The 230,686-nt window shown below is 54.0% G+C and carries 216 protein-coding genes, 12 tRNA genes and 1 pseudogene (1 of these 229 cut by a window edge); 116 read left to right on the top strand and 113 right to left on the bottom strand.

What is annotated here, in order from left to right:
- From AM410_RS01165 to AM410_RS01145, 5 genes are all read left to right on the top strand, one after another.
- Positions 1-1,656 carry the 3' portion of an FUSC family protein gene (locus tag AM410_RS01165; RefSeq protein ID WP_108647405.1) on the top strand. It extends 300 nt beyond the left edge of the window, so only the last 1,656 of its 1,956 coding nucleotides appear in the window; its start codon lies off the left edge, out of view; it ends in the stop codon at positions 1,654-1,656.
- Positions 1,646-1,861: a DUF1656 domain-containing protein gene (locus tag AM410_RS01160; protein ID WP_020885123.1), complete on the top strand. Its 216-nt coding sequence runs from the start codon at positions 1,646-1,648 to the stop codon at positions 1,859-1,861. The genes AM410_RS01165 and AM410_RS01160 overlap by 11 nt, the downstream gene beginning before the upstream one ends.
- The gene (locus AM410_RS01155) at positions 1,858-2,721 is read left to right on the top strand and encodes an efflux RND transporter periplasmic adaptor subunit (RefSeq protein ID WP_047366341.1); all 864 of its coding nucleotides are present in this window, start codon (positions 1,858-1,860) and stop codon (positions 2,719-2,721) included. Before AM410_RS01160 ends, AM410_RS01155 begins: the two co-directional genes overlap by 4 nt.
- A 205-nt stretch (positions 2,722-2,926) precedes the next feature.
- Entirely contained in the window at positions 2,927-3,376 is a 450-nt protein-coding gene (lysM, locus tag AM410_RS01150; protein ID WP_020885103.1) for a peptidoglycan-binding protein LysM, read from the top strand.
- Positions 3,377-3,420: 44 nt separating this feature from the next.
- On the top strand, positions 3,421-3,816 hold the full coding sequence (locus tag AM410_RS01145; protein ID WP_047357054.1) for a YidB family protein: 396 nt from the start codon (positions 3,421-3,423) through the stop codon (positions 3,814-3,816).
- A gap of 70 nt (positions 3,817-3,886) precedes the next feature.
- Here AM410_RS01145 and AM410_RS01140 read toward each other — a convergent pair whose 3' ends face one another.
- Entirely contained in the window at positions 3,887-4,807 is a 921-nt protein-coding gene (locus tag AM410_RS01140) for an AraC family transcriptional regulator (RefSeq protein WP_108647403.1), read from the bottom strand.
- Between the two features lie 103 nt (positions 4,808-4,910).
- Between AM410_RS01140 and AM410_RS01135 the strand changes: the two genes are divergently transcribed.
- The gene (locus tag AM410_RS01135; protein ID WP_108647401.1) at positions 4,911-5,744 is read left to right on the top strand and encodes an oxidoreductase; all 834 of its coding nucleotides are present in this window, start codon (positions 4,911-4,913) and stop codon (positions 5,742-5,744) included.
- Positions 5,745-5,817: 73 nt separating this feature from the next.
- Here AM410_RS01135 and AM410_RS01130 read toward each other — a convergent pair whose 3' ends face one another.
- On the bottom strand, positions 5,818-6,168 hold the full coding sequence (locus AM410_RS01130; RefSeq protein ID WP_032670748.1) for a helix-turn-helix domain-containing protein: 351 nt from the start codon (positions 6,166-6,168) through the stop codon (positions 5,818-5,820).
- A gap of 332 nt (positions 6,169-6,500) precedes the next feature.
- On the opposite strand from AM410_RS01130, the gene AM410_RS01125 reads away from it, so the two are divergent.
- Positions 6,501-7,676 carry an efflux RND transporter periplasmic adaptor subunit gene (locus tag AM410_RS01125; RefSeq protein WP_014168988.1) on the top strand — a complete coding sequence of 392 codons (1,176 nt, stop codon included), beginning with the start codon at positions 6,501-6,503 and terminating at the stop codon, positions 7,674-7,676.
- A gap of 23 nt (positions 7,677-7,699) precedes the next feature.
- Positions 7,700-10,852: a multidrug efflux RND transporter permease subunit OqxB gene (gene oqxB, locus AM410_RS01120; RefSeq protein ID WP_020885098.1), complete on the top strand. Its 3,153-nt coding sequence runs from the start codon at positions 7,700-7,702 to the stop codon at positions 10,850-10,852.
- A 69-nt stretch (positions 10,853-10,921) separates the two neighbouring features.
- On the opposite strand, the gene AM410_RS01115 is transcribed toward oqxB, so the two are convergent.
- Both AM410_RS01115 and AM410_RS01110 read right to left on the bottom strand, forming a co-directional pair.
- Complete coding sequence (locus AM410_RS01115; protein WP_020885097.1) at positions 10,922-11,398, bottom strand: RrF2 family transcriptional regulator; 477 nt, start codon at positions 11,396-11,398, stop codon at positions 10,922-10,924.
- A 329-nt stretch (positions 11,399-11,727) separates the two neighbouring features.
- A complete protein-coding gene (locus AM410_RS01110) occupies positions 11,728-13,107 on the bottom strand; it encodes an aminotransferase-like domain-containing protein (protein ID WP_108647399.1) in 1,380 nt (459 codons plus the stop codon).
- Positions 13,108-13,209: 102 nt separating this feature from the next.
- On the opposite strand from AM410_RS01110, the gene AM410_RS01105 reads away from it, so the two are divergent.
- From AM410_RS01105 to AM410_RS01090, 4 genes are all read left to right on the top strand, one after another.
- Positions 13,210-13,965: an AzlC family ABC transporter permease gene (locus AM410_RS01105; RefSeq protein ID WP_108647397.1), complete on the top strand. Its 756-nt coding sequence runs from the start codon at positions 13,210-13,212 to the stop codon at positions 13,963-13,965.
- Positions 13,958-14,257 (top strand): AzlD family protein, encoded by a 300-nt coding sequence (locus tag AM410_RS01100; protein ID WP_032677598.1) that lies wholly within the window; start codon positions 13,958-13,960, stop codon positions 14,255-14,257. The genes AM410_RS01105 and AM410_RS01100 overlap by 8 nt, the downstream gene beginning before the upstream one ends.
- A gap of 117 nt (positions 14,258-14,374) precedes the next feature.
- Positions 14,375-14,857 carry a glutathione peroxidase gene (locus AM410_RS01095; protein ID WP_020885093.1) on the top strand — a complete coding sequence of 161 codons (483 nt, stop codon included), beginning with the start codon at positions 14,375-14,377 and terminating at the stop codon, positions 14,855-14,857.
- A gap of 170 nt (positions 14,858-15,027) precedes the next feature.
- On the top strand, positions 15,028-15,771 hold the full coding sequence (locus tag AM410_RS01090) for an SDR family oxidoreductase (protein ID WP_108648566.1): 744 nt from the start codon (positions 15,028-15,030) through the stop codon (positions 15,769-15,771).
- 167 nt (positions 15,772-15,938) lie between these two features.
- On the opposite strand, the gene AM410_RS01085 is transcribed toward AM410_RS01090, so the two are convergent.
- Both AM410_RS01085 and AM410_RS01080 read right to left on the bottom strand, forming a co-directional pair.
- Complete coding sequence (locus AM410_RS01085; protein ID WP_025204747.1) at positions 15,939-16,250, bottom strand: hypothetical protein; 312 nt, start codon at positions 16,248-16,250, stop codon at positions 15,939-15,941.
- A gap of 287 nt (positions 16,251-16,537) precedes the next feature.
- Entirely contained in the window at positions 16,538-17,080 is a 543-nt protein-coding gene (locus AM410_RS01080; protein ID WP_108648564.1) for a DUF3916 domain-containing protein, read from the bottom strand.
- A 319-nt stretch (positions 17,081-17,399) separates the two neighbouring features.
- On the opposite strand from AM410_RS01080, the gene AM410_RS01075 reads away from it, so the two are divergent.
- Complete coding sequence (locus AM410_RS01075) at positions 17,400-18,077, top strand: DUF1963 domain-containing protein (protein ID WP_108647395.1); 678 nt, start codon at positions 17,400-17,402, stop codon at positions 18,075-18,077.
- Between the two features lie 76 nt (positions 18,078-18,153).
- On the opposite strand, the gene AM410_RS01070 is transcribed toward AM410_RS01075, so the two are convergent.
- Positions 18,154-18,660 (bottom strand): AAA family ATPase, encoded by a 507-nt coding sequence (locus AM410_RS01070; protein WP_108647394.1) that lies wholly within the window; start codon positions 18,658-18,660, stop codon positions 18,154-18,156.
- A gap of 268 nt (positions 18,661-18,928) precedes the next feature.
- Positions 18,929-19,804: a LysR family transcriptional regulator gene (locus AM410_RS01065; protein ID WP_032681488.1), complete on the bottom strand. Its 876-nt coding sequence runs from the start codon at positions 19,802-19,804 to the stop codon at positions 18,929-18,931.
- Positions 19,805-19,932: 128 nt separating this feature from the next.
- Between AM410_RS01065 and gstA the strand changes: the two genes are divergently transcribed.
- Positions 19,933-20,538, top strand: coding sequence for a glutathione transferase GstA (gene gstA / locus AM410_RS01060; RefSeq protein WP_086463071.1), 606 nt, complete (start codon positions 19,933-19,935; stop codon positions 20,536-20,538).
- 332 nt (positions 20,539-20,870) lie between these two features.
- On the opposite strand, the gene AM410_RS01055 is transcribed toward gstA, so the two are convergent.
- Complete coding sequence (locus AM410_RS01055; RefSeq protein WP_108647392.1) at positions 20,871-21,650, bottom strand: SDR family oxidoreductase; 780 nt, start codon at positions 21,648-21,650, stop codon at positions 20,871-20,873.
- Positions 21,650-21,976, bottom strand: coding sequence for a nuclear transport factor 2 family protein (locus AM410_RS01050; RefSeq protein WP_108647390.1), 327 nt, complete (start codon positions 21,974-21,976; stop codon positions 21,650-21,652). The genes AM410_RS01055 and AM410_RS01050 overlap by 1 nt, the downstream gene beginning before the upstream one ends.
- A gap of 89 nt (positions 21,977-22,065) precedes the next feature.
- On the opposite strand from AM410_RS01050, the gene AM410_RS01045 reads away from it, so the two are divergent.
- Both AM410_RS01045 and AM410_RS01040 read left to right on the top strand, forming a co-directional pair.
- Positions 22,066-22,392 carry a winged helix-turn-helix transcriptional regulator gene (locus AM410_RS01045; protein WP_014169010.1) on the top strand — a complete coding sequence of 109 codons (327 nt, stop codon included), beginning with the start codon at positions 22,066-22,068 and terminating at the stop codon, positions 22,390-22,392.
- A gap of 581 nt (positions 22,393-22,973) precedes the next feature.
- Positions 22,974-24,554 carry a phosphoethanolamine transferase gene (locus AM410_RS01040; protein WP_108647389.1) on the top strand — a complete coding sequence of 527 codons (1,581 nt, stop codon included), beginning with the start codon at positions 22,974-22,976 and terminating at the stop codon, positions 24,552-24,554.
- A 201-nt stretch (positions 24,555-24,755) separates the two neighbouring features.
- Here AM410_RS01040 and AM410_RS01035 read toward each other — a convergent pair whose 3' ends face one another.
- The 4 genes from AM410_RS01035 to AM410_RS01020 all read right to left on the bottom strand — a co-directional run bounded on the left by AM410_RS01035 (position 24,756) and on the right by AM410_RS01020 (position 30,075).
- A complete protein-coding gene (locus tag AM410_RS01035; RefSeq protein ID WP_108647387.1) occupies positions 24,756-25,652 on the bottom strand; it encodes a PhzF family phenazine biosynthesis protein in 897 nt (298 codons plus the stop codon).
- Between the two features lie 137 nt (positions 25,653-25,789).
- Positions 25,790-26,326: a GNAT family N-acetyltransferase gene (locus AM410_RS01030; protein WP_108647385.1), complete on the bottom strand. Its 537-nt coding sequence runs from the start codon at positions 26,324-26,326 to the stop codon at positions 25,790-25,792.
- A 255-nt stretch (positions 26,327-26,581) separates the two neighbouring features.
- Entirely contained in the window at positions 26,582-29,644 is a 3,063-nt protein-coding gene (locus tag AM410_RS01025; protein WP_108647383.1) for an autotransporter outer membrane beta-barrel domain-containing protein, read from the bottom strand.
- A gap of 116 nt (positions 29,645-29,760) precedes the next feature.
- On the bottom strand, positions 29,761-30,075 hold the full coding sequence (locus AM410_RS01020) for a lipoprotein (RefSeq protein WP_014169014.1): 315 nt from the start codon (positions 30,073-30,075) through the stop codon (positions 29,761-29,763).
- A gap of 175 nt (positions 30,076-30,250) precedes the next feature.
- Between AM410_RS01020 and AM410_RS01015 the strand changes: the two genes are divergently transcribed.
- From AM410_RS01015 to AM410_RS01005, 3 genes are all read left to right on the top strand, one after another.
- Complete coding sequence (locus AM410_RS01015; protein WP_014169015.1) at positions 30,251-30,883, top strand: response regulator transcription factor; 633 nt, start codon at positions 30,251-30,253, stop codon at positions 30,881-30,883.
- On the top strand, positions 30,880-32,667 hold the full coding sequence (locus AM410_RS01010) for a hybrid sensor histidine kinase/response regulator (protein ID WP_108647382.1): 1,788 nt from the start codon (positions 30,880-30,882) through the stop codon (positions 32,665-32,667). The genes AM410_RS01015 and AM410_RS01010 overlap by 4 nt, the downstream gene beginning before the upstream one ends.
- Positions 32,668-32,743: 76 nt before the next feature.
- Positions 32,744-33,061, top strand: a complete 318-nt coding sequence (locus AM410_RS01005; RefSeq protein WP_014169017.1) for a YebG family protein — start codon at positions 32,744-32,746, stop codon at positions 33,059-33,061.
- A gap of 152 nt (positions 33,062-33,213) precedes the next feature.
- On the opposite strand, the gene AM410_RS01000 is transcribed toward AM410_RS01005, so the two are convergent.
- Positions 33,214-34,050 (bottom strand): MipA/OmpV family protein, encoded by an 837-nt coding sequence (locus AM410_RS01000; protein WP_108647380.1) that lies wholly within the window; start codon positions 34,048-34,050, stop codon positions 33,214-33,216.
- 205 nt (positions 34,051-34,255) lie between these two features.
- On the opposite strand from AM410_RS01000, the gene AM410_RS00995 reads away from it, so the two are divergent.
- A complete protein-coding gene (locus AM410_RS00995) occupies positions 34,256-34,933 on the top strand; it encodes a response regulator (protein WP_020885069.1) in 678 nt (225 codons plus the stop codon).
- Positions 34,933-36,327, top strand: coding sequence for a sensor histidine kinase (locus AM410_RS00990; RefSeq protein ID WP_108647378.1), 1,395 nt, complete (start codon positions 34,933-34,935; stop codon positions 36,325-36,327). The genes AM410_RS00995 and AM410_RS00990 overlap by 1 nt, the downstream gene beginning before the upstream one ends.
- A gap of 86 nt (positions 36,328-36,413) precedes the next feature.
- Here AM410_RS00990 and AM410_RS00985 read toward each other — a convergent pair whose 3' ends face one another.
- The 4 genes from AM410_RS00985 to AM410_RS00970 all read right to left on the bottom strand — a co-directional run bounded on the left by AM410_RS00985 (position 36,414) and on the right by AM410_RS00970 (position 40,040).
- Entirely contained in the window at positions 36,414-37,112 is a 699-nt protein-coding gene (locus tag AM410_RS00985; protein WP_236900129.1) for an alpha/beta fold hydrolase, read from the bottom strand.
- Positions 37,113-37,295: 183 nt separating this feature from the next.
- Entirely contained in the window at positions 37,296-37,679 is a 384-nt protein-coding gene (locus AM410_RS00980; protein WP_049022507.1) for a RidA family protein, read from the bottom strand.
- 107 nt (positions 37,680-37,786) lie between these two features.
- Positions 37,787-39,244: an MFS transporter gene (locus AM410_RS00975; protein WP_108647376.1), complete on the bottom strand. Its 1,458-nt coding sequence runs from the start codon at positions 39,242-39,244 to the stop codon at positions 37,787-37,789.
- Positions 39,245-39,293: 49 nt separating this feature from the next.
- Complete coding sequence (locus AM410_RS00970; RefSeq protein ID WP_049022506.1) at positions 39,294-40,040, bottom strand: glucose 1-dehydrogenase; 747 nt, start codon at positions 40,038-40,040, stop codon at positions 39,294-39,296.
- A gap of 113 nt (positions 40,041-40,153) precedes the next feature.
- Here AM410_RS00970 and AM410_RS00965 point away from each other — a divergent pair, with 113 nt between their 5' ends.
- Complete coding sequence (locus AM410_RS00965; protein ID WP_108647374.1) at positions 40,154-41,023, top strand: LysR family transcriptional regulator; 870 nt, start codon at positions 40,154-40,156, stop codon at positions 41,021-41,023.
- Positions 41,024-41,042: 19 nt separating this feature from the next.
- Here the strand turns inward: AM410_RS00965 and AM410_RS00960 are convergent, their stop codons facing one another.
- Positions 41,043-41,951, bottom strand: a complete 909-nt coding sequence (locus AM410_RS00960) for a LysR family transcriptional regulator (RefSeq protein WP_025204723.1) — start codon at positions 41,949-41,951, stop codon at positions 41,043-41,045.
- A 125-nt stretch (positions 41,952-42,076) separates the two neighbouring features.
- On the opposite strand from AM410_RS00960, the gene AM410_RS00955 reads away from it, so the two are divergent.
- From AM410_RS00955 to AM410_RS00910, 10 genes are all read left to right on the top strand, one after another.
- Complete coding sequence (locus AM410_RS00955) at positions 42,077-42,814, top strand: SDR family oxidoreductase (protein ID WP_108647372.1); 738 nt, start codon at positions 42,077-42,079, stop codon at positions 42,812-42,814.
- Positions 42,815-43,046: 232 nt separating this feature from the next.
- Positions 43,047-43,961, top strand: coding sequence for a LysR family transcriptional regulator (locus tag AM410_RS00950; protein WP_041162470.1), 915 nt, complete (start codon positions 43,047-43,049; stop codon positions 43,959-43,961).
- A 170-nt stretch (positions 43,962-44,131) separates the two neighbouring features.
- Positions 44,132-44,779: an isochorismatase family protein gene (locus tag AM410_RS00945; RefSeq protein WP_020885059.1), complete on the top strand. Its 648-nt coding sequence runs from the start codon at positions 44,132-44,134 to the stop codon at positions 44,777-44,779.
- 334 nt (positions 44,780-45,113) lie between these two features.
- Positions 45,114-45,677: a gamma subclass chorismate mutase AroQ gene (gene aroQ, locus AM410_RS00940; RefSeq protein ID WP_042866541.1), complete on the top strand. Its 564-nt coding sequence runs from the start codon at positions 45,114-45,116 to the stop codon at positions 45,675-45,677.
- A gap of 97 nt (positions 45,678-45,774) precedes the next feature.
- Positions 45,775-46,830 carry a catalase family peroxidase gene (locus AM410_RS00935; RefSeq protein ID WP_040019003.1) on the top strand — a complete coding sequence of 352 codons (1,056 nt, stop codon included), beginning with the start codon at positions 45,775-45,777 and terminating at the stop codon, positions 46,828-46,830.
- The gene (locus AM410_RS00930; protein WP_014169034.1) at positions 46,827-47,372 is read left to right on the top strand and encodes a cytochrome b; all 546 of its coding nucleotides are present in this window, start codon (positions 46,827-46,829) and stop codon (positions 47,370-47,372) included. The genes AM410_RS00935 and AM410_RS00930 overlap by 4 nt, the downstream gene beginning before the upstream one ends.
- 75 nt (positions 47,373-47,447) lie before the next feature.
- Complete coding sequence (locus tag AM410_RS00925; protein WP_108647371.1) at positions 47,448-48,035, top strand: TetR/AcrR family transcriptional regulator; 588 nt, start codon at positions 47,448-47,450, stop codon at positions 48,033-48,035.
- A gap of 409 nt (positions 48,036-48,444) precedes the next feature.
- Positions 48,445-48,939: a molybdopterin-dependent oxidoreductase gene (locus AM410_RS00920; RefSeq protein ID WP_020885054.1), complete on the top strand. Its 495-nt coding sequence runs from the start codon at positions 48,445-48,447 to the stop codon at positions 48,937-48,939.
- 16 nt (positions 48,940-48,955) lie between these two features.
- Positions 48,956-50,899, top strand: a complete 1,944-nt coding sequence (locus tag AM410_RS00915; RefSeq protein WP_025204718.1) for a putative bifunctional diguanylate cyclase/phosphodiesterase — start codon at positions 48,956-48,958, stop codon at positions 50,897-50,899.
- Positions 50,900-50,962: 63 nt separating this feature from the next.
- Positions 50,963-51,343 carry a hypothetical protein gene (locus tag AM410_RS00910; RefSeq protein WP_108647369.1) on the top strand — a complete coding sequence of 127 codons (381 nt, stop codon included), beginning with the start codon at positions 50,963-50,965 and terminating at the stop codon, positions 51,341-51,343.
- 108 nt (positions 51,344-51,451) lie between these two features.
- Here the strand turns inward: AM410_RS00910 and AM410_RS00905 are convergent, their stop codons facing one another.
- Positions 51,452-51,928 (bottom strand): GNAT family N-acetyltransferase, encoded by a 477-nt coding sequence (locus AM410_RS00905; RefSeq protein WP_014169039.1) that lies wholly within the window; start codon positions 51,926-51,928, stop codon positions 51,452-51,454.
- A 92-nt stretch (positions 51,929-52,020) separates the two neighbouring features.
- On the opposite strand from AM410_RS00905, the gene AM410_RS00900 reads away from it, so the two are divergent.
- On the top strand, positions 52,021-52,980 hold the full coding sequence (locus AM410_RS00900) for a LysR family transcriptional regulator (RefSeq protein ID WP_032677630.1): 960 nt from the start codon (positions 52,021-52,023) through the stop codon (positions 52,978-52,980).
- 15 nt (positions 52,981-52,995) lie between these two features.
- Positions 52,996-53,352: a nuclear transport factor 2 family protein gene (locus tag AM410_RS00895; RefSeq protein ID WP_040016883.1), complete on the top strand. Its 357-nt coding sequence runs from the start codon at positions 52,996-52,998 to the stop codon at positions 53,350-53,352.
- 188 nt (positions 53,353-53,540) lie between these two features.
- On the opposite strand, the gene AM410_RS00890 is transcribed toward AM410_RS00895, so the two are convergent.
- Positions 53,541-54,749 (bottom strand): MFS transporter, encoded by a 1,209-nt coding sequence (locus AM410_RS00890; RefSeq protein ID WP_032677632.1) that lies wholly within the window; start codon positions 54,747-54,749, stop codon positions 53,541-53,543.
- Between the two features lie 103 nt (positions 54,750-54,852).
- Between AM410_RS00890 and AM410_RS00885 the strand changes: the two genes are divergently transcribed.
- On the top strand, positions 54,853-55,770 hold the full coding sequence (locus AM410_RS00885) for a LysR family transcriptional regulator (RefSeq protein WP_032677633.1): 918 nt from the start codon (positions 54,853-54,855) through the stop codon (positions 55,768-55,770).
- 150 nt (positions 55,771-55,920) lie between these two features.
- Here AM410_RS00885 and AM410_RS00880 read toward each other — a convergent pair whose 3' ends face one another.
- Both AM410_RS00880 and AM410_RS00875 read right to left on the bottom strand, forming a co-directional pair.
- Positions 55,921-56,325: a nuclear transport factor 2 family protein gene (locus AM410_RS00880; RefSeq protein WP_032677634.1), complete on the bottom strand. Its 405-nt coding sequence runs from the start codon at positions 56,323-56,325 to the stop codon at positions 55,921-55,923.
- Between the two features lie 225 nt (positions 56,326-56,550).
- The gene (locus tag AM410_RS00875; RefSeq protein WP_032677635.1) at positions 56,551-56,991 is read right to left on the bottom strand and encodes a GNAT family N-acetyltransferase; all 441 of its coding nucleotides are present in this window, start codon (positions 56,989-56,991) and stop codon (positions 56,551-56,553) included.
- Between the two features lie 251 nt (positions 56,992-57,242).
- Here AM410_RS00875 and AM410_RS00870 point away from each other — a divergent pair, with 251 nt between their 5' ends.
- Positions 57,243-58,145, top strand: coding sequence for a hypothetical protein (locus AM410_RS00870; RefSeq protein WP_079231303.1), 903 nt, complete (start codon positions 57,243-57,245; stop codon positions 58,143-58,145).
- Between the two features lie 551 nt (positions 58,146-58,696).
- Here AM410_RS00870 and AM410_RS00865 read toward each other — a convergent pair.
- Entirely contained in the window at positions 58,697-59,317 is a 621-nt protein-coding gene (locus AM410_RS00865) for a LysE family translocator (protein ID WP_079231302.1), read from the bottom strand.
- 224 nt (positions 59,318-59,541) lie between these two features.
- On the opposite strand from AM410_RS00865, the gene AM410_RS00860 reads away from it, so the two are divergent.
- Together AM410_RS00860 and map are read left to right on the top strand one after the other, a co-directional pair.
- Positions 59,542-59,760, top strand: a complete 219-nt coding sequence (locus AM410_RS00860) for a ParD-like family protein (RefSeq protein ID WP_032677643.1) — start codon at positions 59,542-59,544, stop codon at positions 59,758-59,760.
- Positions 59,741-60,529, top strand: a complete 789-nt coding sequence (gene map / locus AM410_RS00855) for a type I methionyl aminopeptidase (RefSeq protein WP_032677644.1) — start codon at positions 59,741-59,743, stop codon at positions 60,527-60,529. Before AM410_RS00860 ends, map begins: the two co-directional genes overlap by 20 nt.
- A gap of 222 nt (positions 60,530-60,751) precedes the next feature.
- Here map and AM410_RS00850 read toward each other — a convergent pair whose 3' ends face one another.
- Complete coding sequence (locus AM410_RS00850; RefSeq protein WP_020885047.1) at positions 60,752-61,627, bottom strand: AraC family transcriptional regulator; 876 nt, start codon at positions 61,625-61,627, stop codon at positions 60,752-60,754.
- Between the two features lie 246 nt (positions 61,628-61,873).
- Positions 61,874-62,494 (bottom strand): LysE family translocator, encoded by a 621-nt coding sequence (locus AM410_RS00845; RefSeq protein ID WP_040016884.1) that lies wholly within the window; start codon positions 62,492-62,494, stop codon positions 61,874-61,876.
- A gap of 201 nt (positions 62,495-62,695) precedes the next feature.
- Here AM410_RS00845 and AM410_RS00840 point away from each other — a divergent pair, with 201 nt between their 5' ends.
- On the top strand, positions 62,696-63,484 hold the full coding sequence (locus AM410_RS00840; RefSeq protein WP_108647367.1) for a phosphotransferase family protein: 789 nt from the start codon (positions 62,696-62,698) through the stop codon (positions 63,482-63,484).
- An 86-nt stretch (positions 63,485-63,570) separates the two neighbouring features.
- Here AM410_RS00840 and AM410_RS00835 read toward each other — a convergent pair whose 3' ends face one another.
- Positions 63,571-64,026, bottom strand: coding sequence for a hypothetical protein (locus tag AM410_RS00835; RefSeq protein ID WP_108648562.1), 456 nt, complete (start codon positions 64,024-64,026; stop codon positions 63,571-63,573).
- A 346-nt stretch (positions 64,027-64,372) separates the two neighbouring features.
- The gene (locus AM410_RS00830; RefSeq protein ID WP_014169049.1) at positions 64,373-65,254 is read right to left on the bottom strand and encodes a LysR family transcriptional regulator; all 882 of its coding nucleotides are present in this window, start codon (positions 65,252-65,254) and stop codon (positions 64,373-64,375) included.
- A gap of 105 nt (positions 65,255-65,359) precedes the next feature.
- On the opposite strand from AM410_RS00830, the gene budA reads away from it, so the two are divergent.
- The 5 genes from budA (at position 65,360) to AM410_RS00805 (ending at position 70,089) form a co-directional block, all read left to right on the top strand.
- Positions 65,360-66,139 (top strand): acetolactate decarboxylase, encoded by a 780-nt coding sequence (gene budA / locus AM410_RS00825; RefSeq protein WP_025204708.1) that lies wholly within the window; start codon positions 65,360-65,362, stop codon positions 66,137-66,139.
- A gap of 13 nt (positions 66,140-66,152) precedes the next feature.
- The gene (gene alsS / locus AM410_RS00820; protein WP_020885041.1) at positions 66,153-67,832 is read left to right on the top strand and encodes an acetolactate synthase AlsS; all 1,680 of its coding nucleotides are present in this window, start codon (positions 66,153-66,155) and stop codon (positions 67,830-67,832) included.
- Positions 67,833-67,852: 20 nt separating this feature from the next.
- Positions 67,853-68,623 (top strand): (S)-acetoin forming diacetyl reductase, encoded by a 771-nt coding sequence (locus AM410_RS00815; protein ID WP_040016887.1) that lies wholly within the window; start codon positions 67,853-67,855, stop codon positions 68,621-68,623.
- A gap of 131 nt (positions 68,624-68,754) precedes the next feature.
- Positions 68,755-69,228, top strand: coding sequence for a cold-shock protein (locus AM410_RS00810; RefSeq protein WP_014169053.1), 474 nt, complete (start codon positions 68,755-68,757; stop codon positions 69,226-69,228).
- Positions 69,229-69,390: 162 nt separating this feature from the next.
- Entirely contained in the window at positions 69,391-70,089 is a 699-nt protein-coding gene (locus AM410_RS00805) for a GNAT family N-acetyltransferase (protein ID WP_014169054.1), read from the top strand.
- Between the two features lie 46 nt (positions 70,090-70,135).
- Here the strand turns inward: AM410_RS00805 and betA are convergent, their stop codons facing one another.
- The 3 genes from betA to betI are packed head-to-tail and all read right to left on the bottom strand — an operon-like array spanning position 70,136 to position 73,887.
- Positions 70,136-71,800: a choline dehydrogenase gene (gene betA, locus AM410_RS00800; protein WP_020885039.1), complete on the bottom strand. Its 1,665-nt coding sequence runs from the start codon at positions 71,798-71,800 to the stop codon at positions 70,136-70,138.
- 13 nt (positions 71,801-71,813) lie between these two features.
- Positions 71,814-73,286 carry a betaine-aldehyde dehydrogenase gene (gene betB, locus AM410_RS00795; protein WP_078774894.1) on the bottom strand — a complete coding sequence of 491 codons (1,473 nt, stop codon included), beginning with the start codon at positions 73,284-73,286 and terminating at the stop codon, positions 71,814-71,816.
- 13 nt (positions 73,287-73,299) lie between these two features.
- Positions 73,300-73,887 (bottom strand): transcriptional regulator BetI, encoded by a 588-nt coding sequence (gene betI, locus AM410_RS00790; protein WP_020885037.1) that lies wholly within the window; start codon positions 73,885-73,887, stop codon positions 73,300-73,302.
- A gap of 128 nt (positions 73,888-74,015) precedes the next feature.
- Between betI and betT the strand changes: the two genes are divergently transcribed.
- Positions 74,016-76,049, top strand: coding sequence for a choline BCCT transporter BetT (betT, locus tag AM410_RS00780; RefSeq protein ID WP_014169058.1), 2,034 nt, complete (start codon positions 74,016-74,018; stop codon positions 76,047-76,049).
- Positions 76,050-76,133: 84 nt separating this feature from the next.
- Here betT and AM410_RS00775 read toward each other — a convergent pair whose 3' ends face one another.
- The 7 genes from AM410_RS00775 to AM410_RS00745 all read right to left on the bottom strand — a co-directional run bounded on the left by AM410_RS00775 (position 76,134) and on the right by AM410_RS00745 (position 85,856).
- Positions 76,134-78,239 (bottom strand): prolyl oligopeptidase family serine peptidase, encoded by a 2,106-nt coding sequence (locus AM410_RS00775; protein WP_108647365.1) that lies wholly within the window; start codon positions 78,237-78,239, stop codon positions 76,134-76,136.
- Positions 78,236-80,368 carry a peptidase domain-containing ABC transporter gene (locus AM410_RS00770; protein ID WP_063925327.1) on the bottom strand — a complete coding sequence of 711 codons (2,133 nt, stop codon included), beginning with the start codon at positions 80,366-80,368 and terminating at the stop codon, positions 78,236-78,238. The genes AM410_RS00775 and AM410_RS00770 overlap by 4 nt, the downstream gene beginning before the upstream one ends.
- The gene (locus AM410_RS00765; RefSeq protein WP_108647363.1) at positions 80,361-81,635 is read right to left on the bottom strand and encodes an HlyD family secretion protein; all 1,275 of its coding nucleotides are present in this window, start codon (positions 81,633-81,635) and stop codon (positions 80,361-80,363) included. The genes AM410_RS00770 and AM410_RS00765 overlap by 8 nt, the downstream gene beginning before the upstream one ends.
- 149 nt (positions 81,636-81,784) lie before the next feature.
- Positions 81,785-82,045: a hypothetical protein gene (locus AM410_RS00760; protein WP_050737410.1), complete on the bottom strand. Its 261-nt coding sequence runs from the start codon at positions 82,043-82,045 to the stop codon at positions 81,785-81,787.
- A gap of 102 nt (positions 82,046-82,147) precedes the next feature.
- Positions 82,148-82,318 carry a hypothetical protein gene (locus tag AM410_RS00755; RefSeq protein ID WP_154815901.1) on the bottom strand — a complete coding sequence of 57 codons (171 nt, stop codon included), beginning with the start codon at positions 82,316-82,318 and terminating at the stop codon, positions 82,148-82,150.
- 505 nt (positions 82,319-82,823) lie between these two features.
- Positions 82,824-83,486: an enterobactin synthase subunit EntD gene (gene entD / locus AM410_RS00750; RefSeq protein ID WP_073395708.1), complete on the bottom strand. Its 663-nt coding sequence runs from the start codon at positions 83,484-83,486 to the stop codon at positions 82,824-82,826.
- Positions 83,487-83,606: 120 nt separating this feature from the next.
- Positions 83,607-85,856, bottom strand: a complete 2,250-nt coding sequence (locus tag AM410_RS00745) for a TonB-dependent siderophore receptor (protein WP_108647361.1) — start codon at positions 85,854-85,856, stop codon at positions 83,607-83,609.
- Between the two features lie 251 nt (positions 85,857-86,107).
- On the opposite strand from AM410_RS00745, the gene fes reads away from it, so the two are divergent.
- The 3 genes from fes to entF are packed head-to-tail and all read left to right on the top strand — an operon-like array spanning position 86,108 to position 91,384.
- A complete protein-coding gene (fes, locus tag AM410_RS00740) occupies positions 86,108-87,307 on the top strand; it encodes an enterochelin esterase (RefSeq protein WP_040016892.1) in 1,200 nt (399 codons plus the stop codon).
- Between the two features lie 10 nt (positions 87,308-87,317).
- Positions 87,318-87,530 carry an MbtH family protein gene (locus AM410_RS00735; RefSeq protein WP_014169063.1) on the top strand — a complete coding sequence of 71 codons (213 nt, stop codon included), beginning with the start codon at positions 87,318-87,320 and terminating at the stop codon, positions 87,528-87,530.
- Positions 87,527-91,384 (top strand): enterobactin non-ribosomal peptide synthetase EntF, encoded by a 3,858-nt coding sequence (gene entF / locus AM410_RS00730; protein ID WP_108647359.1) that lies wholly within the window; start codon positions 87,527-87,529, stop codon positions 91,382-91,384. The genes AM410_RS00735 and entF overlap by 4 nt, the downstream gene beginning before the upstream one ends.
- Before the next feature lie 47 nt (positions 91,385-91,431).
- Here entF and fepC read toward each other — a convergent pair whose 3' ends face one another.
- From fepC to fepD, 3 genes are read right to left on the bottom strand one after another with little or no spacing between them, the layout of a single operon-like run.
- A complete protein-coding gene (gene fepC, locus AM410_RS00725) occupies positions 91,432-92,232 on the bottom strand; it encodes an iron-enterobactin ABC transporter ATP-binding protein (protein ID WP_059306357.1) in 801 nt (266 codons plus the stop codon).
- Positions 92,229-93,218, bottom strand: a complete 990-nt coding sequence (gene fepG, locus AM410_RS00720; RefSeq protein WP_025204701.1) for an iron-enterobactin ABC transporter permease — start codon at positions 93,216-93,218, stop codon at positions 92,229-92,231. The genes fepC and fepG overlap by 4 nt, the downstream gene beginning before the upstream one ends.
- On the bottom strand, positions 93,218-94,222 hold the full coding sequence (gene fepD / locus AM410_RS00715; RefSeq protein WP_108647357.1) for a Fe(3+)-siderophore ABC transporter permease: 1,005 nt from the start codon (positions 94,220-94,222) through the stop codon (positions 93,218-93,220). The genes fepG and fepD overlap by 1 nt, the downstream gene beginning before the upstream one ends.
- Positions 94,223-94,330: 108 nt before the next feature.
- On the opposite strand from fepD, the gene entS reads away from it, so the two are divergent.
- Positions 94,331-95,578 carry an enterobactin transporter EntS gene (gene entS, locus AM410_RS00710; RefSeq protein WP_047743968.1) on the top strand — a complete coding sequence of 416 codons (1,248 nt, stop codon included), beginning with the start codon at positions 94,331-94,333 and terminating at the stop codon, positions 95,576-95,578.
- Positions 95,579-95,622: 44 nt separating this feature from the next.
- Here the strand turns inward: entS and fepB are convergent, their stop codons facing one another.
- Positions 95,623-96,582, bottom strand: coding sequence for a Fe2+-enterobactin ABC transporter substrate-binding protein (fepB, locus tag AM410_RS00705; RefSeq protein ID WP_078774886.1), 960 nt, complete (start codon positions 96,580-96,582; stop codon positions 95,623-95,625).
- Positions 96,583-96,769: 187 nt separating this feature from the next.
- Here fepB and entC point away from each other — a divergent pair, with 187 nt between their 5' ends.
- The 5 genes from entC to entH are packed head-to-tail and all read left to right on the top strand — an operon-like array spanning position 96,770 to position 101,599.
- A complete protein-coding gene (entC, locus tag AM410_RS00700) occupies positions 96,770-97,945 on the top strand; it encodes an isochorismate synthase EntC (RefSeq protein WP_106503825.1) in 1,176 nt (391 codons plus the stop codon).
- 9 nt (positions 97,946-97,954) lie between these two features.
- Positions 97,955-99,565, top strand: a complete 1,611-nt coding sequence (gene entE, locus AM410_RS00695; RefSeq protein ID WP_073395720.1) for a (2,3-dihydroxybenzoyl)adenylate synthase EntE — start codon at positions 97,955-97,957, stop codon at positions 99,563-99,565.
- Between the two features lie 10 nt (positions 99,566-99,575).
- Entirely contained in the window at positions 99,576-100,430 is an 855-nt protein-coding gene (locus AM410_RS00690; RefSeq protein WP_014169072.1) for an isochorismatase, read from the top strand.
- Complete coding sequence (gene entA / locus AM410_RS00685; protein WP_063214879.1) at positions 100,430-101,185, top strand: 2,3-dihydro-2,3-dihydroxybenzoate dehydrogenase EntA; 756 nt, start codon at positions 100,430-100,432, stop codon at positions 101,183-101,185. The genes AM410_RS00690 and entA overlap by 1 nt, the downstream gene beginning before the upstream one ends.
- Positions 101,186-101,599 carry a proofreading thioesterase EntH gene (gene entH, locus AM410_RS00680; RefSeq protein WP_014169074.1) on the top strand — a complete coding sequence of 138 codons (414 nt, stop codon included), beginning with the start codon at positions 101,186-101,188 and terminating at the stop codon, positions 101,597-101,599. It abuts the gene before it with no gap.
- Between the two features lie 47 nt (positions 101,600-101,646).
- Here entH and AM410_RS00675 read toward each other — a convergent pair whose 3' ends face one another.
- From AM410_RS00675 to AM410_RS00665, 3 genes are read right to left on the bottom strand one after another with little or no spacing between them, the layout of a single operon-like run.
- Positions 101,647-102,759 carry a M20 family metallopeptidase gene (locus tag AM410_RS00675; protein ID WP_073395723.1) on the bottom strand — a complete coding sequence of 371 codons (1,113 nt, stop codon included), beginning with the start codon at positions 102,757-102,759 and terminating at the stop codon, positions 101,647-101,649.
- Between the two features lie 13 nt (positions 102,760-102,772).
- Positions 102,773-103,237, bottom strand: a complete 465-nt coding sequence (locus tag AM410_RS00670; RefSeq protein ID WP_014169076.1) for a YjiG family protein — start codon at positions 103,235-103,237, stop codon at positions 102,773-102,775.
- On the bottom strand, positions 103,234-103,956 hold the full coding sequence (locus AM410_RS00665) for a nucleoside recognition domain-containing protein (protein WP_020885022.1): 723 nt from the start codon (positions 103,954-103,956) through the stop codon (positions 103,234-103,236). Before AM410_RS00665 ends, AM410_RS00670 begins: the two co-directional genes overlap by 4 nt.
- Before the next feature lie 281 nt (positions 103,957-104,237).
- On the opposite strand from AM410_RS00665, the gene cstA reads away from it, so the two are divergent.
- Positions 104,238-106,343, top strand: a complete 2,106-nt coding sequence (gene cstA, locus AM410_RS00660; RefSeq protein ID WP_014169078.1) for a pyruvate/proton symporter CstA — start codon at positions 104,238-104,240, stop codon at positions 106,341-106,343.
- Between the two features lie 58 nt (positions 106,344-106,401).
- Positions 106,402-106,599: a YbdD/YjiX family protein gene (locus AM410_RS00655; RefSeq protein ID WP_014169079.1), complete on the top strand. Its 198-nt coding sequence runs from the start codon at positions 106,402-106,404 to the stop codon at positions 106,597-106,599.
- A 53-nt stretch (positions 106,600-106,652) separates the two neighbouring features.
- On the opposite strand, the gene AM410_RS00650 is transcribed toward AM410_RS00655, so the two are convergent.
- The gene (locus AM410_RS00650) at positions 106,653-107,396 is read right to left on the bottom strand and encodes an SDR family NAD(P)-dependent oxidoreductase (protein WP_014169080.1); all 744 of its coding nucleotides are present in this window, start codon (positions 107,394-107,396) and stop codon (positions 106,653-106,655) included.
- A 57-nt stretch (positions 107,397-107,453) separates the two neighbouring features.
- The gene (locus tag AM410_RS00645) at positions 107,454-108,542 is read right to left on the bottom strand and encodes an oxidoreductase (RefSeq protein ID WP_108647355.1); all 1,089 of its coding nucleotides are present in this window, start codon (positions 108,540-108,542) and stop codon (positions 107,454-107,456) included.
- 160 nt (positions 108,543-108,702) lie between these two features.
- Between AM410_RS00645 and AM410_RS00640 the strand changes: the two genes are divergently transcribed.
- Genes AM410_RS00640 through AM410_RS00625 form a run of 4 tightly spaced genes read left to right on the top strand, consistent with a single transcriptional unit; the run spans position 108,703 to position 113,530 of the window.
- A complete protein-coding gene (locus AM410_RS00640; protein ID WP_108647353.1) occupies positions 108,703-110,205 on the top strand; it encodes a sugar ABC transporter ATP-binding protein in 1,503 nt (500 codons plus the stop codon).
- Entirely contained in the window at positions 110,202-111,197 is a 996-nt protein-coding gene (locus AM410_RS00635; RefSeq protein ID WP_108647352.1) for an ABC transporter permease, read from the top strand. The genes AM410_RS00640 and AM410_RS00635 overlap by 4 nt, the downstream gene beginning before the upstream one ends.
- A gap of 30 nt (positions 111,198-111,227) precedes the next feature.
- A complete protein-coding gene (locus AM410_RS00630) occupies positions 111,228-112,292 on the top strand; it encodes a sugar ABC transporter substrate-binding protein (protein WP_108647350.1) in 1,065 nt (354 codons plus the stop codon).
- The gene (locus AM410_RS00625) at positions 112,289-113,530 is read left to right on the top strand and encodes an LVIVD repeat-containing protein (RefSeq protein WP_108647348.1); all 1,242 of its coding nucleotides are present in this window, start codon (positions 112,289-112,291) and stop codon (positions 113,528-113,530) included. The genes AM410_RS00630 and AM410_RS00625 overlap by 4 nt, the downstream gene beginning before the upstream one ends.
- Positions 113,531-113,584: 54 nt before the next feature.
- On the opposite strand, the gene mtnK is transcribed toward AM410_RS00625, so the two are convergent.
- A complete protein-coding gene (gene mtnK / locus AM410_RS00620) occupies positions 113,585-114,784 on the bottom strand; it encodes an S-methyl-5-thioribose kinase (RefSeq protein WP_108647346.1) in 1,200 nt (399 codons plus the stop codon).
- A gap of 105 nt (positions 114,785-114,889) precedes the next feature.
- Between mtnK and mtnA the strand changes: the two genes are divergently transcribed.
- The gene (gene mtnA, locus AM410_RS00615) at positions 114,890-115,906 is read left to right on the top strand and encodes an S-methyl-5-thioribose-1-phosphate isomerase (RefSeq protein WP_025204686.1); all 1,017 of its coding nucleotides are present in this window, start codon (positions 114,890-114,892) and stop codon (positions 115,904-115,906) included.
- A 43-nt stretch (positions 115,907-115,949) separates the two neighbouring features.
- Positions 115,950-116,420, top strand: coding sequence for an SRPBCC family protein (locus tag AM410_RS00610; protein ID WP_014169088.1), 471 nt, complete (start codon positions 115,950-115,952; stop codon positions 116,418-116,420).
- Between the two features lie 40 nt (positions 116,421-116,460).
- On the opposite strand, the gene AM410_RS00605 is transcribed toward AM410_RS00610, so the two are convergent.
- The 3 genes from AM410_RS00605 to AM410_RS00595 are packed head-to-tail and all read right to left on the bottom strand — an operon-like array spanning position 116,461 to position 118,300.
- Entirely contained in the window at positions 116,461-117,003 is a 543-nt protein-coding gene (locus AM410_RS00605; RefSeq protein WP_014169089.1) for a 1,2-dihydroxy-3-keto-5-methylthiopentene dioxygenase, read from the bottom strand.
- Positions 117,000-117,689 carry an acireductone synthase gene (mtnC, locus tag AM410_RS00600; RefSeq protein ID WP_050737397.1) on the bottom strand — a complete coding sequence of 230 codons (690 nt, stop codon included), beginning with the start codon at positions 117,687-117,689 and terminating at the stop codon, positions 117,000-117,002. The genes AM410_RS00605 and mtnC overlap by 4 nt, the downstream gene beginning before the upstream one ends.
- Positions 117,686-118,300 carry a methylthioribulose 1-phosphate dehydratase gene (locus tag AM410_RS00595; protein ID WP_020885012.1) on the bottom strand — a complete coding sequence of 205 codons (615 nt, stop codon included), beginning with the start codon at positions 118,298-118,300 and terminating at the stop codon, positions 117,686-117,688. Before AM410_RS00595 ends, mtnC begins: the two co-directional genes overlap by 4 nt.
- A gap of 123 nt (positions 118,301-118,423) precedes the next feature.
- Between AM410_RS00595 and AM410_RS00590 the strand changes: the two genes are divergently transcribed.
- Positions 118,424-119,584 (top strand): pyridoxal phosphate-dependent aminotransferase, encoded by a 1,161-nt coding sequence (locus AM410_RS00590; RefSeq protein ID WP_025204683.1) that lies wholly within the window; start codon positions 118,424-118,426, stop codon positions 119,582-119,584.
- A 154-nt stretch (positions 119,585-119,738) separates the two neighbouring features.
- Here AM410_RS00590 and citR read toward each other — a convergent pair whose 3' ends face one another.
- Positions 119,739-120,638 carry a DNA-binding transcriptional repressor CitR gene (citR, locus tag AM410_RS00585; protein WP_032677673.1) on the bottom strand — a complete coding sequence of 300 codons (900 nt, stop codon included), beginning with the start codon at positions 120,636-120,638 and terminating at the stop codon, positions 119,739-119,741.
- A 639-nt stretch (positions 120,639-121,277) separates the two neighbouring features.
- Between citR and ahpC the strand changes: the two genes are divergently transcribed.
- On the top strand, positions 121,278-121,841 hold the full coding sequence (gene ahpC, locus AM410_RS00580) for an alkyl hydroperoxide reductase subunit C (RefSeq protein WP_008501015.1): 564 nt from the start codon (positions 121,278-121,280) through the stop codon (positions 121,839-121,841).
- A gap of 175 nt (positions 121,842-122,016) precedes the next feature.
- Positions 122,017-123,582, top strand: a complete 1,566-nt coding sequence (gene ahpF / locus AM410_RS00575; RefSeq protein ID WP_049023518.1) for an alkyl hydroperoxide reductase subunit F — start codon at positions 122,017-122,019, stop codon at positions 123,580-123,582.
- Between the two features lie 59 nt (positions 123,583-123,641).
- On the opposite strand, the gene uspG is transcribed toward ahpF, so the two are convergent.
- On the bottom strand, positions 123,642-124,070 hold the full coding sequence (uspG, locus tag AM410_RS00570) for a universal stress protein UspG (RefSeq protein ID WP_020885008.1): 429 nt from the start codon (positions 124,068-124,070) through the stop codon (positions 123,642-123,644).
- A 180-nt stretch (positions 124,071-124,250) separates the two neighbouring features.
- On the opposite strand from uspG, the gene AM410_RS00565 reads away from it, so the two are divergent.
- On the top strand, positions 124,251-125,489 hold the full coding sequence (locus tag AM410_RS00565) for a zinc-dependent alcohol dehydrogenase (RefSeq protein ID WP_086532802.1): 1,239 nt from the start codon (positions 124,251-124,253) through the stop codon (positions 125,487-125,489).
- A 9-nt stretch (positions 125,490-125,498) separates the two neighbouring features.
- Here AM410_RS00565 and yldA read toward each other — a convergent pair whose 3' ends face one another.
- Both yldA and rnk read right to left on the bottom strand, forming a co-directional pair.
- Complete coding sequence (yldA, locus tag AM410_RS24285) at positions 125,499-125,588, bottom strand: small membrane protein YldA (protein ID WP_271661446.1); 90 nt, start codon at positions 125,586-125,588, stop codon at positions 125,499-125,501.
- A 137-nt stretch (positions 125,589-125,725) separates the two neighbouring features.
- Positions 125,726-126,136, bottom strand: a complete 411-nt coding sequence (gene rnk, locus AM410_RS00560; protein ID WP_014169101.1) for a nucleoside diphosphate kinase regulator — start codon at positions 126,134-126,136, stop codon at positions 125,726-125,728.
- A gap of 254 nt (positions 126,137-126,390) precedes the next feature.
- Between rnk and AM410_RS00555 the strand changes: the two genes are divergently transcribed.
- Together AM410_RS00555 and AM410_RS00550 are read left to right on the top strand one after the other, a co-directional pair.
- Entirely contained in the window at positions 126,391-127,221 is an 831-nt protein-coding gene (locus tag AM410_RS00555; RefSeq protein WP_020885006.1) for an alpha/beta fold hydrolase, read from the top strand.
- 89 nt (positions 127,222-127,310) lie between these two features.
- On the top strand, positions 127,311-127,928 hold the full coding sequence (locus AM410_RS00550) for a flavin reductase family protein (RefSeq protein ID WP_025204679.1): 618 nt from the start codon (positions 127,311-127,313) through the stop codon (positions 127,926-127,928).
- On the opposite strand, the gene rna is transcribed toward AM410_RS00550, so the two are convergent.
- Together rna and dcuC are read right to left on the bottom strand one after the other, a co-directional pair.
- Positions 127,922-128,731 (bottom strand): ribonuclease I, encoded by an 810-nt coding sequence (rna, locus tag AM410_RS00545; protein ID WP_041162488.1) that lies wholly within the window; start codon positions 128,729-128,731, stop codon positions 127,922-127,924. The two genes, AM410_RS00550 and rna, sit on opposite strands and share 7 nt — an antisense overlap.
- 94 nt (positions 128,732-128,825) lie before the next feature.
- Positions 128,826-130,193: an anaerobic C4-dicarboxylate transporter DcuC gene (gene dcuC / locus AM410_RS00540; RefSeq protein WP_020885003.1), complete on the bottom strand. Its 1,368-nt coding sequence runs from the start codon at positions 130,191-130,193 to the stop codon at positions 128,826-128,828.
- A gap of 495 nt (positions 130,194-130,688) precedes the next feature.
- Here dcuC and pagP point away from each other — a divergent pair, with 495 nt between their 5' ends.
- The gene (pagP, locus tag AM410_RS00535) at positions 130,689-131,306 is read left to right on the top strand and encodes a lipid IV(A) palmitoyltransferase PagP (RefSeq protein ID WP_014169108.1); all 618 of its coding nucleotides are present in this window, start codon (positions 130,689-130,691) and stop codon (positions 131,304-131,306) included.
- Between the two features lie 190 nt (positions 131,307-131,496).
- The gene (cspE, locus tag AM410_RS00530) at positions 131,497-131,706 is read left to right on the top strand and encodes a transcription antiterminator/RNA stability regulator CspE (RefSeq protein WP_002439184.1); all 210 of its coding nucleotides are present in this window, start codon (positions 131,497-131,499) and stop codon (positions 131,704-131,706) included.
- A gap of 220 nt (positions 131,707-131,926) precedes the next feature.
- Here the strand turns inward: cspE and crcB are convergent, their stop codons facing one another.
- A complete protein-coding gene (crcB, locus tag AM410_RS00525; protein WP_014169110.1) occupies positions 131,927-132,310 on the bottom strand; it encodes a fluoride efflux transporter CrcB in 384 nt (127 codons plus the stop codon).
- A 67-nt stretch (positions 132,311-132,377) separates the two neighbouring features.
- Here crcB and AM410_RS00520 point away from each other — a divergent pair, with 67 nt between their 5' ends.
- Positions 132,378-133,166, top strand: a complete 789-nt coding sequence (locus AM410_RS00520; RefSeq protein WP_073395745.1) for a deaminated glutathione amidase — start codon at positions 132,378-132,380, stop codon at positions 133,164-133,166.
- Between the two features lie 126 nt (positions 133,167-133,292).
- Positions 133,293-133,499: a twin-arginine translocase subunit TatE gene (tatE, locus tag AM410_RS00515; protein WP_073395747.1), complete on the top strand. Its 207-nt coding sequence runs from the start codon at positions 133,293-133,295 to the stop codon at positions 133,497-133,499.
- An 81-nt stretch (positions 133,500-133,580) separates the two neighbouring features.
- On the opposite strand, the gene lipA is transcribed toward tatE, so the two are convergent.
- From lipA to leuS, 14 genes are all read right to left on the bottom strand, one after another.
- Positions 133,581-134,546 (bottom strand): lipoyl synthase, encoded by a 966-nt coding sequence (lipA, locus tag AM410_RS00510; protein WP_108647343.1) that lies wholly within the window; start codon positions 134,544-134,546, stop codon positions 133,581-133,583.
- 207 nt (positions 134,547-134,753) lie between these two features.
- Entirely contained in the window at positions 134,754-135,707 is a 954-nt protein-coding gene (locus tag AM410_RS00500; protein WP_020885001.1) for a YbeF family transcriptional regulator, read from the bottom strand.
- A gap of 291 nt (positions 135,708-135,998) precedes the next feature.
- Positions 135,999-136,640, bottom strand: a complete 642-nt coding sequence (lipB, locus tag AM410_RS00495) for a lipoyl(octanoyl) transferase LipB (RefSeq protein ID WP_073395749.1) — start codon at positions 136,638-136,640, stop codon at positions 135,999-136,001.
- Between the two features lie 95 nt (positions 136,641-136,735).
- Positions 136,736-136,999 (bottom strand): DUF493 family protein YbeD, encoded by a 264-nt coding sequence (gene ybeD / locus AM410_RS00490; RefSeq protein ID WP_003858718.1) that lies wholly within the window; start codon positions 136,997-136,999, stop codon positions 136,736-136,738.
- A gap of 105 nt (positions 137,000-137,104) precedes the next feature.
- A complete protein-coding gene (dacA, locus tag AM410_RS00485; protein WP_014169116.1) occupies positions 137,105-138,316 on the bottom strand; it encodes a D-alanyl-D-alanine carboxypeptidase DacA in 1,212 nt (403 codons plus the stop codon).
- A gap of 139 nt (positions 138,317-138,455) precedes the next feature.
- Complete coding sequence (gene rlpA / locus AM410_RS00480) at positions 138,456-139,568, bottom strand: endolytic peptidoglycan transglycosylase RlpA (protein WP_025204674.1); 1,113 nt, start codon at positions 139,566-139,568, stop codon at positions 138,456-138,458.
- A gap of 16 nt (positions 139,569-139,584) precedes the next feature.
- Complete coding sequence (gene mrdB, locus AM410_RS00475) at positions 139,585-140,697, bottom strand: peptidoglycan glycosyltransferase MrdB (RefSeq protein WP_014169118.1); 1,113 nt, start codon at positions 140,695-140,697, stop codon at positions 139,585-139,587.
- 2 nt (positions 140,698-140,699) lie between these two features.
- Positions 140,700-142,601, bottom strand: coding sequence for a peptidoglycan DD-transpeptidase MrdA (gene mrdA, locus AM410_RS00470; RefSeq protein ID WP_108647342.1), 1,902 nt, complete (start codon positions 142,599-142,601; stop codon positions 140,700-140,702).
- Positions 142,602-142,629: 28 nt separating this feature from the next.
- Positions 142,630-143,097: a 23S rRNA (pseudouridine(1915)-N(3))-methyltransferase RlmH gene (rlmH, locus tag AM410_RS00465; protein WP_003858701.1), complete on the bottom strand. Its 468-nt coding sequence runs from the start codon at positions 143,095-143,097 to the stop codon at positions 142,630-142,632.
- A 3-nt stretch (positions 143,098-143,100) separates the two neighbouring features.
- Positions 143,101-143,418, bottom strand: coding sequence for a ribosome silencing factor (rsfS, locus tag AM410_RS00460; protein ID WP_003858696.1), 318 nt, complete (start codon positions 143,416-143,418; stop codon positions 143,101-143,103).
- Positions 143,419-143,688: 270 nt separating this feature from the next.
- Positions 143,689-144,354 (bottom strand): nicotinate-nucleotide adenylyltransferase, encoded by a 666-nt coding sequence (nadD, locus tag AM410_RS00455; RefSeq protein ID WP_159082264.1) that lies wholly within the window; start codon positions 144,352-144,354, stop codon positions 143,689-143,691.
- Positions 144,347-145,378, bottom strand: coding sequence for a DNA polymerase III subunit delta (gene holA, locus AM410_RS00450; protein ID WP_073395750.1), 1,032 nt, complete (start codon positions 145,376-145,378; stop codon positions 144,347-144,349). Before holA ends, nadD begins: the two co-directional genes overlap by 8 nt.
- Positions 145,378-145,947, bottom strand: a complete 570-nt coding sequence (gene lptE, locus AM410_RS00445) for an LPS assembly lipoprotein LptE (RefSeq protein WP_025204672.1) — start codon at positions 145,945-145,947, stop codon at positions 145,378-145,380. Before lptE ends, holA begins: the two co-directional genes overlap by 1 nt.
- Before the next feature lie 14 nt (positions 145,948-145,961).
- Positions 145,962-148,544: a leucine--tRNA ligase gene (gene leuS / locus AM410_RS00440; RefSeq protein ID WP_073395752.1), complete on the bottom strand. Its 2,583-nt coding sequence runs from the start codon at positions 148,542-148,544 to the stop codon at positions 145,962-145,964.
- A 214-nt stretch (positions 148,545-148,758) separates the two neighbouring features.
- Between leuS and AM410_RS00435 the strand changes: the two genes are divergently transcribed.
- Positions 148,759-149,241, top strand: coding sequence for a zinc ribbon-containing protein (locus AM410_RS00435; protein WP_025204671.1), 483 nt, complete (start codon positions 148,759-148,761; stop codon positions 149,239-149,241).
- A 79-nt stretch (positions 149,242-149,320) separates the two neighbouring features.
- On the opposite strand, the gene rihA is transcribed toward AM410_RS00435, so the two are convergent.
- The 10 genes from rihA to miaB form a co-directional block, all read right to left on the bottom strand.
- Positions 149,321-150,265, bottom strand: coding sequence for a pyrimidine-specific ribonucleoside hydrolase RihA (rihA, locus tag AM410_RS00430; protein WP_049023571.1), 945 nt, complete (start codon positions 150,263-150,265; stop codon positions 149,321-149,323).
- Between the two features lie 120 nt (positions 150,266-150,385).
- Positions 150,386-151,111 carry an amino acid ABC transporter ATP-binding protein gene (locus AM410_RS00425; protein WP_014169127.1) on the bottom strand — a complete coding sequence of 242 codons (726 nt, stop codon included), beginning with the start codon at positions 151,109-151,111 and terminating at the stop codon, positions 150,386-150,388.
- Positions 151,111-151,785 carry a glutamate/aspartate ABC transporter permease GltK gene (gene gltK, locus AM410_RS00420; RefSeq protein ID WP_014169128.1) on the bottom strand — a complete coding sequence of 225 codons (675 nt, stop codon included), beginning with the start codon at positions 151,783-151,785 and terminating at the stop codon, positions 151,111-151,113. The genes AM410_RS00425 and gltK overlap by 1 nt, the downstream gene beginning before the upstream one ends.
- Positions 151,785-152,525: an amino acid ABC transporter permease gene (locus AM410_RS00415; RefSeq protein ID WP_108647338.1), complete on the bottom strand. Its 741-nt coding sequence runs from the start codon at positions 152,523-152,525 to the stop codon at positions 151,785-151,787. Before AM410_RS00415 ends, gltK begins: the two co-directional genes overlap by 1 nt.
- A 155-nt stretch (positions 152,526-152,680) precedes the next feature.
- Entirely contained in the window at positions 152,681-153,586 is a 906-nt protein-coding gene (locus AM410_RS00410; protein WP_020884991.1) for an amino acid ABC transporter substrate-binding protein, read from the bottom strand.
- Between the two features lie 331 nt (positions 153,587-153,917).
- Entirely contained in the window at positions 153,918-155,456 is a 1,539-nt protein-coding gene (lnt, locus tag AM410_RS00405; protein WP_073395753.1) for an apolipoprotein N-acyltransferase, read from the bottom strand.
- Between the two features lie 5 nt (positions 155,457-155,461).
- Positions 155,462-156,340 (bottom strand): CNNM family magnesium/cobalt transport protein CorC, encoded by an 879-nt coding sequence (gene corC, locus AM410_RS00400; RefSeq protein WP_020884989.1) that lies wholly within the window; start codon positions 156,338-156,340, stop codon positions 155,462-155,464.
- An 89-nt stretch (positions 156,341-156,429) separates the two neighbouring features.
- Positions 156,430-156,897, bottom strand: coding sequence for an rRNA maturation RNase YbeY (gene ybeY / locus AM410_RS00395; RefSeq protein ID WP_040016936.1), 468 nt, complete (start codon positions 156,895-156,897; stop codon positions 156,430-156,432).
- Positions 156,894-157,940 carry a PhoH family protein gene (locus AM410_RS00390; protein ID WP_020884987.1) on the bottom strand — a complete coding sequence of 349 codons (1,047 nt, stop codon included), beginning with the start codon at positions 157,938-157,940 and terminating at the stop codon, positions 156,894-156,896. Before AM410_RS00390 ends, ybeY begins: the two co-directional genes overlap by 4 nt.
- Before the next feature lie 164 nt (positions 157,941-158,104).
- Positions 158,105-159,529 (bottom strand): tRNA (N6-isopentenyl adenosine(37)-C2)-methylthiotransferase MiaB, encoded by a 1,425-nt coding sequence (gene miaB / locus AM410_RS00385; RefSeq protein ID WP_020884986.1) that lies wholly within the window; start codon positions 159,527-159,529, stop codon positions 158,105-158,107.
- Between the two features lie 136 nt (positions 159,530-159,665).
- Here miaB and ubiF point away from each other — a divergent pair, with 136 nt between their 5' ends.
- Complete coding sequence (ubiF, locus tag AM410_RS00380; RefSeq protein WP_063156261.1) at positions 159,666-160,841, top strand: 3-demethoxyubiquinol 3-hydroxylase; 1,176 nt, start codon at positions 159,666-159,668, stop codon at positions 160,839-160,841.
- A gap of 96 nt (positions 160,842-160,937) precedes the next feature.
- Here ubiF and AM410_RS00375 read toward each other — a convergent pair.
- The 12 genes from AM410_RS00375 to nagB all read right to left on the bottom strand — a co-directional run bounded on the left by AM410_RS00375 (position 160,938) and on the right by nagB (position 167,810).
- Positions 160,938-161,012: transfer RNA gene (locus AM410_RS00375), tRNA-Gln, on the bottom strand.
- Positions 161,013-161,049: 37 nt separating this feature from the next.
- Positions 161,050-161,124: transfer RNA gene (locus AM410_RS00370), tRNA-Gln, on the bottom strand.
- A gap of 44 nt (positions 161,125-161,168) precedes the next feature.
- Positions 161,169-161,245, bottom strand: a tRNA-Met gene (locus AM410_RS00365).
- 17 nt (positions 161,246-161,262) lie between these two features.
- Positions 161,263-161,337 (bottom strand) — tRNA-Gln (locus tag AM410_RS00360).
- A 32-nt stretch (positions 161,338-161,369) separates the two neighbouring features.
- Positions 161,370-161,444: transfer RNA gene (locus tag AM410_RS00355), tRNA-Gln, on the bottom strand.
- A gap of 23 nt (positions 161,445-161,467) precedes the next feature.
- Positions 161,468-161,552 (bottom strand) — tRNA-Leu (locus AM410_RS00350).
- An 8-nt stretch (positions 161,553-161,560) separates the two neighbouring features.
- Positions 161,561-161,637, bottom strand: a tRNA-Met gene (locus tag AM410_RS00345).
- Between the two features lie 227 nt (positions 161,638-161,864).
- The gene (gene asnB, locus AM410_RS00340; RefSeq protein ID WP_010428626.1) at positions 161,865-163,529 is read right to left on the bottom strand and encodes an asparagine synthase B; all 1,665 of its coding nucleotides are present in this window, start codon (positions 163,527-163,529) and stop codon (positions 161,865-161,867) included.
- A 249-nt stretch (positions 163,530-163,778) separates the two neighbouring features.
- Positions 163,779-164,531: a ribonucleotide monophosphatase NagD gene (gene nagD, locus AM410_RS00335; RefSeq protein ID WP_020884984.1), complete on the bottom strand. Its 753-nt coding sequence runs from the start codon at positions 164,529-164,531 to the stop codon at positions 163,779-163,781.
- A gap of 45 nt (positions 164,532-164,576) precedes the next feature.
- A complete protein-coding gene (nagC, locus tag AM410_RS00330) occupies positions 164,577-165,797 on the bottom strand; it encodes a DNA-binding transcriptional regulator NagC (protein WP_014169139.1) in 1,221 nt (406 codons plus the stop codon).
- 8 nt (positions 165,798-165,805) lie between these two features.
- Entirely contained in the window at positions 165,806-166,954 is a 1,149-nt protein-coding gene (nagA, locus tag AM410_RS00325) for an N-acetylglucosamine-6-phosphate deacetylase (RefSeq protein ID WP_073395755.1), read from the bottom strand.
- Positions 166,955-167,009: 55 nt separating this feature from the next.
- A complete protein-coding gene (gene nagB / locus AM410_RS00320; protein ID WP_008501061.1) occupies positions 167,010-167,810 on the bottom strand; it encodes a glucosamine-6-phosphate deaminase in 801 nt (266 codons plus the stop codon).
- Positions 167,811-168,136: 326 nt separating this feature from the next.
- On the opposite strand from nagB, the gene nagE reads away from it, so the two are divergent.
- The 4 genes from nagE to chiQ all read left to right on the top strand — a co-directional run bounded on the left by nagE (position 168,137) and on the right by chiQ (position 174,144).
- Positions 168,137-170,086, top strand: a complete 1,950-nt coding sequence (gene nagE / locus AM410_RS00315; protein WP_032677692.1) for a PTS N-acetyl glucosamine transporter subunit IIABC — start codon at positions 168,137-168,139, stop codon at positions 170,084-170,086.
- Between the two features lie 169 nt (positions 170,087-170,255).
- Positions 170,256-171,923, top strand: coding sequence for a glutamine--tRNA ligase (glnS, locus tag AM410_RS00310; RefSeq protein WP_108647336.1), 1,668 nt, complete (start codon positions 170,256-170,258; stop codon positions 171,921-171,923).
- A gap of 446 nt (positions 171,924-172,369) precedes the next feature.
- Positions 172,370-173,767 (top strand): chitoporin ChiP, encoded by a 1,398-nt coding sequence (gene chiP, locus AM410_RS00305; protein WP_020884980.1) that lies wholly within the window; start codon positions 172,370-172,372, stop codon positions 173,765-173,767.
- A gap of 47 nt (positions 173,768-173,814) precedes the next feature.
- The gene (gene chiQ / locus AM410_RS00300; protein ID WP_025204664.1) at positions 173,815-174,144 is read left to right on the top strand and encodes a ChiQ/YbfN family lipoprotein; all 330 of its coding nucleotides are present in this window, start codon (positions 173,815-173,817) and stop codon (positions 174,142-174,144) included.
- 108 nt (positions 174,145-174,252) lie between these two features.
- Here chiQ and fur read toward each other — a convergent pair whose 3' ends face one another.
- From fur to ybfF, 4 genes are all read right to left on the bottom strand, one after another.
- Positions 174,253-174,699, bottom strand: a complete 447-nt coding sequence (gene fur / locus AM410_RS00295; protein ID WP_014169146.1) for a ferric iron uptake transcriptional regulator — start codon at positions 174,697-174,699, stop codon at positions 174,253-174,255.
- A gap of 288 nt (positions 174,700-174,987) precedes the next feature.
- Positions 174,988-175,518 (bottom strand): flavodoxin FldA, encoded by a 531-nt coding sequence (gene fldA / locus AM410_RS00290; protein ID WP_008501067.1) that lies wholly within the window; start codon positions 175,516-175,518, stop codon positions 174,988-174,990.
- Positions 175,519-175,673: 155 nt separating this feature from the next.
- Positions 175,674-175,961, bottom strand: a complete 288-nt coding sequence (gene ybfE / locus AM410_RS00285) for a LexA regulated protein (protein WP_014169148.1) — start codon at positions 175,959-175,961, stop codon at positions 175,674-175,676.
- Positions 175,962-176,089: 128 nt separating this feature from the next.
- Positions 176,090-176,863 carry an esterase gene (ybfF, locus tag AM410_RS00280; protein WP_073395757.1) on the bottom strand — a complete coding sequence of 258 codons (774 nt, stop codon included), beginning with the start codon at positions 176,861-176,863 and terminating at the stop codon, positions 176,090-176,092.
- A 183-nt stretch (positions 176,864-177,046) separates the two neighbouring features.
- On the opposite strand from ybfF, the gene seqA reads away from it, so the two are divergent.
- Both seqA and pgm read left to right on the top strand, forming a co-directional pair.
- Complete coding sequence (seqA, locus tag AM410_RS00275; RefSeq protein ID WP_020884977.1) at positions 177,047-177,595, top strand: replication initiation negative regulator SeqA; 549 nt, start codon at positions 177,047-177,049, stop codon at positions 177,593-177,595.
- A 24-nt stretch (positions 177,596-177,619) separates the two neighbouring features.
- Positions 177,620-179,260, top strand: coding sequence for a phosphoglucomutase (alpha-D-glucose-1,6-bisphosphate-dependent) (gene pgm / locus AM410_RS00270; protein WP_020884976.1), 1,641 nt, complete (start codon positions 177,620-177,622; stop codon positions 179,258-179,260).
- 70 nt (positions 179,261-179,330) lie between these two features.
- Here pgm and potE read toward each other — a convergent pair whose 3' ends face one another.
- From potE to kdpF, 9 genes are all read right to left on the bottom strand, one after another.
- The gene (gene potE / locus AM410_RS00265) at positions 179,331-180,644 is read right to left on the bottom strand and encodes a putrescine-ornithine antiporter (protein ID WP_014169152.1); all 1,314 of its coding nucleotides are present in this window, start codon (positions 180,642-180,644) and stop codon (positions 179,331-179,333) included.
- On the bottom strand, positions 180,641-182,839 hold the full coding sequence (speF, locus tag AM410_RS00260) for an ornithine decarboxylase SpeF (protein WP_073395758.1): 2,199 nt from the start codon (positions 182,837-182,839) through the stop codon (positions 180,641-180,643). The genes potE and speF overlap by 4 nt, the downstream gene beginning before the upstream one ends.
- Positions 182,840-183,095: 256 nt before the next feature.
- Positions 183,096-183,200, bottom strand: coding sequence for a leader peptide SpeFL (gene speFL, locus AM410_RS00255; protein WP_106503839.1), 105 nt, complete (start codon positions 183,198-183,200; stop codon positions 183,096-183,098).
- A gap of 277 nt (positions 183,201-183,477) precedes the next feature.
- Positions 183,478-184,155 carry a two-component system response regulator KdpE gene (gene kdpE / locus AM410_RS00250; RefSeq protein ID WP_073395760.1) on the bottom strand — a complete coding sequence of 226 codons (678 nt, stop codon included), beginning with the start codon at positions 184,153-184,155 and terminating at the stop codon, positions 183,478-183,480.
- Entirely contained in the window at positions 184,152-186,839 is a 2,688-nt protein-coding gene (gene kdpD / locus AM410_RS00245; protein ID WP_014169155.1) for a two-component system sensor histidine kinase KdpD, read from the bottom strand. Before kdpD ends, kdpE begins: the two co-directional genes overlap by 4 nt.
- Positions 186,840-187,415, bottom strand: a complete 576-nt coding sequence (gene kdpC / locus AM410_RS00240) for a potassium-transporting ATPase subunit KdpC (RefSeq protein WP_025204660.1) — start codon at positions 187,413-187,415, stop codon at positions 186,840-186,842. It abuts the gene before it with no gap.
- Between the two features lie 12 nt (positions 187,416-187,427).
- Entirely contained in the window at positions 187,428-189,476 is a 2,049-nt protein-coding gene (gene kdpB / locus AM410_RS00235) for a potassium-transporting ATPase subunit KdpB (RefSeq protein WP_108647334.1), read from the bottom strand.
- An 18-nt stretch (positions 189,477-189,494) separates the two neighbouring features.
- A complete protein-coding gene (gene kdpA, locus AM410_RS00230; RefSeq protein WP_073395762.1) occupies positions 189,495-191,174 on the bottom strand; it encodes a potassium-transporting ATPase subunit KdpA in 1,680 nt (559 codons plus the stop codon).
- Entirely contained in the window at positions 191,174-191,263 is a 90-nt protein-coding gene (gene kdpF / locus AM410_RS00225; RefSeq protein ID WP_015386886.1) for a K(+)-transporting ATPase subunit F, read from the bottom strand. The genes kdpA and kdpF overlap by 1 nt, the downstream gene beginning before the upstream one ends.
- Positions 191,264-191,570: 307 nt before the next feature.
- Here kdpF and AM410_RS00220 point away from each other — a divergent pair, with 307 nt between their 5' ends.
- The 7 genes from AM410_RS00220 to nei all read left to right on the top strand — a co-directional run bounded on the left by AM410_RS00220 (position 191,571) and on the right by nei (position 197,491).
- Positions 191,571-191,777, top strand: a complete 207-nt coding sequence (locus AM410_RS00220; protein ID WP_014883027.1) for a YbfA family protein — start codon at positions 191,571-191,573, stop codon at positions 191,775-191,777.
- Positions 191,778-192,190: 413 nt separating this feature from the next.
- Positions 192,191-193,603 carry a deoxyribodipyrimidine photo-lyase gene (gene phrB, locus AM410_RS00215; RefSeq protein ID WP_073395763.1) on the top strand — a complete coding sequence of 471 codons (1,413 nt, stop codon included), beginning with the start codon at positions 192,191-192,193 and terminating at the stop codon, positions 193,601-193,603.
- A gap of 10 nt (positions 193,604-193,613) precedes the next feature.
- A complete protein-coding gene (locus tag AM410_RS00210) occupies positions 193,614-194,357 on the top strand; it encodes a type 2 GTP cyclohydrolase I (RefSeq protein WP_073395765.1) in 744 nt (247 codons plus the stop codon).
- 14 nt (positions 194,358-194,371) lie between these two features.
- Entirely contained in the window at positions 194,372-195,028 is a 657-nt protein-coding gene (gene pxpB / locus AM410_RS00205; RefSeq protein ID WP_014169163.1) for a 5-oxoprolinase subunit PxpB, read from the top strand.
- Positions 195,022-195,954, top strand: coding sequence for a 5-oxoprolinase subunit PxpC (gene pxpC, locus AM410_RS00200; RefSeq protein ID WP_108647332.1), 933 nt, complete (start codon positions 195,022-195,024; stop codon positions 195,952-195,954). Before pxpB ends, pxpC begins: the two co-directional genes overlap by 7 nt.
- Complete coding sequence (gene pxpA, locus AM410_RS00195; RefSeq protein ID WP_073395766.1) at positions 195,941-196,678, top strand: 5-oxoprolinase subunit PxpA; 738 nt, start codon at positions 195,941-195,943, stop codon at positions 196,676-196,678. The genes pxpC and pxpA overlap by 14 nt, the downstream gene beginning before the upstream one ends.
- A 21-nt stretch (positions 196,679-196,699) precedes the next feature.
- Entirely contained in the window at positions 196,700-197,491 is a 792-nt protein-coding gene (gene nei, locus AM410_RS00190) for an endonuclease VIII (protein ID WP_050737380.1), read from the top strand.
- Between the two features lie 100 nt (positions 197,492-197,591).
- Here the strand turns inward: nei and AM410_RS00185 are convergent, their stop codons facing one another.
- Positions 197,592-198,875: a citrate synthase gene (locus AM410_RS00185; protein WP_014169167.1), complete on the bottom strand. Its 1,284-nt coding sequence runs from the start codon at positions 198,873-198,875 to the stop codon at positions 197,592-197,594.
- 641 nt (positions 198,876-199,516) lie between these two features.
- Here AM410_RS00185 and sdhC point away from each other — a divergent pair.
- The 8 genes from sdhC (at position 199,517) to sucD (ending at position 209,156) form a co-directional block, all read left to right on the top strand.
- On the top strand, positions 199,517-199,921 hold the full coding sequence (gene sdhC, locus AM410_RS00170) for a succinate dehydrogenase cytochrome b556 subunit (RefSeq protein WP_025204654.1): 405 nt from the start codon (positions 199,517-199,519) through the stop codon (positions 199,919-199,921).
- Entirely contained in the window at positions 199,915-200,262 is a 348-nt protein-coding gene (gene sdhD / locus AM410_RS00165; protein WP_010428702.1) for a succinate dehydrogenase membrane anchor subunit, read from the top strand. The genes sdhC and sdhD overlap by 7 nt, the downstream gene beginning before the upstream one ends.
- Positions 200,262-202,028 (top strand): succinate dehydrogenase flavoprotein subunit, encoded by a 1,767-nt coding sequence (sdhA, locus tag AM410_RS00160; RefSeq protein WP_014883036.1) that lies wholly within the window; start codon positions 200,262-200,264, stop codon positions 202,026-202,028. The genes sdhD and sdhA overlap by 1 nt, the downstream gene beginning before the upstream one ends.
- A gap of 15 nt (positions 202,029-202,043) precedes the next feature.
- Complete coding sequence (gene sdhB / locus AM410_RS00155) at positions 202,044-202,760, top strand: succinate dehydrogenase iron-sulfur subunit SdhB (protein ID WP_014169170.1); 717 nt, start codon at positions 202,044-202,046, stop codon at positions 202,758-202,760.
- Between the two features lie 226 nt (positions 202,761-202,986).
- A complete protein-coding gene (gene sucA, locus AM410_RS00150; RefSeq protein WP_108647330.1) occupies positions 202,987-205,794 on the top strand; it encodes a 2-oxoglutarate dehydrogenase E1 component in 2,808 nt (935 codons plus the stop codon).
- Between the two features lie 14 nt (positions 205,795-205,808).
- Positions 205,809-207,035 carry a 2-oxoglutarate dehydrogenase complex dihydrolipoyllysine-residue succinyltransferase gene (gene odhB, locus AM410_RS00145; protein ID WP_025204653.1) on the top strand — a complete coding sequence of 409 codons (1,227 nt, stop codon included), beginning with the start codon at positions 205,809-205,811 and terminating at the stop codon, positions 207,033-207,035.
- An 85-nt stretch (positions 207,036-207,120) separates the two neighbouring features.
- Entirely contained in the window at positions 207,121-208,287 is a 1,167-nt protein-coding gene (gene sucC / locus AM410_RS00140) for an ADP-forming succinate--CoA ligase subunit beta (protein WP_006809579.1), read from the top strand.
- Complete coding sequence (gene sucD, locus AM410_RS00135; protein WP_014169173.1) at positions 208,287-209,156, top strand: succinate--CoA ligase subunit alpha; 870 nt, start codon at positions 208,287-208,289, stop codon at positions 209,154-209,156. The genes sucC and sucD overlap by 1 nt, the downstream gene beginning before the upstream one ends.
- An 83-nt stretch (positions 209,157-209,239) precedes the next feature.
- On the opposite strand, the gene AM410_RS00130 is transcribed toward sucD, so the two are convergent.
- The gene (locus AM410_RS00130; protein ID WP_032681408.1) at positions 209,240-209,956 is read right to left on the bottom strand and encodes a GntR family transcriptional regulator; all 717 of its coding nucleotides are present in this window, start codon (positions 209,954-209,956) and stop codon (positions 209,240-209,242) included.
- A 169-nt stretch (positions 209,957-210,125) separates the two neighbouring features.
- Between AM410_RS00130 and mngA the strand changes: the two are divergent.
- From mngA to pnuC, 20 genes and pseudogenes are all read left to right on the top strand, one after another.
- A pseudogene (mngA, locus tag AM410_RS00125) lies at positions 210,126-212,042 on the top strand (PTS 2-O-a-mannosyl-D-glycerate transporter subunit IIABC).
- A 21-nt stretch (positions 212,043-212,063) separates the two neighbouring features.
- The gene (gene mngB / locus AM410_RS00120) at positions 212,064-214,700 is read left to right on the top strand and encodes a mannosylglycerate hydrolase (RefSeq protein WP_108647328.1); all 2,637 of its coding nucleotides are present in this window, start codon (positions 212,064-212,066) and stop codon (positions 214,698-214,700) included.
- 678 nt (positions 214,701-215,378) lie between these two features.
- The gene (gene cydA, locus AM410_RS00115) at positions 215,379-216,947 is read left to right on the top strand and encodes a cytochrome ubiquinol oxidase subunit I (protein WP_020884962.1); all 1,569 of its coding nucleotides are present in this window, start codon (positions 215,379-215,381) and stop codon (positions 216,945-216,947) included.
- 15 nt (positions 216,948-216,962) lie between these two features.
- A complete protein-coding gene (cydB, locus tag AM410_RS00110; protein ID WP_014169180.1) occupies positions 216,963-218,102 on the top strand; it encodes a cytochrome d ubiquinol oxidase subunit II in 1,140 nt (379 codons plus the stop codon).
- Between the two features lie 14 nt (positions 218,103-218,116).
- Positions 218,117-218,230 carry a cytochrome bd-I oxidase subunit CydX gene (gene cydX, locus AM410_RS00105; RefSeq protein WP_014169181.1) on the top strand — a complete coding sequence of 38 codons (114 nt, stop codon included), beginning with the start codon at positions 218,117-218,119 and terminating at the stop codon, positions 218,228-218,230.
- Positions 218,230-218,520 (top strand): cyd operon protein YbgE, encoded by a 291-nt coding sequence (ybgE, locus tag AM410_RS00100; RefSeq protein ID WP_020884961.1) that lies wholly within the window; start codon positions 218,230-218,232, stop codon positions 218,518-218,520. Before cydX ends, ybgE begins: the two co-directional genes overlap by 1 nt.
- Before the next feature lie 148 nt (positions 218,521-218,668).
- On the top strand, positions 218,669-219,073 hold the full coding sequence (ybgC, locus tag AM410_RS00095) for a tol-pal system-associated acyl-CoA thioesterase (RefSeq protein ID WP_014169183.1): 405 nt from the start codon (positions 218,669-218,671) through the stop codon (positions 219,071-219,073).
- Complete coding sequence (gene tolQ / locus AM410_RS00090) at positions 219,070-219,762, top strand: Tol-Pal system protein TolQ (RefSeq protein WP_014169184.1); 693 nt, start codon at positions 219,070-219,072, stop codon at positions 219,760-219,762. Before ybgC ends, tolQ begins: the two co-directional genes overlap by 4 nt.
- A gap of 3 nt (positions 219,763-219,765) precedes the next feature.
- Positions 219,766-220,194 carry a colicin uptake protein TolR gene (gene tolR / locus AM410_RS00085; RefSeq protein WP_014169185.1) on the top strand — a complete coding sequence of 143 codons (429 nt, stop codon included), beginning with the start codon at positions 219,766-219,768 and terminating at the stop codon, positions 220,192-220,194.
- Between the two features lie 28 nt (positions 220,195-220,222).
- Positions 220,223-221,512: a cell envelope integrity protein TolA gene (tolA, locus tag AM410_RS00080; protein ID WP_020884960.1), complete on the top strand. Its 1,290-nt coding sequence runs from the start codon at positions 220,223-220,225 to the stop codon at positions 221,510-221,512.
- Positions 221,513-221,642: 130 nt separating this feature from the next.
- Positions 221,643-222,935, top strand: coding sequence for a Tol-Pal system beta propeller repeat protein TolB (tolB, locus tag AM410_RS00075; protein ID WP_025204648.1), 1,293 nt, complete (start codon positions 221,643-221,645; stop codon positions 222,933-222,935).
- Positions 222,936-222,970: 35 nt separating this feature from the next.
- Positions 222,971-223,492: a peptidoglycan-associated lipoprotein Pal gene (gene pal, locus AM410_RS00070; protein WP_003858578.1), complete on the top strand. Its 522-nt coding sequence runs from the start codon at positions 222,971-222,973 to the stop codon at positions 223,490-223,492.
- Positions 223,493-223,501: 9 nt separating this feature from the next.
- Complete coding sequence (gene cpoB, locus AM410_RS00065) at positions 223,502-224,296, top strand: cell division protein CpoB (protein ID WP_014169189.1); 795 nt, start codon at positions 223,502-223,504, stop codon at positions 224,294-224,296.
- 161 nt (positions 224,297-224,457) lie between these two features.
- Positions 224,458-224,533, top strand: a tRNA-Lys gene (locus AM410_RS00060).
- 27 nt (positions 224,534-224,560) lie between these two features.
- Positions 224,561-224,636: transfer RNA gene (locus AM410_RS00055), tRNA-Val, on the top strand.
- 4 nt (positions 224,637-224,640) lie between these two features.
- Positions 224,641-224,716, top strand: a tRNA-Lys gene (locus AM410_RS00050).
- A 139-nt stretch (positions 224,717-224,855) separates the two neighbouring features.
- A tRNA-Lys gene (locus tag AM410_RS00045) sits at positions 224,856-224,931 on the top strand.
- A gap of 31 nt (positions 224,932-224,962) precedes the next feature.
- Positions 224,963-225,038 (top strand) — tRNA-Lys (locus tag AM410_RS00040).
- Positions 225,039-225,273: 235 nt separating this feature from the next.
- The gene (nadA, locus tag AM410_RS00035) at positions 225,274-226,317 is read left to right on the top strand and encodes a quinolinate synthase NadA (protein ID WP_108647326.1); all 1,044 of its coding nucleotides are present in this window, start codon (positions 225,274-225,276) and stop codon (positions 226,315-226,317) included.
- 22 nt (positions 226,318-226,339) lie between these two features.
- Positions 226,340-227,059 carry a nicotinamide riboside transporter PnuC gene (pnuC, locus tag AM410_RS00030; protein WP_020884957.1) on the top strand — a complete coding sequence of 240 codons (720 nt, stop codon included), beginning with the start codon at positions 226,340-226,342 and terminating at the stop codon, positions 227,057-227,059.
- Here pnuC and zitB read toward each other — a convergent pair.
- Together zitB and AM410_RS00020 are read right to left on the bottom strand one after the other, a co-directional pair.
- Positions 227,056-227,994 carry a CDF family zinc transporter ZitB gene (gene zitB / locus AM410_RS00025; RefSeq protein WP_108647324.1) on the bottom strand — a complete coding sequence of 313 codons (939 nt, stop codon included), beginning with the start codon at positions 227,992-227,994 and terminating at the stop codon, positions 227,056-227,058. The genes pnuC and zitB overlap by 4 nt on opposite strands.
- A gap of 106 nt (positions 227,995-228,100) precedes the next feature.
- A complete protein-coding gene (locus AM410_RS00020; protein WP_025204646.1) occupies positions 228,101-228,481 on the bottom strand; it encodes a YbgS-like family protein in 381 nt (126 codons plus the stop codon).
- Between the two features lie 304 nt (positions 228,482-228,785).
- Between AM410_RS00020 and aroG the strand changes: the two genes are divergently transcribed.
- Positions 228,786-229,838: a 3-deoxy-7-phosphoheptulonate synthase AroG gene (aroG, locus tag AM410_RS00015; RefSeq protein ID WP_014169194.1), complete on the top strand. Its 1,053-nt coding sequence runs from the start codon at positions 228,786-228,788 to the stop codon at positions 229,836-229,838.
- A 61-nt stretch (positions 229,839-229,899) separates the two neighbouring features.
- Here aroG and gpmA read toward each other — a convergent pair whose 3' ends face one another.
- Positions 229,900-230,652 carry a 2,3-diphosphoglycerate-dependent phosphoglycerate mutase gene (gpmA, locus tag AM410_RS00010; protein WP_020884954.1) on the bottom strand — a complete coding sequence of 251 codons (753 nt, stop codon included), beginning with the start codon at positions 230,650-230,652 and terminating at the stop codon, positions 229,900-229,902.
- Positions 230,653-230,686 lie beyond the last annotated feature (34 nt).

Raw genomic sequence — 230,686 nt, 5'->3', positions numbered from 1 at the left:
TTCTGCCTCTATTTATCTCTGCTGGAGCGCACCCCGCGGGCGTATGCCTTTGTGCTGGCCGGGTACACTGCGAGCCTGATTGGTTTTCCTGCGGTATCTGACCCCGGCGGGATTTTTAATATCGCCATTATCCGTGTGCAGGAGATTGTCATTGGGATCTTCTGCGCGGCGCTGATACATCGCTATGTGTTACCCGCGCGTATCTCCGGCCTGTTCAACAGTAAGTTATCGCAAACCCTGCACGCCGCGCGTGTGCGGGTGGCTGACACCCTCGCAGGCAAACCCGTCGCGGTTTCAGACCCGCTGCATCTGGCGCTGGCGCTGCAGTTTCTGCAGGGCATAAGCCACCATATTCCGTATGATTTTGCCCTGTCTGCTCCGGTGCGGCAGGGCAGAAAGGCTATCCATGACCGACTGGCGCGGCTGGTCATCGTCAACTGTGAATTACGCGATCGCTTACCGGCGACGGTGCCTGCCGGGTTGCAGGTATTGCTCGACGACGTTCAGGCCTGGCTGGGGGATGAAGATGCTGCACGCCACAGCACGGCAGATGCGTTAATAGCACGCAGTGAACAGCTCGCAGAGCGCTACGCTGCACAGGCCCGGACGATGAACGACGCGCTGCTGGCCAGTTTTGTCCGTTATCTGACGCAGGCCATTACGCTGTTGCAGCAGTGCGAACGTCTTTCTGATGCCATCCACCATGCGAAGCCCGCCCACGGACTGACGGCGGGCAGGGCAGTTAAAGGGTATGTTTTTCACCGCGATCCTCTTACTGCCGCCCGCACCGCGCTGGGCGCGTTCGCCATTATCCTGAGCGGCTGCCTGGTGTGGATCTTCTCCGCCTGGCCCGATGGCAGCACGGCGGTCTCTATCCTTGGGGTCTGCTGCACGCTGTTTGGCAGTTTCGACACCCCGGCTCCGCACATAGTGAAATACATTATTGGCTCGTTCTGGGGCGTATTGATTAGCCTGCTGTACAGCTTTGCGCTGCTTCCGCAGGTGAGCGATTTCCCCGTGCTGGTGGCCGTGCTGGCGCCGGTATATCTGCTGGCCGGGTCGCTTCAGGCACGTCCTCCCAACACGTTTATGGCGATGGGGATCACCCTGACGCTGCCGGTATTGTGCGAGCTGGGTGCCCACTACAGCGGAGACTTTGCCACGGCGGCCAATTCCGCCATTGCGCTGTTTGCCGCAACCGGCTTTGCTGTTATCAGCATGAGCCTGCTGCAAACCGTGCAGGCCGACGCGGCCATCGCACGTCTGCACACGCTGTGCCAGCGCGATATTCGTCGCAGCGTGAAGGGCACGCTTCTGCTGGATGAGACGCATTGGACCAATCTGATGATTGACCGCGCTGCCCTGTTACTGCCGCGCCTGCAGCGTAGCGGGCGTGCCTCAGAGCAGGTGCTTAACCCGCTGCTGCGCGCGCTGCGCATCGGCCTTTCGGTGATGCATTTACGCCGCTGCGATATGCCCGCGAGCAGAGAGATCAGCGCGCGCCTGTATCACCTGAACGACACCGACGCCTTGCGTGAACACATCGCCGACCACATCCGCCTCTGTTTGCCTGCCGCAGATGCACAAACGCGCCAGTTTGTCGGCCATCTGGTGGATTTGCATTGCGCATTACGGAGGGCAGACGATGGTCAATGATCTGAATATCGGGGGCGTTTTTATCCCGGGACTGCTTGTCACCGCGCTCGCGGCGCTGGCCTGCACGCTGGCACTCATCGCGCTTTTATCGCTCAGCAGGCTCTACCGTCGTTTGCCTTTTCGCCCGCTGCTGGACGTTTCAACTTATCTGGTCACCTTTTTCCTGCTGATGCAGGGCCTGACCGCGCTGGGGTTATTTAGATGAAATCACTACTCTCTCTGGTCGGTCGCTATGCGCTGACGTTATGTGCCGTCGCGGCGACCACGCTTCTGGCTTTTATGATGTGGAAACATTATGCGCAAACGCCCTGGACCCGCGACGGCCGGGTGCGGGCGGATGTGGTACAGATTGCGCCGGACGTATCCGGGCCGGTAATCCGCGTGGCCGTCCGGGATAACCAGTGGGTTAACCGGGGCGATGTGCTCTACGCTATCGACCCGCACTGGCTCACGCTGGCGGTGGCCAGCGCGCAGGCGGAGGTGGAATCCAGACGGCATGAGATGGTGATGCGACAGGATGCCGCCAGACGACGCTCACAGATTAAAGCCGCGATATCCAGCGAGGATTTGCAGCAAACGGGCAGCGCCGCGAACGTCGCGGTGGCGAATTATCACGGTGCGCTGGCTGCGCTGGAGCTGGCCGAGCTTAATTTGTCCCACGCCACCGTACGGGCTCCCGTCTCGGGTTATATCACCCATCTGCGGCTTCGCCCGGGGGACTATGCCACCGCGGGGGAGACTAAGGTCGCCATCGTCGATGCGCACAGTTTCTGGGTGGTGGGATATTTCGAGGAGACCAAACTTCGCCATATTCGCGTTGGGGACACGGCGCATATCGTGTTGATGGGCTATGAACCGGTGATTGCCGGGCATGTTGAGAGCATCGGCCATGGGATCGGTGATAACAACGATGAGACGGGCGGGCTTGGGCTTCCCGACGTCGAGCCGACGTTTAGCTGGGTGCGGCTGGCGCAGCGCGTCCCGGTGCGCATACATATTGATGCATTGCCGAAGGGGATTGAGCTGGTAGCCGGGTTGTCGGCGAGCGTGGAGGTGGTGCGTTGAGGGCGACGGGAGCCCCTGTTTATATTGCGGCATAACGGCGATACCAGGGCAAATATCCTGCACCCTGACGCTTATTGGATATACTTCATGTGGCAGGTTGTGCTGTTTCCGGATTTTTCAGCCAGAGCGGAGACACCGCATCGTACATCCTGCAACGGGATCCAATGAAAATGTTCACCATGAAACAGTTATGGAGGTGTGGAAGATGGGATTATTAAGTTTTGTGAAAGAAGCGGGCGAGAAAATCTGGGATGCTGTATCCGGCGGTAGCAAGGAAGATCAGGCTGACAAGCTGAAAAAACATATTGATAGTCTTAACCTGCCTGGTGCCGAAAAGGTCAACATTAATGTCGCGGACGACGGTACGGCGACGGTGACCGGCGACGTGGGCTCCCAGGAAGATAAAGAAAAAATTCTGGTGGCGGTAGGTAACGTCACCGGGATTGGCCAGGTCAATGATAGCGTGACCGTCACCCAAAGCGGGGTGGAAAGCCGCTATTACACGGTGAAATCCGGCGATACCCTGAGCGCCATCTCAAAAGCGATGTATGGCTCTGCCAATGAGTATCAGCGTATTTTTGAAGCCAATAAACCGATGCTGACGCATCCCGACAAAATCTACCCGGGTCAGGTACTGATTATCCCGGCTAAGTAAGCCGTCAATCAGGACGTGTTAGCGATGTTTGTAGGGAGTCTGTGATGGGATTATTAGATCAAATCGGCAGCCTGGCCGGCGGGCAGGGCGGTAAGACGGAGCAACTCCAGGCGATCATGACCTGGATTGAGCAGCAGGGCGGCATTCAGGGGATCCTCGAAAAATTCCGCAATGGCGGCCTGGGCGGCGTTGTCGAGTCGTGGCTTAGCCAGCAGAGTAATCAGTCGGTGAGCAGCGAACAGATCACATCGGTGTTTGGATCGCCAGCGCTGCAGGATCTTGGCGCGAAACTGGGCGTGGATTCTCAAACCGCGTCGACGCTGATTGCTGAATACCTGCCTAAAATCGTCGATGGCCTTTCACCACAGGGCGAAGCCCCGGCCCAGGGCGACCTGATGTCTGCGGGACTTAATCTGCTCAAAGGTAAGTTCCTGAGTTAGTGCAATCCACGGCGTGATGACGCCGTGTACATACCAGGCCTGTATTCAGGCCTGGTATGTAGTATCAGGCTTAATGGGAAGAGACAAATATCGACGCCTGCTGCACAGGCGGAACGGCGAAATTACGCTGCATGCGTTTTATTTCCTCTGCGGGTGGCAAACCAAACAGCCGTTTGAATTCACGATTAAACTGCGACGGACTTTCATAACCGACGGCGTAGCTCGCGGCGGCGGCGGTAATATGCTGACGCACCATCAACATCCTTGCCTGGTGCAGGCGCACCGATTTCACATACTGCATCGGCGGCATACGGGTTATCGCTTTGAAATGGGTGTGAAACGTCGGCACACTCATTCCAGCCTCCATCGCCAGTTGATTAAGCGTTAACGGCTCAGCGTAGGCGGCATGGATGTACTGCAGTACCTTGCCAATTTTGCCGAACTGCCCGTGTAAGGCCAGCGCGGCGCGCATGGCCTTGCCCTGGGGCCCCGTCAGGACGCGGAAATAGAGCTCTCGCACCCGCGCCGGGCCGAGGATCGCCGCCTCAAGCGGATTGTTCAGTACTTCAAGCAGGCGCAGCACGGCCGTTTTTACCGCGTCGTCCATCAGGCTCGACATCATGCTTTGTGGCGCAGCGGGAGGATGTGGGGCGTGATGCTGCTCAATCTGCAACATCAGTTCAGCGGCAAGCTGAAAATCCAGATGCAGATATATCGCCAATAAGGGGTGTTCTGCCGACGCGTCGGTTTCCATCACAAACGGCACCGGAACCGACACGGCCAGATAGTGCTGTTCATCATACAGATAGGTCTGCTGACCGAAAAAGCCGCGTTTGCTGCCCTGGCAGACAATCACAATCCCCGGATCGTAAAGCACGGGCGTGCGCGCAAGCGGGCGGTCGGCACGCAAAATTCGCACATCAGGCAACGCCGTCAGGTTGTACCCCTCCTGCACCGCCAGTGCTTTTACTAAGGTAATCATCCCGGACATCACTGCACCTCATAAAATCAGGCAATAAAAAGAGAAAATACGGCCTAAAAATACGGCAGGGCAGAGAATACCATGCAACCTTCACTGTTCATGGGAGTAATTTATGGCATCTGCAAAAACAATCTTAATCACCGGCGTTAGCAGCGGCTTTGGTCGTGCTCTGGCGGAGGAAGCCCTCGCCGCAGGCCATCGGGTCGTGGGGACCGTGCGCACCCCCGAAGCAAAGCAGGCATTCGAGGCACTCGATACGCAGCGGGCATTCGGCTACCTGCTTGATGTCACGGACTATGCGCACATTGATGAAGTGGTTACGCAGAGTGTATCTACCGTCGGCCCGATTGATGTCCTTGTGAACAATGCCGGTTACGGTCACGAAGGCATACTGGAAGAGTCCTCGCTCGCAGACATGCGCCGCCAGTTTGAGGTGAATGTGTTTGGCGCCGTCGCGATGATCAAAGCCGTGCTGCCGGGCATGCGCCAGCGTCGTCACGGCCATATTCTTAATATCACCTCGATGGGCGGTTTCATCACTCTGCCCGGCATCAGCTATTACTGTGGCAGTAAATTTGCGCTCGAAGGCATATCAGATACGCTGAGCAAAGAGCTTGCTCCGTTCAACATACATGTCACTGCGGTGGCACCGGGCTCGTTTCGCACCGACTGGGCAGGACGTTCGATGGTACGCAGCGCGCGCAGCATCCCGGACTATGACGCGTTATTCGATCCTGTCCGCCAGGCTCGTCAGGAAAAAAGTGGTCAGCAACTCGGCGACCCCGTAAAAGCGGCGCGCGCCATGCTGGCTATCATTGAGAGCCAGAACCCGCCGACGCATTTATTGCTTGGCAGTGATGCTTTGAGTTTAGTGCGGGAAAAGCTCGCGCGTTTAGGTGAGGAAATCGATCGCTGGGAAGCGTTAACACGTTCAACGGACGGCTGAGCGGCGAACACGGGAACATGATTACAGGCCGGTTTGCCACCGGCCAGTACGGGTCGCGGTGAAAGCCGCGACACTATGTTGATTGCTGGCGTTCAGGGCAGACGGTACTGCGACGCCATGCCCCGGGGGCCTGGCCATACTGACGCTTAAAGCTGCGGTTGAAGGACTGCTGGGAGTCAAAGCCCAGCGCGATCGCCACGTTCAGGATCGGTTCATCGCTGTGGGTTAAGCGCTCGACCGACTTTTGCAGCTTTTGTGCACGAATATACTCGGCCAGCGGATACCCGGTATGTTCCTTGAATATCCGCTGGAGATGCCATTTCGAGTAGCCTGCGCGCCTGGAAACGGTGTTAATGTCCAGGCGGCTTTCAAGGTTGTTGTCGATCCAGTCGAGTAGATCATGAATAAATGCGTCAGTGTTCATGGTTTCCCCCACGCCGCGTTTTAAAAAGCATTTTTGTCTGTTGCATTTAAAGATGACTCGCTCTGACATTAAATGCAAGTTTTATTGTTGCATTTAAATCCTTGCCGAAAACGCGCCTTTTGCCCCTGAGCCAAATAGCACATAAAGTGTATTAATTATTCTTGCACTAAATCTGACGCCTTCCTACAATCGCCGCGATAGTGTATTCGCAACTGTTACAGTTTTGTGGCGATGAACGACACAAATAGTCTCAAGCCAGTCCGGACAAAGGAAGTGGCGCCGCGTCTCCCGCAGCGTCTTGCCCGGCGGCTACCATTACCGGAATAAAAATAATGAGCCTGCAAAAACCCTGGGTTAACGTTCATCTGACGGCGCTGGGAGCGATGTTCCTCTCCATGCTGCTTGTCGGATGCGATGACGGCGTGGCACAAAATGCCGTCCCACAAGCGCCCGCTGTGAGCGCCGCTGACGTGGTAGTGAAATCCATCAGTCAGTGGGATAGCTTTAACGGCCGGATTGAAGCGGTGGAAAGCGTTCAGCTGCGCCCCCGTGTCTCCGGCTACATTGATAAAGTGAATTACACCGACGGCCAGGAAGTGAAAAAGGGCGAGGTGCTGTTCACTATCGATGACAGAACCTATCGCGCTGCGCTGGAACAGGCGCAGGCCACCTTAACGAGAGCCAAAACGCAGGCCAGCCTGGCGCGCAGTGAGGCTAACCGTACCGATAAACTCGTCAATACCAACGTCGTCTCCCGTGAAGAGTGGGAGCAGCGCCGTTCGGCCGCCGCTCAGGCGCAGGCCGACATTCGCGCCGCGCAGGCAGCAGTTGACGCGGCACAACTTAACCTCGATTTCACCAAAGTGACCGCGCCTATTGATGGCCGCGCCAGCCGCGCGCTGATCACCAGCGGTAATCTGGTCACTGCGGGTGACAGTGCCAGCGTCCTCACCACGCTGGTCTCCCTGAAAACGGTTTACGTCTACTTTGACGTGGATGAGGCAACCTACCTCCACTATCAAAATCTCGCTCGCAGCGGGCAGGGCGCGTCCAGTAATCACCTGGCGCTCCCGGTTGAGATTGGTCTGGTGGGGGAGGAGGGTTATCCCCATCAGGGCAAGGTGGATTTTCTTGATAATCAGTTAACGCCGAGCACCGGCACCATCCGTATGCGCGCGCTGCTGGATAATGCGCAGCGTCAGTTCACGCCAGGACTGTTTGCCCGCGTACGCCTGCCGGGCAGCGCTGAATTCAAAGCCACGCTTGTCGACGATAAAGCGGTGCTGACCGATCAGGATCGCAAGTACGTTTATATCGTTGATAAAGAAGGTAAAGCGCAGCGCCGCGATATCACGCCGGGACGTCTGGCCGCCGGTTTACGTATCGTGCAGCAGGGGCTGAACCCTGGCGATAAAGTCATCGTCGACGGTTTACAAAAAGTGTTTATGCCGGGTATGCCGGTTAACGCGAAAACCGTTCCGATGACCGCCAGCGCCGCGCTTAACTGATCCCTTACCCGAGAATCCGACATATGGACTTTTCCCGCTTTTTTATCGACAGGCCGATTTTCGCCGCAGTACTGTCGATTCTGATTTTCATCACAGGATTAATCGCTATCCCGCTGTTGCCGGTGAGCGAATATCCTGACGTCGTACCGCCAAGCGTGCAGGTGCGCGCGGAGTATCCGGGTGCCAACCCGAAAGTGATTGCAGAAACCGTGGCGACGCCGCTGGAAGAAGCCATCAACGGCGTTGAAAACATGATGTACATGAAATCCGTTGCAGGCTCTGACGGCGTACTGGTAACCACCGTGACGTTCCGCCCGGGTACCGACCCGGATCAGGCGCAGGTTCAGGTGCAAAACCGCGTGTCACAGGCCGAGGCGCGTCTGCCGGAAGATGTACGACGTCTGGGCATTACCACCCAGAAACAATCACCGACGCTGACGCTGGTGGTGCATCTGTTTTCGCCGGGCGGCAAGTACGATTCACTGTATATGCGTAACTACGCCACGCTTAAAGTGAAAGACGAACTGGCGCGTCTGCCGGGCGTGGGTCAGATTCAGATTTTTGGCTCTGGCGAATACGCGATGCGCATCTGGCTGGATCCCGACAAGGTGGCAGCCCGCGGGTTGACGGCCTCGGATGTCGTGACGGCGATGCAGGAGCAAAACGTTCAGGTTTCCGCCGGACAGCTTGGCGCCGAGCCGCTGCCGAAAGAGAGCGATTTCCTGATCTCCATTAACGCCCAGGGGCGTCTGCACACGGAAGAAGAGTTTGGCAATATTATTCTGAAAACGGCGCAAGACGGCTCGCTGGTACGCCTGCGCGACGTGGCGCGTATTGAAATGGGCTCTGGCAGCTATGCGCTGCGTTCCCAGCTCAACAACAAAGACGCGGTCGGGATTGGTATCTTCCAGTCCCCGGGCGCGAACGCCATCGATTTGTCTAACGCCGTGCGCGCGAAAATGAACGAACTGGCCACGCGTTTCCCGGAAGATATGAAATGGGCAGCACCGTACGACCCGACGGTTTTCGTTCGAGATTCCATTCGCGCGGTTGTGCAGACCCTGCTGGAAGCGGTGGTGCTGGTAGTACTGGTGGTGATCCTGTTCCTGCAGACCTGGCGCGCGTCGATTATTCCGCTGATCGCGGTGCCGGTATCGGTTGTGGGGACGTTCAGCATTCTCTACCTGCTTGGCTTCTCACTGAATACCCTGAGTTTGTTCGGGCTGGTGCTGGCTATCGGTATCGTCGTGGATGACGCCATCGTGGTGGTGGAAAACGTCGAGCGAAATATCGAAGAGGGGCTTTCTCCGCTTCAGGCGGCGCATCAGGCGATGCGTGAAGTTTCGGGGCCGATTATCGCGATTGCGCTGGTGCTGTGCGCGGTGTTTGTACCGATGGCGTTCCTCTCCGGGGTAACCGGCCAGTTCTACAAACAGTTTGCGGTGACTATCGCGATTTCGACGGTGATTTCCGCCATCAACTCGCTGACGCTCTCGCCGGCACTGGCAGCGCTGCTGTTAAAACCGCACGGCGCCCCGAAAGACTTCCCGACCCGGCTTATTGATCGTCTGTTTGGCTGGCTGTTCCGTCCGTTTAACCGCTTTTTCCACCGTAGCTCAAACGGTTATCAGGGGCTGGTGGGGAAAACGCTCGGACGCCGTGGCGCGGTGTTTGTTGTTTATGTGCTGCTGCTGTGCGCGGCTGGCGTCATGTTTAAAGCGGTCCCCGGCGGGTTTATACCTACCCAGGATAAGCTGTATTTAATTGGCGGCGTGAAAATGCCGGAAGGTTCTTCACTGGCCCGCACTGATGCGGTGATCCGCAAAATGAGCGAAATCGGGATGAATACCGAAGGCGTGGATTATGCGGTCGCTTTTCCTGGGCTTAACGCGCTGCAGTTCACCAACACGCCGAATACCGGGACGGTCTTCTTTGGTCTGAAACCGTTCGATCAGCGTAAACACACGGCGGCGGAAATTAACGCTGAGATCAATGCCAAAATCGCTCAAATTCAGCAGGGCTTTGGTTTCTCCATTTTGCCACCGCCGATTTTAGGGCTGGGGCAGGGGTCGGGCTATTCGCTGTACATCCAGGATCGCGGCGGTCTGGGCTATGGTGCGCTGCAAAACGCGGTGAACACCATGTCCGGTGCGATTATGCAGACGCCGGGGATGCATTTCCCGATCTCAACCTACCAGGCTAACGTTCCGCAGCTGGATGTGCAGGTTGATCGAGATAAGGCGAAAGCACAGGGCGTGTCGCTGACCGATCTGTTCGGTACGCTGCAAACCTATCTGGGATCGTCTTATGTGAACGATTTTAACCAGTTCGGGCGTACCTGGCGCGTGATGGCGCAGGCCGACGGGCCGTTCCGTGACAGCGTGGAAGACATTGCAAATTTGCGCACCCGTAATAATCAGGGCGAAATGGTGCCGATCGGCAGTATGGTGAACATCAGCACCACCTACGGGCCGGATCCGGTGATCCGTTATAACGGTTATCCGGCGGCGGATCTGATTGGCGATGCCGATCCGCGCATTCTCTCTTCGGCACAGGCGATGACGCAACTGGACGGAATGTCTAAGCAGATCCTGCCGAACGGGATGAATATTGAATGGACGGATCTAAGCTTCCAGCAGGCCACTCAGGGCAACACGGCGCTGATCGTCTTCCCGGTCGCGGTACTGCTGGCTTTCCTGGTGCTGGCCGCACTGTATGAAAGCTGGACCCTGCCGCTGGCGGTGATCCTGATCGTTCCGATGACGATGCTGTCCGCGCTGTTTGGTGTCTGGCTGACCGGGGGCGATAACAACGTCTTCGTGCAGGTGGGGCTGGTGGTACTCATGGGGCTGGCATGTAAAAACGCCATTCTTATCGTTGAGTTTGCGCGCGAGCTGGAGCTTCAGGGGAAAGGGATTATGGAAGCGGCGCTGGAAGCGTGCCGCCTGCGTTTACGCCCGATTGTGATGACCTCCATCGCCTTTATTGCCGGGACGATTCCGCTGATCCTCGGTCACGGCGCAGGCGCAGAAGTGCGCGGCGTCACCGGGATCACGGTGTTCTCCGGGATGCTGGGCGTGACGCTGTTTGGTCTGTTCCTGACGCCGGTGTTTTACGTGACGCTGCGTAAATTCGTTACGCGCGGCAAACCGGTCAACGACGTTTTACCTGCCTAGGTTTTTACAGGGCACAAAAAAACCGCCTTCTCGTTAAGGCGGTTTTTTTTCGTATCAGGAAGGGCATGGCTACGCTTTTTTATGCAGGCCTTCAATTTCAGGCACCGGATCGCACCCGCTGGTATCGGCTTTTTTGACCTTTTCCAGCGCGCTGGCCACGGTATGTTGAGCCAGAACCTCTAACGAAGCCTGCTCCGCTTCATCGGCGATAGATTTGAAGTACCAGCACGCGTTGGCGCTGACGACGCAGCGAGCCGGTACGTCAGGACGCGACGCCCACAGCTTTTTATCTTCTATGACAGAAACATAGATATCACGCAGGGTGATCTTATCCGCCGGACGACCAAGATGAATAGAACCGTTACGGCCAAGGGTTGAGACGATAATGCCGTCACGCGTAAGCGGAACCATTAACTTGCGGATAAAGCTCGGATTTGCTTCCAGTCCGTAGGCCAGAATCGCACTCGTCGAACGTTCACCCGATTGCTCCGCCATCGCTACGCTGAGAACCATCTGCAAAGCTGTCGGGAAGCGGTAATCTAACATTTCATTGTCCTGGGTTGCGGTGAATCTTGTTCTTTTTGGCACCGCAGAGGTGAATAATCAATAAGTAACAATATAACAAATACGGCAATTTTTTTGAAGCAGACAACGCCTGACCTGGCCCGTAAAAAAGCGTTTACGCTTCGCGTCGAATGGCAGCATAAGACCCATCCATACGCTTTACCGATTGTATAAGCATCGTCTATTTCATCATGGCGACTGATAAAAATATTATGAAAAAATGCTGATCGAATCGCCGCTGATTTTTTGAGCACATAATGGGAATGACATTACCCTCGTCAGAAGAAAAGGAGTCAGACCTATCCTGTCATTCATACATTAAAAAGCGGGAACGGGTCTGGTTTCTGTTTGAGTTGCCCGGCAATCTCGTTGAGTTTCAAGAGTGCTTGCTTTAACTGGCTGAACTCCGTTCCGCCAATACATAACCTGACGCCGTACTGATCCAACTGTTGACCCACTTCAGTTGAGGCCGGTGCTGTCACTTTGATGCCTGTCGCCAGCGCTGCATTGTAGAAAGAGTGCGCGTCATCGCGTGAAAACGGTAACCAGAGATGAAAGCTGGGCAGCCCCGAGCGATAAACGTGCTCCCCTAAAATGTCGATAGCGAGTTGGTAGCGACGCCGGGTTTCGTGTTCAATTGCGAGGGTGACGGTTTCTGCTGTGCCATCAATCAGCCATTGCTCCATGATGGAACTGCTTAGCGGAGAGACCATCATCGCCGTTGCCCTTAGCATGGATTCTGCTCGTGAATACAGCGCCTCCGGTACCAGTAGCCCGCCAATCCGCAATGCTGGATTAAGGATCTTAGATAAGCTATTCACATATAAGGTGATATCGGGGGCGATTTTGGCAATCTGTGGCAATTCTGTCGTGCTCATCAGCCGATAAACATCATCCTCAATAATCTTTATGCCCCTTTCCCGGCAAACCCGAACCAGTTCCTGACGGCGGGCCAGGCTCATAATGCGTGTGGACGGACTTTGTAAGAGCGGCGTGACATAGACAGCACCGCCTTTTTCCGCATTTTCATCGAGGATCTTTTCCAGAACAGAGACATCCATGCCTTCGTCATCCATCGGGATCCCCACTAATGTGAGCTTCAGTAAATGCGACAGCTGAATCAGCCCTGAATAGGTTTGAGCCTCAACGTACAGTCGGCCAAAAGGTTCACAGACCGTAGACAACGCTACAGAGAGCGCATGCTGAGCACCGTTCGTTAAGATGAGATGCTGGTAATCTGCCGGGACACCCAGACGACTGAACCACTGCGCAAGAAGCCGCCGGTGTTCATCATGGCCCGTTGCCGGGGCGTAAGTGTTAAACATATCCATGTCAGGACGCCGGGCGAGGGTGGTGAGTGTCTTACTCAGTGACCGGGAGGTCAGTGCTGCTGGCGGGGTGTTTTGCGACAGGTCGATAAAGGTTCGGCTTCTGGAATTGGCCAGCGCGACAAACATTCCGCTGCCCTTAACGCTTCGAACCAGACCCCGTCTCTCCAGGATCCCATAGGCTTTCGTTACAGTACCCACCGCGATACCGAGCGTATCTGCCAGTTCACGATGCGCCGGAAGGCGCGCGCCGAGCCTCAGCAGGCCTGAAAGGATATCGTCTGACAACGCCTGGACCAGCCGATCGGTAGGGGATGAATTGCCTTCTGCAAGACGGGGTTGCCACGGAGAACGTTCGCGCATGAGATTACCATAAGTGTAATGTGACACTATTTATATTTACTGATAGTGTCACATCTTTTATTCTGGCGCCAGTATTTGAAATAGACGAAATGAGCGAAACGCATGAGTGAACAACGTGTGGATGTCAGTTCTGCCAGACCATTACTGGATAAGAGTGAAACGAAGAAAAAAGAAATCCTTCGTGGCCTGAAAGATGGGTTACCCGTATTACTGGGCGTGATCCCGTTTGCGCTGGTGTTGGGTGCGCAGGCAAGCCATAAGGGGCTCACGCCTCTCGACGTTCCCTTGATGACAGGATTAAATTTTGCCGGCGGGTCTGAATTTGCCGCCATACAAATCTGGACGTCGCCGCCACCTTTTTTACTTATTATGGCCGTAACATTACTGGTAAACAGTCGTCATATTTTAATGGGGGCGACGCTGGTTCCCTTACTTTCTCGTTTTCCAAAACGAAAGGTCTTACCTGCGCTTTTTTTTATGACGGATGAGAGTTGGGCACTCAGTTATAATGACGCGCATTCCAGAAATAACAAAACGGCGCCGCTGTTCAGCATGCCATATTATATGGCGGTCTCTTTATCTTTCTATACGATGTGGGTTTTCTGTACCGCACTCGGTGCGTTAATTGGCCCGGTGCTGGGCGATGTTCACCAGTATGGTTTTGATATGGCCTTTCCGGCGGTCTTTCTTGTGCTGGTCAGAGGCATGTGGAATGGCATTCGTAAAGCCGTGCCCTGGATAATCAGTCTGGTTGTCTCCGTGGCGGTATGTAATTTTATTGCCGGCCTGTGGTACGTCATTGCTGGCCCTTTAGCAGGATTAGCCGTTGCCGCATTTATAGGGGGAGAGGATGCCTGATTATCAGACCTTCATCGCCATCGTATTAATGGCACTCACCACGTATGCAACGCGTGTGACCGCTTATCTTATATTACGAAACCGGGTGCTTACGCCCAGGGCGATGACGGTACTTAAATCGTCTCCCGGTTGTGTCATGCTGGCTTTCATTGCGCCTTTTTTTGCCTCCGGAAATCCCGCAGATCTGATCGCGTTAGGGTTAACGTTGGTTGTTGCAATGCGCTTTTCAATGCCGGTGACGGTGATCTGCGGCGTGATGTTTGCCTTTATACTTCGCTATTATTTAGGGTAAGTTTCCAGACCTGCCGCGCAACCAGAAACAGAACCGACTTCCCACGTTTCATTCCCCGCCGCTGTGCGCGACGTGGTAATGTTGGCGTCGAACAGGTTCTGCGTTGAGGATCCCGCTATGACCACGTTTTATCAACTGACAGCCACCCGTCTGGATGGAGAGCCTGTCGCTATGCTCGACTTCGCTGGCAAGGTGGTGCTGGTCGTGAATACCGCCAGCCAATGTGGCTTCACGCCACAATACGGCGGCCTTGAGGCGCTTTATAAGAAATACGCAGCTCAGGGGCTGGTGGTGCTTGGGTTCCCCTGCAACCAGTTTGGTAAACAGGAGCCCGGCGATGCCGACGACATCGCCAGGACCTGTCACATTCATTACGGTGTGAGCTTCCCGATATTCGAGAAGATCGAGGTCAACGGAGCCGCAGCGCATCCGGTGTTTCGCTATCTGAAAAACGAATTGCCCGGCGTGCTGGGGGGACGAATCAAGTGGAACTTCACCAAGTTCCTGATCGGACGCGACGGTAAACCGCTCAAGCGTTTTGCGCCGATCACCACCCCCGAGAAAATGGAAGCCGCAATCCTTACTGCGCTTGAACGCTAAGTATGGTGGTCATGATGGCCTGAACTCAGGAGGTATTCATTGCAGGGGGCGTTTATCGCGCATCGCAGACGCCATGCCCGCATCTAAAATAGCACTCACGGAAAGATGTCACTCCCTCTCCTCATGCTATATCTCCATAAACATATCCATTAATGAAAGGACGTATGGAGATGCTGAGAGGCAAAAGAGCGGTTATTACGGGTGGGGGCAGGGGATTTGGTCAGGCGCTGTGCGTATGGCTGGCGTGGGAAGGCGTTGAGGTAGAATTTTGCGCGCGGCGGGCTGATGATATTCAACAAACCTGCAGTCTTATCACTGCTGAAGGCGGTATGGCAAAAGGGTATATCTGTGATTTAACCCGGCCTGAATCCGTTTCTGCGTTTTCTTCACAGCTATTAATTTCAGACAAGCCCATAGATATTTTAATTCTCAATGCTGCCCAATGGTTGTCAGGAACGTTAGACGACCAGCCTGATACCGACATTATTAATACCGTCAGTTCCGGCCTGACAGCGTCGATTCTTCTGACGCAGGCTCTGTTGCCTGGGTTAAGACGTTCAGACAGTGCTGATATCGTCTCAATTATCTCTTCCTGCGGGATCCCGAATTTCACGGATTCAATTGCGCACCCCGCTTTTTTCGCCAGCAAACATGGGCTCAGCGGATTTACAACAAAACTCGCACAGCAATTGTCCGAAGAAAATATACGGGTTACCGGACTGTACCCTCCTGATTTCGAACTTACAGGGTTAGATTCGAGTGTCGATAGCCAATGCAGAATGGGAGAGCGACTCTTGAACGGGCGATCGGTCTGGGAAGCGATTCGTTTTGTGTTAGTTCAACCGCGTAGTTGCCATATAAGTAGCCTCTACTTTCAAGGTCCAACCCGCGAAGACCTGAGTGATAGGGTCTAAATCGGGTGATGTTAAACAGAACAGTCTTCGCACGGAGCAGCATGTTGATACCAAATGAAACAGGCTGCTCTGTGCCCTAAGTGGATGCGTTGAGTCAATATGGGGGTTATGGCAAATCAGGGATTACGACAATTCAGGGATACCGACAGGATACCCGGAAGATGACATTAAAGCGGTGAAATTGCCTCAACAACATGCTGGAAAACGTAAGGGTCAGAAAGTAGCTTAAATTCTTCATCATCCGGGTAAGTGACCGCCACATGATAGTTTTCTCCAGCAAATGCCTTCACTGACTGCAGATCCTGCCAGTAAGTTGCCAGAAAGAAATGCTCCCAACTTCCCTGCGTTTCTCTGCGAACGAACGCGCCTTTGTTCCCCGATATGCTCCTGGAATGCTCTACCCCTGTTTTTTCAAGGTGTTTTGCAAAACCTTCCGCATGTTCAAGCGGAACACATCCATGCCAGGTTCTTACAATCATTAGTGTTCTCTCTTTAGGGATGGTGAGGGTATAACCATATCATCAGAAAGCACCTCATGGTGTGATTAACGAAGAACGCTATCTCGCACATCGATTTATCGGACATTCTTCACCTTGCTTCAGACTGAATCTCATGACCATGATAAATTTAGGTCACTTCCGCTCCTCGCTCGTAGGTGATCGTACGGCTTTTATGTCGGTCCGCTTTGTGCCATAAGCAGACGTTAGACATAAGTAGTATCCCTTTTTATAAGTGCATTATTTTTAATCAAATGAAAGCAATTCCCTTAAGTCACCTGACCATAATACCAGCGCTCTCCCGTAAACCACTCATCACGGTCCTCACTTCCATAATATTCGAGAGTGATACCAATTTCTTGTATGTTAGCGGGAAGAACGAGTCCCCACTCAGCTGCAAGGCTACGATCTTTGATCAAAGCCGAAGCGCCATTTTCAGAACGACCTTCAGTTATAAACCCTTGAAAGTATTCTTCGGATCGATAAAGACAGACCTCACTTGTAAACATATCAGGAAGACATACGACAGCGGTAATTCGAGGACTGTAATTCATACCAGCAGTAGCCGTTATGAGGTTTGAACATGCATTAATTAAAGCTTGCGCACAAGCCGCTTTGGTTTTAAGCGTGCTGCATTTCCCCTCAACAATATTAATGTCTACTGGAATTTTGAAATTCCAGTAATGCTCATCTTCTGAGAAAATGCTACGTTCAGGGTTGTGAAAAGTACTAGCCCAACGGTTAAGAGCTTTTAGGCGTCGGGGAATATTTCTGATTTTGGTTCGATAGTCTCTATTAAGTCGTCTACTCATGAATAGTTTACTTTTTAGCTCGTCAAACAGTTCGAGTTGTGTCCCTATACAAAGCATTCTATCCTAATTTGTTCAGTTTATCGTTATCCATGTAATTTAACGCACCACAATCGGTTTGCGAGAAATTATGTCCGCTTGTCGCTCATAGCAGACCGGACAGCCAGCTAGTCTGTCTGCTCCGTGCCAGGAGCGGACCTCCGTTACTATTCTGAAGAGGAAGCACAGAAATATTTAGGTCTGTTGTGTAATAATTACGATATATAATAAAAACTTCTCTATTTCAGAATCCAAGAGTATGGGCATACGCAAGGATGCAATTATGAAATCCCAGAGTGCGTTAGTTTTAGAAGAACTCAGATCCAAATTACGTACTGCATCGGTGGCACAAGTCGGTGGTTTCCGCCCTACAGCAGACCCAATTACATCCTGGTTTTTAAAAGGAGTCGCTCTTCCAGGTGAAGGGTTGCCAGTTTGGAAGGGGCAGCCGATGTTTCCGCTTCTCCAGATTCGCGTAGATGAGCTTCCCGTGATTCCTGAACAACTGAAGGGGATCGCGCTCTTAGTGCTTTATCATAATATGGAAAGCCATCCATTTGATAAACCTCATGGCGAGGGGTGGCTAATACGAGAATACGCCACCCTTGATGGGCTTGAGTTATTGCCTGCAATTAACACTCCATATCGAGCATTTCCGGTTCGGTGGGTGAGTGTCAATGATGATGCTCCGGGATGGGAGGATGCTTGGGATATTATTGACTTGTCTGACGTAAACGATGATGAGGATGCAAGTGATAGATTCTATGATGGTTTTAACCGGTACAGGGGAACCAAGGTTGGAGGATATCCAATGGAGATACAACATAGTGTGGGGATTCAAGATTTTGTCTTTCAAGTGGGGTCAGAAGAAAAAGTAAACTGGATGTGGGCGGACAATGGTATCGGCTACTTTCACAAATCCCCAGAGGGACTCTGGACGTTTTCATGTCAGTTTTACTAGGAACTCAACGTCCTCTCATCGCTCACAGCGGACCTTGCGGCTCTTATGCCGGTCCGCTTTGTGCAGAAAGGTAAATTCAGCTGTATTCAATAATATCAAACCCTTCATCAGCCGTTGGCTCTGCGAAAAAGCGCGTTATGGTTTCAAATTGTTGATCTGAGGCTGTAAATTCATGCATTCCTTCTGCATTACGGGCGCGCAAGCGGGATTTACATACTTCATCAGTAACTTTCAGATAATGCAGCCTGTTACTGGCACCTGACTCCTTAATGATGCTCATCATCCATTCACGATTGGTTTGTGTGTTTGCCGGAAAATCCAGAACTACGGATAAACCCGCTTTGAGTAGCGACACCAGATGAGGCTTCATAGCGTTTCTGAGTCTTGAGGAATACTGCACATAATCAGCTATGGATTGCATTTCATTGGCAAAGAGGGCAGCCAGCCAATAATCTTCACTGACAATTATGGTGCCGGGTAATGCACCTAACTTTGCTGACAATGTGGATTTGCCTGATGCAATTTTCCCACATAACAAGTGCAAAGTGGGTTTTTCTGACGTTGTGACTGTAGCGATATCCATTATTTACCTCACTGGATTGTTACCGGTAAGGCCCGCCTTACCGGCGGGAAAATGGCGAACGTTATCCCACCTGAGTCAGACAGGTGATAATAATCATTGAATGGAATAGGACAGAGTGTGTTTTCATTGTCATTCAAGTTAACAGGGCCTGAATGCAAAATCAGCAATTTTTTCCCTTATACATTGTATGTCCACTCCAGTGAGTATGGCTGCTTTGTGTCAGAAACGGACATTTAACAAGGCGCTGCATTGAATAACACCTGCTGGCTCATCTTCGCTTACGTAGCGCATTAAGTAGCGTCTGCGTTGCATCGGAAGACGCTCCAGATGACGAACAAACCAGCCCAAATTCCCGGTGTATAGCAGGCGTCAAAGGCACCACGCAGAGGTTGCGCAGCGTCTCCGGCAGGGCTGATTCAGGTACAAGGGCGACGCCCATCTCTTCCCCGACCAGCTTACAGGCGCTAATCCAGTCGCGTACTGTTACGCGTATATCGGAAAGTTGCAAACCAGCCATTTCCATCAGGCTTTTTCCATTAACGACACATCCGCCTGTCGCCAGAATAAAGGGCTGGTCTGCCAGCGCCTTTAGCGTTATGCCATAAGCCCTGGCATGATGTGCCAGCTGATGTTTCGCTGGTATTACCGCGACCCATGCATCCTGTCCTAATATAACCTCTGCACGCCCGGGGCCGGGATTCATGACCACCCCAAGTTCTACGGTATCGGCGGCAAGCCACTCCTCGACTTCCTCGTCCGATCCTTCCAGGACAACGATTTCAATACCCGGATGCAGGCGCTTAACGTCGCGAAGAAGCCCTGGCAACAATGTGGACGTCACTGAGGGAAAACTGGCCAGGCGAATGCGCCCCCGGTGTAAGTCTCGGCTCTTATCAGCCAGTATGCGAATGGCATTCAGCTGCGAAAGCATGTTTCGTGCATTTTCAATAACCTGCTCACCCAGCGCGGTAATACCGATATACCGTCGCTCACGCGTAAATACCGGGAATCCAAGCGAAGCTTCGAGCTGGGCGATGGCCTGGCTGGCACCTGACTGAGTCATTCCTATCTCTTCTGCGGCGCGCGAGATGTTGCCGGCATCCGCGACGGCCACCAGCAGGCGCCAGTGTAAAAGATTCATCATGATTATCAGTAGCTCAGCTAATAGTTAGATTCTATATCATTAATTTTACAGCGAAATACGCGTCAAATACAGTGAGTTCAGAATTGCTTCGAATTCCTCGATGGCTTTACACATTTAACGGAGACAACATGAAACTCTATTACGCCCCGGATACCTGTTCGTTATCACCGCACATTGTGCTGCGCGAACTGGAAATTGAATTTGAACTGGTGAAGGTTAACAACAAAAGCAAGCTCACTGCTGATGGTCGCGACTTCCGCACCATTAACCCTAAAGGTTATGTCGCTGCACTTGAATTGGATAATGGGCAGATACTCACTGAGGGGCCAGCCATTGTGCAGTACCTCGCCGATCTTAAACCAGAATATGGCCTGGCACCGCGCGCGGACAGTTGGGCTCGGGTGCGTCTGCAGGAATGGCTTAACTTTATCACTAGTGAAATACACGCTGGCTCGGCACCGCTGTTCAACCCCGCGCTGCCCGAGGACATCAAAGCGATTTTTCAGGATAAGCTCTTCCGACAGTTCGATTTACTCCAGGCGAGGCTCGACGAAAACACCTATCTGACTGGCTCATCCTTCAGCGTAGCGGATGCCTACCTTTTTACTGTGCTGGGTTGGTGTAAATTCTTCTCAATCCGACTGGAACGCTGGCCAGCGCTACCGGCGTACATGGAAAAAATAAATGCCCGACCTGCTGTACAGGCTGCATTACTGGCTGAAGCGTCTCAGTAGGGTAGGTAATCGCTTATTGCTGGACACAGCATGTTGAGTGTCTGCAAAGAGGTCGTCTGCCCTTTGTTCTACGCGGGCCTGAAGTTGCGCGTAGCGTTCTGCTCTTTAGCATGAGCAGATGCTGAAACCCATTCCCGGCGGCATTCACTGCTGCTTTCGTTTCATTATGGACTCAACGCCGCGCGACTTTTTGCCTTAATCTTTGCCTCAAGTCAGACCTTGCGGCTCTTATATCAGGCCGCTTTATACCCTAAGCGGCCATTACGCCTGGCCACTCGTTTGTCGCGAGGAAACGTTAAGGCTCAAAATAATGCACTGTTTAAGATATAAAATTATACCGTCGGGACAGTACCGCCATCGATCACATATTCCGTACCGGTAATAGTGGCAGCACAGGATGACGCGAGGAAGACGATGAGGTTCGCCACTTCGATGGGCTTTGAGGGACGGCCCAGCGGAATTCCACCGAGTGCATTCATGATGAGCTGCTTACCGCCCTCGTAGTCCGTTCCTGCCTGCTGAGCAAGTCGTTCCGCCATTGCTACCGATGCTTCGGTTTCTACCCAGCCAGGCGCCACACGCACCACTCGAATCCCTTTAGGGGACACTTCTTTCGACAGGCTTTTGCTGTACGCCGACAGTGCCGCTTTGGCCGCCGCATATCCGGTGGTCGATTCCGGTAACGGCAGTTCACGCTGAATAGAGGTGACGTGGATGATCACCCCATCCTGTTGCGCCAGCATCCCAGGCAACAACGCGCGATCTAAGCGTACCGCAGGCAACAGATTAAGATTGAGCTCCTGTTGCCATTCCTCTTCCCCAAGGGCTGCAAACCCACCGCCGGGAGCGGTAGAACCGCCTGCTACGTGGATGATGATATCGACGCCGCCCAGGTGTTTCTGAACGGCGTCCACGACTAAATGACATCCCTGGATGGTGGTCAGATCCGCTGCCACGAAAGCGTCTGCGCTAGATTCTGCGGGCTCGTGACGCGCGGTGGTTAGCACCGTAGCCCCTTGCTGTTTTAAAAGGTGGACAACTGCTTTGCCGATCCCTTTGGTACCTGCGGTAACCAGAACACGTTTGCCCTGTAAATCAAGATCCATCAGCATCAGATTATCTCCAGAGTCGCAATCTTGTCGCCAGCGAGGCCGAAAGTATGTGTAAGCATCACGGGGCTGCCGGGAAAATTACCGACAACGTTCGAGGTGACTATTACCCGATCGCCTTCCGTGAGAACTTCAATGGGGTGAACGCTATAGTCGAACGCAGCCCGCGCCGCGCGTTGCCACGCTTCGATTGCCGCGTGCCCCCGATGGGTTTTACCTTCATCGAACACGACGGCATTGAGGGTAAAACAGCGCTTAACGCTGGCAATATCGGCACCATTGCCGATCGCAAAATAGGTTGAAATAGCTTGCGGTAGAGATAATGACATGGCTCTTACTCCCGTTATTTACAGTACGGGAATTTTTAACATAGACTGTAAAATTAACAAGTACGCACAAAAAAGTGAGCAACTGAATTATGAGTAAGTTATATAGCCCTGAAACCGCCGCAAGCGGCGTGGAACAAGTTCTGCGAATGCTGGAAGGTCGCTGGAAACTCATTATTCTGTTTCATCTTTTCGACGGAAAGGTGCAACGCTATTCTGATTTTGAAAAACTGATCCCCGAAATTTCGCAGAAGATGCTGGCACAACAGCTGCGACAGTTGGAGGCCGACGGCATTGTGTCACGTAGGGTATATCCCCAGGTTCCACCGAAAGTCGAATATCGGCTCACTGAGTGGGGGCAGGCGCTGTGTCCGGCTCTCGATGCAATGCTGAAATGGGCAGAAAAACGCGAGGTTTAGGGGCTCGGGTACATTTTTGTTTATGGTCGAAAATTGTTGATGTTCACTCCTTGCTGATAGCAGACCTTGCGGCTCTTATTTCGGTCCGCTTTGTGCCGGGAGTGGACATTATTTTTCTCGACTTATTCTAAATTCAATGCAAGGTACAATTATGAAATATATTGTCTGGTTTAAATTATGAACACAACCAATCCCATAATGGGCAATATTGTGAAACGGAGGAATATTTGCATATGGCCTCATGGCCGCATCCCTGCTCATAGGCTGTTATGCGGACGTACAACGCATTGAGTGGAGTAGGGAGCATGATAAAGAGCGAAGTATGAAAATCGAAATCTACTAATCCTCGTAGTACCGAAGATTGCCGGCATACTATAGACTCTGGCACCCGCAGCGTTTCATATTCTAAAAGTCCTCAAGAAAGCTAAACAAGGCGTCCTGATTCTGTGAACGCTTTGAGCTTATGGAGCATATTTGCATTAATTAATCAAGCTCAGCTGATTATATAATAAACAAGAATCACACTATTTTCTATATTTAAATAAAACGGATAAAAACCGAGCCGGTTTAGGTGCTATGAAATGTTATTAACTCTTAAAAAAATTTGTTATGATAATTTTAGATTTGTTTTAAGTGGGGCGTTTTTTATAATTTCAGTATCCATTGTTGTAATTGTTAATTTTATTGGTGCGCGTTATAATTTGGTCATTAATCGCACCTTGGTTTTTGCTTTTCTGTTATTAACACTTCTTTGCATCAATAGCAAAATATTAAAAAACCTTATTGGCTTTATAGCCTTAACATTAATCGCTGCTGATTTATCTCTTCAGATGTATGCCTGGAATCACTTCAATGCTAAATTTGACTATGGTTTTGCATTAAGTGTAATAAATACTACAGGTAGCGAAGCATTTTCAATGTTAGGCGTTTATTGGAGAAGTTGTGCAATTTTTATGGGGTTGCTGTGTTTATTTGTTTTAACTATCAACTGTAGCACAAGTACCCTGCCGTTAAAGTATAGGCGATACCCTGCAATATTATTCGTGCTTTTGCTAACTGGCTATACTGTACAGGGTATACTGCATCAATTACGAAAAAGCAATGTTGATAGCCTTGCTCAACGTGTTGTCAATTCAACTCCACTGAGCACGGCTACAGTCTTTATGCAAGCCATCTCTGATATGAGTATTGCCTCCAGTATTAATAATAATACACCTGACTATTCAATATCACTATCAGATACCGGAATTGATAATTATGTAATTATTATTGGGGAGTCTGAGCGCAGTGCAAATATGAGCATATATGGATATGAGCGAAGCACGACTCCTGAACTGGAAGCAGAAAGGAAAAATCTTCTGTTGTTCCAGCATGCCATTAGCCCCGCGCCAGTGACCATTATGGCTGTGCCACTTGCGCTCACTGCTGATTCAGTACAGGAAGCAGATCCCGCTAAGTACAGTGACAATATTATTAGTATAGCGAACAAAGCCGGGTACGATACGTACTGGTTTAGCCACCAGGGAAAAGGGGGCGCATATAATAATGTGATTACAGGTATCGCTATGAAAACCAAACACCATCAGTGGATTGAGCAGGGGTTCGATGACTCTTTGCTCCCAGAACTTGAATCAACGCTGAAAACATCTGGTAAGAAATTAATTGTGCTACATCTATATGGTAGCCACGAACCAGCCTGCGCGCGCTTCCCAAAAGATGCTTCCTTCTTTAAAGATGGAAATAAAGATGATGATTGCTATGATAACTCTGTGCGCTTCACGGATTATGTTATGGGGAAAGTTTTTAGCCAACTTTCAAATACACGCTCTTCTGTATTTTACTTTTCTGACCATGCCTTAATACGCGACCCTTCACGTTCAGTGGTATATTACCATGCGGGGGCTAATCCACCCCGGGAAGCGTTATCTGTCCCAACTTTCATTTGGTATAGCCCTAAAGTTGAAAGAAAGAATAAGTTGATCGGAGACTACAATACGCCATGGTCTACCGATGATGCGAATACCCTTTCCGAATTATGGCTCGGAATACATCGGGTTGAAAATGATATCGTTAGCTTGCAAAAGTGGCTACAGGACTATCAAAAACCGATTGTAATTAAGGATACAACGGGTAAGAAATTTAATTGGACGGATATAAAGTAGTAGAAACGATGATTCGTGGTTAAAAATTATTCTGCCGATTGACTGAAAATTCATGACTATGGGAGCCAGACCTGAAGAGGTACTGGCTCGTACTCTAAATATTCATGACCAGCTCTCCATTGATTTATACACTATGCTCTGAGTCAATCTTCATCGTGTGTGATAAAAATTGCGACATCCGCACCTCATTCACCGCGGCCGTCAGGGCAATGTAAATGAGCCTTCCATGACAATAACGCTTTTTCCTCCTACCCGAACTGACGGGCTTTCTGCAGTGCCGTCATAGCCTGAAAATAATATGCTGGCGCGCCCCATATCAACGCCCTGGCTTACGCGAAGAGAGAGCTCTTTTTTATTGCGAAGCTGGGCCAGCAGGGCTGTCACTGCGCCAGTCGCGCTGCCTGTTGCCGGATCTTCGGTCATGCGTGGCGTAAACATCCGGGCCTGCAAATCACACGGGTCTTCAGGATCCGTTTCCAGCGTATAGGCGTAAATGGACACCGCGCCGTCGAGGGGCAAAATAGCCCGGAACCCCTGCAAATTGGGTACGCAACAGCGAAGCGCATTTCGGGTCGCGAGTTCGACAATCAAAAAAGGCAGGCCAACAGAGGCGACGACAGGCATATGCATTTCAGTGCGTATATCACTGGCTTCAAGAGAGAGGCAGGCCGCCACGTTTTCCGGACTGACTTCTGAATGGCAGGATAAAGGTTGCGGAACAAGAAGCTCTGCACCCGTGACCTTTGCATTTTCTCTGATAATCCTGACAGGTACCCGCCCGGCGGCTTCTTCGAATATCAGCGTTTCAGGTAGCGATTCGCCATTCAGTTCAGCCTGATACACCAGGACAAAAGCAGTCCCAATATTGGGATGACCAGCGAAAGGGATTTCACGCGTCGGGGTAAAAATCCGTACCCAAGCCGTATGTGATGGCTCTTCAGGAGGTAAAACAAACGTCGTTTCACTGTAGCCAAATTCTAACGCGAGCAGCTGCATTTGCTCAGTGGTCAATCCCTCTGCATCCAGAACGACAGCTACCGGGTTACCGCAAAACGGTTTATCAGTAAACACATCTGCAATCACATAACGTCTTCTCACCAGGACCTCAACTTCCGTGCCTTAAAATGAATTTATACTCAACGAGTTTGTCGTTTTAATATACGCTCACGTGAAAACATAACCCACTGGCATTTACCTGTATGCGTATTTTTCACCTTAACGACGGAAGGTGATGTTTACCTGATTTTCTTCATCCACTCCGTTAAGGTGAGTGAATACAAAAGGCTCGGCGGTGCGTCTTTAATATCATGTATATCTCTGACATATCTCAGTCCCGTTTTTTCAAGAACGTTCTGTGATGCCAGATGGTTAGCTCTGACAACGGCTGAGATCTCGGTGAGTTGCATATCATCAAAACCATACCTTACTGCGCGTGTAGCAAATTCTGTCGCCAGGCCTTTTCCCCAGGCATCTGTCGATAACCGATATCCAAGATTGTTAATCACACAATCGCCATAGCTACGGATGCTCAGACCACCAAATCCGATAATTTTTTCAGGGGATTCGAGAAGCGATATGGCGAAGCTACCAAAGCTGTGAGTTTGCCAGTGGGCGAGCCAGCGATTGAGAACCGTTTTTGCATGATCAATATCCGGGTAGGGGCCTGCGGGGTTAAACGTGTTCGTCGCCGGATCACCATAAATTCTGTAGAGATCCGCTACGTCTGATGCCATTACCGGGCGAAGGCACAATCGAGTTGTTTCAATTCGCAAACAGACCTCCTGATATGTGTTGACGGGAATATGTCTTTCATTAATTGATGCTCTCTGATTAAAGCATATATGTGTTTTGACGTAATTCGACAGATCCGATTGTGTGCTGTCGTGGCGAAACGCACACGACGAATACCCTGGTGTGTTAACCAATGGGCACAGGTCAGCCTCACCAGACATCAGTATGCGATGGACAGAATACGGACAAAAAAAGACCCGCAGTACGCGGGCCTGTATAAATGCTGAAAAGGGTAATCAGAACGACCAGCGCAGGTTAGCGTTGACCGAATTAATGCGGGTGTCTTGACCGAGTTGCCCCTGATAACCGACATCCAGCGTCGCAGCGCGCGACAGCTGTACGCTGACGCCGATATCGCCCACCATCACGTCCTCATCAACGGCCTGGCCCTGGGTGATGAACGCGTCACTGCCGGCAAATGCCATCCGCGATGAGGTGTTTTTATCCCCGTAGGCGTGCTGCCAGCCCAACGAACCATACAGGTTAACGTTTTTCGGCAGCTCGGTGACGCCGCGCATCCCGAGCGTGGAGTAGAAGGTGTTCATCGTTTCATTACGCACGCTCAGCGCGGCGGCACCGCCATCTTCCCTGAAACTGTCGGTATGCAGTCGAATCCAGGACAGGTTGATAAACGGTTCAACATTCATCGCCGGCTGGCCAAAACGGTAGCCCGCCTCGGTAAACGCCAGCAGCGAGTTGGCGTCGTAATCTGACTTCAGGCGGTCCGAGAAACCACTGAAATCAACGTTGCGCTCGCCTTCAATCTTGTGCCAGGTGTAACCCAGTGCGCCGCGAAGTGAGAACGCATTCTGTTGCGCTGCGGCATACAGGCCAAGGTGATAGTTATCGGTATCCGTGGATGAATGGCGGCTATCAACGTCGTAATCACCACGGCTATAACCAAAGTACCCCCCGACACGTACGTTATGGTCAGCCAACTTGCGATCCGCGCCCAGCAGGAAGCCGGTGGTGTTGCCGTCCAGCTTGCCTGCGTTACCGTTGTCGCGCGTTCTGCTCCAGGAACTGAAGGTCTGGCCCCATACGCCGTTATTTGGTTGCTCCGGCTGTTGTACCAGCGACATCGCTAACGGCGGTATCGGCAGACTGTCATTATCGAACGCGCGCTGCATGCGCTGGTTCAGTACGTTGAACAGCTGAGTGCTGCCGGCGATCAGGTTAGACTGTACCGACGGGTAGACTTCACCTGACAGCTGGTCGAACGCCTCGCGCGCTTGCGGTGCGCTGAGTACCAGCAGAGAGTTATACAGCGCCAGGGAAGGGCCGTTTTGTGTCAGTGTGGAAAGCGCGCCGGCGGTATTCCACTGGTTGCTGGTGTTGGCTACCGTCTGGAAAATACCCGGCTTACCGCTTCCTGGATTTTCTCCACCTGGATTCTCGCCGCCTGGATTCTCACCGCCAGGGTTTTCACCACCCGGATTTTCACCCCCAGGGTTCTCGCCGCCCGGATTTTCACCCCCAGGGTTCTCGCCGCCCGGATTCTCACCACCCGGATTTTCACCCCCAGGATTCTCTCCGCCGGTCTCTTTCTGCGCGATGGTGAGATCGACAGCGTCGGTGCTCTGTTTCAGTGCCACGTCCAGGAAGGCGGATTTGGAGATGGCCCCGGCGAACTGGCCGTCAATTCCCCCGTCGGAGGTTAGAATGCGATAGCTTTGGCCCGTTTTGTAGCTGGTCTGCGGATCCAGCGCGGTAACCTGTACTTTAGCCTGATCGCTGATGGTCGTTTTGCCAGACACCAGTAACTGATCGCTGCGGCCGTCACCGGCGATATCAACGTCATAGAACGATTCACCCACAAAGTTCAGGTAGCGTTTCAGCGTCAGCGTGCCGATAGTGCCATCACCGGGCGAGATATGGCCGCCGGAGAGGATCTCTGTCTGGCCCAGCGTGCCGTTACCGCCCAGCGTGCCGCCGGCTTTGATCGACGCGGCGCTGCTGTAACCTTGTCCGTTACTGACCTCCGATCCCGCCGTCGCGTTGAGGATGAGCGTGCCGCCGTTCTCGGCGCTAAGCGTCTGCACATCAAAAATATCGTCTTCGGGTTGGGTGTTGATATTGCTGGCAATGATGACTTTTCCACCGCGCGCGGTCACGTTCGCCTTGAGTCCTGAAAGATCGCCGTTCAGCGTGGTCTGGCCGGAGGTATTGATCACTTCACCTTCGCCGCTCATCTTGTTGCTGAAAACGTAATTTCCGTCGGTATGGTTGAAATAGACATAGCTGCCGAATAACCCACCCCGAAGGCTGATTGCCGTCTTCGCATCAAGAGTGCCCGCGCCGCCCGCCGCGCCGAGCGTCGGCTCCGTTAAACCGGTGCCGGAGTCCATATTGCCGCGGCTGCCGATTATCAGCGCGCCCCGGTTCGAGCCAGAGCCCGTCATCCCCACTACCAGCTCATTACCGCCTGCGGAAAATGCACCGCCGTCCATGACCGACAGTACGCCATTGCCGTAATCGCCAACGCTAACGCTGCTGGCACTGGTAAAACGCGAGCCCTCGCCCGCGATAACCAGCTCGGCGGTTTTACGTGCGCCTGAGACGCCCGCCACCTGAATGTTTCCCACGTTAACCGCTCCGCCGTTGAGCACGTCCAGATCGCCATAAAGCGTGAGCGTACGGCCAACATTCCATTGCGAACCGGATCCCGTGACGGTGGCTTTCGGGCTCAGCTTGTCGGTTTCATCTGGGCCGGAACCATTGCCGATACGGGCATCGTAGGTGGTGTTGAGCGTCGCACCGTTTTCAATCGCCAGCGTGGAGCGGGCACCCAGGTCAGTGCCGACGCTGAGAAAATTACTGACGACGCGTGAACCGGCGCCAGTAGCGATAAGGTGGCTGTCGTAGCCACGGGTGGTACCGACCACGATCTCCTTCGCGCTGGCCAGCGCACCGTCTTCGACTCGCAGGGTGCCCAGGCCAAGATTCAGGCCACCACGCAGAATATACTGATCGTTAACCGCGTTCAGCTCAGCGTTTGGTCCGCGGACCGTGACCATGCTTTCATAAATTTGTCCGTTGAACAGTCGACCGATATTGATGTTATAGGCAGTGATTTTGCCATTATCGATCAGCAGGTTCCCGCGTTGGTTACGGCCGACGTAAACATCGCCGGTGTAACCTAAAGATTCGGTAACACGCGCGTCGCCGTCAAAAATGGCATCCGCTGCGCGAGCGAAATCGGCAGGGGAGAGCATCAACAGCGGTGCGGAAAATAGAGCGAGGTAAAGTCTGGAAAGCGGTGTCTTAACCGCTAAAGAATGCGATGTAGAGTTATTCACGGGCTATCTCCGTACTCATTAGCATGATGTCTGGAAAATCGTTTTTATATGAAACTCAAATGTGTCGGGAAATTTAAAAGGCGTTATTATTTGTACGCCTTTTGGTATTGAGGAAATTATTTATGCGTGACAACCGGCGTACAGGTCGGCGCGCTTAGCGTCGGCGCAGATCCTAAAATTCCAGGCATCATCATTGATGAGCAATCGAAAATTCGCCCTTTTTCTGTCGTGGCGCGATAAGAAAGTTTTTGGCCGCCCAACGCATCCGGCTGGGCACCATTCACGTTGGTCACCGTTATTTCGTCCGACGAGCCCAGCCCCAGCATTTTAGCGGTTTCCGCCTGCAGCAGTGGAATAGCCTGATCGGTTTTCAGGGTGGAACAACCGGCGAGCATCAACGTAACGGTTAAAGCGATTAGTGGTCTTTTCATAAATTATCCTTTATATCCAACCAGTTAAAATCACTGATTGTATTTATGTTTTCTATTACCCAAATCAGCGGGTAATATATTTCTCTTTCCTAATTGAAAAAACCCTCCTAAAGTAGGGTGGGTCGATAATAATTCATCTGTACTCTCAGATACGCGAAGGTGAAAGGAGATTCCTTTGGGGCAGAATTATGCGTTGGTTGTTGATGACCATCCATTGGTAGCAAGCGGCATCGCCAATTTTCTGATTACACATTGCCGGTTCAAACAGGCGTATGTCGTGACGAATGAAGAAGATTGCTACCGTCATATTAGGGAAAATGGCCCGCCACGTTTACTGGTAATCGATTTTTGGCTATCTTCCGGTACGGCGTTGAAATTACTCAAAGAAGTGAAACAGCTTTACCCTCAGGTGCGCCTCCTGGTCGTCAGTGGGGATGAAAATAACGATATCTGGCAGAAAGTGCATACGGCCGGAGGACACGGTTTCGTATTGAAAAGCGAACCTCCTGAATTATTCTCACGGGCCGTTTTTGCCCTGGCGGATAATCTGACATGGTTTCCTTGTGCAAACGAATGTGCCGTTAAGACGAATAATGAGCAGTTAAGTAAATTTAACTTAACGCCGCGGCAAATTGATGTTTTGAATATGATTATGCGCGGCCTGCCAAATAAAAGAATTGCCGCCCAGCTTTCTATTTCTGAGCCCACGGTAAAAGAACACATCAGCAATATTCTGAAAAAGATAGGCGTTAACAGTCGGGTGGAAGCCATCACGCTACTGCATGGCAAACGGGAGCCGTCGGAATGAGGTTTTTCCAGGGCTTACAGAACGATGGCATCTCTCCCCCCGCGCAAATTCGCCTGCTGAATAATACGTTTCTGCGGATGGTATTCAGCTTTAGCGCTGTGCCTTTTGTCGGCATTCCTTTCGCGATCTGGATCCATTTGCTGGGGGACGATCTGGGTCCAACCATTACCTGGATAATAATTTACCTGCTCTGTGCTGTGGCGATCCGAATAGTGCATCGGCGCTATCAGCAAGAGGTTAAAGAAAATGATGATGAGGCCGTCCTGCGCCGCTGGCTTCCGCGCATTAATAAGGTGGCCTTTTTTCACGGGCTGGGGATTTCATCACTCTATTTAATTACCCCGCAGACGCAGAATTTTGACTTTTTCCTGCTCCTTAATATCAGCATTGCCGCTATTGTCGCTGCCAATGCGACGCATCTGACGCCGGTCATCAGCACCTTCACACGGTTTTTCTTTGCCTCCTGGGGAGTTCTGACTCTCGGTATCATCCTGCGACTGAATGACCTGATGTTCATCGTGCTGATGCTGAATCTGCTGTACGGCTTCGCAATCTACCGCCATGCGTTAACGTCCCACGCGTTCTTTATCCAGCAAGCACTGCTGGAAGAGCAAAGCTCACGCCTGGCGGAGCAGTTCCGGCAGGCCAAAGAAGAAGCGGAACAGGCGTTGCTCGATAAAAATCAGTTCCTGACGACCGCCAGCCACGATCTGCGCCAGCCAGTGCATGCCATGGGCTTTTTGATCGAAGCCATTATCCACAGAAACCAGGACGACAGCCTGATGCCGCAGCTGCTTGACCTGCAACAGAGCGTTCGTTCGGTGCACTTGATGTTCAATTCCCTGCTCGATCTCAGCAAAATTGAATCTGGCAATGTGATGACCGCCCCTACACGCGTGGACATCGGCACGCTTCTCGACTCGGTGATCACCCTGTTTCGCGAAGAGGCCAACAGTCGCGCACTGCGGCTGCGAACCTGGCGGCCCAAACGTCGCCTCTTCGTGATGGGGGACCCGCTGCTGGTGCGTCAGTCCTTGATTAACCTGATACAAAATGCCCTTCGCTATACGCAACAGGGCGGTGTGCTGGTTGCGATCCGTCCGCGCGGTGTCGAGTGTCTGGTGGAAGTATGGGACACCGGGGTCGGGATCGCCGACGACGAAAAAAGCAAAATCTTCTCGCCTTACTACCGCCCCGAGCTGGCATGGAAGATCGACAGCGCAGGGCACGGGCTGGGCCTGGCGGTGGTTGCCCGCTGTGCCAAGCTGATGAACGTGAAGTATGGAATGCACTCCATTGAAGGCAAAGGTTCACGCTTCTGGATGCGCTTTGCGCAATACACGGGTGACGTGAAAGCGGTGGATCCACTGCCCGCCGGTGACAACATCGCTACACCGGTACGCTATGCGCCACTGCATGGCTCCTGCCTGATCGTTGACGACGATCCGCTGGTGACGTCCGCCTGGGAAAGCCTGATGAGCCTCTGGGGGATTAACGTGCGCTGCGCGGCCTCGGCCGAAGACGCTTTTGCCATCATTGACGACGGTTTCACGCCATTTGCTGTACTGTGCGACCAGCGCCTGCGATCCGGCGAAAGCGGGTTCGACATCCTGAAAGCACTTTTCGAACGTCTGCCCGACATGAGCGGCGCGATGGTCAGCGGGGAGTTTAACTCGCCGGTTTTGCTGGAAGCGGAGCAGGAAGGCTACCTGGTGTTGCGTAAGCCGCTGGAGCCAGCCAAACTGCATGCGCTACTGACACAGTGGTCTGCGGGCTCGGGCTAAAACGAAAGTACAATTTGACTGCAACACAATTCTGGAAATGCTATACTGTATATAAATACAGTATGAGAGGTGCATAATGGCTGTTGAAACAAAATACGTTGTCGTACGAAAAGGTGAAGAGAAAATGACATTTGCCAGTAAAAAAGAGGCTGACGCTCACGACAAACTGCTCGACATGGCAGAAGCGTTCACCGACTGGCTGTTGCAAAGCGGCATGCAGATGGATGAAACGCAGGCTGAAAATCTTGGGCTGTATCTCGCCGAGCAGAAAGAGGCCGTGCAGCATATTCTGCGTACCAGCAAGCTTCCCGATCTCAATGCCGCCACTGCCACAGATAACCCAGAGCCAGATGCGGCTGGCAGTAAGAAAATCAGAGCCGTTAAAGCTGCCTGATCGCCAGAGTGCATCATTGATTCTGATGCCCCGAGTCAGGGGGGCATCAGGGCGTGTTGAGTGCCGCCCCGTTATCTGACAGGGGCGGAACGAAAACATATTATTGAGAGTTCAGCGCGAGAAGTCGTCGGGAAGCACTCATCCCATCACGATCAGAAGCTGTACGTCACTTTCAAACTTCCCGTGGGCGACGTTTTTCGTTGAACAATGGGGCTATTGCCTGCATCTCCCGTCAACTGCGTAACGCCTGTTGCGACAGCTACGCTCCAGTCCGGGGTGAGCTTGTGGGTCCAGTCCACATTCAGCGAGTAAGCATAAATACCGGATCCAGCATCATGTCGGGAAAACCCCGATGCTGCTGACTGTGCGGCATTCACCCCGTAGTATGTCTGCATGTATTTGCTGGATCCCCAACTGGTGGTCAGCGCCAGCGTCAGCGAATTTTTCGGTGATGTATAAAGCGGGCTGATAATCCCGAAATGCAGGGCCTCACCGTTGTTTCTTTCAGAAACCGGCACTTCAGCCTGCAATTGCACACTCAGCCAGTCGGTCACCTTATACCCCAGTCCGGGCACAATGATGGCCGATCCTTTGACATCACCCATACCCCGCAAGTCGTCACTGCCGGAGCTTATTGAATCGCTGTTCACGTCACGATCCTTGCGACCAGCGCGGTAGCTCAGCGCAGCGTTGTACTCCAGTTTACCGACACTGTTACCGTAACCGATACCCCGCGTGGTGCTGATAAAGACGCCATTTGCCATGGAGTAATCAAGCACTAATGCTGTAGTGGCGCGGTTTTTATCCGAACCAGAATAGCGAGGCGTAATATCCACACCTCCCCCCAGGGTCAACACGTTACCCTGGTTCTGTTCTGCCGCCAGTGTCGGGGTGGTCAGAAACGCCAGAACGACTCCCGGCACTATTTTTTTCAGGCTGCGAGGCGGGAGCAAAGGAGGAAACTGATGACGCAGTGCGATGTTTCTCATTAAAGAAGTCCTTGTGGATTCAAATGATGACGATACAAGCGGTTATTCACGCCAGTTTTCTCAGTTTGAATACGCACCCTAAGGTTCTTATGAGCCGAAAATGAAGAAACGCTGAAGCAAGTACCGCTGCAGTAAACCTGATAGATTTATCGAAACCGTTTTTTTCTTAAGACGTTCTTCATTCACTGTTGATACCGTTACCAATGTGAAAATTCTACTAATCGAAGACGACCTGGATCTGGGCAATGGCGTGCGGATCGCCCTTGCAGATCAAGGATTTGATGTCATATGGGTTCGCCGCAAAGAGGATGCGCTGCATCAGCTTGATGCCTGCGTGCCAGAACTGATATTGCTCGACCTGGGACTGCCCGATGGCGATGGCATGGGCCTGATGACCTGCTTGCGGCAGCAGTTCAAAGGGATCCCTGTCATCATCCTGACTGCTCGAGGCACGCTACAGGATCGCCTGTGTGGGCTGGATGCCGGTGCAGACGATTACCTTGTTAAACCTTTTATTCTCGCCGAGTTGTTGGCCAGGGTAAGAGCGCTTGCGCGACGCAGTTACGGTTTTCAGAATGAGGCGATAGAAATCAGAGGGTTATCTCTGCATGTGCCAACGCGTCGCGTGACGGTGAGTGCCCGTCACGTGGAGTTGACGGCAAGTGAATACGCGCTGCTTGAAACGTTAATGTTGCGCGCTGACCGCGTGCTTACACGACGTTTTCTGGAAGAAAGAATCTTCGGCACCAAAGAAAATCTGAGTAATGCTCTCGACGTGCATATGGGGAATTTGCGTCGAAAAATCGGGGACGGTTATGTGCGAACGGTGAGAGGGGTGGGGTATGTCATTGATACTGTCCCGATCTACAAAGGTGGTGATTGATGCGAAATATCTGGCGCACCCTGAGACTCCCCACGCTCGTACGGCGAATCATCATCGCCCAGATGCTGCTGCTGACCTTGCTGTGGTGTCTTTTTTTGACTTTTGTTTTGTGGGAGGACTTGCGTAGTCCCCCGATATTAACGGGCAGTAAGACCTACGAAACCCTTTTTACGCTGGTGGACAGTATGGACGATCGCCCCCAGGAACGCACCGATGTGCTGAACACGTTCAGTAAGGCGTTGCGGGAAGGATATGGCGGAGGTGAAGATCCCGAACTGTCAATCAGCCTCATTATTCGCAAACATAACGAGATAATTTATTCATCTGATGGCGCACCAACAGGGGTCGTAAACAGCCAACTGGGGGAATTACAGCGCATTGAGAGTGAGGGGCGCACCTGGACCAGCCGTACGCTAAAATCCGGGAACTCCGATGTGGAGGTGACACTTGTGACGCCTGCCGGAGGATGGAACTTCTTTATCTACCTGAACTCGCGTGGCTATTACATATTGCCGCTACTGGTATGCATTCCTTTTCTTTTATTTCCCGCGTGGCTGTCAATTCGTATTGCAATGCGACCCTGGAGCAAGGTCGTAAATGAAATATCCTTGCGAACGCCAGACGATCTCTCTCCATTAAAAGCCATGCCAAAACACAGGGAGCTTCGTCAAATGGTGGACGCGATAAACGTGTTTCTTGCCAGGGTGCGCGAAAGCGCGGAAAGGGAACGGATTTTCATTGCTGATGCCGCTCACGAGCTGCGTACTCCTCTGGCTGCAATGCGAATCAACGTGGAGGCGCTGCAGTCGTATGTAAGCAATGAGACTCAACAGGAATTACTGGCGGGGATTGTTCGCAGCAACAGCCGGGCCGCCCGACTCGTCAATCAATTGTTGCTGATGATGCACAGTGAAGCACGTATTGATGCCGTTATGCAGCCAGTGCCGCTGACGACGCTCATTCAGGAGCGAATGGCTGCACTGGAACCGCTGGCTACGGAGCGCAGGATAGAGCTTGAATTCGTCTCTGATGATGAAGTCTGGATCACAGGCATCAGGGAGCGCCTGATGTCGCTGATTGACAATTTGATTGAGAACGCAGTCAAGTACAGCCCTGAGGGGGGACGGGTTGAAGTAGAGATACGATCGCGGGATAAAGCCACGCAGCTTCGTGTCTCAGATGCCGGGCCCGGTATTCGGCCTGAATTGAGGGAGCGTGTGTTCGACCGATTTTTTCGCGACCCCAACCAGATGCAAAGCGGGAGTGGACTGGGGCTAGCAATCGTCAACGCGGTTGCGCAGCAACACAACAGCAGCGTAGGCCTGTGTACGTCTGCAGAAGGCGGGCTGCTGGTCACTGTCGATTTCCCAACTCCGATAGCCGAAAATGCGTAGCAGAGGCCAGAAGCAAACATCTAAGAAAAACGTCTTGGCGTTTGATTCGCAGAGAATAGGGGGACTCTGTTTGCATCAACGTTATTTTAAAGGCCTGTTTTATCGAGCCATCTGGACACACGCTGGGCCAGTTCATCCGGTTTTTCCAGAGGAATAAGGTGTCCACAACCGCCAACATAATCCACACAGGTTCCGGTTAGCCTGGCGAGTTCTTCTGCCTCCTCCGTTGAACGCAGCCGATCATGTTTCGCTGCAATAACGTAGGTCGGGCATGAAATGGGTTTTAATGTTATTCGCTCGCGGTTTAGCCCTGACTGGACTCTGAATACATCGGCTCCCAGCCTTTTTCCCATATTACGGATTTTCTCAATAATGGCCGTATTACTGGCGAGATCAGCATGAAGTGATTTTCTAATGGCCGTTGTGCTCAGCCCACTAAATTCTCTGGAGGAATTGATATTCGCTGCAGCAACACGGGTATTTATCTCTTCTGCCGAATCCTCTCTGAGAGATGTGGCAATGAGGATCATCGCCGCTGTCCGTTCCGGAAAAGCCTCATAAATAGCTCTGGCAACATAACCACCTAGCGAAAAGCCGGCCAGCACAAAACGCTCCGGTAGTTTCTGGACTATATTAGCGGCAATATCCTGGATTGTGGTTCCCTGGCCCAGGCTCGCAGGTATAAAGAGCCTGCGCTCGGGAAATGCGGTGATAAAATCGTCCCACAATGTTTCATCAAGCATAAATCCCGGGATAAGTACCACAGGAAGGTTCTCTGCATTCATCGGCAAGTCTCATTTCCTGGACGCAGTGCCATTGCCAGGGTTTCTGAATCTGTAAACATAGCCTATTGCAGTTGATGAAGACATTGTCGTCTCATCGAGCTCTGCCGTTTGTTCGTAGCAGACCTTGCGGCGCTTAAGTCGATCCGGTTCGTGCCTGGGGTGATTTGGGGACTCACGGCGGCACTATTTTTTAGCCACAATCCGCATTTCCACCAGCGCATTTTCTGGAATGAACGCTGATACGCCTATGGCAGTCCACGCCGGGTAGGGTGCCTTAACATATTCATCTTTCACCTTAGAAAAAACGTCTATATGTTTTTTAAGATCAATATGAAAAGTGGTTATCTCAAGAATATTTTCATACCCTAAGCCTGCGGCTTTCAAATAAACACCAAGCTTATAAAACGCATCATGGAATTGTTCTTCCGGATGCTGACTTATCGGTTTGTCCTTCCGTGCCGCGGTAACACCAGAGAGATACACCGTGCCATCTGCTTCGATGACAGGCGAGAAGTGCCAGTCATCGAAATAATGTTGGAATTCTTCAGGGACTATCGATTTTTTCATGATTTTTTCTCAGGTTGACGCATGAGTACCTGCTGCGGGTAAACGGCACGCTGGGGAGGAACATGAGCAAGGATGTCCACGCCTCAGCCAGTTGATTGTCTGTTACGTTACTTGATAGACGCGCCGCTCGCAGCAGAAAATAAACCGGAGGCCTGCCGGGTAAGCCGGATGCTTAGCGCGGCACCCGTGGCCAGGCATATCGCCATCGCCAGAAGGGCGACGATAAAGGCATGCGTAATATTTGCACCGCTTCTGCCGGTGTCCAGCATGCTGTAAAAAATGCCACCGATGACGGCGACGCTCAGTGCAGTGCTGATTTGGAGTGTCGAGCTGGTTACTCCGGCAATCATGCCTGAAAACGCCGGTGCAACGCGGCCTGTCACCATCCGGACCAGCGTCGGCATCGCCAGTCCCTGGCCGAGGCCGGTGATAAAAAGCAATACAGCGAGCGGCAGCATGGCCGGTGCGCTACCCGTCATGGTATGGGCAATCAACCCTGCCAGGCCTGTTAACCCCAACGTCTCGCATCCCATCCCGATTGCGCTCAGGTAATTGCCGACAAAACGCCTCAGATAAGGTGTTAGCAACGGACCGATCAGAAAACCCACGCCAAAAGGCAGAAAAAGCAGGCCCGCAGTCAGGGCGTTTAACTGCAACGCATCTTGTAGATAAACGGAGAACAAAAGAAAGAAGGCCCCGATAGAATAAAACAGCAAAACGATCGCCAGCCCCTGGCCCAGCCCCGGCGCGCGTAATACGACCGGATCAAGCAGAGGCGAACCGCCGTTCTGGCTAAGGCGACGCTCATAACGCCATAACAGCGACGCCAGCAGCGGGACAGCCAGAAATGATAGCCATGTCCACCAGGGCCATCCCGCTTCACGGCCTTCAATTAATGGCACAATCAGCGCACTCAACGTGGCGGTCGCCAGTAACATGCCGACCGGGTCCAGTCGTTGTGCGGATGGCGCACGCGTCTCTTTCAGCAGTGGCAACCCGAAGAGAATGACCAGCAGCGCCACCGGCAAGTTAACGAGGAAAATAGCCCGCCATCCCAGGTGAAACAGATCCGCTGAGATCAGGATACCGCCCACTACCTGCCCGATAACCGAGGCCAGGCCAAATACAGCGCCATAGATACTCAACGCGAACGGTTTTTCCGCTTCCGGAAAAATGGCCTGTACGGAAGCCAGTGCCTGAGGCGCCATAATCGCGGCCGTAGCACCCTGTAACACGCGTCCACTAATCAGTACCCATGGTGACCAGGCTAAACCGCACAGCAGCGATGCCGCCGCAAAACCGATAAGCCCTATAAAAAACATCTTCCCACGACCATAAATATCACCCAGACGGCCGCCGGTAATTAAGGTTACGGCATACACGGCTGCATAGGACGAAATGACCAGCTGTTCAGCAGAGGAAGAAGCGCTCAGCTCGTCCTGAATAGCAGGCAGCGCAACATTGACGATAAAAAAATCGAGCGGGGGCAAAAATGCACCAACCAGCAGGATGACAAACATTGCCCAGCGACGCGGCTCGGCTTGCGGGAGGATAGGGGGCGACATGGAACACTCCACAGGTAACGGTTATGTGCAGAGATTGAGAGGCAGGGCGTTAGCGCATGCCACCAGAGGCAAGAATCACCTCACCGGTGATCCATCCCGCATCGTCTGATGCGAGAAATGAGACGATCGGCGCAACATCCTGCACCTGACCGATGCGGCCGAGTGGGGTCTGCTTTTCATTCCATGTCTGGAAGTCCGAGTTCATCGCGCCTGCACTATGACTGCCTTCCGTTTCGATAAGGCCAGGGTTGACCGCGTTGACGCGAATTCCCCGGGGGCCGAGTTCTCGTGACAGTACCCCGGTAATAGCATCGATCGCCCCTTTGGTGCCGCTGTAGATGGCACTCTCGGCGATAAAGACGCGGGTGACGAACGAACTGATGTTAATGATGCTGCTGCCTTTATTCAGATGCGGCGCAGCAGCGCCGGACATTAACAGCGGGCCCAGAACATTGATGTCGAATTGTCTGCGGTAGAGTGCCTCTGTGCTCTCTTCAATGCGGGCGAACTCATAAATGCCGGCGTTGTTCACCACAATGTCCAGCCGCCCGAAAATGTCGATGGCCGCGTTAACCAGCGCCTCAACCTCAGCCTGGCGGGTGACATCCGCCGCGACCGCTACCGCCTGCCCGCCGGCAGCCTGTATATCGGCAACGACGTTATCAGCACTACTTTTGCCTGACGCGTAATTGACAATGACCTTCGCGCCGTCAGCCGCCAGTTGACGGGCAATCCCAGCTCCGATGCCTTTGGAACCACCGGTTACAATCGCCACTTTGTCTTTTAATTTGTATATGTCATTCATTTCCTGACTGGGGGGTGAGGACGCTATAGTGATATCGACAAAGTTGTTTTGGAACTGCCACTTTTGTATATTCAATGTTCATTTTTGTACGGTGAGACACTGGCATGGAATGGGGCGACGTCCGGGTATTTCTTGCAGTTATGCGTAAGGGCTCTTTCGGCGAGGCGGCACGAAGCCTGGGTGTGAGCCATCCGACGATTGGTCGCCGGATAAAGGCGCTTGAGGAAGAGGCGCAGCAAGCGCTATTTCGCCGGACACAGGAGGGTCTGGTTCTGACCGACGCCGGCGACAGGGTGCTGAAGCTGGCAGAAGCGATGGAAAACTCCGCGCTGGCGATGGAGCGGCGTCTCGCCGGTAATCACGAACGTCTTGAAGGGATATTGCGCATCTCTTCAGCAGAGTGGTTTGCCAACTATGTACTCGCACCGGTCCTGGAGGAACTGACGCGCCGCCATCCGGCGATTGTGCCGGAGCTTATCGCAAGCTACCGCTTACTTAACCTGTCGCGGCGTGATGCCGACATTGCGTTTCGCATCGTTCCCTTTACCGAACCGGATATTGTCCAGCGCCGCCTGGTGCGCATCCCCTATGCGCTATATGGAACGCCGGAAATCGCCGATATCGCCCGACACGATCCGGCCGCAGTGGGGCTTATTCTGATGAACACGGCACAATCCCACTTCTCTGACGTCGCCTGGCTGCTCGACAGGTTCCCCCAGTCACGACGTGTGTTCACCAGTACCAGCCGGGCCGTACAGGCACAGATGTGCCAGCGTGGAATGGGCATCGCCGTGTTACCGCGCCCGCTTGGTGATGCCATCACCGGCTTAGCGGCTATCAGCATGCCGGAGCCACCGCCGTCCAAAGATATATGGGTAGGGTATCACTCTGACCTCCGGCATATGGATCGCCTGCGGGTTATGCTGGATATCGCCGATGCGATGCTTGCCGATCCCGCGGCGCCGTCAACGTGAGCGACGGTTTACGCAGCCATTAAGCGTTCACCTCAAAGCGTTCCCGGTAGAGAGAAACCAGCCAGTCTACAAAAATCCGGACACGGGGAGACAGCTGTCGGTGCTGCGGATAGATAGCCGAAAGTTGCATGGACGGGCTTTTCCAGTCGCTTAACACTTCCTGTAGCAGGCCATCCCGAAGGGCATCGTCCACATGATAACGTGGAAGCTGAACCAGCCCACATCCACGCAACGCGCAAATAACGTAATTTTCTGCGTCATTCACTGTCATCCAGCCTTTGGTCGGATAGCTTTTCTCTTTACCGTTAACAATGAGTTCCAGAGGATAGTTCTTACCCCGGCTGGTGGAAAAGAAATTGACGCTCTGGTGAGAAAGCAGATCGTCAGGGGTCATCGGTCGGCCGTGCTTACGAAGATAGTCCGGACTGGCGCAGATAACCTGAGGCATCTGGGCTAAAGGCCGGGCAATTAATGATGAATCAAAGAGCTTGCCCGCGCGTACGGCGCAGTCAACGCCTTCCCGAATCAGATCGACCAGACGATCCCCACTGCTGATAACCAGCCTGATGGCGGGATAGCGGGCGTGAAACTCGTCAATACGGGGCAGTACAATGCGGGTCGCATGGGCCCCGTGAAGATTCACGCGCAAAATCCCCTGTGGTCTTACGCCGGAATGACGCAGGGAAGACTCCGCATCGTCCAGTTCAGAAAGAATATGCACGCAGCGTTCATAAAATGCCTCGCCATCCAGCGAAGCCCGCACGTGTCTGGTCGTCCGCTCCAGCAGACGACACTCCAGGTTTTTCTCCAGGCTTTTTATTGCATTGCTGGCCGTCGCTCTGGGGATCCCTAGCTGGTCCGCGGCCTGACTGAAGCTTTGAAGCTCTACAATGCGGGTGAAGAGCAGCATGGTATCAAATTTATCCATCACGGATCCTGAAGGCGATTATTAACGATAATGGAATTATGTTATCAAATATCACCCATTTATCTCTCCCGCTAAAACATTAATATCTTCATTCAGACCCCCTTTCACTGAAACCGGAGAGAACGATGGACAAAGTCAATAAAACTGCCCTTGTTACGGGCGGTTCCCGTGGTATCGGCCGCGCCATTGCTGAGCGTCTCGCGCGGGACGGTTTTACCACTATCGTGAATTACGCAGGTAATGCCGAGGCGGCAGAGCAAACCGTGCAGAGCATCGTCGCTAAAGGTGGCCGTGCGACGGCGATTCAGGCTGATGTTGCCAGCGAAGCGGATGTCAGCCACTTGTTCCAGCAAGCGAAAGCGGTTACCGGCAGACTGGATGTGGTGGCGCACAGCGCGGGGATCATGCCAATGGCGAAGATTACCCCTGCCGGTCTTCACGATTTTGATCGTGTCATTCATACCAACCTGCGTGGCGCATTTCTGGTGCTGGCAAATGCTGCTGAAACCGTGAGTGAAGGCGGCAGAATCATTGCCCTTTCGACGAGCGTGATCGCCAAATCCTTCCCGGCTTATGGTCCCTATATCGCCTCAAAAGCAGGCGTGGAAGGGCTTGTACACGTGCTGGCAAACGAACTGCGGGGCAGAAATATCACCGTTAATGCCGTTGCTCCGGGCCCCACCGGGACTGAGCTCTTCTTTAACGGTAAGAGCGAAGAGCAGGTTGCGGCCGTTGCAAAACTGGCCCCGCTCGAGCGCATCGGTACCCCAGAAGAGATCGCCAGCGCAGTAGCGATGATCGCCGGTCCGGACGGGAGCTGGATCAACTCGCAGGTTATTCGTGTAAACGGTGGCTTCGCCTAATCCCCCCGACAGGCGGATGCATACGCTTCCGGGGTAAATGAGCGATGAGGCCTGCACGGTCATGCCGCGCAGGCAATAGTCAATATCGTCAATACACCTGCGGGAAACGTCCCTTCCGGGTTGATATTGATCCGACTGATGAGAGTGCGGCGGTGGTCAATGCCATTGCCGAGCGCATCCGCCAGCAATTTTTACAGCTGGCCTGCCGATAAGATATTTGGATTTAAAGAGTATGAAGAAAATGACCTCCCAGAACTTTTCCTGGGATGATTTGAAAACTGTTATGGCTATAGGTGAGCACGGTAATCTGTCACGCGCCGCAGATGCTCTGGGCATCAATCATTCCACCTTGTTTCGTCGGTTGGGGGCCATTGAGACGTCGCTGGCATTAGCCCTCTTTCTGCGTCGCCGTACCCACTACGTTCCGACAAAAGCCGGAACCGCGCTGATCGCCCTGGGACACCGCATTGAAGAGGATATCCACTATGTTCTACAGAACATTGAAGAGGATGAATGCGGTTTTTCGGGGGAGATAAGGGTCACCACGTCGGATGCCCTTTTGCAGGATTACCTTAACCCGCTGATCGCGTCATTTAGCCGAATAAATCCCCACATTACCTTTCAGGTCTCGACAGGAAATGAATCCGTCAATTTGTTCGATGGCGGGGCGGATATCGCGTTTCGAGCCACCAGAGACATTCCGGAGCATCTTTCCGGCCGCAAGGTGGGATCGGCGTTCTGGGCAGTGTATGGTTTACGTGAACAATGGGAAAAAAAGCAAGTCAATGCTATGGCGCTCACGGAGCATCGCTGGGTCTCCTTCCATTACGCAATGTCTAAGTTAAACGCCTTTCTGTGGATTGAAAAAAATATTCCCGAGAAAAATATCACCTTTCGCGGCGACTCCGTTCTCAGTGTTGCGTCGGCTATCTCAAGCGGGATTGGGATCGGTTTGTTACCCTGCATGCATGGCAATCAGATAGATAAACTGGCTCAGATTAGCCCCATCGTGGAGGGACTGGGTGAAGACATTTGGCTGCTCGCGCATCCTGATGTAAGGAAATCAGCAAAAATAAGGGAATTTATGAATCACTGTTCCCACTATTTAGCAGAGAACAGAAAGAGAATATTCGGACAAACATGTTAATTCCTTTTTTCATATAAAATTCATTAATATTTCACAGCGTTCATTTTTGCAATAAGCCCTTTGCAAAAATGAACGGACAAAAGAATATTTCGTTTTGTATAGTTTTCCCGAGTTCACGAATCAGGTCCTTAATACACTGATAAATTTAAACAAACATCGCGGAAATTATTATGACGATTAAAGCAACACCTGCAGCGGCCAGAAATCTGTTAAGCCCGGAAAACCATGCGCTGATCCTGCTGGATCACCAGAGCCAGATGGCGTTCAATGTGAAAAATATTGATATCGGCCTGCTGAGACAAAATACCGCAGTCCTCGCGGAAACAGGTAAGGGGTTTAATATTCCGACCCTTGTTTCGACGATTTCACGCCATGATTTTGCGGGCCCGGTATTTCCTGAAGTTTCAGCGGTATTCCCGGATGACGCGTCGTACGTTAACCGATCCACCTCAAACGCATGGGAAGATGGTAATTTTGTTGATGCCGTCAACAAACTGGAGCGCGACCGCCTGGTGTTTGCAGGTCTGTGGACCTCGGTCTGTCTGAATGGTCCGGTTCAGTCTGCCATTGAGCAAGGTTTTGACGTCTATATCGTCACAGACGCCAGCGGTGACATGAGTGCAGAAGCTCACGAACGCGCTGTGCAACGCATGATTCAGGCTGGCGCAAAGCCGATTACTGCCCTGACTTACCTGCTTGAACTGCAACGTGACTGGGCACGTCATGAAACCTACGAACTGACCACTTCGATCAGCCAGAAACATGGCGGAGCGTTCGGTATTGGCATCCAGTATTGTGCAGATATGGTTCACGCCTAAGATAACTCGCCATACGATTTTTTTTGCTGGGGGAGTGGAATGACCGTATGGCCGGTATGCGGGCAGGATGCAGTATTCCTGCCCGCATGTTTTTTCTGAGTTCTGTTCATCTTTCTTCGTTCCCCCTCGCTCGCCGTTTCGGCAGCCTGTCTTACCCCGAATTCTTTTGAAAACCATTCCGAACAAACATGGCATCCAGCATTGAGTAAAAAATGAGTGATGAAATTGACACTAAACCTACCAACTGGTAGGTTGGTTTTTGTTCGCTTTCCAGCCAACCGGATCCGGGCCTGAGAACGTTATTTTTTTACCTATGCGATAAGTGAGATCGGTAATGGAGAAAAAGCATGAGTTAGCGGCAGGGCCATCCATTCAGGGAGATGGCATTGCGGAAACAACGACAGCGATCGAGGTTTTTTCCGGCCCTGGCATGAGTATCAACCTGCGTTTTTGCCTGATGAAAGAGGTTGCAGCGTATAAGGCGCAGCAGGGTCAGGCAATTGCCGACCCTGAACAGGAACGGGACGTGCTTGAAAGAGCCTTTGCTGTCGCCCACGCGTCAGGGCTGGAAAGAGAGAGCGTCAGGTCTTTCATTCAACTGCAGATGGACATTGCGAAGGCTATCCAGCATTTCCATTGTGCCGACTGGCTCATGGAAGAAGACACACCGAGGACACCGATGCCGCTCTCTGCGGTGAGAGCAAAAATTGCCCATGCCGATGAATCAACGCTTCGCAGTATCGCCCGGAAATTAAAAACGGAGGGCGGCTTTTCCGGAGCTGATAAAGCGGCATTCATGCGAGAAATTCAGCATGAAAAAATACGTGACAGAGATAAAGAGCGGCTCTGGGCTACAGTTAAAAAAATCCTGCTTCATTCATCCTGTGGCGCGTCTTAATGGGCGAGTTATCACGCCAGCAGCGAAAGACGTGCTTAATGTTTTCAGGAATACGTTCTCGCGTATTTGACTGTGTATTCACTGTGTGAGCAAAAATATGACGAACACTTCACTTTCCACCGGCCAAAAAATAGTCCGCCTGTGCCTGGTCGCGATTATTCCCCTTGTCTTGATAGCGCTGTTTCTCTGGTCAGGCGGCTGGCTGACGCCGAATCGCCTGACGTCTGACAAACTGGTTTCGGTATTGCAGAAATCGGGTGGGGAACATCCCGGTTTTCGCCGCAATCACGCGAAGGGCGTGTGCGTGGTGGGGGATTTTATCTCTAACGGCCAGGTCAGCTCGTTATCGCGAGCAGCGCTGTTTGCCCCTGGCGAAACGCCGGTTACGGGGCGTTTCGCCATCGCAGGGGGTAACCCAAAAGCGCCGGATTATGCCGTTCCCGTGCGCAGCATGGCGCTGCAATTCAGGCAGAGCAACGGCGAGCAGTGGCGAACAGGCATGAACGCGATGCCACGCTTTCCGGTCTCTACCGTTGAAGACTTCTATGCGCTGCAAAACCTGACTCTGCCCGATCCGGCAACCGGTAAACCCAACCCCGATAAGCTTAAGGCGTTTGTGATCGCGCATCCTCAGATGCAACCTTACCTCGCCTGGGCAAAGCAGTATGTACCTTCATCCAGTTGGGCAAGCGATCGCTTTAATAGCCTGAATGCATTTCGCTTTATAGATAAAGCGGGTAAAGAGCATCTGGTCCGCTGGAGTATGGTGCCGCATATTGGCTCTCAGCCGATGAGCGAGGCGGATAAAAATGATAAAGATTTTCTGCAGCACGATCTTGAAGAGCGCCTGAAGCAAGGGCCGCTGAAATGGGATCTGATGATTACCGTCGCTAAACCGGGCGATCCGGGCAACGATGCAAGCCAGGTCTGGCCTGAAGATCGGCAAACCATCAATGCCGGCATCCTCGTGCTGACGCGTGCAACACCGCAGCAAAACGGTCCGTGCAATGACATCAACTACGATCCGCTGATTTTGCCCGATGGCATTGCCCCTTCGGACGATCCTTTACTGAATGCGCGCTCGGCGGCCTATGCCAAATCCTACAATGCGCGTACCCGTGAACAGTCCCAACAGTCAGGAGCTGGCTTATGAAACAGGTTGCTTATTTCCATCCGGCGTTGCGCATTCTGCACTGGTTCATGGCAGCGGCTATCGTGGCAATGCTGTTTATCGGCATTGCGATGGTTTCAACCATTTCGTCGAAGCATGCCCTGCTGGTGGCGATCCACAAACCGCTGGGGCTGATGATTCTGGTTCTGGTGGTGGTCAGGCTATGGCTGAGGTTTTATACCTCCGTCCCTTCGCTACCGGCTTCCATACCGGCCTGGCAGCGCCTGATAGCGCATCTCTCACACTGGGCGTTATACCTCATGATGTTCCTTCAGCCCCTGATTGGCTGGGCGATGCAGTCAGCGGCGGGGTACCCCATCACCCTCGGGGGCGGGGTTGTTTTGCCACCCATTGTTCCGGTGAATAACGACTGGTTTGCCATTCTGCGCCCTTTGCACTCTCTGGTTGCGCTGATGCTATTTGCTACCGTGATGCTGCATTTGGCGGCCGCGCTTTTTCATGCGTTAGTGCTGCGTGATGGCGTCTTTGACAGTATGGCGGGGACCGGCAGACGGCGGCAGTAAAGGCGGCCTGTCGGTAGGTTTTCGCTCTGCTCTCTGATATCTTATTGATCTGTATACTGGCAATGGGTTACGGCTATGTCCACCGAACGTTCACAGAAAGCAAACGACATTATATTTTTCACCCGACAATTGCTTACCACCGGTGGCTACCGAAGCTTCAGTTTTGCCGACCTTTCTGAAAAGGTGAATATTCGCAAGGCGAGTATTCACCACCATTTTTCAAGCAAGGCGGAGCTGGTAAGGGTCGTCGTGAGCGAGTATCGCCAGGAGGCCCGCGCCGGAATGCAGGCATTAAGCCGTCAGCTAAATAATCCGGTTGCCGAACTTCAGGCCTATGCCGATTATTGGGCCAAATGCATCCAGGACGGTTCTGCGCCATTTTGTATCTGCGCGATGCTTGCCGCCGAACTGCCGACGTTGCCGCCCGAAGTCGCTTTGGAAGTGACGGGACATTTCGCCGATCTCTCTGGCTGGCTGACGGAGTTGCTTCAGAGAGGAGAAAAGGAAAAATGCTTTACTGTCCGGTCAACCCACGCCAGCGAGGCGGGGCAGTTAATGGCAACGGTACATGGTGCCATGTTAGCCGCACGCGCGTTTAACGACGCGAAAGTATTTCAGCAAATCGTCCAGCCGATGATCGACAATATTCTTGTGTCGGATTGATCGCTCGATAGCACGACATTGCCCTTTTAACCTGCTTATAAGGGCGCAGTGTGCACCTCTCCTGAGGATATTCCGTACCAATAATTGACCACTCCGCACAAATTCTGACCGTTTAAGACGCAACGGGGGATTAGAAACGACAATTTTTTCAAATTCCGCCTTCGTCCAATTTTAATAACCTGCTCTGTCTCATATTATCATGGTGTAAAAGGGAGACAGGGACACGTCTGAAGGCTAATCTTTGTTAATGACGATACGGCAAGCAACAACGTCGGGATGGCTGTCATGGACCGTTAAACGAGAGTATAACGGGACCGTTTCGTCCTGGAGTCTTATCTGGTTGGCTGGTAACAATTTGTGTCAGAATAGACGACAAGACATACCTATTTCCTTATTGGAGTCATCGCGCATGAGAATGGCAATCACCCTACTTTTCTTGATTATTTCGACCTGTTCCTGGGGGAAGGAACTCCCTAAGCTTGAAGGGAAACCCGTGTTAACCATCTCCGGGAAAATCGAGAACAGTAATCAAAATGGCGCTGCAGTCTTTGATATCGCTGGCCTGGAAAAAATTGGCCTCGTTACCATGCGTACCCGTAACCCATGGTATAATGACCAGACAAGCTTTGAGGGTATTCCCATGAAAAAACTCATGGAACTGGTCGGCGCCAAAGGCACTGTTCTGAGTGTAACCGCGCTCAATGATTATACGACTGAAATTCCCATTGAAGACTTCACAAAATATAACGTGATCCTTGCAATAAAAATGAACGGCCAATATATGCGCGTTCGCGACAAGGGCCCTCTGTTTATTGTCTATCCTTATGAAAGTAACAAAGAGTTGGATAACCAGGTCTATTACTCGAGATCAGCATGGCAGATTAGCAAAATGGTCGTAGAGTAATAATCTGGAGAAATGCATGAACAGGATCCTGGTAGGCATTATATTTTTCCTATTCATTACAACCGGGTATATTTCATTTCTTTTGCATGAGCGGCAGGAGGATTTGCAAAAACTCAACCATTATAAGGACTCCTGGTCTGTGTCTCAGATGGTTTCAGAATACTACAGGCTGGAGTCGTGGATCAGCCGTTATTCTGACAATAATCCTGATATCACCATGGACGATCTCCGCATGCGGCTGGAGATCATGCTTAGCCAGCGTGAGTTACTGAAAGAAGGCGATTTAGGGAAATATGTAAAGTCGAATAAAAGCCATAATGCACTGGCAAAAAACCTGCATGAAACGCTTGATTACCTTGATCATCATCTGGAAGGGATGAGTCGCGCTCAACTTGCTGATTATCTTGAGAAAATGTATGCGCTTGATTCCTCCCTTAGCCAGTTTTCATCCAGTGCACTCTCCAATGATGTTAACTCCATCAACGAGACAAACCAGAATATACAAAAGCTGTATCGTATCTACTCAGGCCTTTCGGTTCTGCTGATTATTTTAAGTGCGATATTGGGTGTTTTAAACGTCTGCCAGAACAGGAAGATACTTAAAACTCACCGACAGGTTACCAGCCTGGCAAATGAACTCCAAAAATCGAAGGAAATACTCCAGCAACAGAATAAAAAACTGGCGTATGACGTTTACCATGACTCGTTGACGGGGCTTAAAAACAGGCTTTATTTCTGGGATGATCTTATTAATAACATCTCGATAGCGAGCCGCATACACAGGCCAGTCACGGTCATGTTGTTTGATCTCGATCGCTTTAAAGAAGTCAATGACAGCTTTGGTCACGATGCCGGCGATCTGTTATTGCGTGAGGTTGCGCACCGGTTATCCTCCATGAGCAACGAAACAAATACATTTTATCGCCTCGGGGGCGACGAGTTTGCATTATTGTCGCATGAGCTGACAGAAGAAAGTGCCGTTAATCTGGCAATGGAAATCTGTGAGTGCATTAAAAAGCCTTACATAATAGGTAACTCTAACGTCACCATTGGTACCTGCGTCGGTATTGTTGTTTCAGAGTTAGAACGACGTTCAGATTACCTTTATAAGTTTGCCGATCTTGCTCTGTATGAAGCTAAACGTGCAGGCTTAAACATGATCAAAGTGTTTCGCCGCATCATGCTGCAAAAGCTCGAGGAAAGCAGAACCCTGGAGCGTGATTTATCAGTGGCAGTCGCAAATAAAGAGTTGGTCGTTTACTATCAGCCGATTGTTGATTCGTACACCACTGAAATATATGGCTATGAAGCCCTTCTGCGCTGGAATCATCCCGTTAAGGGCATCATTGCGCCGGATGATTTTATTTCGGTAGCAGAGAAAACGGGATTCATCCATGAGATAGGCAAAGCCGCGCTTGAAATCGCCTGCAAGGAAGCCACGACATGGAAGGTGCCGGCAAGGATCTCTGTCAACGTGTCGCCGGTGCAGTTAAGCAGTATGAATTTTGTCGATACAGTACGCGCAGTGCTGGCCGAAACGGGGTTGCCCGCTACCCGGCTTGAGCTGGAAGTGACGGAATCTTCGCTATTTACCGACAGTGAAACCCCCATCGAAATCCTTATGGCACTCAGAGTGCTGGGCATAAAAATCTCTATTGATGATTTTGGTACGGGCTATTCCTCCCTTTCAAGATTGATTCAGTTAGGCTTTGATAAAATAAAAATCGATAAATCTTTTGTGCGAACAATATCCACGGATGAAGAAACTCAGACCATCGCAAAATTAATGGTCGGCATGGCGAAATGCCTTGATATGATAATTATTGCTGAAGGCGTTGAAACAAATGATCAACTGTTATGCCTTCAACGTTTAGGGTGTGATTTGGCACAAGGATATCTCTTTGGAAAGCCCGCGCCCTTTATCAGTCAATCAATCAAAGCGGGTGAAACACTTGTTTAATCCTGCGGTGACGCTCACTGGTCAACACGTGTGCCTGGCGCCTGGAAGAGAAGAGAGGGCGATATGCAGGCGCAACGGCTGATGGGGGAGGGGTATGAACCGTACGTTGAGCAACAGGGTGACAGACTGACCTACTCTTTGCCGGTCGATTCCGGATTTGTCAGTTTTAACTTCACGTTTGATCTTCGCCAGACCGATCTGGATGTCCTGCTGTCGAGCGATTACAGGCGAGCCGTCCTCGAGATCACGGCCCACACTTTGCTCCAGTATTCGACACTGAAGGGGAATGACCGTTTCACTCAGAAAGACTTCGACAACCTGGTCGCAGTCACACTCCACGCATCGCTGGCGCTTTTGCACATATTCATTTCGCGCGTGAGCCGTGAGCACAATATTGCCATTGACCATTATGTCGAAGAAATACTCCACCGACGCCGCGGTTGAACAGGCCCGAAGCCTGATCAATGTGTTCCTGATACTCCCCTCAACGCGAACATGACTGCCCCTCAACAGAAGCAGCCTGCATCTGCAATTTGCCGCAACACGGTCGCGTTATTCGGCAAAGTTCAACAGCGCGTTACCCTCCAGGCGATACCGTACCCATTCGTTTTGAGGTAATGCGCCAATGCTGAGGTAAAAATCAATTGCGGGCTGGTTCCAGTCCAGTACGCTCCATTCAAGGCGTCCGCAGCGCCGTTCCACGGCGTACTGCGCAATTTTCTTCAGCATCGCTTTTCCCGCGCCCTTGCCCCGATAATCGGGGGAAATATACAGATCTTCCATATAAATACCGTTACGTCCTAGCCATGTGGAGTAGCTGGTGAAGAACACGGCGTACCCGGCGATTTTCCCTTCAATCTCGCAGATTAATGCTTCGGTATGGCTGCCGTCGCCAAAGAGTGTTTCGCGAATCTCATCCGGTGTGGTGACCACTTCTTGCGGGGCTTTTTCGTAAACCGCCAGCTCATAAATCATATCGTAAATAGCGGAGGCATCTTCCGGGCGGGCCTGGCGAAGGCTGATACTCATATGTTTTCCTGTCTTTTTTGCAAGGCATCGTTATTGATGGCGTTAAGCATAGGGGGTATTGTCAGAAGAATTAAGTGCAATGAAATCACCCCATGATGAATATTATGCATCCAGCGCTACGACGTCTTGATTTAAACCTGTTGCTCATTTTTGACGCCATTTATCGGCACTGTTCCGTTCGCCTCGCCGCGGATGAACTGGCGATGAGCACCTCTGCGTTGAGCCACGCACTGTCCCGACTGCGTATTGCGCTCAATGACCCGCTATTTTACCGGGAAGGCCACCGGATGTGCCCAAGCGTGTATGCCACCCAGCTCGCGCCCTCTATTGCATCAGCACTGAAATTTCTCAATCAAGAGCTGACTGTACAACCGGCGTTCGTGGCTTGCGAAAGCACGGAGCGGATCCAGATTGCGATCACGGACTTTACCGCGTTGTGCATTTTCCCTACGTTGATGCAGAGACTGCAGCAGGAAGCGCCTGGCTTGCGCTTTGATTTACGCTATTTGCCACACAGCCCGGCGCTGAACGAACTGTTGGCAGGAGAAGTGGATCTGGCGCTGGGATTCAGTACACCCGACGATATCCGTCACAATGAACTGGACGAGATAAACTGGTTTGAGGATGAGTATGTTGTCATCAGCAATACCCGCCGAACACAGCTGACGCTGGAAGATTATCTTGCCGCACGGCATCTGGTGATAACCCCCTGGAACGAAAAGCAGGGTGTACTGGATTTACGGCTTGAGCAGTTGGGGTATACGCGGCAGATAGCGCTTAAGACGCCATCCATGCTGAGTGCCCCGTTTATCGTTGCGGAAAGTGACCTGCTAATGGCCATCCCCCGTTTTGCTGCTGAGAAGCTGAAACATGCTGCCAGTATTCAGATTTTTTCATTGCCGTTCACCATAAGCCCGTTTGAAGTAAAGATTTACTCGCATAAACGCAGTGGCCAGAGAGGGGCAACCAAATGGCTGAAGACGACACTTCACATGCTGGCGGACGAGTTGCCGCAAAACATTTATGGCCATGCAACTGACAGTCGAATTTGAATGAGGGTAAATGCCATGCTTCTGGAACAGTTGAAAACGCTGGAACGCACGCTTCATGGCAGCAGGCGCAACGATCGTGAATGGCTTGAACAGATACTTCACGACCAGTTCAGGGAAATGACACGATCAGGTGTGTTGATCGATCGTTCGCAGACAATAGAGGCACTTTCTGCCGAAACAGTTATCCCGACCATTCTCAGCAGCGACTTTCAGCTCATCCAAATAAGAGAGGATGTCGCGATATTACACTACAGGACATTCAATGCGGACGGCGCTCGCCCGATTTTGCGTTCTTCGTGTTGGGAGCGGGCCGGGAGCGGGCAATGGAAACTGGTATTCCATCAGGGGACACCTGTTGCGGTGAGCGGATAAGGTCCCAGGAGCGCACCGCAGAAAACGATTTCTGGATCTCAAGTGGGGTGAGTTAAGCCAGCCGACGGAGTGACCTGAAATAGCGGCATTACTCCGCACTCATTTTAAGTTTGTGGGGTCGCTTATCGCTCGTAGCAAACCTTGCGGCTCTTATGTCGGTCCGCTTTGTGCCAGAAGCGGACGTTATGCTAATCATTGATGAGATGATTTGGCTGGAGCGTACGCTTAGCCAGCTTCTTTTGCAGAATGATAACGATGATGGGGAACCCTGATGCGGAAATTGCACATACCCCCAGCAACGTGTTCATATTTTGTTGTGCTATGGAGTGCCCAGATAATAGAAAAGAAGACAGAAAAAATGCGACAGTTGTGATCAGGTACATTATTGATGACTGCAATGAAGAAAATCCCGCTCGTTGCCTGTCATCAGGAAACTGAATACTCACCGCCGAGGAGGAAACCAGACGACTGTAAGATGCACCGAGAAATAAAATAATAAATAGCGTCGGATTCGAATAGCCCATAACAGGTATCAGCAAAGCGAGTAAAAAAACGAAAGTTGACCCTGTAGCCAGACTCACTGCAGAAAAATGCGGAGTTAGCGCACCTGTCATTTTTGTTGACAGGTATCCTGCAATGCCCCCGGCGAAAAACAGCCATGGCAGCAGGTATTGAGAGCCCCCCAGCTGTTGGGTCATTAATGGTACCAAAACAGGAATGACCAGCATCGGGCTAAACTGTACCAGCGCATTACTGGAAGCGAACAGTAAAGTATTAACGTCGAGAGGCAGTGCGTGGGGTGTATCGAAAGAGACTGTATCCTGAGGGATGATGGATACAATCAGTGGCATTGCCAACAAACACAGCGTACTGGTTAGCCACAAAGCGACATGCCAACCGTAATGAGCGCACAAAAATAGTATCGTGGGCATTCCGGCAATGCTTATCATCGGAAATGATGCAATTACCGTCGCCAACAATTTCCCTCGCAAGTTAGTTGGTGCGAGATTTATCAATATACTGATACTCACCCCCATAGTTGTGCCTCCAGCCAATCCGGCACAGAATCGTAATGTAAGCAGAAGGCTAAAGCTGGAGGTAAATGTCGTCAAAAGTGTCAGTAGGCCGAGTAGTGCCATATTGGCGATTAAAAAACGTTTCTTATTGAAACGACCAATCCAGTAAAAGGCGATAATTCCCGACAGGACCGCCCCGGAGGTGTACATGCCCGATACGTAGCCAGAGAATGACACGGGAACGGCGAAGTCTGCTGCCATAAAAGCAAAAACAGGGTTGAACATCATATATTCCAGCGCATTTGTGAACTGGATAAAAGCCATGACAACCGCTATCCGGATGAGGGCTTTATGATTAAACGTTGTTGTGACCGATGACATAACAAGCGACCTGTGGGTAAAAGATATCCGAGTTTAACTGCTTTCAATCTTATTCAGTAGATGGTAAAACTGGCACGTATTGTTATCATTTATGGGATAGTCTATGCGACCAGCTCTTGATTTTAATACCCTGAAAGTTTTCATTGCGGTGGTTGAAAGAGAAAGTTTTGTTGGGGCATCTAAAGTCCTTGAAATGCCGACATCAAACGTTAGTCGTTGTATTTCTCAGCTAGAAGACAGACTGAATCTTCAGCTCATTGAGCGCAGCACCCGACATATGAAACTCACACAAGCGGGGCACCTGCTCTATTCCCGGGCGAAGCCATTAATGGATGCACTTGAGCAGACTGAAACAGAATTAACGTTGCGGCAGATGCAGCTCAAGGGGCCACTACGTATCTGTATTCCCAATGAAATAGGTCCTGCACTGCTGGGTTCTGTGATTGCCGATTTCGCCTGCCAGCACCCGGATCTGGAAATTAGCTGTGTCACAAATTTGTCTGGTCTTGAATCCCTGAGAGACGATCTCGATTTAGCCATCATTGTGAGCCGTGGCCAGATGGATGACGGTGATTACATAGCCCGTCACCTGGTGACGATCCCTTGCACCATCGTTGCAGCCCCCTCCGTCATTCAGCGTTATGGCATACCTTCTCGTATACAGCAATTTGAAGAATTACCCTGTATTACCACGGTAAATGCACTTAAAGGTGCTCCCTGGCAGTTTGTGAATAAAAAGGGGGGATTTGAGACGATAAAGGTTAAAGGCCATTACCGGGTAAACAGCGGAGAGATGGCAGGACGCGCGGCGGTAGCGGGTGTTGGTTTCGCTATTCTTTCGAAACAGGCCTGCCAGCCCTACATCGACGATGGACGACTGATCGAGACTAAGTTCGAACAACCGCCAGCCCCACTTCAATTGTACGCACTTTATTCAGACAAGCGTTATTTGCCCGCTAAAACACGAGCGCTTATTGAATACATACAGCAGAATTTGAGCAATCTATCCTTAGCAGCCTAAGGATAGATGAAACAGCTACAGAGAGTTCCAGTGTTTCAATGGTCTCTAAATGCAGAATGTCTGCTGTACGCTCAACGCAGACCTTATGACCACGTGGGCTGTCCGTTGCGTGCCAGAAACGGACGTTCAATGGAATAAACGTATCTGCAATTAAAGGCACGCCTCGGAAACTCCGAAGCTATCCTCAAACATGCGAAAGCGGGTAATAAGACCATTTTCGATGTACATGTCGAGTACAAATTCGGTTTCAATCAGCTTCTGTGTTTTTTTAACGCGTGATGCAAGCTCACCAATAGCAACCAGTCGCTTGTCTTTGATGAGAATATCTTTTATTTCAAAATGTTCTGGTGAGAGGTGTGTCCGTATTTGCGCATAGAATTCTGCCACACCGTTTCTGCCGTATTTTCGGCCAATCCAGGGAACTAACTGAGTATTTCCAGCGACCACCCAGTCGACGCTTTCACTTACCAGTGCCGCTATCTCATTCACATCTTCTGCTGTGGCTATACGATGAAAAAAAGTTTCCGCTACTACCTGTGGTGTTTGGACTGTCATAGCTTGTTAATCCCAGTAAGAGTAGTTAAGGATTGTCAGACTAAACGATGGTATTAAAAATCACCTTGTCCTACGGTGCTGTTTGATCATGTTATAGAGAGCAGTTGGTACGTTACTCAGTCCCCTGGGGGGGCTTTTGTCCGATTTTCGCTCATGGCGGACCTTTGGCTCAGTTAGCTTGTCCGCTTTTTGCCAGAAGCGGACAATGCAAACCTTGCGAGGGAGTTAATTAACAACGGGAACGTCGGCGAGATGTTTAACAAAACGCTTCCTAACTTCCTGATAACCATTATCTTCATAAAACTTGTGTGCTCTGACTCTTCTTTCACTGCTTGAAAGCTCAATTTGAGAACATCCTTTCTCCAGGGCGATTTGCTCAGCGGCGATGAGGAGTTTCCGCCCGATCCCTGCCCCTCGCAATGATTCGTCAATAACCAGAGCTGAAATTAATGCCCATAAGCCGTTTTCGTGCAGGGGCGTTATAAAATTCACCACAATAACCCCGCAAAGTTCTTTTTCTGATTCGGCAACCAATATGCTAAGACCGGTATACTCTTGGTCAATGTGCTTTTCTAAGCGTTCTCCCTCTGTCTGATATCCTAGTTGCAGAAACAGCTTATTTAGAGAGGGTATATCTTTTAACTTTGGCGTCCTGATTAAGACCATGCCATAACCTCCTTCATAATAGTTTAGAAAAAATATCCAAATCACATGCACGTTGCAAACTTCCGCTCTTTGCTCAAAGCGGACCCTTCCATCTCCACCTGCCTTTTGCTTTGAACGCCGGAGCCTCAACAATTTCTCTGCCCGGCCCGGTGCAGAGAGAAAAGACGTCATCAACCTCATGCTATCTTTCTATAAAACAGGTATCCCAGTGGTAATTGGGGCTGCCCCGTTGAAATAAAAGGAACAAGTTAATGCTTGATTATATGCTTGAGCAGTTCAGCAGGCTGCCTGTTGACTCCTGGTTACTCAGGAACGGCCTGAAAGACTATATTGATGAACAGCTGCTCTGGTGTGAGGACAGCAATTTTTCATCAAATTTCCCTTTCCGGGAAACCGGTCTGCCTCAGGATTTTTTTCTTCAGAAAATCATTTCCTGCGACGGTAATGACTACCTCACCGGACCCAGATACAGAGGCGGCGATTTGAAGAAGCCGTTCATTGATCTGGTCGCCAGCTCTGCTCCTCTGACCCGGCGGGCAATGGCCTCAATACTGGACGTATGGCATCCCATGGGCGCACGTTCAGTCCGCGTTCTCCGACCCGTGTCTGAGGATACGCGCGGTTGTGCCGATCAGTTTTTCTATGTCGGCGGCAGCATGGATGAAAAAAAAGAAGCTGTAATCAGCGGCCATACTGTCCGCATTGAGCGTGCCTGCCAGCCGTCAGTTGAGTGGTGCCTTCAGGCTCTGGAACTTGCCTATGCCGAGACGTATTCCCGCTATCCTTTCCTGAAGGATAAGGTGGTTCCTGCAGATGAAGAAGACATTCGCGATGCCATTAAGGACGGAAACCTGTTCATCATAGTTTATGAGGGGTCGCGTGCCGGTTTTATCATCTGTGATAACGCGCGCCGGGCTTTTATATCCGGACAGTGGATCACCGAGGAGATCGTTATTCCGCGCTTTCGCGGAAAGCATGTTGCGGGTTCCGCTCAACAGGCCTTACTTTCTTTTCTCAGCACGCCCCGCACACCGGCATCGCTATGGGGAACCATCGAAAGCAGTAACCTGCCTTCAATACGCGCCGCTGAGCATGCCGGGAGAAAGCGGGTGATGGAGTATGCTTTTCTGTATGGGGAAGATGTGCATGATTAAGAGCTACCGGCAGCTTACGCTGTGTCTTTTCATACTGTTGTCCACATTCGGCTTCTGCCTTTATCTGGGTTTTTTTTCCTTCTGTCTGGTTAAAATAAAAACCGACCCGCTTGTTATTTCAGTGCTGACAGGTTCAACTGCGCTGGCGGCGTGACCGCCACCTTGTGATCCACCCTGTCAGCTGCATACAGACCGCCTTCCCGGCGGTTTTTTTATGCCTTTTCTGCGGTAACAAGACAGGGCGGAAGTCTGCCTGCCCCGTGGCTCAGCATCCGACTTCGGGAGTTTTCGGATCTGTGCAGAAGAGGAGAGAGATTGATGCAGGACAGGCACTAATTAAGGAGGATTATTGTGATTAGGGGATTATTGTCTTTCAGGAAGGAAAAGGTACTGATTATTGCACCGAGCAGACAAGTCATTCTGACGGTCTATCAGCGACGAAGCGGCACGCATCATTTTTCACCCTGAACATCCGTCCTGACCTTTGACAACGTGGCCGATGATTAAAGTCCGCTTAGTGCCAGAAGCGGACATTGCCAGCCAGCCCAAGGCTATCTCGTGCTAATAGCAAGTTTAGCCGCGAAACATAAAAACAAGCCCCCTGTTGCTCTGTCCATCACCCGGACAACGCGACTTTTCTTCAGTACGGCTGACACAAAATGCGTAGATAAAATGAGAGTGACTGACCATATAGTCCCAATCGCTACGTGGATGCTGACCAGGATAAAAGTCCATATTAAAGGTGAGTGACCGGCAGGTACGAACTGCGGCAAAAAAGAGACATAAAAAATGCCCATTTTGGGATTGAGCACATTCCCCAGCATTCCTCTGATAAACCAGTTCCCTTGAGAAACGTTGTTGTCATCACCATCACTGAAAGATGATCGAGGACGTATCAGCAGTTGTAAGCCCAGCCAGCTCAGGTAGACCGCGCCACAAACTTTGAGCACAGTGTAAGTCATCTCTGAAACCGCCAGAAGAGCACCAAGACCTAACGCAACCAGCGCGCCCCATACAAAACAGCCAGCATCAATGCCAAGCGCAGCCTGAAAAGCCTTTTTACCGCCCTCAGCACAAGCGGTGCGCAGAATAAGTGCCGTATCAAGACCGGGAGTCAGGGTAAGTAACAGTGCTGCGAGAGAGAATGCGAAGAGGGAATCGTTAACAGTCATTTTCTTTGCCCGAAAGAGCAGATGCTAATCATTTAGCTCCCTACAATCAATCCATTAAATATTGTTTTTAAAGGTCTGCTCTTCGCTCAAAGCGGACTTTCAGCTCACTTAGCCTGTCCGCTTTGCGCCCGAAGCAGACCTTTATTCGTACGGCAAAAATCTCCGTGACAACGGTCTGTGAAACATATACGTTATATATATGTTATATTGCAGAGTATATGCTTATGGGTATTGTCAAAATTTCAGATTTGCTGCATGAAGACGTGCGGGATGCAAGCAGAGCGATGTCACGTTCAGTGAATGCACAAGCCGAATACTGGATCCGCCTCGGTATGATGAGTGAGCTTTACCCGGAACTTAACTATCAACAAATTAAAATGATGATGCTGAAATCAGGTTCTGACCGTTTAATGGAGGTTATCAATGCCATCAATTCCCATTAAAACCGCAGATGAACTTGCCCGCCAGCGTCATGCAGGAGCGTTGCTGGCCTCCGTATTTGAGATGCTGGACACGTTTATTGTTCCGGGAGTCTCAACTCTGGACATCAATGATCGCGTAGAAGCTTTTATTGTCAATGAGTTGCAGTCAAGACCTGCCAGTAAAGGACAATATAATTACCCTTACGTCCTGAATACTTCTGTGAATGAAGTGGTTTGTCACGGAGTTCCTAAAGCCAACGAATACCTGAAAGCCGGCGCTATAGTTAATGTCGATATCACCCTGGAGAAAGGGGGCCTGATTGCCGACTCCAGCAAAATGTATCTGATTGGTGACGTCTCTCCGCTGGCTCGCCGGTTGGTGGATATAAGCCAGGAAGCCATGTGGCTGGGCATAAAAATGGTAAAACCGGGTGCAACACTGGGAGACATCGGGCATGCCATCCAGACGCATGCTGAGTCCAACGGCTATAGCATTGTCAGGGAATACTGCGGGCACGGTATCGGCAAAGAAATGCATGAAGAACCGCAGGTGCTGCACTATGGTAAACCTGGTACAGGCGAAGTGTTACAGGCAGGAATGGTTTTTACCATCGAACCGATGGTAAATCAGGGAAGCAGTAAAATAAAAACCAAAAAAGACGGCTGGACAGTGGTCACCCGGGATAAAAAACTCTCGGCCCAGTGGGAACACACGGTCGCTGTGACCAATGACGGTTTTGAAGTTTTAACACTTCGTAAAGATGAAATCATTCCAGAAAACATGGTTTGACTCCGGTGATTACTCAGCAAAAAAAAGCTTTCACGCATCTTCAACTGTGTGCTTGATTCCCGTATCCAGCCTGGCATCTTTACAGGGGACGTCCGCTTATCGCTCACAGCGGACCTTCTGCTCCGTTAGTTTGGTCGCTTTGTGCCAGGAGCGGACGTTGCAAATATCACGGTTTTAATCGATGGGGAGCAGATCAACGATGAACAATAACCCTGAATCAGCTCATTTTAACGGCAAATAGATATCCGTGAGTAATTCATGTTCTGCTACCTCATGCACAAAGTTGTGGTAATGAAAGAAAAGCGGGAAGTCGCGAAGTTCCTCTCCGCTCTCTGGCAACCAGTCACGATACAGAGACTTAGCCAACCCGGTTAACGCATCATGCGATCCCTGATGACGTAACACCGCACAGCGACCAGCCGGAATGTCACTATTTATCACCCCGAAGCGATTGTCTTCAATAATGGGTGACGTGACGGTTCCGCAAATATGGAACTCAAATTCATCCGGCGGCGTTAAGGTTGGATCGTGTGGTGCAATACCGTATGTCTGGCTACTGGCAACCGGTGAAAAACCCGTGGTTTTTCGCCATTCAATAAAGCGAGCCGCCGTTTCGTTTATTCGCTCCGGTTGTCCATAATGTGTCAGCATTGCGACTGACGTCGCGGGGAAAGTAATGATCCTGACCTGGCTTTGCATGGTTTGTCTCCTGGCTTTGTAAGGTTCGGATATGCGCTTATGCCAATCCACCCAGGGGGGCTGCTGGCGGAATTGCGTCGGTGATAGACCGAACATTTGTCTGAAAGCACGGCTAAATGATTCAGAATGCTGGAAACCGGCGTCGTACGCGATATCAGTGATTTTCTCTAACGGATTAAAAGCCAGTCGATAAGATGCGCGTTTTAAGCGCATCATCTGGATGTAACGGCCAGGTGGCATCCCACAATAACTACAAAACTGACGATGGAAATGAAATGGCGAGAAGTGAGCCACTTCACTCAGTTTTTCCAGTAATAAAGCGTCATCGAGATGGTGGTCAATATAATCAAAGACCTGTTTAAAGCGTCTGGCGTAACTATCAGTTTTATTATCACACATGACTTCCTCCGTGCTGCTTAATATGCTCGAAGGCGATTCAGTTTGCCTGACCGATCTTGCTCAATGACGTACAAAGGGGAGCATTTCCAGGTGGCTATCTTTCGAACCTTTGACTTGCTCCCCATTGCTCAAGACTCTCGATGTCAATATGCATGCCGAACTTCCACTGTTCGCTCTAAGCAGAACTTAATCCCTACACGACGGTCCGCTTTGTGCCAGAAGCGGACATTGCCAGCCAGCCCAAGGCTATCTCGTGCTAATAGCAAGTTTAGCCGCGAAACATAAAAACAAGCCCCCTGTTGCTCTGTCCATCACCCGGACAACGCGACTTTTCTTCAGTACGGCTGACGCAAAATGCGTAGATAAAATGAGAGTGACTGACCATATAGTCCCAATCGCTACGTGGATGCTGACCAGGATAAAAGTCCATATTAAAGGTGAGTGACCGGCAGGTACGAACTGCGGCAAAAAAGAGACATAAAAAATGCCCATTTTGGGATTGAGCACATTCCCCAGCATTCCTCTGATAAACCAGTTCCCCTGAGAAACGTTGTTGTCATCACCATCACTGAAAGATGATCGAGGACGTATCAGCAGTTGTAAGCCCAGCCAGCTCAGGTAGACCGCGCCACAAACTTTGAGCACAGTGTAAGCCATCTCTGAAACCGCCAGAAGAGCACCAAGACCTAACGCAACCAGCGCGCCCCATACAAAACAGCCAGCATCAATGCCAAGCGCAGCGTGAAAAGCCTTTTTACCGCCCTCAGCACAAGCGGTGCGCAGAATAAGTGCCGTATCAAGACCGGGAGTCAGGGTAAGTAACAGTGCTGCGAGAGAGAATGCGAAGAGGGAATCGTTAACAGTCATTTTCTTTGTCCGAAAGAGCAGATGCTAATCATTTAGCTCCCTACAATCAATCCATTAAATATTGTTTTTAAAGGTCTGCTCTTCGCTCTAAGCGGACCTTCCCACAACCCGCAACACTGCCCGTAAACCGCAATGCCCCTGATCTCTCCGCATCACACTACACTTATCCCTTAAAGCCAAACCTGACACAGGGAGTCATGTATGTCTGCGGAGAATTTATCCCAAATGGGTGCGGCAAAAGTGCAGCGTTTGGTGGATCAATATGGTCAGCAAGTCATAGAAAAATGCCCTGTTAGCCCTGTGGAATACGCTTTCTACGAGTATGCGGCGGAAGAGCTCAACAGCAGGGGAATCAAAACGCCGACGCTGTTGTCTGCCGATCCACATCCACGCCGGTTAAGGCTGGAATATATCCCTGGAAAAGTGTCTCAGGATGAGGTGTCGGGGGATGACATATTGAAATGCCTTTCTCATCTTCATCACACTCCACCAGACCCAACCTGGGTGTATCACCCTCATTCCTGGCCCGAGAAAGCGCTTGAAAAATCATTGGCGCTTTTGAAATTACCGGACCGCGCGGCCCACCAGATGCGCTGTTTTCAGCGAGCGGGCAGCGTTTTGTTTCGGCAGAAATGTTTAATCTCAGGGGATACCAATGCCGGTAACTGGGGGAGGAGAGAAAATGGAGAGTGGGTTCTCTTTGACTGGGAAAGGTTTGGCACGGGCAGTCCGGCTATCGACCTCGCCCCGCTGGTAAAGGGGATGGGCTCCAGGCAAAGCATTTTACAGCTTGCGGAGCGTTACAGCGTGCATTATCTGCATATGCCTGCCCGACAGTTAGCGACGGAAATAACCCTTGCTAAAGCATGGATTGTGTCAGAGGTGGTGTCCCTGCTCTATGACCGGAACAAAACAGATTTTGAGCTGTACCTGAACTGGTACAGAGAAACGCTTCCCGGCTGGCTGGACGAGGCTATCTCAGTACTTTAACCTTTCGTCTGCATGGGATTTTTATATTATTAAGGCCGAAATACTGGCTTACAGACCAGCTGAATTTCGGCCCTTAAGCTCTGGCCTTAGTGCGCCGTGATATACGGCTCCTTGACGAACTCCGCCAGCAGCCAGACCATATCATGTAGCAGACCGGTCAGCTCTTTTGCCACGTTTGCAGGCAATGTTCCGCCCATTACCGCCTGCGTTAACGCCAGCGCATAGTCCACCTGGAGCGACGTATCCTGCCAGCAGTCCGGAACGCAGGAGACAATCTTCTCTCCTGCAATCAGCTGTTCGACCAGATAAGGCGGGAGGGCAGAATCACAACGCGCGCGAAGGCGTTTAAGGACTGCCAGCAAACGCATGCACAGTGTTGCATGAGTGACCGCATCGTCGGTTTCTACCAGCACGCTTACATATGCGGTGCAGGCATCGGCCAGTTCGAAGAGATCTGCAGATTCAGGCAGTTGTAGATGAATCAGATGGTGTATAGCGCTTTCTTCAGAGAGCGCGTAAGACAGGGAAGGGACAGTTGTCATGTGATTTTCCATTTTAAAAAAACTCCAGACCATCCAATAAGTTCCTACGCTCATGGGTGGTAGCGCTGACGGAGGTAGGAATACCGCACACGACAAAAACGGCCAACCTTTCGGTTGCTCCGCCAGCGCGACCGTAGTGTAACGGGATGAGCGCTGCCGCGACAAAATAATTGTCGTATCGTGATATGCGGGTTCCTACGCCCGGTTGCGGATGTGCCGCAACGCAGGCACTTTACGGCCGAGAGGAGAGTAAGAAAAGCAGTAACCCTGAATTACACAGGGTTACTTGCAGGTTTGCGAGGCGGCTTCCAGAAAGGCCTTAGCGGGCGCAAGCGACGCCGCGCCATTACCCTTCACTCAGCATCGCCAGAAACCGTTTCACCGTCCGCGAACGTTCAAAACGCCGCCAGCACAGCGCGATATCGGTATAAAGCTCCGGTGATGTCAGCGCATGGTAGGTCACATTGGGGGGCGAAATGGCGGCCATCGACTTCGGCACCAGGGCGAACCCGCCGCCAGCGGACACCATGCTCAGGGAAGAGGAAAGTTGCGAAGACTGCAGCGTGTGCTGCACGTCAATTCCGGCCCGCTCGCAGCAGCCGTAAACGCGATCGTACAGCCCTGGCGCGACCTCCTGCGGGAACAAAACGACCGGCGTATCCCGAAGTTGCTCCAGCGCCAGCGATCCACACTTCGCCAGTGGATGGTCGCGATGCAGCGCCACAACCATCGGCTCACGGTCGAGAATTTTTAGCTCAAACGCTTTGCTGCTCTCACACGGCAGACGCACAAACGCGATATCCAGCTCACCCTCCGCCAGCATCGCCGTCAGCGAAGACATATTGGCTTCTACCTGGTGCACTCTCACCGCCATGTTCTGCAACTGATACTGGCGAATAAGGGTGAAGATTTTGGGGTGAAAGGCGTCTGAACTGGTGATCCCAATCGACAGACTGCCGTTCAGCCCGCGGGCAATGCCCCGGGCTTTCTCCAGCGCGGCGTCGCTCAGCGCCAGGATCTTACAGGCGTCCTCATAGAAGGCTTCTCCCGCTTCAGTCAGCTCCACGCCTCGCGTCAGGCGTCTGAATAACGGCGTGCCCACTTCTTCCTCGAGCCGTTTAATCTGCTGACTCAGAGGAGGCTGTGAAATACCCAGCGCTTTGGCCGCTTTGGTGAAGTGTCGCTCACGTGCAACGGCGACAAAATACCGCAGATAACGAAGTTCCATATCAAAAACGTCTCAAACCAGCATGAATTCTATATTGGAACTCTATGCTGAATCGGGTCAACATTTATTTAACCTTTCTAAATAAAGTTGAAGAGGACGAGCATGATGGTGCATTCATCTGCATGCGACTGTGAGGCCAGTTTGTGCGAGACCCTGCGTGGGTTTTCTGCCCAGCATCCTGACAGCGTGATCTATCAGACATCGCTAATGAGCGCCCTGTTAAGCGGCGTGTACGAGGGGGATACCACTATCGCCGATCTGCTTGCGCACGGCGATTTTGGTCTGGGTACGTTCAACGAGCTGGATGGCGAAATGATTGCCTTCAGCAGCCAGGTGTATCAGCTGCGCGCCGACGGGAGTGCACGTGCCGCGAAGCCGGAGCAAAAAACACCGTTTGCGGTGATGACCTGGTTCCAGCCGCAGTATCGCAAAACCTTCGATGCGCCGGTCAGCCGTCAGCAGATCCACGACGTGATCGACCAGCAAATCCCCTCCGATAACCTGTTCTGTGCGTTACGCATCGACGGTAATTTCCGCCACGCCCACACCCGTACCGTTCCGCGTCAAAAGCCGCCATACCGTGCCATGACCGACGTGCTGGACGACCAGCCGGTGTTCCGCTTTAACCAGCGAGAAGGGGTACTGGTCGGGTTCCGCACGCCGCAGCATATGCAGGGCATTAACGTCGCGGGATATCACGAACATTTTATCACCGACGATCGTCAGGGCGGCGGGCATCTGCTCGACTACCAGCTGGAGAGCGGCGTGCTGACCTTCGGTGAAATTCACAAACTGATGATCGACCTGCCTGCCGACAGCGCATTTTTACAGGCCAACCTTCACCCCAGCAACCTTGATGCTGCAATCCGTTCCGTCGAAAACTAACAGGAGAACCACCGTGAACAGTGATAAACAGGCACGTCAGTGGGCGCATGGCGCCGATATGGTCGTAGGCCAGCTGGAAGCGCAGGGCGTGAAGCAGGTTTTCGGTATTCCGGGTGCAAAAATCGACAAAGTATTTGATTCCTTGCTCGATTCCTCCATCGAAATCATTCCCGTGCGCCACGAAGCGAACGCGGCGTTTATGGCCGCAGCGGTAGGGCGCCTCACCGGCAAGGCCGGGGTCGCGCTGGTCACCTCCGGACCGGGCTGCTCAAACCTGATCACCGGGATTGCCACCGCCAACAGTGAGGGCGATCCGGTGGTCGCGCTGGGCGGTGCCGTGAAGCGGGCAGATAAAGCGAAGCTGGTGCATCAGAGCATGGACACAGTCGCCATGTTCAGCCCGGTGACGAAATACGCCGTAGAGGTGAGTTCACCGGATGCGATTGCCGAAGTGGTCTCGAACGCGTTTCGCGCTGCCGAGCACGGCAGGCCTGGGGGCGCGTTCGTCAGCCTGCCGCAGGATATTGTCGACCAGCCCGCCACGGGCGCGATTTTGCCGGGCAGCAGTACTGCCAAAATGGGGCCAGCACCGGAGTCCGCCATTAACGACGTGGCGAAGCTTATCGAAAAAGCCAAAAATCCGGTCATTTTACTGGGGCTGATGGCCAGCCAGCCTGCCAACAGCGCCGCGCTGCGTAAGCTGCTGGAGAAAAGCCGCATCCCGGTCACCAGTACCTATCAGGCGGCGGGGGCGGTGAACCAGGAACATTTCACCCGCTTTGCCGGACGTGTCGGCCTCTTTAACAACCAGGCTGGCGACAGATTGCTGCATCTGGCGGATCTGATTATCTGCATCGGTTACAGCCCGGTGGAATACGAACCGTCCATGTGGAACAGCGGCGACGCCACGCTGGTGCATATCGATGTGCTGCCCGCCTATGAAGAACGCAATTATGTGCCTGACCTCGAGCTGGTGGGGGACATCGCCGAAACGCTGAACCTGCTCGCCAGCCGGATCGCCCACAAGCTGGAGCTCAGCGCGCGTGCGTCAGAAATCCTGGTCGATCGTCAGCATCAACGGGATCTGCTCGATCGCCGTGGCGCCTCGCTCAATCAGTTTGCCCTGCATCCGCTGCGCATCGTGCGGGCCATGCAGGACATCGTCAATAACGACGTTACGCTCACCGTTGATATGGGGAGCTTCCACATCTGGATCGCCCGCTATCTCTATAGCTTCCGCGCACGTCAGGTCATGATCTCTAACGGTCAGCAGACCATGGGCGTTGCACTGCCGTGGGCGATTGGTGCGTGGCTGGTCAATCCTGGCCGCAAGGTGGTCTCGGTGTCCGGTGACGGCGGCTTCCTGCAGTCGAGCATGGAGCTGGAAACCGCCGTGCGTCTTAACGCCAATGTGCTGCACATCATCTGGGTGGACAACGCCTACAACATGGTGGCGATCCAGGAAGAGAAAAAATACCAGCGCCTTTCCGGCGTAGAGTTCGGCCCGGTCGATTTCAAAGTCTATGCCGATGCCTTTGGGGCGAAAGGCTTTGCCGTCGAGAGCGCGGATGCGCTGGAGCCTACGCTGCGTGCTGCAATGGATGTCGATGGCCCGGCCGTGGTCGCCATTCCCGTCGACTATAGCGATAACCCGCTGCTGATGGGCCAGCTCCATCTCAGCCAGATTTTGTGAATCAATATAAGGACAGAGAAATGCAAAAAGTTGCTCTCGTAACAGGCTCAGGCCAGGGGATTGGTAAAGCGATTGCGCTTCGCCTGGTGAAAGACGGTTTTGCCGTCGCCATCGCGGATTACAACGAAGAGACGGCAAAAGCCGTTGCCGATGAGATCGTCCGCAATGGGGGGAAGGCCGTCGCCGTGAAGGTGGATGTCTCCAGCCGCGAGCAGGTGTTTGCAGCGGTGGAAAAAGCCCGCACTGCGCTGGGCGGTTTCAACGTGATCGTCAACAATGCCGGGGTCGCGCCTTCCACGCCAATTGAGTCGATCACCCCGGAAATTGTCGACAAAGTTTACAACATCAACGTCAAAGGGGTTATCTGGGGTATCCAGGCCGCCATTGACGCCTTCCGTAAAGAAGGGCACGGCGGCAAGATCATCAACGCCTGTTCACAGGCAGGCCATACCGGGAACCCTGAACTGGCGGTCTACAGTTCCAGTAAGTTTGCGGTACGCGGGTTAACCCAGACGGCGGCACGTGATCTTGCGCCATTAGGGATCACCGTTAACGCTTACTGCCCGGGCATCGTCAAAACGCCGATGTGGGCGGAAATTGACCGCCAGGTCTCCGAAGCGGCGGGTAAACCGCTCGGCTACGGTACTGAAACGTTTGCCAAACGCATTACGCTTGGCAGATTGTCCGAACCCGAAGATGTGGCCGCCTGCGTCTCTTATCTCGCCGGGCCAGATTCCGACTACATGACCGGTCAGTCCCTGTTGATTGACGGTGGTATGGTGTTCAACTAAATACTAATAAGCTCTGACATGAGTTTTCCCCTGCCCCCGTGCAGGGGCTTTTTTTTGTCTCCTCAGCCATTGTGGATTACACTGCGCGCTGCAAAACTTTAGTCTTAGAGATCTGACAGGCGGTAACAGCGATGAACGGTACAATCACAACGTGGTTTAAAGATAAAGGCTTTGGATTTATCAAAGATGAAAACGGTGACAACCGCTATTTTCATGTGATTAAGGTCGCCAACCCTGATCTGATTAAGAAAGACGCAGCGGTGACCTTCGAGCCCACAACCAACAACAAAGGCCTTTCCGCCTATGCGGTGAAGGTGATCCCGGAAAGCAAACACCTCTATATCGCAGGCGAGCGCGTGAAGCTCACCTCGATCAAATCGTTTGTGGTGTTCAGCGAAGAAGAGCCAGCAGATACCGGCATCGATAAAGAGAACGCGGTACTGTCCGTGGGGCTGCTGATGAACAACATCAAACCCAAGTCTGACAAAAAACCGGGTGAAATGCGCACGGTGAAGAAGCTGGCTATCACCACCTTCCAGAATACGACGATGATCTTCACGGAAGATGAGATCGACATCGACGCTACGGTGAAGCTGCTGAAATAATGTTTTGCCGGGTAGGGCGACGTCTTACCCGGCGTACCGCTGTCATCCTGGCGTGCAAACGCCACTTCCCCCGTTTTCCCGAGCAGGCGATACGCCGCGTCTCTTTTCGTCCGCTTTTTAACCTGCTATAACAAAACCCTTATCCTTCCGGGAGTCAACGCCGTGCCCGAGCTTAATCAACATGGTCAAACTGTTAACGATATCGTCCCCGACTGGAAATGCGCCCGTGCGTTAACCCGCACTCCGCTCGTCGGTCAGTATTGTCGTCTGGAGCCGCTGGATGCCGAACGCCACGCCGCGGATTTGTATGAGGCCTATGCGCTGGGGGACGACAGCGACTGGACGTGGCTTGTCAGTACCCAGCCCGTGAGCGTTGAAGACACCGCGGAATGGGTCCTTGGCAAAGTACTGGATGATGAACTGGTGCCGTACGCCGTCATCGATTTACGTACCGGGCAAGCGGTGGGGCTGGTGAGTTATATGGCAATAGAGCGCATGCAAGGGTCGGTGGAGATCGGCCACGTCACCTGGTCACGCAAGATGAAAGGCTCCCGCCTCGGCACGGAAACCGTATGGCTGTTGCTCAGGAATGCATTCGAGCATGGCTATCGTCGGCTGGAGTGGAAGTGCGATTCAATGAACACTGCCTCGCGTAATGCGGCGGAAAGGCTGGGGTTTGTCTGGGAAGGCCGGCTGCGTCAGAAGCTGGTGCGCAAAGGGCGCAACCGCGACAGCGACATGCTGTCAATCATTGATGGCGAATGGCCACAGCGGGATGCCGAACTCCGCGCCTGGCTGGCTGAAGCGAATTTTGACGGGGAAGGGCGGCAGCGTAAAAAGCTGGAGGCGTTTCGTCTGTAAAATATGCCCCTCACCCGTTGGGAGAGGGGCTGCTTAGCAAACTGCGTTACAGGCGAACCGGTGCACCGTTGGCGACATAATATGCCGCGGTACTCTTCGCCAGCGGCTCGCGTCCGCGAATGGCATCGGCAATTTTCTCGCCAATCATGATGGTGGTGGCGTTCAGGTTGCCGGTGATGATCTGCGGCATAATGGACGCATCCACCACGCGTAATCCTTCCAGCCCATGAACGCGACCTTCGCCGTCGACCACGGCCATTTCGTCATACCCCATCTTACAGGTGCCGCACGGGTGGAAGGCGGTTTCAGCGTGGTTACGCACAAACTCGTCCAGCTGTTCGTCGGTCTGGCACTCAATGCCCGGGCTGATTTCCCGTCCACGGTATTTATCCAGCGCCGGCTGGTGCATGATCTCACGGGTGATGCGGATAGCATCGCGAAACTCCTGCCAGTCCTGTTCGTGGGACATATAGTTGAACAGGATCGCCGGATGCTGATGCGGATCGCGTGATTTAATCCGTACATGCCCGCGGCTTGGTGAGCGCATGGAGCCAACGTGGCACTGGAAACCGTGCTCTTTGACCGCGTTCGATCCGTTGTAGTTAATGGCGACCGGCAGGAAGTGGTACTGAATATTCGGCCATTCAAACTCTTCGCGGCTGCGGATAAACCCACCGGCTTCAAAGTGGTTGCTCGCTCCCACGCCGGTGCCGCCAAACAGCCACTCCGCGCCAATTTTCGGCTGGTTCCACCACTGCAGGGCAGGGTAGAGAGAAACCGGCTCTTTGCACTCGTACTGCAGGTACATCTCTAAGTGATCCTGCAGGTTTTCACCCACACCCGGGAGGTCATGTACCAGCGGGATGTCAAACTGCTTCAGCAGTTCCGCGTTACCCACGCCGGAGCGCTGCAGGATCTGCGGAGAGGCAATCGCCCCGGCGCACAGCAGCACCTCTTTGCTGGCCGTCGCTTTTGACGGAATCGTGCTCTCGCCTTCCAGCCACTCGACGCCTGTCGCGCGTTTGCCGTCAAAAATAATGTGATCGGTCATGGCATGGGTGCGAATGGTCAGGTTCGGGCGTGATTTCGCCTGATCCAGATAGCCGCGTGCGGTACTGGCGCGACGGCCCTGCGGCGTCACGGTTCTGTCCATCGGGCCGAAGCCTTCCTGCTGATAGCCGTTAAGGTCGTCAGTACGCGGGTAGCCCGCCTGCACACCGGCTTCTACCATCGCTTCAAACAGCGGGTTTACGCCGGGTTTAGAGGTGGTCACGCTCACCGGGCCGTCGCCGCCGTGGTAGTCGTTTGGCCCCACGTCACGGGTCTCTGCCTTACGGTAGTAGGGCAGGCAGTTGAGATAGCTCCAGTGTTCCAGACCCGGCTCAGTTGCCCAGTTGTCCAGATCCATCGCGTTACCGCGGATGTAGCACATGCCGTTGATCAGGGATGAGCCGCCCAGCCCTTTGCCGCGACCGCACTCCATACGGCGGTTGTTCATGTGCGGCTCGGGCTCGGTTTCATACGCCCAGTTGTAACGCTTGCCCTGCAAGGGAAACGCCAGCGCGGCAGGCATCTGGGTGCGGAAGTCAAAACGGTAATCCGGGCCGCCCGCTTCGAGCAGCAGAACGGTGGTATTGGGATCTTCCGTCAGTCGTGTTGCCAGTACGTTGCCGGCAGAGCCGGCACCAATAATGATGTAGTCAAATTGCAAAAAAACCTCCCGGTTAAAATATGGACTGGAATTTACCCATCTCAACCTGGATGGACTTCACCTGGGTATAACTCTGGAGCGTCATTACGCCGTTCTCGCGGCCAATGCCGGAGTGTTTGTAGCCACCAACCGGCATCTCTGCCGCGGATTCACCCCAGGTGTTGATCCAGCAGATACCCGCTTCAAGCTGGTGGATCGCGCTGTGCGCGCGGTTCAGGTCGGCAGTCACGATGCCCGCCGCCAGACCGTAATCGGTGTCGTTGGCGCGACGAATCACCTCTTTGTCGGTTTCGTACGTGAGGATGGACATCACCGGCCCGAAGATCTCTTCGCGCACGATGGTCATCTCATCGGTGCAGTCGGTGAACACGGTGGGAGCCACCCACGCGCCGTTGTCAAAGCCTTCGCCTTTCAGCACATCGCCACCGCACAGCACACGCGCGCCTTCCTCTTTGCCTTTGGCGATATAGCGCAGCACGTTTTCGCGGTGCGGGAAGCTCACCAGTGGGCCAAAGTTGGTGCGTTCGTCGAACAGATCGCCCGCGCGAATACGTGCCACGCGCTCAACAATTTTCTGCTCAAACGCGGCTTTGAATTTCGCCGGCACGAACACGCGGGTGCCGTTGGTGCATACCTGGCCGGAACTGAAGAAGTTGGCCATCATGGCGATGTCCGCCGCGAGATCCAGGTCGGCATCGTCGAAAATAACCAGCGGGGATTTCCCGCCCAACTCCATCGTCACCTCTTTCAGGGACGAGGCCGCCGAATTGGCCATCACTTTTTTGCCGCTGGCAACGCCGCCGGTGAAGGAGACTTTGGCGATACCCGGGTGCTCGGTCAGGAACTGACCGGTTTCTGCGCCCACGCCCGGCAGAACGTTAAACACGCCGTCCGGCAGACCCGCTTCGGTGTAGATTTCGGCAAGCTTCAGGGCGGTGAGGGGCGTCACTTCGCTCGGTTTGAAGATCATCGCGTTACCTGCGGCCAGCGCTGGCGCGGATTTCCACAGGGCGATCTGGATCGGGTAGTTCCACGCGCCAATGCCCGCGACCACGCCCAGCGGTTCACGACGGGTATAGACAAATGAGGTATCGCGCAGGGGGATCTGGCTGCCTTCCAGCGCCGGGATCAGCCCTGCGTAGTACTCCAGCACGTCCGCGCCGGTGACGATATCAACGGTGCTGGTTTCTGAGTACGCTTTGCCAGTGTCGAGGGTTTCCAGCTTCGCCAGCTCGTCGTTACGCTCACGAAGAATGTCTACCGCACGGCGCAGAATGCGCGAGCGCTCCATGGCGGTCATTGCCGCCCAGATTTTTTGCCCGCGCTGCGCGCTTTCTACGGCGCGATCGACATCCTCGCGCCCGGCGGCCTGAACGGTCGCCAGGACTTCACCGTTGGCCGGGTTGATGGTCTCGAAGGTGCGACCGCTGGTGGCCGATGTATAACCACCATTGATATAAAGCTGCTGTTCTGCCATTCGGGACATAAATTCTCCTCGGTTAATCGGTCGGTAAATGCTGGCTAATAAAGTGGCTGGTGAGCGACTGGGCCAGGGTTTTATCCAGCGGTTTGCCACTCAGCGCGGCGCGCAGCCACAGCCCGTCAATCAGCGCCGCGAGCCCGTAACCCGCCTCCTGCGCCTGTTCGCGCGGCAGCTCGCGGCGGAACTCATACACCAGGTTCGACAGCAGACGGCGGCTGCTCACCTGCTGCAGACGGTAGAGCATTGGCTGATGCATGCTGCTCGCCCAGAAGGCCAGCCAGGCTTTCATTGCCGCGCCGCTGATCTGGGTTTCATCAAAATTGCCGCCGACAATCGCCTGCAGACGCTGCTCTGCGCTGCCGTGCGGTAAGGCATGCAAACGGTTCAATACCGCGTCGCGCAGCTGGCCGGTGATGTCGCGCATGGTCGCTTCCAGCAGGCCATTTTTGTCCTTGAAATAGTGACTGATGATCCCCGTGGAAACGCCCGCCCGACGGGCGATCTGCGCGATGGTCGCGTCATGCATTCCCACTTCATTTATTGCTTCCAGCGTGGCGTCGATCAGTTGCCTGCGCCGGATTGGCTGCATCCCCACTTTGGGCATTTTTGCCACTCCATTCATCAGCGTTGGTTAACCATTAAAGCGGTTTTTGATTGGACGTTCAATATAAAATGTGTCTTAATTGTTGCGGTTTTGGATTTCAATAGTTACAAAAACAGTGGGGATACTGGATGACAGATCTTTCGCAAGACAGAGAAAAGGACAAAATCAATCCGGTTGTTTTTTATACATCCGCAGGACTGATTTTGTTGTTTTCCCTGATGACGATCTTCTTTAGCGATTTTTCTGCCGAGTGGATTGGGCGCACCCTGAACTGGGTGTCGAAGACCTTCGGCTGGTACTACTTGCTGGCGGCGACGCTCTATATCGTCTTCGTCGTCTGCATCGCCTGCTCGCGCTTTGGCTCGGTAAAGCTCGGGCCGGAACAGTCAAAACCCGAGTTCAGCCTGCTGAGCTGGGCCGCGATGCTGTTTGCCGCGGGCATTGGTATTGACCTGATGTTCTTCTCCGTGGCGGAACCGGTCACGCAATATATGCAGCCACCGGAAGGGGCGGGGCAGACGATGGAGGCCGCGCGACAGGCAATGGTCTGGACATTGTTCCACTACGGCTTAACCGGCTGGTCGATGTATGCCCTGATGGGTATGGCGCTTGGATACTTTAGCTATCGTTATAATTTACCCCTCACGATCCGCTCCGCGCTCTATCCGATTTTCGGTAAAAAAATTAACGGACCGATTGGACACACCGTGGATATCGCGGCGGTGATTGGCACCATCTTTGGGATCGCCACCACGCTCGGTATCGGCGTGGTGCAGCTCAACTACGGTCTGAGCGTGCTGTTTGATATCCCGGATTCCATGGCGGCCAAAGCGGCGCTGATCGCGCTGTCGGTGATTATCGCCACCATTTCGGTTACCTCCGGCGTGGACAAGGGCATTCGCGTGCTTTCTGAGCTGAACGTCGCGCTGGCGCTGGGGCTGATCCTGTTCGTGCTGTTTATGGGCGATACGTCATTCCTGCTCAATGCGTTAGTGCTGAACGTGGGTGATTACGTGAACCGCTTTATGGGTATGACGCTGAACAGCTTCGCCTTTGACCGCCCGGTCGAGTGGATGAACAACTGGACGCTGTTCTTCTGGGCGTGGTGGGTCGCGTGGTCGCCGTTTGTTGGCCTGTTCCTGGCGCGTATTTCGCGTGGACGCACCATTCGTCAGTTTGTGATGGGCACGCTGATTATCCCGTTCACCTTTACGCTGCTGTGGCTGTCGGTGTTCGGCAACAGCGCGCTGCACGAGATCATTCACGGCAATGCGACGTTTGCGCAGGAAGCGATGGTGCATCCGGAGCGGGGGTTCTACAGCCTGCTGGCGCAGTATCCGGCGTTTACCTTTAGCGCCTCTGTTGCGACCATTACCGGCCTGCTGTTTTACGTCACCTCGGCGGATTCCGGCGCGCTGGTGCTGGGGAACTTCACCTCGAAGCTCAAGGACATTAACAGCGATGCTCCCAACTGGCTGCGCATCTTCTGGTCTGTCGCCATTGGCCTGCTGACCCTGGGCATGCTGATGACCAACGGTATTTCTGCCCTGCAGAACACCACGGTGATCATGGGTCTGCCGTTCAGTTTCGTGATCTTCTTCGTGATGGCCGGGTTGTATAAATCTCTCAAGGTGGAAGATTACCGCCGCGTCAGCGCCAGCCGCGATACCGCGCCACGCCCGATGGGTGCGCAGGACAGACTGAGCTGGAAAAAGCGGTTGTCACGCCTGATGAACTATCCGGGCACGCGCTACACCAAACAGATGATGGAAACGGTCTGCTTCCCGGCGATGGAAGAGGTGGCGCAGGAGCTGAAGCTGCGTGGTGCGTATGTTGAACTGAAAAACCTGCCGCCGGATGACGGTGAGACTCTGGGACACCTGGATCTGCTGGTGCATATGGGCGACGAACAAAACTTTGTCTACCAGATTTGGCCACAGCAGTATTCGGTGCCCGGATTTACCTATCGCGCACGCAGTGGGAAATCAACGTATTACCGCCTTGAGACGTTCCTGCTGGAAGGGAGCCAGGGGAATGACCTGATGGATTACAGTAAGGAACAGGTGATTACGGATATACTGGATCAGTATGAGCGGCACCTGAACTTTATTCACCTCCATCGCGAGGCGCCGGGGAATAGCGTGATGTTCCCGGATGTTTGAGCGGGATAACTAAGTGAATAAAGCGGTATCCTGGAGCAGGGTACCGCTTTTTTTAATGGCGTGGCACATACGTGCTGCGCAATATTAATGATTCTGAAAATGAATACCGGTTTTCCATATAAAGAAACTCACAGTGTCGACTAATTTTGAATCAGCTTCTGCGTAGGTGGCCGCATTGTGTCCTCCTTGACTGTAAGCTAATACCAGCACCGGAACATTCCACGGTTTGTTTATTGTCCGCAATCGGGCTGCGAATTTTGCTGTCTGCCAGGGGGAGACACGTTGGTCATGTAGGCCGACCGTTAACAACACCGGGGGATAGCGTTTACCTGGAACCAGATGCTGATAAGCGTCTATTTTTAACAAATTGAGCATGCCTGATTGTGTAAAAGGTGAACCCAACTCTTCAAAATTCATCTCGCCTATTGGAATTTTATCCAGTCGACTGGTATTAAGTATTCCGACGTCTATCGCCACAGCTGAAAATAGTTCTGGGCGAAGCGTCATTGCCATACCCATTATAATCCCCCCCGCGCTCTCACCACTGATCACCAATTTTGATGGTGAGGTGTATTTATTATCAACGAGATATTCAGCGCAACGAATAAAATCATTAATAGAATTTTCTTTCTTATTCGCTCTACCTCCTTCATGCCATGCTGGACCCAGTTCACCTCCTCCTCGAACATGCGCGATTGCGATGGCTCCGCCTTGTTCAAGCCAGAGCAAGCGGGAAATATCAAATTCAGGAAGGGTACTTACTCCATAAGCGCCGTAAGCTGTCAACCAGATGGGGGTGGCACCATTGTGTTCAATCCCTTTATGATGAATTAAAGTTAACGGAACGCGGACGTTATCTGCTGTGAGAACCCATATTTCTTCCGTCACATAGTCTGTAAAGGATTCTTTTACCGATGATATTAAATTCGTATCTCTGATGCGATTATTGACCGGGTTATACTGGAAAATAGCAGGTTGCGTGAGCCAACTCTGTCGGGTAAAGAGGATATCCTTGCGGTTATTGCTGGCGAATATTGCACTCACATTTTCATCTGCTGGTGCTGGAATGAACTGGTGTTTATTCGGGTCATCAAAAGGAATACGTACGAATTTATTGGTACCAGAGTCATGGTATGCAATATAAAGTGAATCCCGACTGGTGGTTAGCTGGGTGAGCTCACCATTTGCCCAGCTCATCACATGCTCTCGTTTTGAAGTAGGAGTACTCAGATCGACTCTTAAGATATCATAACCTGATGATGAATTCATGTTAGCAAAATAAATCCACTTTCCAGAGCAAACAAAGGCAGAAACATTCTCATCAACATCAATGATTTTGGCCCAGTGTAATATTCCGTTGAGTGCGGGATCGTTTTTTGCTGAAAAAATATAGCCGCCATAACCGCTGATTGATTTCGAAAAATAAACGATGAGATATGCAGAGTCGGGGGATGCAAACAAATTAACGTTTTCACATTTCTTCTGTGTCAATTCCGGGAGAGTATGCCAGTCAAAAGTCATAACATCATTTTGGCTCCCTAAATGATGGTAGTAGACTTTTCCGCATGTTTGTCGCCCGGTATCATGAGTTGTATCGTTAAGACTGTAATAAAATGACTGGTTATCCGCTGCCCAGACAACATTAGGATAGCGAACCGCGGAAATTTCATCTTTTAATACGACACCATCCGCAACTCTGATGACATTTATTGCCGTAGTTTCAGTACCATTTTTCGATAATCCAAAAGCCACATAGTGACCGTCTGGAGATGGGCTAAAAAAATTAATCCCATATCCGACGGGAGGGGTAATAACCACTCGTTCAGGTTTTCCCTTTTGTTGCACAAAAAGCCGCAGATAAGGATGTTCAGTTGTCGATCGTAGGTAGAAACGACGATCGCCCGCATCATAGATATCAGATAGAGTTGGTTCTGTGTTAACCAGTATGCTTAGTCTTTTCGCCAGTGCATTTCGCCAGGGGAGGGTGTGTAATATTTTAACCGCCTGGTCTGATTGATGGCTTAGCCAACGAGCTGTCTGTTGTCCGTCGGTTTCCATCCAGCGATAAGGATCTACGTTGTTGTCAACATCAGCGTTTCTCCCATGGGCATGAGTGAAAAAAACGCAGCCAAACAAAATGACTATTATGAATAATGTCGGTTTTATACTCAGTCTTACGCAATTTTTCATTCAGAGTGCAGTCCATGCTGTTCTGTCTGTGGCATTAATCGAATCACACGCTCAACAGATGCGATGGTTGATTGTCTGTGAGCAATGATTATTCGGGTGATGTTTAGCTTTTTGATAGCCTGATTAACATACGTTTCACTCTCTTCGTCCAAGGCACTGGTTGCTTCATCCATAAATAATATCCCGGGTTTACGATAAAGTGCGCGGGCAATAAAGATGCGTTGTTTCTGTCCTCCAGACAACCCCTCACCAAGTTCTCCAACTAATGTATCGTATCCCATGGGCATTTTTACAATAGCACCATGGATAAAGCTTGCGCGAGCGCACTCTTCCATCCATTCGTAATCGGCATTTTCATCGAAGCCACAAATATTTTCTCTAATTGAACCAGAAAATAACTTATCATCCTGCATTACGCACCCGATTATTTTGCGGTAATTGTTTAAACCAAGTTGTTGAATGTCATTACCATCGATCATTACTGAACCTGTCTGCGGTTCAAACAATCCACAAAGAACCCTCATAAGCGTTGTTTTACCTGCACCTGACGGACCTGTAATTGCCACACTTTCTCCAGCTAAAACCTGGAAAGAAAGACCACGAAAGACAGCGGCCGAATGGTCATCATATCGGTAGCTTAATGCATTTATTTCTAGGGCTACAGGTTTCATCGTGTTTAATATTTCTCTATCGGGCTTTTTCTTTTCTTGAGTATTAAGTGCAATATCTGCCACACGTTCATTATGAAGGTGCATCATGCGCAACTTAGTCAGGAAATTAGTTAATGACCAAATTCTGTCGGCAAATTGTTCTCTGAATACACCGAAAGCGATGAACATCCCAATTGTTATATCGTTATCTATAATGAGTCTTGAACCCAGCCATAGCATTGCTATCTGCTCGCAAGCAGTGATAAGGGAGTTTACGCCACCAAAAAGCAAATCCATTTTGGTGATTTTTATTTCAGTGTTAATTGTGTCAATTTCCAGGTTCAGCCAGTGGATGCTTCTTCTTTCACTAAAACCTTGCATTTTAATGGTCGCTATACCGTACAACGTTTCCATGAAATAAGATCGGGTTCGGGCGTCTCTAACGAGAATTTCCTCCGATAATTCGCGGTAGGTACTGTACGTCATAAGACGGATGAGGACATATAGAGCAGTAAAACACATAACAACGCCTGTGAGCCAGCCGCCATAAAGTGCCATCATAATGACGACACCGATCAACATCGTTCCATCGATGAGTGCTCCAACGATACTACTGGTAAAGGTTTCCCGAAGAGTGTTCAACGATCCAAAGCGCGACTGAATGTCACCTAACTTGCGTCGCTCAAAATAACTCAAAGGTAGCCGCAGTAAATGTGAAAATAACCCGGATTGCCACTGAACATTGATGAGCGTAGTCATTAATAATGAAGACCATGAACGCAGTGCGCTCAATGCCAGGCGTAAGAAAGTAAAGAGTAACAGACCAATACAAATCAGTGTCAGTAAGCCCACATCTGCAGCGGGAATAGCATGATCCAGTGCAAGCTGAGTACCTATCGGGATAAGAAGATTTATGGATTCAATAATGAGCGAATAGAAAAATATTTTCGCTAGCGTACCCTTAAGACCATGTACCTTTGCTGCAAGGGCTTTGAGGCTGAAGTGGTGACTTTCTTGCTCTTCGGTAAATGTACTTCCAGGCCATACTTCGAGTGCTATGCCAGTGAAGTATTGAGACATTTCCTCGAGATTTATCGTTCTACGGCCTCTGGCAGGGTCGTGTAGGATCACTCGATTTTGTTTCACACCGACCAGAACTACAAAATGGTTAAAATCCCAATGTAAGATGCAGGGGATCTTAAGCGAGTTGAGTTCATGAAGTTCCAGGGATAAACAGCGAGATGCAAGTCCTAATTGTTCAGCAATTTCTTTCATTCCTGCCAGTGTTGTCCCACGTGCAGATAGGTTGAATTGTTGTCGCAAGGATATGAGATTGCTATTTTTTCCATAGTGATTACAAATCATCGCAAGACATGCCAAACCGCATTCTGAGGATTCCGTTTGATGAACTAGTGGAACCCGAGAACGCAGATGAAGATCGAGTTGTCCGAGAAGCGTTTTAAAAGCACGTTTACTCATTTATCGGGCCCTCTATGCTATTTTTCATATCGTAGAAGGGGGAAAGCATCCACTGATAGATCTTCCTTTTTTCCAGAAATAAGGTGCTCTGAGCTTGCATTCCATTACCCAAGCTCAGACGTTTACCCGCGTACGCAATATTTTGTCTGTCAGGTTTGATAATAACTTTGTAGTAGGGTGCAGTTGAAGATGAGGCCACTTTAAGCGCCCCTTGATAGGTTTGCATTTCCTGTGGGGAGGCTGGGGAACGTGAGATGACAGAAATTGCTCCGCCAAACATACCGAATTTTTGAGCAGGAAAGGCTTCATAGCGGATGTTCACGCGGTCTCCAGCATTAAGATAGGGGACTGCGTCATTCGGTACCCAAATGACAAGAGAGAAATGATCGATATTGTATGGGATGATTTGTAGCAGACTGTCGCCCGGCTTGATCATCTGCCCGACGGTGACGCTAAGGGAATCTACCCTCCCGTTAGCCATGGCTCGGATAATAATAGCGCCTCCAGCATCAATACTCAGACGTTCTTTTTGCAATTCATAGCGCTGAAGTTCCATTTGATGAATCTGGTTATCAAATTCAGCGGCCTGCGTCTGAATCTGACTCTCCAGTGTTGTCACCTGCAACGCGTTTTGGTCACTCTGGGCAGACAGGTTAATCATGTTATTCTGTCGTTCGTAGTATAAGGCTATCTGATTAATCAGCTGATCCTGAGTAATAAGACCACGCGCCTGATAATGCCGGTAGTTCTCCATGTTAGTTTTCATTACATGGAGGCCTTCCTGGGCTTGGGTGATAATATCTGAGGAACGTTTGAGAGCAGCGCTATATTGTTCTTTTTGTTTTTTGAGCATCTCAAGAGTGTTTTTTTTATTTTCCTGGAGAAGAGACATGATTTGAGATATACGTGTCAGCTGGTTGTCAACATCCATACGCTGATTATCGCTGACAACACCGCTACGTGTGCTTTTACTAACATCGATCATGTAAATAGCATCACCTACTTTGAGCAGTTGACCTTCTTTGACAAATTGTTTAACTACCACCCCCTGAACACTGGCGTAAACGTTAGATGAACGAGGATAGGTGGTTATTTCTCCCACTACAGTTATTCTTCTCGTATAGGTGAACGTTAGGACGAAGGTTAGAAAAGCAATAACAAAAAAAACAGATAGCCCTGCAACCATCCAAACAGGGATCCCAGGCAGTAATATGGCTCTTCCTTGCCATCTCAATTTTTTGTGATCAACCGCTTTTTGGCGATACACGCACTTTTTCCTTTTTTTAAAAGATTTCGTGATTTTGTGTGGTTCACCAGGTGACAATTTTAAGTCAATTGCACCTGGTTATTCTGCATATCCAGGGGTATCGTGTTTTTTCCTGCATATGTAATTTGCTTTGCTGCGCTTCGGTAATACTATTTCTTCGACGACTCAACCATCCCTACCGTTACGGCCATCGTGTCCACCGGGACCACCTTTACCGCCTTTGCCCCCTTTCCCTCCAGGGCCACCATTTCCACCATCACCTCCGTTCCCGCCTCGTCCCCCGTTACCGCCATTACCACCATTTCCAGAACCACAGGTTCCTCCATTACCTCCGCGGCCGCCATTACCGCCTGCGCCCCCGTTACCTCCACTTCCACCATCGCATTGCGAACCCCCAGAAATACCTTCACTCTCTGATTTCAGTAGTTCTCGCATTTTCACTCCTGATAAAGTAATGCATCACGCACAACGACCCGCCATGACAAACTTACAGCGGGTCGTCGTTTTGGCTTTTAATGATGGCTATCGACGACCGCCATTATTGCCACCGCCGCAGCTTCCGCCGTTACCCCCATTACCGCCATTACCGCCGCGGCCACCATTACCGCCATTGCCGCCATTACAGGTACCACCATTACCACCACTATTGCCATTGCCGTTGCCACTGTGATTACCGTTCCCATTACCGGCACCAATACCGCCGGCCACAATACTCATTTCATTTTGATTTAATTCACGCATTAGACTTTCCTTAGTTATATGAAGTTAAAGTAAAACAGCCTTAACATAATGTTCCTGAAATAAAGAAAATGGAAATGACTTATTTCATCTTTCACGGTTTTTTTATCTTTGGGTTTTTGATCTACCTCTAAGTTTCGTTGCGTAATTCTGTTATGGAAAGCATGGTGGCGAATTGTGGATTATGTTCTAAAATTAAATTGGTTTTATCTAACTATTAAAAGTAGTAGGAAGGGATAGATTCTCTTAACATTTGCACTCAAGGGGTGTATGTTTCCCACATCGAGATAGGTTGTGAGATGCTATATTTTTTATGCATGATTTTAGGCGTGATAAAGCTGCAAGGATATTTCTTTGTGGTTAGGTTTTATATTAATAATTGTTTTATTTTCAGTAATGATATTTTATCAAAAGAGTAGGGTGTTGAATTTTTCGGATAAAAAGTCAAAACTATTCCTGAACGACGAGTAACGTGCATACGCTTTCGTCCATAATCTGCCATGCCAGGTTAAAACACAATCCCTCGTAATAACACCCTATGGGTTGGGCAAGTTTTAATACCAGCGTTTTCTCATTCAATGCACTGACCCGTGCGCATTCAAATCCCATGTATTCCCTCACTACAGGAAAAAGCGCTTTAAACAGACTCTCTTTGGCGCTGAATGCGAGCGTCAATGTAAGCGCGAAAGGCTTGCCCGACTGCAAAAGGCGTGTTTCTTCCTGTGCGTCGATGACACCTTCCTTTATGTCGTGAGCTTCGTTTTCGGAAAGAATGGCTTCCAGATCAATGCCGATTAGCGTATGCGGATAGCGCGCAACCACCGCCATCGCCTGTGTACCGCTGTGGGTAATGCTGCCAGTGATGCCTTCCGGCCAGAGGGGTTCCCCGCTGGGACCGATGCCGGGAACGGCGCGTTCGCTAATCGCTCTGAGTGCGTGGGCGGCGGCGAGGCGACCGGCAAGGTGTTCGGTTTTTCGTTTTCGTCCGGCGTCGGTTAGCTGGGCCTGGTGAGGAAGCCAGAGGAGGTCGGCGTCGGTAAAGGTGGTGGGATCGAAGGTAATTTGGTGGACCGTGGTTCCGGCAAGACGAAATGTGGAGTGGGTGGTACGCATGTTTTCTCGTCCTGACGTTGAGGAATAGTGCGGCCTGATGCCTTCACCCCGATCCTCTTCTGCCGGGAGAGGAAGACATTCAGCCCCTCTCCCGGCAGGAGAGGGGAGACACAGCCTGCCTTAGAAGTGCGTGTTCACGCTCATAAACCAGGTTCGGCCCGGCTCATTATAGGTGTATGCACCCGCGCCGTACATATACGCACCGGTTGTGGCGTTGCCGGTGGTCTGGGCATTACCCGCGCGCCACTGGCGTTTATCAAAGACGTTATCCACGCCGCCGGTCAGGCTGACGTTTTTGGTCACGTCCCAGGTCGCACTCAGGCCAACGATGCTGTACGGGCTGACTTCGTCTTTCTCAGACCCGGTCACCGGCTGGCCTTTGTAGTTGTACTTCTTCGGCTGCTGCTTGCCGTACCAGGTGAAGGTCGACTGCAGCGACACATCCTGATGTACCTGCCAGCTCAGGGTTGAGTTCAGCGTGTACTCCGGGATGATCGACAGACGGTCGCCGGTCTCCTTGTTCTTGCTTTGCAGCATATAGGTGATGTTGTTGGTCCAGTTGATCGTGTCGCTGACCGGCACGTTCAGGGAGCCTTCCAGACCTTCAACCACCGCTTTAGGCACGTTTTCCCACTGGTAAATATCGGTGGTCACTTTACTGGTGGAGGTCTGGCCGACTGGCGCATACCCCGCTTCAATTTTGTTGCGGTAGTCGTTACGGAACCAGGTCACGCCAGCCAGCCAGCCGTCGTGTTTCCATTCCAGACCAATCTCTTTGTTAATGCTGGTTTCGGCTTTCAGGTCGTCGTTACCCATCATGTAGCAACCCACGCCGTCGGAGCTGGCGTAGCAGCCCTGGCCTTTGCTGTACAACAGATAGTTCGGGTTGGTCTGGTACAGGCTCGGCGCTTTATAGGCGCGGGCGATACCCATCTTCAGTGTAAAGTCGTCACCCAGGCCTTGCGACAGGTTCAGGGACGGGCTCCAGTTGTTACCGACGATCGTATGGTGATCGAAGCGCAGCGCCGGGGTCAGCATGGTGCTGTCCGTCAGCTCCATGTTGTTTTCGGCGAACAGGGAGAAGATCTCCGCCGAGGTATACGGGCTACGATCGTTGCTGAGCCCCGGAATGGTCCCGCCCTGCTGGGTTTGCGAGAAGGAGGTCGAGTCCTTCATGCGCTGCTGGTTCCACTCGGTGCCCAGCGTCAGGTTCTGGTTGACGAGGAAATCAATCGGCAGGTTGATTTCGCTATGCAGCATTACATCAGCCAGGTCGGTGTCGGTGAATTTATTGCTGTTGAACAATCCTTCCGTACCGCCCGCCAGGCCTTCGCCGAGACGCGAATTGCGGGTGTGCTCGTACTGCGCCCAGTTGCTGGCGGTAATCCCATTATCCCAGCCGCCGTTCCAGGTCACCGCAAAGTTCTGGCGATAGATACGGTTAGTCTCTTTACCGTAGTTTTTCTTCACCAGACCGCTGGAGCTGTTGTCGTTGTTGGTGTTCTGGGTATCACCCGCGTAGAGGTTGTTCTGGCGGCTGTAACCCGCTTCAAACTCCACGGACTGCATGGGCGCGAAGTCCCAGCGGACCACGCCGTTAATGTCTTTGTTCTCGACCCCTTCACGGCCTGCAGGCAGGGTGTCGGCATAGGTACCGGTACGATCGGACTGGTGACCCTGGTTGATGTCCCACGCATCGGCCTGGGTTTTGTCCAGGTTACCAAACATGCGGAAGCTGAAGTCGCCGCCCAGCGGGCCGCTCAGGCTGAAGTTGGTGCGCTTAGTGGAACCCTCATCCTTATGTTCTGGAGCATTCAGGTAGGTGTTCCAGGAGCCATGCCACTGGTTGTCGAATTTTTTGGTGATGATGTTCACCACGCCACCTGCCGCACCGTTACCGTAGCGAGCTGCGGCCGGGCCACGAATGACCTCAATGCGTTCAATCATCTCTGGCGGTACCCAGCCGGTGTCACCGCGGGTATCGCGCTCGCCGCGCCAGCCCAGACGGATGGAGTTGCGGCTGGTGACCGGCTTGCCGTCAATCAGGATCAGGGTGTTTTCCGGACCCATACCACGAATATCAATCTGACGGTTATTGCCGCGCTGTCCGCTGGTGGAGTTCCCGGTCAGGTTAACGCCAGGCATGGTGCGGATGATTTCGGCCACGTCACGTGCGGGCGGGTTTTTACGGATTTCATCGGCGGTGATGGTCGATACCCCTGGTGCCTGCAGGTTCTGCTCTGCGGCGGTGATCACCATGGTGTCTTCGTGCTGCGCGTTGGCGGTGTTGTCGTCTGCCAGCGCTGGCATCGCAACGCCGTAAATCCCTAAGTTGACCAGCAAGGCCAGGGAGTGAATCTTCTTATTCATTGTACGTCCTGCTTTTCGCGCCGCATCCCCGGGCTCCATTCCCGAAAGGGAGAGGAGGCGGCATGGTGTCACCCGCAGTTTGCGTAAGCAGCCCCGTCCTCGAGCGCACACAACGCGTGGCATGGTTGTTTTATGAGCGCGCTTCCCACAGCGCGGCCACTACGCTATTGCAAATGCAAATAGTTATCAATAATATTATCAATAAAATTTGTCCTGAAACAAAAAAGACTGATAAACATGAGGTTATACGGGTGACGGGGTTAAAAACGGGAAGTGAAGCCTGGTGGCAGTCGAAAAACGGACCCGAATGGACCCGCGAGAAGGGGCACTATCGCGTCACTTTCTGGTGGCGTGACCCGGCAGGAACGCAAAAAACCTCGCCGCTAAAACGCGTCTGGCTCTACATCACCGGCGTGACCGATCACCATCAAAATGCCCGTCCGCAATCCCTTGAGCGCATTCCTGATACTGACGTCTGGCAGTGGCAGGGCGCGTTCACCCCGCAATGGCGCGGCAGCTACTGTTTTATCCCCTCAGTAAACGACGATGATTTTGCCGACGCGGTCTTCCACGGCGAGCAACCCGATCGTTTGGCGCTGCGTGAAGGCTGGCGAAAGTTGCTCCCCGCGGCGATGGCCGATCCGTTAAATCCGCAAAGCTGGCGCGGCGGACGCGGGCATCCCGTCTCGGCGCTCGAAATGCCCGAGGCCCCGGTTCAGCCCGGCTGGAACACGCCCGCAACGCCCGGCAACGCGCCCGTCTGCTTTGAATGGGAAAGCGTGCGTCTGAATAACCGCCGCCGGGTGTGGGTTTTCACCACAGGTGAAGACAGCCCGGAGCGGCCGCTTGCCGTACTGCTCGACGGCCAGTTCTGGGCCGAAAGCATGCCCGTGTGGTCTCCGCTAACCGCGCTGACAAACGCGGGCAAACTGCCGCCTGCCGTCTACGTCTTAATCGATGTGATCGACATGGCGCATCGCAATCACGAGTTACCCTGCAACCCGGATTTCTGGCAGGCGGTGCAGGAGGAACTTCTCCCGCGGGTGAACAGCCGCACTCCGTTCAGCGACCGCGCCGACCGAACGGTAGTCGCGGGTCAAAGCTTTGGCGGCCTCTCTTCACTTTATGCCGGGCTTAACTGGCCCGAGCGCTTTGGCTGCGTATTAAGCCAGTCCGGCTCCTACTGGTGGCCGCACCGTGGCGGTCAGCAGGACGGGTTGCTCATCGAACAACTTAAAGCGGGCGACCTCACCGCGCGCGGGCTGCGTATCGTTCTTGAAGCCGGGCGCAATGAGCCGCTCATCTTCCGCGCGAATCAGGCGATCTACGCCGAACTGCACCCGCAGCAACCGGTTATCTGGCGTCAGGTTGACGGCGGACACGACGCGCTTTGCTGGCGCGGTGGGCTGACGCAGGGGCTGATGACCCTCTGGCAGCCGCTTATTCACTAACGGAGTCTGTATGGAATTCAGCAACCCTTTCGATAATCCGCAGGGTCAGTTTGCGATTTTGCGTAACGACCAGGGACAGTACAGTCTGTGGCCGCAGCAGTGCCAGCTGCCGGCGGGCTGGCGCGTGGTCTGTGAAGCACAATCTCAGGAAGCCTGTCAGCAGTGGCTCGCCGACCACTGGCAAACCCTGCAACCGTCGTATTTTGCGGGAGAGAAAGCATGAACCGTCTTCCTCTTGTCGCCGCCCAGCCGGGTATCTGGATGGCGGAGCAGCTTTCCTCCCTGCCAAACGCCTGGAGCGTGGCGCACTACACCGAGCTGAAGGGCAATATTGACGCACCGCTGCTGGCAAAAGCCATTGTTGAAGGGATGCGGCAGGCCGACACCCTGCGCATGCGTTTTGTGCAAGAGAATGGCGAGGTGTGGCAATGGGTGGATGACGCTATGTCACTGCCTGAACCGTCCGTGGTTTGCGCCGAATCCCATGACGCGGCGATGGCCCTGATGGCAGCGGATTTAAACCAGAACCTGCGTGTGGACAGCGGTCAGCCGCTGGCGTTCCATCAGCTGATTCAGGTAGGCGAAGGGCACTGGTGCTGGTATCAGCGATATCATCATCTGGTGGTGGATGGCTTCAGTTTTCCGGCGATTACCCGCCAGATCGCCGCCATTTATCACGCATGGCAAAACGGCGAACCCACGCCCGCGTCGCCGTTTACCCCTTTCGCCGAGGTGGTGGAGGAGTACCAGCGCTATCGCGACAGCGAAGCGTATCAGCGCGACGGGGCGTTCTGGGCGGAGCAGCGTAAGCAGCTTCCTTCCCCGGTCTCGCTGTCGTCGGCACCGCTGCCGGGCCGTGCGGCGACCACCGATATTCTGCGTCTGAAGGTGACGGCTGACCGCCGCGCCTTTACCCGGCTTGCTCAGGCGGCGGGGCCGGTTCAGCGTACCGATCTGGCGCTTGCGCTGGTGGCGCTGTGGATCGGGCGTCTGACCGGACGGCTGGACTACGCCGCCGGGTTTATCTTTATGCGCCGAATGGGATCGGCGGCCTTAACGGCAACCGGTCCGGTGCTGAACGTGCTGCCGCTGGCGGTGAACATTGCCCCGCACGAAAGCCTGCCTGCGCTGGCGCATCGTCTGGCAAATCAGCTGAAAAAAATGCGTCGCCATCAGCGTTATGACGCCGAGCAGATCGTGCGTGACAGCGGACGTGCCGCGGGCGATGACGCGCTGTTTGGCCCGGTACTGAACGTCAAGGTGTTTGATTATCAGCTGGATATGGATGGCGTGGACGCCATCACCCATACGCTGGCCACTGGCCCGGTCAATGACCTTGAACTGGCGCTGTTCCCGGACGAGCAGGGCGGCCTGAGTATTGAAATCCTTGCCAATAAGCAGCGCTACGATGAAGCGACGCTAACGCGCCACGTTGCACGCCTGAACGCCATGCTGATGCAGTTTGCTGCCAACCCGGATTTGCGCTGCGGCGAAGCAGAAACCGTTTCAGAGCAGGAATACCAGCAGCTGGCGCGTATCAATGATACCGGGCTGGCGCTACCGTCAACCACGCTGGCTCAGCTGGTGGCAGACCAGGCGGATAAAACGCCGGATGCCCCCGCGCTTGCTGATGCGCACATCGAACTGAATTACCGCCAGATGCGCGAGCAGGTGGTGGCTCTTGCGACATTACTGCGGGAACGCGGCGTTAAGCCTGGCGACAGCGTGGCGGTAGCCCTGCCGCGCTCGGTGTTTCTTACCCTGGCGCTGCACGGCATCGTGGAGGCGGGCGCCGCGTGGTTGCCGCTGGATACCGGTTACCCGGACGATCGTCTGCGCATGATGCTGGAGGACGCGAAACCGTCCCTGCTGATCGCCTCTGACGATCAGCTTTCGCGCTTTCGCGATCTGCCGGTCCCTGTATTTAGTTACAACACACTATTACCCCCTGCGGGCAGTGAACCGCTGCGGCTGGCAAAGCCGGCGCACACGGCGTACATCATCTTTACCTCAGGCTCAACGGGACGGCCAAAAGGCGTGATGGTAGGGCATACCGCCATCGTTAACCGCCTGATGTGGATGCAGGATCACTATCCGCTGGACGCGCATGACGTGGTGGCGCAAAAGACGCCGTGCAGTTTTGATGTCTCGGTCTGGGAGTTCTGGTGGCCCTTTATCGCCGGCGCGAAGCTGGTGATGGCCGAGCCGGACGCGCACCGCGATCCGCAGGCGATGCAGAACTTCTTCGCGCATTATGGCGTGACCACGACACACTTTGTGCCGTCGATGCTGGCGGCATTCGTTGCCTCGCTGACGCCGGAAAATGCCGACTGCTGTCAGACCCTGAAGCAGGTGTTCTGCAGCGGGGAAGCGCTGCCGACAGAACTGTGTCGGGAGTGGGAGCACCTTACTCATGTCCCGTTGCATAACCTTTATGGTCCAACAGAAGCGGCGGTGGACGTGAGCTGGTATCCGGCGTCGGGTCCGGAACTGGCGGCGGTGGCGGGCAACAGCGTGCCGATTGGCTTCCCGGTGTGGAATACGGGGCTGCGCATCCTGGATGCGATGATGCGTCCGGTGCCGTTCGGCGTGGCCGGTGACCTCTATCTTACCGGGACCCAGCTTGCGCAGGGGTATCTCGGTCGTCCGGACCTGACCGCCAGCCGCTTCATTGCCGATCCCTTTGCACCTGGCGAGCGGATGTACCGCACCGGTGACGTGGCGCGCTGGCTGGATAACGGCGCGGTGGAATATCTGGGCCGCAGTGACGATCAGCTGAAAATTCGTGGTCAGCGTATCGAACTTGGTGAAATCGATCGTGCGATGCTTTCGCTGCCTGACGTGGCGCAGGCCGTAGCGCACGCGTGCGTCTTTAATCAGGCGGCGGCAACCGGGGGTGATGCCCGACAGCTGGTAGGGTATGTCGTCTCCGGGTCCGGCTTGCCGCTGGACCGCGATGCGCTGCTGCACTCGCTTAAAGCTCAATTGCCGCCCCATATGGTGCCGGTGGTGCTGCTGCAAATCAGCGCGCTGCCGCTCTCTGCCAACGGAAAGCTTGACCGAAAGGCGCTTCCGTTGCCGGAATTGACCCGCAAGACGTCCGGGCGGGCGCCAGACACAGACGCTGAAGTGGCCGTCGCGCAGGCATTTTCTGCCCTGCTCGGCTGTGAGGTGAACGACATCGATGCCGATTTCTTCGCCCTCGGCGGTCATTCCCTGCTGGCGATGCGCCTGGCCGCGCAGCTCAGCCGGACGTTTGCCCGCAGGGTCACGCCGGGGCAGATTATGGTGGCCTCGACGGTCAGCATGCTCAGCGCGCTGCTGGATTCATCGATGAATGACGAACAGGCACAGCGTCTGGGCTACGAGACCCTTCTGCCGCTGCGTGAAAGCAACGGTCCGACGCTGTTCTGCTTCCATCCGGCATCCGGCTTTGCCTGGCAGTTTAGCGTGCTGGCGCGCTATCTCAGCCCGCGCTGGTCAATCACCGGCATTCAGTCGCCGCGTCCGGAAGGGCCGATGCAGCAGTGCGCTACGCTGGACGAGGTGATCGAACATCATCTGCAGACTCTGCGCGGGCAACAGCCGCAGGGGCCGTATTATCTGTTCGGCTACTCGCTTGGCGGCACGCTGGCGCAGGGCATTGCGGCCCGTCTGCGCGAGCAGGGTGACGCGGTGGCGTTTCTCGGCTTGCTGGATACCTGGCCGCCGGAAACCCAGAACTGGGCAGAGAAAGAGGCCAATGGTCTCGATCCGGACGTACTGGCAGAAATTGAACGCGAGCGGCAGGCGTTTATCGCCGCGCAGCAGGGGCAAGGCTCTGGCGAGCTCTTTAACGCCATCGAAGGGAATTACGCCGATGCCGTCCGCCTCCTGACAACGGCGCACAGTTCACGGTTCGACGGTAAAGCGACGTTGTTTGTTGCCGGGCGCACGCAAACGCTGGATCCGCAGCAGGCCTGGGCGCCGTGGGTGGGGGAACTGGAGGTTTACAGCCAGGATTGTGCCCACGTGGATATCATTTCACCGCAGGCGTTTGAGACGATAGGACCGGTGCTGAAGGCGATATTGAGGTAGCGGTTTCCCCTCACTCTCACCCTCTTTTCCTGGAGAGGGTGAGGGCATCAGAGTGCACGCTTGCCCAACGGCACCACCAGCGGTGTACCGGCCACGGGATCGTCGATAATCATGCAGCGCATGCCGTAGATCTGCGCGATCAGATCCGGCGTCACAATCTCTTTTGGCGCACCCTGCGCCACAATTTCGCCGTCGCGCAGCGCAATCAAATGCGTGGCATAGCGGCATGCCTGATTTAAATCGTGCAGTACGGCCGCCAGCGTATAGCCCTGCGTGCGGTTCAGCTCGCTCAACAACTCCAGCAGATCGATCTGATGGCTGATATCCAGCCACGTGGTAGGCTCGTCCAGCAGCATGATGGCGGTTTCCTGCGCCAGCACCATCGCAATCCACGCCCGCTGGCGCTGTCCGCCGGAGAGCGTATCCACGCTTTGCCGGGCCAGATCGGTAATGCCCGTCGCCTGCATCGCCCGCTTCACCGCCTCATCATCCTCTTTACGCCAGCGAGTAAACAGCGGCTGATGCGGATAGCGCCCGCGCGAGACCAGTTCCTGCACCGTGATATCCCCAGGCGTGGTGGCGTTTTGCGCCAGCAGGCCAATACGGCGCGCCACCTCTTTGCTGGCAAAGTGCTGGATCTGCTCGCCGTCGAGATACACGCAGCCCTCAACCGGCGTCATCAGGCGGCTGAGGGTGCGCAGCAGGGTCGATTTACCGCAGCCATTCGGGCCGATAATCGCCGTAAAATGGCCGTCCGGGATAGCCACCGTCAGGTCACGGGCAATGATTTTTTTGCCATAGCCGAGGGTTAAGTGTTCGCCGCGCAAGCGGGTTGTACTGTTTGTCATTTCTTGCGTGACTCCTGAACTAACAAGACGATGAGATAAATCCCGCCGAGACTGACGGTCACGACGCCTACCGGAAGTTGATAAGGCATAAATAACCGCTGGGCGCAGAGGTCGGCGGCCAGCAGTAACGCTGCGCCACACAGCGCCGCCTGGGTTAATCCCCAGCGCGCCGTGCCGCTGATGCGCCGGGCAATGTGCGGTGCAACCAGCGCGATAAACGAGATCGGCCCGGCGATGGCGGTGGCGGCAGCGGTCAGTAACACTGCCACCAGCATCAGCATCAGGCGCGAGCGCTCAACGCCCACGCCCAGCGCACAGGCGCTGTCATCGCCCATCTCCAGCAGGCGCATCCGGCGTACCAGCAACACCGCGCCAATAAACATTACCAGGATCAGCGGGGCAGCGGGCCAGGTTTTGCCCCACGTCAGGCCATTGAGTGAACCGGCATACCACAGCCCGGCAGAGAGCGCGGTGTCGAGCGAAGCCTGCAGCAATAGCCAGGTGTTGAAAGCCATTAACATGGCGCGAATGCCGATACCGATAATGATCAGGCGGAAGGTGTCGATACCGTTGCGCCAGGCCAGCGCCCAGATAATGAGCGCGGTGACTATCCCGCCGGTCATCGCGGTGAACGTGATGGCCGTCAGGTGCTGACCAAACAGCACCATCGCCACCAGCACGCCGCTCCAGGCGCCGGTGTTCAGCCCCATTACGTCCGGGCTGCCAAGCGGGTTGCGCATCAACGACTGAAAAATGGCACCGCTGACGCCGAGCGCCGCGCCCACCAGAATCGCCATCGCCACGCGCGGCAGTCGCCACTCGGTGACCACCAGGGTGACATTGCGCGGCGCACTGCCAAGCAGCGCGTTAAAAACCTGCGCGAAATCGAGCGTGACCGCGCCGCTGCGCAGGCTCCAGACCGCCAGCATCAGAATGACGACGGCCAGCAACGACACGCTGGTGACTAAACGTCGGGACGGGGCCATCATGCGCCACCTCCGCGTTTATGTCGCACGAGGAAGATCAGTACCGGTGCACCGATAAATGCGCTTACCACCGAGACGCGCAGTTCACCAGGCACCAGCAGGCGACCCACAACATCCGCGAACAGCAGCAGGGCAGGGGTAGCCAGCAGCGTGACCGGCAGCGACCAACGGTGATCGGCACCCACCAGCCAGCGTGCCATGTGGGGCATCATCAGGCCGATAAAAGCAATGGGGCCGACAACTGCAGTTGCGCTGCCGCACAGTACGGTGATCGCGATAAGACCCGTTAGCTGCGTACGCGCCACGCGGTTACCGAGCGCGGTTGCGGTGTCGCTCCCGAGGCTCAGGCTATTGAGCGCACGGCTTAAACACAGTGCGACGGCGGCGGCGATGACGACCGGGATCACCACCACTTTTAAAGTTGCCAGGGTGCGGATATCCAGCGAACCGGCCTGCCAGAAGCGCAGCTGGTCATAAACATCCGGGTTAAGCAGGGCGATGCCGTTGGATAACCCTTCCAGCACGGCGGCGAGCGCTACGCCCGCCAGCGTCAGGCGTACCGGACTCAGCTGTCCGCCACCCTGGCTACCGGTAAACGCCACCACCAGCGACGCCGCCAGCGCGCCGCAGAAGGCCATCACCAGTTGTTCAGACGGAGAGGTAAAACCGAAGAGCGCCGCGCCAAGCACAATCGCAAAGCTGGCACCGCTGTTTACCCCAAGAATGCCGGGGTCGGCCAGCGGGTTACGGGTGAGCGTTTGCATTAAGGCACCGGCAAGACCCAGCGCACCCCCGGCCAGCAGTCCGGCAAGGGTACGGGGAAGGCGGGCATCGAGCACGATGGTGCAGTCGGCGCTCTGACAGCTGCCAGTGAACGCATCGACAATAACGGACACGGGCAGCGGCTTCGCGCCGACCAGCAAACTGAGTGCAATCGCAAGGATTAACAGTAGCAATAACACAGGCACGGCAACGGCGCGCACCGCGGAAGAGGAAAACGACATAGCAACATCCATGATTTGATAATGATAGTGATTATCGTTATCTATCTTATTTGGCTATGTTAGCATGTGCGCCAATGGAATTGGTAGAAATACACTCAAGGCCTTGTCATGAATCAAAAATCCTGGCTGCTCAACCTCAGCCTGCTGAAGACGCACCCCGCATACCGCGCTGTCTTTATCGCCCGTTTTATCTCCATCCTCTCCCTCGGCCTGCTTGGCGTTGCCGTGCCGGTGCAGATCCAGTCCATGACCCACTCCAGCTGGCTGGTGGGGCTTTCGGTCACCTTAACCGGTGGGGCGATGTTTATCGGCCTGATGGTGGGCGGCGTGCTGGCGGACCGGTATGAGCGTAAAAAACTGATCCTGCTGGCACGCGGCACGTGCGGCGTAGGCTTTATCGGGCTGTGTCTGAACGCCATGCTGCCGGAGCCGTCACTGATTGCCATTTACGCCCTCGGTCTGTGGGACGGTTTTTTTGCGTCACTCGGCGTCACGGCGCTGCTGGCAGCCACGCCCGCGCTGGTCGGGCGCGAAAACCTGATGCAGGCGGGGGCAATCACCATGCTGACCGTGCGCCTCGGGTCGGTAATTTCACCGATGGTCGGTGGCCTGCTGCTGGCGACCGGCAACGTGGCGTGGAACTATGGGCTGGCGGCGGCGGGCACCTTTATCACTACGCTCACGCTCCTGCGTTTGCCGCGCCTGCCGCCTCCGCCACAGCCGCGCGAACATCCGCTGACATCACTGATGGCCGCGATCCGTTTTCTGTTCAGCAATCCGTTGATAGGTGGTATTGCGCTGCTCGGCGGTCTGCTGACGATGGCCAGTGCTGTACGCGTGCTTTACCCGGCGCTGGCGGGCGTGTGGCAGATGAGCGCGTCGGAAATCGGCGTGCTGTACGCGGCTATTCCGCTCGGCGCGGCATGCGGCGCGTTGACCAGCGGTAACCTGGCGCAGAGTGCGCGTCCCGGGCTGATCATGCTGTTGGCTACCCTGGCGTCGTTTATTGCGATTGGTTTCTTCAGCCTGATGCCGGTATGGGCGCTGGGCGTAATGTGCCTGGTGATTTTTGGCTGGCTGAGCGCCATCAGTTCATTGCTGCAGTACACCCTGATCCAGACCCAGACGCCGGAAGGGATGCTGGGGCGTATCAACGGTCTGTGGACCGCACAGAACGTGACGGGCGATGCCATTGGCGCGGCTATCCTCGGCGGGCTGGGGGCGATAATGACCCCGGTGGCTTCAGCGAGCAGCAGCGGCTTTGTCCTGGCTATGCTGGGAGGGATATTGCTGGTGGTCCTGGTTGAGCTGCGTCGGTTCAGGCAGGAGGTTGTGTTGAACGACAGTGCGGCCTGACGCGTTCACACCGGCCCTCTCACCGAGAGGGCCGGGTTAGCCTCTTACCTGAACTGTGCGTCTAAACGCTGCAGTACCCGCATTGCACTGTAATAATCCAGGCGGAACGTCTCTGTTCCCAGTGCCCAGACGCGCTTGTTCTGCACGGCTGGAAGGTGCGCCAGCAGCGGATTGGCGTAAATCGCATCCACATCTTTCTGATCACCGGCAAACAGGAACAGCCCTTCGCCGTTCAGCCCGGTCGCCAGATTTTCCCCGCCTAACTGAATAATATCGTGACGCTGACCCTGGCTTTTGGAGGTGTGCAATCCGGCAGGCAGTTCAGCCAGCGTAAAGCCCAGCTGCTGCAATAACTGGCCCTGAGCGGATTCCGCCGTCCACAGGTTTGCCGAGTGTGCGGCGGCGGTGTAGACGATGGCGTTCACCGGCTGCGGCGGTAATGTCATCTGCTGTTTCACCTGGGCAAGCTGCTTATCAAACGCGGCGATGCGCTCGGCGGCCTGTTTTTCCTGACCCGTGATTGTGCCGAGCTGTTTTAGCAGCGCCTGCCAGCTTTTGTCGTCGTAGTTAATAACAAGCGTCGGCGCGATAGCTGAAAGCTGGTCATACAACGCCAGCGCCGAATCCCCGCCGGTGGCGCTGATCAAAATCAGGTCCGGCATCTGGGCGGCCACCGCTTCGGCGCTCGGCTCGCCAATGTACAGACGCGCAAGCTGACGCTGTTTCGCAATATCGCCCCACTGGCGCAGGAATCCCTGCGCATCCGCCACGCGGTTGTTGGGCGTGGTGGCGCCGCTGGCAATAACCGGCGCGTCAATCGCCAGCAGGGAGCCGGTCAGGGTCACGCTGGTGGAGACGATGCGCGTCGGTTTGTGCTCAAGCGTATGCACGCCGCGGCTGTCTGTCACCTGACGCGGCCAGTCGGCGGCAAGCGCTGAGGTAAGTCCTAAAACAAAAAGTCCGATGAAAAGCAGGGGATTACGGCAGACGGCAAGACATTTCACAACGTGGCATCCTGTTTCTGTTGAGGTTAATGCTTCTCATTTTCATGTCTGCGACGACGGGATGCAAGCGTTACCCGAAGAAGATGTTTGCTCTGCGGTTGACACCGAGGCGATGTGAGATTAGGTTAGCGAGCGTAAATATAAATGATAATCATTATTACTGCCTTTATCATTTTAGGAGGATGAAATGGATACGTCCCTGGCTGAGGAAGTTCAGCACACCGCCAGCACGCTGCAATCAGACAGCTTTTTCTTTATGTCGCCTTACCGCAGTTTTACCACGTCCGGCTGTTTTTCCCGCTTCTCTGAATCCGCCGTCGGGGGTGACGATCCGGCAGGACAGTTTCAGCAGAAATTAGCCCAGGCTTTCCGCAACGCAAAAGCCAGCGGCATTGTCCATCCTGTGATGGTGGGTGCCATTCCGTTTGATACCCGCAAGCCGTCGTCTCTGTTTATTCCGCAACGCTGGCAGACCTTTTCTCGCCCGGCGCGTCAGCAGTCCGCCCGCTATGTTGCCGGCTCACAGGCGCTGAAGGTGGAAAAACGCACCGAGATCCCACCGCAGCCGGTATTTGAAGAGATGGTCGCCCGCGCGGCTGCCCTCACCGCCACGCCGCAGGTGAACAAAGTGGTGCTGTCGCGCCTGATTGATATCGTCACCGACAAACCGATTGATAGCGGTGCGCTCATGGAGCGGCTGATCGCCCAGAACCCGGCCAGCTACAACTTCCACGTACCGCTGGAAGACGGTGGCGTGCTGCTCGGCGCAAGCCCGGAACTGCTGCTGCGTAAAGAAGGGGCGCATTTTAGCTCTCTGCCGCTGGCAGGCTCCGCGCGTCGTCAGCCGGATGACGTGCTGGATCGTGAGGCGGGCAACAAGCTGCTGGCGTCCGAAAAAGATCGTCACGAGCATGACCTGGTGACCCAGGCGATGAAAGCCATTCTCAAACCGCGCAGCCATCACCTCAGCATGCCTTCCTCCCCACAGTTGATCACCACCCCCACGCTCTGGCATCTGGCCACGCCGGTGGAAGGTGAGGCGCGTGAAAACGAAAACGCGCTGACGCTGGCCTGCCTGCTGCACCCGACGCCAGCCCTGAGCGGTTTCCCGCATCAGGCTGCTAAGGCGTTGATCGCCGGGCTGGAGCCGTTCGATCGCGAGCTGTTCGGCGGCATCGTCGGCTGGTGCGACAGTGAAGGCAATGGCGAATGGGTGGTCACCATCCGCTGCGCACGTCTGCAGCAGAATACCGTTCGCCTGTTTGCCGGCGCGGGCATTGTCCCGGCCTCTTCACCCGTGGGCGAGTGGCGTGAAACCGGCGTAAAACTCTCCACCATGCTCAATGTTTTTGGTTTGCACTAAGGAACACTCATGACCCTTCCCTTTACCCGTTGGCCCGAGGATTTTGCCCGGCGCTACCGTGAAAAAGGCTACTGGCAGGATCTGCCGCTGACCCACATCCTGACGGATCAGGCGAATAACGATGCGGTGGCGATCGTCGACGGTGACCGTCGCATAACGTACCGCGAGTTTAACCAGGCCGTGAATAATCTGGCATCGCGGCTGCAGGCGTTGGGGCTTCATCGCGGTGAAACGGCGCTGGTGCAGCTTGGCAACGTGTGCGAGTTTTACATGACCTTTTTCGCCCTGCTGCAGATGGGCGTGGCGCCGGTCAATGCGCTCTTTAGCCATCAGCGCTCTGAGCTGAACGCCTACGCCGCGCAGATCAAACCTGCGCTGCTGATAGCCGATCGTGAGCACGCCCTGTTTGCAGGGGATGACTTCCTCAATACTTTTGTCGATGAGCACCGTTCGGTGCGCGTCGTGCTGCTGCGCGGCGACAAGGGTGAACATGCGCTGGACGCGGCGATTGCGCATCCGGCAGAAAATTTCATTCCGAACCCGACTCCTGCCGACGAAGTGGCGTTCTTCCAGCTCTCGGGCGGGAGTACCGGCACGCCGAAGCTGATCCCGCGTACGCATAACGACTATGACTACAGCATCCGTCGCAGCAATGCGATCTGCGGGATTACCGCGGACACGCGTTATCTGAATGCGCTGCCAGCGGCCCATAACTACGCCATGAGCTCGCCCGGCTCGTTAGGCGTCTTTACGGCGGGTGGCTGCGTGGTACTGGCAAACGATCCGAGCGCCACAATCTGCTTCCCGCTGATAGAAAAACATCAGATCACGGTTACCTCGCTGGTGCCCCCGGCGGTCAGCCTGTGGCTGCAGGCGATTGCCGACGGTGCAGGGAATGCCCCGCTCTCATCGCTGACGCTGCTGCAGGTCGGTGGGGCGCGCCTGTCCGCGTCGCTCGCGGCGCGTATTCCGGCAGAAATTGGCTGCCAGCTGCAGCAGGTGTTTGGTATGGCGGAAGGGCTGGTGAACTACACCGCGCTCGATGATACGCCGGAACGCATTATCAATACGCAGGGGCGCCCGATGTGCCCGGATGACGAAGTGTGGGTGGCGGACGAGCACGGTAATCCGCTCCCGCGCGGTGAAGTCGGGCGTCTGATGACCCGCGGGCCGTATACCTTCCGCGGCTATTTCAACAGTCCGGAGCACAACGCCAGCGCCTTTGATGCAGACGGCTTTTACTGCTCCGGCGATCTGATCGCCATTGACGAACAGGGCTACATCACCGTTCAGGGACGGGAGAAAGATCAGATCAACCGTGGCGGCGAAAAGATTGCCGCAGAAGAGATTGAAAACCTGCTGCTGCGCCACGACGCGGTGATCCACGCGGCCCTGGTGAGCATGGAGGACAGCCTGCTGGGTGAAAAGAGCTGCGCGTATCTGGTGGTGAAAGAGCCACTGCGTGCGGTGGAGGTGCGCCGCTTCCTGCGTGAGCAGGGCGTTGCAGAATTTAAACTGCCGGACCGCGTGGAGAGCGTTGATGCGCTTCCGTTAACGCCCGTCGGCAAAGTCGATAAGAAACAGTTGCGCCTGTGGCTAGCTGAACGCGCCCGGGGCTAAGGAACAGAGTATGGCCATTCCACAATTAACCGCTTATGCGCTGCCGACGGCCGCAGACCTGCCAGACAACAAAGTGAACTGGGCGTTTGAGCCAGAACGTGCCGCGCTGTTGATCCATGATATGCAGGAGTATTTCCTGAACTTCTGGGGCGAAAACAGCCCGATGATGGCCCAGGTGGTCGCGAATATCGCCAGACTTCGCGATTACTGCAAGCAACACAATATTCCGGTTTACTACACCGCGCAGCCGAAAGCGCAGAGCGATGAAGACCGCGCCCTGCTGAACGATATGTGGGGACCGGGGCTGACCCGCTCACCAGAGCAGCAGCGCATTGTGTCTCAGCTGACGCCGGATGAAGCCGATACGGTACTGGTGAAGTGGCGCTACAGCGCGTTCCACCGCTCGCCGCTGGAGTTGATGCTGAAAGAGACGGGGCGCAACCAGCTGCTGATCACCGGGGTTTACGCCCATATTGGCTGCATGACGACCGCTACAGACGCCTTTATGCGAGATATCAAACCGTTCTTTATCGCCGATGCGCTGGCCGATTTTACCCGCGATGAGCACCTGATGTCCCTGAACTACGTCGCAGGGCGCGCCGGCCGGGTGGTCATGACGGACGACCTGCTGCCGTCCATTCCGGCCACGAAAGCGGCGCTGCGTGACATCATCCTGCCGCTGCTGGATGAATCAGATGAGCCGATGGATGACGAAAACCTGATCGACTACGGTCTGGACTCGGTGCGCATGATGGCGCTGGCCGCCCGCTGGCGCAAAGTGCACGGCGATATCGACTTCGTGATGCTGGCGAAAAATCCCACCCTCGACGCCTGGTGGGCGCTGCTCTCCCGCGAGGTGAAGTGATGGCGGGGTTCGATTTTACCGGCAAAACCGTCTGGGTAACGGGCGCGGGTAAGGGCATCGGTTACGCGACGGCGCGGGCGTTTGTTGAAGCGGGCGCGCAGGTCACCGGATTTGACCTGGCCTTCCCGCAGGAAGCGTATCCCTTTGCCACCGAAACGCTGGATATCGCGGATGCCGTACAGGTCCGCGAGGTATGCGGGCGTGCGCTGGCAAGGCTTGAGCGTCTGGACGTGCTGGTGAACGCGGCGGGAATACTGCGTATGGGCGCGACCGACCAGATTGCGCAGGAGGACTGGCAGCAGACCTTCGCGGTTAATGTCGGCGGGGCATTTAATCTGTTCCAGCAGACGATGGGCCAGTTCCGTCGCCAGCAAAGCGGGGCGATTGTCACCGTGGCGTCTGACGCGGCCCACACGCCGCGTATCGGAATGAGCGCCTACGGTGCGTCGAAAGCGGCGCTAAAAAGCCTGGCGCTGACCGTCGGGCTTGAGCTGGCGGGCAGTGGCGTGCGCTGTAATCTGGTGTCGCCCGGGTCAACGGATACCGATATGCAGCGCACCCTGTGGAAAAGCGACGGTGCTGAGCAGCAGCGTATTCGCGGCTTTGGCGAGCAGTTCAAGCTCGGTATTCCGCTGGGCAAAATCGCCCGTCCGCAGGAGATTGCCAGCACGGTGCTGTTCCTCGCGTCCGATGCTGCCAGCCATATCACGTTGCAGGATATCGTGGTGGACGGCGGCTCCACGCTGGGGGCGTAGATGATCTGGAAACGTCACTTATCGCGTGAAGAAATGAACGCCACCAGTCTGAACTCCATGGTGGCGCATCTGGGCATCGTCTATACCCGCATCGGTGACGATACGCTTGAGGCCGAAATGCCCGTGGATGCGCGTACCCATCAACCGTTCGGTCTGCTGCACGGCGGGGCGTCGGCGGCGCTGGCGGAAACGCTGGGGTCGATGGCCGGGTTTCTGATGACCCGCGACGGACAAAGCGTGGTGGGAACGGAACTGAACGCAACGCACCATCGCGCGGTATCGCATGGGAAGGTGCGCGGAGTGTGTCAGCCGTTGCATCTTGGGCGAACCAGCCAGAGCTGGGAGATTGTGGTGTTCGACGAGCAGGGACGGCGGTGCTGTACCTGCCGGTTGAGTACCCAAATTTTGGGCTAGCGTTGCACGGTCAACATCCCTCTCCCCGTTGGGGAGAGGGATAAGGCTTACAGCATTGAAATCACCCGCTTCAACAAGCGTATTCTCGGCGCAATCGACGCTTTATCCAGCCACTCCGCCGGGCTGTGGAACCCGGCACCGATCGGCCCCAGCCCGTCCAGGGTCGGAATGCCCAGCGCGGCGGTGTGGTTGGCATCACTGCCACCACCGACCGCCTGCCAGGTAATGGCTATTCCTTCCGCCTGACCTGCCGCTTCAACCTGCTGCATCAGCGCCTGCGTGGCTTTACTCGCTGCCATCGCCGGTTTGTGGTTCACGCGCGTCAACGAGGTCGTGACGCCCTCTAAAAAGCCTTTTTCACACAATGCCTCCAGCGCCTGGTTCACCCGGCTGTACTCATCGTTTTCCCAGAAACGCACGTCCAGTTCGGCAACGGCTTTATCGGCCACCACGTTTGCCGCGCTGCCGCCGTGGATCACGCCGACGTTGAGCATGGTGCCACGTTCCTGGTCGGTCAGGGCATTAATGGCAATAATGCTGTTTGCCAGGGCGGTTATCGCCGAGCGGCCTTTCTCCGGTTCGTTACCCGCGTGTGCCGCCACGCCGCTGAACGTCAGGTGATAGCCCGCCATCCCTTTGCGAGCCTTCACCAGCGAACCGTCGGCGCGCGCGGCTTCGCATACCAGCACGCAGCGGGCGCGTTTTGCCAGTTCGCCAATCCATTCGTGTGAATAGACGGAGCCGGTCTCCTCGTCGGGATTCATGGCGATCGCAATGGCCAGACGATCGTGGTCGGCTGCGTCCAGATCACGCATCGCCCACAAGATATTCAGCAGGCCGCTCTTCATATCCGATACGCCAGGGCCATAAAGACGGGTGGCGTCCTCGCTCAGCGGACGCTCGGCGACGGTGCCGGGGGCAAATACCGTATCAAGATGGCCGACCAGCAGAACGTCGAACTGTGCCGCCTGTGGCTTATTACTGACGAATACGCCCGGGCCAACCTTGTCGCCCAGATTAACCCGTTCGGTGTGCCAGCCTTCGCGTTGCCAGAGCGTTTCAATAATGCCAGCCACGGTTTCGACGCCTGCGACAGTGCGGGTACCGCAGTCCACGTTCACCAGGGTTTTCAGCTCTTCAATATAATGGTCAAGGTTCATAGTAACGTCCTGTTCAGAGAATAATGCGCATCAGCAGCATGGCTAAGAAGGCGTTGATGACCGAAATGGCAATCATCAGCGGAATACGTTTGGCGCGGGTGCCGATCACACCCAGAATGCGGCCGAGATACTGCACCTGTGAGCCCATCAGATAGATAGCAGGTGCCAGAATCGCCAGGTGCTCGCCGGTAATAATCCCTTTATCAAACAGGCCGATCGCCACGCCGATCCCACCGCCCATCGACATCCAGCCGCCAATCAGCACGGCAGCCGCTTCACCCGGCAGGCCAAACAGGCCCATCAGCGGGGAGAAGATCATCCCCAGCCCTTTCAGCGCCCCGGTAATTTCCAGCGCCTTGATGATGATAAAAGCCATGACCACGTTGGGCAGGGTGCTGCCGGTGGCAATACTCCAGCCCTTGCGTGCGCCTTCGACAAACACATCGGTAATCACGGGATGAGATTGTGGGGCACTCATACGGTCTCTCCTTGTGTCGGTTGTTGCTCAGGGGCATCTTTGCCGATGACGGTCAGGATCAGGCGCAGCAGATTCGCGCCGACAATCTTCATGATGAACATCACGGCGATGCAGGCACCAATGGAGGTCGGCACCGCGGCCGTCCCGTCAACGGCGACCAGGGTAAAGAGGATGGCACCAGAGGAGAAAAAGTTGGTGATCATCGCCCCGGCGGAGAACTGGAACATGGCGAAAACGTCTTTCTCTTTTTCGCTAATCTGCCCTTCATCGGACAGGTTGCGGGTGAGGGATGCACCCACATCGGTGCTCTGCAGGCTGCCAATCAACGCCAGCCCGGTGGTGCCCGGAATACCCAGCAGCGGGCGCAGCAGCGGCGTTAACAGCTTACGGGCTGCACGCAGCGCACCATAGTGCTCCAGCACGTTGATCATCCCGAGGGCAAACATCACGGCCGGAATTAAACCGAGCGCAAAGAGAAACCCGTCCATTGCGCCACTGCCGCCGGTACCGCGAAAGGCGCTGGTGGCGGTAGTCAGGGTGCCGTCTTCAAGGCTGGCCTTGCTGACCACCTTGCCAAACGCACCGTTGAGGGTGGTGAAATCAAACACGCCGTACCACTCTTTTCCGCCCAGCAGGCCAGAGAAGAAAACGGCTGCGAATGCCAGCGCAACGTACGCGCCGGGCCCGACCTTGAGATCCTGAGGTACTGAACTGTTCATATCCTTTTCCTTGTATGCACGCGATTGCGCAGGGTCATTCTGGCGAGGTTTTGAGCAAAAAAAATGATACAAATCATTTCGTAAGGCGGTGTCGGGACGAAAAAGGCAAAAGTGTGACCCGTGGCGGCAGGGGTGTTTCAGCGGAAGGTGATCGGCTTAACAATGTGGTGTAAATGTCTGGTTTGACCACGCATTATTGCGTTTCAAAGTTGTTAAATTTTGAGCGTTGTTCTAGAAACAAAATGTAACATCTCACTGTTTCACAACAACGGACAACAACTATGAACAACTCAGGGAAATACCTTACGTGGGCAGGGCTCTCCGTTGTGGGAGCATTTGCCCTGGGCTATATCGCCCTCAACCGGGGGGAACAGATCAACGCGCTGTGGATCGTTGTCGCCTCGGTCTGTATTTATCTGATCGCGTACCGTTTTTATGGCCGCTATATCGCGAAGACGGTGTTAGGGGTCGACGGCACGCGCATGACGCCTGCGGTTCGTCATAACGACGGTCTGGACTATGTGCCTACCGACAAGAAAGTGCTGTTCGGTCACCATTTTGCGGCGATTGCCGGCGCGGGCCCGCTGGTGGGGCCAGTCCTGGCGGCGCAGATGGGTTACCTGCCGGGGATGATCTGGATCCTCGCGGGCGTCGTACTGGCCGGTGCGGTGCAGGACTTTATGGTGCTGTTCGTCTCCACCCGCCGCGACGGACGTTCGCTCGGTGAGCTGGTGAAAGAGGAGATGGGAGCCACGGCCGGGGTGATCGCCCTGATCGCGACCTTTATGATCATGGTGATCATCCTCGCGGTGCTGGCGATGATCGTGGTGAAAGCGCTGACCCACAGTCCGTGGGGAACCTATACCGTGGCCTTTACCATTCCGCTGGCGCTGTTTATGGGGATCTACATTCGCTACCTGCGTCCGGGACGCATTGGTGAAGTGTCGGTCATCGGCCTGGTCTTTCTGGTGTTTGCCATTATCTCCGGCGGCTGGGTGGCTGAGAGCCCGACGTGGGCGCCGTTCTTCGATTTCACCGGCGTACAGCTGACGTGGATGCTGGTAGGGTACGGATTTGTGGCGGCGGTGCTGCCGGTGTGGCTGCTGCTGGCCCCGCGCGATTACCTCTCCACCTTCCTGAAAATCGGCACGATTGTGGGGCTGGCAATCGGCATTTTGATTATGCGCCCGACGCTGACCATGCCTGCGCTGACCAAATTTATTGATGGCACCGGCCCGGTCTGGACCGGCAACCTGTTCCCGTTCCTGTTTATCACCATCGCCTGTGGCGCGGTGTCTGGTTTCCACGCGCTGATTGCCTCCGGTACCACGCCGAAAATGCTCGCCAATGAGAATCAGGCCTGCCTGATTGGCTACGGCGGCATGCTGATGGAATCGTTCGTGGCGATAATGGCGCTGGTCTCGGCCTGTATTATCGACCCGGGCGTTTACTTCGCGATGAACAGCCCAATGGCGCTGCTGGCACCGGCCGGCACCGTTGACGTGGTGGCCTCTGCCGCGCAGGTGGTAAGCGGCTGGGGCTTTGCCATTACCCCTGACACGTTGACCCATATCGCCAGTGAAGTGGGCGAGCAGTCAATTATTTCCCGTGCGGGGGGCGCGCCAACGCTGGCGGTGGGCATGGCGTATATTCTGCACGGCGCGCTGGGCGGGCTGATGGACGTGTCGTTCTGGTATCACTTCGCCATTCTGTTTGAAGCGCTGTTTATTCTGACGGCGGTGGATGCAGGAACGCGTGCGGCACGCTTTATGCTGCAGGATCTGCTGGGGGTGATCTCACCGAACCTGAAACGTACCGATTCATTACCGGCGAACCTGCTGGCAACGGCGCTGTGCGTACTGGCGTGGGGATATTTCCTCCATCAGGGCGTCGTCGATCCGCTGGGGGGGATTAACACCCTGTGGCCGCTGTTTGGTATTGCCAACCAGATGCTGGCGGGCATGGCGCTGATGCTCTGTGCGGTAGTGCTGTTCAAGATGAAGCGTCAGCGTTATGCGTGGGTGGCGTTACTGCCAACCGCATGGCTGCTGATTTGTACCCTGACGGCAGGCTGGCAGAAAGCCTTCAGCCCGGACAACAAGGTGGGCTTCCTGGCTATCGCCAACAAGTTCCAGGCGATGATCGACAGCGGTAAGATCCCGGCGCAATATACGGAATCACAGCTGTCGCAGCTGGTGTTTAACAACCGTCTGGACGCCGGACTGACCATCTTCTTTATGGTGGTGGTTGTGGTGCTGGCGTTGTATTCTCTGAAGACTGCACTGGCGGCGCTGAAAGAAGACAAGCCGACGGCAAAAGAGACACCGTATGAGCCAATGCCTGAGAACCTGGAAGAGATTGTGACCCAGGCGAAAGGGGCGCATTAATCGCTCAACCTCACCCTCTCCCCGCCGGGGAGAGGGGATAAAAGACGAGACATCCACTATGTTCGACACCCTCTCCAAAGCAGGAAAATACCTGGGCCAGGCCGCCAAAATGATGATCGGCGTACCGGATTACGACAACTACGTCGAGCATATGCGCGTCAACCACCCTGACCAGACGCCAATGACCTATGAAGCTTTCTTCCGCGACCGCCAGGACGCCCGCTACGGCGGCAAGGGCGGCGCGAAGTGCTGTTAACCCTCTTTCGGTAAACAAAGGCTGATCTGCTTTTGTTTACATTCAACATGCGATCAGGCGTTTAACCCGCCATCGACATCCAGTCCCGTGCCGGATATTTGTCCGGCGGCAGGACTGGCCAGGAAGGTGACCGCGGCGGCGATGTCTTCCGGCTGGCCGTAATGTCCCACCGCAATCATCTGGCGCTGAGATTCAGCCTGTTCTCCATCCTCCGGGTTCATATCGCTGTTTGTCGGGCCAGGATGCACAAGGTTCACGGTAATGCCGCGCGGGCCGAGATCGCGAGCCAGACCCCGGGTAAGGGAGTTGAGCGCAGATTTGGTCATCGAATAGACGGCAATACCGGGCATCGCCACACGGTTTGCCAGACAACTGCCGATGTTGATAATGCGCCCGCCGTCAGACATATGCACCAGCGCTTCCTGAATGGCAATCACCACGCCCCGGATATTGACGTTAATCAGGGCGTCAATATCCGCCAGCGTCATGGACTCCAGCGGGCCGCCGCGTGCGATCCCGGCGTTATTGACCAGAATATCCAGCCCGCCCAGGGAGCGTGCCGCATGGGTAACCGCATCCTGAATGGCCTGTGCGCTGGCGCTGTCGGCCTGAATCGCCTCGCTGTGGCGCCCAAGCGCCTTTATCTCTTCGGTGACCGCTTGGGCTTTGTCGGCGGATTTTTCATACGTAATAACCACATCGGCACCGGCGCGTGCCAGTGAAAGTGCGATGGCACGACCCAACCCACGGCTGGCGCCGGTAACCAGCGCCTTCTTACCTGTTAAATCGATCTGCATGATGACCTCGTTGCGAGAGTGATGAGAATCATCATTAGGTATAGTCGGTCGGAACGATTAACGGCTGAAGGATTCCACTTTCTCAAACGCGGCGCGCAGAACCTCAGGGGTGAGCGCGACCGGCAAATAGTGGATAGATTCCACCGGGCGCAGCGTATGGGCAATGACCTTGTCCAGCTCGTCGCGGTTGTTGATATCCACCTCCAGTTCGCGAAGCGTGGTGGGCAGGGTAAAGCGCTGATAGGCCGCCACCAGCTCGGCCAGCACGTCATCCTGGCCGAGCAGCGCACTTTGCACCAGGATGCCGTAGGCCACTTTGGTACCGTGCAGGTATTTTTCCGTTTGCGGCAAAACGGTTAAACCGTTGTGCACCGCATGCGCGGCCGCCACGCGGGTATAGCGCTCGCCCAGACCGCCCACCATTCCGCCCCCGGCAATAATGGCATCCACAACGTCCCTGAACGCCTGCGTCGCTTCGCCACGCTGCTGGTCGGCCAGCGCCTCTTCGCTACGGGAAAGCAGCACGTCGCGGATCGCCAGCGCGCCGTTGATCCCCAGCCGTACGGTCAAAGGCAGGTGTTCGGGTTGTGGGGCCAGGACCACCGCTTCATACCACTTCGCCAGCGTATCGCCGATGCCTGCCAGCAGGTACTCCGCTGGGGCATTGAGGATAATGAGCGGTTCCACCAGCACCAGGAAGTTAGCATCGTCGAACACCTCAAACTGCAGCGCCTGACCGGCATCGTTATACCAGACGGAGAGCGGCGTCCAGGCGGCGCAGGTGGCGGCGATGGTGGGAATAGCCACCACCGGCACGCCGAGACGGCGCGCCACCGCTTTGGCGGTATCAAGCAGTGCGCCACCGCCGACACCAATCACCACGCTGGCGTTATTGCCAGACGCCGTCACCAGATTGGTGACGTCACGTTCGCTGCAGTGCCCTTTAAAGAGCAGATGTTTCGCCCCCGGTGTGTGAAAGCTTTCCGGCAGGAAAGGGCGCGCGCCTTCAATGGCGCGTTCGCCATAAATCCACACCGCGCGGGAGAGCTGTTCCGGCGTAAAGAAATCATTCAGGTGCGCAAGGCTTCCCGGATGCGAGAAATAGTTCGCCGGGCCTGGCACGACGCGGATATCGGTGTTGCTCATGTGTTGTCCTTTTTTTAGCAAGCGCTAACCCGATGTTATGTCTGGACATCCGGATGGCTAATAATATTTCGCTTTATCTTATGCCTTTTCCGTCGTTGTCAGTCAACCGCAGCTGTGAAAAATTCGATAAATCACAATATGAAAGAAGGATTTAACGCGGATGGTTTCCAGTCGCCTTGAGATGCGCGGTATCAGCCTGGCCTTTTCCGGCTTTCAGGCGTTGTCGCGCGTGGATTTGACGTTAATGGGCGGCTCCGTGCATGCGCTGACCGGCGCAAACGGCGCGGGGAAATCGACGCTGATGGCGGTGCTGTGCGGCACTTACGATCGCTACGAAGGTGAGATCTGCATTAATAACCAGCCGGTGACGATCCGCGAGCCGCTTGATGCCAAACGGCTGGGTATCCACCTGGTGCAGCAGGAAGTGGACGTCGCGCTGATACCAGGGCTGAGCATTGCCGAAAACATCATGCTCGATCAGCTCGCACAGCCGGGGCATCGCTATCGCTGGCGCGCAATCCGCCAGCAGGCGAAACAGGCGCTGGCGCAGCTGGGTATCGCTCTGGATGTGCGACGCATCGTCGACACCTGCACGCTGGCAGAAAAGCAGCAGATTTTGCTGGCGCGGGCGCTCTCACACCACTGCCGTTTTCTGATTCTGGATGAACCGACCGCGCCGCTGGATAGCCATGAAAGCGAACGGCTTTTCGCCGTAGTGAGACGTCTGCAAAAGCAGGGGATTGGCGTAGTGTTTATCTCTCACCGTATTCACGAACTGAACGCTATTTGCGACACCTTAACCGTGCTGCGCGACGGCAAGCTGATTGAATCCGGCCCGATGGCGAACCTCAGCGGTGACGCAATCGTTGAGAAGATGCTTGGCCATGAGCTTAACGATATCTATCCGCCGGCCCGTCCTGCGCACAGTGACGAGACGTTACTGCGCGTGGAAGGGCTGCACGATGACGCGCTGTTGAAAGATATCTCCCTGCACCTGCGAAAAGGCGAAATTCTGGGCATTGCCGGGCTGGCGGGAGCGGGCAAAACGGAACTCTGCAAGGCGCTGTTTGGGGCCAGCAAAAGCCGTGTAGCGCGTGGTGAGCTAAATCATCAGCCCTGGCAGCCGCGCGATCCGGCGGATTCGGTATTGTGCGGTCTGGCGCTGGTACCGGAGGAGCGGCGCAAAGAGGGCATTTTTATTGATGAAGCGGTGAGCATGAACCTGGCGGTCACCGCGGATAACAGCTTCTCGCGCTGGAGCCTGTTCGGCCACCGTCAGGCGTGGCGCTGGGCGGAAGAGGTGATTGCCCGCGTCGGCGTGCGTGCGCGTGGGCCGGGGCAGGTGCTGCGTCGTCTGTCGGGGGGCAACCAGCAGAAGATTGCCATCGGCAAGTGGCTGCGCAACGACGCCAGCGTGTTGATTTTCGATGAGCCGACCAAAGGCGTCGATGTCAAAGCGAAAACCGATCTGTTCCAGTTAATTGACGGCCTGGCGCGCGAGGGCAAAGGGGTGATTTACGCCTCCGGTGAATTCGCTGAACTGGTGGGGCTGTGCGATCGCATTTGCGTGCTGTGGGACGGACGTATCGTGGCGGAAATCGCCGGGGCCGAGGCCCACGAAGAGACACTACTTTATTATTCAACCGGAGGAACGGCGTCGTGAGCAAGGCCCTTTCAGTGACGGCGGCGGCGTCTGGCCGTCAGCAAATTTTTGATTTTCTCTACAAGTGGGGCATGTTGCTGACCGTGGTGGCGCTGGTGGCCATCTTTGGCCTGGCGTCGGACAACTTCCTCGATCCGAACAACATTATCAATATCCTGCGCTCCATTGCCATCGTGACGGTGATTGCTATCGGGGTGTCAATTTCGCTGACCATCGGCGGGTTTGACCTGTCGGTTGGTTCAACGGCATCGCTGGCTAACGCGCTGGTGGTGTCACTGTTCGTCTGGTACGGCTTCGGCACCACCGAATCGATACTGATTACCCTGACGCTTTGTACTCTGGTTGGCCTGTTTAACGCGTTTCTGATTGTCATCCTGCGGATCCCGGACATGCTTGCCACGCTTGCCAGCCTGTTTGTTATCCAGGGCGTGGCGATGACCTACAGCTACGGTGGGTCAATTACCGAAAACATGGTGCTGCCGAGCGGCGACATGGCTGAAGGGACCATTCCGGCGGCATTCAGCCTGCTGGGACAGGTGCCGACTATCGTGATCATCATGCTGGTGGTGACGATCCTCGCACAGCTGGGGCTGTCACTGACCACCCACGGACGACGCATGTATGCCATCGGCGGTAATCCGGAGGCGGCACGTCTCTCCGGTATTCGCACCACGCGCTACAAGGTGGCGGCCTACGTGATTGCCTCTCTGCTCGCCGGACTAGGCGGCATTTTACTGGCCTCGCGGATTGGCTCGTCACAGGTGAATGCGGGCGGCGGCTATCTGATGGATGCGGTTGCGGCGGCGTGGATTGGCTTCTCGCTCGCGGGGTCCGGAAAACCGAACGCGCTGGGTACGCTCGTCGGGGCAGTTATTCTTGGCGTGCTGTCGAACGGTCTGGTGATGCTTTCCGTACCCTATTACGCGATGGACATTATAAAAGGGCTGGTGCTCGCCGTGGCGCTGGCGATTACCTACATACAAAAACGCTAACGATTGATCACAACACAACGGGAAAACAGAATGAAAAAAATCACCCTCTCTCTGGTGGCATTAGGGTTACTGACGTCGCTGCCAGGCCTTGCGGCAACCCCCGCACCGCTTCCGCCCGCCATTGCAAATCATGACGGCCCCATCCGCATTGCGGTGATCCGTAACCTCGGCTCTGACGACAACACCACGCAGTTTGTCGCCGGTGCCATTCAGGAAGGCAAAAAGCTCGGCTTTAAGGTCAGCACTTTTTTGAGCAATGGCGACGATGCCAAATTCCAGGACTTCGTTAATCAGGCGATCAGCCAGAAATATGAAGGGATTATCCTCTCTCAGGGGCGCGACCCCTATGCGACCGCGCTGGTGAAAAAAGCCGTCGATGCCGGCATTAAAGTGTCGGTGTTTGATACCGCCGTTCAGGGCGACATTCCCGGGGTGACCGTGACCCAGCAGGATGATGCTTCCCTGACCCATCTCTCCTTCGGCCAGCTGGCGAAAGATTTCAACGGTAAAGCCAACATCGTGAAGCTGTGGGTTGCCGGTTTCCCGCCGATGGAACGTCGTCAGGCAGCCTATAAAGCGCTGCAGAAGCAGTATCCGGACATTAAAGAACTGGAGTCTATCGGTGCCGTTTCGTCTGACGTGCAGGGAGATACCGCGAATAAAGTGGGCGCTATTCTGGCGAAATACCCGAAAGGCAAAATTGACGCCATCTGGGGAACCTGGGATGCCTTCAGCCAGGGGGCCTACAAAGCCCTGAAAGAGAACGGCCGCACCGAAATCAAACTCTACAGCATCGATATCTCAAACCAGGATCTTCAGCTGATGCGCGAGCCAGGCAGCCCGTGGAAAGTGAGCGTGGCGGTGGATCCGAAGCTGATTGGTGCAACCAACGTACGTCTGATTGCCAACAAGATTGCCGGTGAAACCACACCCGCCACGTATGATTTCAAAGCGGCGGCGATCCCGCAGGCGCTGCTGACCGCCCAGCCAGGCGCGGTGAACGTGGCGTCGCTGGGGAAAATCATCCCAGGCTGGGGTCAGACCGAAGATTTTATCGCCCCGTGGTTTGCGACGCTTGAAGCGAAACATCAATGAGTGTGCTTCCCACGCCTGAATACAGCCGCAATATGCGGCTGATTGGCCATAGCGACCAGGGCGGTCGCCCGGACGGCGTGCAGCTGATGGTGCATCGCGGTTTCGCGTACATCGGGCATATGGTCTCGCAGGGCTTTTCCATTGTGGACGTGCGCGACCCTAAACATCCCAAACCGGCAGGCTATATGCCCGCGCCGCCCGGCACCTGGAACGTTCATCTTCAGGCGCACGACGATCTCCTGCTGGTCATTAATGCGCGAGACTTGTTCGCGGATGCCCGTTTCGCCGACGAAAAGGTCTACTACACCCGTCAGGTAGGGGAAACCGTACGCGACGTGCAGGACAAGGGCTGGAGCGCCGGGTTGCGGGTGTTTGATATCTCCACCCCTGACAAACCGCGTGAAATCGGCTTTTTATCCCTGAGCGGCATCGGCATTCACCGTATCTGGTACGTCGGCGGGCGCTGGGCGTATGTTTCGGCGCTGATCGACGGCTTTACCGACTATATTTTCCTGACGATCGATCTGGCCGACCCGAAAAAGCCTGAGGTGGCCGGGCGCTGGTGGCTGCCGGGGATGAACCAGGCCGACGGGGAGCAACCCAATTGGCCGGAAGGCAAACGCTACGCGCTGCACCACGCGATTATTGCCGGGGATACCGCTTACGGGAGCTGGCGCGACGGGGGACTGACGCTGCTGGACGTGAAGGATCGCACGCAGCCGAAGCTGATTAGCCATCGCAACTGGAGCCCGCCGTTTGGAGGTGGCACGCATACCGCGCTGCCATTGCCGGATCGTGACCTGCTGGTGGTGCTGGATGAAGCGGTACTGGATAACCAGGAGGACGGTGAGAAGTTCATCTGGCTGTTTGATATTCGCGAGCCGTCGAACCCGGTAAGTATTTCCACATTCCCGCAGCCGCAGGAGCGGGATTATGTGGCGAAAGGGGCGCATTTTGGTCCACACAACCTGCACGAGAACCGGCCGGGAAGCTTTGTCAGCTCAACGCTGATTTTTGCGACCTGGCAGAATGCGGGCGTGCGCGCGTTTGATATTACCAATCCTTACCGTCCGGTTGAAACCGGTGCGCTGGTGCCGGCGGCGCCTGAGAGGATGATGGATACGCGGCCGAATCGACCGCAGGTGATCCAGTCATGCGATGTGTTTGTCGATGCGCAGGGCATTATCTACAGCACGGATTATAACGGTGGATTGTCGGTGATTGAGTATCTGGGGTAACGGCGCGCTGGTGTTTTTCTGACGGCCCTCTTCATCGGGAGAGGGCCGAGGCGTTTAACTGTACTGACGCACCCGCGCCACCAGCGCTTCGGCGGTGTCGATACGGTCGGCAATCACAATCAGCGCCTTGCCAAGCGTAATCGCGTGGCGCAGGCATTCGTGGCGCATTGCTTCATCCTGAATGGTCTCGATATCCGCCACGTGCGACAGACCGACACTGCGGCGAATCAGCTCCGTGCCGCAGAATCCGATCGCGTCTTTCCATACCTTTTTCAGGAATTCAGAGGCGTAGCCCGGGGCAGCAAGTGCCGCATCGCGCGTTTTCTCACTGGCCAGGATCTGGAAGCGCTCCGCGAAGGTGTTCCACAGCGTCTGAATGTCGGTCAGACGCTGTTCACGGGCCGCGGCAGCATCGCGAATACCCAGATGCCCCGGCAGGCCGCAGAAATTGAGCAGCAGGTTGCCGATGGCGGTGCCGACGTCAAAACCGATGGGACCGGAGTAGCCGAACTCTGCGTCGATGGCTTTCAGACTGCCGTCTGCCACGAAAATCGAGCCGCTGTGAATATCGCCATGCAGCAGGGCTTCAGCGTGTGAGAAGAAGCGGTGCTTCAGCGAGGCCACGGCAATTTTTAACTGAGCGTCATCGCGCAGGGCGGCAACGTCTTTTTCCAGTTCAGCAGGGTAGTTGTTACGTTCGTGGACCTGGTACGGATCGTTGAAGAACAGATCTTCGGTGATCTCGCACATCTCCGGATTAAGGAATTTCGCGACCTGCGCTTTCTTGTCATGCGGGTGCAGGTAAAAGTCGCTGGTATGGAACAGCGTGTGCGCGAGGTATTCACCCAGCTGACGCGCCGCCTGCGGGTAGTAGGTATTTTTGATCAGCTCCCCGCGCCAGATGGCATGGCTGGAGAGATCTTCCATCACCATCACCGCCAGTTCGGGGTCGAAGTGGTGGATTTTCACCGTGTGCTGCGGGCTGTGTTGGTAGTGTTCGATCAGCGTTTGCGCCTCCAGGCGGGCGCGATCCAGGGTCAGTGGCCAGGATTCGCCGACGCAGCGCACATACGGCAGCGCCTGCTTAACAACGATGCGGCTTACGCCCTCGGTATCGTAAATTTTGAACACCAGATTGAGGTTACCGTCGCCCACTTCCTGCGCCTCCACCAGCGATGAGGGATCATCAAGGCCGCCGAACTGCTTTGCATACTCCACGGCATCCTGGGCGGTAAAGGTACGGTATTGCGACATTGCCTGTTCCTCACTGGTTTAGCTAATAAAGACATTTAGACGTCTATACATCTGGATTTCATCCTGACACAATGTGCTACAACAACGCAACAGGGAATTAACGACATGCAGACATTACAGACGACCAGCCTGCGAGTGGCGGAGAATCAGTTATTTATTCTCGATCAGCAGGCGCTTCCTCAGGAGAAACGCTGGCTTGACGCCTCGACGGTAGAGGCGCTGGTCGGCCATATTCACGCCCTGCGCGTACGCGGGGCACCGCTGATTGGTCTCTCTGCAAGCCTGCTGCTGGCCCTTCTGGCGGAAAACGGCAAAAGCCGTGATGAACTGGCTGTGGCGCTGGAGACCCTGCGGGCATCCCGCCCGACGGCGGTGAACCTGATGAACAACCTCGACCGCATGAAGCTGGCTCTCTGGCAGGAGGATTTTGTGCCTGCGCTGGTGGCGGAAGCGCTGCGTCTGATTGATGAAGACAAGCAGCTGTGCGAGGCCATCGCGAATGCCGGCAGTACGCTGGTGAAACCCGGCAGCCGTCTGTTGACCCACTGCAATACCGGCGGGCTGGCGACGGCAGGGGTTGGCACCGCGCTCGGCGTGATTGCCCGCGCGCATCAGGAAGGACGCGTCAGCTCTGTCTGGGTGGATGAAACCCGCCCCCTGTTGCAAGGTGGAAGACTGACCGCATGGGAACTCGGCGAACTGGGCGTGCCGTACCAGCTGATCGCCGATTCCATGGCCGCCAGCCTGATGGCAAAAGGGCTGGTTGACGCGGTGTGGGTGGGCGCAGACCGTATTGCGGCCAACGGCGACGTGGCGAATAAAATTGGCACCTATTCTCTGGCGGTTCTGGCAACGTTCCACGGTATTCCGTTCTATGTCGCCGCCCCGCATACCACGCTTGACCCGGCGTGCCCGAACGGTGAGGCAATCCCCATTGAACAACGTGCGGCCAGTGAAGTGACGGGCGTGGCCGGGAGCTTTGGCGCGGTGCAGTGGGCTCCTGAAAACGCGCAGGTCTACAACCCGGCCTTTGACGTCACGCCAGCGGCATTGATAAGCGGTTGGGTGCTGGATACGGGCATCGTCACGCCGGAAGAGGTGGCAAAAGGGAAATTCGCCTGAGGACGACTATCCTTTAAGGGGTTCCCTTTAGGAGGACAGTCACGTGACGCTTGATCCTGATACAGACTTAAAACTGGAACGCGTGGTGGATGCCCCGCGCGATCTGCTGTGGCTCTGCTGGACGACACCCGAGCACATCAAAAACTTCTTCATTCCGGTTCCGCACAAAGTGACCGAGTGTGATCTTGACCTGCGCGTTGGCGGGCGATTTAACACGGTGTTTGAGGTAGACGGGCAACGGATGGATAACCGGGGGGTGTTTCTCGAAATCGATCCCGGCAGGAAGCTGGTCTTTACCGACGGTTATACGGAAGGCTGGAAGCCCGCCGAAAAGCCGTTTATGACGGCCATTCTACTGCTGGATGATGTGGGGGAGGGCAAAACGCGTTATACCGCCATTGCTCGCCACCCAACGGCGGAAATCCGCGAGCAGCATGAACAGATGGGCTTCCACGAAGGGTGGGGCATTGTGCTGGACCAGCTGGTGGCGTATACGAAGGGATTGAAACACTGACGTTTTTTCGCCCCCTCTCCCTGGAGGGAGAGGGGAAAAATCATGCCAGACGCGGATACGCATCCGCAATCGCATCGCCAGTGAACTGCGCAATCCACCCCTCGGGGTTATCAAAAATACGAATGGCGGTAAAGTTCGGCTCTGAGCCCATATCAAACCAGTGCGGCGTTCCAGCGGGCACGGAAATCAGGTCGTTTTTCTCACACAATACCTGACACACCTCGTCGCCAATGTGCAGGCAAAACAGCCCCGCCCCCTCAACAAAGAAACGCACTTCATCTTCCCCGTGGGTATGCTCGTTCAGGAACTTAGCGCGCAGCGCCTCTTTTTGAGGGTTGTCGGCACGCAGGCTGATGACATCCCAGCTTTGATAACCTTTCTCTGCCACTAACGTGTCGATCGCATGCTGATAAGCCGCGATAACCGCATCGGGGGCAGGATCGCGGCCTAAGTCGCGGTCTGCGGCCCAGCGTTCAAAACGAACCCCTCTGGCGTTGAGCTGTTGGGCGATGTCGGCAGCGTCGGTGCTGTGCCAGCGAGGTTGACTGGGGTCTTTATCGGAATAAATGGTCAATGCGCTCATGAAGGGATCTGCTCCGGGTTAATCTCGTCGAACTGGTGTACCTGATGGTGATGGCTTGCACCGTCATCATCGCCGCGAATCAGCTGCAGGGTGCGAAAACCTGCCTGCTCAGCGGCGTCCAGCTCCTGATGTATATCCGACAGGAACAGGATCTGCGACGGGGGGATACCCGTTTGTGCCGCAATGTTCTGGTAAGACTGGACGTCGCGCTTGGCACCGATGTGGGTATCAAAATAGCCGCTGAACAGATGAGTAATATCACCTTCGTCGCTGTAGCCAAATAACAGTTTCTGCGCCGCGACGGAGCCTGAGGAATAAACATAGAGATCAATACCCTGCGCTTTCCATTTTTCCAGCGCAGGCAGTACGTCCGGGTAGAGGTGGCCGGTAAAATCGCCGTTAACGTAGCCATCGTGCCAGATGATCCCCTGCAGCGCCTTTAACGCGGTTGACTTGCGGTCTTCATCCATAAACGTAAAGAGTGTGTCGATAAGGTCGCTTACGCTGGCGTGCGGATGGTTAATTTCATCACGCAGGTTGTCCAGAATCGATTTAACCGGCTCGGCGTACTGCTGCGCGGACACAAAGGCCGACAGACGCTCACGCGCGTAGGGGAACAAAACATCATGGACAAAACGGATATCGCTGGTGGTCCCTTCAATATCCGTCACAATCGCGCGAATCATACTCTCTCCCAGTGTCGTAAACGCATTTCGCATTCAAATAAGAATTCCAGTCCTTCCAGATGACGGCGGGCCTCGGCCACATCGCGTCCCCAGCAGGTTAAGCCATGACCGCGCAGAAGAAAACCATAATTAAACGGGTGCGCCTGAGCGTATTCGGCAATGCGCACGGCGAGTGCGTCGATATCCTGGTCGTTATCAAACACCGGGATGGCGACCGTATCCAGATGCGTGCTCTGCCCGGAGAGGGATTTTTGCATCTCAAAGCCGGTGATCTTCAGCTCGGGCTCTTTGACCAGCCGCGACAAGACCGTGGCATTGACGGTATGGACGTGCAGAACCGCGTTGGCTTCGGGAAACAGACGATAGATGAGCGTGTGAAGCCCGGTTTCAGCCGACGGCGTGCGGCCAGACGGTGCACGGTTGGTCGCAATCTCCACCTGCAGAAAATCGTCTGTGGTCAGGCTGCCTTTATCTTTGCCGGATTCACTGAGCCAGCACAGATGCGCATCCTGACGCACGGACATGTTACCGCCGGTCGCGGGAGCCCAGCCTTTGGCGCCGATCCAGCGGCAGGCGTCGACCAGGTGTGTGAGTTGCAGGTTGTCGGTCATCTTCCTTTTTCCCTCTCGGTCAGGAATATTCATATTGTTTAGACGTCTAAGCGTCTTGATTGCCAAAGACTAACATCGTGTTATAGTGTCAGCAACATAAGTATTACATGCAGGCACAACACAATGAGCAATAACGCATTGATTCCTCAGAGTAAACTTCCCAGTCTTGGTACCACCATCTTTACGCAAATGAGCGCACTGGCCCAGCAGCACAACGCCATTAATCTCTCGCAAGGGTTCCCGGATTTTGATGGCCCGCGTTATTTGCAGGAACGTCTGGCGTACCACGTTGCGCAGGGGGCGAACCAGTATGCACCGATGACGGGCGTGCAGGCTCTGCGGGACGCCATTGCAGACAAAACGGCTGAGCTGTATGGCTATAAGCCAGACGCTACCAGCGACATCACGGTGACGGCAGGGGCGACCGAAGCGTTGTATGCCGCTATTACCGCGCTGGTGCGCACGGGTGATGAGGTGATCTGCTTTGACCCGAGTTATGACAGCTACGCGCCGGCGGTTGAACTCTCCGGCGGTGTGGTGAAACGCATCGCGCTACAGCCACCGCATTTCCGTCCGGACTGGCAGGCGTTTGCTGCCTTGCTGAGCGACAAAACCCGTCTGGTTATTATCAATACCCCGCACAACCCGTCGGCGACCGCATGGCAGAAAGCTGATTTCGCAAAGCTTTGGCAGGCGATTGCCGGGCGTGAAATTTACGTGCTGAGCGATGAAGTGTATGAGCACATCTGTTTTGCGCAGGAAGGGCATGCCAGCGTGCTGGCCCATCCGCAGCTTCGCGAGCGTGCCGTGGCGGTATCGTCATTTGGTAAAACCTATCACATGACCGGCTGGAAGGTGGGGTACTGCGTGGCTCCCGCGGCCATCAGCGCTGAACTGCGTAAAGTGCATCAATACCTGACGTTTGCCGTAAACACGCCGGCCCAGCTGGCCCTGGCTGATATGCTGCGCGCCGAACCGGAGCACTACCGCGATCTGCCGGCATTCTACCGTCAGCGTCGGGATCTGTTTGTGAATGCACTAAGCCAGAGCCGTCTGGAGATTTTACCCTGCGAAGGGACCTACTTCCTGCTGGCGGACTACAGCGCGATTTCGGATCGGGATGACGTGAGTTTTTGCCAGTGGCTGACAAAAGAGGTGGGCGTTGCTGCCATTCCGCTGTCCGTATTTTGCGCCGACCCGTTCCCGCATAAGCTGATCCGGCTCTGTTTTGCGAAACAGGAATCGACGCTTCTCGCGGCGGCGGAGCGGCTGAATACACTCTGAGCGTGTCATCCCTCTCGCGTTAGAATAACGGCGGTCTGCCCATAATAAGTGAGAGGAATATCAGTCAAAATAACGCGAAAGCGCGTTATAAAATATAAGTCAGGATTATGTATTAACAAAGAGAACGGGCTGTGAGCGACACAGCCCGTCGCTGTTATTTTTCTGTTACTTCGTTAATAAATTTCGCGAATGCCGTACTGTTCAATGCCGAACGATTATAAATCATAAAAATGTCAAGCGAGGGAAGGGTGAACGGTGCAGTGATTTTTTTGAGTCTTAGCACTTCACTGTATTTATCAAATAAAATTTCGGGTACGTAACCAATTAAATGAGAGGCACTTATCATCGAAATAATAGTAAATACAGAGTCACAGCGAAAACCGATTGTCTTTTCCGCATGCACTTTTTCTGCCATCGATTGATAGGTTTTAACGCCCGGCTCATCACTGAGGAATATCGTAAACTTCTCTTCCTGAAGCTCTTCCATGGTGGCCACCTCTTTCATCCGCGGATGATCCTGGCTGCAGACCAGCAGGACGGAATAGGATGCATATGGCACACAAATCATTGAACGGTTACTAACCGGGGCCATTGAGAAAATTAAGTCTGCCTTACGGTATGCCAGCAGATCCTCTGCGGAGTCAGCAGAGAGCAGCATGTCATGCAGTTCAATCTCGTAATTGTGCTCTCGCATCAATAATTTAAGCGGGCCCAGCAAATTTTCTGTAGTCAGGATTTGCGGGCTGTACACCACAAAATTCTTTTTTAGCGTTGAGCCATGCATGATGTTAATCGTCTGCTCAAGCTGGTTGAGGTTTTGCTCAAGATGATGGTGCAGGTTCACGCCTACCGTGGTGGGCGTAATCCCTTTCCCGGAACGAATGAACAGGGGATCGTTGAGCTGATTACGCAACCTTTGCAGCGACTGGCTGACCGCCGAGGGCGTAATATAGAGCGTTTCTGCTGCCTTGCTGATGCTTAAGTGCTGATAAATACACTCGAAAATTACCAGCAGATTAAGATCAAATTTTTTCAGATCGTAGAGATTAGCCATGTTTCATCCTGAGTGGACTGCGTTGCGTTAACACATCACTGATAACTATAGAAGGAAGTTAATCATTTACCATCCATGCAATTAACTTACTTAATTAGAGTTGTATGTTGACTTAATATATCACGATGGCAGATTTATAAAATAGAGCTTCAATGAATATTAAGATATTTTTATCTCTAAAACTGCGAGAGTGTTTGCATTAAAATAGTCTCAATTATATATAGACAAATAATTATCATTCATTTTTATTAATCCTCGCCGGCGCGTATTCAGTCCTGCGCGATAAACCGTGTTCGATGAAACCTATCACAGCCATAGATACGATTGGCGCTCATGTGCATTGCCCTCGCGCTGTGCGGGTGTTGTAATCAAGGCGCTGTTACGGCCTTGATATGAGGTTTGTAGAGCGCAACGCAACGCCAGCAATTGCTGGCACTGAAAGTTCCTGTGGAAAGTTCAGGTATCAGGGCCGCCCACCAGGGCGGCCTTTTTACTTTTGGCTTTTCGTTAATTCAGTTCATCACGTTGTCTTGTTCGGGTTGTTAGGTATGGCTGATTGATTTGATAAAGCAAACGCATTAGCCCACCCGGCGAAAGTTGGTTACCTTACATCTCAACGAAAACACGGAGGAAGTACAGATGTCTTTGATTAATACCAAAATTAAACCTTTCAAAAACCAGGCGTTCAAAAACGGTGAATTCATCGAAGTGACCGAGAAAGATACCGAAGGCCGCTGGAGCGTCTTCTTCTTCTATCCGGCTGACTTCACCTTCGTTTGCCCGACCGAACTGGGTGACGTTGCAGACCATTACGACGAACTGCAGAAGCTGGGCGTAGACGTTTACTCTGTTTCTACCGACACCCACTTCACCCACAAAGCATGGCACAGCAGCTCTGAAACCATCGCGAAAATCAAATACGCGATGATCGGCGACCCGACTGGCGCCCTGACCCGTAACTTCGACAACATGCGTGAAGATGAAGGCTTGGCTGACCGTGCTACCTTCGTTGTTGACCCGCAGGGCATTATCCAGGCAATCGAAGTTACCGCTGAAGGTATCGGCCGTGATGCTTCTGACCTGCTGCGTAAAGTGAAAGCGGCGCAGTACGTTGCTTCTCACCCAGGTGAAGTTTGCCCGGCGAAATGGAAAGAAGGCGAAGCGACTCTGGCACCGTCTTTAGACCTGGTTGGCAAAATCTAAGTTTCCCGCCGTCTTTTGCGCAGAGCATCGCCTGCTCTGACGCGACAGGCTCCGGAAATGACAGTCGTAATGGGCGCGCCCGCGCCCATTTTATTCCAGCACCATGATGCAAGTTGCATTCAGGCCGCCCGAATAAGGCAGCTTGCATGATGACGTTTTTAGAGAGGGAAGAACAATGCTCGACACCAATATGAAAACCCAGCTCAAGGCCTACCTTGAGAAACTGACCAAACCTGTTGAGCTGATTGCCACGCTGGACGACAGCGCTAAATCGGCAGAGATCAAGGAACTGCTGGCAGAGATCGCCGAACTGTCACCGAACGTGACCTTCAAAGAAGATAACGATCTGGCGGTGCGCAAGCCCTCCTTCCTGATCACCAATCCGGGTTCTGACCAGGGGCCGCGTTTTGCCGGTTCTCCACTGGGCCACGAATTTACCTCGCTGGTGCTGGCACTGCTGTGGACCGGTGGTCATCCGTCAAAAGAGGCGCAGGCGCTGCTCGAGCAGATCCGCGACATTGACGGCGATTTTGAGTTTGAAACCTATTACTCACTCTCCTGCCATAACTGCCCGGACGTGGTGCAGGCGCTGAACCTGATGTCGGTGCTGAACCCGCGCATTAAGCACACGGCGATTGACGGCGGTACGTTCCAGAACGAAATCACCGACCGTAACGTCATGGGCGTTCCGGCGGTCTTTATGAACGGTCAGGAGTTTGGCCAGGGCCGTATGACGCTGACCGAAATCGTTGCCAAAGTGGACACGGGTGCCGAAAAACGTGCGGCAGAAGCGCTGAACAAACGTGACGCGTATGATGTTCTGATTGTCGGCTCCGGCCCGGCGGGCGCGGCGGCGGCGGTTTACTCCGCCCGTAAAGGCATTCGTACCGGACTGATGGGCGAACGCTTCGGTGGCCAGGTGCTCGACACCGTGGATATCGAAAACTACATCTCTGTGCCGAAGACCGAAGGCCAGAAACTGGCTGGCGCACTGAAGGCGCACGTCAGCGATTATGAAGTGGATGTGATCGACAGCCAGAGCGCCAGCAAGCTGGTTCCGGCCGCGGTTGAAGGGGGGTTACACCAGATTGAAACCGCCTCCGGCGCGGTGCTGAAAGCGCGCAGCATTATCATTGCCACCGGCGCCAAATGGCGCAACATGAACGTCCCGGGTGAAGATCAGTATCGCACCAAAGGCGTCACCTACTGCCCGCACTGCGACGGCCCGCTGTTTAAAGGTAAACGCGTGGCGGTGATCGGCGGCGGTAACTCCGGTGTGGAAGCGGCGATTGACCTGGCGGGTATCGTTGAACACGTCACCCTGCTGGAGTTCGCCCCAGAGATGAAAGCGGACCAGGTGCTGCAGGACAAAGTGCGTAGCCTGAAAAACGTCGATATCGTGCTGAATGCGCAGACCACGGAAGTGAAAGGTGACGGCAGCAAAGTGACCGGTCTGGAATACCGCGACCGCGTGAGCGGTGACGTGCATAGCGTGGCGCTGGCGGGGATCTTCGTACAGATTGGTCTGTTGCCAAACACCACCTGGCTGGACGGCGCGATTGAGCGCAACCGCATGGGCGAAATTATTATCGATGCGAAATGCGAAACCAGCGTGAAAGGGGTGTTCGCGGCAGGGGACTGCACCACGGTTCCGTACAAACAGATCATCATTGCCACCGGTGAAGGGGCGAAAGCGTCTCTGAGCTCGTTCGATTATCTGATTCGCACCAAAACGGCATAAAAAGAAAGCAAGACTACACCTGCAACAGCAAGAGGCCACCGAAAGGTGGCCTCTTTTTTTTACCTGACGACCATCACCGGAATGTGGGTGTGGCGGATCACGCTCGACGCGTTAGAGCCCAGCAGGTGGGTGGTAATGGAAGGATTACGGGAACCGATCACCACGACGTCTGCTTTCAGTTCATTGGCCAGTTCATTAACGGCATCCCGCACGCTACCGAACCTGACGTGAGTTTTGATACGTGAAGGGTCGATGCTGAAATGCCCGACCATGGTTTGTAGACGATTTTCAGCTTCGTGCTGAAGATGCTCTTCGAAGCGACGTACATCGGCGGCAAAGCGGTGCAGACTCAGGCTGGCGGAACCCGGTAACACGTGTAAAAGATGGATGATCCCGTCCTGCTGCGCCAGGAACTCCGCGTGGCGTACGGCCTTGTCGCTCAGCTCCATCTCGAAAACATCAACCGGCATAATGATTGTCTGATACATACCCGTTTCTCCTTGTTTATAAACGCTGAATTCATTCAACCACAAAATATGAATGGTTTCTGTAAGCGCGGCGCCACTTTTTGATCTCGCCAGGAAAAATCTCAAAAGATCCGTCATCACGGGCAAGTCTTCTGGGGTAGCTACCCTTTATACACTGTCCTGGATCCTTTCGGAGGTTGCATGAAAGCACTCACGTATCACGGCCCACATCATGTTCGCGTCGAGAATGTCCCCGATCCCATCATTGAACAGCCAGACGATATTATTCTGCGGGTTACGGCTACGGCGATTTGCGGGTCCGATCTGCATCTCTATCGCGGCAAAATCCCGAAGGTGCAACACGGCGATATTTTTGGTCATGAATTTATGGGGGAAATCGTTGAGTGCGGCAGGGAGGTGAAGAATTTACAGAAGGGCGATCGCGTGGTTATCCCGTTTGTGATTGCCTGCGGTGACTGTTTCTTCTGCCGTCTGCAGCAATACGCGGCCTGCGAGACGACCAACGCCGGGCAGGGCGCCGCGCTGAACAAAAAGCAGATTCCCGCGCCAGCCGCGCTGTTTGGCTATAGCCATCTCTACGGCGGCGTGCCGGGAGGCCAGGCGGAATATGTTCGCGTACCGAAGGGGAACGTTGGGCCGTTCAAGGTGCCGCCGCTGTTGTCCGATGACAAAGCGCTGTTCCTGTCAGATATTTTACCCACCGCCTGGCAGGCGGCAAAAAATGCGCAGATCGAAAAAGGATCGAGCGTGGCCGTGTTCGGCGCCGGGCCGGTGGGGTTGCTGACCATTGCCTGCGCGCGACTGCTCGGGGCGGAACAGATCTTCGTTATCGACCATCACCCGTATCGCCTGCAATTCGCTCAGGCGCGCTACGGCGCAATCCCTGTCAACTTTGATGATGATAACGATGCCGCCGAAAAAATCATTGAGCAAACTGCCGGCCAGCGTGGTGTCGATGCGGTGATTGATGCCGTCGGGTTCGAAGCCAAAGGCAGCACCACGGAAACAATCCTCAGCAACCTTAAAATTGAAGGCAGCAGCGGCAAAGCGCTGCGTCAGTGTATCGCGGCTGTCCGGCGCGGCGGCGTTGTCAGCGTCCCTGGCGTTTACGCCGGGTTTATTCACGGCTTCCTGTTTGGCGATGCCTTCGATAAAGGGCTGAGTTTCAGGATGGGGCAGACACACGTCCACGCCTGGCTGGGCGAGTTGCTGCCGCTTATCGAAAAAGGGCTGCTTACGCCGGAGGAGATTGTGACCCACTATCTGCCGCTGGCGGATGCGGAACGCGCCTACAAGATTTTCGAAAAACGGGAGGAGGAGTGCCGCAAGGTCATTCTGGTGCCGGGGGCGGAAACGCCTGACGCGGCGGCACAGCAGGTGAAAGGCCTGGTCAATGCTTTCCCGGGTGGGGTGGTGTGAGATTATCGCTTACCGATGACGCTCAAGATAAAGCACCGCCATGACGATGATCGCCAGAATAATGAGAAAAATAAGTGTGATAACCACTATCTCACTCATGACCGTCCCCGCGGCACCCAAACAGATTAAGCGTGGGTTAAGGGGTTTTCGGGCGATATAGGATAATCGGGTGAATTTGCGGAAAGAGGATGCGGGTGCATCCTCTGTGCAACGCGGGAGCGTTTGTTCAGATGGGGTTAACGCAGGTAGTCGCCCGCGGCTTCTGGCTGGTAGAGCAGCTCCAGCACTTCCAGATGCGCCGCGGCACCGCCTGGCAACGCCCAGTTGATGGTGTCTCCCGTACGCAGACCAAGAAGCGCGGCACCCACAGGGGCAAGGACCGAAAGCTGTGCACTGCTGTCGGTCATCTGCGCCGGGTAGACCAGCGTTCGGGTCAGCTCTTCACCGGTGGCCAGGTTACGGAATTTAACCCGGCTGTTCATGGTGACCACGTCGTGCGGCATGGATTCAGGCGTGCACATCTGCGCCCGGTCAAGCTCTTCATTCAGGGCGTCAGCCACCGGAAGCGAAGCGAATTCTGCTTTTTCCAGCAGTCTGTCAATACGTTCTGCGTCAAGCTCATTGATGATGATGGTGGGTCTGGACATTTTTTACTCCATGTCGTTAATGCTGCGTGTAACGCAGAAACCAATCCAAAAGAAAACCCTCGCCGTCTGGCAGCGAGGGTTTAACTCTTCTGATGATACTGGCTGAGCGCACAACTTTGAAGTGATACAGGTCACATTCATGGGTCATATGAATTTTCGGTGAAAAACGTGCTCCCTTGCCAATTTGCATTATTCTTTTTAAGCGCCCCCTGCGGGCGACTATCCGCATTCAGTGTTTCTTCTCAGGAGATCTCATGAGCGATTACGACAAAATTACGTTGAAAGACGGCAGTTATTTATATTTTAAAGACTGGGGAAGCGGGCAACCCGTGGTGTTTAGCCACGGCTGGCCGCTGACGGCGGATGCCTTTGAAGACCAAATGTTATACCTGGGGTCAAAAGGATTTCGCGTAATTGCACATGACCGCCGCGGACATGGCCGCTCAGCGCAGCCGTGGGATGGGCACAATATGGATCAGTACGCCGACGACCTGGCTGAGCTGACGGCGCGTTTGAATCTGAAAGACGCTGTTCACGTGGGGCATTCAACCGGCGGTGGCGAAGTGGCGCGCTATATTGGTCGCCATGGTACGGATCGCGTGGCGAAAGCGGTACTTATTGGTGCCGTGACACCGATTATGATCAAAACCGATTTCAACCCGAACGGTGTGCCGAAAGAGGTGTTTGATGGTATTCGGGAAGGCGTGATTAACGATCGCGCGGCTTTCTTCTATGCGCTGACCGAGGCGTTTTATGGCTATAACCGCCCGGGGGCGAAAGAGTCCAAAGCGGTGCGGGAGAGCTTCGTTGAGCAGGGGCTTCAGGGGTCGATCAAGGCGCTGTATGACTGCGTAAAAGCGTTCTCTGAAACCGATCTGCGTGAAGATCTGAAAAAGATGACTATCCCGACGCTGGTGATCCACGGCGACGACGACCAGATAGTCCCGATCGAGACCTGTGGTCGGGTGGCTGCAGAGATCCTGCCGAACGCTGAGCTGAAGGTCTATGCCGGGGGTTCTCACGGCATATGCACCACGCATAAGCACCAGATCAATGACGATTTGCTGAAATTTATTCAGTCTTAATTCCTGGCGGATTGCGTTACGCTGAGTGTCCTGATCCAGGGTACTGAGCGAAACGCAATTCGTGTCTGCCCCACCATTAAGAGAGCACTATGTATTTCTATCAACCTTCTCTGGGACACGGCCTGCCGCATGACCCACTGAACGCGATTATTGGCCCACGCCCGATTGGCTGGATCTCCTCGTGCGACAACGCCGGTCAGCTGAATCTCGCGCCGTATAGCTTCTTTAACTGCTTTAACTATCGTCCGCCCATCATCGGTTTTTCCAGCAACGGCTGGAAAGACAGCGTGCGTAATATTACCGAAACCGGCGAGTTTGTCTGGAACCTGGCGACGCGCGATCTGGCTGAAGCGATGAATGCGACCTCGGCGATGCTTCCCCACGATGAAAATGAATTTACCTTTGCGGGATTAACGCCAGCGGCCAGCCAGCTGGTGAACGCCCCGCGGGTGGCAGAAAGCCCGGTTAACTTTGAGTGTCGCCTGTCGCAGTGTATTCAGCTTACCGGGGCCGACGGCACACCGGTTGATACCTGGCTGGTGCTCGGCGAAGTGGTGGGTATTCACATCGCCGAAACGTTGCTGGAAGAGGGGATTTATCAGACGGCGAAAGCGCAGCCCATCCTGCGTGCGGGTGGGCCGACGGCTTACTATGGCATCAGTGACGAGCACCGGTTTGACATGACCCGACCGATCGTCAATCAGTGACCGGCTTTATCAATGACGAATTGTTTTCCGCAGTTACCCGGGTGTGGCTGCGGAGCAAATGAGGTCGCAGAAAGCGGATTATTAATGGTCTCTGCCTTCAGTGAGATCTGCATTTCGGTCAGGTAGGACGGGTTGCCATTACAGGTAAGCTTGAACGCTTTGACATTCTCCTTGCCCCAGCCTTTGGCCACGGCGCTGTCAAAGTCGCGGCGGCTTACGGTTTTTCCATAGTTATCGGCGAGGAACTTGCCGACCGCGCTGTTTTTTATCTCCTGATTCATGCGCACCATTGTGCCGAAATACGCGTCAGGATCAAAACCAAAGCACACGCCATGTTTGGCATATTCGTAGCGTTCCAGGCAGGAGTTACCGCCAGCACCTGGCATAACGCTGTTCAGCTTCGCAGCACCTGAAAGCGACAGTCCGGTTTCGGCTGCAGCGCATTTGCGACTGGCCTTCACCTCCGGCATGTTCGGGATTGGACGGGTCGCGCAGCCAAAACGCATCCAGCGACGTTCATCTACACCCCGTGCGGCAACAGATTTTGGCAGCCCCGGCCATAATCCGTGCACGGTCAGAAAATCGGTTTTGTTATCACTCTCTTTTTGTAAACGGCACTCTTCGGGCTCGTTGCGGTTACGGTCGGCCATGCTCTGGCAGAACCCGGTTTGCCAGGAAAGAGCCAGAACGTAGCGATCGAAATCGCCATACTGCGTTGCCTTGAGTGGGTCGGCCTGTGCGGAGAATACACAGAGTGCCAGCGCGATTGCGCCAGACGGAATAACGATATCCTTCCTGAACATGTGATTTCCTGATCGAATGAGCATGAATAATTTCTGGAAATTATTAAAGCACAAAAAGCGCCCGCAGGCGCTTTCTGGATATCAGGAATTTAGCTTAAGCTGCGCCGGGTACCAGCACCTGCGTGGCAATAATCACGATAATCAGCCCCACAATCACGGGGACGGAGGTGCGTTTGATCACTTCGAAAGGCGAGATTTTTGCCATCCCGGCAACGGCTACAACCACACCCGATACCGGCGAAATGGTGCGACCGAGGTTTGACGCCTGCAGCATGGGGATGGAGAGATAGGCCGGGTTAATGCCTGAGGAGTGAGCCAGTTTCGGGATCATCTCAACGAAGGCGTAGAACGGCGCGTTACCTGAACCGGTGGTCATGGCGGCGAGCATGGTCAGCACCACCAGAACCAGCATCAGGATAATACTGGCCGAGCCGAACGAGGTGGCGATGGAAATCAGGCTCTGAATAAAGCCGATGGTGCTCAGACCCTGGGCGAAGACGCCTGCTGCAACCAGCAGCATAACGACCCCTGCAAACGCATCCGCCATACCGCGATAGGCCACTTCCAGACCCGAGAAGACTTTCTGCGTGTTAAACCCACGCACAAACTCCAGCAGGGCGGCCAGCAGCATGCAGATCACCAGAATGGTGATGATGTGCAGCTGCGGGCCCCATTTACCGTCAAAAATAAGCACGCCAATAATAGGTGTGAACGGCAGAATGGCATAAAACGCTGGCGCGGTGGTGGTGATTTCACTCACGTCCAGCATCTCGTGGCTGATGTTCTCTTTTTTATCGAGATAGCGCTGCCAGAAGAAGTGCGCGATGCCCATGCCGACAATGGCGACGATAGAAATGGGTAGCGTGGTTTTGAACGCAAAGTCGATAAGCGACATCTCAGCGGCTTTGGCTGCGAGCACGACATCACCGGAGGTGGGGGAAAGAATAATGGCGGCCGGCGAGGCGCAAATCGCGGCGGCCGCGCCGCGGCTGATACCGACGTTAACCATGATCGGGAACAGGGTGGCCATTAACAGTACGCCAAGACCGGTTGCGGACGACACGGCAAGGGACATCAGGCAGGCAAGGAAATAGGCCGCGACCATCAGCAGATACGGGGAGTTAATGTACTGCAGCGGTTTGGACGCCAGTTTAACCACCATATCATTCGCGCCGATATGGGTCATGTACGCCGCAAAACCGCACAGCATCATGATCATCATACCCAGGTCGCCACCGCGGCTCATGAGCAGGATTTTAATGTATTCAACAATGTCAGTGGCGGTGTAGCCCGTACTGTCTGCGCTGGCCGGTAACACCTGATGGCCCATGATGGCGCTGATAATGAGCAGGGTTAGCCCGCCGACAAATAACACCCCTGTGGCCGAGTAACCTTTAATGATGTAGCGCGCTACACCGACAATGACGACGACTCCGATAAGGAGCTCGATAAACGTAAGCATGGTTTCCCCTGTATCCTTGCTGCCCGAGAGCACAAATAACCAATAAAAAAGAAGGATGAAATGTGCCGAATTAATGTTCTGTCCTTGCTGATTAAAATCAATAAACAGACTACTAAAGAAGATATTAACGGTATTTTTGCCATCGCCCCGGCATTTATCTCATGCGCATATTGACCGGTATAGATATCACTATATGTCAATTAAATGATAATGGGTTGTTAAATATTTTGTGGGTTTAAATTCGCCGCAGAAAGAAAAAGCAAAAACCCTTTGGGAACTGGGTTTTTAATGGCTGCTGGCGTCCCTCCAGGACGGGCCCTGGAGACCGTCATTGCTGGCGTTGGTTGGATTGTCCAGCGTATAAAAGCCTAATAAAGGCTTACTTTTATTGTGCTTATTATGGGGTGAAGGTATGTTCCTCTCAGAATATTCCCAGGAAGACGCTGATTAATTAGGAATAACGCTGATGCTGTTAAGCTTTGATTAAACTATTTTATGGTAAACTTTGCCTCGAATACTAAGAATGGTAATTGCATTGTGATTGTACGTAATAAATTTTTCCTCATTTTGTTGTTTATTTTTGGGCAGTTAGCATTGTCGTCTGTTGCACACGCCGAGAGCAATGCAACCGATAAAGGCTGGTTCTCCACCTTCACTGATAATGTGTCGCAGACCTGGACTGCGCCAGAGCATTATGACCTGTATGTTCCGGCAATAACGTGGCATGCGCGTTTTGCCTATGACAAAGAAAAGACTGACAAATATAACGAGCGCCCGTGGGGGGCTGGTTTTGGTCAGTCGCGTTGGGACGAAAAAGGGAACTGGCATGGCATCTATCTGATGGCCTTTAAAGATTCCTTTAACAAGTGGGAACCAATCGGGGGTTATGGCTGGGAGAAAACCTGGCGTCCGTTAGCCGATGAAAACTTCCATGTGGGGCTGGGCTACACCGCCGGTGTGACCGCACGCGACAACTGGAACTACATTCCGATTCCGGTGCTGCTGCCTCTGGCCTCTATCGGCTATGGTCCGGCAACGTTCCAGATGACCTATATCCCGGGGACATACAACAACGGTAACGTTTACTTCGCCTGGATGCGTTTTCAGTTTTAACTGAAAAAACGTCACGTGGTGGTGAAAAAATGCGCAGCCGTTGATTCCGTTGAGATAAAAAACCGTCAGCAGAAATTAACGCGACTTTAGTCACTTTTTATCAAAGAACCGCTGGACAAAAGGTCCCACAATTGATGTACTGGTACCCGACACAGCATTTGTGTCGTTTTTTAATGTAAAGGTAATTTTGATGTCTAAGATTAAAGGTAACGTTAAGTGGTTTAATGAGTCCAAAGGATTCGGTTTCATTACTCCTGAAGATGGCAGCAAAGACGTGTTCGTACACTTCTCTGCAATCCAGTCTAATGGTTTCAAAACTCTGGCTGAAGGTCAGCGTGTAGAGTTCGAAATCACTAACGGTGCCAAAGGCCCTTCTGCTGCTAACGTAATCGCTCTGTAATTCAGACGCGTCAGCAAGAATTTCAAAACCCGCTCACTGAGCGGGTTTTTTTTCGCGTTGAATCAGCTAAGCAGATACATTTTGAGGAAGCTGGCAACGATCAGCACGTTCAACAACACCACACCTGCGCTCATCAGGTTCTGTTTCATTCTGTCACCCTCGTTCAGTATTGCGTTCAGAGTGACAGAGAAAAATTAAGCCAACATTAACGCAGCGTCTGTTAGTGCGTCGTGGCGGAAGAAAATAGCCAGAATGCGATCCCCGTCATCGCAAAGGAGCCGAGCATATTAATCGCAATGTTCATCAGCGCCCAGCCGACACGCCCTTCCTGAAACAGGAAAACCACTTCCGCCGAGAACGTGGAGAAGGTGGTTAAACCGCCGCAAAAGCCGGTGGTAATTAATAGCTTCCACACGGGATCGATATGCGTCATACGGTTAAACCAGGCCAGCCCCACGCCAATAATGAAAGCACCTATCAGGTTAGCCGCCAGCGTACCCATTGGAATAGCCTGATGCAGGGGATTAAAACGCATACTCAAAAACCACCGCGCAACGCTACCCGTACCCCCACCAATAAAAACGGCTAAAAGTAGTTGTAACACTGTAAATACCTGCTATTTGATGTGTAAGAGTGGCGAGTTTAACGCGGTTTTTGCTGAGGGGACAAATATGTATGTTGCGGTAGGACAGTTTGCGGTTACGCCTGACTGGCAAGAGAATGCAGATAGATGTGTCTCTCTGATGAGGCAGGCCCGCCTGAAAGAAGCATCCTTGCTGGTGCTGCCGGAGGCGCTGCTGGCAAGAGATGACCACGACCCGGACCTGTCGGTGAAGTCTGCCCAGCCTCTGGACGGCGGATTTTTGCAGCACCTGCTGGCGGAAAGCGTGGGCAATGGTTTGACCACCCTCTTTACGGTGCATGTCCCCTCGACGACGGGACGGGCGGTAAATACGCTCGTGGCCATCCGTGACGGCGCGATCGTTGCGCGCTATGCCAAACTCCATCTTTATGATGCCTTCAGCATTCAGGAATCGCGGCGGGTGGATCCGGGAGACAGCATCCCACCGCTGCTTGATGTCGATGGCTTTAAGATTGGGTTGATGACCTGCTACGACCTGCGTTTTCCTGAGCTGGCACTTACGCTCGCGTTAAAGGGGGCTGACGTGCTGGTAGTGCCTGCCGCGTGGGTCAAGGGGCCGCTTAAAGAGCAGCACTGGGCAACGCTCCTTACAGCGCGTGCGCTGGATACTACCTGTTATGTTGTGGCCTCGGGGGAGTGCGGCAATAAGAACATTGGGCAGAGCAGGGTGGTGGATCCGCTGGGTGTTACGATAGCCGCTGCGGCGGAAGCCCCGGTTTTGCTGATGACAGAGTTACAGCGGGAGAGGATTACGCTTGCACGGCAGCAATTACCGGTTCTTCGCAACCGTCGGTTTGCGCCACCGCAATTATTGTGATGTTTTTTTCAACAATGCTTGATTCACCTTGTTACAGATTGCTATTGTGTGCACGCGTCAAATGACCGTTAATACAATCAGGTTTTTGGCGCTGAATGCAGCCTGGTTTATGTAAAGAAGGTATCTATGGGTGAGATTAGTATTACCAAACTGCTGGTGGTTGCCGCACTGGTCGTCCTGCTGTTTGGTACCAAGAAGTTACGCACGCTGGGTGGTGACCTGGGTGCCGCCATCAAAGGCTTTAAGAAAGCGATGAACGACGATGATGCGGCTGCGAAGAAAAGCGCCGAGGGTGGTGACATCCCGGCAGAGAAGCTTTCTCACAAAGAGTAACGGCAATGCCTGAGGGCTTGCGAAAAAAAACCGGCTCAAGAGGCCGGTTTTTTTGTATTACTGTAAGTGAATATTACAGTCTTATTTCACTTCTTCGCCTTTTGCCTGCATATCGGCATGGTAAGAGGAGCGAACAAATGGGCCGCAGGCTGCGTGGGTAAAGCCCATCGCCAGCGCTTCGGCTTTCATCTCATCAAACTCATCCGGGCTCACGTAGCGCTGCACGGGCAGGTGGTGGCGGCTTGGCTGCAGATACTGTCCCAGCGTCAGCATGGTCACACCGTGGCGGCGCAGATCGCGCATCACTTCGATGATCTCAGCATTCGTTTCACCGAGACCAACCATCAGGCCTGACTTGGTGGGAATATGGGGATGCGCTTCTTTAAAACGCTCCAGCAGCTTCAGAGACCAGTTATAGTCCGCACCAGGACGTACCTGGCGGTAGAGACGCGGCACGTTCTCCAGGTTGTGGTTAAACACGTCTGGTGGCGTCGCGGTCAGGATGTCCAGCGCGCGATCCATACGGCCGCGGAAGTCTGGAACCAGCGTCTCAATTTTGATGTTCGGGCTTTTCTCGCGAATAGCGGTAATGCAGTCAGCGAAGTGCTGAGCACCGCCATCACGCAGATCGTCACGGTCAACGGAGGTAATAACGACATAACGCAGCGCCATATCGGCGATGGTCTGCGCCAGTTTCTGAGGTTCGTTAGTGTCGGGCGCTACCGGGCGGCCATGAGCCACATCGCAGAACGGGCAGCGGCGGGTACAGATGGCACCCAGAATCATAAACGTCGCGGTACCGTGATTGAAACATTCAGCAAGGTTCGGGCAAGAGGCTTCTTCACAGACGGAGTGAAGGCCGTTCTTGCGCATCGCCGCTTTGATCCCCTGGATACGCGAAGAGTCAGCCGGAAGTTTGATTTTCATCCATTCCGGTTTTCTTAACAGCGCTTCGCGCTCTGTAGCCACGTTTTTAACCGGGATAAGGGCCATTTTATCGGCATCGCGGTATTTAACACCGCGTTCCATCACAATGGGTTTACTCATAGCGTGCGTGTTCCAGTTGCGAATATCGAAGGAAAGCGTTTCTATTCAAGGGAATGTTGTATTTATCAACTATTTTTGAACGAACGACAGGCAGTATATCATTGAAACGGTCGGTAAAGCAGCCTGCCAGGTCGCCAATTTGTAAAATAGTTGTTGTTTTGTGCGTTTTGCCCGGCAGGGGGCAGGGGCTTGTGCTGTATCAACCTGTCAGAAGGCCTGGCGGATGACGCGGATAACGTTTTCCAGCACCGGATCGCGCAAGCTGAGTTTGTTGTAATGCAGTGAAATCTCGATAGATTCCGCATTGAGCTGGTTGAGAGGAATGCTCTCCAGCGGCCAACATTTACGCAACAAGGTATACAGACGCGAAGGCATGATGCAGAGCATGTCGCTGCTGCCAATCAGGGAGGCAGTGGTGAACATATTGTAACTACTGAAGCTGATCTGGCGTTCCGGGAATATCTCATCGATTCGCTGACGCAGCGCATGATTGGACTGTCCTTCGGTCATGAAAGACGAATGATCGTAGTTGCGCAGATTTTCAATGGTCAACGGCCCGCTCAGGGCGGGATGCTGCTGGCGGCACACCAGCACCAGGTTATCCGCATACAGGACATGTTGTCCGAGCGCTCGGGCGCTAAAGCTGCCGCTTTCTATAATCAGGTCGGTCTGAAACTGAGCAAGCTGAATATCAGGCTCGTTGAGCGGCACATTTCGCAGCAGGAGCTGGGGAACATGCTCTTTGATCGCCTGAAAAATAGCGGGCATCACCAGCACGCCGACAGACGGGGTGCAGCCGATAGTGATGGTTCTCTGTTTGTCATAGCTGCCGGTTAAATCCAGCGCACCCAGAATCGACTCCAGCCCCTGGCTGATGTACTCATGCAGATGGGTAGCGTAGGCCGTCGGCGTAACCCCCTGGCCCTTACGAATAAATAACGGGTCGGGAAATATAGCGCGCAGTTTTTGAATTGACTGGCTTATTGCTGAAGGCGTGAGATTAAGAATTTTCGCAGCATTAACGATACCCTTATGGACATATACTGCCTCAAAAATAGTCAACAAATTGAGATCAATATTACGTAAAGTCCGAAAAATTTGTGGCTTGTCCTCACCACCGGGGTCATTCAGTCGTTTGGCTGGTAAATTATTATACTCCACGCTTTCACTCCGTATACATTCACATTATGAATGATAGTTGAATTTATTTATTATGCTTGTAGAGATTCGTAAAGTGTTGGTTTTGTTTCACTTGTTTATCAAAAACAAACAGTTGTGTGATTATCACGCAAGTTACTTACGCCCTGTATGCAGTTCTGGCTGGAGGCTAAATAATATGTAGCGGTAATATTCGGGCGCTTCGAAAATATAGAATAAGCGGATTATTGTAAAGCGTAAAAGCGGTAAATAAACAGTGGCTCGTCAAATAATCGAGCCATGATGCATGATATATTAAGCAGTGATATATTCGGAAGATGGATTGTTAAGTAGGGCTAAAACGTTCTTCAAAAGCACGGGACGAATATTCTCGGGCGTTGCGCTTTCAACCCACTGGCACATTTGCGTCATCTCCATTCCGGCGTAGCCGCAGGGGTTTATGCGCTGGAAGGGGGTAAGATCCATATTAATATTCAGTGCCAGCCCATGGAAGGAGCAGCCCTTGCGGATACGCAGCCCCAGTGAGCAAATCTTACTTTCTCCCACATAGACGCCCGGCGCATCGGGACGCGGATGGGCTTCAATACCGTATTCCGCCAGCGTGTTAACCACGGTTTGTTCCAGCAGGGTAACCAGTTCGCGAACGCCGAGCTTTCTGCGCTTCAGGTTCAGCAGAACGTACATCACCTGCTGCCCAGGTCCGTGGTACGTGACCTGCCCACCGCGATCGCTTTGAATTACCGGGATATCACCCGTCATCAATAAATGTTCCGCTTTTCCCGCCTGTCCCTGTGTAAATACCGGCAGGTGTTCGACCAGCCAGATCTCATCAGGGGTGGTGTCATCGCGTGAATCGGTGAAGTCATGCATGGCCTGGGAGACAGGCTCGTAAGGTTGCAGCCCGAGATGACGGACAAGAATTTTATCCTGATACAAAAGGACGTCTCCGAAGACGAGGGACAAAAGGTGAGGGAGAGTATATCACAAGCGGGGAGGCGGGTTACCCGGCAAACCGGGTAACCGCAGAGGGACTACAGCACCATACGAACAATTTCGATATTGCCGAGCTCTTCGTACAGCGTCTCAACCTGCTCAATGTGGGTTGCGGTAATGGTAATGGATACCGAGTGGTAGTTGCCCTTGCTGCTTGGTTTTACTGACGGAGAGTAGTCACCCGGCGCATGGCGCTGTACCACTTCAACCACCTGATCAACCAGCTCAGGTTTCGCCAGACCCATTACTTTGTAGGTAAACGGGGTAGGGAATTCAAGCAGTTCGTTAAGTTTGGTTTTCATGTCAGCTCCGGCGTAACGTCAAAAAGAATAACTCCCACGACAGGTGGGAGTTATCAGGATATCTAGTATATGGGGATCAAAATCACACTTTCAAGTGTTCAATTTTTAGCCAAACCAGTGATGGAACATCAATTTAATGTAATCAATGATTTTGCCGAAGAAATTGCCTTCCGGGATTTCTTGCAGAACCACCAGCGGACGCTGATCGATGGTTTTACCATCCAGCTGGAAGTTGATGGTGCCCACCACCTGGTTTTTCTGCAGTGGCGCGTGCAGCTCAGTGGTGTTCAGCACGTAGCTGGCTTTCAGATCTTTCATGCGACCACGAGGAATGGTCAGGTACAGATCTTTATCCACGCCAAGGGAAGCACGGTCGTTATCACCGAACCAGACTGGCTCAGAAGCAAACTCTTTACCGGCTTTCAGCGGGTTCACGGTTTCGAAGAAACGGAAGCCCCAGGTCAGCAGTTTCTTGCTTTCCGTCTCACGACCTTTGAAGGTACGACCGCCCATCACGGCAGAGATCAGACGCATCTGGCCTTCGGTGGCAGAAGCAACCAGGTTGTAGCCAGCTTTATCGGTATGGCCAGTTTTGATGCCGTCAACGTTCAGGCTGTTATCCCACAGCAGGCCGTTACGGTTGGTCTGACGGATACCGTTGAAGGTGAACTCTTTCTCTTTATAGATGGAGTATTCGTTCGGCACGTCACGGATCAGCGCCTGACCAATCAACGCCATATCACGTGCGGAGCTGTACTGACCATCTGCGTCCAGACCATGTACGGTCTGGAAATGGCTGTTCTTCAGACCCAGCGCGGTGACGTAGCTGTTCATCAGACCGACGAAGGCATCCTGGCTTCCTGCGGCGAAATCGGCCATTGCCACGCACGCATCGTTACCGGATTGCAGGTTAATACCACGGATCAGCTGAGAAACAGGAACCTGCATGCCCGGTTTCAGGAACATCAATGATGAACCTTTAAATACCGGGTTGCCGGTTGCCCACGCATCGTTACCGATGGTGACCAGATCCGTTTCTTTGAACTTCCCTGCTTTCATGGCCTGGCCGATAACGTAGCTGGTCATCATTTTGGTCAGGCTGGCCGGATCGCGGCGGGCGTCGGCATTCTGTTCAGCCAGCACTTTGCCAGAGTTGTAGTCGATCAGGATATACGATTCCGCGTCGATTTGCGGAACGCCAGGGATCATGGTCTTGATATTCAGGTCATCGGCGTGAGCTGCAGAGAGAGCAGTTGCGCAAAGGGCCGTGGTCAGCGCCATGCGCTGCACAAAACGAGCAGAAAAAGTGGTCTTCATGGTCAGAACAACGACATCCGTGATGGAATTAAAAAAAGTGCCTTACTATAGCAAATGCTATTCAGGCAGGCATCCGACTTTAAGCATGAGTTTGTGAATGTGTTTTACACAAATTGACACTTTGGATGCCGCCAGTTCATTATTTCGCAACAGCGATAAATGATTGTAGTTGGGCTTCATTTTGCAGGCGCTGCTGCAGAGACGCTGCCTGCGATTTGCTGGCAAACGGCCCCATCTGAATACGCCATACTGCGCCGTTTTGCGCAACGCGTCCCGGAACACCAAACTGCTGGCTCAGACGCTGTTGATACTGCTGCGCACGGGCCTGATCGCTTACCGCCCCAACCTGAACCACAAAGCCGCCACTGGCCGCCGCCGGAGCCGCAACCGGTGTGCTTTGCGCCGTCGCCGGAGCCGTTACGGGCGCAGGCTCTGTGGCAGGAGCGGCAACAGGAGCCGGTGCTGGCGTTGGTTCGCTGCCTTCCAGCACGCCGGTGGCTAACGTTGTCGGCGCGCCCAGGAAGCCGCTACTCTTTACCGGCGCACCCGTCGTGTCTTCGCTCTGCAGCGTATCATTGCTGATTGGGCGCACTTCTCCTGCTGGCTGAGAAGGCTCTGCCGGAGAAGAGACGCTTCCCATGCCGCCGTCCAGGTTCGGGCGGTCGGGAAGGGCGTAAGTCTGTTTCGCCACCGTCGTACACGCGGTACCTGGCCCGGAGAGGGTGCCATCCTGCGCCACGATAATCGGGTCAATACGGACTTTGGTATTGTTCGAGGTGTTCAGGCGGTCTGCAGCCGCGCGTGACAGGGAGATCACCCGGTCGTTACCGTAGGGACCACGATCGTTAATGCGTACCACGATCATACGACCATTCGCCAGGTTGGTGATACGGGCGTAGCTCGGGACAGGCAGGGTCGGGTGAGCCGCCGTCAGTTGCATCGGATCGAACGCTTCGCCGGTCGCCGTCAGGTTGCTGCCTGGCTCGGCATCATAAATGGCGGCAAAGCCAGCCTGGCTAAAGCGGGAGGGATCCTGAACAATTTTGTAGCTTTTGCCATCGCGCTCGTAATCCTGATTCGCGCTGGCATTGAGCGGTTCATAAACGGGATCGGCACCGCTGATTTCAACGATCGGGCCATTACAAACCGCAGGCTGCGGCGGCGCGACGGTTGCCTGTTGCTGACCATCATCACTTGTGCAGGCCGCAAGTAAACTTGCCGCAATGCAGATCCCCAGCCACTGCTTACGCATTCCGATCCCCTTATTTTTATACGCTTTTTGACAACATTTTTCTGTGGGTATGGATCGACATCACGATACCAAACCCGGCCATCAACACGATCAGTGCCGAGCCTCCGTAGCTCACCAGCGGGAGCGGGACGCCAACAACCGGCAGAATACCACTCACCATACCAATATTTACGAAGACATAAACGAATAAAATCAGCATCAACCCGCCTGCCATCACGCGGCCAAAGGTGGTTTGCGCACGCGCGGCGATCCACAGCCCTCGCATGATCAACAGCACATACAGCGCCAGCAGAATCAGGATGCCAACCAGGCCCAGCTCTTCCGCCAGAACCGCAAAGATAAAGTCGGTGTGGCGTTCCGGTAAGAACTCCAGCTGGGACTGGGTGCCGTGCAGCCAGCCTTTACCGCGCAGGCCGCCGGAACCGATCGCAATCTTGGACTGAATAATATGATAGCCCGCACCCAGCGGATCGGTTTCCGGATCGAGCAGCATCATGACGCGTTGTCGCTGGTAATCATGCATCAGGAAGAACCAGAGAATCGGGATGAATGCTGCCACCAGCACGACTGCAATGCCAATCAGACGCCAGCTTAAACCCGACAGGAACAGGACAAACAGGCCGGAGAGGGCGATAAGAATCGAGGTACCGAGGTCAGGCTGCGCCGCAACCAGCAGCGTCGGCAGGAAAATCAGCACCAGCGCAATGGCGGTATTTTTCAGCGAAGGCGGGCAGACGTCACGGTTAATAAAACGCGCCACCATCAAGGGAACCGCTATTTTGGCTATTTCAGAGGGCTGGAAGCGGACAACGCCCAGATCCAGCCAGCGCTGTGCGCCTTTAGAGATGGCCCCAAAGGCATCTACCGCAACCAGCAGCACAATACAGAATATGTACAGGTACGGTGCCCAGCCTTCGTAGACCCGCGGCGGGATCTGCGCCATGACCACCATAATGACCAGACCCATCGCGATCTGGCCGATTTTGCGCTCCATCATGCCGATGTCCTGGCCGCTGGCGCTCCAGATAACCAGGGCGCTGTAAACCAGCAGAGCCAACAGGATCAGCAGCATGGCTGGGTCGATGTGGATTTTATCCCACAGCGATTTCTTATTTGGATTATCCGTCATGATTATTGGTCCTCCGCCGCAGCGGCGGCCGGGTTTTCAGCCGGCAGTTCGGTGTTGTTATCACCCAGCATAATGTGGTCGAGGATCTGGCGCATGATGGTCCCCACGGCCGGACCTGCGCCGCCGTTTTCCAGAATCATCGCCACCGCAACCTGCGGGTTATCATAAGGGGCAAAGGCCGTCATCAGCTTATGGTCACGCAGACGTTCAGCAATGCGGTGCGCGTTATAGGTTTCATTGGCTTTCAGACCGAAGACCTGCGCAGTACCGGATTTGGCGGCCACTTTATACGGTGTGCCGGCGAAATACTTATGTGCGGTCCCGTTCGGGCGGTTCGCCACGCCGTACATACCGTCTTTGGCAATTTCCCAGTAACCGGAATGAATGTCACCCACCGGGGCCTCATGCGGTTGGATCCACGGCACTTTTTTGCCGTCTTCAACCGTACTTTGCAGCAGGTGCGGAACTTTCACTACGCCATCGTTGATGAGGATCATCATCGCTTTGTTCATCTGAATCGGGGTCGCCGTCCAGTAGCCCTGACCGATACCCACCGGAATGGTATCACCCTGATACCACGGCTTCTTAAAGCGCTTCAGCTTCCACTCACGGGTTGGCATGTTACCGGAACGTTCTTCTGAAAGGTCAACGCCGGTGTAATGTCCATAGCCGAATTTGCTCATCCACTCTGACAGGCGGTCAATGCCCATGTCATACGCAACCTGGTAGAAGAAGGTATCCGCAGATTCTTCCAGCGATTTGGTAACGTTGAGGTGACCATGGCCCCATTTTTTCCAGTCGCGATAGCGTTTTTCAGAGCCTGGTAATTGCCACCAGCCCGGGTCAAACAGACTGGTATTGCGGTTGATGACGCCCGCGCTCAGCGCAGAGACCGCCACGTACGGTTTTACCGTTGACGCTGGCGGGTAAACCCCTTGTGTGGCGCGGTTCACCAGTGGCGTATTCGGGTCATTGAGCAGACCGGAATAGTCTTTGCTGGAGATACCATCGACAAAGAGGTTCGGGTCGTAGCTTGGCATGGACACCATCGCCAGAATGCCGCCGGAACGCGGATCGGTGACGACAACGGCAGCACGGCTGCCCGCCAGTAGGGTTTCAATATACTGCTGCAGCTTGAGGTCGAGCGTCAGGTAGACGTCATGCCCCGCCTGCGGTGGCACTTCTTTGAGCTGGCGAATGACGCGGCCACGGTTGTTAACTTCAACCTCTTCATAGCCGGTCTGCCCGTGCAGGACATCTTCGTAGTAGCGTTCGATCCCCAGCTTACCGATATCGTGCGTCGCCGCGTAGTTCACCAGTTTGCCGTCTTTATCGAGGCGTTCAACGTCTTTATCGTTGATCTTGGAAACGTAACCAATGACATGCGTCAGCGCGGAACCGTAAGGGTAGTAGCGACGCTTGTAACCTTTCACTTCCACGCCGGGAAAACGATACTGGTTCACGGCAAAGCGGGCCACCTGGACTTCCGTCAGGTTCGTTTTAACCGGAATTGAGGTGAAACGGTGGGAGCGGGCACGCTCTTTTTTGAACGCGGCGATATCATCGTCGGTCAGATCGACAACGCCTTTTAGCGCTTCAAGCGTATCCTGCACATTATCGACTTTTTCCGGCATCATTTCGATTTGATAAATGGTGCGGTTTAACGCCAGCGGAGTGCCGTTACGGTCGTAGATAATGCCGCGGCTGGGCGCGATGGGCACCAGCTTGATACGGTTTTCGTTTGAACGCGTCTGATAATCGGTAAAGCGGACAATTTGCAGATTATAGAGGTTGGCGATCAGCACGCCGGTAAGCAGCAAAATCCCCGTAAAGGCGACCAGCGCCCGGCGCACAAACAGCGCGGACTCAGCCGTATAGTCGCGAAAAGAATTCTGTAGTTTCATCCGCTGCTTAATCTACCCTGGTCAGTCACTACTCGCGGTGATATGGGTGGTTGGTAGTAATGCTCCACGCGCGATACAGGCTTTCTGCCACCAGTACCCGAACGAGCGGGTGGGGAAGCGTCAGCGCGGAGAGAGACCAACTTTGTTCTGCCGCCGCTTTGCAGGCAGGAGATAACCCCTCAGGCCCGCCAATCAACAGACTGACGTCACGACCATCCTGCTTCCAGCGCTCCAGTTCGTGCGCCAGCTGCGGCGTATCCCAGGGTTTACCTGGAATATCGAGGGTGACGATGCGGTTTTTGCCTGCGGCAGCCAGCATCAGCTCTCCCTCTTTATCGAGAATACGTTTGATATCGGCGTTCTTGCCGCGTTTCCCGGCGGGAATTTCCACCAGTTCGAACGGCATGTCTTTTGGAAAACGACGCAGATATTCAGTAAAACCGGTTTGTACCCAGTCCGGCATTTTGGTGCCGACGGCGACCAGTTGCAACTTCACGCATTAACCCCAGAGTTTTTCCAGCTCATACAGGCGACGACTCTCTTCCTGCATGACATGGACAATCACATCGCCGAGATCGACAACCACCCAGTCAGCGGTCGCTTCACCTTCAACGCCAAGCGGTAACAGGCCTGCTGCACGCGATTCCTGAACAACGTGGTCGGCAATCGAAACAACATGACGCGTTGAAGTACCGGTGCAGATAATCATGCAGTCGGTGATGCTGGATTTACCCTTAACGTCGATAGCGATGATGTCCTGACCTTTCAGGTCATCAATTTTGTCGATAACAAAATCCTGGAGTGCTTTACCCTGCAAGTTTTCCCCCTGGGGTGAATGAGATTGTATAACTATGAATTCGTGGCCAGACAGTATACCTGAACTGACGCCAGTGTCGGGACAAATGTCTCCGGCCGGGCTTTTGAAGGCGGGTATCATCCCACCCTCCGCCTGAGATTGCATCGCCATTTTTGTAAAACAATTTCTGTAAAGCAATGATCGGCGGGAAAGTCTGGCAGCGGAGGATAACAGTATGGCTTAACCTGTCAAGGCAGGATAATCATTACGCCGCTTTTTCATGCGCCCCCGCTATGCGTCTGCGCTTTTCTGATACAACCCATGCGCGTGAATGTAGTCCAGCACAGCTGATGGCAGCAGATCGTCACAGGCTAATCCCTGCTGCAAACGCTCGCGAATGAGGGTCGCAGAAATATCGAACCACGGCGTCTCTGCCAGATAAATCTTCCCGGCAGGCTGGTTGTGCAAGTCTTCAATATTGTCTGTGAGATGCGTCTCAAGCCACTGCTGGTACTGCTCTTCTCGCATGGTCAGCGGATAGCCCGGACGGCGACAGACAAGCAGGTGGCTGTTTTCCAGAATGGTTTCATACTGGTGCCAGGTGGGAAAATTGAGCAGGGAGTCCTGACCAATAATAAAGGCTAGCGGCGTGTCCGGCCCTTGCTCGGCTCGCCATTCCTGCAGCGTTTGCGACGTCCAGGACGGTGTGTTGCGGCGCAGTTCTCGCTCATCAAGGCTAAAAAGCGGTTTATCCGCGATAGCCAGAGTGAGCATCTCTTTTCTTTGCTCGCTGCTCGCCTCAGGTTGCGGACGGTGTGGCGGCACATTATTGGGCATGATGATTACGCGCTGAAGGCCGATCAGATTCGCCAGAATTTCAACCGGCTTCAGATGTCCGTAATGGACCGGATCGAAGGTGCCACCGTACAGGGCCTGTAAAGAATGCATACTATCCATCGATAAATACGTCTGCCAGCGCCTTATGGCAGAGCAGCAGAGAGAGACTTTCCAGCTCCGCCCAGACCGACTGACCATAATCTTGTTTCAACGTAAGCTCAGCGCGCATCAGAAGCTGCACGGCCTGACGCAGCTGTTCATGACTCAGGCGGTTGATGGCCTCGGTGGTCATCGCCCGACGGTTTTGCCACACCCGATGTTTATCAAACAGCGAACGTAATGGCGTATGTGCAGACTGACGTTTGAGCGTAATCAGCAGTAATAATTCACGCTGAAGAGTGCGCAGCAAAATAACCGGTTCGCTACCTTCCAGGCGCAGCTGTTGCAATATATGCAGGGCGCGTTTGCTTTTCGCTGCCAGCAGCGCATCCACCCAGTGGAAGGGCGTAAAGTGCGCGGCATCGTTAACGGCCTGCTCCACGCGTGGCAGTGTCAGCTTACCGTCTGGCCAGAGCAGGGAGAGCCTGTCCAGCGCCTGCGCCAGTGCCAGCAGGTTGCCTTCATAGCAGTAACAGAGGAGCTGGTTTGCGGCGTCGTCCAGCTGAAGATTGTTTTGCTTCGCTCTTGTCGCGACCCATTTTGGCAGATGGGCTTGCTCAGGCGTCTGACAGGTCACCATAACCGCATTGGCCGCGAGCTGGCTAAACCAGGCCGCGTTTTCCTGCGCTTTGGTGAGCTTGTTGCCGCGCACAATAAACAGCAGATCGCTGTGCAGCAGACTGACCAGCGTTGCCAGCTGTTCATTGATGGCCGCGTTAGGGCCATTCTCCGGTAGCAGGATCTGGATGGTCTGGCGCGATGCGAAGAGGCTCATCGCCTGGCAAAGCGAGAAGAGGGCATTCCAGTCGGTGTTGTTATCCAACTGGACGGTGTGGTGTTCATCAAAGCCCTGCGCGGCCGCCGCCTGTCGGACGGCATCCAGGCTTTCCTGAAGTAATAACGGATCGTTTCCGAGAAGCAGATACGCCGCGCGCAGCCCTTCATTGAGCTGCGCGCGGAGTTGTTCAGGATACAGCCTGATCATCAGTTACCCATGGAGGCAGAAACAGGAGGCGTGGTGGCATCCGGTTTTTCGATGATGTCAGAACCCTGTTTCGTTGACGCGGCAACGCCCGGCAGCTTACGGATCAGCTGCTCTGCGGCCTTATCGTACATTTCGTTAATGATAATCTGCTGCTCGGCGTCTTTTGCCAGAGCCGTCTGCGGGTTATCGAAGAACGAACGGTACACTTTCGTGCTGATTGGGTAGATGTCTTTACCCGGGATCAGAACGGAGGCATTAACCGACAGGACCATCTGATACTCTGCGGTACGGCCGTCCTGGAAAATGGACGCCGTGTCTTTGGCTAAGGTTGAGCCCAGAACGCGCAGGGATGGAACATCCTGACGTAACGTCCCTTTCTCAATCAACTCAACATCGTTAAGCCGCAGCTGGTTTCGAATTGCCCGGCTGAGTGGACCATTCGGATCCGATGAGTCGAAAATCATCGTTTTCATTTCAGCAGGCACTGCCGTGGTATTGCGCAGATGCCAGCCACAACCAGCGGTGACAAGCACCGCCAGAGATAAGAGTATTGTTGCCAGTTGTCGCACGTTTCCTCCCGCGCTTAGCCAACGACCAGATTCAGCAATTTACCCGGTACGTAGATCACTTTACGTACGGTAACGCCCTCAAGATATTTCGCAACCAGATGTTCCTGGCCTGCGCGTTCGCGAACCTGTTCTTCGGTAGCATCGACCGCCACGGTAATTTTACCGCGAACTTTGCCGTTAACCTGGACCACAACCAGCGTGGTGTTTTCCACCATCGCGGATTCGTCAGCCACTGGCCACGGTGCGTTGTCAATATCGCCTTCGCCTTTCAGCTCCTGCCAGAGGGTGAAGCTGACGTGCGGGGTGAACGGGTTCAACATGCGAACGACGGCCAGCAGCGCTTCACGCATTAAGGCACGATCCTGCTCGCCGTCCTGCGGGGCTTTTGCCAGCTTGTTCATCAGTTCCATAATAGCCGCAATTGCGGTATTGAAGGTCTGACGACGACCAATATCATCGGTCACTTTTGCAATCGTTTTATGAACATCACGACGCAGCGCCTGTTGATCTTCAGTCAGTGCCGCGACGTTCACTGCCGTAGCATCACCCTGAGAGGTGTGCTCGTAAACCAGTTTCCAGACACGCTTCAGGAAGCGGTTAGCCCCTTCAACGCCCGATTCCTGCCATTCCAGGGTCATGTCAGCCGGAGAGGCAAACATCATAAACAGACGCACGGTATCTGCGCCGTAACGCTCAACCATCACCTGCGGGTCGATGCCGTTGTTTTTAGACTTCGACATCTTGCTCATGCCGGTATAAACCAGTTCATGACCTTCGGCGTCTTTCGCCTTCACGATACGACCTTTCTCGTCGCGCTCAACGATCGCGTCAACCGGAGACACCCAGTTACGCTCGCCGTTCGCCCCGACGTAGTAGAAGGCATCGGCCAGCACCATTCCCTGACACAGCAGCTGTTTTGCTGGTTCATCAGAATTGACCATGCCTGCGTCGCGCATCAGCTTGTGGAAGAAGCGGAAGTAGAGCAGGTGCATGATGGCGTGTTCAATACCACCGATGTAGATGTCCACAGGCAGCCAGTAGTTTGCTGCATCGGAATCCAGCATGCCTTCCTGATACTGCGGGCAGGTGTAACGCGCGTAGTACCATGACGATTCCATAAAGGTATCAAAGGTGTCAGTTTCACGCAGCGCTGGCTGGCCGTTAACGGTCGTTTTTGCCCACTCAGGATCGGCTTTGATTGGGCTGGTGATACCGTCCATGATCACGTCTTCCGGCAGGATCACCGGGAGTTGATCTTCTGGCGTTGGCATCACGGTACCATCTTCCAGCGTCACCATTGGGATAGGTGCTCCCCAGTAGCGCTGGCGAGAGACACCCCAGTCGCGCAGGCGGTAGTTGACTTTACGCTCACCGACGCCCAGCGACGCTAACTTGTCGGCAATCGCGTTGAAGCCATCTTCAAAGCTCAGACCGCTGAATTCACCCGAGTTGAACAGGGTGCCTTTTTCGGTCAGGGCTTGTGCGGAGAGGTCTGGCTCAGAACCGTCAGCCGCGAGGATGACAGGTTTAATGGTCAGGCCATATTTGGTGGCAAATTCGTAGTCACGCTGATCGTGGCCTGGAACGGCCATGACGGCACCTGTACCGTACTCCATCAGCACGAAGTTGGCTGCCCAGACAGGGATTGCTTCGCCCGTCAGTGGATGGATAGCCTTAAAGCCGGTATCAACGCCTTTCTTCTCCATCGTCGCCATGTCGGCTTCGGCCACTTTGGTGTTGCGGCACTCGTCGATGAAGGCCGCCAGTTCCGGGTTGTTTTCCGCGGCTTTCTGTGCCAGCGGGTGACCAGCGGCCACGGCCAGATAGGTCGCACCCATGAAGGTGTCCGGACGGGTAGTGTAGACGGTCAAGGTCCGATCGTCGTTCTCAACGTTGAAGGTGATCTCCACGCCTTCTGAACGGCCGATCCAGTTACGCTGCATAGTCTTGACGGTATCAGGCCAGTGATCCAGATTATCCAGATCGTTCAGCAGCTCGTCAGCGTAGGCGGTGATTTTGATAAACCACTGTGGGATCTCTTTACGCTCAACTTTGGTATCACAACGCCAGCAGCAGCCGTCGATAACCTGCTCGTTCGCCAGTACGGTCTGGTCGTTCGGGCACCAGTTAACGGCAGAGGTCTTCTTGTACACCAGGCCTTTTTTGTACAGCTCGGTGAAGAATTTCTGCTCCCAGCGGTAGTATTCCGGGGTGCAGGTCGCCAGCTCGCGGCTCCAGTCATAGCCAAAGCCCAGCATTTTGAGCTGGTTTTTCATGTACGCGATGTTGTCGTACGTCCACGGGGCAGGTGCCGTGTTGTTTTTGACCGCCGCGCCTTCTGCAGGAAGACCAAACGCATCCCAGCCGATTGGCTGCAGGACGTTTTTGCCGAGCATACGCTGATAGCGGGCAATCACATCACCAATGGTGTAGTTACGCACGTGGCCCATGTGTAGTCGACCAGAAGGATAGGGAAGCATCGACAGGCAGTAATACTTCTCTTTGCTCTCGTCTTCGGTTACTTCAAAGGTGCGCTTCTCGTCCCAGTGTTGCTGGACTTTTGATTCTATCTCTTCCGGGCGGTATTGCTCTTGCATGGCAGCCAGTGGTCCTGTTTTCAATACAGCTACAAATGTAGCCAATGGATGTGGTAATTCAGATCCGCATAGCATAGCCCAAACGCCCGCGCCAAAACAGCCTTTCGCACAAATGCGCGCGTGAGGAATTTGTCGGGTCTGTGGTTCACCTGGCAAAGCGGTGGCGAAATAAGGTCTATTATTAGAGTCAGTTACTTACCCGGGAGGCAAAATGATGAACAAGGTTGCTCAATTTTACCGAGAACTGGTGACAACACTGACGGAACGGCTGCGTAACGGCGAGCGTGATATCGATGCGCTGGTGGAACAGGCGCGGGCCCGCGTGACGCAAACGGGTGAGTTAACGCGAACCGAAGTGGAAGAGGTGACGCGCGCCGTACGCCGCGACCTGGAAGAGTTTGCGCGAAGCTACGAAGAGAGTCAGAACGAGGTTACCGACAGCGTTTTTATGCGGGTAATTAAAGAAAGCCTGTGGCAGGAGCTGGCGGATATCACCGATAAAACGCAGCTGGAGTGGCGTGAAGTCTTTCAGGACCTCAACCACCACGGGGTCTATCACAGCGGAGAAGTGGTCGGGCTGGGGAATCTGGTGTGCGAGAAATGCCATCACCACATTGCGGTCTATACGCCGGATGTGTTGCCGCTGTGTCCAAAGTGTGGACACGATCAGTTCCAGCGTCGGCCGTTTGAGCCTTAAGTAAAAGCCGCCCTCTGCCTTCAGGTCAGAGGGAGGGCATCAGGCCACAGAGCAGTCTACAATGCCCGGTAGCCATCGCTTACCGGGTCTGACTGTAATAGTTGAGTCTTTCCGCCAGCAAATCCACGAACGCTTCCCGGTCGATATCCACCATCAGCGTGGTGTTGGGTTGATTGCCCGTCAGCGAATAGTAGTCCACCACCGTCATACCCTGAGTGTATTTCCCCTGGGTTTCCACGCCTACCCACCGTTCTACCGTGGTAAACATCTCCGGTTTGAGCAGCCAGGCAATGGTGCACGGATCGTGCAGCGGCGCGCCGTGAAAACCCCATTTCTCGGCTTTGTGATACGCCATAAAGAAGTCCAGCAATTCTGCGACGGTTGTCGCCACCGGGTTGCCAATGGCACGAAAGCGCGCAATGTCGTGCGCCATTATTTGTGCGCGATGGGTAACGTCCAGGCCGGCCATGACAATCGGCAGGCCAGACTGGAAGACAATCTCTGCGGCTTCCGGATCGACAAAAATGTTGAATTCCGCCGCTGGCGTCCAGTTCCCGAGTCCCATTGCGCCGCCCATGATCACGATTCGGGCGATTTTACTGTGCAATTCCGGATGGCTGTTCAGCAGCAGCGCAACGTTGGTTTGCGGGCCGGTGGCCACCAGCGTGACCGGTTCCGCGCTTTCACGCAGCACTTTCGCCATCAGCTCTACGGCGGTGCAGGGTTGCGCTTCAAACCCCGGTTCGGGCAGTGCCGGGCCATCCAGCCCACTTTCACCGTGCACGTTGTCGGCAATGATCAGATCGCGCATAAGCGGTTTGACGGCACCACCGGCGACCGGAATATCGGTGCGTTTGAGCAACGTCAGCATACGCAGGACGTTACGCAGCGTTTTCTCCGGGGTCTGGTTTCCGGCAGAGGACGTAACGGCTTTGACGTCCAGTTCAGGGGAGGCAAGTGCAAGGACGAGGGCGATCGCGTCATCATGACCCGGGTCGCAATCGAGAAGGATAGGTTGTGCCATAGCGTGCTCCATACGTAGCATTATTTTGTGACAAGGTTAACGCTGCAATGTGACGCCGACGAGAAGAAGAGAGCTAAAGCGTGAAGCAGTGCGCAATCCGCAGATTGCGCACCGGGGAGATTAGTGCAGGATTTTGGCGAGGAAGTCTTTTGCTCGCTCGGATTTTGGATTGGCGAAGAACTCTTCTTTCGGCGAGTCTTCAACAATCTTCCCTTCGTCCATGAAGATCACGCGGTTCGCCACTTTGCGGGCAAAGCCCATTTCGTGGGTCACCACCATCATCGTCATCCCTTCGTGCGCCAGCTCAACCATTACGTCCAGCACTTCGTTGATCATCTCGGGATCGAGAGCAGAAGTCGGTTCATCAAACAGCATGGCGACCGGATCCATACACAGGGCCCGGGCAATAGCCACACGCTGCTGCTGACCGCCAGAGAGCTGCGCCGGGAATTTATCAGCATGCGCAGAGAGTCCCACGCGTTCCAGCAGCTTCAGACCTTTATCGCGCGCGAGCTTTTTATCGCGTTTCAGCACTTTTACCTGCGCCAGCGTCAGGTTCTCAATAATGGAGAGGTGCGGAAACAGCTCAAAGTGCTGGAACACCATGCCGACGTGGGAACGCAGCTGAGCAAGGTTGGTTTTCCTGTCATTGACTTTGGTGCCATTGACGAGGATCTCACCTTGCTGTACCGGCTCCAGGCCATTAACGGTTTTGATCAGCGTGGATTTACCGGAGCCGGATGGCCCACATACCACCACCACGTCACCTTTTTTCACTTCGGTTGAGCAGTCGGTCAGCACCTGAAAGTGCCCATACCATTTAGAAACATTTTTCAGGGAAATCATTATACAGTCCTTTTCTTCAGCCAGCTGACCAACAGCGACGCGCTTAAACTAATCACAAAATAGACGCCACCCGCGAAGAGCACCATTTCGACCTGCGTACCATCACGTTCACCGATGGTAGACGCGGTACGGAAGAAGTCTGCCAGGCTCAGTACGTAGACCAGAGAGGTATCCTGGAACAGTACGATGCCCTGCGTCAGCAGGAGGGGAACCATGGCGCGAAACGCCTGCGGCAGAATAATGAGCTGCATGGATTGCCAGTGCGTCATCCCCAGCGCCAGCGCGGCGCTGGACTGCCCACGGGAAATACTCTGAATACCCGCGCGGATAATCTCTGAATAGTAAGCAGCCTCAAACATTGAGAACGCGACCATCGCGGAGATCAGGCGGATATCGGTTTTCGGCGACAGCCCCAGCACGTTTTGCAGAAAGCCGGGAACAATCAGGTAAAACCACAGCAGTACCATCACCAGGGGGATGGAGCGGAAAACGTTAACGTAGGCCGTGGCAAACCAGGCGAACGGTTTAAAGGCCGACAGGCGCATGACCGCCAGCAGGGTGCCCCAGACGATACCCACCACAATAGCAATCACGGTGATTTTTAAGGTGATCAGCAGGCCATCCAGCAGGTAAGGCATGGATGGAACGATAGAACTCCAGTCAAATTCGTACATCATTTGCCCCCCAGATTGCCCGTCAGGCGGATTTTGCGTTCAACCAGGTTCATCACCAGCATGATGAAAGTGTTAATCAGAACATAGGCGAGTGTGATCGCCGTGAAGGATTCCCACGCGTGGGCGGAATAATCCAGCAGCTTGCCCGCCTGTGCGGCCATATCCACCAGACCGATGGTCGAGGCGATGGCCGAGTTTTTTACCAGGTTCATCATCTCAGACGTCATCGGTGGAACAATGACGCGGTAAGCGTTAGGCAGCAGTACATAGCGGTAAGTTTGTGGCAGCGTCAGGCCCATCGCCAGACCAGCATTTTTTTGTCCGCGCGGCAGTGACTGAATGGCGGCACGTACCTGCTCGCAAACGCGCGCGGCGGTGAAGAGCCCCAGACAGAGCATGGAGGAGACAAAGAACTGCACGTTCGGATCCAGTTCCGACTTAAACCACATGCCAATATTTTCCGGCAGCAGTTCCGGGACGACCAGATACCAGGTGAAAAATTGCACAATCAGCGGAACGTTACGGAACAGTTCCACATACAGGGTGCCGAGAGATGAGAGAAAACGGTTAGGCACGGTGCGCAAAATACCGAACAGTGAACCGACAAGAAACGCGATAATCCACGCCGTGATCGATAAGGCGACGGTAACCTGAAAACCGCTCCACAGCCAGCCAAGATAGGTGGTGTTGCCGAACGGGGCTTGTTGCAGGAATATGCCCCAGTTCCAGTCTATTGACATAATAAACTCCAGAAAAAAAAGGGTAGCAGCGCTACCCTCGAAGATTGGTGAGAAGCTCATTTTTCGCGCTGAGTGGGGAACGACCACTCAACGTATAGTCTGTCCATGCTTCCCGACAATCGAGAGGGCAGGAGATCCCGCCCCTGTTGTTCTAATTAGTTAAGAGCCTTGTCGTTTGGTGATTTGAACAGCGCTTTCATGTCGTCAGACAGTTCGAAGTTCATGTTAAGATTTTTGGGTGGAATCGGGTTCTTGAACCATTTATCGAACCATTTTTCCGCTTCACCGGAGGTCTGAACCTGAGCGATGGTGTCATCGATCAGCTTCTTGAACTGCGGATCGTCTTTACGCAGCATACAACCGTACGCTTCTTTAGATTGCGCCGTGCCGACGATATCCCAGTTGTCTGGTTTCTTCGCTTTTGCACGTTCGCCTGCCAGCAGGGCATCATCCATCATAAACGCCACAGCACGGCCACTTTCCAGAGTACGGAAAGAGTCGCCATGATCTTTCGCGCTGATGATGCGCATATCCATTTTCTTCTCGTCGTTCAGCTTGTGCAGCAGCACTTCGGAAGTGGTACCGGAGGTAACAACAACGGCTTTGCCTTTCAGGTCCGCAAAGTCTTTGATCTCGCCGCCTTTCTTGGTCAGCAGGCGGGTGCCCACGACGAAGATGGTGTCAGAGAAGGCAGCCTGTTTCTGACGCTCAAGGTTGTTGGTGGTGGAACCGCACTCAAAATCGAACGTGCCGTTTTGCAGCAGTGGAATACGGTTTTGTGAAGTGATTGGAATCAGCTTCACCTGCAGGTCAGGTTTGTTCAGCTTTTTCTTCACAGCTTCAACGATAGCGTTGGAGTAATCCTGTGAATAGCCCACGACTTTTTGCGTGTTGTCGTAGTAAGAGAACGGGACAGAAGATTCACGGTGGCCGACCACGATCACGCCGTTTTTGGCAATCTTGTCGAGAGTGCTCCCGGCAGCCGGAGCATCTTCAGCGTGAACGACGCTTGCCGACATCCCCATAACCAGCATTGCTGTGGCCAGTTTACGTAATTGCATACCCAACTCCTTTCTTATCAGCGCCAGTGACGCATTGATACCCATTGTGATGTTGTTATATCTCGCGCTATGCGAGTGCAGTGTTATGCAAGCTTGTTAACATTTAGTCTGGCTTAATGTAAAGATTTTGCTGCGTTATTGTTTATTTTTGCGAAGCGCGCCGCACCAATCAGAGGCAAATATCTCTCGTTGCACCGTTTCGGTGCTACCGGTGATCTACGCTGGTGCGACGAAGTTGCACGTTAAGCCAAACTGCGTTTACGTGGGGAAATAAAGCAAGAGACGTGCCAGAAATGCCCTCTCCCAACGGGAGAGGGGAAGAGAGGGGAAATTATCGACGACGCTGACGCAAGCTCATCAGCACCGCGCCAAATCCGAACAGCGCGGTCAGGATCCACAGCGGCCAGTTGCCGGTGCGGGCATAAGGCGTCAGGCCCGTCGCAGGCGTGACGTTGGTCGTCAGCACTTCACGGGTGAACTGCGGGATCATGGCCTGGATTTCGCCCTGCGGGCCAATCACGGCGGTTATGCCATTGTTGGTGCTACGCAGCAGCGGGCGCGCCAGCTCCAGGGAGCGCATCCGCGCCATCTGGAAATGCTGCCACGGGCCAATCGACTTACCAAACCAGGCATCGTTGGAGATAGTCAGCAGGAAGTCAGTGTCCGGACGGAAGTTATCGCGCACCTGCTCGCCGAGGATAATTTCGTAGCAGATGGCCGCTGTCAGGGCAAAACCGTGCGCATGCAGCTGATGCTGAACGTACGGACCACGGCTGAATGAGGACATCGGCAGGTCAAAAAACGGTGCTAACGGGCGCAGAATGGACTCCAGCGGTACAAATTCGCCAAACGGTACCAGGTGATTCTTGTTATACCGGTCAGTGGAGTTGTAGCTGTATTCGCTGTCTTTACCCAGCGTAATGATGGTGTTGTAGGTGTCGTAGCGGTTCTGCTGATTCAGACGCGCATCGACAATCCCGGTAACCAGCGTACTGCCGCGAGCGAGCAGTAGATCGTTCATCATGTTCAGGAACGGCTGCTGGTTAATTTCCAGATCCGGAATCGCCGACTCTGGCCAGATGATCAGCTGCGATTTACCCATGACCGCCTCGGTGGCGTTAGCGTAGATCTTCAGCGTGTTCAGCAGCTCTTTCTCGTCCCATTTCATTGACTGAGGGATATTCCCCTGCACCATTGAAACCTGCGTGGTGCGCTCTGGGACCAGGCTGTACCACTGGATATAACGCAGTGGGAAAGGCAGGGCAAACAACACCAGCGCCACGACCAGCGTCTTCCAGCTATGTGTGACCAGCGCCAGGACCAGCAGTCCGCTCACCACCATCAACAGGAAGTTAATCGCTTCAACGCCCATTACCGGAGCAAGCCCCTTTAGCGGGCCATCAATCTGACTGTAACCGAACTGCAGCCACGGGAAGCCAGTCAGTACCCAGCCGCGAAGGAACTCGGTAATTTGCCAGACAACCGGCGCAGCAATGGCAACGCGCAGCCAGGTGGTTTTTGGCCACAGGCGAGAAAGGATACCCGCGAACAGGCCGGTATAGAGCGAGAGATAAGCGGCCAGCAGTACCACGAGGAAGACGTTAACGGGTCCTGGCATACCGCCAAACTGAGCGATGCTGACATAGACCCAGTTGATGCCGGAGCCAAACAACCCCAGTCCCCAGAAGTAGCCAATCGCTGCCGCCTGGACGGGACGACGATTCAGGGTTAAACCCTGAAGTCCCATCAGGGAGAGAATGGCTGCAGACCAGATATCGTAAGGAGAAAAAGCCAGCGTTCCGCTGGCTCCGAGTAACAGCGCCAGCAGCAGACGTACGCGCTGGCGTTCAAGTAATGGGGCAAATGCCATTTACATTAATCTTCCAGTTTTGGCACCGGTGAGTCGTCCGGCGTTCTGACATGAACCTGTATAATACGTCGGCTGTCGGCCATTGCCACTTTGAACTGGTAACCGTCAATGTCAACGGTCTCGCCGCGTGCCGGAAGGTGACCAAAGGCCTGCATCACCAGCCCGCCAATGGTATCGACCTCTTCATCGCTGAAATGGGTACTAAAGGCGTCGTTAAAGTCCTCAATCGAGGCCAGCGCACGAACGGTCCAGGTGTGACGGCTAAGCTGACGGAAGTCGATATCCTCTTCTTCGTCATACTCATCTTCGATTTCGCCCACGATCAGCTCAAGGATATCTTCGATCGTGACGAGACCGGAAACGCCACCAAATTCATCAATAACAATCGCCATGTGGTAGCGCTGAGAGCGAAACTCTTTCAGCATCCGATCCACACGTTTACTTTCCGGCACAACCACGGCCTGGCGTAACACTTTTTCCATGCTGAAGGCTTCGGCATCGCTGCGCATAAACGGCAGCAGATCTTTCGCCATCAAAATCCCTTCAATGTGATCTTTGTCTTCGCTGATGACCGGAAAACGCGAGTGTGCGGATTCGATGATCACATCGAGGCACTCGTCCAGAGGCTGGTTACGTTTCAGGGTGATCATCTGCGAGCGGGGGATCATGATGTCGCGAACGCGCTGGTCGGCGATGTCCATTACCCCTTCGAGCATTTCGCGCGTATCTTCATCGATAAGGTCGTTTTGCCCGGAATCACGAATCAGCTCCAGCAGTTCGTCACGGTTTTTAGGTTCGCCGTGGAAAAGCTGGTTCAGAATGAGGGAGAAAAATCCCTTTTTGGTGTTTGTCGTGTCGCTACTGTGTGAATTGTCGTCGCTCATGGCGTTTGTTAAGGGTTCTCTTGTTAGTTCAACGTTTACCGCCGCGCTATTTCCCTACGCGGCGGCATGTTAGTCAGTCGGTCGACTGACTATTCTTTCTCGGCAATGTACGGATCCTCATAGCCCAGAGCAAGCATTATCTCTGTCTCGAGGGACTCCATCTCTTCCGCTTCGTCATCTTCAATATGGTCGTAGCCGAGCAGATGCAGGCTACCGTGTACCACCATATGCGCCCAGTGGGCTTCCAGCGGTTTTTGCTGCTCTTTAGCTTCCTGTTCCACGACCTGGCGGCAGATGATCAGGTCACCCAGCAGCGGCATCTCAATTCCCGGTGGGGCTTCGAAGGGGAAAGAGAGCACGTTGGTCGGCTTATCTTTCCCGCGGTAGGTCAGGTTAAGCTCATGGCTTTCGGCTTCATCCACCAGACGAATCGTGACTTCTGATTCTTCCTGAAACGGGGGGATAACCGCATCCAGCCATGTCTGAAACTGCGCCTCTTCTGGCAAGCCGGAATTATCGTCACATGCCAGTTGTAAATCGAGGATCACCTGACTCATTTTTGTTCTTGCTCCTGCGCTTCGCGCTTACGTTCTGCGGCCAGTTCGGCCTTACGCTTCTGATCTGCTTCTTCCCATGCTTCATAAGCGTTAACGATGCGCGCCACAACCGGGTGACGGACCACGTCTTCGCTGTGGAAGAAGTTAAAGCTGATTTCGTCGACGTCGGCCAGCACTTCAATGGCATGGCGCAGACCCGATTTGGTGCTGCGCGGCAGGTCAATCTGCGTGACGTCACCGGTAATGACCGCTTTTGAGTTAAAGCCGATACGTGTCAGGAACATTTTCATCTGTTCGATGGTGGTGTTCTGGCTTTCATCGAGAATAATGAATGCATCATTCAGTGTACGGCCGCGCATATAGGCGAGCGGGGCAACTTCAATCACGTTACGCTCAATCAGCTTCTCAACTTTCTCAAAGCCGAGCATCTCGAACAGTGCGTCGTATAACGGACGAAGGTAAGGGTCAACCTTCTGGCTCAGATCGCCTGGCAGGAAGCCCAGTTTTTCACCCGCTTCCACCGCCGGACGGGTCAGCAGGATGCGACGAATCTCCTGGCGTTCGAGCGCATCAACCGCCGCGGCAACGGCCAGATAGGTTTTACCCGTACCCGCCGGGCCCACACCGAAGGTGATGTCATGGTCGAGAATGTTGGCGATGTACTGCGCCTGGTTTGGCGTACGCGGCTTAATGACGCCACGTTTGGTCTTAATATTGATGGCCTTGCCATAGTCCGGCACACTTTCTGCGCTTTGCTCAAGCACGCGCGCCTCTTTGATCGCGAGGTGGATCTGTTCTGGCTCGATATCCTGTATTTCACCGCGCATTGGGGCGGTATCCACATACAGGCTACGCAGAATATCCGCAGCGGCGTTGACGCAGAGAGGGCGTCCGGTGAGTTTGAAATGATTATCGCGACGATTGATTTCGATACCCAGACGTCGCTCCAGTTGTTTGATGTTGTCATCAAACGGCCCGCACAGGCTCAGCAGGCGAGCGTTGTCTGCTGGCTCAAGGCTAATTTCACGCGTATCTATGTTCAAACTGTTCCTCTTTGATTGTTTAACTGACCCGGTGCCACCTGGCGTAATAAAACGGTCATTACCGAAATTATTCACGCCATAGAATAAAGGCGCAAGCGTTGCGGAAGATATTGGGGGCGATGAGAGGAAATACAAGGCCTGCCGAAACGGCAGGCCGGATGGCGTTATGGCTGGTAAATGCCGACGCCAGCGTCGCTTTCTTTGCGGGTGCGGGACATGACGGATTCCGGCGACTGTGCGATGCGCAGACCCATTTCGTCTTCGGTACGGACCACTTTCGCGCGCAGGGAGTTGGTCAGCACGTCGACAATCTCCACGTCCACAAATTTACCGACCATGTCTGGCGTGCCTTCAAAGTTCACGACGCGGTTATTTTCGGTGCGTCCTGACAGCTCCATAATGCTCTTACGGGAAGTGCCTTCCACCAGAATACGCTGGACGGTGCCGACCATACGACGGCTCCAGGCGTTGGCCTGCTGGTTGATACGCTCCTGCAGAATATACAGACGCTGCTTTTTCTCTTCTTCCGGCACATCGTCGACCATATCGGCCGCAGGAGTACCTGGACGCGCTGAGAAGATAAAGCTGTAGCTGACGTCAAAATTCACTTCGCCAATAAGCTTCATCGTGCGCTCAAAGTCATCCGTGGTTTCGCCCGGGAAGCCAACGATAAAGTCGGAGCTAATCTGGATATCAGGACGGGCTTCACGCAGCTTGCGGATGATGGATTTGTACTCCAGTACCGTATGTGGACGTCCCATCAGGTTCAGCACGCGGTCGGAACCGCACTGAATCGGCAGATGCAGGAAGCTCACCAGCTCTGGCGTATCGCGATACACATCAATGATGTCATCGGTAAATTCCATCGGGTGGCTGGTGGTGAAGCGAAGGCGGTCAATGCCGTCGATCGCGGCCACCAGGCGCAGCAGTTCTGCAAAGCTGCCGGTGGTACCGTCGTAGTTCTCGCCGCGCCAGGCGTTGACGTTCTGGCCCAGCAGATGAATTTCACGCACACCCTGTGCCGCCAGTTGCGCCACTTCAAACAGAATGTCGTCGGTCGGACGGCTCACTTCTTCGCCGCGGGTATACGGTACGACACAATAGGTGCAGTACTTGTTACAGCCTTCCATAATGGAGACGTAGGCTGTTGGACCATCCGCGCGTGGTTCTGGCAGACGGTCAAATTTTTCGATTTCCGGGAAGCTTACGTCAACCACCGGGCGGCGATTCTCGCGAACGGCGTTGATCATCTCCGGCAGACGGTGCAGCGTCTGCGGGCCAAAAATAATATCAACATAGTGAGCACGCTGGCGGATCAGTTTGCCTTCCTGCGAGGCCACACAGCCACCCACGCCAATGATCACATCGGGTCTTTTGCGTTTGATAAGCTTCCAGCGGCCCAGTTGATGGAACACCTTCTCCTGCGCCTTCTCACGGATCGAACAGGTATTGAGCAGCAACACGTCCGCTTCGTTCGCGTTGTCAGTCAGTTGATACCCGTGCGTGGCATCCAGCAGATCGGCCATCTTGGATGAATCGTATTCGTTCATCTGACAGCCCCAGGTTTTTATATGGAGTTTTTTTGTCATCGACTTGCTCATGCTCAGGAATGCAGGGCGCGTATTGTAATGCTTTGCTGCGGTTGTGACCAGTATGAAGGTTGTCAACCTCAAGACCGAAAAAATCCGGTAAACTTAAGGCATATACTATTAAGGATAATTGACCATGACTCTCCAACAAACCGAAATTGCCGTTGTCGGCGGCGGTATGGTCGGCGGCGCACTCGCGCTGGGGCTGGCGCAGCAGGGATTTGAGGTGACGGTTATCGAGCAGGCTGCCCCTGTTGCGTTTGACCCGATGGCAAAGCCGGATGTGCGAATTTCAGCTATCAGCGCCGCCTCTGTCGATCTGCTGCGCGGGCTGGGCGTCTGGGATGCCGTGCTCGGGATGCGCGCGCACCCCTACAGCCGTCTCGAAACCTGGGAGTGGGAGAATGCGCATGTCGCGTTTGATGCCGCTGAACTGAAGCTGCCCCGCCTGGGTTATATGGTGGAAAATACGGTCCTCCAGCTGGCGCTCTGGCAGGCCCTGGAGGCGCATCCGAAAGTGGCGCTGCGCGTCCCGGCGTCACTTAAAGCACTGCATCCCCACGAAGGCGGGTATTTGCTTGAGCTGGATAAGGGTGATGAGCTGGCCGCGAGGCTGGTTGTCGGAGCGGATGGTGCCAACTCACAGGTCAGGCAAATGGCAGGAATTGGCATTCATGCCTGGCAGTACCAGCAGGCGTGCATGTTGATCACCGTGCAGTGTGAGAATGACCCGGGTGAGAGCACCTGGCAGCACTTTACCCCGAATGGCCCGCATGCCTTTTTACCGTTGTTTGATCGCTGGGCGTCGCTGGTGTGGTATGACAAACCGGCGCGCATTCGTCAGTTGCAGGGGCTTTCAATGGAGCAGCTGCAGCGAGAGATCCATCAGCACTTCCCACGCCGTCTGGGCAACGTCATGCCGGTTGCCGCCGGGGCGTTTCCGCTTACCCGTCGCCATGCATTGCAGTATGCCCGTGCAGGGCTGGCGCTGGTGGGGGATGCGGCACACACCATTCACCCGCTGGCGGGGCAGGGCGTGAACCTGGGATACCGTGACGTTGAGGCTTTACTGGATGTGCTGGGCAATGCGCGCGCTCACGCGGAGGCTTGGGCCAGCCATCCGGTACTGAAACGTTACCAGACGCGACGTATGGCGGATAACTTTATCATGCAGTCGGGGATGGATCTGTTTTACGCCGGGTTCAGTAACGATCTTGGTCCGGTGCGCATTCTGCGTAACATTGGTTTGATGGCGGCGGAGCGTGCCGGTGGGCTGAAGCGTCAGGCGCTGAAGTACGCGTTAGGCCTTTAATCTGGGCGCCTTCTCCTGCGGGAGAGGGCTTTCGGATGCGGTACATAATCCAACAAAAACAAAAAAGCCCGCAGAGCGGGCTTTTTTGTTACTAAGTGGCTGGGGTGCAGGGATTCGAACCCCGGAATGCTGGTATCAGAAACCAGAGCCTTACCGCTTGGCGACACCCCAATTGCGTTAAACAATGTGCTTAACGACTTTTTTAAATTGGCTGGGGTACGAGGATTCGAACCTCGGAATGCCGGAATCAGAATCCGGTGCCTTACCGCTTGGCGATACCCCAACAATTTTTTCTCGTCTACCGAATCATTCGACAGATGACTAATTTGGTGGCTACGACGGGATTCGAACCTGTGACCCCATCATTATGAGTGATGTGCTCTAACCAACTGAGCTACGTAGCCAGTACTGCAATCTTCGATGGCTGGGGTACCTGGATTCGAACCAGGGAATGCCGGTATCAAAAACCGGTGCCTTACCGCTTGGCGATACCCCAATACCGCGGAGAACCGCAAAATCGAAGAAATATGGCTGGGGTACCTGGATTCGAACCAGGGAATGCCGGTATCAAAAACCGGTGCCTTACCGCTTGGCGATACCCCATCCGTGCAACGCTTACCTGGGAATGGTGCGGGAGGCGAGACTTGAACTCGCACACCTTGCGGCGCCAGAACCTAAATCTGGTGCGTCTACCAATTTCGCCACTCCCGCAAAAAAGATGGTGGCTACGACGGGATTCGAACCTGTGACCCCATCATTATGAGTGATGTGCTCTAACCAACTGAGCTACGTAGCCATCTTTTTTTCGCGTTACCTTATCGGCGTTGCGGGGCGCATTATGCGTATAGACCCTTGCAGCGTCAACACCTTTTTCAACGAAAATAGCCGGAATGTGACTGTTTGGTTAGGTTGCGAACAGCGTGACCGAATATTCGGCAATTATTGGTTATTTATCGTTTTTAGGGAGTGAAATAGGGGGCAAAAAAAATCAGGCCCCGCAGGGCCTGATTGGATGCTTTTCGATTACTTATAGGCAGACTGGTGTACGCCTACCGCACGTCCTGATGGATCGTTCATTGACTTGAAAGATTCATCCCATTCAATGGCTTTAGCCGAAGAACAGGCAACGGACGGGCCGCCAGGAACACACTCCGCCGCACTCGGCACCGGGAACAACTCTTCAAAGATTTCGCGGTACAGATACGCTTCTTTAGAGCCTGGCGTGTTGTACGGGAAGCGGAAGCTCGCAGTTTCCAGTTGCTGATCGGAAACCTGTTTTGCCGCCACCTCTTTCAGGGTGTCGATCCAGCTATACCCGACACCGTCAGAGAACTGCTCTTTCTGACGCCATGCCACGCTCGCCGGCAGGTAGGATTCGAAACATTCACGCAGGATATGTTTCTCCATTTTGCCGTTGCCGCACATTTTGTCCTGCGGGTTGATGCGCATTGCCACGTCGAGGAATTTCTTATCCAGGAAGGGAACACGGGCTTCCACACCCCAGGCAGACATCGCTTTGTTGGCGCGTGCGCAGTCAAACATATGCAGCGCCTGCAGTTTACGTACTGTCTCTTCGTGCAGCTCTTTTGCGTTCGGCGCTTTGTGGAAATAGAGGTAGCCGCCAAACACTTCGTCAGATCCTTCACCGGAGAGCACCATCTTAATGCCCATCGCTTTGATCTTACGCGACATTAGGTACATCGGCGTGGAAGCGCGAATGGTGGTCACATCGTAGGTTTCGATGTGGTAGATAACATCACGGATCGCATCCAGCCCTTCCTGCACGGTGAAGTGGATCTCATGGTGCACGGTACCGAGATGGTTTGCCACTTCCTGCGCGGCTTTCAGATCCGGTGCGCCTTCCAGGCCCACAGCAAAGGAGTGCAGTTGCGGCCACCAGGCTTCTGAACGTTCCTGATCTTCAACACGACGCGCGGCGAATTTCTTGGTGATCGCGGAGATCACGGACGAGTCCAGCCCGCCGGAGAGCAGTACGCCGTAAGGCACATCTGACATCAGGTGGCTTTTAACAGAATCTTCCAGCGCCTGACGCAGTTCGGCTTTATCAGTCACGTTGTCTTTAACCGCATCATAGTCGAACCAGTCGCGCTGATAGTACTGACGGATCTCGCCGTCTTTACTCCACAGGTAACTTCCTGCCGGGAACTCTTTAATGGTGCGGCAAACCGGCACCAGGGCTTTCATTTCTGAGGCGACATAAAAGTTGCCGTGTTCATCGTGACCCATATACAGCGGGATAATACCAATATGGTCGCGGCCAATCAGATAGGCATCTTTTTCGCTGTCGTACAGGGCGAAGGCAAACATACCCTGCAGATCATCGAGGAATTCCGGGCCTTTCTCCTGATACAGCGCCAGGATCACTTCACAGTCAGAACCGGTCTGGAAGGCGTAACGGTCGCCGTACTCGGCGCGCAGCGCCTGATGGTTATAGATTTCACCGTTGACAGCCAGCGCGTGTGTTTTTTTCTCGTTATACAGCGGCTGCGCACCGGCGTTGACGTCAACAATGGACAGACGTTCATGTGCCAGGATGGCTTTATCGCTGGCGTAAACGCCGGACCAGTCCGGGCCGCGATGGCGCATCAGGCGGGACAATTCGAGTGCCTTTTTACGCAGTTCGCCTGCGTCAGTTTTAATATCCAGTACGCCAAAAATTGAACACATAACCTTCTCCGTTAACCCTGTTGCTTTGTAATGTTGCTTGCTTATGAAAATGCCGCAAAGGGGGAGGGCGCGCAAGGGTTTTACGGGATAAAACGGAAATAGTGCAATGCTGATTGCCGAATAGTGAAAAACGAGTACGTCATAAACGCTTTTATTGATGATTATGCAATAAAACGGCTGTTTTGTTAGATGTGGGGTTGTTTATCGGGCGTGAAAATAAAAAACCACGCGCTGAGGCGTGGTTTGGGATCAGATAATATCAATTTCTTCGACGGAGGGATAAATCCAGCTCGGTCGGAAGGGCATGGCGTCAATATCGTCGAGCGTGGAGACACCGGAAAGCACCAGAATGGTTTCCAGGCCCGCCTGGAATCCGGCCAGGATATCGGTGCGCAGGTTGTCGCCGACAATCACCGTTTCTTCAGAGTGGGCCTGCATCTTGTTCAGCGCAGCACGGATGATCCACGGGCTGGGCTTGCCCACGTAGAATGGTTTCCGGCCAGAGATCTTTTCGATACCGGCACACAGCGCGCCGCAGGCAGGGTAAAAACCACGGCCGTGGGTATCCGGGTTGGTGGCAATAAAACGCGCACCGTTGGCAACAAAGTAGGAGGCTTTGTGCATCATCTCCCAGTTATAGGAGCGCGTTTCGCCAACGATCACAAAGTCCGGGTTCACATCTGTGATGGTAAACCCTGCCTTATATAACTCGTGGATCAGCGCCCCTTCACCCACCACGTAGGCCTTTTTTCCTTCCTGGCGCTTGAGGAAATCAGCGGTGGCCATGGCAGAGGTATAAAACACGCTGTCCGGCACGTTGACGCCTGCTGTGGCAAAGCGGTTTGCCAGGTCCTGACCGGTCTGAGAAGGGTAGTTCGTGAGAAGAACCAGAGGCATTCCTTTGTCGATGATGCGGTGAAGAAACTCCGCAGCACCTGGTACAGCAACGTTGTCGTGCATCAGCACGCCGTCGATATCACAAATTACATTCTTAATGGTCATGGACATTCCGACATCAAAAAAAGAAGGCGTTACTATAAGACCCGATCAACTTTCCAGCAAATGTTGCAACAGAATACCGTTGAGCATGGCGCGTTTAACCAGCGCAAATGCGCCTATCGCTGAGCGATGGTCAAGCTTAGAACGAACGACGGGAAGGTTCTGGCGGAAGGCTTTCAGCGCCTGAGTGTTAATGCAGCCTTCAATGGCGGGCAGCAGGACCTTCTCGGCCTCCACAATCTCACCGGCGATCACCACTTTTTGCGGGTTAAACAGGTTGATGGCGATGGCGATGGTTTTACCCAGATGGCGACCCACCTGCTCAATAACTTCACAGGCCAGCGCGTCGCCTTTGTTGGCGGCTTTGCAGATAGTCCCTATCTTGCAATCGTCCAGCGTGACGCGGCTCTGGTAACCCTGTTCAAGCAGATGGCGCACCCGCTGTTCAATCGCCGTGTTGGCGGCAATCGTCTCCAGACAGCCAAAGTTTCCGCAGTGGCAGCGTTCGCCAAGCGGCTCTACCTGAATATGACCAATCTCACCGACGTTACCGTTGCGGCCAATAAAAATGCGCCCGTTAGAGATGATGCCTGCCCCTGTACCGCGGTGTACGCGCACCAGAATCGAATCTTCACAATCCTGGCTCGCACCAAAGTAGTGCTCTGCCAGGGCCAGAGAGCGGATGTCGTGCCCCACGAAACAGGTCACTTTAAAGCGTTTTTCCAGCGCATCTACCAACCCCCAGTTCTCAACCTTTATATGGGGCATATAACGGATCACGCCGCTTTCGGGGTCCACCAGGCCTGGCAGGATCACCGAGATCGCAATCAGTTCACGGATTTTGCGCTGACAGCTCTCGATAAAGTGTTCAATGGTATTCAGCAGCGCGTGTTCCAGCGTCTCCTGAGTGCGCTCCGGAAGCGGGTAGTGTTCTTCCGCGATGGCTTTGCTGCTCAGATCATAGAGCGTAAGGGTGGTGTCATGACGACCAAGACGGACGCCGATCGCCTGAAAATTGCGGGTTTCGGTAATAATGGAGATGGCGCGGCGGCCTCCGGTGGAGGCCTGCTGATCGACTTCTTTGATCAGTCCGCGCTCAATGAGCTGACGGGTAATTTTTGTCACGCTGGCGGGAGCAAGCTGGCTTTGTTCGGCTATCTGAATGCGCGAGATTGGCCCGTGTTGGTCAATCAGACGATAAACCGCCGCGCTGTTAAGTTGTTTAACGAGATCGACATTACCGATTTGAGCTTGTCCGCCTGGTGTCATACTTTTACTTACTCAGTGACGACCTCGTTACCATTAACGATGGTCTTGATAATTTTATAATCGTGTGTGAATGCCGTCAGGTTTGCAACCATACCTGGTGCAATTCCGCCAAGCTGTTTATTTACGCCCATCGCGCGCGCAGGATAAAGGGTCGCCATACGCAGGACTTCATCAAGCGCAATCCCGCAATGTTCAACCAGGTTACGCACCCCTTCAATCATCGTCAGGGAGGAACCACTCAGCGTACCGTTTTCATCAACACACAGTCCATTGCGGTAGTATATTGTTTTACCGGCAAAAATGAACTGCTCAATATTTGCCCCTGCCGGTGCGGTGGCATCGGTTACCAGACAGAGTTTGTCACCTTTCAGGCGCTTGGCGTTGCGAATGTTGGTGTAATCAACGTGCAAGCCGTCAGCAATAATGCCGCAGTAAACGTCCTGCTCATCGAGAATCGCCCCGACCAGCCCAGGTTCACGACCGGTGATATACGGCATCGCGTTGTACAGGTGCGTCGCAAAGGTAATGCCGGCGCGGAATCCTGCTTTCGCTTCTTTTTGCGTTGCGTTTGAATGGCCCGCTGAAACGACAATCCCGGCGGCGGCCAGTTTGCTGATAACGTCAGGTCCCGCGATTTCAGGAGCCAGCGTCACTTTGGTGATCACATCGGCGTTGGCACACAGGTAGTCGACCAGCTCAGCGTCAGGTTTTCGCACGTAATCCGGGTTATGCGTCCCTTTTTTCACGATGTTCAGCCACGGTCCTTCAAGATGCAGACCCAGCGCCTGATTAGGGTGTTTTGCCAGGTAGTCGCGCATCACGCGGATACCCTGTTTCATGAGATCATCACTGCTGGTGATGAGGGTTGGCAGATAGCTGGTGCAGCCCGATTTCTCGTTGGCTTTCTGCATGATTTCCAGCGTGTCGACCGTCACCGCGTCCGCGGTATCATTAAATTGCACACCACCGCAGCCGTTCAGCTGTACGTCGATGAAACCGGGGGAGATTACTGCTCCATTGAGTGAGCGCTGTTCAATCCCCGGCGGCAGCTCTGCCAGTGGGCAAACACGTTCAATCAGGCCATTGGCGATAACAATCGCATGGTCATCCAGAATATCATGGCCGGTATAAATCCGACCGTGGGTTAAAGCGTACATAACGACCCCCGGTTAAAAAAAGCGGCCGCCTCTTGATGAAGAGGCGGTTATTCAATTACAGACCTTTGATGTTCTCAGCTTCTAACTCGTTGAAGTATTTAAGCGTTTTCACTTTCAGCTCCATCGTGGACGGTTCGTCGCACACGATGACTGATTTTGGATGCAGCTGCAGGCAGCTGATGGTCCACATGTGGTTAACGTTGCCTTCAACGGCAGCCTGGAGCGCCTGCGCTTTCACGCCGCCCAGAACCAGAATCATCACTTCTTCGGCATCCAGCAGGGTGCCTACGCCTACGGTCAGGGCGTATTTTGGAACCTGGTTAACATCACCGTCAAAGAAGCGGGAGTTTGCCACGCGCGTGTCATGGGTCAGGGTTTTAATACGCGTACGGGAAGCCAGAGAAGAGGCCGGTTCGTTGAACGCGATATGACCATCGTTGCCCACGCCACCCATGAACAGGTGGATTTTACCGTAGGAACGGATTTTTTCTTCATACTGACGGCATTCTGCGTCAATATCAGGCGCGTTTCCATTCAGCAGGTTAATGTTTTCAGCCGGAATATCAACGTGATCAAAGAAATTACGGTGCATAAAGCTATGGTAGCTTTCCGGATGATCCTTGGGTAAGCCGACATACTCATCCATGTTGAAGGTCACAACATGTTTGAAGCTAACCTGGCCTGCTTTATGCATCTCAACCAGGGCTTTATACGCGGTCAGCGGCGTGCCGCCGGTAGGAAGGCCGAGAACGAAAGGACGATCGGCGGTGGGTTTGAACGCGTTAATACGGTTAACGATATGACGGGCGGCCCATTTACCGACTTGTTCAGCAGTTGCCAGGGGAATCAGTCTCATTGTTCACCTCAAGAGTTAAAGTAGAAGAGTGGGCGGATGGCTATCGGAACCTGAACTAAGCGTAACCTGGAACCTTTCAGGCCGGATCAATCCGTCTTGATTTTTTGAATGATAAAATAAGTTTTCACTGTTAGCCAGAGAAAGGGAGGGTTATTAACGATATTTGGTGACAAAAATCACAAAAAATACGTGTTTAATTTGCGATACGAATTAATTTTTCACACACTCACAATGCCAGTGAATCATCAACTGTATTTATCGTTGTCGACACAATAAAAACATAGTTTATGCACGAGCCTTAATAAGGGTCTCGTAGGGGGAATAGGATGAATATTTTAGGTTTTTTCCAGCGCCTCGGTAGGGCTTTGCAGCTCCCTATCGCCGTGCTACCGGTTGCAGCACTGCTGCTGCGATTCGGGCAACCCGATCTGCTTAATGTGCCATTTATCGCGCAAGCGGGTGGCGCGATTTTTGACAATCTGGCGCTGATTTTCGCCATCGGTGTGGCATCCAGCTGGTCAAAAGACAGCGCGGGTGCAGCGGCGCTGGCCGGGGCTGTCGGTTACTTCATCCTGACGAAAGCGATGGTGACGATAAACCCAGAAATTAACATGGGCGTTCTGGCAGGTATCATTACCGGTCTGGTCGGCGGGGCTGTTTATAACCGTTGGGCGGGGATCAAACTGCCAGACTTCCTGAGCTTCTTCGGTGGAAAACGTTTTGTGCCGATTGCGACAGGCTTCTTCTGTCTGATTCTGGCCGCGATCTTTGGCTACATCTGGCCACCGGTGCAGCACGCTATCCATGCGGGCGGTGAGTGGATTGTTTCCGCTGGCGCAGTGGGTGCGGGTATCTTCGGTTTCATCAACCGTCTGTTGATCCCAACCGGCCTGCATCAGGTGCTGAACACCATTGCCTGGTTCCAGATTGGTGAGTTTACCAACGCCGCGGGCGCGGTATTCCACGGGGATATCAACCGCTTCTATGCAGGTGACGGCACCGCGGGCATGTTCATGTCGGGCTTCTTCCCTATCATGATGTTTGGTCTGCCGGGCGCGGCGCTGGCTATGTACCTGGCCGCACCGAAAGCGCGTCGTCCAATGGTTGGCGGGATGCTGCTGTCAGTTGCCATCACCGCGTTCCTGACCGGTGTTACTGAGCCGCTGGAATTCCTGTTCATGTTCCTGGCTCCGCTGCTGTACCTCATGCACGCTGTGCTGACGGGTATTAGCCTGTTTGTTGCAACGCTGCTGGGTATCCATGCGGGCTTCTCCTTCTCCGCCGGCGCGATCGACTACGTGTTGATGTACAACCTGCCCGCGGCGAGCAAGAACGTCTGGATGCTGGTCGCAATGGGTCTGGTGTTCTTCGTTATCTACTTCGTTCTGTTTAGCGCAGTCATTCGTATGTTTAACCTGAAAACACCAGGCCGCGAAGATACGAAAGACGACATCGTTACTGGCGAAGCTAACAGCAATACCGAAGAAGGGCTGACCCAACTGGCAACCAATTATATTGCCGCAGTAGGCGGTACGGATAACCTGAAAGCTATCGATGCATGTATTACCCGTCTGCGCCTGACGGTAGGTGATTCAGCGCGCGTTAACGATGCCATGTGTAAACGCCTTGGCGCATCCGGTGTGGTGAAACTGAACAAGCAGACCATCCAGGTTATCGTGGGTGCGAAAGCGGAATCGATTGGCGATGAAATGAAGAAAGTGGTTGCCCGTGGACCGATCGCGGCTTCTGCAGCGAACAGCGCGCCAGTGACGGAAGCCCCGGTGGCAAAACCGCAGGCCGTCCCTAACGCAACGACCATTGCCGCGCTGGTTTCACCGATTACCGGTGAAGTGGTTGCGATTGAGCAGGTGCCTGACGAAGCGTTTGCCAGCAAAGCTGTCGGTGACGGTGTGGCGGTGAAACCAACGGACAAAACCGTGGTGTCACCGGCTGCCGGGACCATCGTTAAAATCTTCAACACCAACCATGCGTTCTGCCTCGAAACTGAAAAGGGCGCGGAGATCGTTGTCCATATGGGTATCGATACCGTCGCGCTGAACGGTCAGGGCTTTACTCGCCTGGTGGAAGAGGGGGCCGACGTGGTGGCAGGTCAGCCGATTCTGGAAATGGATCTGGATTACCTGAACGCTAACGCGCGCTCCATGATTAGCCCGGTCGTTTGCAGCAATATCGACGACTTCAGCGGCCTGGTGATTCAGGCGAAAGGTCAGGTCGTTGCGGGCCAGACGCCACTGTATGAGATTAAAGGCAAGTAATCGCTCCTGAGTAGAGTCATGCCTTAAGCGGCGGGGGTTTTCCTCCGCCGCTTTTTTTTGCAGCAATTGCCCCCATTATTTTCTTCAGAGACGTTTTAAGGGTTGTCACTACGTCCGGCTTATAAGATCATATGCCGTTATACGTTGTTTACGCTTTGAGGAATCCACGATGAGTGAGGCTGAAGCCCGCCCGAGTAACTTTATTCGTCAGATCATCGATGAAGATCTGGCCAGTGGTAAGCACACCACAGTTCATACCCGTTTCCCGCCGGAGCCAAACGGCTACCTGCATATTGGTCATGCAAAATCGATCTGCCTGAACTTTGGCATCGCGCAAGACTACCAGGGACAGTGCAACCTGCGTTTCGATGACACCAACCCAGTAAAAGAAGACATCGAATACGTTGAGTCTATTAAGAATGACGTGCAATGGCTGGGCTTCAACTGGTCTGGCGATATCTGCTACTCCTCTGACTATTTTGATCAGCTGTACGCCTATGCGGTCGAGCTTATCAATAAAGGTCTGGCGTATGTCGACGAGCTGTCTGCTGACGAGATCCGCGAATACCGCGGCACGCTGACCGCGCCGGGTAAAAACAGCCCGTTCCGCGATCGCAGCGTTGAAGAGAACCTGGCGCTGTTTGAAAAAATGCGTGCGGGTGGCTTCGAGGAAGGTAAAGCCTGCCTGCGTGCCAAAATCGACATGGCATCACCGTTCATCGTGATGCGCGATCCGGTTCTGTACCGTATCAAGTTCGCTGAACACCATCAGACCGGTAACAAGTGGTGCATCTACCCGATGTACGACTTTACCCACTGCATCAGCGATGCGCTGGAAGGCATTACGCACTCCCTGTGTACGCTGGAGTTCCAGGATAACCGCCGTCTGTACGACTGGGTTCTGGATAACATCACGATCCCGGTGCATCCGCGTCAGTACGAATTCTCTCGTCTGAATCTGGAATACACGGTGATGTCCAAGCGTAAGCTGAACCTGCTGGTAACCGACAAGCACGTTGAGGGCTGGGACGATCCGCGTATGCCAACCATCTCGGGTCTGCGTCGCCGTGGTTATACTGCCGCGTCTATTCGCGAGTTCTGTAAGCGCATCGGCGTGACCAAGCAGGATAACACCATTGAGATCGCCTCTCTGGAATCCTGCATCCGTGAAGATCTGAACGACAACGCGCAGCGCGCAATGGCCGTCATCGATCCGGTAAAACTGGTTATCGAAAACTACCCGCAAGGCGCGAGCGAAATGGTCTCCATGCCTAACCATCCGAACAAACCGGAAATGGGCACCCGTGACGTGCCGTTCAGCGGTGAAATCTGGATCGATCGTGCTGACTTCCGCGAAGAAGCGAACAAGCAGTACAAGCGTCTGGTGCTGGGGAAAGAGGTGCGTCTGCGTAACGCATACGTGATCAAAGCTGAGCGTGTTGAGAAAGATGCAGAAGGGAATATCACCACCATCTTCTGCTCTTACGACGCTGAAACCCTGAGCAAAGATCCGGCAGATGGCCGCAAAGTGAAAGGCGTGATCCACTGGGTAAGTGCAACACATGCGCTGCCGGTTGAAATTCGCCTGTACGATCGTCTGTTCAGCGTGCCTAACCCAGGTGCAGCAGAAGACTTCCTGGCGACAATCAACCCGGAATCTCTGGTCATCAAGCAGGGGTATGCTGAGCCGTCTCTGAAAGCCGCTGAAGCGGGCAAAGCGTTCCAGTTCGAACGTGAAGGCTACTTCTGCCTCGACAGCCGTCACAGTACCTCGGAAAAACCGGTGTTTAACCGTACCGTTGGTCTGCGTGATACCTGGACTAAAGTCGGCGAATAATAACGCTGCTCTGGTCAATGAGAGACAAACGCCGCGTAATGCGGCGTTTTTTTATTGAATGATCATATCGTTAAGCGCGAGCAAAAATAATGTCTGCGCAATATTCAGGTCAATGTGGTGCTACTTATTTTTCTAAAAAAAATTTGTATATTTCTGAAAATAGTGAAGGCCTGAAAATAACCAGTAATTTACACAATTACTGACTTAAATTTAATGACTTGCCCCGCCAAATCTCGTCTCCCGCTAAATGTTACAAAGCACTACTAATTATGTGCACTTCGTCATAATCCTGACTTTTGCCCACGGAAAAGCATTGATAATTCGCGTCGCGAAAAATAACCTAAAGGCGGTAGTTAATTCGAGGGTATTTCTGACTACCCCTGACCTTTTGGTCTTTTATATTTTTCGCCGTTCAGGCGTTTTAATTCGTCAAAGAGGAATAATCTATGCGTACGTTCAGTGGCAAACGTAGTGCGCTGGCGCTGGCTATCGCCGGTGTGACAGCAATGTCAGGCCTGGTGATTGCGCCAGAGGCTAAGGCAGCAGGTTTCATCGAAGATTCTACCCTCACGGGCGGTATTTATTACTGGCAGCGTGAACGTGACCGTAAAGACGTTACCGAAGACAAATACAAAACCAACCTTTCTCACTCTACCTGGAACGCCAACCTCGACTTCCAGTCAGGCTATGCCGCCGATATGTTCGGCCTGGATATTGCCGCATTCACGGCAATTGAAATGGCGGAAAATGGCGACAGCGGACACCCGAACGAAATTGCCTTCTCGTCCAGCAATAAGGCCTATAAAGAAGACTGGTCCGGCGATAAAAGCGGTATCAGCCTGTATAAAGCCGCTGCAAAATTCAAATATGGTCCAGTCTGGGCGCGCGGCGGATATATTCAGCCAACTGGCCAAACCCTGTTAGCGCCACACTGGAGTTTTATGCCTGGTACTTACCAGGGCGCTGAAGCCGGCGCTAACTTTGACTACGGTGATGCGGGTGCGTTGAGTTTCTCCTATATGTGGACCAACGAATACAAAGCCCCGTGGCATATCGAAATGGATAAGTTTTACCAGAACGATAAAAAGACCAAAGTGGATTACCTTCACTCGCTGGGTGCAAAGTACGATTTTAAAAACGACCTCGTGTTAGAAGCCGCTTTTGGTCAGGCTGAAGGTTATATCGATCAGTACTTTGCCAAAGCCAGCTACAAATTTGATATCGCAGGGAGTCCGTTGAGTACCAGTTACCAGTTCTACGGCACGCGAGACAAAGTCAGCGATGGTGGCGTCAACGATATTTATGACGGCACGGCCTGGCTGCAGGCGCTGACCTTTGGCTACAAAGTGGGTCAGGTGGATTTGCGTCTGGAAGGGACATGGGTGAAGGCGGAAGGGCAGCAGGGCTACTTCCTGCAGCGTATGACCCCGACTTACGCATCTTCCAACGGTCGTCTGGATATCTGGTGGGATAACCGCTCTGACTTCAACGCCGACGGCGAAAAAGCGGTCTTCTTCGGCGCAATGTATGACCTGAAAAACTGGAACCTGCCGGGCTGGGCGGTGGGCGCCTCCTACGCGTATGCCTGGGACGCCAAACCGGGCGACATGGCCACACCGGATGCGTACTACGATCCGAACTACCGTCTGAAAGAGTCCTCTTACAGCCTGGATGCCATCTATACCGTGCAGGATGGACGTGCGAAAGGCACGATGTTCAAGCTGCACTTCACGCAGTATGACAACCACTCTGATATTCCAAGCTACGCGGGCGGTTACGGCAACATCTTCCAGGATGAACGTGACGTGAAATTCATGGTTATCGCACCATTCACTATCTTCTGATGAACGCTCCGGCGGGTTCCGTCCCGCCGGAATGGAGACTGCACATGATGAAAAAAATGGTAATCGTCGCGTTGCTGGCCTCGGGGCTGGTGGCTTGCGCCCAGGACCCGGCACCGAAAGAAGATTCTCGCCTGAAGGAGGCTTACAGCGCCTGCATTAACACCGCTGAAGGCTCACCGGAGAAAATTGAAGCCTGCCAGAGCGTGCTGAATGTGCTGAAGAAAGAGAAGGCGCATGAGCAGTTTGCGACGCAGGAAAATGTTCGCGTGATGGACTATCAGGCCTGTATTCAGGCGCGTAAAACCGGTAACGATCAGGAAGTGGCGAAGCGTTGCGACCAGATCTGGAAGGAAATACGCAGTAACAACGGAAATTAATTAAGCGTGTTAAGGCCCGGTGGCGCTGTGCTTACCGGGCTTTTTTTCGCCGGGTGACAGGCAAAAAAAAGCCAACCTTGCGGCTGGCTCAGAGTATGAAAGTTCGACTTATTTGGCGTCGTGTGCGTGATCGTCTTCGCGGCAATCACCTTCAGCACAGTGACCATACAGATACAGGCTATGGTTGGTCAGGCGGATACCATGACGAGCAGCGATTTCACGCTGACGTGCTTCGATGGAATCATCGCTAAATTCAATGACCTTGCCACAATCCAGGCAGATCAGGTGATCGTGGTGCTGCTGCTGGGTCAGTTCGAATACAGATTTACCGCCTTCGAAATTATGACGGGTAACAATGCCCGCGTCATCAAACTGGTTCAGCACGCGATAGACGGTTGCCAGCCCAATCTCTTCACCCATGTCGATAAGACGCTTGTAAAGGTCTTCCGCACTGACATGGTGATTGTCTGGACCCTGAAGCACTTCAAGGATTTTTAACCGAGGAAGCGTAACTTTCAGGCCAGCCTTCTTTAATGCGGTATTGTTGTCAGTCATGCGGAATCTGTCCTGTTGCTAAACGATTCACTTCTGGAGGAAGTGACAGAAAATGCACCTGGAATAATGCGTCTCATTATAGAACTGCCATGGCTAAATGAAAACTGCAAGTCTCAGGCAAAGTATGCTTATAAAAACGTGGTATCACCGACAAACTTGCTCAATGGCACCCCATTTTACCTGGGAGACATTGTACAGGTCTGGGCGAAAAAGTTAAAAGATTGTAGCGATTAATTTAATCGTTTGACCTGGTTCCTGGGCGCAACCGGGGTTGCGCCACACTAACAATCAGGCGTTAAGAATATCGTCCAGGTGCAGTTCTTCGCGGATCTGCTTCACCCACTTCTCAACGCGCTCTGCGGTCAGTTCTGGCTGACGGTCTTCGTCGATCGCCAGACCCACGAAGTGGTCGTCATCGGCCAGGCCTTTAGACGCTTCGAAGTGGTAACCGGCAGTCGGCCAGTGGCCTACGATAACTGCACCATTCGGTTCAATGATATCGCGGATAGTGCCCAGCGCGTCACAGAAGTACTCAGCGTAGTCTTCCTGATCGCCGCAGCCAAACAGGGCGACCAGCTTGCCGTTGAAGTCCACTTCTTCCAGCGTCGGGAAGAAATCATCCCAGTCACACTGGGCTTCACCGTAGTACCAGGTTGGGATACCCAGCAACAGGATGTCATAGCCTTCGAGATCTTCTTTGCTGCTCTTGGCGATGTCATGCACATCGGCAACGTCTTTACCGAGCTGTTTTTGAATGTTTTTTGCGATATTTTCGGTATTGCCGGTATCACTGCCGAAGAAAATGCCGATGATTGCCATGAGTAAAATAACCTCTTGAAACTTAATGGTATGGTGGCGCAATTTGTCCACGGATAAGGGCAATAATAGCAGAACTGGCAACCCCGCGGAAACAGCTATCGCGCAGGACTGCACTCTGTGCTACATGAAAAGGGTAAGAAAGGGGATTTTCAGACTTATGCCTGGCGGCGCAACGTCTCAAGCTGGGCGATCAACATCTCTTCAATGAGCTCGCTACGGCTGATATTACGCGCTTCAGCCAGTTCGTTAAGCGCATCGACGGCGTCGGCATTGAGCTTCAGTTCGACACGCTTAAGCCCACGATTTTTATCGCGTTTAAGCTGGTTGCGTTTATTAATACGCAGCTGTTCATCGCGCGAAAGCGGATTCGTTTTCGGTCGTCCCGGTCGACGCTCATTCGCGAACAGATCTAGTGTCGTACGGTCCGTTTGTTCTTTGGCCATGATTCTGAGACTTCGGGGGAAACAAGCCGCCCTGCTATTGCCCGGGCGATGAGCGCGCCATCATACATCACCAAAAACGGCACGCCAACGACTGGAAGCCCGCAACCTTCCAGTCGCTCTCTTTTTAATCAATTCGCAGTATCAGAGAGATAGCGACGGATGGCGCGTAACACGGCGTCAGGTTTTTCCGCGTGAACCCAGTGTCCGGCACCGGCGATGACATGGGCGCGGGCCTGCGGGAATTGCGCCAGCAAGGTGTCGCGGTAGGCATCGGTGACATAAGGGGAGTTACCGCCGCGAATAAAGTGGGTAGGGTGTTGCCAGGCGGGCACCGTATCCCAGCCGACGATGTTGTTGTACTGCGCCCAGAGTACCGGCACGTTGAAACGCCACTGGCCGTCGACAAACGACTTCAGAAGAAACTGAATAACGCCTTCTTCATTAAGATGTTCGCGCATGACGGCTGTGGCCTGTTGGCGGGTTGAAACCCCAGCCTCTGTCACCGCATTGATGGCAGCAAAAATGTCGTCATGACGGCGCACGTCGTAATCCACCGGGGCAACGTCGATCACGACCAGACCGTTGATTCTGTCCGGTGCCAGCGCCGTCAGGGCCATTACCGCCTTGCCGCCCATAGAATGCCCGATGAGCGTCACCTTCTGAAGATGGTTGGCATCAAGCGTATCGAGCAGATCCTGGGCCATTGCCGCGTAGGTCATCTCTTCTGAACGCCCGGAAAGACCGTGATTTCGCATATCGACCTGCAAAATATCGTGATCGGTAACCAGATCGCGCGCCAGCACCCCCAGGTTATCCAGGCTGCCAAAAAGCCCGTGAACCAGTACGATGGGAGAATTATTGTTCGGCGATTGTGCAGTTTGCGCTCGGGTATTCAATTTCATGGCAAAGTTCTTTTTTTACGTATGTCAGGTTAGGGTATCATGTTGACCATTCTGCCGCCCGGCTGCAAGGTTCCAGTTTAATCTGACTTTTGCCGCCAACCTGGTTTGACGCTATCCGCTGTTGGAATTTAACTTTATAATCCCAACGACTTGTATTCAGATAAGATATCGCACTGGATTAAGATGAAAACAATCGAAGTTGATGACGAACTCTATCAGTATATTGCCAGCCAGACGCGGCATATCGGGGAGAGTGCGTCCGACATTTTACGGCGCATGCTTAAAATTTCCGCCGCCTCACAGCCTGCTACCCCAGTCACTAAAGATGTCGTGTCTCAACAAAACGTTGTTGCACAAGCAAAACCTGCCGTCGCGCAAGTGAAAGACAAAGTACGTGCGATGCGCGAGTTGCTGCTCTCTGATGAGTACGCCGAGCAGAAAAAAGCGGTTAACCGCTTCATGCTGGTGCTGTCTACACTCTATTCACTGGATAACAAAGCGTTTGCTGAAGCGACCGAGTCGCTGCACGGTCGTACCCGCGTCTATTTCGCAGGCGACGAGCAAACGCTGCTGCAAAATGGCAACCAAACCAAACCTAAACATGTCCCGGGCACACCGTACTGGGTCATCACCAATACCAATACGGGCCGCAAGTGCAGCATGGTTGAACACATCATGCAGTCCATGCAGTTCCCGGCGGAATTGATTGAAAAGGTTTGCGGTACAATTTAACCCTTGCATCAGAAGGACCCGGTAATGGCAAATCACAGCCGTGCAGGCCAACCTGCACAACAAAGCGATTTGATTAACGTCGCTCAGCTGACCGCGCAGTATTACGTGCTGAAACCGGTCGTGGGCAACGCAGAACACGCAGTGAAGTTTGGTACATCTGGCCACCGCGGTAGCGCGGCGCGCCATAGCTTTAACGAACCGCACATTCTGGCTATTGCTCAGGCCATCGCGGAAGAGCGCGCTAAAAACGGCGTTACCGGTCCGTGCTATGTGGGAAAAGATACCCATGCTCTGTCTGAACCGGCGTTCATTTCTGTGCTGGAAGTGCTGACGGCGAATGGCGTTGACGTCATTGTTCAGGAAAATAACGGCTTCACGCCGACCCCTGCGGTCTCTAACGCGATCCTTGTCCACAACAAAAAAGGCGGCGCGCTGGCTGACGGGATTGTGATCACTCCATCACACAACCCGCCGGAAGACGGTGGGATCAAATACAACCCGCCTAACGGTGGACCGGCAGACACGAACGTCACGAAAGTGGTTGAAGATCGTGCCAATGCGCTGCTGGCGGATGGCCTGAAAGGGGTGAAACGCCTCTCTCTGGATGCGGCCATGGCATCCGGCCATGTGAAAGAGCAGGATCTGGTACAGCCATTTGTGGAAGGTCTGGCGGATATCGTCGATATGGCGGCCATCCAGAAAGCCGGTCTGAAGCTGGGCGTTGACCCTCTCGGCGGCTCCGGTATCGAATACTGGAAACGCATCGCAGAGCATTACAAGCTGAACCTGACCATCGTTAACGATCACGTTGATCAGACCTTCCGCTTTATGCACCTGGATAAAGACGGCGCAATCCGTATGGACTGCTCTTCCGAGTGTGCGATGGCGGGCCTGCTGGCGCTGCGTGATAAATTTGACCTGGCGTTTGCCAACGACCCGGATTATGACCGCCACGGTATTGTCACCCCGGCAGGGCTGATGAACCCGAACCATTATCTTGCGGTTGCCATCAACTACCTGTTCCAGCATCGTCCGCAGTGGGGCAAAGAGGTGGCTGTAGGTAAAACGCTGGTCTCCTCGGCGATGATTGACCGCGTGGTTGAGGCGCTGGGCCGTAAGCTGGTGGAAGTACCGGTAGGCTTCAAATGGTTTGTTGACGGCCTGCACGACGGCAGCTTCGGTTTTGGCGGTGAAGAGAGCGCGGGCGCATCCTTCCTGCGTTTCGACGGCACGCCATGGTCTACCGATAAAGACGGGATCATCATGTGCCTGCTGGCGGCGGAAATCACGGCTGTCACCGGTAAAAATCCGCAGGAACACTATAACGAGCTGGCGGCACGCTTTGGCGCGCCAAGCTATAACCGTATTCAGGCTGGCGCGACCTCCGCGCAGAAAGCGGCGCTGTCTAAACTCTCTCCAGAAATGGTCAGTGCCAGCACGCTGGCCGGTGACCCTATCACGGCCCGTCTGACGGCTGCCCCGGGTAACGGTGCCTCTATCGGTGGTCTGAAAGTGATGACCGAAAACGGCTGGTTTGCCGCGCGTCCATCCGGTACGGAAGATGCGTACAAAATCTATTGTGAAAGCTTCCTCGGCGACGAACACCGTAAGCTGATTGAGAAAGAAGCGGTAGAGATTGTCAGCGAAGTGCTGAAAAACGCGTAAATCGCGGTGGGCTGATGCCCTCACGATGCAGTCAAAACGGCAACCCCAGGGTTGCCGTTTTGCTTTTGCATTAACTGTGTTTATTTTTCAATTCAAACCGCGGTGATACCAGACCGTACAGCGTCCAGCCCATAAAGGTCACCATCGCACCATACAGCATGGCTTCCTGGCCGGAAGAGTAGAGCGCATAGAAGCTGTAAATTGCCCCAATCAGCGCCACAATATTCGCCACCCTCGCTTTGCCTGCGTCCACCTTCGCCACCTTCTGAATGATGACCAGCGCCGCCATCGACAGAATATATGGAATGATATTGGTCACTACCGCCAGGTTGACCAGCACGTTGAACTGGCTGTTCAGCGACGGGCTGATGGTCATCAAAGATAACCCACTCTGGAAGATAACAATCGCCAGCATGCCCTGAACCGGTGCCTCTGCTTTGCTGACCCGGGAGAAGATTTTCGGGAAATACCCTTCGTCAGCGGATGATTTAAAGACCTGAGCAATGGTGAACTGCCAGCCGAGGAGCGAGCCGCAGCAGGACATCACCATCAGCCCCATGATCACTTTCCCGACACCCGGCGTAAACATCTGCGCAAAGGCCAGACCGAACGGTGCCGTCGAACTGGCAAGATCCATGTTCGGTACAATCCCTGCAATCACGTTGGTTGAGACAATGTAAATGGCTGCTGCGCCCAGCGTACCGCCAAGCACGGCAATCGGTACGTTCTTCTCCGGGTTTTCCACCACTTCGGCGTTAGCACACGCAGATTCCAGCCCCAGGAAGGCCCACAGCGTCATGGCGATGGAAGAGCCCACTGCGGTGAAGAACGGAACATGGTGTGGGTTCCAGGAGTTGACGTACAGCGTGGGGCTAAACCAGAACCAGCCGATGATGCACAGCCCAACCACCGGGATAATGACCCCCCAGACGGTAATACTGCTGATCTGTCCGGTAATGCGCGCGCCGCCAAAGTTAGCCACGGTGCAGATCCACAGCACGCCGATGGTCGCCAGCCCGATTTGCACCGGGGTCAGCGCCACACCGAACAGCTCCGTACCGTAACCCACGGCGGAAATGGCAATCGCCACGTTAGCGATCAGCAAAGAAACGCCGTAGGTGTAGTTGGCCATGAAGTTACCGGATTTGCCAAAGGCATACTCGGCGTAGCCGCCCATCCCCCCGGGCTTGCGGCTGAACATACCGCACTTGGCGAATGCCCAGGCCAGTGCCATTGACCCCACTGCGGTCACCATCCAGGAGATAATCGAAATGGTTCCTACTTCCGCAAGCTTGGTGGGCAGCATGATGATCCCGGACCCCATCATGTTTACCATGGTGAGAATGGTCAGCTGCACCACGCCCATTTTATTGGACTTGCTCATAATTTTTCTCCTTTCAGCAGCGATGGCTGAGCGGCAGCGTGTTTGATGACGTTACAACGAACCTGCTTACGACCGTCACACTCCTCAACGTAAACACCCTGCAGTTCCGGCGCGAAGCCCGGTAAAAGGTTGATACCCTCTTCCAGCGCAGCAAAGTAGCGCAGCACGGAACCGCCCCAGACTTCACCCGGCACAACGCACAACACCCCCGGTGGATAAGGAAGGGCACCTTCGGCGGCAATGCGACCTTCCGCATCGCGCAGCGAGACCAGCTCGACCTCACCCCGCAGGTAGGCATAGTTCGCCTCTTGCGGGTTCATCATGACGCGCGGGAAGTGAGACTTGCGGAACATCTCTTTTTGCAGCTGCTTCACGTTGTGGCGGGCGTACAGCTCATGCATTTCCTGGCAAATCTGGCGCAGGGTGTAATCTGCATAGCGCTCCGGATACTGTTTACAGACAGAAGGCAGCACCTCTTTGAGGGGGGCATCCGTCTCGAGCAGTTTTTCGAAGCGCACCAGTTGCGCGACCAGTTGCTGCAGTTTGCCCATATCCTCGGCAGGCGTGAGCAGGAACAGGATGGAGTTGAGATCGCATTTTTCCGGCACGATGCCGTTTTCACGCAGGAAGTTGGCGAGAATAGTGGCGGGGACGCCGAAATCCTTGTACTCACCGGTCCGGGCGTTAATACCCGGCGTGGTCAGCAGCAGTTTGCATGGGTCGATAAAATACTGATGTTCGGCATAGCCTTCGAAGGCGTGCCAGTGTTCACCGGGCACGAAGTGGAAGAAGCGCAGGTCCGTGGCAATCTCAGCGGTGTCCCAGCTTTCCCACGGACGGCCATCAACCAGTTCCGGCACGAACGGGCGAAGATACTGGCAGTTCTGCAGGATCAGCTTACGGGCTTCGATACCGGTCACCACGCAGTCCATCCACATGTTGCGGCCGCTCTGGCCCTCATGCATGCGGGCGTTGATATCCAGTGCAGCAAACAGCGGATAGAACGGGCTGGTGGACGCGTGCATCATGAAGGCATTATTCAGCCGCTTATGCGGAACATAGCGCTGCTGGCCTTTGATGTGGCTGTCCTTCTTGTGGATTTGCGAGGTCTGCGAGAAACCGGCCTGCTGTTTATGGACTGACTGGGTGACCAGGATCCCCGGATCGTTTTCATTCAGCTCCAGCAGCAGCGGAGAGCAATCGGCCATCATCGGAATAAACTGCTCGTAACCCACCCAGGCAGAGTCAAACAGGATGTAGTCGCACAGATGGCCAATGTTATCCACGACCTGGCGAGCGTTATAGATGGTGCCATCGTAGGTACCCAGCTGGATCACCGCCAGGCGGAACGGACGCGCGTCGCGGGCACGGCCCGGCGCCACTTCGGACACCAGCTCACGCAGATAATTCTCCTCGAAGCAGTGGGCGTCGATGCCGCCAATAAAGCCGTACGGGTTACGTGCGGTTTCCAGATAGACCGGCGTTGCGCCCGCCTGAAGAAGTGCCCCGTGATGGTTGGATTTATGGTTGTTGCGATCGAACAGGACCAGGTCGCCCGGAGTGAGAAGGGCGTTGAGCACCACTTTGTTGGACGATGAGGTTCCGTTCAGCACGAAGTAGGTTTTATCGGCATTAAAGACTTTCGCCGCATGCTGCTGCGCAATGCAGGGTGCCCCTTCGTGGATCAGCAGATCGCCCATCGCCACGTCGGCGTTGCACAGGTCTGAGCGGAAAAGGGTTTCGCCAAAGAAATCGACAAACTGATTGCCGGCAGGGTGACGGCGGAAGAATTGCCCGCCCTGGTGACCCGGACAGTCGAAGGCGCTGTTACCCTGTTTGACATAGTCAACCAGAGCCCGGAAAAAAGGCGGCCGCAGTTGGGTTTCATACTTCTGCGCGGCCGCTTCCAGTTGGCGTCCGTGGAAGTCGTTGCTGGTGTCTGATGCTTCGAATACGCCGTGGATCCGCGATAAATACTCTGCCGGGATAATTTCTTCTTTATGCGTCGCGACAAAAACAGGAATGCCAAATCCGGTTGCTTCTATTTCTTCTATACGACCAGTGAAAATATCGCTGACGGCCAGAACAATGGCGGCAACATCAATATAATCCGTGGCGTTGATATCCACCAGTTCACGGTGAGTGGTAAAGCAATCAGGGCAGGCGCGGCTGGCTGCAATTTTTAAACTTTTCATCTTTCTCTCTTTATTTTAGGTAATAACAGTCCCTCGATTTCTTGCAGAAAAGAAATCGATAATATGCCGGAAAACAGCAAAAGGAGGCCGCTGATTAAAAAAATCAGTAATGCGTTTTTTGCTGAATAGAATTCAGTCCGCCCGGTCGCGGATGAGCCTGAATTAAGATGAATGAGCGCACGGGTTCACAGGCAAAGGCCTGTAAAATAGGGTGTTTCAGGATAACCTGTAAGCGTGTGCGCCAGAAGTCGAAGGACTACCGGGCATTAAAGATATGAAAGTCAAAACAGTTTCGGTGGGCAAACATCATGATATGAGTTGTCCGCCTTATATGGGGCATTAAACGATTATTGTTTTCCATGTTTCATTTCCTTTCAGTAATTGAAAGCATGGACATTTTATCCTGGAAAAAGCGATTAACTGTGAAACAGATCACCGTTAACCGATCAAATCAGAAATAAATATTCGCTTTTGATGAATATCGCAGATCAAAATGCTGATATGTTGATGTTGCGTTAACGGATTGTATTATGAATGTGCTGAATGGACATAAATACACCAAAAAATAACCCGGAGATTATTTTTGCGCGTATTTTATGGGGGGTAGGTGTTTATTTAAAAATAAACTGAATAGTTATTCAAAGCATGAACCGATAACCGATACCGGTTTCAGTTAATAAATGACGAGGACGCGCGGGGTCAACTTCCAGTTTTTGTCGAAGGTGTCCCATATATATGCGTAAATAGTGACTATGTTCCACGGCGTTTGGTCCCCACACCTGACTCAACAGCTGGCGCTGGGTGAGTACCTTACCGTGATTATTGAGCAAAACGGCGAGTAGCCGAAACTCGATGGGGGTGAGATGGATTTCCTCTTCACCGCGAACAATGCGCCGTGCTGCCAGATCAACCTGAATATCACCAAACGTGTATGTTGGGTCGGCAGGGGTGGTGGCGCTGTGACGACGCAGCGCGACACGAAGGCGAGCCTGCAGTTCGCCAATACCAAAAGGCTTAATCAGATAGTCATCCGCTCCGGCATCCAGCGCCGCGATTTTATCCGACTCTTCGGTACGGGCTGACAGCACCAGAATGGGCATCTGACTCCACTGTCGAACCTCACGAATAAAATCGATGCCGTCGCCATCCGGCAGGCCGAGATCGAGGATCACCAGATCAGGTTTGCGCGTGGCCGCTTCAATCAAACCCCGCTGGAGCGTGCCGGCGTCATGAACGCGCAGGCCATCGCCTTCCAGCGCAGCACGCAGAAACCGGCTAATGGCGATCTCATCTTCAACAATCAGAACGTTGATCACAAATCCTCTGGTAATTCATTAAGTTCTGGCGGGGCTTCCAGAGGAAGTTTAACACAAAAACGTGCGCCGCCTTCCGGGCGATTCTCCGCCGAAATGGTACCGCCATGAACGTCAATAATCGCCTGGCAAATCGCCAGACCCAGACCCACGCCGGGAATGGCCGACTCTTTATTACCGCGGGCAAATTTCTCGAAAATAGCGAACTCCTGTCCGGCAGGGATACCCGGCCCGGTATCCCAGACGTCAAGCCGTAGCGTGTGATCTTCCACCGTGGCATCCACCCCAATCCGGGCGTTTGCTCCTGCGTATTTGCCGGCATTTTCCAGCAGATTGATCAGCACGCGTTCAAACAGCGGGCCATCAACGTGAATTAACGTCAGCGGTTCGGGCATGTTCAGCGCAATATGGCGTCCACCGAGGCCTGGCTCCAGCATTTTCAGGGCGCTACCCACCACCTCTTCGAGCGTGAGCCACTCTTTTTTGAGGTTAAATCCGCCCGACTGAATACGCGCCATATCAAGCAGATTATTTACCAGGCGTGTGGTGTTCAGCACATGCTGGCGGATCTCGCTGGCCTGCAACGCATGTTTCGAGCCTTCCGCTGCCAAATCCAGCGTCAAAATTTCTGACTGGCCAAACAGCACGGTGAGTGGGGTGCGAAGGTCGTGGGAGAGGGCGGCCAGCAATGAGTTACGAATGCTCTCGCGCTCGCTTGCCAGACGGGCCTGTTCTTCGCTGGCGGTAAGCGCCAGCCGTTCCAGCGCGCTTGCCACCAGCAGGGTAAATGTCTCCAGCAATCGCTGCTGTTCGGGGATCATCAGCTGGCGCAGATTCGAAGGTTCAACGATCACCAGCCCCTGATTTTTATCGGCACTGCGCAGCGGCAGAATTTGATACGGTACGCCGGGCAGGGTGTCCGTCCCTGCACCCGCAGGAAGTCCTTTATCAAAGCTCCAGCGCGCAATGGCTTCATCCCATGGCGTCATGCCTGAGGCCGAGGTCAGTGGGCGCAGTTTCCCGTGTTCGTCCGGGAGTAAAATCAGGTTGCTGGCGTGAAAGGTCGAGCGGATAAACTGCTCGCTGGTCTGCACAATATCCAGCGGTGTACGGCCAACCGCCAGCGATTTAGACATCTCATAGAGATGCCGTGTGCGCTGTTCGCGGTAGCGGGCGATACGGGCCTGATAGCGTACGCCCGCCGTCAGATTACCGATCACCAGCCCAACGGTAAGCATCACGGCAAAGGTGAGAATGTACTGCACATCCGAAACGGCGAGCGTTCCGCGGGGCGCGATAAAGAACAGATCGAAGCTGATGACGTTGATGAACGTTGCCAGTACCGAGGGCCAGCGCCCGTAAAAGAGCGCCACCACGACCACGCCGAGCAGGTAGATCATCACCAGATTGGCCGCGTCGAAGGCAATCAGCCAGTGGCTGGCAATCACGGTGATCAGCGCGCAGAGCACGACGGCGACAAGACAGCCGCGGATCTGAATTCGCCATTTATCATTAAAAGTGCGGCTGTCCGGTGCGCGGTTAGGTAAAGGGGTGGGTTTGTCATCCAGTGCGACAATCACCAGATCGAGGTCGGGAGCACGCCGGGCCAGTTTGTCAGCAAAGGATTCGCGGCTAAACCAGCGACGATGCTGACGACGGCCAATGACAATTTTCCCGAGGTTGTGCTCACGCGCGTAGCGCAGAATGGCTTTATCTTCCTGGGGATCGGAGAGGGTGGCGGTTTCTGCGCCCAGCTCCTGTGCCAGACGCAGCGAACTTAAGATCGCGCGGCGCTGGTTTTCAGGCAGCGCGTGAAGCTGCGGCGTCTCGACATAGACCGCATGCCAGACGCTACCAAACTTGGCCGCCAGGCGCGCTGCGGTGCGGACGAGCTTTTCATTGCCGCTGCCGTGACCCACACACAGCAGAATGGCATCCCGCGTATGCCAGACGCGCTCCTGCCCTTGCAGGTCACGCCAGGCGCGCATCTGATCGTCCACGCGATCCGCCGTGCGACGCAGGGCCAGCTCGCGCAGGGCTATCAGGTTGCCTTTGCGAAAGAAATGTTCGATGGCGCGTTCGGCCTGACCTGCAATATAGACTTTTCCTTCATGCAGTCGCTGGCGCAGATCGTCTGGAGGCAGATCGACCAGCACCACTTCGTCCGCAGAGTCGAAAAAGGGATCGGGTACGGTTTCGCGAACCTGAATCCCGGTCACGCCGCTGACCACGTCGTTCAGGCTTTCGAGATGCTGAACATTTACCGTGGTGAAAACATCAATGCCTGCTTCAAGCAGCTCTTCAACGTCCTGCCAGCGTTTGGGGTGGCGCGAGCCTGAAGCATTACTGTGTGCCAGTTCGTCCATCAGGATAAGCGCGGGCCTGCGGGCGAGGGCGGCGTCGAGATCGAACTCCGTGACCAGACGCCCACGATGGCTGATACGGCGAGGCGGCTGTGTCGCCAGCCCCTTCAACAGTGCTGCCGTCTCTTTCCGGCCGTGGGTTTCCACCACGCCGATAAGAATATCGAGCCCCTGCGCCCGAAGCCGCTGGGCTTCTGTCAGCATGGCGAAGGTTTTCCCGACGCCAGCACAGGCGCCGAAGAAGATTTTCAGTTTGCCGCGATGGGCTTCAGCCGTCTGTTCGAGCAGCCTGTCCGGATCCGGGCGCATGGGCTCGTCGGTCATTTAGTTTTTCCTTAGCGCGTCCAGCGCCAGATTCAGCTCAACAATATTCACCACGGGCATGCCGATGAAGCTGACCAGCGGTTTTTGCGTATGCTCTGCGACCAGCTTGCTCACCTGTTCCACCGTCAACTGACGGGCCGCCGCGACGCGGGGGATCTGCCATGCCACCGCTTTCGGCGTCAGGCTGTAGTCCAGCCCGCTCGCAGAGGCCGTCACCAGCTCCACAGGCACCTCCCGGCTGGCCTGTGGATTTGCGGCGCGCAGGGCAGCTACACGTTCGGCAATGGCTTTATCCAGCTCCGGGTTGCTGCCGGCCAGGTTACTGCCACCGGATGCCATCGGATTATACGGGCTTTCGGCAGTGGCGGAAGGGCGTCCCTGGAAGTAACGGGCGTCGGTAAAATTCTGTCCAATCAGACGCGAACCGCGGTTTTCACCGTTTTGTACGATCAGCGAGCCGTTGGCCTGATCCTTAAACCACCACTGGCCCAGCGCGGTGGTCACCAGCGGGTAAAGCCCGCCGGTAATAAGCGACAACAGAATAAACAGAAGTATAGCGGGACGTAACATCGTCATTTGATTCACCTTTTAAACCAGCCCAAACAGCGTCAACAGCAGGTCGATAACCTTGATACCGATGAAGGGGACAATCAGCCCACCCAGCCCGTAAATCCACAGGTTGCGGCGCAGCATGGCGGCCGCGGTCAGCGGTTTATAGCTCACCCCTTTGAGCGCCAGCGGGATCAGGAAGACAATAATCAGGGCGTTAAAAATAACCGCACTGAGAATGGCTGATGCTGGCGAGTGCAGATGCATCACGTTCAGCGCATTAAGCTGCGGATAGGTGGCCGCAAACGCCGCGGGAATGATGGCAAAGTATTTTGCGACGTCGTTGGCGATACTGAACGTTGTCAGTGAACCGCGCGTCATCAGCATCTGCTTACCGATGTGCACAACTTCAATCAGCTTGGTCGGGTTCGAGTCGAGGTCGACCATGTTGCCCGCCTCTTTCGCCGCCTGGGTACCGGAGTTCATGGCCACCGCCACGTCGGCCTGCGCAAGGGCTGGGGCATCGTTGGTGCCATCACCCGTCATCGCCACCAGGCGGCCTTCCGCCTGATACTGACGAATTAACGCCAGCTTGGCTTCAGGCGTTGCCTCCGAGAGAAAATCATCCACGCCCGCTTCGGCAGCAATCGCGGCGGCGGTCAGACGGTTGTCCCCGGTGATCATCACCGTTTTGATCCCCATTTTCCGCAGCTGGGCAAAGCGCTCTTTGATCCCGCCTTTTACGATATCCTTTAGCGAAATCACCCCCAGCACATGTGCCCCTTCAGCCACCACCAGCGGCGTCGCGCCCTGACGTGCCACGCTCTCGACCAGGTTGTCCACTTCTGGTGGGAAATGACCATTGTTGGCTTCAATGTGGCGACGAATTGCGTCGACGGAGCCTTTACGGATCATGCGGTCCTGAATGTTGATGCCGCTCATTCGGGTTTGTGCCGTGAAGGGAACGAAAGTCGCATGGAGACTCTGAACGTCGCGCTGGCGCAGGTTAAAGCGCTGCTTGGCGAGGATCACGATACTGCGGCCTTCCGGCGTTTCATCGGCGAGGGAAGAGAGTTGCGCCGCATCCGCCAGCGTTTTTTCATCCACGCCGGGGGCAGGTAAGAACTCTGACGCCTGGCGGTTACCGAGGGTAATTGTCCCGGTTTTATCCAGCAGCAGAACGTCCACATCCCCTGCGGCTTCGACCGCACGTCCGCTGGTCGCGATGACGTTCGCGCCCAGCATACGGCTCATACCGGCCACGCCGATGGCCGACAGCAGCCCCCCGATGGTGGTCGGGATCAGGCAGACCAGCAGCGCCACCAGGACGGTGGTGGTGACCGCGGTACCGCCGTAAGCGGAGAATGGCCACAACGTGGCGGTTGCCAGCAGAAAGACAATTGTCAGCGCCACCAGCAGGATGGTCAGGGCAATTTCGTTTGGTGTTTTACGACGCTGCGCGCCTTCCACCATGGCAATCATACGGTCAAGGAAGGTTTCACCCGGGTTGACGCTACACTGGATCACCAGCCAGTCGGAGAGAATGCGTGTCCCGCCCGTTACGGAGGCGAAATCACCCCCGGATTCACGTATGACGGGAGCGGATTCCCCGGTGATGGCACTTTCATCTACCGACGCGCCGCCTTCGATGACTTCACCGTCGCAGGGGATAATGTCCCCGGCTTCGACCAGCACCACGTCACCTTTACGCAGTTCATCTGCCGGGACATGGTCCATCTGGGCACCGTATTTCGGTTCGCGTAATTTGCGCGCAAAAGCGGTCTTTTTCACCCCTTTGAGGCTATTGGCCTGCGCTTTGCTGCGGCCTTCCGCCAGCGCTTCCGCAAAGTTGGCAAACAGTACGGTGAACCACAGCCACAGGCTGATAGCGCCGGTGAACATCGCATTCCCCTGCAGATGACCCGTTCCCATGGCAATCGCCAGCGCGGTGGTGAGTAAACTCCCTATCCAGACGATAAACATCACCGGGTTGTGCCACTGCACGCGCGGGCTCAACTTTTTCACCGCATCCATGAGGGCCTGTCGAACTAACGACGGTTCGAACAGGGCCATTTGTGTACGACTCATGACAAATTCTCCGCAAAATCAGCGTAAAGAGAGGTATTCCGCGACCGGGCCTAACGCGAGGGCGGGGATAAAGGTCAGGGCGCCGACCAGCAGCACGGTACCGGCCAGCAGTCCGATAAACAGCGCGCCGTGGGTCGGCAACGTCCCGCTGGTGGTCGGTTGAATTTTTTTGCTCACCAGCGACCCGGCAATCGCCAGCACCGGCACAATGACCCCGAAACGGCCCACGAACATGCAGAACGCCAGCAGACAGTTCCAGAACGGTGAGTTAGCGCTTAAGCCTGCGAAGGCACTACCGTTATTGTTAGAAGCAGAAGAGACGGCATAAAGCACTTCGCTAAAGCCGTGGATGCCAGGGTTGAAGATGCCGCTGCGTCCGGCCTCCGTCATCAGTGCCAGTGCGGTACCAGCCAGCACGAGGGCGGGGGTGACCAGAATCGCCAGCGCGGTTAACTTCATCTCACGGACATCGATTTTTTTGCCCAGATATTCCGGGGTGCGACCAATCATCAGACCCGCAATGAACACCGCCAGCAGAACAAACAGCAGCATGCCGTAAAGACCCGAGCCTACGCCGCCGAACACCACTTCACCAATCTGCATCAGCCACATCGGGATCATGCCGCCCAGTGCCGTGAAGGAGTCGTGCATAGCATTGACCGCCCCGCAGGATGCCGCCGTCGTGACCACGGCATAAAGGCTGCTGGCGAGAATGCCAAAGCGGCTCTCTTTCCCTTCCATATTCATGGTGCCGTCAGCGCCCAGCGTCAGGAAATGCGGGTTACCTTGCCATTCGGCCCACATCACCAGCGCAACACAGACGACAAAGATGAGCGACATGGTCCAGAGCAGGGTGCGACCCTGACGACGATCGTTCACCACATCGCCAAAAGCAAAGCACAGCGCTGCGGGGATGAGGAAGATCGCCAGCATTTGCACAGCGTTGGTCAGTGCCGTTGGGTTTTCAAACGGATGCGATGAGTTGGCATTGAAGAAACCGCCACCATTCGTACCGAGCATCTTAATGGCTTCCTGTGAGGCCACAGGCCCCATCGGCAGAAGCTGTTTTGCCCCTTCAAGCGAGGTATAAGGGGCATAAGGCAGCAGGTTTTGCAGCGTACCTTGCTGAATAAAGAACAGCGCGATGAGCAGAGCAATCGGAAGTAAGACCCACAGAGTAATGCGCGTGAGATCAACCCAGGCATTGCCCAGCGTACCCATATTCTGACGTGCAAACGCACGCGTCAGCGCGAAGACAACCGCGATGCCGCTGGCTGCTGAGAGGAAATTTTGTACGGTTAATCCCACCATCTGGCTGAAGTAGCTCAGCGTGGTTTCGCCGGCGTAGGATTGCCAGTTGGTATTGGTGACAAAGCTGACGGCCGTATTCAGCGCAAGATGCCAGGACAGGCCCGGTAACTGTTGCGGGTTCAGCGGCAGGCTACCCTGCAACATCAGCATGATAAAGAGCGCGACCAGTCCAACGATATTCAGCAGCAGAATAGCGACCAGATACTGACGCCAGTTCATCTCCTGATCGCGTATTCCCAGTACGCGCCAGATCCCTTTTTCGATACTTCCCGTACCCGGTAAGGACACGTTGTTGATCAGCCGCGCGAGCCCCGTTCCCAGCGGTCTGGCAAGCACCAATAAGACCAGTAAAAAGCTGGCTATAAGTAAAAACGCCTGAGCAGCCATCAGAAGGCCTCCGCATTAATCAGGGCGTATACCAGATAACCCAATAACAGGAACACCAGCACGATGCCGGTAATCAGACCTGCACTCACAATCCACCTCCGAGTGACATTTGTATTTGTGTTAACGGTAGGATTTATGGCGCAAAGATTTCGCAAAAATCGGCAGGGTGGGTGTAAAAAAAGTATAAAAATGGAAAAGGCACAATTTAACTATTGGTAAGTAAATCGTTAACTTTTTTGTAACTTACTTACGGCGGAAATGTAAATATTCACTAAATGGATGAAAATAACTGGTCTGATGAGTAGTAAAATTACAAACAAAGCGGTATTATTTTAGCCAGATCACAGATTTCAAATTTTCCGGAGCATGTTTCCGGCCAACTATAGGGGAGAAAATATGGATCTTTATAAAGCGTATCCGGCTCATATCGTTTTCATGCGTCGCACTTTCGCCGTAGTGGCTGGCGTGCTGGCCCTGCCGGTGATGCTCTTCTGGAAAGACCGCGCACGTTTTTATAGCTATTTGCACCGCGTCTGGGCCAAAACCAGCGAGAAGCCGGTGTGGATGGATCAGGCCGAGAAAGCGACCTGCGATTTTTACTGATACGAAGACGACACACAGCAATAAAAAAAACCGCCTACAGCAATGTGGCGGTTTTTTTTATTCCTCAGGGTCCGCGGTCCGTTGGGCCGTTTTTGGGCTCTCGTCAGAGCGTGTGTCCACCGACTTATCACCGGTGGTGAACGGTGGAGCGGTTAGCAGCAGGGACCGCATGATGAAACGCTCTTTTTGCATTGCGTTCATTATCGCCAGCGTACTCGTGGTAAGACGTGATGAACCGACACTGTTTATTGCTTTTACCATGCTGGCGCAGGACACGTAGCGTTAAGGCCGCCCCGGGCGGCCTTTTTTATTTCATCGCGTCTACACTTCATGGCAAAGTAGATAAAAGCCAGCCGCATTTTCTCTTTAGTGGCATGGCCTTACGGACATAATGGATAATTGACAGGAGTTTTATGCCCACCCATCTGGTTTGGTTTCGCGCGGACCTGCGCGTACATGACAATCTCGCCCTTGCGGCTGCCTGCCGCTCCCCGGAAGCCCGCGTGCTGGCGGTGTTTATCGCCACCCCCGGGCAGTGGCAGCAGCATGCTATGGCACCACGCCAGGCGGCTTACCTCAGCTCACATCTGAATGGTTTGCAGTGTTCGCTTGCAGAAAAAGGGATCCCGCTCATTTATAAAGAGGTCAGTGACTTCTCCGCGCAATGCCAGGCTGTGAAGGCAATCTGTGAGCAGTACGATGTCACCCACCTTTTTTACAACTATCAGTACGAATTCAATGAACGTCAGCGGGATCGTCAGCTGGAGAAAATCCTGCAGGGTGTAGAGTGTCAGGGTTTTGATGACAGCGTCATGCTGCCGCCGGGCAGTGTCATGACCGGCAACCACGAGATGTATAAAGTCTTTACGCCGTTTAAAAATGCCTTCATTAAAAGACTGAAGGAGGCACTGCCGGAATGCGTGGCTGCACCCACCGTGAGGGGAGAGGCCATAACGGAGATACCCCAGCGGGAGTTTGACTATCCGCAACAGGCGTTTGATGAGACTCTGTTCCCGGCTACCGAAAAAAACGCTATCGCGAAGCTGCGCCAGTTTTGTAAAGCGGAGGCTGGCGATTACGACGCGCGCAGAGATTTTCCCGCGACTGAGGGCACCAGCCGTTTATCGGCCTGTCTGGCGCTGGGCGTGCTCTCTCCGCGCCAGTGTCTGCATCGTCTTCTGGCGGAACAACCGCAGGCACTGGACGGGGGCCCCGGCTCCGTCTGGCTTAACGAACTTATCTGGCGCGAATTTTATCGCCATTTGATGACGTATCACCCTGATTTATGTAAGCATCGACCGTTTATACCCTGGACTGATAACGTAAAATGGCAACACAACGAGAGCCACTTACAGGCCTGGCAGAAAGGCGAAACGGGCTTCCCGATTGTTGATGCCGCGATGCGCCAGCTCAATGAAACCGGATGGATGCACAACCGGCTGCGAATGATTACCGCCAGCTTCCTGGTGAAGGATCTGCTTATCGACTGGCGTGTCGGGGAGCGGTATTTTATTTCTCAGCTGATCGATGGCGATCTGGCGGCGAATAACGGCGGCTGGCAGTGGGCGGCGTCCACCGGAACCGACGCCGCGCCCTATTTCCGTATTTTTAATCCTGCCACGCAGGGACAAAAATTTGATGCAGACGGCGAGTTTATCCGCCGCTGGTTGCCCGCGCTGAGCAGTGTCCCTGCAAAAGCGATCCACGACCCGTGGGCATGGGCGGATAAACAGGGTGTGAAGCTCGATTATCCCCGTCCGATTGTTGACCATAAACAGGCGCGTGTCGCCACGCTGGCGGCGTACGAGGCCGCCCGCAAAGCTTAAGAGAGTGATGATGAAAAACAGCGAACTGGAAAGCCTGATTAACGAAAAACTGAACAGCGCCTCCTTCAGCGATTACGGCCCGAACGGCCTCCAGGTTGAAGGACGCGAAACGGTGCAGAAAATTATCACTGGCGTGACGGCAAGCCAGGCGCTGCTGGACGAAGCCGTCCGTCAGGAAGCGGATGCCGTTATTGTCCATCACGGTTATTTCTGGAAAAACGAAGCACCGATCATTCGCGGTATGAAGCGAAACCGCCTGAAAACGCTGCTGGCAAATGATATCAACCTGTACGGTTACCATCTGCCGCTGGATGCGCACCCGGAGCTGGGCAATAACGTACAGCTCGCGCAGCTGTTGGGGATTACCGTCATGGGTGAAATTGAGCCGCTGGTGCCCTGGGGAGAGCTGGCCATGCCGGTGCCCGGCCTGGAGCTGGCTTCCTGGATTGAAGTGCGTCTGGGACGCCGTCCGCTCTGGTGCGGTGACACCGGTCCGGATACGGTGAAGCGGGTTGCCTGGTGTACTGGTGGTGGTCAGGGCTTTATTGATAGTGCGGCACGCTTTGGTGTCGACGCCTTCATCACTGGAGAAGTGTCCGAGCAGACCGTCCATTCGGCGCGTGAACAAGGTCTGCATTTTTACGCGGCAGGTCACCATGCCACCGAGCGTGGCGGAATTCGCGCCCTCAGTGAATGGCTGACCGAAAATACCGATCTGGATGTCACGTTTATTGATATCCCTAACCCGGCCTGATGAGAGGTATCTGAGTGCAGCGAGCGCGTTGTTATCTTCTGGGGGAAACGGCAGTGGTTCTGGAGCTGGAACCGCCAGTGACCCTTGCCACGCAAAAGCGTATCTGGCGGCTAACGCAGCGCCTGGCCGATGTGCCTGAAGTGGTTGAAGCGATTCCGGGTATGAATAACATCACCGTGGTGCTGCGTAATCCGCATACGCTGGCGCTGGATGCTATTGAACGTTTGCAGCGCTGGTGGGAAGAGAGCGAGGCGCTGGAGCCGGATTCCCGGACAATTGAGATCCCGGTGGTGTATGGCGGCGAGCATGGACCCGATCTTGGCGTGGTGGCGGAACACTGCGGATTAACGGAAAAGCAGGTGGTTGAATTGCACGCCTGCGTTGATTACGTGGTCTGGTTCTTAGGTTTCCAGCCGGGCTTCCCCTATCTGGGGGGGCTCTCACCGCAGTTGCATACGCCGCGTCGCGCCGAACCCCGCCTGAGCGTGCCGGCGGGCACGGTGGCTATCGGTGGTGAACAGACCGGCATTTATCCTCTGACGTCACCGGGGGGCTGGCAGCTTATCGGGCATACGTCCAGGCCGTTATTTGAACCAGGGCAGGAGGTTCCCATACTCCTTCGTCCCGGCGATACCCTGCGCTTTATCCCGCAGAAGGAGGGGGTATGTTAACGCTGATTCGCGCCGGGCTTTACACGTCCGTACAGGATGCCGGCCGCTTTGGCATGCGTCAGTCGGGCGTGAGCTACTGTGGGGCGCTGGACAGGCCTGCGCTGGAGATTGCTAACGTGCTGGTGGGCAACCTTGGCAGCACGGCGGCACTCGAAATTACGCTTGGCCAGTGTGTGATTGAATTCGGCGAGGAGACCTGGTTTGCCTTAACCGGGGCCGCTTGTGACGCCGAGCTGGATGGCAAAGCGGTCTGGACAGGCTGGCGGCTGCGAGCGAAAGCCGGGCAGCGTCTGACCCTTAAACGTCCTGTGCACGGCGTGCGAAGCTATCTTGCGGTCGCAGGAGGGATTGATGTGCCAGAGGTTCTGGGTTCATCCAGTACCGATCAGAAAGCCGGCATTGGCGGTCATGAAGGGCGCCTGCTGCGTGACGGCGATCGTCTGGCGGTTAAACCCTCAACGCGCCACTTCTCAACGGCCCAGGGGGTAAAACAGCTGTTATGGACCAACCAGATCCGTGCCTTACCGGGGCCGGAATATCAGGAGTTCGATGAAGTCGCTCAGGAGACGTTCTGGCGTTCGCCGTGGAAGATCAGCCCGCAAAGTAACCGTATGGGATACCGCCTGCAGGGGCAGCCATTGACCCGTACGACAGATCGGGAATTGCTCTCACACGGTTTATTACCTGGTGTCATTCAGGTACCGGGTAACGGTCAGCCGATCGTGCTGATGAACGATGCGCAAACAACGGGGGGATACCCGCGTATTGCCTGCATCATTGAAGCGGATCGCTACCATCTGGCGCAAATTCCTCTCGGACAGCCGATTCATTTTGTGCAATGTTCGCTGGAGGAGGCGCTGAAGGCACGCCAGGATCAGCAGCGTTATCTGGAACAACTGGCATGGAGGCTCGATGGCAAAGATTGATTTAAACGCCGATCTGGGTGAGGGCGGAAGTGCCGATGCTGAACTGATGACGCTGGTCTCTTCGGTCAATATTGCCTGCGGGTTTCACGCGGGTGACGCGCAAACCATGCTGGTCAGCGTGCGTAATGCGATTAAGCACGGCGTGGCGATAGGGGCACATCCCAGTTTTCCTGACAGGGATAATTTTGGCCGCACGGCAATGGATCTCCCTCCTGAGACGGTGTATGCCCAGACGCTCTATCAAACGGGCGCGCTGGAGGCGATTGTGCGTTCCCAGCAGGGCGTGCTGCGCCATGTGAAACCCCACGGCATGCTCTACAATCAGGCGGCCAAAGATCCGGCTCTCGCGGATGCCATTGCCCGCGCGGTGCGGGACTGCAACCCGCAGCTCATCCTGGTGGCGCTGGCGGGGAGCGAGCTTATTCGCGCCGGACAGCGGCTGGGGTTAACCACCCGTCAGGAAGTTTTTGCTGACAGAGGGTACCAGCCGGACGGCAGCCTGGTTCCCCGTTCACTGCCCGGTGCGCTTATTACCGATGAATCACAGGCGCTGGCGCAAACGCTGGCGATGGTATGTGAGGGGTCGGTAAAGGCAATTGATGGTTCAACGGCCAGAGTCCAGGCGGATACGGTGTGTTTACACGGTGATGGTGAGCATGCGCTGCAGTTTGCACGCCGCTTACGGGCGGCCTTTGCGGAGCAGGGTATTCTCGTGAGTGCATGACATAACGATAAGGACAGAAAAATGCCTGAAGGCCCGGAGATCCGCCGTGCTGCGGATAGCCTCGAGGCGGCGATAAAGGGCGAACCGCTGACGGATGTCTGGTTTGCTTTTCCTCAACTGAAACCGTTTGAAGCCCAGCTGGTGGGGCAGACGGTGACGCACATTGAAACGCGCGGCAAAGCGCTGCTCACGCATTTCTCCCATAACCTGACGTTATATAGCCATAATCAGCTGTACGGCGTTTGGCGCGTGGTGAAGGCAAACGAGCAACCGCAAACTACCCGCGTGCTGCGCGTCAGGCTACAGACGGCAGACAACGCGATTCTGCTCTACAGCGCATCCGATATCGAAATGTTAACGCCAGAGCAGCTGCTCACTCATCCGTTCCTGCAGCGCGTCGGGCCGGATGTGCTGGATATGAGCCTGACCCCGGGCGAGGTGAAAGCCCGTCTGGTATCACCTCGGTTTCGTAACCGACAGTTTTCCGGACTGTTGCTCGATCAGGCGTTTCTGGCTGGATTAGGAAATTACCTGCGGGTGGAAATCCTCTGGGAAGTGGGCCTGGCGGCGCAGCATAAGGCATCGCAACTCAGTGATGAACAGCTGGAGGCGTTATCCCACGCACTGCTGGATATCCCGCGCCTGTCGTACAACACGCGTGGCGTGGTGGATGACAACAAGCACCATGGGGCATTGTTCCGCTTTAAGGTGTTTCATCGTGAAGGGAAGGCGTGTGAACGGTGCGGCGGGTTAATTGCGAAAACCACGCTGTCGTCGAGACCGTTTTACTGGTGTCCGCACTGCCAGAAGTAAAATGAAAACGGTAACCCAGGGGGTTACCGTTTTTAATGTCTTCACTCTCTCGGAGTAAGAGAGAGATGGGGTGAGGACATCAGGCCACACCCCGTTAACATCAGCGTTTGATGTCAGACTTAAAATCACGCTGCTCGTAGCCAGTATACAGCTGACGAGGACGGGCGATTTTCATGCCTTCGCTGTGCATTTCGTTCCAGTGCGCAATCCAGCCAACGGTACGTGCCATGGCGAAGATCACGGTGAACATGGAAGACGGAATGCCCATCGCTTTCAGAATAATGCCAGAGTAGAAATCGACGTTCGGGTAGAGTTTCTTCTCGATGAAGTACGGGTCGTTCAGCGCGATGTGCTCAAGCTCCATCGCCACTTCCAGCAGATCGTCTTTTGTACCCAGCTCTTTCAGCACTTCGTGGCATGTTTCACGCATAACGGTAGCGCGTGGGTCGTAGTTTTTGTACACACGGTGACCGAAGCCCATCAGACGGAAGGAGTCATTCTTGTCTTTCGCGCGACGCACGAATTCAGGAATGTGCTCAACGGAGCTGATCTCTTCCAGCATCTTCAGTGCCGCTTCGTTCGCGCCGCCGTGCGCCGGTCCCCACAGGGAGGCGATACCCGCAGCGATACAGGCGAACGGGTTCGCGCCTGAGGAGCCTGCGGTACGGACGGTGGAGGTGGAGGCGTTCTGTTCGTGGTCGGCGTGCAGGATCAGAATACGGTCCATCGCACGTTCCAGTACCGGGTTCACTTCGTACTCTTCACACGGTGTGGAGAACATCATGCGCAGGAAGTTACCGGCGTAGGAGAGGTCGTTACGTGGATAAACAAACGGCTGGCCGATGGAGTATTTGTAACACATCGCTGCCATTGTCGGCATTTTGGACAGCAGGCGGAACGCCGCGATATCACGGTGACGTGGATTATTCACGTCCAGCGAGTCGTGGTAGAACGCTGCCAGCGCACCGGTAATACCGCACATCACCGCCATTGGGTGAGAATCACGACGGAAAGCATGGAACAGACGGGTAATCTGCTCATGAATCATGGTGTGACGGGTCACGGTGGTTTTGAATTCATCGTATTGTGCCTGCGTCGGTTTTTCGCCGTTCAGCAGGATGTAGCACACTTCCAGATAGTTGGATTCGGTGGCTAACTGATCGATGGGGAAGCCGCGATGGAGCAGGATACCTTCGTCACCATCAATGAAGGTGATTTTGGATTCGCAAGATGCGGTAGAGGTAAATCCAGGGTCGAAGGTGAATACACCTTTAGAACCCAGCGTACGGATATCAATAACATCCTGACCGAGCGTGCCTTTTAGCACATCCAGTTCAACAGCAGTGTCACCATTTAGGGTGAGCGTTGCCTTTGTATCAGCCATTTACGGTCTCCTTAGCGCCTTATTGCTTAAGACTGCCAATTACCGGATTTGCATTCTGCTGATTTCTCACCGTTACCAGTTTGTTATTTGGCTTACCGCTCAGCTCACGAGGAGAAACCAGGGTACAGAGCTATGGCGCCTTGCAGGTAAAAACATGAAAAATCAGTGAAACAACAGCAAATCAGTGTCTTCGCAGTCCGAATTATTCAAACCTGTATATCACTAATAACTGTCCTGATAACTTCGGTCAATACCATCACACTGTTACATAACTATTTGTCAGGTGAAAGTGAGACCTCATAACTTTTGCGCATTATATGCCTTTTCTGATGACGTTTGTAACAATATTGTTTAACATTTGTCAAATCAGATGATTAAAAATTAAAAAGATGTTGTTATCGTGACCCTGATCACTGTTCCAGAGAAAACCCGACAAACTGTATGTAGGTTAATTGTAATGATTTTGTGAACGGCCTATACTGCCGCCAGGTCTCCGGAACACCCTGCAATCCCGAGCCACCCAGCGTTGTAACGTGTCGTTTTAGCATTTGGAAGCAATGTTTTGCATGACGCGCAGTTATAGAAAAGGAACGCTGTCTGACCCGCATCGCAGTCCGGAGGAAGGAAACAATAAGAACAGCATGTGGGCGTTATTCATGATAAGAAATGTGAAAAAACAAAGACCTGTCAATCTGGATCTCAAAACGATCCGGTTCCCTGTAACAGCAATAGCGTCCATTCTGCACCGCGTTTCTGGTGTGATTACGTTTGTGGCGGTCGGCATTCTGCTGTGGTTACTGGGTACCAGCCTCTCTTCTCCTGAAGGATTCCTCCAGGCCTCTGCCATCATGAACAGCTTCTTCGTGAAATTTATCATGTGGGGCATTCTGACTGCGCTGGCGTACCACGTTGTCGTGGGCATTCGTCATATGCTGATGGACTTTGGCTACCTGGAAGAGACTTTCGAAGCCGGTAAACGCTCCGCTAATATTTCATTTGTATTGACTGTCGTGCTTTCACTTCTCGCAGGAGTTCTCGTATGGTAAGCAACGCCTCCGCATTAGGACGCAACGGCGTACATGACTTCATTCTGGTCCGTGCTACCGCCATCGTTCTCACCCTTTATATCATCTATATGATTGGTTTCTTCGCGACCAGCGGCACGCTGACGTGGGAAATCTGGAGTGGGTTCTTCGGATCTGCCTTCACCAAAGTGTTCACCCTGCTGGCTCTGTTCTCCATCCTTATTCATGCCTGGATTGGTATGTGGCAGGTGTTGACCGATTACGTTAAACCACTGGCGATTCGCCTTCCTCTGCAGCTGGTTATTGTCGTTGCACTGGTGGTTTACGTTATTTATGGATTCGTTGTGGTGTGGGGTGTGTAATGAAACTGCCAGTCAGAGAATTTGATGCTGTTGTGATTGGTGCTGGTGGCGCAGGTATGCGTGCAGCACTGCAAATTTCCCAGAGCGGCCAGACCTGTGCGCTGCTCTCTAAAGTCTTCCCGACCCGTTCCCACACTGTCTCCGCGCAGGGCGGTATTACCGTTGCGCTGGGCAATTCCCATGAAGATAACTGGGAATGGCACATGTATGACACGGTCAAAGGTTCCGACTACATCGGCGACCAGGATGCTATCGAATATATGTGTAAGACTGGCCCGGAAGCGATTCTGGAGCTGGATCACATGGGGCTGCCGTTCTCCCGTCTGGAAAATGGCACCATTTATCAGCGTCCGTTTGGCGGCCAGTCGAAAAACTTCGGCGGCGAGCAGGCGGCACGTACTGCAGCTGCGGCTGACCGTACCGGTCACGCACTGCTGCACACGCTGTATCAACAGAACCTGAAAAACCACACGACTATTTTCTCCGAGTGGTATGCGCTGGATCTGGTGAAAAACGCCGATGGCGCCGTTGTAGGTTGTACCGCGCTGTGTATTGAAACCGGTGAAGTGGTCTACTTCAAAGCGCGTGCTACCGTGCTGGCGACCGGCGGTGCAGGCCGTATTTATCAATCTACCACCAACGCCCACATCAACACCGGTGACGGCGTAGGTATGGCTATCCGCGCCGGCGTACCGGTGCAGGATATGGAAATGTGGCAGTTCCACCCAACCGGCATCGCCGGTGCCGGCGTGCTGGTAACAGAAGGCTGCCGTGGTGAAGGGGGTTACCTGCTGAACAAACACGGCGAGCGCTTCATGGAGCGTTATGCCCCGAATGCGAAAGACCTGGCGGGTCGTGACGTGGTGGCGCGTTCCATCATGATCGAAATCCGTGAAGGCCGCGGCTGTGACGGCCCATGGGGTCCACACGCGAAGCTGAAACTCGACCATCTGGGTAAAGAGGTTCTGGAATCACGTCTGCCAGGCATTCTGGAGCTGTCTCGTACCTTCGCGCACGTCGATCCAGTGAAAGAGCCTATCCCGGTAATCCCAACCTGTCACTACATGATGGGCGGTATTCCGACCAAAGTGACCGGCCAGGCGCTGACCGTGAACGAGCAGGGTGAAGACGTTGTTATCCCGGGCCTGTTTGCCGTCGGTGAAATTGCCTGCGTATCCGTACACGGTGCAAACCGTCTGGGCGGGAACTCCCTGCTTGACCTGGTGGTATTTGGTCGTGCGGTAGGTCTGCATCTGCAAGAGTCTATTGCCGAGCAGGGTGCGCTGCGTGATGCCACCGACGATGAAATTGATGCGTCGCTTGAGCGTCTGAACCGCTGGAACGGCAACCGTAATGGTGAAGATCCGGTGGAAATCCGCAAAGCGCTGCAGGAATGTATGCAGCACAACTTCTCGGTATTCCGTGAAGGGGATGCGATGGCCAAAGGTCTTGAGCAGCTGAAAGCGATCCGCGAGCGTCTGAAAAATGCCCGTCTGGACGACACGTCCAGCGAGTTCAATACCCAGCGCGTTGAGTGTCTGGAGCTGGATAACCTGATGGAAACGGCGTTCGCTACCGCGATGTCGGCAAACTTCCGTACCGAGAGCCGTGGCGCGCATAGCCGCTTCGACTTCCCGGATCGTGACGATGAAAACTGGCTGTGCCATTCCCTGTATCTGCCAGAGTCGGAATCCATGACGCGTCGTAGCGTCAATATGGAACCGAAACTGCGTCCGGCGTTCCCGCCGAAGATTCGTACTTACTAATGCGGAGACAGGATAATGAAACTCGAATTCTCAGTTTATCGTTATAACCCGGATGTAGATGATGCTCCGCGTATGCAGGATTACACCCTGGAAGCGGAAGAAGGCCGTGACATGATGCTGCTGGATGCCTTAATCCAGCTGAAAGAAAAAGATCCGACACTGTCGTTCCGTCGCTCATGCCGTGAAGGCGTTTGTGGCTCTGACGGTGTGAACATGAACGGTAAAAATGGTCTGGCCTGCATCACGCCAATTTCAGCGTTGCAGCGCGCGGGTCAGAAAATTGTTATCCGTCCTTTGCCAGGTCTGCCAGTCGTTCGTGATTTGGTGGTAGACATGGGGCAATTCTATGCACAATATGAGAAGATTAAGCCTTACTTATTGAATAATGGGCAAAATCCACCGGCTCGTGAGCACTTACAGTCTCCTGAGCAGCGTGAAAAACTCGATGGTTTGTACGAGTGTATTCTCTGTGCATGTTGCTCGACCTCTTGCCCGTCGTTCTGGTGGAACCCGGACAAGTTTATCGGCCCGGCCGGTCTGCTGGCTGCCTATCGCTTCCTGATCGATAGCCGCGACACCGAAACCGACAGTCGTCTGGAAGGACTGAGTGATGCTTTCAGCGTATTCCGCTGCCATAGCATCATGAACTGCGTCAGTGTATGTCCTAAGGGGCTGAACCCGACGCGCGCCATCGGCCATATTAAGTCGATGCTGCTGCAGCGCAGTGCATAAGTAACAGGAGGGGAGCGTTGTTCCCCTCACCCTGACCCTCTCCTGACAGGAGAGGGGATAAAATGTAGGAAACCTCTAAAAACTGCCCCGAGGTGCAGACAGTTTTTAAAGGTTCCTTCGCGAGCCCAAGACAACATAAGAGCTCGCAGGTGAACCCCGGCACGTACGTGTTGTACGTGGTAGTTTCTACGGCGAAAGTAAGCATAAAAATGCTTAAGGGATCACGATGCAGAACGGCGCAATGAAAGCCTGGCTGGACTCTTCTTACCTCTCTGGTTCAAACCAGAGCTGGATAGAACAGCTCTATGAAGACTTCTTAACCGATCCTGACTCAGTGGACGCAAACTGGCGTTCCATGTTCCAGCAGTTACCTGGCACTGGAGTCAAACCGGATCAATTCCATTCCAAAACACGTGATTATTTCCGTCGTCTGGCGAAGGATGCCTCACGTTACTCTTCTGCGATTTCCGACCCTGACACCAATGCGAAGCAGGTTAAAGTCCTGCAGCTTATCAACGCTTATCGCTTCCGTGGTCACCAGCATGCGAATCTCGATCCGCTGGGACTGTGGAAACAAGATCGTGTGGCGGATCTCGATCCGGCGTATCACGATCTGACCGAGGCCGATTTCCAGGAAAGCTTTAACGTAGGTTCCTTTGCCATCGGCAAAGACACGATGAAGTTGGGCGAGCTGATTGACGCGCTCAAGCAAACCTACTGCGGCTCCATCGGCGCGGAATATATGCACATCACCTCTACAGAAGAGAAACGCTGGATCCAGCAGCGCATCGAAGCTGTGGCGGGCCACGCGAATTTCTCTGCTGAAGAGAAAAAACGCTTCCTCAGCGAACTGACCGCAGCAGAAGGCCTTGAGCGCTATCTGGGCGCGAAATTCCCGGGTGCGAAACGCTTCTCGCTGGAAGGCGGCGACGCGCTGGTACCTATGCTGAAAGAGCTGATTCGTCACGCGGGCAAAAGCGGTACCCGTGAAGTGGTGCTGGGTATGGCGCACCGCGGTCGTCTGAACGTACTGGTCAACGTGCTGGGTAAAAAACCGCAGGACCTGTTCGACGAATTCGCGGGCAAACATAAAGAACACCTCGGCACCGGTGACGTGAAGTACCACATGGGCTTCTCGTCTGATATTGAAACCGAAGGCGGTCTGGTTCACCTGGCGCTGGCGTTTAACCCGTCACACCTGGAAATCGTGAGCCCGGTGGTTATCGGTTCTGTACGTGCGCGTCTGGATCGTCTGGACGAGCCGAGCAGCAACAAAGTCCTGCCAATCACCATTCACGGTGACGCGGCGGTCACAGGGCAGGGCGTGGTTCAGGAAACGCTGAACATGTCCAAGGCGCGTGGTTACGAAGTGGGCGGTACCGTTCGCATTGTTATCAACAACCAGGTGGGCTTCACGACTTCTAACCCACTGGATGCGCGTTCTACCCCGTACTGCACCGACATCGGTAAGATGGTTCAGGCACCGATCTTCCACGTTAACGCGGATGACCCGGAAGCCGTGGCGTTCGTTACCCGTCTGGCGCTGGACTACCGTAACACCTTCAAACGCGATGTGTTCATCGACCTGTTCTGCTACCGCCGTCATGGCCACAACGAAGCTGACGAGCCAAGTGCAACGCAGCCGCTGATGTATCAGAAAATCAAAAAACACCCGACGCCACGCAAAATCTATGCTGACAAGCTGGAAGGCGACAACGTGACGACGCTGGAAGATGCGACCGAAATGGTCAACCTCTACCGCGACGCGCTGGATGCGGGTGAATGCGTAGTGAAAGAGCTGCGCCCGATGAACATGCACTCCTTTACCTGGTCGCCGTACCTCAACCACGAGTGGGATGAGAGCTACCCGAACAAGGTAGAGATGAAGCGCCTGCAGGAGCTGGCTAAACGCATCAGCACCGTACCAGACGCTATCGAGATGCAGTCTCGCGTAGCGAAAATTTATGCTGACCGTCAATCAATGGCGGCGGGCGAGAAGCTGTTCGACTGGGGCGGGGCGGAAACACTGGCTTACGCAACGCTGGTTGATGAAGGCATTCCTGTTCGTCTGTCCGGTGAAGATGCGGGCCGTGGCACCTTCTTCCACCGTCACGCGGTAGTTCACAACCAGACTAACGGTTCAACCTATACTCCGCTGCAGCATGTCCATAACGGTCAGGGTCAGTTCAAGGTATGGGACTCCGTCCTGTCTGAAGAAGCGGTACTGGCATTTGAATACGGCTACGCCACCGCGGAACCGCGCACCCTGACTATCTGGGAAGCGCAGTTCGGTGACTTCGCCAACGGTGCCCAGGTCGTTATCGACCAGTTCATCTCGTCCGGCGAGCAGAAATGGGGCCGTATGTGTGGCCTGGTGATGCTGCTGCCACACGGTTACGAAGGTCAGGGTCCGGAGCACTCCTCCGCTCGTCTGGAACGTTATCTGCAGCTCTGCGCTGAGCAGAACATGCAGGTCTGCGTGCCGTCCACTCCGGCTCAGGTCTACCACATGCTGCGTCGTCAGGCGCTGCGCGGTATGCGCCGCCCGCTGGTGGTCATGTCGCCAAAATCCCTGCTGCGCCACCCGCTGGCGGTGTCCAGCCTGGACGAACTGGCGAACGGCACCTTCCTGCCTGCCATCGGTGAGGTTGACGAACTGGATCCGCAGGCCGTTAAGCGTGTTGTGATGTGTTCTGGTAAGGTTTATTACGACCTGCTGGAACAGCGCCGTAAGAACGACCAGAAAGATGTCGCCATCGTGCGTATCGAACAGCTTTATCCATTCCCGCACCAGGCGGTGCAGGATGCGTTGAAACCGTATGCTCACGTGCATGATTTTGTCTGGTGCCAGGAAGAGCCGCTCAACCAGGGCGCCTGGTACTGCAGTCAGCATCATTTCCGTGAAGTCATTCCATTTGGGTCTGCCCTGCGTTATGCAGGTCGCCCGGCCTCCGCCTCTCCGGCGGTAGGGTATATGTCCGTTCACCAGAAGCAGCAACAAGATCTGGTCAATGACGCGCTGAACGTCGATTAATTAAAGGATACATAATGAGTAGCGTAGATATTCTTGTTCCCGACCTGCCTGAGTCCGTAGCAGATGCGACCGTCGCCACCTGGCACAAAAAACCGGGCGATAGCGTTAAGCGCGATGAAGTGCTGGTAGAAATCGAAACTGACAAAGTGGTACTGGAAGTACCGGCTTCAGCGGATGGCATTCTGGATGCAGTCCTGGAAGACGAAGGGACAACCGTAACCTCCCGTCAGATCCTGGGTCGCCTGCGTGAAGGCAACAGCGCGGGCAAAGAGTCCAGCGCGAAGTCTGACGAAAAAGCGTCTACCCCAGCCCAGCGTCAGCAGGCCTCTCTGGAAGAGCAAACTAACGACGCGCTCAGCCCGGCGATCCGTCGCCTGCTGGCCGAGCACAACCTGGATGCGGCTGCCATTAAAGGCACCGGTGTCGGTGGTCGTCTGACCCGTGAAGATATCGAGAAGCACCTGGCGAAAGCCCCTGCTCAGGCAGAAGCTAAAGCGCCAGCAGCGGCAGCGGCGCCGGCAGCACAGCCTGCTCTGGGTGCCCGTAGCGAAAAACGCGTGCCGATGACTCGCCTGCGTAAGCGTGTGGCTGAGCGTCTGCTGGAAGCGAAAAACTCCACCGCGATGCTGACCACCTTCAACGAAGTGAATATGAAGCCAATCATGGACCTGCGTAAGCAGTACGGTGACGCGTTTGAAAAACGTCACGGTATCCGTCTGGGCTTTATGTCCTTCTACGTGAAAGCGGTTGTTGAAGCGCTGAAACGCTACCCGGAAGTTAACGCCTCTATCGATGGCGATGACGTGGTTTACCACAACTACTTCGACGTCAGCATGGCAGTCTCTACGCCACGTGGTCTGGTTACCCCGGTTCTGCGTGATGTCGATACTCTGGGTATGGCTGACATCGAGAAAAAGATTAAAGAGCTGGCTGTAAAAGGTCGCGACGGCAAGCTGACCGTAGACGATCTGACCGGCGGTAACTTCACCATTACCAACGGCGGCGTTTTCGGTTCACTGATGTCTACCCCGATCATCAACCCGCCGCAGAGCGCGATCCTGGGTATGCATGCCATTAAAGATCGTCCAATGGCGGTAGACGGCAAAGTTGAGATCCTGCCAATGATGTATCTGGCACTCTCTTACGATCACCGTCTGATCGACGGCCGCGAGTCCGTGGGCTTCCTGGTTGCCATTAAAGAGCTGCTGGAAGATCCAACGCGTCTGCTGCTGGACGTCTAGTTTTAGCAGTCTTGCCCGGCGGCGCGTTGTCTGCCGGGCCTACAAAAGCACTACCTAACGATTACCTGAAGGATGGATAGAACACATGAACTTACATGAATATCAGGCCAAACAGCTGTTTGCCCGGTATGGCTTACCGGCTCCGGTGGGTTATGCCTGTACTACCCCGCGTGAAGCAGAAGAAGCCGCATCTAAAATCGGTTCCGGCCCTTGGGTAGTTAAGTGTCAGGTTCACGCTGGTGGCCGTGGTAAAGCGGGCGGTGTGAAGGTTGTTAAGAGTAAAGAAGAGATTCGTGCGTTTGCTGAACATTGGCTCGGCAAGCGTCTGGTAACGTACCAGACAGATGCGAACGGTCAGCCTGTCAACCAGATCCTGGTTGAAGCTGCAACTGACATCGCGAAAGAACTGTACCTGGGCGCGGTTGTTGACCGTAGCTCCCGTCGTGTGGTGTTCATGGCGTCTACCGAAGGCGGCGTGGAAATCGAGAAAGTGGCAGAAGAGACGCCACACCTGATCCACAAAGTGGCGATCGATCCGCTGGCAGGCCCAATGCCTTACCAGGGCCGTGAGCTGGCGTTCAAACTGGGTCTGGAAGGCAAGCTGGTTCAGCAGTTCACCAAGATCTTCATGGGTCTGGCCACCATCTTCCTGGAGCGCGACCTGGCGCTGATCGAGATCAACCCGCTGGTCATCACCACTCAGGGCGACCTGATCTGCCTCGACGGCAAACTGGGCGCTGACGGCAACGCACTGTTCCGCCAGCCGGATCTGCGTGAAATGCGCGACCAGTCTCAGGAAGACCCGCGTGAAGCGCAGGCTGCACAGTGGGAACTGAACTACGTGGCGCTGGATGGCAACATCGGCTGCATGGTTAACGGCGCAGGCCTGGCGATGGGCACCATGGACATCGTTAAGCTGCACGGCGGTGAGCCTGCAAACTTCCTCGACGTGGGCGGTGGCGCAACCAAAGAGCGTGTAACCGAAGCGTTCAAAATCATCCTCTCTGATGACAACGTCAAAGCCGTGCTGGTTAACATCTTCGGCGGTATCGTGCGTTGCGACCTGATCGCAGACGGTATCATCGGTGCGGTAGAAGAAGTGGGTGTTAACGTCCCGGTTGTGGTGCGTCTGGAAGGTAACAACGCTGAACTCGGCGCGAAAAAACTGGCTGACAGCGGCCTGAATATTATTGCAGCGAAAAGTCTGACGGATGCAGCTCAGCAGGTTGTTGCCGCAGTGGAGGGGAAATAATGTCAGTTTTAATTAATAAAGATACCAAGGTTATCTGCCAGGGCTTCACCGGTAGCCAGGGGACTTTCCACTCCGAACAGGCGATTGCCTACGGCACGCAGATGGTTGGCGGCGTAACGCCAGGTAAAGGCGGCACCACGCACCTGGGCCTGCCGGTATTCAACACCGTGCGCGAAGCGGTTGAAGCGACGGGCGCGACCGCGACCGTTATCTACGTTCCGGCTCCGTTCTGCAAAGACTCGATTCTGGAAGCGATTGACGCGGGCATCAAGCTCATCATCACCATCACCGAAGGTATCCCGACGCTGGATATGCTGACCGTGAAAGTGAAGCTGGATGAAGCTGGCGTGCGCATGATCGGCCCGAACTGCCCGGGCGTTATCACCCCAGGCGAATGCAAAATCGGCATCATGCCGGGTCACATTCACAAACCGGGTAAAGTGGGTATCGTCTCCCGTTCCGGTACGCTGACCTATGAAGCGGTTAAGCAGACTACCGACTACGGTTTCGGCCAGTCCACCTGTGTGGGCATCGGTGGTGACCCCATCCCAGGTTCTAACTTCATTGATATCCTGAAAATGTTCCAGGAAGATCCGCAGACCGAAGCGATCGTGATGATCGGTGAGATCGGCGGTAGCGCAGAAGAAGAAGCGGCTGCGTATATCAAAGAACATGTGACCAAGCCGGTTGTCGGTTATATCGCAGGTGTGACAGCGCCGAAAGGTAAGCGTATGGGTCACGCAGGCGCGATTATCGCAGGCGGTAAAGGTACGGCTGATGAGAAATTCGCCGCGCTGGAAGCCGCAGGCGTGAAAACCGTTCGCAGCCTGGCGGATATCGGCGAAGCACTGAAATCCATCATTAAGTAAATCCTCTCTGCTCCCTGTAAAAGGGAGCGTTGAAGTAATAAGTGTCCGTTTCGACATGGTTGGCCGCTGTAAAGCGGCCTTTTTTAATGCCTGCGTTTTGCGACCAGCGTGAATTTGTAATCGTCGCTGTTAAACACGTTACGGCTGTATTCAAACACCCGCCCATCCTTCAGAAAGCCGCGTGACACCTTTTCCAGTATCGGTTTTGCAGGATCCAGCGCCAGCGCGTCGATCGCCTCCTGTGAGGGCATGATCGGAACCAGTTCCTGTTCACTGCGATCGATAACCATCTTCTTGATCTGTTCGATGTAGTGATATTTGGAATTTTCCATCACCTCCCAGGTGAGGTCGGCGAACATCGCCAGCGGCATCCACGTCTCTTCCAGATTCACCGGTTTTTGCTTAATAAAGCGGACCCGTTTGACATGCCACACTTTGTCATCCGGGCGAATGTTAAGCGTCTCAGCCAGTTTCACATCCGCTTTGATCACTTCGAATGTTTTTACGTCGCTGTGGGTATCGACGTTTCGGTCCGCCAGTTTTTCATAAAAGCCGGTAAGCTGATAAATGTCGTAATTGACGCGCTCCTCTCTCACATAGGAGCCGCTGCCCTGAATGCTCTCGATAATCTGCTCTTCAGTGAGGAGTTTCAGTGCCTGCCTCACCGTGACGCGACTGACGCTAAATGTCTCCTGCAGGCTGGATTCCGTCGGTAACGCATCACCGGGTTTTAACTCACCGGCGGTAATTTTCTCGCGAAGCGCATCCGCTATCTGCCGGTACATCGGTTTATTGCCCATGTCGTCTGCCTTCTAATACCTTTTCACGGAATTATGCCTCCAGCACAGAATTTGTAAATAATACAAATTAAATATAAATTGTTGGTGTTAGTGAAAATGATCACATAAAGGTATCAGTCCGTCTGTCACAATCGATTCTGAACAATTACCCTTGAGTGTGAGGATCCTGATGAACCTGACGACCCTGACCCATCCCGACGCTGTCTGCGTGCAGGCGCAGTACACCAGTCGTGATGAAGCAATACGCCAGCTCACGATGCGGCTGGTGACGCTCGGCAAAATTACCGACGGCAATGCGTTTTTAACCGAAGTCTTTCATCGGGAATCGCTAGGCCCTACCGCGCTCGGCGAAGGGCTGGCAGTCCCGCATGGTAAATCAGCGGTGGTGAAAGAGGCGGCTTTTGCCGTAGCCACCCTATGTGAACCGCTGAGCTGGGAAGGCGTGGATGGCCCGGAAAATGTCGAGCTGATTTTCCTGCTTGCCATTCCGCCGGCTGAAGCTGGCTCAACCCATATCCAGGTGCTGACGGAACTTACTTCTCGTCTGGCGGATGAAACTCTTCGGGCGCGCGTCATGGCGGCTACCACGGCAGCAGCGCTACTCGCCGCGCTGGACGACGTGCCACAGGAAGATGGCGTTGTCGCGTTCGTGGATGCGCCAACCATCGTTTGTGTAACTGCATGCCCCGCCGGCATTGCGCATACCTATATGGCAGCTGAGTATCTGGAAAAAGCGGGGCGTAAGCTTGGCGTAAACGTGGTGGTGGAAAAGTAGGGGGCGAACGGTATCGAAGGGCGGTTGACCGCGCAGCAGTTACGTACTGCGCAGGCCTGTATCATTGCCGCAGAAGTGGCCCTCAAAGAGAGCGAGCGTTTTCAGGGTATCCCGACGCTGTCCGTGCCGGTCGCGGAACCGCTTCGCCATGCCGAAGCGCTTATTAAGCGTGCGTTGGCCTTACCCCCCGAGGGAACGCATCGCCATGTGCAAACCGGCAATGATGTGAGCAAAAGCCTTAAAACGGAGCTTAAGCAGGCCCTGCTCAGCGGTATTTCCTTTGCCGTGCCGCTGATTGTGGCGGGAGGCACTGTGCTGGCCGTCGCGGTATTGCTGGCACAGATGTTGGGATTACAGCATCTGTTTGAGCAAGAGAACTCATGGCTGTGGATGTATCGCAAACTCGGCGGGGGGATGTTAGGCACGTTAATGGTGCCGGTGCTGGCCGCGTATACCGCCTACTCGCTGGCAGATAAACCTGCTCTGGCGCCGGGTTTTGCGACCGGTCTTGCCGCCAATATGATCGGTTCAGGTTTTTTAGGGGCGATTGCAGGTGGCCTGATTGCCGGCTATCTGATGCGCTGGGTGAAAAACCATATCCGTCTGAGTCAGCGCTATAACGGTTTTTTAACCTATTACCTCTACCCGGTGATTGGCGTGCTGGGCGCGGGCAGCCTGATGCTGTTCGTGATCGGCGAGCCGGTCGCGTGGATCAACACCTCCCTCACGGCATGGCTTAACGGGCTCTCCGGTGCCAATGCGCTGCTACTGGGCACTCTGCTCGGTTTTATGTGCTCGTTCGATTTAGGGGGACCGGTCAACAAAGCGGCCTATGCGTTCTGTCTGGGGGCGATGGCCAACGGCGTTTACGGGCCGTATGCCATTTTTGCTTCCGTCAAAATGGTCTCGGCTTTTACCGTCACGGCTTCAACCATGCTGGCACCGCATCTCTTTAAACCGTTTGAAATCGAAACCGGCAAGTCGACGTGGCTGCTGGGCCTTGCGGGCATCACCGAAGGGGCAATTCCGATGGCCATTGAAGATCCGCTGCGGGTGATTGGCTCGTTTGTTGTTGGCTCGATGGCAACAGGGGCGATTATCGGTGCAATGGGTATCGGATTGTCTACGCCGGGGGCGGGCATCTTCTCTCTCTTTTTACTGCATGACGCGGGGATGGGTGGCGCGATCGCGGCGGCAGGCTGGTTTGGCGCTGCGCTGGCGGGAACGACGCTCTCTACGCTCATCTTACTGTTCTGGCGACGTCAGGGCGTAAAAAAAGGCAAATACCTGACGGAAGACGTCACGCCATAAATTCACTTACAGGAAACGAAGATGAAAGCTGTATCTCGCGTTCATATCACGCCACATATGCACTGGGACCGTGAGTGGTATTTCACCACCGAAGCGTCGCGGATCCTTTTGGTCAATAACATGGAGGAGATCCTGACCCGTCTGGAGCAGGACGAAGAGTATAAATACTACGTTCTCGATGGACAGACCGCGGTACTGGAGGATTACTTCGCCGTTGTGCCGGAAAACCGGCCCCGGGTAAAAGCGCTGGTTGAGCGCGGAAAGCTGATTATCGGGCCGTGGTATACCCAGACCGACACCACGATAGTCAGCAGCGAATCGATCGTTCGCAACCTGATGTACGGGATGCGCGACTGCATGGAATTCGGTGAGCCGATGAAAATAGGGTATCTGCCGGATTCGTTTGGCATGTCCGGGCAACTTCCGCATATCTATAACGGCTTTGGTATCACCCGCACGCTGTTCTGGCGCGGATGTTCTGAGCGTCACGGCACCGATAAAACAGAATTTTTATGGCAGAGCGCAGACGGCAGCGAAGTCACGGCGCAGGTACTACCGCTGGGCTACGCGATTGGTAAGTACTTACCGGAGGATGAAGCGGGGCTGCGTAAACGGCTCGATACCTGGCTTACATTGCTGGAGAACGCTTCCGTGACGAAAGAGATTCTGCTGCCTAACGGTCACGACCAGATGCCCCTCCAGCAGAACATTTTCGCGGTGATGGATACCCTTCGAAAGATGTATCCGCAGCGGAAATTTGTGATGAGCCGGTTCGAGGAGGTCTTTGAACATACTGAAGCGCACCGTGACGAACTGGCGACGCTGAAAGGGGAGTTTATCGACGGCAAATACATGCGTGTACACCGGACAATCGGCTCCACACGGATGGACATCAAAATTGCTCATGCCCGCATTGAAAACAAAATCGTGAATATCCTCGAACCGCTGGCGGCGCTCGCCTGGATGCTGGGCTTCGAGTATCACCACGGTTTGCTGGAGAAAATGTGGAAAGAGATCCTCAAGAATCATGCTCACGACAGTATTGGCTGCTGCTGCAGCGACAAAGTGCATCGTGAGATTATGGCCCGGTTTGCGCTCGCTGAAGACATGGCCGATAACCTCACGCGTTTCTCGATGCGCAAGATTGTCGACAATATGCCGCAAAGCGAGGCCGACAAGCTGGTGATGTTCAATCTGATGCCCTGGCCCCGTGAAGAGGTGATTAACACCACCCTTCGTCTGCGCACGAGCCAGTTCCGGTTGCGGGATGATAAAGGCAATGAGATCCCCTGTTTTATTCGCCGCGCCCGGGAAATTGACCCGGGGCTGATTGACCGGCAAATCGTGCACTATGGTAATTACGATCCGTTTATGGAGTTTGATATCCAAATCTGTCAGATCCTGCCCGCGATGGGATACCGCACGCTTTACATCGAGCCCCAGGCTCCTGAAAAGAGGCTTCCCGCGAGGGCAAAAACGGATGCTCTGCTGGAAAATGCCTTCTGGCAAATTGATATAAATGACGATGGCACGCTGCGCCTGCGTGATAAAGAATCCGGACTTATTTATGACCGCGTACTGGAAATTGAAGAGGGGTCGGATGATGGCGATGAGTACGACTACTCGCCTTCCCGGGAAGAGTGGCGGCTCACTTCAGCGCACGGGCAGCATCATGTTGAGGTGACACAGGAAGCCTGGCAGAGCAGGGCGGTGATCCAGCATCGCATCGCCGTTCCGGCAAACCTGGCCGAGCGGTCGGCCCGCCTGCGCAATGGCGCTCTTGCGGTGGAATTTGAGGTTACTCTCAGCCATAACAGCAGGCGTGTAGATGTTGTGGCGCGTCTGGATAATCAGGCTGACGATCACCGGGTCCGCGTACTTATCCCGACGCCGTTTATGACGGAGAAGGTACTGTCAGATACGCAGTTTGGCTCCATAACGCGCCCGGTTCGCGATGACGCGATGGCTAACTGGCAAGAAGAGGGCTGGAAAGAGGCACCGGTTCCCGTCTGGAATTTACTTAACTACGCCGTGCTGCAGCAAGAACGAAACGGGCTTGCCCTGTTCACAGAAGGGTTACGCGAATTTGAAGTGGTGGGGGAGGCGGAAAAAGCGTTTGCTCTGACCCTTTTACGCGGTGTGGGCGTGCTGGGAAAGGAAGATTTGCTGTTGCGCCCGGGCCGGCCGTCCGGCATAAAAATGGCCGTTCCGGACTCGCAGCTTCGGGGCAGGTTCGATTGCCGTTTTAGCCTTCTGAGTTTTAGCGGCTCTCCCGAGAACGCCGGCGTTGCTCAGCAGGCGAAAGCGTGGCTTACCCCCGTCCAGTGTTATAACAAAATCCCCTGGGATGCCATGAAGCTTAACCGTGCGCCGTTCAGCACGCCGGACAGATACAGCCTGTTGACACTTTCGCCGACAGGCTGTGTTATGAGCGCGATAAAAAAGGCGGAGGATCGGGAAGCGCTTATCCTTCGTCTGTTCAATCCGTCGGAATCTGTGTCCTGTGATGCCTCTTTATCGTGGAATCAGGCGCTTAAAGGCTGTTGCGAGACGAATTTAAATGAACAGGTACTGGCAGGTAGGGGAGAAGAAAAGGGCATTACGGGCCTGTTCAGGCCTGGGCAATCGCGGACTTTTAGCCTGAAAACGGAAAGGTAGCGTCTGAAGTGAACAAAAGGCTGCGCGCAGGGCAGCCTTTTTTATTGAATAGTCACATTGTGGTGTTAATTTTAAGCGTGTCGCAGGTAAAATAAATGTAATTATCTGCGGCTATCGTCGCACAATGGAAAAAAAACGCGCTGACGACTACCTTTATACGTTAACGCGAATGTAAAGATGCGTTGTTCTTCAGCGTTAAAATAAATCACGTCTGTTTATATTCTTTCTTGCTTTTGATAACTCCAAATATCTCGTCGTACACATAGCATTAACAAGGTTTTTACCATTCTCACCACATTTAAACATGGTTAACAGAAACGGTGCTTTTTGATTTAAATCAAAGTTTAATCCTTGGAAAAAGGTGTCGAAAGGCGGTAAATTGTCCCCGATCAAAATGGCTGAAAAGTGGTAATTTTGCTATAAATTGATCGCCGTCGAAAAACGTAAATGTGATTCAATAAAAACCTGTTTATTGTAAGGGTTTTGCAGCGTATTATATTTGCGGGATCAATTTGAGTTTTTTATTAACGTATTTGTAACCTATCGTCATTGCTTTTATCCTTTCTCAGGCTAAGCGCGACGACATGGATGCGAATAATTTGTATTGGGGCATGTGTGTGAATCCTTTTCTAACGGGGTTCACTCTCGGAGTCTTCATGCGATGAGCAAGGAGTCATGATGTTAGATATAGTCGAACTGTCGCGCTTACAGTTTGCCTTGACCGCGATGTACCACTTCCTGTTTGTGCCACTAACGCTCGGTATGGCGTTCCTGCTGGCCATCATGGAAACGGTCTACGTCCTCTCCGGCAAACAGATTTATAAAGATATGACCAAGTTCTGGGGCAAGTTGTTTGGTATCAACTTTGCACTGGGCGTGGCTACCGGTTTGACCATGGAGTTCCAGTTCGGGACTAACTGGTCTTACTATTCTCACTACGTTGGGGATATCTTCGGTGCGCCGCTGGCCATTGAAGGTCTGATGGCCTTCTTCCTCGAATCCACCTTTGTAGGTCTGTTCTTCTTCGGTTGGGACCGTCTGGGCAAAGTCCAGCATATGGCGGTGACCTGGCTGGTGGCACTCGGTTCGAACCTGTCCGCACTGTGGATCCTGGTCGCGAACGGCTGGATGCAGAACCCTATCGCGTCTGATTTCAACTTCGAAACCATGCGTATGGAGATGGTCAGCTTTGCCGAACTGGTGCTGAACCCGGTCGCACAGGTTAAATTCGTTCACACCGTGGCGTCTGGCTATGTGTGCGGCGCGATGTTTGTACTGGGCATCAGCTCTTACTACATGCTGCGTGGTCGTGACTTCGCGTTTGCTAAGCGCTCCTTTGCTATCGCTGCAAGCTTCGGTATGGCTGCAATCCTCTCTGTTATCGTGCTGGGTGATGAATCCGGTTACGAAATGGGTGACGTGCAGAAAACCAAACTGGCCGCTATCGAAGCCGAATGGGAAACCCAACCCGCGCCTGCTGCCTTTACTCTGTTCGGTGTTCCCGACCAGGATGCACAGGAAAACCGCTTCGCCATTCAAATTCCTTACGCGCTCGGCATCATTGCTACCCGCTCCGTCGACAAGCAGGTGACGGGTCTGAAAGAGCTGATGGTGCAGCATGAAGGCCGTATTCGTAACGGTATGAAAGCCTACGCGCTGCTGGAGCAGCTGCGTGCGGGTTCTACCGACCAGGCCGTGCGTGACCAGTTCAACGATGTGAAGAAAGATCTGGGTTACGGTCTGCTGCTGAAACGCTATACCCCGAACGTCTCCGACGCGACGGAAGCGCAAATCCAGATGGCGACCAAAGACTCCATTCCACGCGTGGCGCCACTGTACTTCGCATTCCGTATCATGGTGGGCTGCGGCATCATCATGCTGCTGATCATTGCGGCGTCCTTCTGGTCCGTGATTCGTAACCGCATCGGTGAGAAAAAATGGCTGCTGCGTACCGCGCTGTATGGTATCCCACTGCCGTGGATTGCTATCGAATCCGGCTGGTTTGTTGCGGAATATGGCCGTCAGCCATGGGCGATCGGTGAGGTGCTGCCAACGGCGGTAGCGAACTCCTCTCTGACTGCAGGCGATCTGATCTTCTCCATGCTGCTGATTTGTGGTCTGTACACCCTGTTCCTGGTGGCTGAACTGTTCCTGATGTTCAAGTTCGCGCGCCTTGGCCCAAGCAGCCTGAAAACCGGTCGCTATCACTATGAGCAGTCCGGTGCGACTACTCAGCCGGCACGCTAAGACAGGAGTCATCAAATGATCGATTATGAAGTATTGCGTTTTATCTGGTGGCTGCTGGTCGGTATTCTGCTGATCGGTTTCGCAGTCACTGACGGTTTCGACATGGGGGTGGGGATGCTCACCCGTTTCCTCGGTCGTAATGACACCGAGCGTCGAATCATGATTAACTCCATCGCCCCGCACTGGGACGGTAACCAGGTGTGGCTGATCACCGCAGGCGGCGCGCTGTTCGCTGCCTGGCCGATGGTCTACGCGGCTGCGTTCTCCGGTTTCTATGTGGCGATGATTCTGGTGCTGGCTTCTTTATTCTTCCGTCCGGTTGGTTTCGACTACCGTTCCAAGATTGAAGACACCCGCTGGCGCAACATGTGGGACTGGGGCATCTTCATTGGTAGCTTCGTTCCACCGCTGGTGATTGGCGTGGCGTTCGGTAACCTGCTGCAGGGTGTACCGTTCCACATCGATGAATACATGCGTCTTTACTACACCGGTAACTTCTTCCAGCTGCTGAATCCGTTTGGTCTGCTGGCAGGCGTGGTGAGTGTGGCAATGATCATTACTCAGGGTGCGACCTATCTGCAGATGCGTACCGTAGGTGAATTGCATCTTCGCTCTCGTGCAACGGCGCAGGTTGCTGCGCTTATTACCCTGGTGTGCTTCGCACTGGCCGGCGTATGGGTGATGTACGGTATCGACGGTTATGTCATTACGTCTGCAATTAACCACACGGCACCGTCTAACCCGCTGACGAAAGAAGTGGCACGACAGGCTGGCGCGTGGCTGGTGAACTTCAACAATATGCCTGTTCTGTGGGCTATTCCGGCTCTGGGTGTGTTGCTGCCGCTGCTGACGATACTGACGTCACGTCTGGAAAAAGGTGCCCTGGCATTTGTATTTTCCTCACTGACGCTGGCGTGCATTATTCTGACTGCGGGTATCGCGATGTTCCCATTCGTCATGCCGTCCAGCACGATGATGAATGCAAGCCTGACCATGTGGGATGCAACGTCCAGCCAGCTGACGCTTAACCTGATGACGTATGTTGCTTGCGTGTTCGTACCGATTATCCTGCTGTACACCGCCTGGTGTTACTGGAAAATGTTCGGTCGTATCACGAAAGAAGATATTGAAAGCAACACTCATTCTCTGTACTAAGTAAGGAGCTGAATATGTGGTATTTCGCATGGATTTTAGGGACGCTTCTTGCCTGTGCATTTGGTGTCATTACTGCCCTGGCGCTTGAGCACGTCGAAGCGTCTAAAGCAGGTGAAGACAAACACTAATGAACATTATCGCGACGCTTTACGCGGTAATGGATAAGCGCCCGTTAAGGGCGCTTTCTTTAGTGATGGCATTACTGCTGGCAGGTTGTATCTTCTGGGACCCTTCGCGCTTTGCAGCGAAGACCAGCGAGCTTGAGATCTGGCACGGCTTCCTCATTATGTGGGCGGTGTGCGCAGGTGTGATCCACGGCGTAGGCTTTCGTCCGAAAGCGCTGCACTGGCAGGGGATTTTCTGCCCACTTATCGCCGATCTGGTGCTTCTCGCTGGCTTGATTTTCTTCTTCTTCTGAATAAGAAATGTCCGTTAATGATATGGGCTTACCCTGGCCCATAAAAATTTACTCTCCGTTTACTTTCTCCCATTCCAAACCATCTTTCCCGCGCGTATAGTAGCGAAGTTTAAAAGCTCTAACTTTTGTTGCATTACTGGGATGTAAAGTGAATACAACGCTGTTTCGATGGCCGGTTCGTGTCTATTACGAAGATACCGATGCCGGGGGTGTGGTTTACCACGCCAGCTACGTTGCTTTTTATGAACGGGCACGCACAGAGATGCTGCGCCATCATCACTTTAGTCAACAGGAGCTGTTGGCTGAGCGAGTTGCCTTCGTGGTTCGCAAGATGACGCTTGAGTATTTTGCGCCTGCCAGACTCGACGATATGCTCGAAGTCCAAACTGAAATTACATCAATGCGCGGAACCTCAATGGTTTTCACGCAGCGGATAGTCAATGCAGAAAATACGGTACTGAACTCAGCTGAAGTCCTGATCGTCTGTGTTGATCCAACCATAATGAAGCCTCGTGCGCTTCCTAAGTCTATTGTCGCGGAGTTTAAGCAGTGACTGACATGAATATCCTTGATTTGTTCCTGAAGGCAAGCCTTCTGGTTAAACTTATCATGTTGATTTTGATTGGTTTTTCAATCGCATCCTGGGCCATCATCATCCAGAGAACGCGTATCCTCAATGCGGCTGGCCGTGAAGCAGAAGCGTTTGAAGATAAGTTCTGGTCGGGTATTGAGCTTTCTCGTCTGTATCAGGAAAGCCAGGGACGCCGTGATAACCTCGTAGGCTCCGAACAGATTTTCTATAGCGGATTCAAAGAGTTTGCTCGTTTGCATCGCGCAAACAGCCACGCGCCCGAAGCGGTTGTGGAAGGTGCCTCGCGTGCGATGCGTATCTCCATGAATCGCGAGCTGGAAAACCTTGAAACGCATATTCCTTTCCTGGGGACCGTTGGTTCCATCAGCCCGTATATTGGTCTGTTTGGTACGGTCTGGGGGATTATGCACGCCTTTATCGCCCTGGGGGCGGTGAAGCAGGCGACGTTGCAGATGGTTGCCCCGGGTATTGCAGAAGCACTGATTGCGACCGCTATCGGTCTGTTTGCGGCGATCCCGGCGGTTATGGCTTACAACCGTCTGAACCAGCGCGTGAATAAACTGGAACTGAACTACGACAACTTTATGGAAGAGTTCACCGCGATTCTGCACCGTCAGGCGTTTACCAGTACCGAGAGTAACAAGGGGTAAACCATGGCCAGATCGCGTGGACGAAATCGTCGCGAGCTCAAGTCCGAAATCAATATCGTTCCACTGCTGGACGTTCTGTTGGTACTGCTGCTGATCTTCATGGCGACAGCACCCATCATTACCCAGAGCGTGGAGGTTGATCTGCCGGATGCGACAGAATCACAGGCGGTAAGCACCAATGACGATCCTCCGGTCATCATTGAGGTTTCCGGTGTAGGGCAATACAGCGTAGTGGTAGAAAAAGATCGTATGGATCAACTGCCACCTGAGCAGGTTATTGCTGAAGCGCAGCGACGCCTGGAGTCAAATCCGAAAACGGTCTTCTTAATCGGTGGCGCGAAAGACGTACCATACGATGAAATTATTAAAGCGCTGAACTTGCTACATAGCGCGGGCGTTAAGTCAGTTGGCTTAATGACTCAGCCTATTTGATCATCTGCGTAGTTTTTGGGAACCGATAGTGTCAAAGGCAACCGAACAGAACGACAAGCTTAAGCGAGCGATAATCGTCTCCGCAGTGCTGCACGTTATTCTTTTTGCAGTGCTGATCTGGAGTTCGTTCGACGAGCACATTGATGCATCATCGGGCGGCGGTGGAGGCTCTTCCATTGACGCCGTCATGGTGGATCCCGGTGCGGTAGTGCAGAACTATAACCGCGAGCAACAGCAGAAGGCGAGTGCAAAACGGGCTGAAGAGCAGCGTGAAAAACAGGCGCAACAGCAAGCGGAAGAACTGCGTGAAAAGCAGGCCGCTGAGCAGGAGCGACTGAAGCAGCTTGAGAAAGAACGTTTGCAGGCGCAGGAAGCGGCGAAAGAGCAGGCGGAACAGCAGAAGCAAGCTGAAGAGGCCGCGAAGAAAGCTCAGGAACAGCAGAAGCAGGCGGAAGAGGCGGCAGCCAAAGCCGCGGCGGACGCGAAAGCACAAGCTGATGCCCAGGCAAAATTAGCGGCGGAAGCGGCGAAGAAAGCCGCAGCCGATGCTCAGAAGAAAGCTGAAGCCGAAGCGGCGAAGAAAGCCGCTGCTGATGCTCAGAAGAAAGCTGAAGCGGAAGCGGCAAAAAAAGCTGCTGCTGATGCTCAGAAAAAAGCTGAAGCGGAAGCCGCGAAGAAAGCCGCTCAGGAAGCAGAGAAGAAAGCTGCTGCCGATGCTGCGAAGAAAGCGGCTGCTGCCGAGAAGGCTGCAGCAGAAAAAGCGGCCGCTGCTGAAAAAGCCGCAGCAGAGAAGAAAGCCGCCGCCGAGAAAGCGGCTGCTGACAAAAAAGCTGCAGCAGAAAAAGCCGCTGCCGATAAGAAAGCTGCTGCAGAGAAAGCCGCCGCCAAAAAAGCGGCCGCCGCTGAGAAAGCCGCGGATGCCGCTGGCGTTGACGATCTCCTGGGCGATCTGAGTTCTGGTAAGAATGCGCCGAAAGCGGGCGGTGGTGCGAAAGGCAGTGGTCAGCCCTCTAAAGACAGTGGTACTTCTGGTGCCAATGGTGGGGCGACGGGTGCTGATATCAGCGCTTATGTTAAGCAAATCCAGGTTGCGATTCAGAACCGCCTGTTTGATGCAAGCATCTATCAGGGCAAACAATGTGTACTGCATATCAACCTTGCGCCAGATGGTAGGTTGAAAAGCGTGACCTCTGAAGGGGGCGATCCTGCGCTTTGTCAGGCAGCATTGGCCGCTGCAAGGTCGGCGAACATTCCTAAACCGCCTAGTGAGGCTGTTTATGAACGGATAAAAGATGCCAAACTGGACTTTAAACTGTAATCGACTGTCCTTACGGAAGTATGAAAAACAGTCTATTGTCCTAACGAGTGTTTAGTAGTTTTGTCTATTTGGGTTTGTTAACATTCTGCTAAATTATCGTGGGTAAGGTTACCCGGATAAGGGAGATATGATGAAGCAGGCATTACGTGTAGCATTTGGTTTTTTAATGCTGTGGGCAGCAGTACTGCACGCAGAAGTACGTATCGAGATCACCCAGGGGGTGGATTCGGCACGCCCAATCGGTGTTGTTCCGTTCCAGTGGGCCGGTCCTGGCGCTGCGCCTGAAGATGCCGGTGGCATCGTTGCGGCTGACCTGCGTAACAGCGGTAAATTCAACCCATTAGATCGTTCTCGTCTGCCTCAGCAGCCGGGCAGCGCGCAGGAAGTACAGCCTGCTGCATGGTCTGCACTCGGTATTGATGCTGTCGTTGTTGGTCAGGTTACACCTAACCCGGACGGCTCTTACAACGTTGCCTGGCAGCTGGTTGATACCGGCGGTGCACCGGGTACCGTTCTGGCACAGAACTCTTACAAGGTCACTAAACAGTACCTGCGCTATGCGGCACACGCTGCCAGCGATGCGGTATTTGAAAAACTGACCGGCATTAAAGGTGCGTTCCGTACCCGTATTGCTTATGTGGTACAGACCAATGGCGGTCAGTTCCCGTATGAGCTGCGCGTATCTGACTACGATGGTTACAATCAGTTCCTGGTGAAACGTTCTTCTCAGCCGCTGATGTCTCCAGCCTGGTCTCCGGACGGTTCTAAACTGGCTTATGTTACCTTCGAAAGCGGTCGTTCAGCGCTGGTTATCCAGACGCTGGCTAACGGTGCTGTTCGCCAGGTTGCGTCGTTCCCTCGTCACAACGGTGCGCCTTCGTTCTCTCCGGACGGTACCAAACTGGCGTTTGCGCTCTCTAAAACCGGTAGCCTGAACCTGTACGTGATGGACATTGGCTCTGGTCAAATTCGCCAGGTGACCGATGGTCGCAGCAATAACACCGAACCGTCCTGGTTCCCGGACAGCCAGAACCTGGCATTTACGTCTGACCAGGCAGGACGTCCACAAATCTATAAAGTGAACGTCAACGGCGGTGCTCCACAGCGTATTACCTGGGAAGGTTCGCAGAACCAAAACGCAGATGTGAGCAGCGACGGTAAATTTATGGTAATGGTCAGCTCCAACGGTGGGCAGCAGCACATTGCCAAACAAGATCTGGTAGCGGGTGGCGTTCAAGTTCTGTCGTCAACGTTCCTGGATGAAACGCCAAGTCTGGCACCTAACGGCACTATGGTAATCTACAGCTCTTCTCAGGGGATGGGATCTGTGCTGAATCTGGTTTCTACAGATGGGCGTTTCAAAGCGCGTATTCCGGCAACTGATGGACAGGTAAAATCACCTGCCTGGTCGCCGTATCTGTAAATAATAATTAATTGATTACTAAAGGAATCATAGAAATGCAACTGAACAAAGTGCTGAAGGGGCTGATGATCGCTCTGCCTGTAATGGCAATCGCAGCGTGTTCTTCTAACAAGAATGCAAGCAATGACCAGAGCGGCGAAGGCATGATGGGTGCCGGTACCGGTATGGACGCGAATGGCAATGGCAACATGTCTTCTGAAGAGCAAGCGCGTCTTCAGATGCAGCAGCTGCAGCAGAACAACATCGTTTACTTCGATCTGGATAAATACGACATCCGTTCTGACTTCGCTGCGATGCTGGATGCTCACGCTAACTTCCTGCGTAGCAACCCGTCTTACAAAGTCACCGTAGAAGGTCACGCGGACGAACGTGGTACTCCAGAGTACAACATCTCCCTGGGTGAACGTCGTGCTAACGCCGTTAAAATGTACCTGCAGGGTAAAGGCGTTTCTGCTGACCAGATCTCCATCGTTTCTTACGGTAAAGAAAAACCTGCAGTACTGGGTCACGACGAAGCGGCTTACTCCAAAAACCGTCGTGCCGTACTGGTTTACTAAGAGAATTGCATGAGCAGTAACTTCAGACATCATCTGTTGAGTCTGTCGTTACTGGTTGGAATAGCGGCCCCCTGGGCCGCTTTTGCTCAGGCACCAATCAGTAGTGTCGGCTCAGGCTCGGTAGAAGACCGGGTCACTCAACTCGAGCGTATTTCTAACGCTCACAGTCAGCTTTTAACCCAACTCCAGCAACAACTTTCCGACAACCAAAACGATATTGATTCTCTCCGTGGTCAGATTCAGGAAAGCCAGTATCAGCTTAACCAGGTTGTGGAACGTCAGAAGCAAATCTTGCTGCAGATGGATAGTCTCAGCAGCGGTGGCGCAGCTGCGCAACCAGCAGCAGGCGATCAGAGCGGTGCGGCGACGTCGACCCCTGCTCCTGCGGCAGATGCTTCGGCCTCGACGGGAGCGCCTGTTCAGAGCGGTGACGCGAATACGGACTACAACGCGGCCATTGCCCTGGTACAGGATCAATCTCGTCAGGATGACGCTATCGTTGCGTTTCAGAACTTTGTGAAGAAATACCCTGATTCCACTTATCTGCCAAATGCAAATTATTGGCTCGGTCAGCTGAATTACAACAAGGGTAAAAAGGACGATGCGGCGTTTTATTTTGCCTCAGTGGTGAAAAATTACCCGAAATCGCCAAAAGCGCCTGATGCGATGTTTAAAGTCGGCGTCATCATGCAGGACAAAGGTGACACTGCGAAAGCGAAAGCGGTTTATCAGCAGGTGGTTGCTAAATTCCCTGGCACCGAAGGTGCGAAGCAGGCGCAAAAACGTCTGAATTCGATGGGATGATTATCGCATGACCAGAAATCGCGTTATTTCTGGTCGTGCAGCATGATTCGTAAGCAGTTAAGTGATCTTCATCGAAATTTTTGTTGCGCTGAATTCTTAAATCAGTAATATATGCCGCCGTTGCCACGGGATATCAAACAACGTGAAAACAGCGTAAAAGTGGGTCGTTAGCTCAGTTGGTAGAGCAGTTGACTTTTAATCAATTGGTCGCAGGTTCGAATCCTGCACGACCCACCACTTAAAGCAGTTCCGGTAGTACAGAGTGGGTGATTAGCTCAGTTGGTAGAGCATCTCCTTTACACGGAGGGGGTCGGCGGTTCGAGCCCGTCATCACCCACCACTCCGGGTCGTTAGCTCAGTTGGTAGAGCAGTTGACTTTTAATCAATTGGTCGCAGGTTCGAATCCTGCACGACCCACCAATTTTAATGTCTTACTCAGATGTTAAACGTGAAGGATAACGTTGCAACAGCAACAGCCCGTAGGGCGAGGCGAAGCCGAGTCATCCTGCACGACCCACCAGGTTATTGGTATGAGTAAAAATTCAGGCAACACCCAAGCGGGTCGTTAGCTCAGTTGGTAGAGCAGTTGACTTTTAATCAATTGGTCGCAGGTTCGAATCCTGCACGACCCACCAGCCTGAATAGATTTGCAGTACATCCCGCAAGGGGTCGTTAGCTCAGTTGGTAGAGCAGTTGACTTTTAATCAATTGGTCGCAGGTTCGAATCCTGCACGACCCACCAATGTAAAAAAGCGCCCTAAAGGCGCTTTTTTGCTATCTGTATTCCGCATATTTTGACCTTGCAGGTCGGCTCCGGCGAAGTCGCCATCCGATGCGTGCTACGCGCACCTATTTCCGGTGACTTTTTCTCGCAAATTCGCTATCTTGTTTAGTATACAAAACACATTTGCCGTCCGTTTTGCTATGTTATGCAAAAGAAAGGCAATAATGTTAAGCCAGTAAAACGAGAAGCCATAATGAGCGTGATGTTTGATCCAGAAGCCGCAATCTATCCCTTCCCGCCAAAGCCTGTCCCGCTGAGTCAGGATGAGAAGCAGTTTTACCGTGAGAAGATCAAACGACTTCTCAAAGAGCGAGATGCAGTGATGGTTGCACATTACTACACCGACCCGGAAATCCAGCAACTGGCGGAAGAGACCGGGGGCTGCATCTCTGACTCTCTGGAGATGGCACGCTTTGGTGCCAGACATCCTGCTTCCACGTTACTGGTCGCAGGCGTTCGCTTTATGGGTGAAACCGCAAAGATTCTCAGCCCTGAAAAAACCATTCTGATGCCAACGCTACATGCGGAGTGTTCACTCGACCTCGGCTGTCCGATTGATGCGTTCTCGGCCTTCTGCGATGCCCATCCGGACCGTACCGTGGTGGTCTATGCCAATACCTCTGCCGCAGTGAAAGCGCGGGCAGACTGGGTCGTGACGTCAAGCATCGCCGTTGAACTGATTGAGCATCTGGACAGTTTGGGCGAGAAAATCATCTGGGCGCCTGACCGCCATCTCGGCAATTACGTGCAGAAGCAGACCGGCGCTGACGTGCTTTGCTGGCAGGGTGCCTGTATTGTTCATGATGAATTTAAGACGCAGGCGCTCTCGCGCATGAAGGCGATTTACCCGCACGCAGCGATCCTTGTTCACCCGGAATCACCGCAGTCCATTGTCGACATGGCGGATGCCGTGGGATCCACAAGCCAGCTTATCAATGCTGCCAGGACGCTGCCGCACAAGCAGCTCATCGTGGCAACCGACCGCGGTATCTTCTATAAGATGCAGCAAGCCGTGCCTGAGAAAGAGCTGCTTGAAGCACCAACGGCGGGCGAGGGGGCGACGTGTCGTAGCTGCGCGCACTGCCCGTGGATGGCGATGAACGGCCTGAAAGCTATCGCTGAGGGGCTGGAGAAAGGCGGAGCAACGCATGAAATCCATGTGGATGCTGCTCTGCGTGAAGGTGCGTTAATTCCGCTTAACCGCATGCTGGATTTTGCGGCTACACTACGTACTTAATTCAATACGCCCTGGGGAAAAGATGGATTTTTTTAGCACACAGAACATTCTGGTTCATATACCGATTGGTGCAGGTGGCTATGACCTGTCATGGATTGAGGCCGTGGGTACGCTGGCTGGGTTATTGTGTATCTGGCTGGCAAGCCTGGAGAAGATCAGCAACTACGCGTTCGGGTTAATTAACGTTACGCTCTTTGCGATTATCTTCTTCCAGATCCAGCTGTACGCCAGCCTGCTTTTGCAGTTGTTCTTCTTTGCGGCGAACATTTACGGTTGGTACGCGTGGTCGCGGCAGAACAGCCAGCAGGAGGCGGAACTGCAAATCCGCTGGCTGCCCTTACCGAAAGCCATCGCCTGGTTTGTCGCCTGCGTTGTCGCCATTGGTTTAATGACCGTCTATATCAACCCGGTGTTTGCATTCCTGACCCGTGTCGCGGTGTCGGTCATGTCTGGCCTCGGGCTGAATGTCGCTATGCCATCACTCCAGCCGGATGCTTTCCCGTTCTGGGACTCCTGCATGATGGTGCTGTCGATTGCTGCGATGATCCTGATGACCCGTAAATACGTTGAGAACTGGCTGCTCTGGGTCGTCATTAACGTCATTAGCGTGGTTATTTTTGCACTTCAGGGCGTCTATGCGATGTCGCTGGAGTATCTGCTGTTGACCTTCATTGCCCTGAACGGGAGCCGGATGTGGATTAACAGCGCGCGTGAGCGAGGCTCTCGCGCGCTTTCGAACTAATGATGGTGATGATGTGAATGGCCGGACTGCGCCTCGTTCAGGTGGCAGTCCGGGCCGTTACAGGGCTGGTACTCCATCTGGATGGTGGCGTGGCCAATCTCATAGTGATGGTCGAGAAAGTGCTGGATGCGCTCAAGCAGGCCATCATGGTCATGGGTAGGGATCACCTGGACGTGCAATGTCATGACCGGTTTCTCACCCACCAGCCAGACGTGAACATGATGCACGTTGCGCACCTCGGGCACGGAACGACGCAGGTTGCGTTTAAGCTCGGTAATGTCCACGGATGCCGGTGCCCCTTCAAGCAGTTCATTCACGCTCTCCTTCAGCAGCCGCCAGGCACTGCGCAATACCAGACACGATACCAGCACGGACAGAATCGGGTCGACGGGCGTCCAGCCGGTATAAAGGATCACCAGCGCGGCCACAATAGCGCCGACGGAACCCAGCAAATCGCCCATAACATGCAGAGCCGCAGCGCGCACGTTGAGGTTCTTTTCCCCGCTGCCGCGATGCAAAATCCAGAACGCCAGAAGATTGGCCAGCAGACCTGCTACGGCGATAACCATCATTGTCGCTCCGGCGACCGGCTGTGGGTGACGAAAGCGCTGTATGGCTTCCCAGACGATAAGAAGGGTGATAACCACCAGAGCAATAGCGTTAACAAACGCCGCCAGAGTTGTCAGCCGCAGCCAGCCAAAGGTATGACGCGCGTTAGGCGGACGACGGGCAAACTGCACGGCCAACAGAGCGAAGAGCAGGGCGGCGGCATCGGTAAGCATATGTCCGGCATCCGCCAGAAGCGCCAGCGAGCCGGAAACCAGGCCACCAATGACCTCGATAACCATAAACGTTGCCGTGACGCCGAAGGCCAGCATAAGGCGTTTAGCGTTGTCATCGCCAGGAGACGGGGTGTGTGAATGCGTGTGCGCCATATCAGCTTTCCTTTTTGTTATTGTTTTTAGTGTAGCGTTTTTAATGGCTTACTCCAAAAAGAAAGGAGAGCCAGAGCTCTCCTTTTACGTTTACATCCGTCACGGATTATTGGGTTGTGCCATCCGTTTTGGTATTGGCATCGTCGCCCACTTTGTCATTCGAATTCGGACACTTACCGTCTTTGCACATGGTGTTCTTATGCATCTCATCGGTACTCATCGTGTCATGATTCATGGTGCCAGAGCCGCTACTGTCCGGATGCAACATCGTGCCTCCGGTATTGGTGTTCCCGGTATTGATCTGGCTGTTATCGACATTATTCGGGGCGATATTCTGTTTTGCATCAGGGGCGACCTGACCCGCCGCCGCCGCGGCATTTGCATCACCGTTGTTATCTGTTGAGCCCGTCTCAGCGGCAAGGACGCTGCCGCTTGCCAGGGTAAGGGAGGCTGTGAGGAAGAGGGTTGCCAGTTTCGTCATTTTCATCTTGGTGCTCCTGTTCTTGTCGTTACGCTGGATAACATTTTCCAACAGTGCATCTTTTTCAGAGGCGAAAGATTCCGTCATACGGACTTACGTCAGTATGGAATCGCGTTTAATCAAACAAAAGTGGTTGTTACAGTTAAAAAGCTTAGGTTAGATCTCGTTTTTCGCTATTTTGTGGCGATTTTTAGGTGAATTCCAGGAATTATCTGTGTGAAGTGTAAAACCGTGTTTACACTTTCTGGTCGGCAAGTTAGATTGAAAGGATTGCTTTCATTACTAAAGATATGGCAGAGCTGGAAAGAAAATGAATTATCAGAACGACGATTTACGTATTAAAGAGATCAATGAGTTATTACCTCCTGTAGCACTCCTTGAGAAATTCCCCGCCACTGAAAATGCCGCAAACACGGTGTCTCATGCTCGTAAAGCGATCCATAAGATCCTGAAAGGTAATGACGATCGTCTTCTGGTGGTGATTGGCCCTTGCTCAATTCACGATCCTGCTGCGGCCAAAGAGTACGCAGCAAGATTGCTCCAGCTTCGCGAAGAACTGCAAGGCGAGCTGGAAATTGTCATGCGTGTTTACTTCGAAAAGCCGCGTACGACCGTTGGCTGGAAAGGGCTGATTAACGACCCGCATATGGATAACAGTTTCCAGATCAACGACGGTCTGCGTATTGCGCGCAAACTGCTGCTGGAGATCAACGACAGCGGTTTGCCGGCTGCCGGTGAGTTCCTCGACATGATTACGCCGCAATATCTGGCGGATCTGATGAGCTGGGGCGCAATCGGTGCGCGTACTACAGAATCTCAGGTTCACCGCGAACTGGCGTCAGGTCTCTCGTGTCCGGTTGGTTTTAAAAACGGTACCGATGGCACCATTAAGGTGGCAATTGACGCCATCAATGCCGCCGGGGCACCGCACTGCTTCCTGTCCGTCACCAAATGGGGTCACTCCGCCATTGTGAATACCAGCGGTAACGGTGACTGTCATATTATTCTGCGTGGCGGTAAAGAGCCGAACTACAGCGCAAAACATGTCGCAGACGTGAAGGTCGGGCTGGAAAAAGCGGGTCTGCCACAACAGGTGATGATCGACTTCAGCCATGCCAACTCCAGCAAGCAGTTTAAAAAGCAGATGGAAGTCGGCGCCGATGTTTGTCAGCAGATTGCCGGCGGTGAGAACGCGATTATTGGCGTGATGATCGAAAGCCATCTGGTGGAAGGTAACCAGAATCTGGAAGGCAGCGAGCCGCTGGTCTACGGTAAAAGCGTCACGGACGCCTGCATCGGCTGGGACGATACGGATGCCCTTCTGCGTCAGCTGGCGAATGCGGTAAAAGCGCGTCGCGGCTGAGTTTCAGGAGCCAAATAAAAAAGCGTGGATTGCTCCACGCTTTTTTTATGTCCAGCGAAAATTATTTCGCTTTACCCTGGTTCGCTACAGCCGCGGCTTTTGCAGCGATCTCATCAGCGTTGCCCAGATAGTAATGTTTGATTGGTTTGAAGTTTTCGTCGAACTCATACACCAGCGGAACGCCAGTTGGGATGTTCAGTTCGAGGATCTCGTCTTCACCCATGTTGTCCAGGTATTTCACCAGCGCACGCAGGGAGTTACCGTGAGCTGCGATGATCACGCGCTCGCCGCTTTTCAGGCGTGGCAGAATGGTTTCGTTCCAGTAAGGCACAACGCGGTCGATGGTCAGCGCCAGGCTCTCGGTCGTTGGCAGCTCAGCGTCCGTCAGTTTCGCGTAACGCGGGTCGTGGCCCGGGTAGCGCTCGTCATCTTTGGTCAGCTCTGGTGGGGTTACCGCGAAGCCGCGACGCCACTGTTTAACCTGCTCGTCACCGTATTTTTCAGCGGTTTCCGCTTTGTTCAGACCCTGCAGCGCACCGTAGTGACGCTCGTTCAGTTTCCAGGATTTCTCAACCGGCAGCCAGGCCTGATCCAGTTCGTCCAGAACGTTCCACAGAGTATGGATGGCACGTTTCAGCACAGAGGTGTAAGCAAAATCAAAGCTGAAGCCTTCAGCCTTCAGCAGTTTACCTGCTGCTTTTGCTTCGCTTACGCCTTTTTCTGACAGATCAACGTCGTACCAACCGGTAAAGCGGTTTTCGTTGTTCCACTGGCTTTCGCCATGACGCACCAGGACCAGCTTAGTTACAGCCATATCGTACTCCTCATAAGCTTTATTGAATGATAAC

It is taken from the genome of Enterobacter cloacae complex sp. FDA-CDC-AR_0164 (assembly GCF_003071645.1).
Classification (GTDB): Bacteria; Pseudomonadota; Gammaproteobacteria; order Enterobacterales; family Enterobacteriaceae; genus Enterobacter; species Enterobacter ludwigii.
Note: the sequence above shows the minus strand (reverse complement) of the source record. Positions and strands in the feature narration are given on the sequence as shown.

What these genes read in the sequence shown, in the direction of transcription:
- AM410_RS01050 (WP_108647390.1), bottom strand. Translation starts at nt 21,976, where the DNA reads ATGTCATTATCTCTACCGCAAGCTATTTCAACCTATTTTGCGATCGGC.
- AM410_RS00840 (WP_108647367.1), top strand. Translation starts at nt 62,696, where the DNA reads ATGTCTGCGGAGAATTTATCCCAAATGGGTGCGGCAAAAGTGCAGCGT.
- sucC (WP_006809579.1), top strand. Translation starts at nt 207,121, where the DNA reads ATGAACTTACATGAATATCAGGCCAAACAGCTGTTTGCCCGGTATGGC.
- AM410_RS00865 (WP_079231302.1), bottom strand. Translation starts at nt 59,317, where the DNA reads ATGACTGTTAACGATTCCCTCTTCGCATTCTCTCTCGCAGCACTGTTA.
- AM410_RS00955 (WP_108647372.1), top strand. Translation starts at nt 42,077, where the DNA reads ATGGACAAAGTCAATAAAACTGCCCTTGTTACGGGCGGTTCCCGTGGT.
- entH (WP_014169074.1), top strand. Translation starts at nt 101,186, where the DNA reads ATGATCTGGAAACGTCACTTATCGCGTGAAGAAATGAACGCCACCAGT.
- cstA (WP_014169078.1), top strand. Translation starts at nt 104,238, where the DNA reads ATGAACAACTCAGGGAAATACCTTACGTGGGCAGGGCTCTCCGTTGTG.
- AM410_RS01085 (WP_025204747.1), bottom strand. Translation starts at nt 16,250, where the DNA reads ATGATTGTAAGAACCTGGCATGGATGTGTTCCGCTTGAACATGCGGAA.
- AM410_RS00770 (WP_063925327.1), bottom strand. Translation starts at nt 80,368, where the DNA reads ATGAGTAAACGTGCTTTTAAAACGCTTCTCGGACAACTCGATCTTCAT.
- kdpB (WP_108647334.1), bottom strand. Translation starts at nt 189,476, where the DNA reads ATGAGTCGTACACAAATGGCCCTGTTCGAACCGTCGTTAGTTCGACAG.
- AM410_RS00960 (WP_025204723.1), bottom strand. Translation starts at nt 41,951, where the DNA reads ATGGATAAATTTGATACCATGCTGCTCTTCACCCGCATTGTAGAGCTT.
- AM410_RS00415 (WP_108647338.1), bottom strand. Translation starts at nt 152,525, where the DNA reads ATGTCAATAGACTGGAACTGGGGCATATTCCTGCAACAAGCCCCGTTC.
- cspE (WP_002439184.1), top strand. Translation starts at nt 131,497, where the DNA reads ATGTCTAAGATTAAAGGTAACGTTAAGTGGTTTAATGAGTCCAAAGGA.
- AM410_RS00905 (WP_014169039.1), bottom strand. Translation starts at nt 51,928, where the DNA reads ATGAGTATCAGCCTTCGCCAGGCCCGCCCGGAAGATGCCTCCGCTATT.
- AM410_RS00185 (WP_014169167.1), bottom strand. Translation starts at nt 198,875, where the DNA reads ATGGCTGATACAAAGGCAACGCTCACCCTAAATGGTGACACTGCTGTT.
- AM410_RS00815 (WP_040016887.1), top strand. Translation starts at nt 67,853, where the DNA reads ATGCAAAAAGTTGCTCTCGTAACAGGCTCAGGCCAGGGGATTGGTAAA.
- chiQ (WP_025204664.1), top strand. Translation starts at nt 173,815, where the DNA reads ATGAAAAAAATGGTAATCGTCGCGTTGCTGGCCTCGGGGCTGGTGGCT.
- cydA (WP_020884962.1), top strand. Translation starts at nt 215,379, where the DNA reads ATGTTAGATATAGTCGAACTGTCGCGCTTACAGTTTGCCTTGACCGCG.
- AM410_RS00590 (WP_025204683.1), top strand. Translation starts at nt 118,424, where the DNA reads ATGAGCAATAACGCATTGATTCCTCAGAGTAAACTTCCCAGTCTTGGT.
- AM410_RS01075 (WP_108647395.1), top strand. Translation starts at nt 17,400, where the DNA reads ATGAAATCCCAGAGTGCGTTAGTTTTAGAAGAACTCAGATCCAAATTA.
- betB (WP_078774894.1), bottom strand. Translation starts at nt 73,286, where the DNA reads ATGTCCCGAATGGCAGAACAGCAGCTTTATATCAATGGTGGTTATACA.
- AM410_RS00775 (WP_108647365.1), bottom strand. Translation starts at nt 78,239, where the DNA reads ATGAAAAATTGCGTAAGACTGAGTATAAAACCGACATTATTCATAATA.
- nei (WP_050737380.1), top strand. Translation starts at nt 196,700, where the DNA reads ATGCCTGAAGGCCCGGAGATCCGCCGTGCTGCGGATAGCCTCGAGGCG.
- aroQ (WP_042866541.1), top strand. Translation starts at nt 45,114, where the DNA reads ATGGAGAAAAAGCATGAGTTAGCGGCAGGGCCATCCATTCAGGGAGAT.
- AM410_RS00640 (WP_108647353.1), top strand. Translation starts at nt 108,703, where the DNA reads ATGGTTTCCAGTCGCCTTGAGATGCGCGGTATCAGCCTGGCCTTTTCC.
- nagD (WP_020884984.1), bottom strand. Translation starts at nt 164,531, where the DNA reads ATGACCATTAAGAATGTAATTTGTGATATCGACGGCGTGCTGATGCAC.
- nadD (WP_159082264.1), bottom strand. Translation starts at nt 144,354, where the DNA reads ATGGATAGTATGCATTCTTTACAGGCCCTGTACGGTGGCACCTTCGAT.
- pagP (WP_014169108.1), top strand. Translation starts at nt 130,689, where the DNA reads ATGGTAAACTTTGCCTCGAATACTAAGAATGGTAATTGCATTGTGATT.
- mrdB (WP_014169118.1), bottom strand. Translation starts at nt 140,697, where the DNA reads ATGACGGATAATCCAAATAAGAAATCGCTGTGGGATAAAATCCACATC.
- AM410_RS00555 (WP_020885006.1), top strand. Translation starts at nt 126,391, where the DNA reads ATGAGCGATTACGACAAAATTACGTTGAAAGACGGCAGTTATTTATAT.
- speFL (WP_106503839.1), bottom strand. Translation starts at nt 183,200, where the DNA reads ATGGAAAACAATAATCGTTTAATGCCCCATATAAGGCGGACAACTCAT.
- AM410_RS00595 (WP_020885012.1), bottom strand. Translation starts at nt 118,300, where the DNA reads ATGACCGACAACCTGCAACTCACACACCTGGTCGACGCCTGCCGCTGG.
- ybeY (WP_040016936.1), bottom strand. Translation starts at nt 156,897, where the DNA reads ATGAGTCAGGTGATCCTCGATTTACAACTGGCATGTGACGATAATTCC.
- sdhC (WP_025204654.1), top strand. Translation starts at nt 199,517, where the DNA reads ATGTGGGCGTTATTCATGATAAGAAATGTGAAAAAACAAAGACCTGTC.
- entC (WP_106503825.1), top strand. Translation starts at nt 96,770, where the DNA reads ATGGATACGTCCCTGGCTGAGGAAGTTCAGCACACCGCCAGCACGCTG.
- AM410_RS00880 (WP_032677634.1), bottom strand. Translation starts at nt 56,325, where the DNA reads ATGACAGTCCAAACACCACAGGTAGTAGCGGAAACTTTTTTTCATCGT.
- AM410_RS00650 (WP_014169080.1), bottom strand. Translation starts at nt 107,396, where the DNA reads ATGCAGATCGATTTAACAGGTAAGAAGGCGCTGGTTACCGGCGCCAGC.
- sucD (WP_014169173.1), top strand. Translation starts at nt 208,287, where the DNA reads ATGTCAGTTTTAATTAATAAAGATACCAAGGTTATCTGCCAGGGCTTC.
- AM410_RS00875 (WP_032677635.1), bottom strand. Translation starts at nt 56,991, where the DNA reads ATGGTCTTAATCAGGACGCCAAAGTTAAAAGATATACCCTCTCTAAAT.
- nagE (WP_032677692.1), top strand. Translation starts at nt 168,137, where the DNA reads ATGAATATTTTAGGTTTTTTCCAGCGCCTCGGTAGGGCTTTGCAGCTC.
- AM410_RS01115 (WP_020885097.1), bottom strand. Translation starts at nt 11,398, where the DNA reads ATGTTAGATTACCGCTTCCCGACAGCTTTGCAGATGGTTCTCAGCGTA.
- AM410_RS01135 (WP_108647401.1), top strand. Translation starts at nt 4,911, where the DNA reads ATGGCATCTGCAAAAACAATCTTAATCACCGGCGTTAGCAGCGGCTTT.
- leuS (WP_073395752.1), bottom strand. Translation starts at nt 148,544, where the DNA reads ATGCAAGAGCAATACCGCCCGGAAGAGATAGAATCAAAAGTCCAGCAA.
- AM410_RS00885 (WP_032677633.1), top strand. Translation starts at nt 54,853, where the DNA reads ATGCGACCAGCTCTTGATTTTAATACCCTGAAAGTTTTCATTGCGGTG.
- aroG (WP_014169194.1), top strand. Translation starts at nt 228,786, where the DNA reads ATGAATTATCAGAACGACGATTTACGTATTAAAGAGATCAATGAGTTA.
- AM410_RS00745 (WP_108647361.1), bottom strand. Translation starts at nt 85,856, where the DNA reads ATGAATAAGAAGATTCACTCCCTGGCCTTGCTGGTCAACTTAGGGATT.
- kdpA (WP_073395762.1), bottom strand. Translation starts at nt 191,174, where the DNA reads ATGGCTGCTCAGGCGTTTTTACTTATAGCCAGCTTTTTACTGGTCTTA.
- rna (WP_041162488.1), bottom strand. Translation starts at nt 128,731, where the DNA reads ATGTTCAGGAAGGATATCGTTATTCCGTCTGGCGCAATCGCGCTGGCA.
- mtnC (WP_050737397.1), bottom strand. Translation starts at nt 117,689, where the DNA reads ATGATTCGCGCGATTGTGACGGATATTGAAGGGACCACCAGCGATATC.
- AM410_RS00565 (WP_086532802.1), top strand. Translation starts at nt 124,251, where the DNA reads ATGAAAGCACTCACGTATCACGGCCCACATCATGTTCGCGTCGAGAAT.
- AM410_RS00665 (WP_020885022.1), bottom strand. Translation starts at nt 103,956, where the DNA reads ATGAACAGTTCAGTACCTCAGGATCTCAAGGTCGGGCCCGGCGCGTAC.
- ybgE (WP_020884961.1), top strand. Translation starts at nt 218,230, where the DNA reads ATGAACATTATCGCGACGCTTTACGCGGTAATGGATAAGCGCCCGTTA.
- AM410_RS01090 (WP_108648566.1), top strand. Translation starts at nt 15,028, where the DNA reads ATGCTGAGAGGCAAAAGAGCGGTTATTACGGGTGGGGGCAGGGGATTT.
- gstA (WP_086463071.1), top strand. Translation starts at nt 19,933, where the DNA reads ATGAAACTCTATTACGCCCCGGATACCTGTTCGTTATCACCGCACATT.
- ybeD (WP_003858718.1), bottom strand. Translation starts at nt 136,999, where the DNA reads ATGAAAACCAAACTTAACGAACTGCTTGAATTCCCTACCCCGTTTACC.
- AM410_RS01020 (WP_014169014.1), bottom strand. Translation starts at nt 30,075, where the DNA reads ATGAAAAGACCACTAATCGCTTTAACCGTTACGTTGATGCTCGCCGGT.
- AM410_RS00975 (WP_108647376.1), bottom strand. Translation starts at nt 39,244, where the DNA reads ATGTCGCCCCCTATCCTCCCGCAAGCCGAGCCGCGTCGCTGGGCAATG.
- oqxB (WP_020885098.1), top strand. Translation starts at nt 7,700, where the DNA reads ATGGACTTTTCCCGCTTTTTTATCGACAGGCCGATTTTCGCCGCAGTA.
- AM410_RS01145 (WP_047357054.1), top strand. Translation starts at nt 3,421, where the DNA reads ATGGGATTATTAGATCAAATCGGCAGCCTGGCCGGCGGGCAGGGCGGT.
- fepC (WP_059306357.1), bottom strand. Translation starts at nt 92,232, where the DNA reads ATGACAAACAGTACAACCCGCTTGCGCGGCGAACACTTAACCCTCGGC.
- kdpC (WP_025204660.1), bottom strand. Translation starts at nt 187,415, where the DNA reads ATGACGATGTTACGTCCCGCTATACTTCTGTTTATTCTGTTGTCGCTT.
- pnuC (WP_020884957.1), top strand. Translation starts at nt 226,340, where the DNA reads ATGGATTTTTTTAGCACACAGAACATTCTGGTTCATATACCGATTGGT.
- fepD (WP_108647357.1), bottom strand. Translation starts at nt 94,222, where the DNA reads ATGTCGTTTTCCTCTTCCGCGGTGCGCGCCGTTGCCGTGCCTGTGTTA.
- AM410_RS00625 (WP_108647348.1), top strand. Translation starts at nt 112,289, where the DNA reads ATGAGTGTGCTTCCCACGCCTGAATACAGCCGCAATATGCGGCTGATT.
- fldA (WP_008501067.1), bottom strand. Translation starts at nt 175,518, where the DNA reads ATGGCAATCATCGGCATTTTCTTCGGCAGTGATACCGGCAATACCGAA.
- sdhA (WP_014883036.1), top strand. Translation starts at nt 200,262, where the DNA reads ATGAAACTGCCAGTCAGAGAATTTGATGCTGTTGTGATTGGTGCTGGT.
- AM410_RS01105 (WP_108647397.1), top strand. Translation starts at nt 13,210, where the DNA reads ATGAGTGAACAACGTGTGGATGTCAGTTCTGCCAGACCATTACTGGAT.
- AM410_RS01005 (WP_014169017.1), top strand. Translation starts at nt 32,744, where the DNA reads ATGGCTGTTGAAACAAAATACGTTGTCGTACGAAAAGGTGAAGAGAAA.
- AM410_RS00900 (WP_032677630.1), top strand. Translation starts at nt 52,021, where the DNA reads ATGATGAATATTATGCATCCAGCGCTACGACGTCTTGATTTAAACCTG.
- AM410_RS00830 (WP_014169049.1), bottom strand. Translation starts at nt 65,254, where the DNA reads ATGGAACTTCGTTATCTGCGGTATTTTGTCGCCGTTGCACGTGAGCGA.
- pal (WP_003858578.1), top strand. Translation starts at nt 222,971, where the DNA reads ATGCAACTGAACAAAGTGCTGAAGGGGCTGATGATCGCTCTGCCTGTA.
- uspG (WP_020885008.1), bottom strand. Translation starts at nt 124,070, where the DNA reads ATGTATCAGACAATCATTATGCCGGTTGATGTTTTCGAGATGGAGCTG.
- pgm (WP_020884976.1), top strand. Translation starts at nt 177,620, where the DNA reads ATGGCAAATCACAGCCGTGCAGGCCAACCTGCACAACAAAGCGATTTG.
- budA (WP_025204708.1), top strand. Translation starts at nt 65,360, where the DNA reads ATGGTGCATTCATCTGCATGCGACTGTGAGGCCAGTTTGTGCGAGACC.
- sdhB (WP_014169170.1), top strand. Translation starts at nt 202,044, where the DNA reads ATGAAACTCGAATTCTCAGTTTATCGTTATAACCCGGATGTAGATGAT.
- AM410_RS00990 (WP_108647378.1), top strand. Translation starts at nt 34,933, where the DNA reads ATGCGAAATATCTGGCGCACCCTGAGACTCCCCACGCTCGTACGGCGA.
- AM410_RS00735 (WP_014169063.1), top strand. Translation starts at nt 87,318, where the DNA reads ATGGAATTCAGCAACCCTTTCGATAATCCGCAGGGTCAGTTTGCGATT.
- AM410_RS01010 (WP_108647382.1), top strand. Translation starts at nt 30,880, where the DNA reads ATGAGGTTTTTCCAGGGCTTACAGAACGATGGCATCTCTCCCCCCGCG.
- AM410_RS01040 (WP_108647389.1), top strand. Translation starts at nt 22,974, where the DNA reads ATGTTATTAACTCTTAAAAAAATTTGTTATGATAATTTTAGATTTGTT.
- rihA (WP_049023571.1), bottom strand. Translation starts at nt 150,265, where the DNA reads ATGGCACAACCTATCCTTCTCGATTGCGACCCGGGTCATGATGACGCG.
- entE (WP_073395720.1), top strand. Translation starts at nt 97,955, where the DNA reads ATGACCCTTCCCTTTACCCGTTGGCCCGAGGATTTTGCCCGGCGCTAC.
- AM410_RS00130 (WP_032681408.1), bottom strand. Translation starts at nt 209,956, where the DNA reads ATGGGCAATAAACCGATGTACCGGCAGATAGCGGATGCGCTTCGCGAG.
- AM410_RS01065 (WP_032681488.1), bottom strand. Translation starts at nt 19,804, where the DNA reads ATGATGAATCTTTTACACTGGCGCCTGCTGGTGGCCGTCGCGGATGCC.
- AM410_RS00425 (WP_014169127.1), bottom strand. Translation starts at nt 151,111, where the DNA reads ATGATTTCCCTGAAAAATGTTTCTAAATGGTATGGGCACTTTCAGGTG.
- nagA (WP_073395755.1), bottom strand. Translation starts at nt 166,954, where the DNA reads ATGTACGCTTTAACCCACGGTCGGATTTATACCGGCCATGATATTCTG.
- odhB (WP_025204653.1), top strand. Translation starts at nt 205,809, where the DNA reads ATGAGTAGCGTAGATATTCTTGTTCCCGACCTGCCTGAGTCCGTAGCA.
- cpoB (WP_014169189.1), top strand. Translation starts at nt 223,502, where the DNA reads ATGAGCAGTAACTTCAGACATCATCTGTTGAGTCTGTCGTTACTGGTT.
- AM410_RS00835 (WP_108648562.1), bottom strand. Translation starts at nt 64,026, where the DNA reads ATGACAACTGTCCCTTCCCTGTCTTACGCGCTCTCTGAAGAAAGCGCT.
- AM410_RS01140 (WP_108647403.1), bottom strand. Translation starts at nt 4,807, where the DNA reads ATGTCCGGGATGATTACCTTAGTAAAAGCACTGGCGGTGCAGGAGGGG.
- fur (WP_014169146.1), bottom strand. Translation starts at nt 174,699, where the DNA reads ATGACTGACAACAATACCGCATTAAAGAAGGCTGGCCTGAAAGTTACG.
- AM410_RS00965 (WP_108647374.1), top strand. Translation starts at nt 40,154, where the DNA reads ATGGAATGGGGCGACGTCCGGGTATTTCTTGCAGTTATGCGTAAGGGC.
- AM410_RS00645 (WP_108647355.1), bottom strand. Translation starts at nt 108,542, where the DNA reads ATGAGCAACACCGATATCCGCGTCGTGCCAGGCCCGGCGAACTATTTC.
- AM410_RS00850 (WP_020885047.1), bottom strand. Translation starts at nt 61,627, where the DNA reads ATGTGTGATAATAAAACTGATAGTTACGCCAGACGCTTTAAACAGGTC.
- cydB (WP_014169180.1), top strand. Translation starts at nt 216,963, where the DNA reads ATGATCGATTATGAAGTATTGCGTTTTATCTGGTGGCTGCTGGTCGGT.
- AM410_RS00520 (WP_073395745.1), top strand. Translation starts at nt 132,378, where the DNA reads ATGTATGTTGCGGTAGGACAGTTTGCGGTTACGCCTGACTGGCAAGAG.
- nagC (WP_014169139.1), bottom strand. Translation starts at nt 165,797, where the DNA reads ATGACACCAGGCGGACAAGCTCAAATCGGTAATGTCGATCTCGTTAAA.
- AM410_RS00860 (WP_032677643.1), top strand. Translation starts at nt 59,542, where the DNA reads ATGGGTATTGTCAAAATTTCAGATTTGCTGCATGAAGACGTGCGGGAT.
- pxpC (WP_108647332.1), top strand. Translation starts at nt 195,022, where the DNA reads ATGTTAACGCTGATTCGCGCCGGGCTTTACACGTCCGTACAGGATGCC.
- AM410_RS00755 (WP_154815901.1), bottom strand. Translation starts at nt 82,318, where the DNA reads ATGGGAACGGTAATCACAGTGGCAACGGCAATGGCAATAGTGGTGGTA.
- sdhD (WP_010428702.1), top strand. Translation starts at nt 199,915, where the DNA reads ATGGTAAGCAACGCCTCCGCATTAGGACGCAACGGCGTACATGACTTC.
- AM410_RS00605 (WP_014169089.1), bottom strand. Translation starts at nt 117,003, where the DNA reads ATGAGCGCATTGACCATTTATTCCGATAAAGACCCCAGTCAACCTCGC.
- AM410_RS00915 (WP_025204718.1), top strand. Translation starts at nt 48,956, where the DNA reads ATGAACAGGATCCTGGTAGGCATTATATTTTTCCTATTCATTACAACC.
- AM410_RS00930 (WP_014169034.1), top strand. Translation starts at nt 46,827, where the DNA reads ATGAAACAGGTTGCTTATTTCCATCCGGCGTTGCGCATTCTGCACTGG.
- AM410_RS01100 (WP_032677598.1), top strand. Translation starts at nt 13,958, where the DNA reads ATGCCTGATTATCAGACCTTCATCGCCATCGTATTAATGGCACTCACC.
- AM410_RS00210 (WP_073395765.1), top strand. Translation starts at nt 193,614, where the DNA reads ATGAAAAACAGCGAACTGGAAAGCCTGATTAACGAAAAACTGAACAGC.
- AM410_RS00655 (WP_014169079.1), top strand. Translation starts at nt 106,402, where the DNA reads ATGTTCGACACCCTCTCCAAAGCAGGAAAATACCTGGGCCAGGCCGCC.
- AM410_RS00550 (WP_025204679.1), top strand. Translation starts at nt 127,311, where the DNA reads ATGTATTTCTATCAACCTTCTCTGGGACACGGCCTGCCGCATGACCCA.
- ahpC (WP_008501015.1), top strand. Translation starts at nt 121,278, where the DNA reads ATGTCTTTGATTAATACCAAAATTAAACCTTTCAAAAACCAGGCGTTC.
- AM410_RS00925 (WP_108647371.1), top strand. Translation starts at nt 47,448, where the DNA reads ATGTCCACCGAACGTTCACAGAAAGCAAACGACATTATATTTTTCACC.
- mrdA (WP_108647342.1), bottom strand. Translation starts at nt 142,601, where the DNA reads ATGAAACTACAGAATTCTTTTCGCGACTATACGGCTGAGTCCGCGCTG.
- asnB (WP_010428626.1), bottom strand. Translation starts at nt 163,529, where the DNA reads ATGTGTTCAATTTTTGGCGTACTGGATATTAAAACTGACGCAGGCGAA.
- AM410_RS00935 (WP_040019003.1), top strand. Translation starts at nt 45,775, where the DNA reads ATGACGAACACTTCACTTTCCACCGGCCAAAAAATAGTCCGCCTGTGC.
- AM410_RS00870 (WP_079231303.1), top strand. Translation starts at nt 57,243, where the DNA reads ATGCTTGATTATATGCTTGAGCAGTTCAGCAGGCTGCCTGTTGACTCC.
- entF (WP_108647359.1), top strand. Translation starts at nt 87,527, where the DNA reads ATGAACCGTCTTCCTCTTGTCGCCGCCCAGCCGGGTATCTGGATGGCG.
- AM410_RS00895 (WP_040016883.1), top strand. Translation starts at nt 52,996, where the DNA reads ATGCTTCTGGAACAGTTGAAAACGCTGGAACGCACGCTTCATGGCAGC.
- dcuC (WP_020885003.1), bottom strand. Translation starts at nt 130,193, where the DNA reads ATGCTTACGTTTATCGAGCTCCTTATCGGAGTCGTCGTCATTGTCGGT.
- ybfE (WP_014169148.1), bottom strand. Translation starts at nt 175,961, where the DNA reads ATGGCCAAAGAACAAACGGACCGTACGACACTAGATCTGTTCGCGAAT.
- potE (WP_014169152.1), bottom strand. Translation starts at nt 180,644, where the DNA reads ATGAGCAAGTCCAATAAAATGGGCGTGGTGCAGCTGACCATTCTCACC.
- AM410_RS01070 (WP_108647394.1), bottom strand. Translation starts at nt 18,660, where the DNA reads ATGGATATCGCTACAGTCACAACGTCAGAAAAACCCACTTTGCACTTG.
- lipA (WP_108647343.1), bottom strand. Translation starts at nt 134,546, where the DNA reads ATGAGTAAACCCATTGTGATGGAACGCGGTGTTAAATACCGCGATGCC.
- AM410_RS00410 (WP_020884991.1), bottom strand. Translation starts at nt 153,586, where the DNA reads ATGCAATTACGTAAACTGGCCACAGCAATGCTGGTTATGGGGATGTCG.
- AM410_RS01160 (WP_020885123.1), top strand. Translation starts at nt 1,646, where the DNA reads ATGGTCAATGATCTGAATATCGGGGGCGTTTTTATCCCGGGACTGCTT.
- seqA (WP_020884977.1), top strand. Translation starts at nt 177,047, where the DNA reads ATGAAAACAATCGAAGTTGATGACGAACTCTATCAGTATATTGCCAGC.
- chiP (WP_020884980.1), top strand. Translation starts at nt 172,370, where the DNA reads ATGCGTACGTTCAGTGGCAAACGTAGTGCGCTGGCGCTGGCTATCGCC.
- entA (WP_063214879.1), top strand. Translation starts at nt 100,430, where the DNA reads ATGGCGGGGTTCGATTTTACCGGCAAAACCGTCTGGGTAACGGGCGCG.
- AM410_RS00920 (WP_020885054.1), top strand. Translation starts at nt 48,445, where the DNA reads ATGAGAATGGCAATCACCCTACTTTTCTTGATTATTTCGACCTGTTCC.
- ubiF (WP_063156261.1), top strand. Translation starts at nt 159,666, where the DNA reads ATGACTCTCCAACAAACCGAAATTGCCGTTGTCGGCGGCGGTATGGTC.
- kdpD (WP_014169155.1), bottom strand. Translation starts at nt 186,839, where the DNA reads ATGACCGACGAGCCCATGCGCCCGGATCCGGACAGGCTGCTCGAACAG.
- AM410_RS01095 (WP_020885093.1), top strand. Translation starts at nt 14,375, where the DNA reads ATGACCACGTTTTATCAACTGACAGCCACCCGTCTGGATGGAGAGCCT.
- AM410_RS01080 (WP_108648564.1), bottom strand. Translation starts at nt 17,080, where the DNA reads ATGAGTAGACGACTTAATAGAGACTATCGAACCAAAATCAGAAATATT.
- AM410_RS00690 (WP_014169072.1), top strand. Translation starts at nt 99,576, where the DNA reads ATGGCCATTCCACAATTAACCGCTTATGCGCTGCCGACGGCCGCAGAC.
- yldA (WP_271661446.1), bottom strand. Translation starts at nt 125,588, where the DNA reads ATGAGTGAGATAGTGGTTATCACACTTATTTTTCTCATTATTCTGGCG.
- sucA (WP_108647330.1), top strand. Translation starts at nt 202,987, where the DNA reads ATGCAGAACGGCGCAATGAAAGCCTGGCTGGACTCTTCTTACCTCTCT.
- lysM (WP_020885103.1), top strand. Translation starts at nt 2,927, where the DNA reads ATGGGATTATTAAGTTTTGTGAAAGAAGCGGGCGAGAAAATCTGGGAT.
- AM410_RS00890 (WP_032677632.1), bottom strand. Translation starts at nt 54,749, where the DNA reads ATGTCATCGGTCACAACAACGTTTAATCATAAAGCCCTCATCCGGATA.
- AM410_RS01155 (WP_047366341.1), top strand. Translation starts at nt 1,858, where the DNA reads ATGAAATCACTACTCTCTCTGGTCGGTCGCTATGCGCTGACGTTATGT.
- nadA (WP_108647326.1), top strand. Translation starts at nt 225,274, where the DNA reads ATGAGCGTGATGTTTGATCCAGAAGCCGCAATCTATCCCTTCCCGCCA.
- AM410_RS01110 (WP_108647399.1), bottom strand. Translation starts at nt 13,107, where the DNA reads ATGCGCGAACGTTCTCCGTGGCAACCCCGTCTTGCAGAAGGCAATTCA.
- AM410_RS00435 (WP_025204671.1), top strand. Translation starts at nt 148,759, where the DNA reads ATGAACAAGGTTGCTCAATTTTACCGAGAACTGGTGACAACACTGACG.
- AM410_RS01055 (WP_108647392.1), bottom strand. Translation starts at nt 21,650, where the DNA reads ATGCTGATGGATCTTGATTTACAGGGCAAACGTGTTCTGGTTACCGCA.
- holA (WP_073395750.1), bottom strand. Translation starts at nt 145,378, where the DNA reads ATGATCAGGCTGTATCCTGAACAACTCCGCGCGCAGCTCAATGAAGGG.
- cydX (WP_014169181.1), top strand. Translation starts at nt 218,117, where the DNA reads ATGTGGTATTTCGCATGGATTTTAGGGACGCTTCTTGCCTGTGCATTT.
- AM410_RS01000 (WP_108647380.1), bottom strand. Translation starts at nt 34,050, where the DNA reads ATGAGAAACATCGCACTGCGTCATCAGTTTCCTCCTTTGCTCCCGCCT.
- entS (WP_047743968.1), top strand. Translation starts at nt 94,331, where the DNA reads ATGAATCAAAAATCCTGGCTGCTCAACCTCAGCCTGCTGAAGACGCAC.
- AM410_RS00910 (WP_108647369.1), top strand. Translation starts at nt 50,963, where the DNA reads ATGCAGGCGCAACGGCTGATGGGGGAGGGGTATGAACCGTACGTTGAG.
- rnk (WP_014169101.1), bottom strand. Translation starts at nt 126,136, where the DNA reads ATGTCCAGACCCACCATCATCATCAATGAGCTTGACGCAGAACGTATT.
- mtnK (WP_108647346.1), bottom strand. Translation starts at nt 114,784, where the DNA reads ATGTCGCAATACCGTACCTTTACCGCCCAGGATGCCGTGGAGTATGCA.
- ybfF (WP_073395757.1), bottom strand. Translation starts at nt 176,863, where the DNA reads ATGAAATTGAATACCCGAGCGCAAACTGCACAATCGCCGAACAATAAT.
- AM410_RS00020 (WP_025204646.1), bottom strand. Translation starts at nt 228,481, where the DNA reads ATGAAAATGACGAAACTGGCAACCCTCTTCCTCACAGCCTCCCTTACC.
- AM410_RS00220 (WP_014883027.1), top strand. Translation starts at nt 191,571, where the DNA reads ATGGATCTTTATAAAGCGTATCCGGCTCATATCGTTTTCATGCGTCGC.
- AM410_RS00670 (WP_014169076.1), bottom strand. Translation starts at nt 103,237, where the DNA reads ATGAGTGCCCCACAATCTCATCCCGTGATTACCGATGTGTTTGTCGAA.
- betT (WP_014169058.1), top strand. Translation starts at nt 74,016, where the DNA reads ATGACAGATCTTTCGCAAGACAGAGAAAAGGACAAAATCAATCCGGTT.
- AM410_RS01045 (WP_014169010.1), top strand. Translation starts at nt 22,066, where the DNA reads ATGAGTAAGTTATATAGCCCTGAAACCGCCGCAAGCGGCGTGGAACAA.
- rlpA (WP_025204674.1), bottom strand. Translation starts at nt 139,568, where the DNA reads ATGCGTAAGCAGTGGCTGGGGATCTGCATTGCGGCAAGTTTACTTGCG.
- AM410_RS01130 (WP_032670748.1), bottom strand. Translation starts at nt 6,168, where the DNA reads ATGAACACTGACGCATTTATTCATGATCTACTCGACTGGATCGACAAC.
- lnt (WP_073395753.1), bottom strand. Translation starts at nt 155,456, where the DNA reads ATGGCATTTGCCCCATTACTTGAACGCCAGCGCGTACGTCTGCTGCTG.
- glnS (WP_108647336.1), top strand. Translation starts at nt 170,256, where the DNA reads ATGAGTGAGGCTGAAGCCCGCCCGAGTAACTTTATTCGTCAGATCATC.
- AM410_RS00985 (WP_236900129.1), bottom strand. Translation starts at nt 37,112, where the DNA reads ATGAATGCAGAGAACCTTCCTGTGGTACTTATCCCGGGATTTATGCTT.
- AM410_RS00630 (WP_108647350.1), top strand. Translation starts at nt 111,228, where the DNA reads ATGAAAAAAATCACCCTCTCTCTGGTGGCATTAGGGTTACTGACGTCG.
- AM410_RS00950 (WP_041162470.1), top strand. Translation starts at nt 43,047, where the DNA reads ATGAAGAAAATGACCTCCCAGAACTTTTCCTGGGATGATTTGAAAACT.
- AM410_RS00845 (WP_040016884.1), bottom strand. Translation starts at nt 62,494, where the DNA reads ATGACTGTTAACGATTCCCTCTTCGCATTCTCTCTCGCAGCACTGTTA.
- betI (WP_020885037.1), bottom strand. Translation starts at nt 73,887, where the DNA reads ATGCCCAAAGTGGGGATGCAGCCAATCCGGCGCAGGCAACTGATCGAC.
- AM410_RS00810 (WP_014169053.1), top strand. Translation starts at nt 68,755, where the DNA reads ATGAACGGTACAATCACAACGTGGTTTAAAGATAAAGGCTTTGGATTT.
- gltK (WP_014169128.1), bottom strand. Translation starts at nt 151,785, where the DNA reads ATGTACGAATTTGACTGGAGTTCTATCGTTCCATCCATGCCTTACCTG.
- map (WP_032677644.1), top strand. Translation starts at nt 59,741, where the DNA reads ATGCCATCAATTCCCATTAAAACCGCAGATGAACTTGCCCGCCAGCGT.
- AM410_RS00945 (WP_020885059.1), top strand. Translation starts at nt 44,132, where the DNA reads ATGACGATTAAAGCAACACCTGCAGCGGCCAGAAATCTGTTAAGCCCG.
- fepG (WP_025204701.1), bottom strand. Translation starts at nt 93,218, where the DNA reads ATGGCCCCGTCCCGACGTTTAGTCACCAGCGTGTCGTTGCTGGCCGTC.
- mtnA (WP_025204686.1), top strand. Translation starts at nt 114,890, where the DNA reads ATGCAGACATTACAGACGACCAGCCTGCGAGTGGCGGAGAATCAGTTA.
- pxpA (WP_073395766.1), top strand. Translation starts at nt 195,941, where the DNA reads ATGGCAAAGATTGATTTAAACGCCGATCTGGGTGAGGGCGGAAGTGCC.
- corC (WP_020884989.1), bottom strand. Translation starts at nt 156,340, where the DNA reads ATGAGCGACGACAATTCACACAGTAGCGACACGACAAACACCAAAAAG.
- speF (WP_073395758.1), bottom strand. Translation starts at nt 182,839, where the DNA reads ATGAAAAGTTTAAAAATTGCAGCCAGCCGCGCCTGCCCTGATTGCTTT.
- AM410_RS00980 (WP_049022507.1), bottom strand. Translation starts at nt 37,679, where the DNA reads ATGAAAAAATCGATAGTCCCTGAAGAATTCCAACATTATTTCGATGAC.
- tatE (WP_073395747.1), top strand. Translation starts at nt 133,293, where the DNA reads ATGGGTGAGATTAGTATTACCAAACTGCTGGTGGTTGCCGCACTGGTC.
- gpmA (WP_020884954.1), bottom strand. Translation starts at nt 230,652, where the DNA reads ATGGCTGTAACTAAGCTGGTCCTGGTGCGTCATGGCGAAAGCCAGTGG.
- tolB (WP_025204648.1), top strand. Translation starts at nt 221,643, where the DNA reads ATGAAGCAGGCATTACGTGTAGCATTTGGTTTTTTAATGCTGTGGGCA.
- nagB (WP_008501061.1), bottom strand. Translation starts at nt 167,810, where the DNA reads ATGAGACTGATTCCCCTGGCAACTGCTGAACAAGTCGGTAAATGGGCC.
- AM410_RS00675 (WP_073395723.1), bottom strand. Translation starts at nt 102,759, where the DNA reads ATGAACCTTGACCATTATATTGAAGAGCTGAAAACCCTGGTGAACGTG.
- entD (WP_073395708.1), bottom strand. Translation starts at nt 83,486, where the DNA reads ATGCGTACCACCCACTCCACATTTCGTCTTGCCGGAACCACGGTCCAC.
- citR (WP_032677673.1), bottom strand. Translation starts at nt 120,638, where the DNA reads ATGGCTAATCTCTACGATCTGAAAAAATTTGATCTTAATCTGCTGGTA.
- mngB (WP_108647328.1), top strand. Translation starts at nt 212,064, where the DNA reads ATGAAAGCTGTATCTCGCGTTCATATCACGCCACATATGCACTGGGAC.
- phrB (WP_073395763.1), top strand. Translation starts at nt 192,191, where the DNA reads ATGCCCACCCATCTGGTTTGGTTTCGCGCGGACCTGCGCGTACATGAC.
- dacA (WP_014169116.1), bottom strand. Translation starts at nt 138,316, where the DNA reads ATGAAGACCACTTTTTCTGCTCGTTTTGTGCAGCGCATGGCGCTGACC.
- zitB (WP_108647324.1), bottom strand. Translation starts at nt 227,994, where the DNA reads ATGGCGCACACGCATTCACACACCCCGTCTCCTGGCGATGACAACGCT.
- AM410_RS01125 (WP_014168988.1), top strand. Translation starts at nt 6,501, where the DNA reads ATGAGCCTGCAAAAACCCTGGGTTAACGTTCATCTGACGGCGCTGGGA.
- miaB (WP_020884986.1), bottom strand. Translation starts at nt 159,529, where the DNA reads ATGACAAAAAAACTCCATATAAAAACCTGGGGCTGTCAGATGAACGAA.
- tolR (WP_014169185.1), top strand. Translation starts at nt 219,766, where the DNA reads ATGGCCAGATCGCGTGGACGAAATCGTCGCGAGCTCAAGTCCGAAATC.
- ahpF (WP_049023518.1), top strand. Translation starts at nt 122,017, where the DNA reads ATGCTCGACACCAATATGAAAACCCAGCTCAAGGCCTACCTTGAGAAA.